Raw genomic sequence first — 230,686 nt, 5'->3', positions numbered from 1 at the left:
CCGATGTGCTTACAAGGGTAGGGAGCGATGCAAATGGTCAGGAAATTGTTTCATTTTGCCGTGAGCTTTCGATCCCTTTAACATTATTTCAGGAAGATCATATCTTACCTACATCTACAGTAGAAGTCCATATTGATGACAAAAAAGATGTTCGCTATGAAATCGTCTATCCCGTCGCTTGGGATCACATTACACTTGGCGAACAAGAATTACAAACAGTTCGTGAAGCAGATTTTTTTGTGTTCGGGAGTTTATCCACACGAAATGATGTCAGCTACCAGACATTAAAAGGCTTAGTTAAACAAGCAAAGTATAAGATCCTTGATGTCAATCTTCGCGCACCATTTTATACAAAAGAACGGATTTTTGAATTGATCGGCTATGCTGATTTAGTCAAAATGAATGAAGAAGAATTGGGCTTTGTTTCGGCGTGGTTAGGCTTACCTCCAGATATGAGCGATCAGTCGAAATCGGAGGCCGTGATGAATCATTTTGCAGTTCCGGAATTGATCGTGACCTATGGCGCCACCGGTGCAATCTATCATTCTACAGCAGGACATTTCAGTCATCATTATCCTGCTCTGAAAGTGGAAGTGAAGGACACAATTGGTAGTGGCGATTCATTTTTAGCCGCTTTTCTATCGTTACGTTGCCGCAATGACAAGAATATCCCTGCAGAAGAGATATTGGAGTTTGCAGCTACGCTAAGCGGTTATGTTACGCAGAGCAGCGGTGCATGCCCAAATTATGATGCTACGGCTATAAATCGATTTGTGTGGCTGAATGAGTTGCAATAATTAAATTTTACATAAGAAAATCAATCTAAATAATTATCCATTTATAAAATAACCAAATTATGTTTACGAGAGAGAAAATCATGCTGTTTCTGTCTTTGATTCTTTTTTCTGTAGCCAGTTATGCACAGCAGGCAACCATTAAAGGAAGAGTCACAGATAGTGGAACGGCAGCACCATTAGAAGGTGCATCTTTGATTGCCAGAGGTACGGGGCAGGCAACCAAGACAGATGAAAAAGGAGAATTTACGATCCAGGTATCCAGTAGCAATCCTACACTTGAAATATCGAATGTAGGCTATACAACACAAACTATCGCAATCGGGGAAAAGAAGTTTGTAGAGATCCGTCTAGTCAGCACAGAACAAGGGCTTGATGAAGTCGTGGTGACGGGGTACCAGACAGAGCGGAAACGAGATCTCACAGGTGCAGTCAGTGTGGTCAATGTTACAGAAATGATGAAAGCCCCTGAAAATAATCCCATCAAAGCACTTCAGGGCCGGGTGGCAGGAATGACCGTAACATCTGATGGTAATCCAAGCGGTGCTGCTACAGTGCGTATGCGAGGAATCAGCTCAATCAACAGTAGTCAGGACCCGTTATATATTATCGATGGGATGCCATCACAGGGTGGTATGCACGAACTGAATTCCAATGACATTCAAAGTATTCAGGTATTGAAAGATGCTTCATCGGCAAGTATCTATGGTTCTCGTGCTGCCAATGGTGTCATTGTAATTACGACAAAGAAAGGCAAAATTGGAGCCCCAAAGCTTACATTCGACGCATTTCTAACCAACACCTATTTTAATAACCGGATGAAGGTGCTCAATTCCCTGGAATATGGTCAAGCTTTATGGCAGGCAACCATGAACAGTGGCGGAAATCCTAATGGTAATAATATTGGATATCAATTTGATTGGAACAATAATGCCAATGGTGATCCACAGTTAAATCATGTGTACGTTTCTAAATATATTGACCGGGAGCATACCATGTATGCTGCTGATACAGATTGGTTCAATGAAGTTTCCAAACCAGGTTTGCTCCAATCTTATAATGCGACACTTAGTTCAGCGACAGAAAAATCGAGTTCGTTTTTTTCTTTAGGATATCTGCACAATAACGGTACAATTAAACATACAAGTTTCCAACGGATATCAGCACGTATGAATACAGACTACAAACTCTTCGACGGTAAGTTGGTTATCGGAGAAAATTTCACGGTCAACAATACGGGTGAAGTTCAAGTACCGGGGGATGTCCTCGATCTATCTTTAAAAGCCTTGCCGATTATACCGGTACATACCGTAGACGGAGCAGGATGGGGTGGTCCGTCATTAGGTATGAACGACCGTCATAATCCAATGCGTTTACTGTATGATAATCGAAATAATAAATATAATTTTTGGCGTCTATTTGGCAATGTCTATGCCGATCTACAGATCATAAAAGACTTACATGTCCGTACCAGTTATGGTATTGATTATAGTAATTTTTACAAACGGAATATGGAGTTTTCTTATCGTTCGGGCTTCATGAACAGCGATCGGAGCGGTGTGAATATGGAACAGAAGCACGGTATGAAATGGACCTTATCCAATACGGCAACCTATAGGAAAGTTATCGAGAAGCATGCAATTGATTTATTAGCTGGTATGGAAATGAATCGTCAAAATGATATCAGCTTCAATGCATATACTGCAGGTAATGGTGCTTTTGCCATTGAAACACCTGAATACATGTGGCCAGGTGTAAGTACTGGAACAGCAGCAGTAGGTGGCGGTTCAACCGGCTTTTCGCTTCTTTCTTACTTCGGAAAGGCGAATTATGCATACGATGACCGTTACCTTGCTTCTTTTACTGTGCGACATGACGGTTCATCACGATTCGGAAAAAATAACCGTTTTGCAACATTTCCAGCCGTGACCGCAGGATGGCGGATTTCAGGAGAGCGCTTTATGGAAGGAACAAAAGGTTACATATCAGATTTAAAACTTCGTGTAGGTTGGGGGCAGACCGGAAATCAAGGAATTGGAGATCTAGCTACTTATGCACTGTTTGTGCCAGAGTATGGTATTGGCGATCCAACCTGGAATATTATAGACGGGACCGCATACGATCTTTCGGGAACAGGATCGGGAATATTGCCATCAGGATACCGTAAAATTCAAACCGAAAATAATGATCTGAAGTGGGAAACAACCACACAGACCAACATTGGGTTAGATTTTTCATTCTTTAATCAGAGTCTATATGGATCGATCGACTGGTATGTCAAAGCAACAAAAGACATGTTGATCAATCCTGCCTATATCGGTGTAGTAGGAGAAGGTGGCTACCGTTGGGCGAATGGAGCTTCGATGGAAAATAAAGGTGTGGACATTTCTGCAGGATATCGTAATAAAACTGCTTTTGGTTTAGACTATGATATAACAGGAGTTTTTTCAGCATATAAAAATAAAATTACCCATTTACCAGAAGCAGTTGAAAATTCATATGGTGGCCGTCAGGGTGATAATATCATAGGTCGACCATTAGGCTCATTCTATGGTTATGTGACTGACGGAATCTTTCAGAATCAAGATCAGGTCGATGCGCATGTCAATCAGGCAGGTAAAGGTATTGGACGCCTAAGGTATGTAAATGTCTATGATGGCGATAGTCAGATTACAGATCTGGACCGTACCTGGATCGGTAGTCCGCACCCCGATTTTTCATACAGTCTAAATATTGCATTGAAATACAAAAGGTTTGATCTATCGGCTTACTTTCAGGGAGTACAAGGTATTGATGTTGAAAATTGGTTAAAGAAGCAGACCGATTTTTGGAGTGTTGATGATGTAAACTCCAATAAAGGTACCCGCTTACTCAATGCCTGGACGCCACAGAATGCTAATTCTACTATTCCAGCACTGCAGACAGTAAACAATAACGATGAGGGACGTCTATCCAATTATTTTATAGAAAATGGATCGTATATGAAACTTCGTAATTTATCTCTGGGCTATACATTACCAACAGATATCGCCTCGCGGTTACGCATGAGCCGTTTACGCATATATGTTACCGGTCAGAATCTATTTACTGTAAAATCAAAGAATTTTACGGGTGTTGATCCTGAAAACGTCGGATGGGGATATCCCATACCGACCACATGGACAGCAGGACTTAACATTGGTTTCTAATTAATGAGTGTGTGATTAAAAACAAATTATTCTCATGAAAACAACATTTAATAAAATAATAATAACGGTATTGGCCGCAGGACTTTTGTCCGGATGTAATAAGTTCTTGGACGAAACACCAAAAGGCGTATTGAGTTCCGATCAGGTGAAGGAGCCTGAAAGATTACTTACAGCCACTTATGCAGCTTTGGGAAACGATCACTATGATGTTCCATTTAGTTTATGGCCATATGGAACGGTACGATCTGACGATGCCTATAAAGGAGGTTCAGGGCCTCAAGATATACAGGTCTTTCATTTTCTGGAAACGGCAAACAATATTACACCCACTTTTGATGAAGTAAACCGGCTCTGGTTTCAACTATATGTATCGATTTCCCGTGCTAATACCACGATCCGGACGATTCAGGAAATGGGTGATTTTGCGAATAAAGACGAAAAAATGGCAGAAGCAAGATTTCTCCGTGGACACTTTTATTTTATGCTCAAGATCCTTTTCAAATATGTACCGTATATTGATGAGCAAGTGCCGATAGACAGCTATGAAACGGTTGATAACCGAGCGTTAACCAATGATGCATTATGGCAGAAGATCGCAGATGATTTTCAATATGCAGCAGATCATTTGCCAGTTGTTCAGACAGAGGTTGGTCGTGCCAGCCGTATTGCTGCTGCCGCGTACTTAGCAAAAACATATTTGTATAAAGCTTACCGTCAGGACAATCAAGAGCGACATGCAGTCACCAGTATAAATCAGACAGATCTTGAAAAAGTAGTACAGAGTACAGATATTGTCTTATCCTCAAATCGTACATTAGAAACAGATTTCGGATTTAATTTCCTGCCGGGTCAATATGAAAACGGTACCGAAGCACTTTTTTCGATTCAATTTTCCAAAGATGACGGAACAAAATTTGGTCGAGTGAACTTATCTGATGTCCTTTCTGTGCCGATGGGATTGGGGTGCTGTGATTTCAATAAACCTAGTCAAAGTTTGGTGAATGCCTTCCGTACTACGGGAAAAGGATTGCCTTTGGATAACTATAATACGCTTAATACATTTAATGTTGCGGAGAAATACGATCCTCGGCTTTTTCATACTGTTGCAATTCCAAATTTACCATATAAATACAGTGCGAAACATGTGTATGAAGAAAGCTGGACCCGTAATCCGTCGGAATACGCTATGTATGCCTCTTTGAAAGAAAATGTTGATCCAGACTGTGATTGTTTTGTTCCGATGGTACCCTTTTATGCGAATACAAAAAATCGTATCGTCATTCGTTTTGCAGATGTATTGTTAATGCGTGCCGAAGCACTTATTGAACTTCACCGTTCCCAAGAAGCACTACCATTGATCAACCAGGTACGCATACGTGCAAAAAACAGTGTGACACTGATGGGCTATGCAACAGATAAGATGCTCATTGAAACGTATAAAAATGGAGAAAATATCATTTGGAACGAAGAAAATGCACGGAAAGCCTTACGTTGGGAGCGCCGATTAGAATTGGCCATGGAGAACGGACGTTTTTTTGATCTCGTGCGCTGGGGGATCGCAGGTGAGTCTATGAACGCTTATTACGATGTCGAAAAATCACGTAGATCATATTATGCTTCTTCCCATTTTACTGCCGATAAGTATGAGTATCTGCCTATTCCGGAAGCACAGATCAGATTGAGTAAATACTTGTATAAGCAGAATGCAGGATATTAACACTTGTTCATTTTGTGATGGTGAAATGAAGTGGAAAAAAATTAGTTAATGAAAAGATCCTGAATGTATCCTTTGTAACTGTATAAAGAATATGTTCAGGATAGTTTTCTGCTAAATAAATAGAGACATGAATCAATCAATGCTCGAATGCATTGATATCACTTGTAAAACAATTATAAACGAATGAAAACATTAAAAAATATTATAGGCTTAGGAATTTTCCTGCTCTTTATCGGATTGTTTACATCTTGTAAGGAGGACTCAGCTACATCGCTCGATTTGAGTTCGGATGTCAATATCCTTTCTTTTAAAGTGGGAAATACAGCAGGCGTTGTCGATAACGAGAAAGGCACAATTAGTGTACTTGTACCAGCAGGGACGGATCTTTCTGCGGTAAAGCCGAGTATTGCAATACCTGAAAATGCAACTGTCGCCCCAGCTTCTGGAAGTGCTCAGAATTTCACCTTTTCTTCAACAACACCGTTAGTTTATCGTGTATATAATGGAAACTTTTTTAATACCTACCAGGTAACAGTTAAGGAGATTATAGCCGAAATAACAGCTTTCCGAATAGGTAACAAAGTGGGTATTATTAATCAAGAAAATAAAAGTATCACCATATATCTACCGGTTGGTACAGCTGTAAAAGAACTCAATCCCTCAGTAGAATTTACTAATGGAGCAAGTATAGCACCGGGGCAGGGCGGATATGTTGATTTCAGTTCAGCCGTAAAGTATACGCTTACTTATATGGGGCAAACATTTCCATACACGGTGACTGTAGTTTTGGGCGACGAACCAGGATAAAGAATACGTACACTGCCGCTTTTATAATGCACATATTATAAATCAAAGTTTGAAACTTTTTTAATGAATCGATTAAAGTTAGCGGAATTAAACGGAGAAATAATAATAAAACAATTAATTTGTATTTGATAAACCTTACAGAAAAATTTAAATCATGATGAAGAAATTAGCATTTATATTACTAGCACTTCCTTTATTTAGCTACGCACAGACTGGAAGTACGAAACAAGATAAGCAAATGGTACAAGTGGAAAATTATCGCCCATTATATCATTTTACACCAAAAGAAGGGTGGATGAACGATCCAAATGGAATGGTATATAACAATGGTACTTATCATCTATTCTATCAGCATAATCCAGATGAACCGAAATGGGGTCCCATGCATTGGGGACATGCTACCAGCACAGATCTTGTGCATTGGGAAGAACAGAAAATAGCACTGTATCCGGATAGCCTAGGAACCATATTTTCAGGTAGCGCTGTTATTGATAAAGATGATACAGCTGGTTTTGGCAAAGATGCTATGGTCGCGATCTTTACACATCACAACCACAAAGAAGAAGACAAGAGAACCGGTTTACATCAATACCAGAGCTTGGCATATAGTTTAGATCAAGGTAAAACTTGGGAAAAGTACAAGGGAAATCCTGTATTGCCCAATCCTGGAATCTGGGATTTCAGGGATCCAAAGGTGATGTGGCACGAAAAATCGCAGGCATGGATCATGACTTTAGCAACAAAGGACTGTATCACATTTTATTCCTCTAAAAATCTGAAAGAATGGAAGATGGAAAGTAGTTTCGGAAAAGAAATCGGAGCTCATGGTGGCGTATGGGAATGTCCAGATCTGTTCCCAATGACAGATAATGGGGTAACAAAATGGATATTATTGGTCAGTATAAATCCAGGAGGACCAAATGGTGGTTCTGCGACACAGTATTTTGTTGGAGATTTTGATGGAAAGCATTTCACAACAGATGATACCCAGATTAAGTGGTTGGATTGGGGAACAGATAATTATGCGGGTGTAACCTGGAATAATGTGAAGGATCGTCATTTATTTATCGGATGGATGAGCAATTGGCAGTATGCGAATGAGGTACCCACATTAAAATGGCGGTCGGCTTCTACGATCGCACGTGAATTATCATTGACAAGCATAAATAAACAGTATTATGTAGCAAGTAAACCCGCTAAAGAAATTGAAAATACTTTTAAAATATCGAAAACAATTGCTCCCAAAAAAGTAAACGAGATTCTGTTAAGTGATCATCTGCCTACAGGATTCCGATTGGACATCAGTAAACTGAAAGTGCAGGATTTTAAGATTATTTTATTCAATAAAGAAGGAAATGAGCTAACAGTTGGGTATAATAAGGCCAAAGATCAGTATTTTATCAATCGTAGTGAATCTGGAAATATATTGTTTAGTCACGATTTTCCTAAAAAGCATGTAGCTCCTCGTCTTTCAAAAGAGTCTCAAGTAGACATGAACGTATTTTTTGATGTGACTTCTGTCGAGTTTTTTGCAGATAACGGACTTTCGGTGATGACAGACATATTTTTCCCTGATAGTCCTATGACCCATTTAAAAATTACAAGCAATGCTCCTTTAGAATATCAAAATATTATTATTTCAGAATATAAAAAATAGTCAATTACAGCAATAGACGGCTATAGGAATTAATTTTAGCCAGCTCAGAAACGCTTTCTTCATTAGATTGGAGGAAGCGTTTTTTGGATTTGAGCTTATGGTCTCTCCAGATATTGCTGAAAAAGTTTCATCCACCACAAACGCAACCCTGTATAAAATAGAATTTCTTGTGACAAAGTTATCTTTAAACAAAGCAGCTCATCTTCATAAATTGATATAGGAATAGCATTTTGTGTTTTACGTGTTATACAATGATTAAAAATGTAACACGTAAATTAAATTAAATAGATCATAAAAATTACCAATAAAGCCATTCTGCCAAGAATGTCTTTATTGGTTTATCTACCATGCTTACGGCTTCCCGTATTTTTTAATCAAACTAATCACCACAAAAATCCCATTTCAGCAACAGCTGTTATTGGTGCCAATGCTCTGAGTGCAATCAGGAGCGAGCTTCGTAGCGTTTGCTTCGCAGATCCCTTTGGGATTCTTCGGTGGGCGCTCCCGCAATTATGAAAACAAACTTCAGGAGCTATATAAGAGCGTAGTAGAGTCTTTAAAGCAAAATGCTCGTAGCTATCGGGCAGATATGGGCTTCATCGTCAATATTGATGAGCTCTCGGGCAAGCGAACACCGGTCGTTTATGATCTCCGCTATCGGTACACCTGTATTGCTCAATCAAGTTAAACATATACAAGCAGAAGCGGTAGTTGGAGATATCGATGGAACTGTTATTAAGAACAATGTCAAAGCAAGCTTGATCATAGAACGCCATACCGGTATCTATACGATGGACAATGCTACAGCGGAGTTTATAGCCAAATCCCGATTGACAGAATTTGTAGTGCTGCTATTCAAAGCAATGAATGAAACAGGGGAGGATCAAGAATTCAAAGACCGTCAAGCTACGCTCTTCCGTTATTTTGATTTCCTGGACAAAGATTAAGCTATAGCCATACTATATGGACAGTTGCTGTCCGATGATTTAATTGTTGCGCAGTTTAAGATCATTTGCAAAGCTATCAGCAGTTCCAATCTTATCAATTACGATCAGGTGGAGAAACTGTTAGCAGGATCTTTATTAGCAAAAAAGGCAGCATCGAAGATCCTTACCTTAGACAAAGACTTGTATTCGACTCAAGATATTGCCTATCTACAGACATTGAAAGGAGAGGGCTTGGTGAAGCAATTTCAAGAAGTAGTTATTATGGTACTTAACGTAACAAATATCTTTCGGAAAAATTAGAGCCTGAATTTGGAACTGGTTTTTCAATAAGACAAATCAACTTGTATCGTCAGCTTTATCGGACATTTCCAATTGTGCACGCACTGCGTGCACAGTTACGCTGGACCTAGTACAAATTGCTTTTAGGTGTTGACAGTGAGGAGAAAAGAGAGTTTTATATCGCTGAACCATAAAAAATAATTGGACGTCAAGACAGTTGGAACGGCAAGTTTACAGCAATCTATACGAACGCCTTTTATTGAGTAATGATAAAAGATAGTGTATTAGCTGTTGCTAAAAATGAAAAACTCCCATCGGATGCCAAAGAAATTATTAAAGATCCAATGTTTTAGAATTTCTAGGTTTGAAACGTGAAACCTCTTACTATGAAAGAGATTTAGAAAATGACATCATTACCCATTTATAAGAGTTTTTGTTAGAATTAGGAAATGGATTTTCATTCGTTTCTAGGCAAAAACGAATTCATTTGGTTGGCGATGAGTTTTTTGTGGATTTGGATTTTTATAACGTTATTCTATTCTTCGCTTTTTATGAAAATTTCATCAATATCTTCCATGTAGATTTCAAAGGGCAATTCATTATAAGTGTCCTTAAGAACATTTCCAGATAAAAAAAAGTCCTTCGCTTTCTTTAAATATATCGACGCAGCGGAATACTTTTTCTGTTCGTATAATACTTTGCCTAAGTAATAGTTTGCATCGCTACTCTTTGGGTAATCTTCTAGCACCTGATTTATCAACTTTAAAGATTCATCTAAATCGCCAATTTCAAACAATGCAATTGCATAGTAAAGATTAATTTTATAATCTCTTGCATTTTCCGCGGTAGTTTTGACTGCACTATCAAATTCCTTAAGTGCTTCTGATCTTTTATTTAACTTAAAAAGACAGATAGCTTTGAGCATATATATGTTTTCACTCATTGGGTAATCTATGTGAAGAACAGTCAGAGAATCTAATTTTATAAAATCATTTAATGCTCCTTGGTAGTCTCTTATTTTGTAAAGCTTAATCCAGCCTCTGTAACCTAAATGTGAAACTGGTTTCAATTGAACAGCTTTATCCAAATAAGTAAAACCTTGATGATACAATCCTCTTTTATTGTACGCTACAGATCTTTCACGATAGTATTCGCTATTATCTGGAAACCGATATGTTAAGTAAGAAAATATCAGGTCAGATTTGAGGCTTCCTTGATTTAATTCAGCGTATTTAAATTGTTTTTCTTCGGGCAGTGAGATTAATTTTATGTAAGAAAAAAGTATAAAGAAAAGCATAGTAATCTTTACCGTTAATATTATTATGCTACTATTTCTTTTAATAAATTTCATTAATTTGTCCTTTAACTATCTTAAATTGAATTTTTTGGTGATATTTTCGAATTTTGCCATTAATAAAACCTTTTTGCCAATCACAGTTATTTATCAAAAAGGATTTAATATCTTCAATATGATCTAATTCGGCCGTAATTGGATTGAGTTTTTCATCTAATTGACTGAAACTTAATAGTTCGGCTTTACCATTTTTATTGATAAGTATCCTGAAAATCAAATATCCATCATTGTTAAAACTAAATTCATGTTTAGTAATAAATCTTTGGATTGATTTTTTTAAAGGATATTTGTTTATAGATTCATCTAACTCATAATATTGATAGTAATTATTTCCAAGACTATTAATATGTGTTTCAGTAGCAGAAGTTGCACTTACTAAATCACGATGCAAAAAGAGTACATCTAAAAAACAAATTGTTATTGCGAGTATAAGTAAAATGTTTAATAATTTATGTGCATTTTTCATACAAAACGATTTTTATATATGGTATTTTAAAAATTCAAGATGCTCAAAAATAATTATTGCGATCTTATTATCTTTCAATAAAACCTATCTCGTGGCTTTGGCAATCATGGCGGTAAATGGAAAGTATCACTATCGATCAACTCGTACAAGTAATTTACCGTGTAATCATTTGTTCAGTTACAGCCAGGTCGTGAGATGTGGCTTTTTAGAATCTCTGTATTTAATATAAAGAGTGATTTCAATAAGTTATTATTTAATTTTAAATATAGGAGTTTGTACTTTTTTTAGTGGCCAATCCTTTTTTCTTGTAACCAATTCCTCCTTAAGCCCGTCAGAGGAGTAAGATGGTCTTGACTGCCTAACATATATCGGGACATTATAATTTGGGATCACATCCAATTCAGCATAACATTTTTTTGCCATGTCAACTATTGCTGTCCTGTTTTCCTCTGTACCTGCGATCTGACTAGCAATGTAAGACTCAGGGCCATACAGTTGTTCATATATTTTTGAAGCTTCAAATGTCGTGAATTTTGTACGCATCATAATCTGAACTAATACTGAGTATAAGCTATTATCTTGAGGAAATAATTCTATTTGTTGCAATATATTGGGGATCTCCTCCCACATGATCAATTCTACCAATAGATCTTTTGTGTTATCACCAATAAATTTTAAATCGGACCACATTTGATCCACGTAACCAATGATTTCTTTTCTATTCTTATGTAAAAATTGTAATTGTCTATCGCTCCAATACTCTAAAGGTAAATCTGATCGATAAAAGGCACCGTATATTCCTGTTGATTTAAATCGACCAAGACTTCCACAATTTTGCATATAGTATTCTTGTGTCATCATACAGTAGTTAAATCTATCGCGATTGTTTAGCGAATTAAATGTTTTGGCTGAAAGATGGTGGCTCAATGCATAATAGCGATCCTTACTTAAGGTCTCCTTTCCTGAAACCAATTCATCAATGTAATATTCTCGCAACAGAGTACTTACAATTGATTTTCTATCAATAACCGGTATATTTTTATATTTATACTGGTCCAACCTGTATACATAAGCCGGCAAATTATTTGTTACAAATTTCGTGGTATCCATAAGTTTGTATTGAGAAAAACACAACATAGGACAACTAAAAAAAAGTAATATTGAAATGTATTTTAATAAGTTTTTAAGAAAAGGCGTATAATTGGTCAATATCATATGTATCAAAGCTATTATAAGTGAATAATATTATATTTCATTTATTAAGATAATGAAATTAACGTCCTCATCCTATTTTTTAATATAATTAATTAAGAACGCCATTGATCTTCGTTTATGATTTGTTAATTGATCTATGTTTTCAAGTCTCGCTTCGTCTTACCTAGTATATTCTTTTCTACCATTATTTTTTGATCGTTTCTATTTAAGGTGATTTGGTCATGATCATTTATTTCTATATAAGATCTAGATTTTCATAATTGATAATTAAAGATAACATTAAATTCTGCTTGTTTCGTCTTCAGTTTTTTTAAATAACTATTAAGCCAATAAAACTAATATTTATAGTGAATAAAAGCTAATATATTTAGCTTTTATTTGTATCTTTATTTCTGTTAACCAATTGATAGACTGTTATGAGTGTAGATTCAAGACGTTTAAAGCCAGCCAAGAAGAATGATGAGCTTTTGAAAGCCATTTTTGAGGATAATTTTCCTGATTTTTTGCGGTTTATGTATCCAGATGCCGATGCTACCTTTGATCTCGGGCGTGGATTGACTTTCATGGATAAAGAATTGTTGGAGATCATTCCCTATCGTGAGCGTAAAAAAGGGAAGCGTGTGGCAGACCTTCTGGTCAAGGTTTATTTAAAAGACGGAAGCGAGAAGTGGATTTTAGTGAATACCGAAATCGAAGGCGGACATGATTCCGATTTCTCACATCGTATCTTTCAGTATTTTTACAGGCTATTAGATCGTTACCGTGTTCCTGTGGAGACCATTGCTGTTTTTACTGGAGGACGTTCGCAGCCATGTACTGATGAATATCATTTTGCTGTTTTTCGCACGTCGTTACGCTTTCAGTACCTGAGCTATCAAATTTTTGATCATGACGAATCAGAGCTACTCGATATGGACAATATATTTGCTTATATTGTCTTGGCATGCCAGAAAGCTTTAGATGAAGATAAGGTTCCGGAGCAGGAGCTCGCAGAGCAGCGTAGTACAATCGCAAGAAGGCTTATCGAGACCAATAAGTATAGTAAAGATCGTATAATGAGCTTTTTAGTTTTTTTAAAGAGTTTTCTTTTTATACGAGATAAAGAAATAAATAGTAACTTTGATCAATACATTTATCAAGTGACAGGAGGCACAATCGAAATGGGTGTAATAGAAACAATCAAACGACAAGAAAGAGAAAAAGGAATCCAAGCTGGAATCGAAAAGGGAATTCAGTCTGGAATTGAAAAAGGCAAACGAGAAGAATCTATTGCCATTGCTTTAGAGTTCAAGAAAATGGGCTTACCTATTGCAGATATTGCAAAAGGTACAGGCCTTACCATCGAAGAGATTGAAAAACTGAAATAAATTAAATAGATCATAAAAATAACAAATAAAGCCATTCTGCCAAGAATGGCTTTATAGGTTTAATACCCTCCTTAACGTAGGTCTTATTACTTGTATTTCTCCAGGTATCATTATTTTCCAATATTAAAGTTAGTCGATTAAAGCATTGGGCGACTATAGTTATTAATTATAGATTTCTAAAAAAAGCTTTCTACAATAGATAGGATAAAGTGTTTTTTTGAGATTTATAAATTTGTGTGGCATCACTTTGGTTCATTTTATTTATCTTCACAGCCTCATCTAGCTGTACAATAAAATTTCAAAATGCAATCTTATTTTATATTATTTTCCTACTATTGTAGTAGATAAATAAATTTTGACATTTCCTATGATTATTGAGTTGTGTTTTTTAATGCAGCCGTACAAATAAAATGAACAAGTATAAAGTTTTGACGGATAGTAATCTTGTTTCTTTGCTTAAACAAAGAGATCGGAATGCTTTTGCCGAAATTTACGATAGATACAGCATGATGATCTATTACAAGGTCAACCAGATGCTCCGGGATGAGAATGCCGCCAAAGATCTTGTACAAGATCTCTTTACCTCAATTTGGGAAAAGTCGGATCTCATCAGAGATAACGTCGGGATCTCGTCATATCTTTACGTTGCATCGCGCAATCGTGTCCTTAACTACATCCAAAAAGGAAAAACTAAAAGTGACTATCTGGCTGAAATAGGGAAATATAGCCTACAGGTTAGTGATGAAACACTTGAAAAACTAGACGAAAAGGATCTTATGCTGTTGATAACAAGTGAAATATCCAAACTTCCGGCCAAGATGCGAGAAGTATTTGAATTGAGTAGATTGGAAGATTTGTCCCACCGTGAAATTGCGGAAAGGCTGAATTTAAGTGAATCCACAGTGAAAAAGCAAGTGCAAAATGCGCTAAAGATATTAAAGGTTAGACTTGCCCATTATAATTCTCTTGGCATCATGCTGTTGATTTTTCTCCGAAGCAACTAAACCAATATAGACCATCAAGTTATTCTTTTTTAAGAATTTTTATTTTTTTTCAATTCTTCTACTCCCAAAGCTTTTTCCAACTGTATTATACTAGTTAATGATTATAAACCTCGATTTCGACTTATGGACAAGGAACTTGGAGCACAGCTTGTAAATAAATATCTTTCTGGTCAGGCAACACGCAAAGAAACCCGTGTTGTTGAGGAATGGTATGCTTTCAACCGCGTCGAGGAACCGTCTATTGATTCCCCTGAGGATTTTATACGCATAAAGTCGGAAATGTGGAATGCAATAGATCATCAATCAAAGCATCATGTTAAAGTTCTGCCAATACGGAGGTGGCTTGCTTATGCCGCAGCGATCTTAATAATTGTGGGGAGTATCGGAATTTACAAACTGTATGAAAAACAACAAGTGTATACCATAGACACTTATGCAGGCCCGGCAATTAAAGCAGGTCATACCGGGGCAACTTTGACCTTGTCAGATGGTTCTACTATAGATCTTTCCAACGCTAAAGTTGGAGAACTCTTGACTAAACAAGGCATGACAATTTCTAAGAATGCGCAGGGAGTGGTTGTTTACAGTCAAAACAGTTTCATTGGAGATGCAAGGGAAGTTATCAAAAATACGATTACGACAAGAAATGGTGAAATGTACCAGGTCGTTCTACCGGACGGTTCTAAAGTTTGGCTTAATGCAGGATCTAGTTTGACGTTTGATTCCGATCTGGTAAATAGTGAAAAACGCATTGTTAGATTACTAGGAGAGGGGTACTTTGAAGTAAGTAAACGTGATAAACCATTTATTGTTACTACAACATCACAGCAGGTACGCGTTCTTGGTACCCATTTTAATATCAATGCATATTCAGAATCGAAGGGACTTGTCAGGACCACCCTTGTCGAGGGGAGGGTTAATGTGGTGACTACGAAGGGCGAGCAGTTGATCAAGCCGGGTGAGCAGGCTGTTAATCGGCGCGGTGATATAGACGTCCACGAGCAAGATACCGAAGATATACTTGCCTGGAAGAACGGATATTTTAAAATTGACGGGGAACTTTACGAGGTGATGTTATCCTTAGGCCGTTGGTATAATATGGAAGTTCAATTTACAGAAAATACACCAAGAGAGTTAAAACTATGGGGCTTTGTCTCCAGGTCGAATGACTTGATAACAACACTTCGACAAATTGAGCGAACCAATAAGGTAAAATTTAAAATAAAAGAAAGGACAATTATTGTAACAGAGTAGCTTGGTCCGTATGAGATCAGTAAGAACGCATTTGCTGCAGAAAATTCAGAAAAACCGCAAGGTGTCCTACCACCTCGCGGTAATACGGAAAAATGCTGCAGTAGCTGAAAATGCCAATTTAAAGACAAACCAAACAAATCAGTTTATGAACCATCTAACCAAAACAAAAGTATGAAAAAAAATGCGCTATTGGGTACTTTTCACCATGAGCGGTCACTACCTAAATTTTTATTAATTATGAAATTAGTTTTATTTATCATGACATGTCTACTCATGCATACCTATGGGGCTACGTATGCACAACGTGTCACGATAATGGGACGAAACGCTACTTTGGAACATCTCGTGAAGCAGATGCGACAGCAGACAGGCTATGATTTTTTGCTTGACAAGGATATTTTGCGACAACACCAATCTATTAGTGTAGATCTGAAAAATGTTGGCTTAGTACGGGCTTTGCAGTCCATTGTTAAAGGGCGAAATCTCAGTTTTTCTATTGAGGATAAATCGGTCGTGATTACAAGTACACAGGATTCTAATTCGAAAATCGTCTCTCCGGACGGTAACAAAACTGGTAAAACAGAAGCTTCAGGCCAAATCAATGATCTTGTTTTTGACGCAAATAATCCTATTGATGTTACTGGAAAAGTGGTGGATGAAAATGGTAAACCGCTACCTGATGCATCAATTTCTGTCTTGGGGAGCATCCAATCAACCAGAACAAATGGGGATGGTGAGTTTACGCTCAAAGACGTTGATGAAAAAGGGACTTTATTGATTTCCTATGTGGGTTTCGAACCAAAACAGATAAAGGTATCTTCTAATATCGGACAGATCAAGATGCAGAAAGCTATAGGTAAATTGCAGGAAGTTCAAGTGATCAATACCGGTTATCAAACGATTTCCAAAGAGCGCAGTGCCGGATCCTATGCCAAGCCCAATATGACCATCCTGGAAAATCGAACTGGCAGCATGAATATATTGCAGCGTCTTGATGGATTAATTGCGGGGCTTACAGTCAATAATGCACCTAATGCTTCACAAAATCCATTTCTTGTTCGTGGACTGTCAACGATTGGTGTGCGTAGTTCGGAAGGCAATGGATATGTCGGTACCAATAGAAATCCGCTGTTTGTGGTTGATGGAATCCCTATTGATGATGTATCCAGTATCAATCCACAAGATGTCGCTGATATTACGGTGCTCAAGGATGCGACAGCCGCCTCCATCTGGGGAGCAAGGGCTTCCAATGGTGTTATCGTCATCACGACAAAAAAAGGAACCAATGACGATAAACTAAGGATAAGCTATGATGCATTTGTCAATTTCCAAGGTAGACCAGATCTGAATTATTTTAAAACCCTCAATAGTAAAGAATTTATTCAGGCAGCAAATGAAACATTTGATGCGGAGATCTATCCTTGGGAAAGTGTATTTCCATATGTATCTGGTGGTAGCGGTGTTGCACCTCATCAGCAGATTCAATATGATCTAGCCCGGGGACTGATTAGTTCTGCTACGGCAAAAGAGCGCCTGGATAGCCTTGTCGCAATAGATAATAGAAAGCAGATCAGGGATCTGGCTTACAGAAATGCATCCTTAATGAATCATACACTGTCGTTTTCGAAAGGTGGAAAAGCTTATTCAGCGTATGGTTCTGGAGCCTACACAAATTTGGTCAGTAGCCAGCCCGGTGAGAAGAATAATACCTATAAACTCAATCTTCGTCAAGATCTACAGGTCGGTAAGTTTATCCAGCTGAATCTCATTAATGACCTTACCTATGGTGTTAACAGTGCAAAGAGGAATGTTCAGATTACACCGAATTTCTATCCTTACCAATTGCTCCGGGACGGGGTCGGGAGAAATCTGTCCATACCCTATATGGGTGAAGTCAGTGAAGAAGTACGGAAGGATTTTGAAGCACGCAGCAGAATTAGTTTGGATTACAATCCTTTGGATGAAGCCAATTATGGTCATACTGAAAGCAATAATTTCCTGAGCCGAAATGTCCTTGGCCTAAGTATAAAGCTCTGGGATGGATTAAAACTCGAAGGTACCTATGGCTATACAAAAGGAACAAAAAAAACCGAGTTCTACGATGATATCCGAAGTTACCTGGTACGGAACGAGCTTGTGCAATTTACAGTAGCGCCGACGGTAGAATCTACCCCCGTCTATTACCTACCCAACAATGGTGGAAAATATAGTATCAATAATCAAAATAGTCAGAGTTGGACGGTTAGGAATCAATTAAGCTATAACAAGGACTGGAATGAGGACATGCATCAACTAAGTGCATTAATAGGGCATGAAGCACAAGAACTATTGGTTAATTACAATGGCAGCACGGTCAGAGGATACAACGAGCTCTTACAAACTTATGGCGCTATTGACTATGCGACACTTGGTGTAAAAGGCCTCGCAAATCCTGTCATGCCAAATCGTGGGAACCAAAGTCTATTGAGCAACGATAACTTTATACGGACCGAGTTCCTGACCAGGTTTGTTTCCTATTATGCTAATGTTGCGTACAATTACATTCGTAAGTACGCATTAAACAGTAGTTTTCGTATAGATAGAAGTAATCTATTTGGGCTTGATAAATCCGCTCAGAACAGACCTGTCTGGAGTATAGGTGGGAAATGGATCATAAGTTCCGAAAACTTTATGGCTGGGACAAAATGGTTGGATAATTTAGCCCTTCGGGCTACCTATGGATTGACCGGTAACTCACCCGACCCCGGTATCGCGGCTTCTCAGGATATCTTAAATGCCGTTCAAAATGGTAATTTACCGGGTGGGACAGGCGTTGTTATCGGTACACCAGCCAATTCAAAACTTACTTGGGAAAGCACAAAGAATCTAAATCTGGGGATTGATTTTGGGCTATTTGACAACCGTGTCAGCGGTACAATTGACCTTTATCAGAAAAAGACAACGGATATGCTAGGTGTTTTTCCAACAAATGCTTTTAGCGGTTATTCGACCATCATCGGAAATCTTGGGGACATGCAAAATAGAGGAGTTGAGCTGAGTTTAAATACCCTAAATATCAAAAAAGGCGACTTTAAGTGGAGCACTGTGTTTAATGTTGCCTACAATAAAAATAAGATCACAAAACTAAACGTCGAGTCACCGGTCAACTCAGGTATGGACCGTATTTGGCAAAATTACCTGGAAGGATTTCCGGCTTTTGCTCTCTTTTCCTATAATTTTGTCGAATTGGATGAACTGGGAGATCCACAGATACGTCTTGCGGATGGTTCCGTGACCAAAACACCCAATGCGGCCAAGGCATCAGATGTGATTTTCAAGGGCACCTATCAACCCATCTGGAGCGGTGGAATGGCCAATGTTTTTAACTATAAAAGACTGACTTTAAGTGCCAATGCAATTTTTAACTTGGGGCATGTGATGCGCAGTGATGTAAACACCGTCTATACCGACCGGCTGTATCACGGTAATGTCCTTAGAGATGGGTTAACAACCGGAAACCTGCATAGTGACTTTGCCAAGCGATGGAAGCAGCCCGGAGACGAATTGAATACCGATATTCCATCCTATGTTTCCAATTCATCGCTGAGCTATAGCCGTCGCGATATTCAATATTACACCTACGCTGATGTCAATGCCGTCAGTGCGTCTTATATCAAATTGAGGGATATTACGCTGGGGTATAGCTTGCCGGCATCCTTGATGAATAAATTGCATACCGAGCAAATTACATTACGTATGCAGCTATCAAACCTGATGCTCTGGAAGGCCAATAAAGAGGATATTGATCCTGAATTTATTGACGCCACAACTGGTATACGCAGTATGTTATTTAATCAGGGTACTCTTTCATTTGGAGTAAATGTAAAATTTTAATGTAAAGCAGATGACAATGACAAATAGATTTAAAATAGGGGTAGTTCTAGCGGCTGTTATAAGTTTTGCTTGCTCCTGTAAAAAGGATTTTTTGGAAGTCACACCAAAAGGACGCCTGATAGCGCAGAAAGTTTCAGATTATAACCTACTGCTGAACAATCTTGATATGGTTAATATCAGTACCAATTCCCAGGTGGCCATGAGTGATGAAATAGCGGCTGTTCAGCCTTATTTCGATGGAGCTAGTCTAAAAACACAGCGCCTATTTCGTTGGGACGCCATTATTTATGAAGCTTCGGAGCATGCTACCGAGATGGACATGCCGATGAAAAATATCTACACCTTCAATAAGATCATACAAGAACTGCCGACAGCCACTGATGGCACTGCAGAGCAGAAGCGGTCCATTACTGCCGAAGCTATGGCCGGAAGGGCTTGGACTTATTTTCTGTTAGTGAATTATTTTGGTAAACCGTATGATGCAAATACGGCTGGTACAGATCTCGGGTTTCCAATTTTGACCAAAGCCGATGTCACAGAGAATAAATTTACACGGGCCAGTGTTAAAGAGGTCTACGAGTTTATAATTAATGATTTAAATAGGGCGATACCTGATTTGCCGGCAAAGACAATTCATTCCATGCGCATGTCGAAAGCGGCGGCCGAAGGCTTGCTTGGCAAGGTCTATCTTTTTATGGGTAAACCCGAATTAGCTTTGCCTCATTTTGATGCTTCACTATTGGCAGCAGCAAATTCGGCCATTCCTTTAGCATTATATGACTACAATAAAACCTTGGCTCCCGGAGGTGAATTTTTGCCGATTGGATCTTATGGACCATCTTATCCCAGCGCTGTAAACAATAGAGAGTGCGTTTATAATAAACAGTCCAGTAATTTTTGGACCTTCTTCTATAATGAGTTTGTGATTGACAAAAAGACTGTGAACCTTTTTGAAAGCACTGATTTACGACTTAAATTTTATTCAAGGAATGCCTACTATGGGCCGGAATATCCCGCTGGATTGCTTCGCAAAATGGGGCCGACATCCTTGCAGTATGGAATCTTGCTCTCTGACCTGTACTTGTTACGGGCCGAATGTAAAGCGAGATTAGGCGATTTGACGGGCGCAAAGGCTGATGTAGAACAGCTGCGAAAAAACAGAATGCCATCGGCCAATGCATTTGTTCCGGAAGCAATTGCAGGGCAACAGCTTGCACTGCTCAACTTTATATTGGAAGAACGTATACGGGAGTTTGCCCTGAGTGGATACCGATGGTTTGATATGAGGAGACTGTCAGTCGATCCCTTATTCAAGGCAACAACTTATACCCACACACTTTATGCAGCGACAGGGGCTGTCGCCGGTACATTTACACTTAAACCCGAACGTTTCGTATTGCGTTTCCCACAAAAGGTAATGGATCAAAACCCCGGGATGGAAAACAACCCTTAAAAAAAAGATATAAGTTTCATTTAAATAATTAAAAAATGATAAAAATTACAATCGCTACATTAGCTAGCCTGGCCGCGCTTTGCGCCAATGCGCAGCAATCTTTCTCCATACAAGGCCAACTTTCTGGCCATCATGACGGGAAAAAAGTGCTCTTACAGTATCCTAATCCAGAAGGGTTGAAAGACCCGATAAAAGACTCCACGTATGTCAAAAACGGCGCGTTCAAATTTGAAGGCAAGCTATTTAAAGATGTAGAACAGGCCATATTGATTCTGAGTGCGCCCAATGAAAATGTAGATCTTTCTGAATATTGGAAATATTATGAAAGAGACCTGCAATATATTATGCTCGAAAACGACAGCTTTCAATTATCAGGCCCAACGATCAAACAAGCCCATATAACAGGTGGTAAAGTACAAACGGATTTTAACTTGCTCAATGAACAATTAAAACCCTGGAAAGAAAGAATGCAGTTACTCTCTCAGCAGTCTTTAAAACTCAGTAGAAGCGGGCAGGAGAAGGCTGCGGAGGCACTTCGGCCACAAATGAAGCCAATTGCTGCCGAAATAGAACAGATAGAAAATAACTTTAGAATCAGCCACCCCGATTCCTTTGTGAGCCTCTATTTAATTGCAATGAAAGGTGGTATTGATCATCCGGATTTTGAATCTCAATTTAATGCACTAAGCCTAGGCGTTCAAAATTCAGACCTTGGAAAAAAAATGGTTTCCACACGGAAAGCAATCCAAATTGTTGCTGCTGGCAACAGGGCATTAGACTTTACTTTAAATAGTACACAGGGACAACCCGTCTCATTATCGTCTTTCAAAGGTAAGTATGTATTGCTTGATTTTTGGGCCAGCTGGTGCAGTCCCTGCCGGGATCTTCACCCCCATATGATCAAAGTATACGAAAAATATAAAAGTAAAAATTTTGAAATCGTTGCAGTCTCCATGGATAGTAAAAAAGAAGCGTGGCTTAAAGCGATCAAACAAGATGGAATCCCCTGGATACAGTTAAGTGATTTAAAAGGTCTTAAAAATCAGGCAGCGATTCTTTACGGTATTACGGGTATTCCACAAAACTTTTTGATCGATCCCGATGGGGTTATTATTGACAAAGAGCTAAAGGGAGAAGAACTGGATAAAAGACTTGCTGAGGTCCTGGATGTAAAATAATGTATTCAGCATTTAACACTACAAATAAAAAAACACATGATAAAGATTGTATTATTTACCATAATGAGCCTAATTGGGCTCTATGGTAGCGCTCAGGACGTTTACACTATTAAAGGAAAATTGTCGGGCAATCACGAAGGGCATAAAGTCTTTTTGCGCTATATGAATCCGAATGGCCTTAAAGAGTTTATCGTAGATTCGACCTATGTCAAAAATGGCAAATTTATATTGAAAGGTATACTTGCCAGCGATATGTTAAGTGCTAAATTGCATATGACCGCCGTCGGAAAGGAGCTGGATCCGCTAGACTGGAAAAATTATCATAAACTGGATCAACAGGAATTTATGCTTCAAAATGCTGAATTCCATGTTACCGGACCCAATATCAAGCAAGCCCGTATTACCGGTGGTCCTGTCCAGACCGATTATTTGGTTTTATCGGATATTGTAAAGCCGCTTCAGCAAAAAGCAGATTTGATTTCAAAACAGATGATGGAAAATGCTGCTGCTGGTCACTCGGAGGCCAACAAAGAACTCGGACCAAAATATAGCAGCATGGCTAAAGCGATAGAAGACGCTGAGCTCAACTTCCTTGATACGCACCCAAATTCTTTTGCCAGTCTCCTTATCGTCAGCAATCAAATGGGGGTTGAAAATCCAAAGTTTGAAGAACGTTTCAATAAATTGAGCACAGGTGTCCGTAGTTTGTCATTGGCGAAGGCTCTTCAAGAACAGTTAAATGCCCAAAAAACTGTTGACATCGGAAACCATGCTATTGATTTTGTTATGGACAATGACAAAGGGCAACCTGTTTCCTTTTCTTCATTCCAAGGCAAGTACGTATTGCTTGACTTTTGGGCCAGCTGGTGCGGACCTTGCCGCTCTGAAATGCCATTCATTAATGAAATTTATCAAAAGTATAAAGACAAAAATTTCGAAGTTGTTGCGGTTTCGATAGATAGTAAGAAAGAGCATTGGTTAAAAGCGATTAAAGAAGACAAAATGTCCTGGGTTCAGTTGAGCGATTTAAAAGGGTATAAAAATGATGCGGCCCTAAAATATGGGGTTATGGCCATACCACGTAATTTCCTGATCAATCCGGAAGGAGTTATTATCGCAAAAGATCTGCGTGGCGAGGACATTGAAAAGGAATTGAACAAAATTATTAAATAGCAACGTGATGAGAATTAAATTCAATATTTGCAAGAAAGTTTTACTCGCAAGTGCTTTCGTATTATTAGCTAATTGCCTACAGGCGCAATCCCGTTATCAATGGAAAACAGACTCATCCGATGGTTATAGTTACAGGTATGTAAGTAACGATCCTACCGGGGCGCGTTTTTATACATTAAAAAATGGATTAACGGTCATTCTCAGTAAAAATATCAAACAACCACGTATTCAGACCTATATCGCAACAAAAGCCGGAAGTAAAACCGATCCCAAAGAGCATACCGGTTTGGCACATTATCTGGAGCATATGCTTTTCAAAGGTACGGACAGGTTTGGCAGCCTGGATTGGAGTAAAGAAGAGCCCTTGCTGGCTCAGATCTATGCGCTTTATGAAAAGTATAATCATACAACGGATACAGCAGCTCGCAGAGCTATCTATAAGCAGATTGATCTGGTTTCAGGGGAAGCTTCGAAATTTGCCATACCCAATGAATACGATAAACTCATGAGTAATATGGGAGCAAAAGGAAGCAATGCTTTTACTTCTTTTGAGCAGACCGTGTATGTGGAAGATATTCCCAATAATGTTATTGACAAATACCTAAGCGTACAGGCGGAGCGTTTTCGGAATCCGGTCCTACGGTTATTCCATACTGAACTGGAATCGGTCTATGAAGAGAAGAATATCAACTTGGATAAAGACGATAGAAAAGTGACGGAGGCTATGTTTGAAGCAATTTTTCCTAATAATAATTATGGAAAACAAACCGTTTTGGGTTCGGTAGAACATCTTAAAAACCCATCATTAAAAGCAATACAGCAATATTATCAAACCTATTATGTGCCCAATAATATGGCGATTATTATGTCCGGTGATTTTGATCCTGAGGCAGTGATCAAACGTATTGATCAAGCTTTCGGTTATATGGTTTCCAAACCCGTTCCTGAATATATTTTCGAACAAGAAAAGCCTATTATTCATCCAGTTTCCAGAACAGTTATAGGTCCGTCAGCTGAATACCTGACGATGGGATTTCGTTTTCCGGGAGCAGCGAGCCCTGATGCACAAATGCTAAATCTTGTGGCTAATATGCTGTCAAATAATGCTGCTGGCCTGATGGATATCAATCTGGTGAAATCACAGAAACTATTAAGTGCTGAAGCATATCCCCAAATTCTAAAGGATTATTCGATCCTTACGCTACAAGGTAGTCCAGTAGAAGGACAGACTTTGGATGAAGTAAAAAAACTGTTATTAAGTGAAATCTATAAGTTACGGAATGGTGATTTTTCTGAAGATTTGCTTACTTCGATTGTCAACAATGAGAAAAAATCCGAGATCAGAAAATTAGGAAACAATCCTAGTGTAGCCTTTGATTTATTATCCAATTTTACTTCAGAACTCGATTGGGCAAAAGAACTGGATTACACACATCTATTGTCAACGATAACGAAAGAGGATATTGTCCATTTTGCAAATAAGTATCTTTCCGATAGAAATTATGTTGCTGTTTATAAAAGACAGGGTATTGATACAGGCGTGGTCAGGGTAGTCAAGCCTGCCATTACGCCAGTGACTGTTAACCGACTTGCTGAATCTGTCTTTTTTAAACAGATTAGCGCAATAGCTGAGCAGCCTATACAACCTCATTGGATTGATTTTAATCAAGACCTGTCAAAATTCAAGTTGCTGGATCTTGATGTTTTAGCCGTGCGTAATCAAGAGAACGAGCTTTTTAACTTGACCTACCAGTTTGATATTGGTCAATGGGACAACAAACTGTTGGATCTTGGCATCGGTTATCTTGAATTTTTAGGGACAAAAGATAAGAGCAGCGAAAAATTTAGTCAGGAATTTTATAAACTTGCGTCTGACTTTAATGCTTCTTCCGGCAATGAAGAAAGTATGATTAGTATTTCTGGGTTGAACAGCAATTTTGAGGCATCCGTTGATTTATTACATGACCTGCTTCACCAATGTGTTGCCGATGAAGTTGCCTTTAAGTCTTACATTGAACGGATCAAAAAAATGCGTGCTAATGAAAAGGAAGATAAGGGAGCTATTATGCAAGGATTGAAGGCTTACGCGCAATATGGCGCAAAAAACCCATTTAATTTCACGTTAACTGATCTGGAACTCGATGCGCTAAAAGCAGAAGACCTCGTTGCTGTATTGCACAATCTAGCTCATGTCAAACCTCGTATTTTATACTATGGCCCCCAATCTGTCAGCGAATTGATGAGAAATTTAAAACCATTAAAAAATGACAGTAATGCATACTATAAAATGGCTAAAGGGGTAAAATTCGAGGAAAAACCAACCATTGATAATAAGGTTCTGTTTGCGCATTACCCGATGAAGCAGACCGAGGTATTTTGGGTCCGAAACACTGGTATATTTAATCGCCAGCTAATGCCTACAGTAGCCTTCTTTAATGGATACTTTGGTGCAGGAATAGGTAGTATTGTTTTTCAAACACTTCGCGAATCCAAAGCTTTGGCCTATACAACCTATGCTTATTATAGGCAGCCTCAAAAGAAGGAAAATCATGAAATGGTGGGAGCATATATTGGAACGCAATCCGATAAGTTTAAAGATGCTGTCAACGGAATGAATGAACTCCTAACTGATTTGCCCGAATCAAAGGTAGGGGTAGAATCTGTTCGTGAAAATCTATTGAAATCATTAGCAAGTGAGCGCATCACAGGAACTAGCATTCTTTCAAGCTATTTAGAAGCACAGCATCGCGGTCTGTCAGAAGATCCCAGGAGAGCAATTTTTGAGGAAATTCCTAAGCTTACTTACAATGATCTTAAGGATTTCCATGAGAATAAAATTAGTCGTAAACCCTATATCTATTGTATTTTAGGTGATAAGAAAGATTTAAAAGATAGTAATTTATCAAACTTAGGCGATATTAAAGAGCTTAGCCTTAGCGAAATATTTGGATACTAACATTGTGTTTTTAAAAGTTAATTTCAGTTGCTAATTGTAGAGGAGTTTCACAAAGTATTTAAATAAAAAATAATGAGTTCAGTTATTTATTGGTAAACTGCTTTTAGCCGCATCTTTAAGATTTAGAAAAGCCAGCTTTTATTTAAAAAGCTGGCTTTTCTTATAAAAATGAAAATTGTAATTATTTTTAATATTAAACCCTGCATAACCGCACCATTTTGTGGTAAAGATTTTGCTTGCTATATCAATTTTAAGTCCAGTATTTTTTATCCCTTATAGGGCTTCTTTGCAGCTTCGATCAATTCTTTCATTTCTAATTTTATATAGTCTACGTTCGGCGTAGATCCAGTTAAGAAATATCGTATATTTCCTTCCTTATCGATAATAAATTTAGCAGGAATACCTTTCACACCGAATTTAGCAGCCATTACTTCACCAGTTTGAGGATCTTTTTGATCATCATAAAGAACTTCAAAAGGGTAATTGTTTTTTGTTATAAAAGACAACACATTTTCTTTATAATTTTTGTCGCGTTCCCAAGTATTCATAAACAAGAATTGAACATCTTTATCATTTGCATATGATTCCTGAGCCGCTTTCATACCCGGGAATGAACGTACACAAGGCTGACACCAAGTAGCCCAGAAATCAAGAACGACAACTTTTCCTTTTAAACTGGCCAACGATACCTGTTCACCTCTTAAATTGAGCAACTCAAAATTTGGAGCAGGTTTGAAGGTTTCCATTTCCTTAATATGGTCACGTATGTTCTGTGTTAAAGTTTCTTTTAATGATGCATTGAAATTTTCGTAACCCTGAGCCGATCCGTTCAATTCCAAATAAAGCTTTTTAAGATCATTCTCAACGGCAAATTGTCCTTTAGTATATAATTTCGTCAAGATATTGTATGCCTCAAGTTTTCGTCCGGTTCCCATCAACGATTTGTAGTAAACCGTTGCTAGTCCGTCAGCTTGCTCAGGAGCTGATTTTAATGCATTTTCTATGTAACCAAGTGCATCGTTATATTTTTTTTGAGCTACTAAGATATTGACATAAGCAGACATAGAGCTGGCATAACCCATAGAAGCGAATCTTGCTTTATTGTCTTTCTCTTCCTCAGGCAGGCTTAGGTAATAATAACTGTCATCCATCGCAGTTTTTAGGATCGGTGCTGCGGTGACTGTATCTCCTGCCGATAATAAAATCTGGCCTACGGGTAGATATCCATTGCCACGCCAAAATTTTTCTTTCATTTCGCCAAGGTAATGGATAGCTTTAGGGGCATTTCCATCATTTGCAAATCCCTGCGCTAAATTGGCTAAAACATAATCATAGGTCAAAAGCTCTTCGCTGAAGTTTTTGGACGGCCACTTTTTGTTCAGGTCATTATAAGCTTTTTCTTTCTCCTGGACAGTAGATGCGTTATAAAAAACATTGGTAATAAAAGCATCGCGGGTCAGTGATCCCTTAGGATATTTTTTTTTCGCAATAGCTTCTACCGAAACCTGTTGCTGTTCCTTTCCCAATGACCTTAGGATATTGATTGTTGTACGGAACTCTTGCTCTGTTTTATAGCTCTTAATTTCGGTCAAAAGTACATTTGTAAGCGAATCTTTTTGAGCTATGCTGCCTTTTTCTATTATAGGGAGATATTTTTGAAATTTGTCTCCTGATGCCTTTTGTGCCATTACATTAGCTAGGGCAAAAGTCAAGGCAATGGTTAAGATTGTTGTTTTCATTTTTTAATAATCAGTTTAGATAATAATTTAGTTTTCGTATCCAGGATTTTGTGTCAGCTTAGTATTGATCAGAATTTGAGCCTGAGGAATTGGAAAAAGCACATCTGTAGGTTGCCAATTTGATTTAACAGGCGAAAGAACCTCGTTAGCACGTTCAGTACGTTTAAGATCAAGCCAGCGATGACCATACTCTCCAAAAAATTCATGCAGACGCTCAGTTTCTATCGCGGTCAATAACTGTGTTTGGTTGCTGCCGTTATTGATACCTGTTAATCCGGCACGACTGCGTACAGCATCAATATCAGCGCGTGCACCGCGTAGGTTATTGAGTCTGCTTCTGGCTTCAGCACGTATAAGATATTGTTCAGCCAAACGTAGTATGATATGATATTCTGCACCTGTTCCAGAAGCTACTTTATACTTAGTGATGGCATAGTAGTTCTTACCTGAAATGGTTTTAAGACTTGTCCAGTTCATTTTTCTTAAATCCGTTGTGGACGATGACTCGAAACTGTTGTATACTGCATCGGGAAGCGTATAACCAGGGACAGCAGTCGCTGCGGTAATGTAGTTTGCTCCGAAAGTTGTGACACCAGTCAGATTTCCCAGTTGAAGGATAACTTCGCTACTGGTGTTTTGGAAGTTTTTGTCTGGAGCAGGCATACCATAATCAGAAGACTGCAATACTTTGGTCGCATACAATTCGGCATTTTGATAGTCTTTTTGATACAAATATACTCTGGCTAATAAGGCGCTGGCGGCAGCTTTATTTGCCCGTCCTCTTGGACTGGCAGTTGCATCATAGTTGGTCTGCATTTTACTCTCTGCATCTTTGAGGTCACTGACGATCTGATCATAGACCTGCTGTTTACCCACCCTTGGTAGAGAAGCATCTTCAAATGCATAGAGGTCATCCCGTAATTGTAAAGGCACATCACCATATAGATTCACAAGATAGAAATAAGCATAAGCTCGAAAAAATTTAGCCTCACCTATCAGCTGATCTTTTATCGTTGGCGTGAGGGAATTGGATGCATCCAAGCCTGAGATGGCATTATTGGTATTTTTGATTAATTGATAACCATTATACCACAGGTTAGCCACATTATTATTTGTATTTAAGATATTATTACTTGCAAACTCTGTTATACCGGCATCTGTCGCATTATATTGAAGATCGTCTGCCGCTATTCCAGTAAAAAATGTCGTCGTGCCAGACAAGTTAATATTTAATACTGTGCTATACAATCCACGGATCACACTGTTCGCCGATGCATCAGATGCAAATGCATCTCCAGTGATAACCTGAGTAGGTGGAGCACCAAGATCCACAAATTTTTCGCAAGAACTAAATAAAAGTGCCCCATTGGTTAGGATAAGCGATATGATGATTTTATTGTTAAATTTCATTGTTGTACGTTTTAAAATTGACAGTTAAATCCAAAGACAATTGTGCGCAGTGGAGGTAGCACTTGTGCGATAGTTCCTGTACCTAAACCAGATGGACCGCCCTGAACAGTAGTTTCCGTATCGAGTACATATTTATTTTTTGCCCAAGTAAATAGATTCTGACCCTGTATAAATACACTGCAATTGGACATTTTCAATCGTGAAGTCCAGTTTTTTGGTAGGTTATAGGAAAGATTTATAGATCTCAATTTAATATAAGATGCATCCCCGTAAACAGCATCAGAGCTACTGAATAGATTGTATGAATTGTTTAAAGCAGCCCCTGCAGGTGTGGAAGTCGGTGATGACGGTATGATCGCACCAGGAATATCTGTATTTGGGTTTGATGGAGACCATCTTCCAAGCCAGTATTCATTTTGGTTAACCATTGCTCCAGGTCTTGTATTTAAAATTTTGGTTACTCCAAATCGATGGTTAAACTGGAAAAATACACCCAGATCAAATCCCTTGTATGAAAAAGTATTGTTAAATCCACCATAAAATGGTATTCCCAAGTCAGCAACATAACGATCATCTGCATTGATAACCCCATCACCATTACGGTCTTCATAAGTCGCTCTGCCAGTTGTTTCATCAACACCCTGATAATGATAAAGACGGATTAGATTGAGTGGCTCTCCAACGAGAAAACTGCTGGCATAGAATGTATTTTCAATTCCCGGAAATTCCACTAATTTATTTTTATAGAATGTGAAGTTGGTCGATGTTTTCCATGTAAAATTTTCCGTAGCAATATTGGTGGTATTCAATTCAAGTTCCAGTCCTGTATTTTGAATAAGTGCGGGAAGATTAGCCTTATAACTGTTATACCCAACCTGAGTACTTAGGATAACGTCGGTTATCTGGTCGCCTGAACGATTTCTAAAATAGTTACCGGTGAATAAGATACGGTCTCTCAAGAAGCCAAGATCCAGTGCAAATTCCATCTTTTTGGTCGTTTCCCATTTGATATATTCATTAGGTAGCGTCCCAATGTTCATCGAAGGATTATTTAGATAGGCCGTAGCAGAGGAGTAGAGCGGCAGATACATATAGTTTGATATCTGATCGTTCCCGGTCGTACCATAACTAGCTCTCAGTTTACCAAAACTGAGAAAAGGCAGCTTGTCCTGCACAAAATCTTCTTTTCCGAATACCCAGCCTAGGCCGATTGCACCAAAATTTCCAAATCTGTTTTTTGGACCAAAACGTGAAGAACCATCTCTTCTGAATGTTCCGTTAAATAAATACTTCTCATTCCATTCGTAATTCACTTTTCCAAATACAGCATTATATTTATAATAAACAAGATTATTGTTCGCTGTGAAAGTTCCCGCTGCACTAAGCGATCCTAAAAGAGCATCATTGCTGTAGTTGGAGCCATTAGTTGTTTGCGAACGGGAGGAATTCTGCTGAAAACTCGTACCGATCAATGCTGTTAGTTTGCCCTGACCTATATTTTTGACGTAATCTAATGTTGGTTCGATAATCCAGTTTTCAGCTTTTGTATTGGAAAAAGCAGAAGATCCCAACGGATTCGTGAGGGTGTTATTTAGGGATGAAATCGGTGTCTGATTATTCTGGTTGAGCTGTGTTATGGTATATCCGAAATTTGTTTTAACAGTCAGTCCCGGGATAATCTTATAGCTCAAATTGGCATTTGAAATGAGGTTATTCGTAGTTCCTATGTATTTTCTGTTGAGCACAGCAATAGGATTATTGATACCTGCTGATGAGGGTAGCCAATAAAATCTTCCGTTGTCATCATAAATAGGATAGTTGGGAGGTAGGTTGTACATGGAAGTAATATCCGAAGATGGCATATCCGAATTGTCATTGGCATAACTTACAGATAATGCCGCATTAAACTTCTTGTCTGCAGATGTATGATCCAGATTTAGACGAGAGGTAAACCTGCTATTTTTACTGTCGCCATAGAATACCGTGCTTTCACGTCTGTATCCTGAGTTAAAGAAAAAGCGTGTAGACTCATTTCCACCGGACATATTCGCTTGCATATCGGTAATATGACCTTTATTACCGATCAGCATTTTTTGCCAGTCTGTAGATTTATTCTGGTCCCACAACAAAAGATCTGGAGCATTTGTTGCTGTTGGTACCGTACCATCATTGGCAAAAGCTTCCTTTCTCAGGGTCAGGTATTCATCCAGATCCATCATCGGGATAAATCGATTAACTTCCGTAAATCCGGTGTTAAAATTAACACCGATGCGGGTGCGGCCCGATGATCCTTTTTTTGTCGTAATCAATACCACACCATTGGCACCACGGCTACCATAAATTGCTGTTGCATCGGCATCCTTGAGTACATCTATACGTTCAATGTCAGAAGGATTAATCATACTAAACGGACTAAGACCACCAGAAGATCCAGAAATACCAAAAGAGTTTAGATTGTCGGTTGCAGGTTGGCCGCCGTTAAAATTAGTGAAAGGCACCCCGTCAATAACGTACAAAGGAATTGATCCTGAGGTCGTTCCGCTTAATGAAGCCTGGTTTCTGATCTGTATCTGTACCGCACTTCCTGGTACACCGTTATTTTGGGCAATCAGTACACCTGACATTCTACCGGCTAATGCAGCCAGAGGATTGCTTACAGGTTGAGATGCAATATCTTTAGCTGTTATCGAAGCTACGGATCCCGTATTTAATCGACGTGTTGTTGTTCCATATCCGATCACGACAACTTCTTCTAAACTGCCTTCTTCAGGCTTCAACCGGATAGGAGTAGTGTTTGCAAGAAGCTGTTTGGCTGAGACCTCCACCTTCTGGTAACCCATGAAAGAAAATATGATGGTGATATCTTCATTGGGTATCCTCAATCCCCACTGTCCATTCACATCAGTAGCTGTACTTGTCTGTATATTCCGGTATGCCTCTTTTTGCCAATCTTTTATTATCACGGACACACCTGCTAACGGAGAGCCATTTTCATTAAGTACTTGTCCGGCCAAATGTAGCTGACTTTGTTTCTTTTCTTTTATGGCTATTATATTATTATCCAGCAGTTCCCAGGTCAGATTACTTCCTGAAAGAGATTTTGAGAGCACGTCCTTGATACTGATTTTGTCAGCTATAATATTTACTGTTGAATTGGGAAGTATAGCCTTGCTGAAGAACATTTTGTATTTACTGTTTTCATTTATTGTCTGAAACACGTCTTCCAGTTTGCCAGACTTTATGGATACATCAATTTTTTCAGTTTGTGAATAGGCAAAACTCTGCACATGCACTGTGCTGAGACAAACCAGAAGCAGTGCCAATCTGGATTCTTTTTTAAATTTAGGTACTGTTTTGTTCATATGAGTTATGTAGGTTAGTTTGTTTTAAAATAGCTGTATTTGATTGTTACCTGTCTTTTTGATCTGGAAGTAATTGACCGTCTGCAGTGCTTTTAAGATATTGTCTAAATCTTCATTTTCAAATGTCGCAGAGAAGCGCTTAGTTGCGATTTTACTACTTAAGATCTGTATCTCCACACCATACATACGTTCTAATTTTATAACAATATCTGCCAATCTTTCATCACGGATGGTCATCCGTTTAAGCATCCATTCTGTTTCGAGTGCAGTACCGTCTTGATTTGAGACAACTAAAGGCTGGACTGCAACTGTGGCATTTTGCAGAGAAACAACTTTTGGATTGGTAGATTGTGCATTGTTATGGATAACCGCATTAGACAGCACAAACTTTTCATTCGGGTTCAAGATAAATTTTTTATCCGTATGGCCAGTTTTCCATATCGAAACTTTTCCCCGTATTAAAGCAGTTTCTGCATTTCTTTCATTTTCATAGTCACGAACATTAAAAGCAGTTCCCAGGACGCTGATTTCCATTCTAGGTGTATGGATGATAAAAGGTTTTTTTGGATTTTTAGCGACATCGAAAAATGCTTCACCGATTAAAATCACTTCACGTTTAGAAGAGTCTTTAAAAGAATTAGGATAAATAATTCTACTGGATGCATTTAGCGTAATTTTTGTTCCATCTTCTAAGGTAATATGGCGCTGTTGTCCACTTGCTAAGTTGATTTCTATATTTTTTAAGCTACTGTTTTTGTACAGATATTGATATGCAATAGAAATACAGAAAAGTGCTACAGTCGCGGCAATAGCAAGTTTAATCATACCGATTTTTCGGATGGGTGTTAGAGAAATTTTCTTTACGACATTTTCCTGGATTCTTCTTTTTATTTCATTCTGTTTTTCATGATCAAGTTGATCCAAGATATCTGGGCGTGACGAAAAACTTTCAAAAAAATTTTCGACAATTTCTGATTCCTCTTTATTGCATTTCCCTTTTAGGTATTTATCTATGAGACTTTGAAGCCTTGGGTTATGATGTTCCATTTTTGATTAGTACAGTATTTATATATACAGTGTACTTAAATAGGAAGATCGTACTAGTTTAAAAGAAATTTATTTATAACTAACTAAAAGTTAGTGTAATAAAGTTAGTATAAAAACTAAGAAATGTTGAATGATCAATTTTCTTAATTTAGCAATGGAGATACCTAAATGGTTTTGTATTGTATTTTGTGAACTTTCAGTCATTTCGCTTATTTCTTTGGTAGATAGTTCATCGAGATATCTCATTTTAAAGATTTCTTTTCTTTTCTGTGGCAGATGTGCAATCCATTGTTCTATTAGAGATTTTAGATCTTTTTCAGCATATTGATCATATTCAGAAATCTCATGTTCCTGAATTAACGATAGATTTTCTTCGAGCATTGATTTTGTTCTTCTGTTTTTCCTGTAAACTTCAAAAACTTTGAATTTCATACAGGTGCGCAGATAAGCTTCAAGATTCTGGATATCTCTCACCGCTCGCTGTTGCCAAAGCTCTATAAATACATCTTGCACCACTTCCTCACAAAGAGCCATATTATTAAGTCGTTTAAAGGACTCATTCACTAGAACGGACCAGTATCGCTCATAGATAACGTTGAAAGCATCCAGATCGCCCAATTTTAGACGCTCTAGTAAACTCTCGTTACTATGCCATACATGTTCGTTTTTCATTATGATATTAGTGTGAATCACTTGGTTTTGGTTTCCAAATGTTTAAGTAATATTGTATTTTTTTTCAATTATAATAATATTTATGGCTTATGACAACTTTTTTGTTAATTTTATTCATATATCCTTTATGAAAAAACGTATGCGGTCTGTATGGGTGATAATATTTGCATGAGTTGAGGAGTCCATAATTTCTTGAATAAGAATTTTATACATGATTTATGCTGTTAATAATCAATTGGTTTATAGTCGAAGTTAACATTTGTTTATGAAGAAAGCGTAACAGTGTTTTACTTTCGAATATATTATTGTACATAAATTTTTCACGACTGTTATGCTGAAATTTTTATTGCATAATACCAGTTTTTCAAAATTTATTATTGTTTTATATTAAATAATCGTTTTATGATTTAAGAAAGGAATTCTTATGTGAATAAAATGCTGAAATATTCATCATTAATCAACATATTTAATAAGGGATAATAAAGCGTCTATTTAAAATGGGTACATTTGATTTTTTGAAACGATGGAATAGCAAACCTTCAATAAAGAAGAGATTAAGAAAACTGCTTAATTCCTTTAATGAATCATTTGCTGATAAGCAATATTTTCAACAAAGTGTAGAATACAACCATCAGGAGGAGTGGGAGCTTACAATTGAAAGTCTGATAGAGTTAGGTATTAACGGAACCGTACAGTTCACTAAAGAAGTGTGGGTTGAACTATATCAGCTGGCTAACGAAATAGGGCTAGATGAAGATGCAAATTATTGCCGAAAACAAATTGACCTGATAACATCTAAAATTTATGAAATAGACGAGGTTGATAAATTAGGATTTACAAAATCTGAATTGGAAGAGTATGACAAGCACGTCAAGTTCTACTATACCAATATCGTCAATTCGCTTATTCTGTTCACTTATAACTCTAGAGAACTAGCGTTAATGGCATCTCCCTTTTTCAACCCAATGACAGAGCTTTATGAGGAATTGGAATATGCGTATACACCTGTGTGCTTCGAAACGGTATTTAGGAAAAAGCTAATACCAATCATATACAAACAAGAACTACTGACGTTCAAAACTAAGGTGGATCAAATGCCAAGTGAGATATGGGATTGGGAATATTTGGAAGAACATCCGAGCTGGATAAACATAAGAACTGATGCTGAAGAAATATTAAAGAAAATGGGAATACTGCACCGCGTATATGATTATTCATTCACCAATATAATATCATCAAGTGGAGAAGTGATCAAAAAGAAAGAATAGTAATAAGATTTTGAACAATAATCTTGAATCAAAAAATGTTAATTTTTAAATTAAACTGGCTCTTTCAGGACTTAGATAATTTAATTCTTTTTCTTCAAAAATTGTCTCTAGAGCATCATATCCAAATTCAATTTTAAAATCCCGTTCAGCTTTTGTTATAGGAATATACCAAAAGCATTTGATGGTTTTATGATCTATATCTATTTGCTCAAAGTCAGGTTTTTCCAGATAAGGAAAAGATATAAAGCCATGGTCGCATAACGATTCCCCCAACCAAGGTTGTCCTAAATTAACTGTGTGATGTAAGTTCAATGGCGCATCGTTTCGATGGTAGTTTGCACAGTAGCAGAGAAGGTCTACAAGTAATGAATTCTTTTCAGCGGCATAAATGAATAACTCAATCAAGTTTTCATCCCACCTGTTTAATGACATTCCTACTGTACAATAGGTGTACATATTATGAATCTGATTGGGAGGAAACTCTAATATGAAAAATTCAGGATCGAGTTTATTTATTGGTCCCTTATCAATTTTATGCACAATTCCTGAAATACCAAAGTATTGTTCATAATGCCTCTTCAACTTATCTATATAAACATTGATCATATTTTATACAACAATTTATGTACTGAATTTAGCATTTTGAATCGATCCATGCAACTTCACCTATCTATTTCCCTCATTCACCGAGTTTTTAATTGGTTTAATCTAATTGCCATAGGGTAGGGACGAATCACACCCTACTTTTGAATCAACAAATAAGATAAAACTAACAATATAACATAAAGACATTATGAACACTATAGCAAAAACATTCGCGGCAGCAGCCTTGATCGCAGTATCTACTTTCACTATGGCAGCAGGCAAACCAGAGGTAGCAAACCCTAAAAAAGCAGTGGTCAATTTATCTACAGCAGATCTAGCCATTGATCATTACGTTGCGGTTATGACAGAAGGACAATCGGCAGGAGTAGAGCAATTGTTTACGACAGACTTCAGCCAAAAAGTACAGGCAGTAGAAGATAAAACCAATAGCCGTTCTGAAGTTATTTCCTTCTTGAAAAAGCAAAAAGGAGAGCAGTTAAACTGTAAAACTAGCACCACCATCGTACAGGAATCTGCGGACTATATGATAGCAAAAGTAACGATGCAGTTTGAAGGATTTACTAAAACTGATCTATTGACACTGGTAAATGACGAAGGTAACTGGAAAGTATCCCAATCGATCAATTCTTATAAGTAATCAAGTTTAATCATAAAATAAGTAGAAGCCACGTCGTAAGATGTGGCTTTTTTTTGTGTCCGGAAAGCAAGACTAGATTAACAAGTTGATGGTTTTGTTGCCAGCTAGCCGACAACAAACGACTACTGTCGACTACAAACGTTTAATAACCGGCTAATAATTTTAGTTTTTCTGATGTTTGCTTAGCAACATTAATTATTTAAGCAAAGTATATTATTATGAAAAAGACAAAAAGTAACATGGGCAAGTATGTTGGTTTTAGTGGCGACTGGAGCTTTAAATTTTATTTTGGAAGAGAAGAAAATAAGCCGATTTTAATTGGATTTTTAAATGGACTCTTTAAGGGAGAGAAAGTTATTCAAGATCTTCATTATCGGCCAGTGGAGCAGGGTGGCGATGTTGAAAATGAGCGTAAGGTTATTTTCGATCTCTATTGTACCGGTATTGATGGTGAGCATTTTATTATAGAGATGCAACAGCTTTATCAAGATTTTTTTAAAGACCGAACGGTTTTTTATACATCCAGGCTTATCAATAAACTTATACCCAGGGGCTATAAGGGAAATACATACGAACTTCCCGAAGTATATTTTATTGGTATCTTAGAGTTTGAATTAGAAGAAACTGAATCCGGAAAGTATTTTTATGATTTTGCTCTTTGTGATAAGCAGAGTAATCGTGTTTTTTATGAAAAGCTTGGTTACAAGCTCTTAGTATTACCAAATTTTAATAAGAATGAGGCTGATATAAAGACAGATATGGATATGTGGCTATATCTATTGAAAAACATGAGTAAACTTGATAAAATACCGGATTTTTTGGATAAGCGGGTATTTGGTCTTATCTTTGACATAGGCGAAGTCGCAAAATTAACACCGGAGGATAAGATGGCATACGAAGCAAGTTTAAAACATAAGCGCGATGCAGAGAATACCTATTCTACTGCTCAGCGTCTTGGACATGATCGAGGTTTAAAAGAAGGCTTAAAAGAAGGTATTGCCCAAGGCCAATTCCAAAAAGCTATTGAGACAGCTTTGAAACTGAAAAAGATGGCGTTATCAGTAGAACAAATTGCTGAGGCTACAGGCCTTACCACCGATGAGATTGAAAAACTGAAATAAGTCAAATAAATAATATAGATAAACGAATAAAGCCATTCTGTCAAGAATGGCTTTATTCGTTTAATACCATCCTTACGGCTTCCCGTATTTTTTAATCAAAACGATCACCACAAAAATCCCATATCAGCAACAGCTGTTATTGGAGCTAATGCTCTGAGTGAAATAGGAGCCAGCTTCGTAGCGTTTGCTTCGCAGATCCCTGCGGGATTTTTCGGTGGACGCTCCCGCAATTATGAAAACAAATTACAGGAGCTATATAAGAGCGTAGTGGAATCTTTAAAGCAAAATGCGCGTAGCTATCGGGCAGATGCGGTTATAGGCTTCAGCGTCAATATTGATGAGCTCTCGGGCAAGGGGACACCGATCGTTTATGATCACTGCTATCGGTACACCCGTATTGCTCAATCAGATTAAACCTATACAAGCAGAAGCGGTAGGTGGAGATATCGATGGATCAGTTATTAAGAACAAAGTCAAAGCAAGCCTGATCATAGAGCGCTATACCGGTATCTATACGATGGACAATGCTACAGCCGAATTTGTACCCTTGCTATTCAAAGCGATGAATGAAATAGGAGAGGATCAGGAGTTCAAAGATCGTCAAGCCACGCTCTTTCGTTATTTTGATTTCCTGGACAAAGATCAAGCTGCATCCATACTCTATGGACAGTTGCTGTCCGATGACTTAACCGGTGCGCAGTTTAAGATCATTAGCAAAAAAGCTATCAGCAGTTCCAATCTGATCGATTACGATCAGGTAGAGAAACTGTTAGCAGGATCTTTATTAGCAAAAAAGGCAGCATTGAAGGTACTTAGCTTAGACAAAGACTGGTATGGGATTGTTAATGTAGCCATAGCAATAAGCTGGACTCTAGTTAGTTATTTTTAATGATCAGAGTTTGGTATGTATAGTAGCATTATCCTGTAAAAGGATCGATGTATGATTGGTAATAAAGAAATGGAATTAATGATCAAATTCTTTATATAGAAGAATTGAATATTTTAATCACAAAACGATAGCTTTATAAATGAAAACATCATCTTGGCGATGCTCCAATTTCTTTTTAGGGCGTAAAAAAAAGAATTAAAGTGAAATATTAATGCAGATTTCTATTTTGATCATACTACTAAAAAAGTATTTTTGGAAAGTATTAGATATGGGTTTTAAATAATTGTGGCTGGTAAATTTAATTATGATTTATAAATATTATATTTCAGTTTCAGGTGATAATTTAATTCCCGAAAAATTTATGGGTAAAATTACTGGCGATTTTATTATTGATTCACATTTCAAATCAACTGATAAACGGGATTGTGATTTAGATAGAACTTATGATTATGGTGGAATTTCATTTTGGCATCCTAATAAATTTTCAACAGGGGAAAATATTTTAGATTATGAAAATGATTTTGTAAAGTTTATCGAGGATAACTATAGATTGTTTATTGAGAACTCTGCTACTAATTTTGAAATTTATATGGAAATTTATTCAGATGGAGGTCAATGTAATTTTGAGATTTTTAGTAAAATACTGTTGAAAAAACTTGCTAAGTATTCAGTTTCTTTGCCAATTAGTTTTTATGTCCTTAAAATTAGGCAAATGAAAAAATGGGAAAAGGAAGTAGGTATGAGTTGGAGGAAATAATAAAAAAGTTTTGACAATCTGCTTAATAAATATGACCTATTTTAAAAAGTTTGTTTATGATTTAAAGCCAGAATATTCTCTCCTAATAGAAGATGATGGTAAGGTCTGTTATGCATACCTATACATTAACAATAAAATCGTTGGTGATATCTGGTTATATAATACAATGAAAAGCCCGGTTAAAGCAGAATGGCACAGTCCAGATAATTTACCATTTTTAAATCCTATTGAATTTATCAAAGAGAATATCGAAACATTTGATGATGAAACCAATATAAAAATCAAGTGGGGCTTGGATAATAAAGTTGTTGCACTGATTTATATTTCAAATAGATTGATCGCTAGGTTATCAGAGGGTGATTTCCCAGGTAGCTCAAGTTTAGTAATTAAAGATGGGCCTCTTGCAATCGTAATGTAGAATTTAATATTGGAGAGCAAGTTTATGAGAATATAAGTAATAATAAGATTTGGACTATGATTAATAAATTGATTTGATTACAAAATGGGTATCAATCAATTTTATAATTTCATTGGTAAAAATGACGGTCTCCTAATTTTATGATTCCTCCCCAGAAAAACAATAGCAGCATTATCTGGAGATCTAAACTTGATCGGACAACTATTATTCTTTGGATATTTTTTCTATTCGCCTTTGGCTTTATCAACGATCTTTAGCTCAGCAAAGAATTTCATTTTAGCTACAGTATGTAATAACGATTCTTCAGATATTTCTAGTTCGTTGATAAGGTTCTCCACAGTGTTTAATTTTTCAAAGAATGGTAAAATGAAATCTGAAATATTATATTTCATTTCAACAATGAGCTCATCGACATCTGTCAGACCATTTATATTATACCACACATCTGGCAAATCCTTAATCTCTCCAATTCTTTTTCTTATTAAACATTCGGGTTCGGTTGGAAATGTTGGAATTTCTTTATTTAGGAAATTAAAACAGGCTAGCCAATACTCAGGTGAAAAGATTCCAATGTTAATTGTGAAATTGATATCATCCTTGGTGCTGTAATAACTTTTTTGAATATTTATTATGTGACCTATTTTTTCAAGGGGTAGATAGAAATTATTAGCCTTCTTTTTAAAGCCCAGTCCTTTTAAAGTATCATGAAAACCTTCTTTTATGAGCTTTTCAAATTTTTCTTGAGTATTTGTTTTCATATCTTACTTTTAGCTGGCTTAAAACTAGTCGCGTTTTTTGACAGATTCATCTATAAGTTTCATCATCTGCTCAACAGTTTTTCCTACTTCTTCTTTCCCTACAACTAATGTTTTTTTTTCTAAACCTTTCGGAAGAGTAATTTTACCGTTAAATTCGGGAAGAAACAAATTAATTTTTTCCTGATCCATTTTATTGAAATTTAAGAAAGTCCATCTTTCTGGTTCACCTTCTTTTAACGCTAATAAGTTCGCTGAAGTGATAGCTATTTTGTCTTTTTCAGGCATAGACATTACCAATACTTGAGGAATAAAGCAATATGCTATCCCATCAATTTTTGAGATCTCCATATCAACGTAATTGATGACAGAATCAAATTTAATTCCATAATTTGTAAGCGAAGAATAGACTTCCTTAGTCAGTTTTGTTGCTTGTTCTATTCCGCCCATACTTTTAATTAAGCGGAAAGAAGTTTGGCTCAGAATACCTTCAACATCTCCGGAAATCGATGCTTTTGTGATGATTGACAATGCATCCCTAAGTTGCGGATCTTTTTGTGCAGAGCTTGTATTATAGAAAATAGTTAAAAGTATAAAAATTAAAAATGTTCTTTTTGGTTTGAGGTTTCTATATTGGTTAAACAAATCGATATTGTGCATAATTGAGCGAGGGTTAATTCCAATGAATTTACAGGTTTTTAGTGAAAAATCAAATTTAGATAGATATCCTGATTTTCCAATATAATAGCAATACCATTAATTCTTAAATACCACAACCGTTTATAGTTTTATCGTCAGTCACTAAATCCTCAAGAGATCTTATGAAGTATGTACTCCTGAGCAGAGTCATACTATTAGAATTAAAGCGTAACGGTTATAACATTTTAACATCTAAAAATACAGTTGACGACGAAAACCCACCATGGTATCCGTTAACTGTACCTGATGTTGACGATTATTTGTTACACCTATATTGTAGTGGAAGCATTGTTCCGATGGAAGAGCAAGCGCTATTGGTCATTGACCATGCACTAGACAATATAGATGAGAGGCAGCTTTTAGGAGAAGTATTTATTGAAATAGATCATTTAGGGGAATTGGAGGATAAGATCCAGTTTTACGGCAAGCAGTATAACTTTATCTCCAATCCAGAATATTATGTTTTTTCATTCGATCCGAAGCGGGTCTTAATACGTAATTATGCCTTGCGCACTGGCAATCATCTTCTGTATTTAACTTATATTGGCGTAAATTACCCCACTCATATGATCGATGAGATCCAAGATCTTGAAGATCTAACCCGTTCCCTGATCTGTCTGGATCAAGAGCAGGCAAGAGAATGGTTTAACAAACATGATGTTACTATGGTACAGTCAGATATCTCGATATATGACAAGGATGCTATTTTAACCATTTTTTTACTTGGAACGGATCAACAAATAACGATTCCTTTAGAAGAGAAAGATGAGCTGGTTTATAACTTGATGCACAGAGAAGAACTTCTGCAACTCCGTGATCTGTTCTGGATAGATCCGCGAATAAATTAAAGGTTCATTAGTTCAATATTTATTTGCTAAAGGTTGCGATAGAGCAATTGACAGACGATGAGGATTATGTTGATAACCAAAAGTTCAATAAAATATAATTTTGCTTACTGCAGAGTCATTTATTGTGGCAACGGAGAATCCATATTAAGAAAAGTGAAAGTCTAATAAAAAAGAAGTAATATTGTTAGATCACCAGCTTGAATTAGGATTTACTCTTTATAGGGGAAGAAAATTAGTATATCATCTTTAGCCGTCATAATATGGACAATTCAAAATATAGCAAAGTACTTTGTCAACAAGAAAACAAAGAAACTGACTTGACGAATGAATATTGCCAAAAATTAAAAAAATTATTTCCGGAATTTTTGTGTTCAGACGTTGAAAAAGTGTTAGCTATAATGCCATTGGCAGAACCAATTTATGGTGATCCATATGAACAACGATACAAAGTTAAAAATGGAATACATGGAAAATTGACAGACATTCAATTGACGACAGGTGAAGTCATTTGTTTAATTTCAAGAATTTATTTTGCGGAACCAAGTGTAGAACTTGAAAATGAATTGACCGAAACGCAGAAACAAATCCTGAATTGCATATACTCGAGACATCACAATGGATACATTAGAGAAAAGCGACTAAAATACTTATTTGGTTTTGACCACGAATGGGTTATATTTTTTAAATTGCAATTACTTGGAGAATATGTTATTGAAATACTTTTTGAACTTGATAAGCATATAACTGATAGCAGTATTAATCAATATAAGCAGTTGATATTTAACAATATAAAATATTGGGATCAAACAAAAAGTAGAGTTGCAAGTTATTGGAACGAGTATTACAGATATCCAAATTACAAAAAAATAGAGGATTATATCGGTTACAAAATAATGAAAAGGATAAACGAAGCGCATGATCAATAAAAGAGTGATTTTTTTCTTCCAGTGCGAAATCTTCAAGATCTCACCTACAGGAATAATGTTATGATGTATTTGCTAAGTTTAATATGAAGCCATATGCCATGAATTACTTTAATCAAGTTGCTGTAATGCACAGAACAGCAGGAGTGGCATGCGGTTGAGCAGTTAGGGTAGTTTACTGTGGAAATCAGAATAAGGGGGAATGAATTTAAGTATACAGTTTAATATACATACATTTAATAATTTGATTAAAAGATTTAAAATAATTAAGTAATGTTTGATTTTTGGAAATTTTATAAAGGACTATTTAATAGGGATGATTATTTCGATAATTATTGGGATAAGTTCCCTGAGGGGGAAAATTTACAGTTTAAAAAAGAAACACTTTCTTTACTGAAAAACAATGTTACAAATAAAGATGAAAAGGGATTAGCTAATACATTGGCCGTTCTTTCTACTGATGGAGCAGATAGTGATTATACAGATATTTTGCTACAACTTTTAGATGAGAAATGGCACATTTCTGAAGAGGACATTATAACCGTTCTTGAATTAATTAAAGACCCTAAAAGTGTGAACAAATTATATGAATTTGCTCTTGACGTTCCTGATTACGACGAAATGAGAGCTATAGCAAAAAAATGTATATGGGCATTAAGTGCAATTAATACACCTGAAGCAGTTCAAAAGTTAAATTTGTTAACAAAAGTTGATGACCCAATTATAAAGGAAAATGCAATATTTGAACTTGAAGTGGTTCTCAAAAAGAAATAACTAGTAAGGTAATTATGATTTGGAGGAAATAACAAAAGAGTTTTGACAATATGCTTGACTGCAGGTATTACACTACGAAAAACTGAATGACGACAAAAAAGGCATACGAAATATTGGCTTCTTTGCCAGTTTATGGACCAATGTATGTGTCTGTAACAGAAAGTGGAGAACCATTTTATTCCGAAGGTTTTCCTGTTCGTTTCTATAAAAATGACGGCACAGAATGGGTAGCGAACTTTCAACCAGGTTGGACAGACTTTGCAGAAATTATAGAAATTGAAAAAACTCAAAACTTGTTAGTAATTGCTCGTGGCACTTGTTACATAATGAATCCCAACGACACAAAACCTATCGACGTTTTCGGAGTTGGCTATTGCGATATTTTTAAAGCAAGTAAAAATAGATATGTATTTCAAGACCAGATCGATCTGACAATTTTTGAGCAAGATGGAACACATTGGAATACAGAACCAATTTCGTGGGATGGATTAAAAGAAATTAAAGTTGAAAATAATTTAGTATCGGGATTAGCGTTTTATCCAATTAATGATGCTGACGAATGGATTGAGTTTCAGTATGACCTTGACACAAAAACTTTGACGGGTGGAAGTTTTATTCATTTTGAGAACAAAAAACCTTGGTGGAAAATATGGTAACAGAAAAGTTTGCTTGCCCATGTTGTAGCTACAAGACATTTAAAGAAAGACCCAATGGTTCATATGATATCTGTGAAGTTTGCTTTTTTTGAAGACGATCCAATTCAACTTGAAGACCCAAATGGTTAAAATTATGAAGCATATATTTTATATTATTCTTGTTATTTTAATAATAAGTTGCAAGAACAAATCTGTCACCACAGAAAATAATAGAGATATATTAACATCAGTATTACATGGCGATACCCTTATTTATAATACTTTTTCAAAAAGTATTATAATTGAAGATTTGAGAACAAATAATGTAATAAAGAAGTTATCTGTTAATGATTTATTTTATTATTCACCTATTCTTAATAGTGGAAAATTATATTTTTCTGAATCAAATAAAAAATTTGTGTGCTATGATTTAACAGAGCAACGAAATATATGGGAACTAGAAACGATAAGCATTGTTAAATCTGTTTTAATTAGAGGAAATGAAGTTATACTAAATTTAAAGAATAACGGATTTATTATCTTAGATAAGGTGACGGGAAAGGAGAAACTCAAAATTCCTTATACTTATTCAGAAGTATGCGCACATCCAGATGTATCCCCTTATTCAATGGAGATTTTGAACGGAAATTTGTATGTAGCAAATTGGAATTGTAACTCCATAAGCATGATAAATCTTGATACTGGAAAACTTTTGAAAAAGGTTAATCTGGGCTCCGGATATACGTATTTAACTGTCATAGGTAATAAGTTATTTGTCGGCTTAAATGGTAATTATAATGGCGGAAAGATTTTTATATTGGAAGGAAACACCCTTAATATCGAGTTTTCCGAACGGGTGAATTTTGAAGACAGAATGAAACCCTTAATCTGGAAGGGGAAGTTGATTTATTATACTTTTGATAATCAAATTTACCTGTTTGATCCTGTAAGTCATTCGAATGAAGTCTTATTAAAGTTGTCAGAAAAAGACAATTTATCAGGATCTAAGATGATTCTATCACTAAATAATCTATATTTCCATACTGTCAATTTCGAACTTTTAGAATACAATCTAGAAGACAAAAAGTTGAAAAGATTAGGTATTTTTGGTACGAGAAAGATTGATAATATCTTTTTAAAGGATGGTAAAGTAATAAAAATATTTTAAAGATATAACTATTGAGCATCTGTGCCAAAGTAATGAGCACACAGGCTCTTAGTGATTCTCATGAATACGTGTTATAAAAAGATTATAAATGTAACACGTGTTAATTACGTGTTATATAAAGATTAAAAATGTAACACGTAAATTAAATCAAATAGATCATATAAGTAAAACATCTAAAGCCATTCTGTCAAGAATGGCTTTAGATGTTTTATTCCTTCCTTACGGCTTCCCGTATTTTTTAATCAAAGCGATCCTTTATTTTCGGGCTTTTAAAACAGTATTCATCATAGACCATGATCGTTACCAGTACCAATACCATCGAGGGGAGAGAAGTCCTGCGTTATTTTGATCCCATATCAGCAACAGCTGTTATTGGAGCCAATGCTCTGAGTGAAATAGGAGCGAGCTTCGTAGATTTCTTCGGTGGGCGGTCCCGTAATTATGAAAACAAATTACAGGAGCTATATAAGAGCGTAGTGGAGTCTTTAAAGCAAAATGCGCGTAGCTATCGGGCAGATGCTGTTATAGGCTTCAGCGTCAATATTGATGAACTCTCCGGCAAAGGAACCCCAATCGTTTATGATCACCGCTATCGGTACACCTGTATTGCTCAGTGAAATTCAACATATACAAGCAGAAGCGGTAGGTGGAGATATTGATGGATCTGTTATTAAGAACAAAGTCAAAGCAAGCTTGATCATAGAACGCTATACCGGTATCTATACGATGGACAATGCAACAGCAGAATTTATAGCTACATCCCGATTGACCGAATTTGTTCCCTTGCTCTTCAAGGCAATGAATGAAACAGGAGAGGATCAAGAATTCAAAGATCGTCGAGCCACGCTCTTCCGTTATTTTGATTTCCTGGACATAGATCAAGCGATAGCCATATAGCTAGTATTAAATTAATTATTAGTATTTGAAATTAATTTGAAAATATTTAAATTTGGTTAAGTAGTAGATTCCCGTTGTAAATACAATACCTATTTGCATAAAACCTATTTTGAGATATTTTATAGCCATTTATGATTAAACTTGGTGTTACAGATCATTATAAACTATTAGTACGAAAAGTGCATGAGATTTCATCTAATTTTGAAGATGAGGCCGTTTTGTTCACAATATCTTCTCCCGATAAATTGATGCAAGATTTGCTGGAACAACCTGTAGATGTGCTCTTCGCAAGTCAAGCATTGCTCCATTGTATAACCGTACCTTTTTATGGATTACTAAAAGAGAATTTTCCTGAAATTCGCATTGTTATTTTTAATTTATTCGACCAGCAAAGAGAGCTGTGTGGAACGCTTAATGCTCAGGAAATAAAGCATTTTGAGCGTGATAAAAAGATGTCTATCCGAACAGCTAAAGAAATTTATATTGGTCCGCACATTGTCTTTCATGAAGAGCATGATCCCGATGGATTTTTAGAAAAAGTCAAACTTTTTAGACAAGGTAAGTACACGTTCAATGATGTCGTTTATATTTCACTTAGGGAAAAAGATATTATCAAACTTGCGGCGCAGGAACTTTGTGGTAAAGAAATAGCTGAAAAACTAAACATCAGTTTACGCACTGTGGAGGTTCACAAAAAAAATCTGATGGCAAGAACAAATTCAAAAAATTTTGTAGGTGTCATTTTATACGCACTCATGAATCGGGTGATGACTTTAGAGGAAATTTACAACTAGCTAACTGTTTGTGTTGTTTATTTTGTTGCGTAATTTGTAATTTTTATACTAATACGTGAAAACACGTATTGATGTGTTTCGCTGTATGATTTATTTTTGATATAAACACAATTCCATGTGTTGTTATATTGACTTTGGCGAATTCTTAATTAGAAAATTATGAAAAAAACTACATCCTTTCTGTTGGTCCTTTTATTGTCAGGTTTTATGTCCCATGCTCAGAAAAAATCAAATGTTTTGTCTTCCAAGCAACAAGTTTTATTTACAGATTCTGAAATCGATCAGCTGTTGTTAAAGCTGACTGATGAAGAAAAAGTAGCTCTGGTTATCGGCCGGGGAATGGATAATGTCGGAAATCTCGGAGTCATCGATGGAAGAGTACCGGGAGCTGGTGGACAGACTCACGATGTTAAACGATTGGGTATCCCTGATATCATTGTTTGTGATGGACCTTCAGGGCTCCGTATCAATCCAATTCGTGAAGGCAGTACAAAAACTTTTTATGCGACTGCGTTTCCTTGTGAGACTGTTTTAGGGTCAACTTGGAGCAAGGATCTGGCACGCCAACTTGGAAATGCTTTAGGAACAGAAGCAAAAGAATATGGTATTGATGTTTTACTAGCACCTGGAGTCAATATACACCGCAATCCGTTAGGAGGTCGAAATTTTGAATATATCTCCGAAGATCCAATACTATCTGGGGTCATGGCATCAAATTTAATCAATGCAGTACAACAGCTAGGTGTCGGTACATCACTTAAACATTATGCGGCAAACAACGCCGAAAACAACCGACTTTTCAGTAATTCTTTAGTGAGCGAACGTGCTATGCGGGAGTTATACCTCAGACCTTTCGAACTGGCCGTTAAGGGATCTCAACCTTGGACGATCATGACTTCCTATAACAAAATTAATAGTCAGTACACCAGCGAGAGGAGAGATCTTAATTATCAAATTTTACGTGAAGAATGGGGCTTTAAAGGACTGGTTATGACCGATTGGTATTCCGGGTTTCCAAGTGTAGAAGTTATTCGGGCCGGTAATCAGTCTAATGATGTTTCAGCTCAGATCCGCTCGGGTAATGATTTGATTATGCCCGGATCAAAAATTCAGTTGGAAGCAGCCTTAAAAGATGTCAAGTCGGGTAAACTTTCGAAAAAGGATTTGGATTTTGCAGTACGCAATGTACTTCGTGTGGTTTCAAAATCGCCATCTCCGCTTAAATATAAGTATAGCGATGCACCAGATCTACAGTCACATGCTACTCTTTCCCGAATGATCGCCGCAGAGGGTACAGTTATGCTTAAGAATGCAGCTGCTCTTCCCTTAAAAACAAATACCCGTATTGCGACATTCGGTGTAGGATCCTATCACTTAGTTGTTGGCGGTACTGGTAGTAGTGAAGTAACAACGTCATATAATGTTCCTGTTTATAAAGGTTTACAAAATGCCAATTACACTCTTCATAAGCCTCTACTGGAAAAATATGTTCCCTATGTAGAGCTTGAAGAGAAAAAAGATAAAGAGCGAAGAGCCAAGCTCAATGCACTGGCGCCTTTGGGTGTAATTGCACAGTTGGATGTCACAGATCATGAATTAAATGATGCCGTTGCCAATACTGATGTGGCTATTTTGACATTTGGTCGCAATTCTGCAGAAGAGCAAGACTTAAATGTGGACACCGAATATAACTTAACCAAGGAAGAGGAAGCCCTTTTAAACCGTGTATCTGCAGCTTACAAAAGCGCTGGAAAAAAAGTCATCGTGGTGCTTAACATCGGTAGTGTTATGAATACCTCATGGGATGATAAGGCTGATGCACTTTTAGTAACCTGGTTCTCTGGTGCTGAGGGAGGAAACGCCTTAGCTGATATCGTTAGTGGAAAGGTCAATCCTTCAGCAAAGACAACTGCAACTTTTCCAAAATCTTATGCAGACGTGCCATCGGCAAAAAGTTTCTATGCAACTCCAGCCTCAGAACATAAAGACATTCACTATACGGAGGGGATTTATGTCGGTTACCGTTATTACGATACTTTCAATATTGCAACAGCCTATCCATTTGGATTCGGATTGTCGTACACGTCCTTTAATTATAGTGATCTTAAATTGGATGCAAAAGAATTTAAAAATCAAATTAAAGCAACAGTAAAGGTTACCAATAGTGGCCGCGTAGCGGGTAAGGAGGCAGTTCAGCTCTATGTTGCGACTCCAAAAGGAAGTATCGACAAGCCTGCTAAAGTTCTGGTCGATTTTGGTAAAACAAAGCTGTTGCAACCTGGCGAATCTCAAATTTTAGAATTCGTAATAGGAGCTAAAGAAATCGCTTCTTTTCATACAGAAAAAAGCCAATGGATAGCCGATGCCGGGGTTTATCAGGTACTAGTAGGGAAATCGAGTCAGGACATCGCTTTAGAATCGGAGTTTTCCATTACAAGTACTAAAATGATAGAAAAAGTAACACCAGCCTTTACGGAACAACTGGATTTTAGTGATTTAAAAAAATAATTATAAACTCAGATACGGTTCTTTAGACCCAAAGTGCCGTATCTGTAATTCGATCCAGGTTTTATGAAATCTATTCCATCTTTTATTATCATCATTTATTCTATTCTGTGCATTTCCTGTATAAAAGATGAGTTACCTAATGCCGAAGCAGATATTTTGACCTGTGAGGTAGACCATCAGATACTTAAAAAAGATCCCATTATTCAAAATGAGCGTATTCAGATACTCGTAAAGTCATATGTGGATCTCACAGAACAAGCACCATTTTTTACGTTATCAGCTGGAGCGACGATATCACCGGCAAGTGGAACAGCTCGTAATTTTATCCTACCACAATTGTATACCGTGACATCAGAAGATGGCCAGTCTAAAAAGATCTATGAGGTGTCCTATATCACATCGGCAGTTGGATCAAAGTATGAGTTTGAGCATGTAAAAATTGAAAATGGAAAGTATGATGTTTTCTATGAAGTAGATCAAAATAATCAGAGTATTATGGACTGGGGCAGTGGCAATGCAGGGTTTAGCCTTACAGGTGTCGGCAGCAGCCCTGAAGATTTTCCAACAGCCAGATTGTTAAATGGTAAGCAAGGGCAGGGGGTACAAATGGTAACCCGCTCGACAGGCAATTTAGGTTCGGCAATGGGAAAACCGCTTGCTGCGGGCAATATCTTTATCGGGGAGTTTGATTTGGGAAATTCCATTATCAACCCATTGAAAAGTTTACGTTTAGGAATGCCTGTGGATTTTGTTCCAATTGCAGTCACAGGATTTTTCAAATATCAAGCAGGAGCTGTTTTTAAAGAAGGCGGTATTGAAAAACCGGACAAGCGGGATTCCTGGGACTGTTACGCAGTTTTCTTTGAGACCGATGCCAATCTTAAGTATCTGGACGGTACCAATCGGTTTACCCATCCCAATATTTTAGGGATAGCCCGTATTGCACAAGAAGGAAGAGTTGAAGCACAAAAGTGGACTCCTTTCTATATTCCCCTAAATTTCTCGTCAGGAAAAGTAATTGATGAGCAAAAATTAAAAGATGGAAAGTATAGCTTGACCTTAGTATTTACCTCAAGTATTGACGGCGATACCTTTGCTGGAGCCGAAGGCAGTACACTTCTTATTGACCAGATTGAAATTGTACATGATGATGAAAAATAACCCCGCAAAATTCATATTACTTGTTGTCATCCTATTGTTTGGCGGAAATAGAGGTATAGCACAGTCGCAATTTGCAACAGAAAACGATCAGGTTATATCCAATAAAAATTTTAAGTACGAAATACGTACAGGAATCAATATTGGCGGATTTAGCCCGTTGCCGCTACCGGCCGAAATCAGGAAAATTAACAGCTTCAGCCCCAAACTAAATTTTAGTGTTGAAGGTAGTGCCACCTATATGTTTGGAGCTGGCAAATCATGGGGAATAAAAAGTGGAATAAAATTAGAAAATAAGGCTATGGAAACCGATGCCCGTGTTAAGAACTATAGCATGGAGATCCTTGGAGACAATGGTGAGCGTGTAGCGGGCAATTGGACAGGAGGAGTTTCAACACAAGTTGTTAATTCCTACTTGACCATTCCCATATTAGCTACCCACATACTCAATGATCGATGGGGATATTCTGTAGGTACATTCTGGTCTTTTCTATTGGAAAAAGAATTTTCTGGTTATGTGTACGATGGTTATTTGAGAGAAGGTGGGGCTACAGGTAATAAAGTTGTTTTTAGTGATGATAAAACTGCTGCGTATGATTTTTCTAATAATTTGAGAAGCTTTTCCTATGGGTTGCAAGCTGGCGGATACTGGCGTGCATCACCACATATCAATGTCTTTTCAGATCTATCGTTCGGATTGAACGATATATTTAAATCTGATTTTAAAACAATTTCATTCGCCATGAGACCCATTTATTTAAATATCGGCTTTGGTTATTGCTTCTAGATTTTCACTCACAATGGTTAAAAAGCTGAAATAAATCAAATAGATCATAAAAAAACCTATACAGCCATTCTTTTAAGAATGGCTGTATAGGTTTTATACCATCCCTACGGCTTCGCGTATTTTTTAATTAATCAGATCACCAAATCAATGCGATTTCAGCAGTAGACCACTCATACAAGAACTAAAATCTAATCAGCTTTTACAAATCAAAAGACCCTAATTCTCATTAGACCCTTTATCTTGGCGTTTAACTGCACAGTAATTTTTATGTTTCTTATCGTTTCCTCTTTTTTGTTTCATCATCCAAATTGTTTTCAAGCAATTGGATTTATTTACTGTACTACGTCATTTATCGTTTTACACTTTCCTGTTGAAAGTATGTTTGTTATCGCTTTGTATTATAAGAACACCTGTCGAATAAAATAGTTCAAAAAAGTTTAAAATAATTTCACCTATCCATTTCCATCATTTACCGAGTTTTTAGTTGGTTTAGTCTAATTGCCATAGGGTAAGGACGATTTACACCCTACTTTTGAATCAACAAATAAGAACTAACAAACTATAACATAAAGACATTATGAGAACTTTAGCAAAAACATTCGCAGCAGCAGCCTTGATCGCCGTATCAACATTCACTATGGCAGCAGGCAAACCAGAGGTATCAAACCCTAAAAAAGCAGTCGTTAATCTATATACAGCAGATCTAGCCATTGATCATTATGTTGCGGTTATGACAGAAGGACAATCTGCAGGAGTAGAGCAATTGTTTACAACAGACTTCAGTCAAAAAGTACAGGCATCCGAAGATAAAACCAATAGCCGTTCAGAAGTTATTTCCTTCTTGAAGAAACAAAAAGGAGAGCAGTTAAACTGTAAAACCAGCACCTCTATCGTACAGGAGTCTGGTGACTATATGATCGCCAAAGTAACGATGCAGTTTGAAGGATTTACTAAAACTGATCTTGTGACACTGGTAAATGACGGTGGTAATTGGAAAGTATCCCAATCGATCAATTCTTATAAGTAATCAAGTTTAATCCATATATTAACTAGAAGCCATGTCGTAAGATGTGGCTTTTTTTTGTGTCCGGAAAGCAAGACTAGGTTAACAAGTTGATGCTTTTGTTGCCAGCTAGCCGACAACAAACGACTACTATCGACAACAAACGTTTAATAACCGGCTAATAATTTTAGTTTTTCTGATGTTTGCTTTATCTAATTAATTATTTAATTAAACCATATTATTATGAAAAAAACAAAAAGTAACATGGGCAAGTATGTTGGTTTTAGTGGCGACTGGAGCTTTAAATTTTATTTTGGAAGAGAAGAAAATAAGCCGATTTTAATTGGATTTTTAAATGGGCTGTTTGAGGGAGAGAAAGTTATTCAAGATCTTCATTATCGGCCAGTGGAGCAGGGGGGCGATGTTGAAAATGAGCGTAAGGTTATTTTCGATCTGTATTGTACGGGTATTGATGGTGAGCATTTCATTATAGAGATGCAACAGCTTTATCAAGATTTTTTTAAAGATCGGACCGTTTTTTATACCTCCAGGCTTATCAATAAACTTATACCCAGGGGCTATAAGGGAAATACATACGAACTTCCCGAAGTATATTTTATTGGCATCTTAGAATTTGAGTTAGGAGAAACAGAACCGGGAAAGTATTTTTACGATGTTGCTCTTTGCGATAAGCAGAGTAATCGTGTTTTTTATGAAAAGCTTGGTTATAAGCTCTTAGTATTGCCAAGTTTTAATAAGAATGAGGCTGATATAAAGACAGATATGGATATGTGGTTATATCTATTGAAAAACATGAGTAAACTTGATAAAATACCGGATTTTTTGGATAAGCGGGTATTTGGTCTTATCTTTGACATAGGCGAAGTCGCAAAATTAACACCGGAGGATAAGATGGCATACGAAGCAAGTTTAAAACATAAGCGTGATGCAGAGAATACCTATTCTACTGCTCAGCGTCTTGGACATGATCGAGGTTTAAAAGAAGGCTTAAAAGAAGGTTTAAAAGAAGGTATTGCCCAAGGCGAACACAAAAAAGCCATTGAGACAGCTTTAAAATTTAAAAAGATGGGCTTACCTATTGCAGATATTGCAAAAGGTACCGGTCTTACCATCGACGAGATTGAAAAACTGAAATAAATCAAATAGATCATATAGATAAACAAATAAAGCCATTCTGTCAAGAATGGCTTTATTTGTTTTATACCATCCTTACGGCTTTCCGTATTTTTTAATAAAACCGATCCTTTATTTTCGGGCTTTTAAAACAGTATTCATCATACACCATGATCGTTACCAGTACCAATACCATTGAGGGGAGAGAAGTCCTGCGTTATTTTGATCCCATTTCAGCAACAGCTGTTATTGGAGCCAATGCTTTGAGTGCAATCCGGAGCGAGCTTAGTCTTGTTTGCTTCGCAGATCCCTTCGGGATTCTTCGGTGGGCGCTCCCGCAATTATGAAAACAAACTGTAAAAACTACATAAAAGCATCTTATTATTAATAAAGTAAAGGATTCAGTATCTATCTATTGGATATTATGGTGTCGTAAATATTTACTAAGTTTGTGTCAACTGATGGCTTTAAGGAGTATTCTATACGATTGTAATATAGCTAACTATGATGTTGTTGTACTCGTCGTGTATTAAATTTATTTTTTGATACAGAACTATATTTAAGACTTTTATTAATTAATACGTAATGAGTAATTATACTATCCCAAATTTACCGTTAAGTGTAGATCTCGAAACAAAAATAGTTTTAAAAAAATTAGTTTCTGCTCATAAAGCTTTAGCAGAACTGAATGGAGTCTCCGAGACCATTCCTAATCAACAAATTATTATTAATACACTCGCGTTACAAGAAGCAAAAGATAGTTCTGCCATTGAAAACATTATAACTACGCAAGATGAACTTTTTAGCAGTGACGCAATTACTGATAATTTTGCTAGTCATGCAGCTAAAGAAGTTTTTAATTATGCGACAGCTTTAAAAAGTGGTTACGAATTAGTTATTAATAAAGGGTTAATAACTTCTAATAATATTATTGCCATTCAAGCTATATTGGAGGAAACGAGATCTGGTTTTAGGAAACTACCGGGCACCTCTTTAAAAAACGATCAGACTGATGAAGTCATTTATACCCCACCTCAGACTTTTATTGAAATTGAAGATTTAATGTCCAACCTTGAGAAGTTTATCAATAATGATGAACAATCAGATTTAGATGCATTGGTGAAAATGGCTATTATTCATCATCAGTTCGAAAGCATTCATCCATTTTATGATGGTAATGGTCGGACAGGTCGTATAATAAATATTCTATATTTGGTTAAGGAAAACCTTTTAAGTCTACCTATTTTATATTTAAGTAGATATATAAATCAGAACAAGGCTCAATACTATGAGTTATTGCAATATACAAGAGACTCTGGTGAATGGGAAAAGTGGATTATGTTTATGTTAGATGCTGTTGAAAAGACCTCCGTGCAAACAATTGAAATTGTTAAAGGAATCAAAGAAATAATGCAGTTTTATAAAAATAAAATTCGAAGTGAACTCCCAAAAATTTATTCTCAAGATTTAATAAATAACTTATTTAAGCATCCTTATACTAAAATTGAGTTTTTTGTTGAGGATCTCGGTATTTCCCGTCAGACGGCTTCTCGTTATTTGGATCAATTGGTAGCGCTCAAATTGGTTTATTTACAGAAAATTGGAAAAGAAAATTTTTATATAAATATAGAGCTATATGATTTTTTAAACAAAGCAGCTCATCTTCATAAATTGATATAGGAATAGCATTTTGTGTTTTACGTGTTATAAAAAGATTAAAAATGTAACACGTGGTAATTACGTGTTATAAAAAGATTAAAAATGTAACACGTAAATTAAATTGTTCATAAAAATAAACGCATACAGCCATTCTGCCAAGAATGGCTGTATAGGTTTTATACCCTCCTTACGGCTTCCCGTATTTTTTAATCAAAGCGATCCTTTATTTTCGGGCTTTTAAAACAGTATTCATCATACACCATGATCGTTACCAGTACCAATACCATCGAGGGGAGAGAAGTCCTGCGTTATTTTGATCCCATATCAGCAACAGCTGTTATTGGAGCCAATGCTCTGAGTGCAATCCGGAGCAAGCTTCGTAGACCTTTTCGGTGGGCATTAACGGCAACAAAAATAAGTGAGATTCTGGTTATGAAGAATTAAAGCTTGAATCGGTGTAGAATCCGATTAATAGAAGGCAAGAGGTTATTGAAGGAATTTAATAATAATTTAATATATTTTTATGTTTACAGAAGAAGAGTGTAATTCTATAGCAAATTTAGTAAGTCAGAATGACTGGAAGAAAGTTAATAAATTTGAGAATGATAAGTATTGTATTACTCAATTTTCATCTTCACTTCATAACAGTGATTATCACTGTTACAAGGTAGAATCGGGAGATAAAGTAGTCGTTGTCAAAATTACAAGTGAATCAGAATTCCTAATTTTGGAATTGTTAAAGAAAGATGGATTACCAGTACCTACTCCATTTAAATTTTTAAATTTTAATGAAAATAACAAAGAAGGTTACTTATTTGAAGAGTACATTGATGGAAGTCAATTAGGTTTGAATAGCTCAAAAGAGGCTTGGTTAAACACTGCAGTTCAATTAGCAGAAATGCATTTAAAATACTGGGAATTTAATAGTGTTTCTTCTATGTTTGATAATGGCAATTCATTGTATATGAGTAAAATAGATATTATTTTGAGTAACTCTTATGTTGAGCAGAAATGGCCAAATTTAATTGAAAAAATTCTAGAAAAATTGCATCAAACACCACGAACGATTATTCATGGTGATGCGTTTCCTTCTAATTTCTTAGTTCAGAATGACAAAATTGTACTAATAGACTTTGGCAATTGCACAATTTTACCATATGTAGTTGATATAGCCAGATTAACATATTTACCATATGATGTAAATTCTTTTTTCTGTCCAAACAAAGAAGAGGTATTAGATGTATATTATGAGAAGGTTAAATCACAATTACAAATATCCAAAGATGAATTTATAATTCACGTTAAAATGGCGGCATTTATAGAAATTGCAAAAGAATATAGAAATCCTATTTGTAATTATACGGGACTTTCAATTTCTCAAAGCCCTTTTGATAAATTCATGAGTGAAATCCTTGAAGAATTAGCAAAAGACTTGATCTGATATAAAATGTTTTTAGGAATTAGCGGTTTGTAAATTAATGTTTTATGATTGTGTTTGAAACACTACATTATTACTTCAAAAAAACATTATTAATATCAAATTTTAATAAATAATCATAGATACTGTTCATATCTGTAATTATGTGTTTAATTAAACATAATATGAAAATGATTGTTTTGTTACTTATTTACAATCTAAATAATAGTAGAAGGTAAAAGCCATTCTGTCAAGAATGGCTTTATTTGTTTTATACCTTCCTTACGGCTTCCCGTATTTTTTAATCAAAGCGATGCTTTATTTTCGGGCTTTTAAAACAGTATTCATCATACCCCATGATCGTTACCAGTACCAATACCATCGAGGGGCGAGAAGTCCTGCGTTATTTTGATCCCATTTCAGCAACAGCTGTTATTGGAGCTAATGCTCTGAGTGAAATTGGAGCCAGCTTCGTGGTGTTTGCTTCGCAGATCCCTTCGGGATTTTTCGGTGGACGCTCCCGCAATTATGAAAACAAATTACAGGAGCTATATAAGAGCGTAGTAGAATCTTTAAAGCAAAATGCCCGTAGCTATAGGGCAGATGCGTAGGCTTCAGCGTCAATATTGATGAGCTCTCGGACAAAGGAACACCGATCGTTTATGATCACCGCTATCGGTACACCTGTATTGCTCAATGAAATTAAACATATACAAGCAGAAGCGGTAGGTGGAGATATCGATGGATCTGTTATTAAGAACAAAGTCAAAGCAAGCCTGATCATAGAACGCTATACCGGTATCTATACCATGGACAATGCTACAGCCGAGTTTATAGCCACATCCCGATTGACCGAATTTGTACCCCTGCTATTCAAAGCAATGAATGAAACAGGGGAGGATCAAGAATTCAAAGACCGTCAAGCCACGCTCTTCCGTTATTTTGATTTCCTGGACACAGATCAGGCTATAGCCATACTCTATGGACAGTTGCTGTCGGATGATTTAACCGGTGCGCAGTTTAAGCTCATTAGCAAAGCTATCAGCAGTTCCAATCTTATCGATTACGATCAGGTGGCGAAACTGTTAGCAGGAACTTTATTGGCAAAAAAGGAAGCATTGAAGGTACTTACCTTAGACAAAGACTGGTATTCCGCTCAAGATATTGCCTATCTACAGACATGGAAAGGAGAGGGCTTGTTACAGCTATTTCCAGAAGTAGTTACCGTTAAAGAATCAAAGGATTCTATTACTTTTTCAACATCAAAGAATGAGCTGGATATGGAATTACAATGAAGTGATCTGGTACTGATGGTGGCAGGTATTCCTTTAATTTGTATATTTGATCAGCGCTTCGAAGTTTCAATACTATGCTCATAAACCAAACGATTATAACCGACATCAAAACCATAATTGCACAATCAAAAGATAAAGCGATTCGTGCCGTAGATCATCAACGGACGTTGATGTATTGCCATATAAGTAAACGTATTTTCGAAGAAAAACAAGATGGGAAAGAACGTGCTGATTATGGTACTTACCTTATCAAATATATTTCGGAAAAATTACAGCCTGAATTTGGATCTGGTTTTTCAATAAGACAAATCAACTTGTATCGTCAGCTTTATCGGACATTTCCAATTGTGCACGCACTGCGTGCACAATTAAGCTGGACATAGTTCAAATTTCAACATCCATACGCTGTAATATGGTAAAAATTATGAAACATATATTTTATATTATTCTTGTTATTTTAATAATTAGTTGCAAAAATAAATCTGTCACCACAGAAAAGAATAGAGATATATTAACATCAGTATTACATGGTGATACCCTTATTTATAATACTTTTTCAAAAAGTATTATAATTGAAGATTTGAGAACAAATAATATAATAAAGAAATTATCTGTTAATGATTTATTTTATTATTCACCTATTCTTAATAGTGGTAAATTATTTTTTTCTGAATCAAATAAAAAATTTGTGTGCTATGATTTAACAGAACAGCGAAATATATGGGAAATAGAAACTATAAGCATTGTTAAATCTGTTTTAATTAGAGGAAATGGAGTAATACTAAATTTAAAGAATAACGGTTTTATTATCTTAGATAAAGTGACGGGAAAGGAGAAACTCAAAATTCCTTATATTTATTCAGAAGTATGTGCACATCCAGATGTATCCCCTTATTCAATGGATATTTTGAATGGAAATTTGTATGTAGCAAATTGGAATTGTAACTCCATAAGCATGATAAATCTTGATACTGGAAAACTTTTGAAAAAGGTTAATCTGGGCCCCGGATATACGTATTTAACTGTCATAGGTAATAAGCTATTTGTCGGTTTAAATGGTAATTATAATGGCGGAAAGATTTTTATATTGGATGGAAACACCCTTAATATCGAGTTTTCCGAACGGGTGAATTTTGAAGACAGAATGAAACCCTTAATCTGGAAGGAGAAGTTGATTTATTATACTTTTGATAATCAAATTTACCTGTTTGATCCTGTAAGTCATTCCAATAAAGTCTTATTAAAGTTGTCAGAAAAAGACAATTTATCAGGATCTAAGATGATTCTATCACTAAATAATCTATATTTCCATACTGTCAATTTCGAACTTTTAGAATACAACCTAGAAGACAAAAAGTTGAAAAGATTAGGTCTTTTTGGTATGAGAAAGATTGATAATATTTTTTTGAAGGATGGGGAATTAATAAAAATATTTTAAGGATATATAATAGTTGAGTAAGTACTGATGAAATTGATGTACATGACCATAAAAGATATCTCAAGAAATGGACATTGCCAATGCATAATTGGGGTTTGACCATATTACAACTATATATTAAATTTGGTGATAGGCTCAAGTTAGATAGAAACTCTTAAAGAGAAACCAATGACATAATTGGGGATCTCGTCCTAATTTGCTCATTGGCCTGAAATCATGGCACGAGAGCTAGAACTGCTTATAGGGAGAACGATTGATTAAACAAAAGTTCTTAGCTCGTTGTTCGGCAAATAGCTATAAATAAAATCAATAGTCCATCTTTATCATTGATACAGATGGACTATTGATTTTACTTGTTTTTCCTATTTTGCACTATATGCTCTAAAAGCTGGACCGTGATTTATATATCCAGATCCATGAGCTTGAGTTACATTTTCTCCATAAGCATAAATATATTTTTTTGTATGATACCACTGGTAAATAGGAACCAAACTAGGGTCATTGTTGTCATGATTATAACCATAAAATGCTCGTCCTTGATTGACAAATTTACCACCGTGCTGTTGGGTCGTATTCATTCCGTAAGCATAAATGTAATTACCTGTATTATACCATTGATAAACTGGTACAGTTTTATCATTAGCTTCTTTTGGTACCCAAAAAGCTATACCTTGATTGATATATGAGTTTCCGTGTACTTGGGTTTCATTGGTTCCATACGCATAATGAAAATTCCCTGGATTATACCATTGATAAACAGGAATAAGTTCTAATGGTTTTAATGTATTTGCTTCGATATATCTTTTTACAGCATCGATGATTTGTTGTTTTTTATAGCTATGAGAAGCTGGAATAAAGTCATAAATCGGAAATGTTTTTTTCCAATTAATATCCACTAGACCTGCATTATTTATATTTACACTATTTACCCAGCTTAATTTGTTGATCTGTGGGTATGGGTCGCGGTTGTTTTCATTGTATTTAACATCAACACCGTCACCGGCTTTAGATCGTATGAACATTTCTATATTAGTGTTTTTAGTTTCTAAACTTTCATTTTTAATGTAAGTTTTGTCAACCGATAAACCTAAACCAATTTTTGGCAATATCGCATTAATGCCAGCCTTTACAGTATTTGTTTTGGTAGCTGAATTTAATTGATCTGTGGATGTGCTTTTATAAAGTATGCGTAATGTACCCCCTAAAGTAATATTCGTTAAAACATGAGTTCCGTAAGCTGCTACAAATTCATTTGGACTAAGGTTTTCTAAGTCCGTGATAAATTTTGAAGTTACGTAATTAGATAAAAATGCAGGTGTTTCTTCAGTTCTTAAAGATTTTACATATCTTAAAACATCTACAGATGCAAATGTATATTTGGTTGAATAAGAATGCTTGGTTATAAGTTCTTTATTGTTAGATATATTGCCTGTAAAATTATTGCTTCCCTCTTTAGGTTTATTGCCAGGTAATATATTGAACGAAACCTCATTTTTTTCAGTAATATTATTTACATAATCACTTGAATTGTGTCCGTAGTAAAATGAATCGTAAGTGCCAGATTCATCAACAGATATAATTGAGTAGGGATTTTCGCTAGTAAGTCTTTTTAAATCAATGACTACTCTACTATAAGAATCCTTGTCTAAGTATTCTTTAGTAACATCATAACTGAAACCCAACATTTTGTGTTGGTTATCCATTACTTTTAACGTAGCCTTTTTTTTATCTAAACTTATATTATTTTCATTATTTGATTTGTTGTTAGTTTCAATTTCTGTTTTCTTACTGCATGATAATAAAGATGTTGAGACTAGTAATGGAATTACGAAGTATTTTCTTTTCATATAAAGTTATTATTTGTTTTCAAAGATATAAATAATAACATGTTTGGCAATATCCTTTTTAACTAAATTAGTTTTTAATAACTTAACTTAGTTTTCAGCAAACACCTTATTTTATATTAAAATTAACTTTTAGTGTTGAGTGTTAATTTTTTCGTGATTTAATAACATGTTTTTATATTTTAAACCCTATAGTCTAAAACGATTGGGAATAATGATAAAGTAGCTAACTTAAAATTCAATAAATCAAATAGATCATATAGATAAACGTATAAAGCCATTCTTTCAAGAATGGCTTTATACGTTTATACCTTCCTTACGGCTTCCCGTATTTTTTAATCAAACTGATGCTTTATTTTCGGGCTTTTAAAACAGTATTCATCGTACACCATGATCGTTACCAGTACCAATTCCATCGAGGGGAGAGAAGTCCTTCGTTATTTTGATCCCATTTCAGCAACAGCTGTTATTGGAGCCAATGCTTTGAGTGAAATAGGAGCGAGCTTGGTAGACCTTTTCGGTGGGCGCTCCCGCAATTATGAAAACAAATTACAGGAGCTATATAAGAGCGTAGTGGAGTCTTTAAAGCAAAATGCCCGTAGCTATAGGACAGATGCTGTTATAGGCTTCAGCGTCAATATTGATGAGCTCTCGGGCAAAGGAACCCCAATCGTTTATGATCACCGTTATCGGTACATATCTATTGCTTAAACACTGTTAATAGAATTCATACGTTAACTGAGTTGTACCTTTTGTCGTTTCCAGTAAAATTTCCCCGTCCAAAAAATCATTCCACGAGATCGAATAGTCTTTATTTTCAATTTCTTTAATCATTTTATAAAAAAGTTTACTACTGGGACGAGGGATATTCGGAGACTGAATATATTTGGTAGGTAGCCCATAATAGAAAATTAAAAACTGTTCGAGCGATTTGTAATAGCTATAATTATCATAAATACTTCGTACTTCTTTTAGGTTGTTATTCTTAATGACAATCTTTTTGATTTTTCCTTTATTGAAAAAATAATCTACGGTAGAAATATAAAATCTATCTAACCATCGTCCTCCAATATGTCTTATATGATCCTTATCATAAACGGCTACAGAGTCACTTTTATGAAAGAAATGACCAATATCTCCTATATGAGATAGCTTACCAAATTGAAATGAATAATTCTGCTTGATACTCATAGGTCTACTATCTTTAGTTGCAGGAATCCATTTTGAAATATTTTCAAATTTTTGTTTCAATGAGTCTATGTCATTAACATAACCTAAATATTTTATCTCTAAAACACTGCTGTCTTTCATTGCACTGAATTCGATGATAATTCTTCCATTAGCCTTTGGAAAAGCTTTCAAAAGTTCTTCATAAAACTTATATACACCAATTTTGGGCGTTGGTAAAAAGTTTTCATACGAGATAAATATAACCTCTTTATCTTCTTGGCTTTTGGCGATAAAACTTAAAGCTAATAATGAAGCAACTATAAAGCATCTAGCTAAACTATATTTAATACCGCTTGAATACATAGATTTAGTTATTGTAAGTATATAGGTTAATCGTATTAAGTTACGAATAAATACCATATATACATCATGGATAATAGTTGCGAATTCTTGAAAATCCATATACATCAAAAGGGCCTAATTCTCATTAGACCCTTTATCTTGGCGTTTAACTGCACAGTAATTTTTATGTTTCTTATCGTTTCCTCTTTTTTGTTTCGTCATCCAAATTGTTTTCAAGCAATTGGATTTATTTACTGTACTACGTCATTTATCGTTATCCACTTTCATGCTGAAAGTATGTTTGTTATCGCTTTGTATAATAAGAACACCTGTCGAATAGAATAGTTCAAAAAAGTTTAAAATAATTTCACCTATCCATTTCCTCTGTTCACCGAGTTTTTAGTTGGTTTAGTCTAATTGCCATAGGGTAGGGACGATTTACACCCTACTTTTGAATCAACAAACAAATAGAAACTAACAATATAACATAAAGACATTATGAAAACTTTAGTAAAAACATTCGCAGCAGCAACCTTGATCGCAGTGTCAACATTCACTATGGCAGCAGGCAAACCAGAGGTATCAAATCCTAAAAAAGCAGCAGTTAATCTATCTACAGCGGATCTGGCCATTGATCATTACGTTGCGGTTATGACAGAAGGACAATCGGCAGGAGTAGAGCAATTGTTTACAACAGACTTCAGTCAAAAAGTTCAGGCATCAGAAGATAAAACCAATAGCCGTTCAGAAGTTATTTCCTTCTTGAAAAAGCAAAAAGGCGAGCAGTTAAACTGTAAAACAAGTACCACCATCGTACAGGAGTCAGCAGACTACATGATAGCCAAAGTAACCATGAAATTTGAAGGTTTTACCAAAACCGATCTTGTGACTTTAGTCAATGACGGCGGTAACTGGAAAATATCCCAATCGATCAACTCGTACAAGTAATTTATTATTTAATCATATGTCTAGTTAAAGCCAGGTCGAGAGATGTATTTTTTGTTTTTTTATCGCCATAAATTCGTGTTGATAAAAGGCCCCGGTATAAAAAATTAAGCGTATTTTTACTGAAGAGTAAATTTATTCAGTATTACAATGTTCGGTTTAATCGCATCCATTCTTTCTATCGGCCTTGGATTAATGTTAAAATATACATCTCAAGATGGCTATAGTGAAATGAAAAGATATTGGTTATTTTTTGTGGCATCTGGCATTTTAACAATAATTTTTAAAACCTTTAAGCATTTTGGTTAATAGAATATTTTAGAAATTCTTTTGGCTTCAATGATTATGTAGATTTAATTATTGAAGATTTTTTTTCATAAACCAATAATATTTAGGGAAGGAACAATTTTCAAAAGCTCACCAAATGTGGTTGTACTGATGTGATATTGTGGATAGCCATAATAAATAAGTATTTAGAAATTGGCATATCTGGGGTGATAAATAAAAGAGCGCCATTTTTATGTGACGCTCTTTTATGAAATTACCTGATTTCTATGTAATCGTCGGATTGGATGACCCCTTCATTAATATTTATAGTTACACGACCTTTGGCTTGCATAAAGTTGGACGGTGCTAAAAACTGAAAACTTTCATCGGTGCGATTCACAATTTGGACGTAATGTCCTCCTAGAAATACCTGTTCAGCATGCTTGAGCCCTTTTCCTTTAACTGTGATAAGGTCTCCTGGATAAGCCTGTAGTGGACTTACACTACTAATCATACTTTTTTCGATAGTAAAAGATAAATTTCCTTCTCCATAGACCTGTTCATGCGTACCATAATAGTAAATCTTAATGTTTGCTTTTCCTTCTTTTTGGTCCGGTATCTTAAAGCTCATAGTACCATTATTTACCTTTTTATCATAAAGGTCAATATCATTTAGGCTTAAACCATATTCTATTCCGTCCAGGAAAGTACCATTTATTTTGATCTGGTCACCGACATAAGCTGTTTTTGTTTCGATTTGATTTAGAATAAGTTTACGAACTTCAATTTTATTTTTACTTATTATTTTATCATAGTAGGGACTATTGATGCTAACAGCGTAGGATCCATTATTTACATCAGGAACTTGTACAAGTATGGATTCATCATAATTGAGCTGGCCTTGACTTGCTGCTTGCTCGCCGAATTGCACTGTGAACGGGCTGTTATAGAATAATTGGTTGAATCTCATGCCACTAACTTGTAATGAAGTTTTAGGATGAACGACGGATTTGTTGAAAATCATATCAGCACCGTTGGGCAGAATTAATTGTACTGCATTTGGAAAAATCACCTCATTGATTCCATTATGGTAACCGATTTTAAATGTGTTACCCTTTAATCCTGCGATTTCATTTAAATTTAAAGGGTTTTGATATTTCACTTTTATCCCATTTACAATTAAGAAGAGATCTGTTGCCTCTTGGTAACGATCGGGTAGATTTTGTCCTGTTAATATAATAGGAGTAATAAAATAGATGTTATTTAGGATTATAGGATCGATCGTAGCCGCGATTTTTACGCGAGGAAGGGCATAGCTTTCATAATCTGGAAATCCATTGTTAGGTCCATTGCTTGAGATATTTTGTAAATAGAATTCTAATGTCGAACCATGTGGAAGATTGGTTTTGGGAACTTCATATGTTAGCTTTTTCTTATCAGAACTAATTTCGTATGGAATTATCGATTGATAATTTGAATTACGGATAAGATAAGATTCGTCTACTCCATCAAAGTTTCCATTGATCGTTATTTTATCACCCGTCCGGACAGCTTTCATATCAGCAGGTTCAACTGAAATATTGTTCCACCGGATCAGAACAGATGCGGATCTATAAAAACCTTTATCGGTCTGTATATAAAAACCTATGGTGTAGCGATCGGAGCTTTTCAGGCCACCTTTTGGAGCAAAAGAATAACTCAGAGGTCCTATTTTGATACCTTTGCCCAAGGTAATCTGCTCCTCCTTACCATATTTGCCACTTCCGAACCTAGAGATCAGCACACCATATTCTTGCACGTTTTCTTGGTTAAGCGATACTAAACGAGAAGAGATTGTGGCGCCAGATTGCGATATAGCATCTATTTTTGAATAATCAAACACAATGATTTTAGACTCCGTGATGGGCAATAACGTTTCTTCGGTCTTTGTACAGGCAGCGAAAGTGAACGCTGTAATAATTAATATATATAGGATTTTTTTCATGTAACTATGTGGTTGTAATAAGCGATTAATTGATTTCAAAATAATCGGAAGACGAGATGACTTTACCATTATTTACAATGGATAATCTAACTTTTCCTTTGGAAATGCCAAGAGGGATCTGAAACATGATCTCATCGTCACTATAACTAATCGGAATAATTGGAATGTCGCCAATAAAAACCTGATCGGCATATTTTATAGCTTTTCCTTTCATTGTAATGATTTCACCTGAAGTTCCTTTTGCTGGTGAAAAAGAATCAAATGTAGGAGCTAAGACAGTTATTTTTAATGGATCACTTGGGAAAAATTGTTGACCATTATATTGTTTATATCCAATTTTCCAGCTTGATTGACCCATTGCTATGCTGGGTACCTGAAAAGTCAATTTATCCTTTTCTGCGCGATACTCATTTTCATAATCAGAGTTTTCTAGTTTAACCGTATAAGCATAACCTGCTATAAAATTACCGCTGATAGAGATCATATCGCCAATATATAGTTCAGTATTGTTTAGCGCTGACCATTGGAACGGTTTTATCTTTATCGTTTGGCTGGAAGCTACATTCCCTATTGGATGGTTGAGTAGGAGGGAATAGTTCCCTTCTTGAACATCATCGAGGTAATACTCTGAGTAATCATGGGGACTACGTTTCAGCTGATAGTCATTGTTACTATTTGTAAGAGAAAGCGTTGGTACTTCTTGATTATAGTAGTATTTGTTATACTCATCAAACTGAAACCTGACCATTGTGTTTGGATGTGCTTCTTTAGCTGTTAATCGAAATAAATCTGGTGTCGCGCGAGCAATCGTGATGATCCCCGGAAATATGACTGAGTCTCGACCATTTAAATAGCCGATACGTAAATGGTTTCCCTTAATATTTTTTATAGTGCTTAAACTGATTTCCCGATGATATGGAATGATTTGGTCTCCAATAATAACACGTAAACTGTTGTTGTCATATGAGTTTACCCCCTCAAAATTAATGATCTCATCGAGGTAATATGTGCGCATAGTTGGGGCTTTAAGGCGACCAAGGGTGCGGATGTCGACAAGTGCACGACTGTAAAATGTTGTGGATTCATAGCGGTTTAAAACAGCACTAACAAATGCATTATGCGTGCCCAATGTGGCAGGCATAATAAAAGATAGTTCTGTCTTTTCTTTATTCAGTACGATTGGTATCAGGTGAGCTTTCAGCTCTTTGATATCAACACTGTATTTATTATCAACATTTGAAAAATCACCTTTAATACGCACAGTGTCACCCTCAGCTTTATATAGCGTGCCTGAAGCGTTAATGTTGATACCGTCAATCGTTTGCTGATATACATTGGATTTGGCGTAAGATTTATCTGTTTTAATATAGAAATAATAAGTAAATTGATTTCCCAGCTCAGGTTTGTTTTTCGGTTTGTAGCTAAATTGAAAAAAACCTAACTTCGGTACAATACCCATATCAACAATGATTTCATCATTTGTTCCATCCAATCCGCGAATGATAAGCCCAAATTCTTCAATGGTTTCGCTGTTCAAATTTTGGATCATGCCATTGAAAACTAATTTTTCAGGGCTAATTTCACCCATAGGAGCATTGGTGATTATATTCGGGCTGACATCTACGTACGTAGTTTTATATTCCTTTTTACAGCTGGATAGCATATAAAGTATTGCAGTAAGGAATATAAAAGTTCTCAATAGATTATATTTTTGTGTAGTATATTGCGTTTTCATATTCTTTTCTAAAGTGCTGTTACTTCAAATATTTCTGGAACCTGTAACCAACGGTCTGCAAGTCTAGCACTGATCTTATATTTACCAGGCGTAAGGAAGTTGGGGATGGTAACCACTACTTCATCAAAAGTGTTACTAATTTGTGAAGAATGGATCTGATTGCCTCCCAAGTAAATCGTGGCAAAGGCAATCGATTTACCTTTCAACCGAATTTCTGTACCACCACTGCCTTTCAGCGGAGCAAAACCTGTATAGGTAAAAGGATTCACCTGAATACTGAAATTTGTTTGGACAGGTATATTGCTACTTTGCAGTTCATTCCAGTAACCAACAGTGACTTGATGTTCACCACTTTTGAGCATAGGTATGGAAAATCGGATCTTGCCCTCTTCCGCTTCGATTCCATAAATTCCATTCCCTGTAAAATCGACATTATAATACTGGCCTTTTATAAAATTGCCCGATATTACAACCGGACTACCCATTTCATGACTGTTCTGGCTGAGCTGGGTAACCTTTAGCTTTTCTACCTTCAGTTTCTTTTCAGTGATCAATTCGTAATTCATATTCTTGATCGTTAATGGATATTCTCCTTCTGGGAGATTTCCAGCTGATAAGGTATAAGATCCATCTTGGTTATCGAAGCCCAATTGGACAGGATGGTTGCCAAGTGTAAAGGATGTTGGCCCGAAGAGTTTATAGGAATGTAGTCCTAATACTTTTGTACTTCCTAAGGGGTGAACACGGATTGTCTGAAAGTAGATTTCTTTGGCATCGGGTCGCGTTATTTGTAGCTTTTGCGGAAATATAACGGTATCTCGGCCATTATAGTAGCCTAAACGATAACTATCGCCATTTTCAGGTCTCAAATGATCACTTAATCTCAAATATACCTCATAAGGAATTAGTTTGTCACCGATTAGGATGGAGGAGTTATAGGCCGACCCTTCTTTTGCGCTTAAAGTAAGATGAGAATAAATATCTATATTATAACTATCTGGCGGATTGAGACGTGAAAGGAATTTGACTTCTGTGAGTACATATTGTCGTCCTGTATGATTGGAATCTGCCTTTGAAACTAGATATACATAGGCTGATTCTCCATTTTTATATGACGGGAGCTTGAAACTCAGATCGATATCACTGTTGCTAACCGAGAACGGTATTTTGTCTCTTGAATCACCAAAATAGAGATCGTAACGATTGGATACATCTTTAAAATTACCCTTTAATGTTACCAGATCTCCTACATAACCAACTACAGATTGGTTTGGGTGAACCGTAAAGTCTACTGGTTGGTTAACAAAATACAGTAAATATTGCCCAAAGTTATCTTTGTTGGAGGTTTTGATGTAATAACGAAATTTTTGGATGTTACCTAAGTCTTTCAACGTGCTTTCATCCAGCGTTAAAGTCACTCGGCCAATTTTAGCCTCGGTTTTGACCGGAAAAGTCTTTGTTTTTTCTTTATACTCCTCGTCAAAGATTAAAAACTCAAAACCATGTTCGATGATCTTATCTGAATTGAGATAAAGGATGTTCGATGTTAGGCTGATTTTTTTGTCTTGATTAACCTCAAATCCATGTGTTTCCAATTGGATGGGTCTAGTATCCTCAAAAGGTATCGTTTCAACCTTATTGCAGGAAATTTGCGTAATGAATAGTAAGACTAAACAACGCAGAAAATGCTGTCCCTTCATAAAAATAATAAAATGGCTACTTTGTGGCAAAGATATAAAAATTCTTCTTGAAGTGAATTTTTGTTTCCAAAGTGTAATGTTATATTTATTCCATTTTTATTATTAGTAATTTTTATGTTTATTATCGATTCTACATTTTACGACTTGATCCAAAATACTTTTGTGTTAGTTGTATTTACTTGGAATTTACCAATTCTTTCTCAAACAGATATATAGCGTTACGTTACTATAACTATTTAAAATTAGTTGATGTGATTAGAAAGTCATCATAATATTGGGAGTCGAGGTCAACCTGATCAACTTTTTAAACATCATCTTTCATGGTAGAAAGACCATCACAGACCTTACTTATTGTGATAACTAGTGGATCGGAGCGACCGAAGAGATTTGTAAAGTTATCTTCTATTTATTAATTTACATTTATTGTTTCTAATAGTTCGCTGTTAAAAACTGCCTTTGGTGAAATTACAATTTCGTTAAGTGGTATTTTGTCGCCATAACGCTCTTTCATTTTTTGTTTAACAACTTCGTTTGTTAAGTCAAAGTCGCTTAGTTGTTCAAGTTTGCCAATTTCAAGCCCTGTCGCACGTTTGTAGATTTTCCAGATCAGTTCAGAACAATAAATTTTGTCGTCACTCCATTCAAAAGTCATGTCATAATTTTTACCTTTAAACTTATTGCCTTCCTGTTTCATTTTCTGAATTGTTTCAGTTGTCAAAATTTGATCAGCGTTTTTTAATCGCTTAATTACATAATTTCCGTCTTTGCCTCGTGCTATCCATTTGTCAAGTGGTGTTACCTTAATAGGCTGAACTGCTTCAAAAACGTAATGTTGTCCATTGTCGATGTAAATGATGCCGCAATGCGAATATTTTGATTTTGTTGCAAGTTGGATTGCTTTGCTTTGTCCTGAAAGTGAAGTTTGAAATATTAAGTCCCCATTTTTAATTTCGCTTTTATTTGCAAAAATTTTGACCTCTGTTTTCACCTTGTCCAGTCGATGGTTTGAGCCGTGAAATTTTCTTTTGGCGTGGAGAGCACCGACGACAATCAGTCCACAAAGCCCTAGTAAAACAATCCCTTTTTTCATAGTTGTCTCTTGTTGTTTTTGTCTCTGAAAATTTCACAAATACTTCTAACATCGCATAGAGATAAAAATATTCTATCCTTTTTTCATTCTTTTTAATACACGTAATGACTAAAGGATAGATAATCTATTGATTACTCTTCTTCATCATTTTCAATTCTATTTCGTGTCCATTTTCCACCAATGATATCGCGTTCTGCTTCTTCGCCATATTCTAGGTCAAATATTTCGTTCAATGTACTGTCTTTCTTAGTTAATTCTTCGAGTGCAACGATTTTAATATCTTCTGGCATTTGATCTCCAGTGAGAAATTGCCAGTCACCATCATGATCATGAACGACATGCAATATAGGCTCTTTTTCTTCAAGCCATTGCCGTGTCGTAAAAGTTGTTAAATTCTTAGGCTCATAAAACTTAAATTCAGCATTCCTGTCAAGCAAAGGTTGTATGTAAACATATTTTTCTTCAAAATTTTCCTCCCATGGAAATCTGCCATTACTGTCCGTCCAGATTAATTGAAGCGCATCAAATTGTTTGTCTTGATAATAGTTTATGCCAGTACCAAAATAATCATCGATGTTTCTTTTATCTACCGCGATAAACATAGCCTTACTCTCGTTAAAGATATTTTTGTAAATCTCTCCACATTTAAATACCTCACCATCTTTGATTAGGTCCGCAACAATATTGGTAATTTCGTGTGCCAAATCGGTCGGTAGACCAAAGCAGATTATTTCAGGATGATGATATGTTTGCGTTAGACCAATGCTATAAGTAAAAGATGGTAGATAGTTTGTCGCGGCGACTGTAATAACCTGGAGACCAAATTTGTCTATGTTTATTTTAGTCCTTCCGAGTAAATCATCAGTATTAATACAGTTATGTTCGCTTTTTCCGGTCATAATTTGGAGTTACATTACCCCTTGTTAAATATATTGTATGGTGAATTTAGCAATTTGAATCGATCCACACAACTTCACCTATCCATTTCCTTCATTCACCGAGTTTTTAATTGGTTTAGTCTAATTACCATAGGGTAGGGACGATTTACACCCTACTTTTGAATCAACAATTAATAACAATTAGAAACAACTGCAAAGCAGGCATCAGGGTTTGAGTTGGTGGATGTGGGGCTGATGCAACTTAATAACAATATAACATAAAGACATTATGAAAACTCTAGCAAAAACATTCGCAGCAGCAGCATTGATCGCAGTATCTACATTCACTATGGCAGCAGGCAAACCAGAGGTAGCAAACCCTAAAAAAGCAGTGGTCAATTTATCAACAGCAGATCTAGCCATTGATCATTATGTTGCGGTTATGACAGAAGGACAATCGACAGGAGTAGAGCAGTTGTTTACAGCAGATTTTAGTCAAAAAGTTCAGGCATCAGAAGATAAAACTAACAGCCGTTCAGAAGTTATATCCTTCTTGAAAAAACAAAAAGGAGAGCAGTTAAACTGTAAAACTAATACCACTATCGTACAGGAGTCTGCTGATTATATGATCGCCAAAGTGACGATGCAGTTTGAAGGCTTTACCAAAAGCGATCTTGTGACTTTAGTGAATGACGGCGGTATTTGGAAAGTATCCCAATCGATCAACTCGTACAAGTAATTTATTATTTAATCATATGTTTAGTTAAGGCCACGTCGAGAGATGTGGCTTTTCTTTTTTTACCATAATTCCTCATGCTGAAATATTCAAGATGACCGACTTTTCGGTAGATCTCATTTACCGCCTAGATAACACCAATTCTTCTTAGATCCCCTTAGGGTTAGCTATACTTTTGTTCTACAAATTTAAAAAACATAAAATATGGCAAATCAATTTTTAATTAAGAACACAATGGCAGATATGAGAGATTTATCTGTATGTGAAATTGCATCATTGCAAGGTACAAACCCAACTTATACTGGAGTCGAATTATTGGGGTATTATGAAAAGGGTGATACACCAGCTCCAATTATTTATTACCTAGCCCAGACCGATCCCGGAGCAGATGATGGTGGTAGTGTGATAAACACGGGCAACATTAAATTAGTTCATGATTTTATGAATTTTATTCACGTATCTTATTTTGGAATTATCGGAAACAGAACCGAAGATTATACAGATAAAATTAAGATTCTTCTAAAATCACAGCTAGACAATACTACATTTAAATTCGATGGTAAATTTATTATTTCCTCTACAGTAATTGTATCAATATTAGGAGCTAAAATCATAGGTGACGATTTATTATTTGAATTTACAGGAGATTATAATTCTAAATTTATAAGTGTAGAAGCTGATGATTTTAGTATCAATGGAGCTACATTTGACGCATCGGGAAGACAATTAAAAGATTGTTTTATACATCTAACGGATAATATTAAAAATCCAAGTATATCAGGCTGTATTTTTAGAAATGCCTTGGGTACAAAACAAGGTACTAGTAATGATCAGCAATATGGTATAATGGTTAGTCCATATGGGGTAAGAAATTTCTCGATTGATCACTGTATATTTTCAAATATTAAAAATGATAACACTGGTACATATGCTCCAGTAGAGATTTTAAAAGGATTTTGCGGAGGTATTTATATCAGTGATGCAAAGGTTGATGTAACTAGTCCTACCATACAGACTGATTTTGTAACTGGAAATATTTCTAATTGTAAATTTTCTGAAATCATCACTAAGTTATCTGATGGATTATCGCAGAGAGAATATACTTCTTTTAACGATGCTGACGGTATCAGATTTTATGGAGGATCGGTAGCACAAAAGTGTGATGTAAATATTGATAACTGTTATTTTAATAATGTTGGGAAAAGAGCTATTAAAGTAAGTTATATGGGGAATGTAAAAGTTAACAATATATCAGTTGAAGTTAACAATTTACAGTATCAAATGATTACACTTGTTAAGATCAATAAAGGTACAAGTGTTAAAGGTGTGAGATATTATGGTAATGGTTCCAACGTACAAATTGCTTTTCAAAGTGACGACGGTGGTGATATATTATTAGAGGATGTCATAGTGGACGCGTGTGAAGTATTTTATGAGATGAATCCTTCTTTTGGAGCAGGTAATAATGAAATTCATAACGTATTATTTAAAGATATTATAATTAAAAACTTGTTTAGAAGAGGCATTTTGTCAAATAATGGTTATGCTAGAATAGCTAGAAATATAGTTATGGATAATATTTATATTGAAGCTGATCCAAGTAGGAATTCAGTACAAGCTCTTAACGCAGCTTTTGGATGGTACGAAAACGAAGTCATTATAAAGAATTTTAGAACTAAAAATTGCGATGTCAGAGTTGATGGCGGTATGTTCAATATCGATGGCTTACATATTACAATTGACAACCCTAATTTTCTTGGTTCCAGTAATCCACTGGGAAATTCAGCAAACATAGATTGGAGAAAATTTAATCATATATTAGATTTGGGTGATAATTCTTCTAATAGAACTAGCGCACCAATTTTTACTAGTAATGGTTCTTCAACTAGAACTCCGGTAGCAACGAATATTACTATTGATATCCAAGCTATTTCAGCAAACTATTTTAATCCAGATACTATCGGCTCAGATTTAAGCATCAATACCAGAAAAGAGCTTGTTAATTTTAATAGGGATAGACTGAAAGTTGGCAATGTAATCTATAAATACGGTACTGCTTTAACTACTCCAACAAGAGCGGCTATTATCTTTGAAGGTAGTTTCTTACATATAACTAATATAAAATTAGATTCGGAGTCTGGCATTTTTGTTAATACGCAAGAAGGAGGAGTTGCAAAGACTGGAATTTTTATATCAGATATCTTTAATTTAACGCAAACAGCTTTAGATAATCCTATAATCAAAACCAATAGAATTATTAATAGTAAAATAAGTAATATTTTTTCTAGAGGTATTGGTATGTTTCCGGTGGTCAGTTTGGGCTCAGGCAGTAGTGGAAATACAATTTCAGAAATTGTTGGGAATGGTACCCCTGCTGATGTAGAACTACTAGGTAACCAACCTAGTACAAGGGTTTATAATGTATTCAATCAGAGAGATTCTTATATTCCTAGAGGAACGACTGTTCAAAGACCAGTTACTACTCTTATAGGTCAAGAATATTTTGACTTAACCTTAAATAGACCAGTATGGTGGGATGGATCTGATTGGGTGGATGGGAAAAAATCCGCTGCTTCTGCGGATATAGCACCATCTCCTAATGCTACATATACACAGGCCGAAGTTCAAGCAATATTAACTGAATTAAGAGATTTAAAATCTAAGTTAAGGACAGCAGGAATGTTAGCAACATAGTTGATTAAAATAAATGTTTAGGATATTAACATGGGTGAATTAACCATTTTAAAAGAAAACCGCGAGATTGTATATTGCGATGCACAGTGTTTTCTTATCCGATACCAAGATATCTAAACGATTGTTGCTTTTAGATAAGTTTACATGTATGCATTGATCCATAATTAAAGGTAAATGAAACTCATAGTGAACAAATTGCTGAGGCGACAGGCCTTACCATCGACGAGATTGAAAAGCTGAAATAAATCCAATAGATCATATAAAATAAAACGCATAAAGCCATTCTGTCAAGAATGGCTTTAGATGTTTTATCCCTTCCTTACGGCTTCCCGTATTTTTTAATCAAACCGATCCTTTATTTTCGGGTTTTTAAAACAGTATTCATCATACACCATGATCGTTACCAGTACCAATACCATCGAGGGGAGAGAAGTCCTGCGTTATTTTGATCCTATATCAGCAACCGCTGTTATTGGAGCTAATGCTTTGAGTGAGATCGGAGCCAGCTTTGTCGATTTCTTCGGTGGGCGCTCCCGCAATTATGAAAACAAACTACAGGAGCTATATAAGAGCGTAGTCGAGTCTTTAAAGCAAAATGCACGTAGCTATAGGGCAGATGCCGTTATAGGCTTCAGCGTCAATATTGATGAGCTCTCGGACAAAGGAACACCGATCGTTTATGATTACCGCTATCGGTACTCCTGTATTGCTCAATGAAATTAAACATATACAAGCAGAAGCGGTAGGTGGAGATATCGATGGATCAGTTATTAAGAACAAAGTCAAAGCAAGCTTGATCATAGAACGCTATACCGGTATCTATACCATGGACAATACTACAGCCGAATTTATAGTCACATCCCGATTGACCGAATTTGTACCCATACTATTCAAAGCGATGAATGAAACAGGGGAGGATCAAGAATTCAAATACCGTCAATCCACGCTCTTCCGTTATTTTGATTTCCTGGACAAAGATCAAGCTATAGCCATACTCTATGGACAGTTGCTGTCCGATGATTTAACTCTTGCACAGTTTAAGATCATTAGCAAAGCTATCAGCAGTTCCAATCTTATCGATTACGATCAGGTGGAGAAACTGTTAGCAGGATCTTTATTGGCAAAAAAGGCAGCATTGAAGGTACTTTCCTTAGACAAAGACTGGTATTCGGCTCAAGATATTGCCTATCTACAGACATGGAAAGGAGAGGGCTTGGTACAGCTATTTCCAGAAGTAGTTACCGTTAAAGAATCAAAGGGCATGTTTTCTTCGGGCAAAGAAGTATGGGAATGTTTATGTGGCTATAGCAATAAGCTGGATGCTACAGTATGTAGCTCTTGTACCAAAGATAAACGAGGCTTCGGTTCTGAGGAATTAAAACCTGAAGCTGTGCAGAAACTGATTAATCGGAGATTAGATGTTATAGAAGGGATTTAATGTGGAAAAGAACTATTTTACTTTTTATTTATTCAAGCTGTCGGATTTCCTTGCCGACTGTTTTTAAACAGCAATAATAAAGAATTTGAAGTGAAAAAATCTAAAAAAGTTCAGATACTTCAGTCTGTAATTTATAAATACTCATCTATCTATTTGAAAATAGTGTTACATCTGAGATAAAGATATACTCTATAATAAGTGTAGAAAGGGAGTATGCGACTTGACTAACCTAAGCTCTCAATTTTATTTGCAAAACCAAGTTGATGAAAATAGAAAATTTTTTAAGCTAAATACATATTAGAAAAATAATGAATAAATTAAATATTCCTAATCGTTTCAAATTAATAGCAATTCGTCCACTAAAGGGAACTTCTTTAGAACTATTAAAAGGTCTTAAAGAAAATTGCATATATCAATTTTATAATGAATATACTTTTGAAGTAGGTGATGATATTGAAATAAAAAGTATTGGATATACCCCAACTGTACCATTAAATTTATATGGTGATAATATTAGTATCTCCGCTATTGTAGGCCAAAACGGAAGTGGAAAGAGTAGCTTATTGGAGTTGTTTTATTACGCTACTCTTTTTTGTAATAAAAAGCATTTGGATGCAAATAGTATTAAAGAATTAAATAGTGAAGTAAATATGGAAATTGTTCTTCTAAAGAATGATGAAACAATACAAATAATAAAGATTAGTAAAGAAGATATAAAGTCGAAATTTTATTTAAGTGAAGTTGATAATCAAGTAAAAGTTTATAAAAAAGCAGAAAAAAAAACTTTAAATAGTGAAGAATTTGATTTTTATACGAATGTTTTAAACTATTCTATTTATGGTCTTAATTCTAATTTAACTCCTTGGATCGATCTTATTTTCTACAAAAATGATGGTTATCAGTTACCAATTGTTATCAATCCATTTAAGGAATATGGAAATTATGATATCAATAAGGAACACATGTTAATGCAGTCGAGGGCTATATTTTATTCGTATGTTTTGGGTTTTAAACAAATTATTGAGCATATATACATTCATAATATATATTTTGAAATCGATATAATTAAAATTTTAAACATTAAAAATTCCAATGAATCGACGTATGGATCGTTGCAGGCTTTTTTGAATCTAAATGTTAGCGAACAAGTTTATAATGAGATTATATTTGATAAAAATACTATCAATCTGATTTCTTTAGATGTTATTAATAGTTTTATTGGTGATGTAGATACAGTGAAAATTAATAAAAACGATTATTGTAACGTTTTCTATAATTCAGATTTAAATAATTTAGATTTTTATAAGACATTAACATACTTATACATCTTTAAAAAAATATACAAAATATCAGAAACTTATAAGAAGTTTAAAAAGTATCATTTTTTATTTTCTAATAGGTTACCTTTTGGTTTTAATTTTAAAGATGCTGCTGCTAGAGAAGGTATTGAGCCAAATTTGGAAAGAGAAAAGGAAAATAATATTAATAGAGATACGATTTATGAACAAATAATGTTAGAATTATATTTAGATGTAGGCGAAAACGAAAAAAATCTAAGTGAGGAAGATTTATATTTTATTAAGTCTTCGTTTATGTCGTTTTATGCTGTTGCTCTTAATGATAATATTAGTAAACACCTATCTCATCTTACCTATGATAAATATAATGTTTTCAATAATATCGATCCTATAAAAAAGTTAGTTGAAGAGTTATTTAATGGTAAAGAATTTCGATGCTATTTGTTTTCTATTTTTATCCAGGAATTAAAAGAAGATAACAGTCATATTACTTTTAAATTAAAACAAGCTATTAATTATTTTAAACTTGACATTTTTAAAAGTATTAAAACTAAAGAAAGCAGGTTGATTCAAAATTCAAATGATTGTAAAGTCAATATCAGCATTGATAAAAAATATTTTAGAAACAGAAAAAATATTGAAGATATTCCATTAGCGGTTTTTACACATGTTTTAGAAGTCGTTAAAACAAAAGAAAAAAGGGAGAATAAAAGAAATGAATTAATAGAAAAGAACGAACTTTTTGCGTATCCGTATACATCTTTAAGTTCTGGTGAACAACATTTAATAAATTCTATTTTAACTATTGCTTACCATAATTATAACTTACTCTCTGTTAAAGATGGAAATGAATTGATAAAATACAGAAATATCAATTTAATTTTTGATGAATTAGAATTGTACTTACATCCAGAATATCAAAGGGTTTATATTAATAATCTGATAATTGTTTTAAGAAAAATTCAGCAGGTTACAAAGCAAAATGATATTTATTACAATATTTTAATGGTTACCCATTCACCTTTTATATTATCAGATATTCCTACTCAAAATATTTTAAAATTAAACGCCGGAAAACCTGCACCTGATAATGGTATCAATTCATTTGCTGCTAACATTTACGATTTACTAAAAGATGAATTCTTTTTGAAAAATGGGGCTATTGGAGAATATGTATCCGTTAAAATAAAAGAGGTGTTAGAAAAGGATGTAATTCATCAGGAAGATTTAGATTTTGTTAATCTTATTGGAGATCCTTTTCTTAAAGGAATTGTAAAAAAGCAAATTGAAGAAAAAACATCAATAGATGTTCTAGAAGATGAAATAAATAGATTACAAACAGTATTAAACCGAAAAAGATCTAGACATGCTAAAGATTAAAGAATATGATTTAGAAAGTCTAAATGCGAATTTAGATACTAAAATTAAAAAAATTGACGATTTAATAAAAACGGACTTGAAAAAGCTTTCAACCATTGATGTCGTTAAACCCTTTTTTACTGATTTACTTAAAATAGTTGATTTTGATAGTGATTTTTCTTTTATCAAAGCCCCTTTATCTATAATTGGAAAACTCAAAGAAATAAATACTAAAATAAAAATCTGCAATATAAAGCAATTTAATTCTAAATTATCTTTACCAAAATCTTCTTTCGCACAAAAAGAAATAACAGCTGATTTTACATTTAATAATATTATCGAACACATTTTTGGTTATTATTTAGAATCAAGAACACAAATATTAAAAAAAATTTTCCGTCAAATAAATTCTCAAAATTGTGTTTACTGTTTAGCCCAATACACCACATCGTATAGTGTTAATAATGGAAAAATTTATGTTAAGGGAAATTTAGACCATATTCATCCTAAAAGTATAAATGCATTAGTTAGTTTGAGTGTAAATAATTTAGTTCCAGTATGTGCTCATTGTAACCAAAGGAAATTGGATGCAGATTCATCAAAATTTAATTTTAATCCATTTGACTCTGAAGATACTCCTGTGTTTAAATTTAAAAATGTTATTACGATTAGTAATGGAGATGTTCAATTTAAAGATATTCAAGATTTAAAAATCGATAATATTAATCCTACTTTAGAAAAACGATTAGAATTGACATCTTTATATAAAGAATACAGATCACCAATTGAAAATTTATTAGAAAGATATAGAAAATTTAATTCTTCCTCCTATAAAGAACAAATTCAAAAATTAAGTAAGAATGGTATTTCAGATAATCTAGAATATTTTATCTCTGAAACACCCTATACAGACGGGAATATTCAAAATATTCCTTTGCACAAATTTAAAAGTGATTTCTATAGAGAGCTTGAAGAGTATAAAAAATCAGGAGAAATAAAATTAAGTTAATATATTATGAAATACGTCAAATTCAAAAATTAAATAAGAATGGCATTTGAACTATAAGATTTATTAACAGCATATAAAAAAGCGACGTCAATAAAATTTAAAATATGATAAACGAAATAAAAAATAAATACGAACACTTTTCGGACTCCTTAGTTTTAAAGCTCGTGTACAATATAGAAGATACATCAAAGAATATTGAGGTTATTATTAAATGTATGAATAAATTAAAAGATTGGGAATTTGAAACAATTAAGCTTTCTTTTGAAGACATAATTTTATTTCGCTTTATAGAAAAAGAAAATCAATCTAGTGTTTCTATAAATTCTGCACTTTTAACAAGTGAAAAAGGGGTTGTTACTTTTGATTTTTGTCCATTAGTATTTGGAAGGTCTGATTTAAAAGAAAATGAAAATTCTGATTTCAAAATTAAATGTAGAAAAGTTGGTTATGTACAAATAAAATAATGCCGCTAAGGGGGTAAGTTTCGGTGGGAATTTATTTTTAAACGAAAAATTTGGAATTACATCTACTAGGTTTGGAAGTTCAGCAGTAAATGCACAAGGAACATTAAATCAAGGATGAGGACTATTTAAAGCAGGGTGGTTTACTGGATAAAACTCTGCAGGAGAATGGGGATACAAGTTTAGAATTGGAATTGGTTCTAGTTCGGCAAATCCGAATATTGCGAGATTTCACATTTATGTTCCTAGAAGTTTTGTGCCAAATAGTTTTGCCAATCCGTCTATTCAAGTAAAGCGTTCACTTTTTAATCTCGGACTAAAACCTTAACCATGATCTATACTAAAGAAGTATCCGAAAAAGTAAATTTAGTAAATGGGGTACTGGATGAAATCAACGCCCTACATTTGTTTGAAAACCCTGATTTTTCAGTGGATGAAATGTCTATAGAATCTTGGCTTAAAATCAACTTAAATGACGGAGGAGGCCATAATAGGGTGCCACTAAGCTTAACGTTCACACAAACAGGCTTGGAAATTAGATTGGATAGAATAGCGGAAGCGATTGATTGGTCAGATAAAGATTTAAAGGAGTCCCGTTCCGCTATATCAACAATGCTTAAGAACCTATTCACAAGCCATGTACTTGTAGAGAACTACGGTTCATCTCGTACTTTAATCAGTTTGTTTGGTCAGGACGGGAAATGTACTAATAATTTCAAGTACATTGAAAGTTTTTCACTTAAAAGAAAGCGAGAAGACAGGCTTTATCATCCTATCTATTAACATAAATTGAATAAAAGTTTACGGAAGCCCTTGCAAAAAAAGCTTTGCTGATGGAAGAAATTAAAGAAGCAGTTGAATTCATCATGGTTCCCTAAAATATCAAACCTGAAGAACTCTCGAATTAGATGCAATAAAGTATCAACGATTGATGGGTACTTGGGAGAAAACTACTAACGATTTTAAAAATGGTGGTTCTATGCAAGTTTTCTGATTCAAAAGAAGTAAAGCCTGCTTTGAATGAGGCTTTACTTCTTTCTATATTTATTCTTCAACGATGGATGCATTTGGGGCATTATTCTTAACTGATGTAATGCCATTATCTCTGCTCGCTGTTGATTCGTACAATTCGCTATTTCCGATCACCTGCCCATTGCTGGATTTTAGGTTGAAATATGGTTTTCCGTTACTCGAAGTTTTCTTTTCATAACGACCATCAATTTGTGAATTTGTCTTTACAGAATCAATCCCATTTGTACAGCCAGCTTTAGTCGTGTACATTTCGCTGGACAGGATGGTCTGGCCATTGTCCGCTTTTAAATTAAAACTGACCGTTAGTAGCCGTTTTAATAATAAATTTTCCCATAATCTAATTTTTACATGAATATATCATAAATATATTTAAAAATCAACTGACTAGATAACTTTAGTCGGATTTTTATAAAAAATATTTACACGAACAAAGGGGGGCATCAAATATTTTTCACTTCAATCGTTATAAATTTCGTCATTCCCACCATTTGAGCGAATCGTACCAAAGAAATAATTAGAGGTCAATAAAAAAAAGATGAATTTAAAGAAAATACAGTAAGAGTATATTCTCAATCATCCTGAAGCTGTAAAAACTGCTAAGAGCAAAGCACAGCTCACTTTCAGACAGATTGCCGGTATACGAGAGTCAGCATTTAGTATTTCAAATTTATTTAGTATTAGCGAAGGGGAGCAAATCATTAGAGATGGTTTTGCTCGATGGCCAGATGTTATAGCAGGAGAGTTGGAGCTATTGAAGAGGAGATTGGTTGATTAATGAGTCGTTAGGTGATATTTTATCAGAAATAATAGGGTATCACAGTTTTTATTATAAAAGTCTCGTTTAATTTTATTCTTGAAACTGGATCAGAGTTCTTTTTACATTTTTATTGAATAATTTTGCCGCTCGTGGGAAATATTTATATTTATGTAATAATTGTTCTAAAGTATTATTTTTTTTTCTTAAATTGCTGTTTCAAAAAATAAATTTTATGAGCAGACAATTTGAAGATATGCAACAGGAAAAGCGAGATAGAAAAATCGCAGATCAGTTGGGCCTTACTTACGAGGAATTATGTAATACTACTTTTGATATTGAAGAGAATGTAGGGAATGATGATTATGTATATGGTTACTTTATTCGTTTTAATGAAAATTCCCCAAAAGAAATTCTTAATAAAATTGTTGAATTGAATAATTTCTGTGTAGATATTGATTTGAACGATGAACCAGAAGAAGATTATTTTGATTCACAAGATGATGGAAATGAATTGTTAACCGATGGAGAACAGAATATAGGTGAACAATTGTTATATGATCTTGCTGAAAAGGCAAAAATCAAAAGAAATCAAGAGAAGTAAGATTTGACTTATCCTTGTATCTATAAAAATGTGTATAATAATTATGTTTTAGATTTTATTATAATTCTAACCTTATACATGAGTCCACAATATAGTCTTTATGGAGGAATATTAAATGTTCCTCCATTCAAATGCCCATTAACACTACGGTTCGAATAGGAATGGACTGCAACAAAAAGTGAATATTAATTTTTCCAAATTCTTCTGGGAAACTACCTGCAGTATGTAATCTATGATTATAGCCAGTTTCTATATATAAAAAAATGATAATTGCTTTTTTGGGGGTATACCACGAACTGTGTCATAAAAGTTTCTATCTAGCTTGCGCCTACCAAATTTAATATATAGTTGTGATATAGTCAAGCCCAAATTGTGCATTGGCATCGTCCATTTCTTTGATATATCTTTTATAATCAGGTACAGTAATTTCATCAGTGCCTGTTCTGAATTGAATGCACCTTTGGTTTATTCATTCGTGCTAATTTTATAGGCATTCATGAGCTCGTTATGCTCGATTTGGTAACCTTTCGCACCTGATCCCTCGTATTCAAAATAAGTAGCAAGATTAGCCTAGTTATTTAATCATGATTTTGCAGCTAATGGATACTTTACTCCCCACTTTTCTTCAACCTGTAAGAGATTCTCATATCCGATTTCCTCATTTACGGCTTTATAGACTGTCTTTAGGTCTTCCATTAGTGTTTTTTTGTTTAAATACCATATACTGCTTCTGATCTGATGGGCGATATATAATTGTGCCTAGGGTTTTGTAAAAGATTGTCTCCATCGCTTTTGGAAATCCTTTCAGCGCATCAATACATGTTATAAAATATCCTCAACAACACTCTGTTTGAGATCGATTAGCAAATTTCACCAGAACTTTGCCCCTTAATTCTCGGAGCTGCAAGGGCTTGTCAAATCTTTTTCGCAGTCTATTGAGATATCATAGATAGCAAGGGATTCTATGGACAATTTTGAAGTACTTTATAATAAATGTAGTCTAAAAAATAAAATAATACATGTCTTTTGAATAACACAGTTTAAGTTATACTCTCACAATTTTTAAATGTCGAGCATTTTTGATTTTAATATAAAGTTACCATCTTGTTTTGAGAAACGTTCCTTAACAAAAGTTTGGAATGATTCTGGGAACTTGCCATATCCCGTAGTTAAAATCACCTGAAATTTTTCAATAGTCCCATCTTCTTGCTTACCAAGTTTAATTGCTTCAAGTAGTAGTTCTAGATTTTGATTAAGGTGGTCTGTATCAATTCCTGAATCTTCTGGTGTATCGATTAAAAGAAATCTTGGGTGCTTGACTGAAGGTAATTTAAGTGCTAGTGATAGCATCGTAAAGTAATACATCAATCTTTTTGGGACTTCACTGCTATGCGCTTTGTATTCTCGGTTATCAATAAATGGCATGTAATCCTCATCAATATGTGCTTCTGTACTTTCATATGAGGATTGAGATAGTAATGCGCTGTAGACTTTATTGAATAATTCGATTGTTTTTGCATTATTCAAATCATATTCAGTTTTTGCTTTATTATAATTAATCTGAGCGGTTTTAAGTTCTGCAATTTTAGTTTCAAGATCATCGAATAGTTTTTTCCATTGCGTACTTGTTCTAAGTGCATAGCCAATCTCCATCAGTTGCTCTTTTAGCTTTAGGATGCGGTCATTATAGTCATCAATTACTGTTGTATTTCCCGCAAATTCTGCTGTTTCGATCACTGTTTTTAGCTTTGAAGTATATTCTTCTATAAGTTTTGAACTTTTCTCTATATTTCTTGTTACTTCTCGAACATCCTCAGTATATTCTTCCTTGGCTTGGGTGATTGCTTTAATGCTATTTTGTCTGTGGGATAGGATGTCTTTGTATTCGCTTGAGTTGTAAACGAACTTTTCATAATCATCTTCCTTGAATTTGGAACCACATATACAGACTCCTTTGGCTATTTCCTTTTTGTTCATACAGAAAGGGCAGACTTCCATCGAAAACAGGTCAAGCCTGTCATGCGTGAAAATGATCTTTTGGATCTGCTGTATCTCTTCCAACAGTGTACGATGGACTTGATCGACCTTTATCTGTTCATTTTCCAATGATTTCAGAAGTATTCTTTCCCTTGAAGTCTTTAGTTCGAGATCTACAAGCATGGACTGTATACCTGCTAATTCTCCGATTTTATCATCTACAGTTGTTTCTCTCATCTGATAAGAGTCACGTTCCTCCTCAAGTTTTTTAAGAGAAGCATTAGTATCTACCTGACGTTGTTTTAGAGATTCAATGTTATGTACTGTTTCTTGAGTGGATTCATAATTTTGTAAGAGTGCTTTAGCAGCATCCCTTTTTTTTGTTGCGGCCTTTAATGCATCTAATTTTTTAAAGTATTCCACCGAAGAAATTCCTAAAAGAATTTCGAATATAGATTTTCTGATTATAATGGAGTCAGCGATAAAATTTTCTGCCACAGGCGATTTATAGATTTTTCTTGGCTCTGTATTCTGATCGTAGTTCAGTAGCCTAAAGAGGTCACTGAAATTAAAATACCAGTGGGATGCTCCAATATAAATTTCAAAGATTGGGATTCTAAATTTAGTCAATATCCAATCTGAAAAAATAGGTACGTCGCCTCTTCTATTGATGGGGTAAGTCTCGGTTATTATACCATTGTCCACAAAAACATCTTGCTTACCTATGAACCTTTTCAGTGAATAGGGAGCCTGATCGATCAGGATATCGATCTGCACATAGTTATTTGTATCATCTACTATTAGGGAGTATCGAGCATCTTCATGATCGTTCTCGAAGGGTTTTACTTTACCACCCAGTGCATACTCGATAAAATAGCTGAACGTACTTTTTCCAGAGCCATTGTCACCAAGAATAATATTGATTCCTGCGCCCAGTTCTGGTGATTCATAAGAATAATTTTCTCCTGAATACTTTACTTTTTTAACAATTAAACTCCCCACGTAAGTATATTATTATCATTAAATATTTTTTCAACTAAATTTTTTATTGTCATACTTCTGACTCTTGCAGTTAAAGTTTTTTTTAATTCTGCTACGTTAGAAATCTCATTTTCAAATATATTAGCATCAAAAAAATCCACAGGTATAAGTTCTTTATTTAACCAAAGGTCGATAGTTTGTGAAGATTTATTCATCGAGACATTGATGAGTTCTCTGTTTTTGAGTACAATAATCAAATGATGCAGCAATTTTTTCTTTATCTGAGCTTTATTATAGATATCAGCCAGGCGTTGTTTTTCAAATATGCTTGGTTTTCCACCCTCATTGACAAAATCGACCAAGTATGCAATTTTTCTAAAATCCCTGAATCTCCTTTCCTCGGTCGTACAGTCTAAAAATTTTAGTAAAACTATTGTGCTGTAAGCTAGGTAATTGTAGTCTTCCTTTTGGATAAACATCAATCTTTTTTTTGCTGAGCTTCTATTCTGTTGCATATAAACCTTCTTTATCGAATGAAAGATAACACTCATTGATTAGATCCAGAACAATCTTTCGCATAAGGTTATTATCAATTTTCGGGTATCTGTACATTTTGGATTTTATTTCAATTATTTCAATCGCGCTGTCCGTAAACTTTTGGATAAGACCTTCTATCTGTTCTTGAGTCAAAACTGTGCCAATATTGTCATCTACAAAATCTTCGAGTACCTCTTGACATTCCTCAAACAGACGGTACTTAATGGCACTCATGTCACGTTCCTGTATAAACTCGAGTTCAGCTTTTCCCAGTGCAAGCTGACGACATAATCTTTTCATCTTTGTTTCGGAAAAATCGGTATTTACGGCCAAGATCTTTTGCATAAGGTTTCTTTTGTCGGTAATGATAATTTCGTCAAACTTTTTACTTCCAAAAGGGTCTGCGAAAGAGTTTAATAGCTTTTGACAGATTTCAAGACCAATCAATGGGGCGATTTTTTCCATAGAACAGCATTTAATATCATCATTCAATGCTTCATCACCTTTTACATTTTTAAGTATACCTACCAAGAGGAGGCGTTTACCGTCGATCAAAAAAGCTCCGCTTCCGGACAGGCCTTTTGCATGATCACCGCCAGATTTGAAAGTGTCCTTATCAGCTAATGTTATACGAAATTCATTTCCGGATATGGCATTTTGAACCGTACTTTTAAAAGATCTGGATTCGTCTTTATTTATAAACTGAAATCCTGTAAAAATAACCTCATCATCGCGTTCGAAATTTATAGTGGTTGATATTTCAGGATGTAGGCCATCGTGATTTTCAAAGTTTACTTTGATGAGAGCCCAGTCATTTTTAAAATCCGAAGCAGTTATCGCGAGCACAGTGACCGGCGCAAAAGGCGCATTAAAAGAGGCCTGCTTTTCAATAATAATTTCATCAATCTGTATATTAGGATAAGCATTATTGTCACCGAAAACGCAATGATGGGCAGTAACTACATAGAAGCTATCACTTCCCTTGAGCAAAGTACCAGTTCCAAGGCTCACATAATTTCCATCGATCTTGAGAATAATACGAACACAGAGTCTATTTAATATATCTTCATTCATTTTCTAGAATGCATTTGTTTTCGATTAATTCCCAGTTTCCCACCTTAAAATCTTCCCCATGAACAAATTGTCCGGCTTTTGCAGCAATGCTTTCAAGCGGGTAATTCAGGTATACGGTGCGCTTATTAGCATAGTTGGATTTAACTCTCTCGGGGTGATGGATTATCCGTGCAATTGTTTCTCTATCGGGATGTGTATGGGATGAACTACCACCATTAGTGGAAATAATGAATTTATCACAGTCAATCATATCCAGAAGTTTATTTGTTGTATTATTTTTACTTCCATGGTGAGAAATTTTGACAAAATCCACTTTAAGTTTATTATCGGCTGAATATCCTTTGGCAGTCAGTGTTTCTTCCATAAAAATCGGATGAGCATCGCCAAGAAATAGGAAGGATGTGTCAAACGTCCTAAAAACAAAAGCTATAGAAGAGCTATTGAAAATATCTTTTAAAATTTGATTAGCGGGAGTATCATCTGCCAATGCTAAATCCTGGAGGGTGCCACGTTGAATCTGTGAAGGTTGTATTGCTGAAATATTCAGATCTTGCAATTTTTCAAGATACTCCTCACTGAGAGAGGGCCAATTCAAATAAAGCTGTTCTAGTATTTCCTGTGAGGGCGAAACAATCTCTACGGAAATACCTTCGGGCATTTTTGGCTCGACCCCTACTATAATATCCTCTTCCCATTTATCCTTAATATTGCCTTTGTCAATAAGTAGTTCTTCAAATGTTTTGGCATGTCCAGCGTGGATGTTATCACTGGTAGATGTAATCTGTATATTTTTTGAATTGAACCAGTATCTTTCTACCTGGCTAGGATTAAATAGTGCATTTTTAACAAATTTGATCAGACCGCCGATATGATCGTTATCTATATGGGTAAGGACTATGATGTTGATCATTAGAATTCCCCTTAATTCTCTGTGAAGAACTTCTTCAAAGGTTCCTGGAGGCCCACCATCAATAACAATATTAAATTCATTTGCCTGGCTGTCAAATGTTTTTACAATTATGGAGTCTCCGTGTTTAGCAGGTAGTATACGTACCTGCGTCCTGAGATTTTCGTTTAAAGGATGTTTCACTAAAAAACAGAGTTAATATGGTTATATTTTTATTCGTAATTTAACAATTAAAATCTATACCCGCAATATTGACATATAAATACTATAGATAATTACAAAATTTGGTATATCCTATACATATCCGTTGTGGAGTTACCTGCTTCATATTCTTGAAAAATATTAATAATTTAATATAATGAAAATTTGCTCTTTTCATTTTTTTAACAAACTAAATTTTCTGTTTTAAATTTATTTTAAAAATGGGAGATGTAAATCTAATTGGTTACGTCTTCCATTTAGACTCCATTGTAGCATTATCCAACTTGCACAGCCTTACCATACCTGATTTCAGCTATCTTTATCAACTTAAATCTGCATTTTCAGTCTCAATTTAATATTATTTTTAACATGTAGTTGTTGAAATACTCTTTATAAATCGCACAATTAATCTAAGAATTATATTGTGTGATACTCAGATTGCATCAAAAGTTAGTAAAATGTAAAGCTTTTCTTTTAGTGTAATGTTACAACAGGTCAAAGTCAAGTTACGTATGTTATCATATTTTTTTCAAAAGAAGTAAAGTCATAATGGTTAAATAACTTTGGACCAAATAGTTTTTTAAAATAATCCACCAAATATTGTTGGATTAGTAATAATATTTGCAAGTACATTACTCGCTACATCACTACCGAAGCTTTTTATTTTATCTATTAATTTTGGGACAGCTTTATCGATATCTTCATATTCTTGTACTATTTCTACCAGTTCTTTATATTGTTTACCTGTAAGTGAATCTTTAATAACATCTTTTAATAGATCTATATGTATAGTCTGCGATTGAGTATTATTATTAGTTGTAGTAATTCTGATGGATTTATCTACTTTTTTATTATTTTTTATTGGTACATCAAAATTCGCGACTTCAACCATCATATTTTCTAAAATCTCATTGCATATTATTTTGGCCTGCTTTGTACTTCGACCCATAAAATTTTCTTTATTGTAGTAAAGAACAGTTTCAACATGTTGATGAGCTTGTAATAATTTGTTCTTATAAGAACTGCCATCAAAAAATCTATCTATAATCCGATCAAGTAGACCCATTTGAAGTTTTACAGTTTCTGGATTTTCTGAATCTATTTTTTGTTTTAATACCTTTAACTCTTGTAAGATTTTTTCTTTCATAAAATATTATTATTGATATATATTAATGCTAACTCAAATAGTATCTTCCTTTAGCTAATTTAAAACTAAAAAGTACAAATAAATTCCTTAAATCATATTCTATAGTGACCTAGTGTTGATAAACCAAATGAATTCAATCTTTCATTAAACTTTATAACAATATGCTAAGCCATAGGTGAAGCCTTGAGAGTTCAAAAAAACATTTTGAATGCCAAAATTACTTTAATAAGTAGGAGTGCCCTGGACTTTGCTTCCGAGGTTAATATAAATACTTTTTTGTGTTAATTACATGATTATAATTTTTAAATTAAAGATTTCGCGAATATAAATGAAAGACTAACGAAATGTTTACGGTAAACCGTATTGTCTCATTAGGGAGAGTGTTTTTTTTGATTAAAACCTCTTAAACTGAAATTTACAGCTAATAATACTAATATGTTAGTTTTTTTATTGTATATTTTTGGATATTGAATCTGAGAGGTTACGCGACAAGATAACTGTTTGCTCAACATTCAGATGTACACGATCTGTTAAATATTGTTAAATCAAAGTAAGGGTTGGTTTAGGTAATATTTGTAGAAATGTAGCCTCATCTTGAATTGCCACCCTATTCAATATTAAATCAAAGCAGGGGGAAAATTCGTTTTACAGTAAAGGGGCTTAAGATAGAAATGCCAACCTGTTGGAATAAGGAAATAATGACGAATGATAAATGCGATGATTGTACCATTGACGATCGACATCTTGCCGGCCTTAAAGCGTACGGGGTACAATATCCGGAAGTCTGAAAGGGAAGTTTACCAAACAAGATACGGTAATAGTTACTTTATGCTGTTGGAGGTAGAATATGCAAATTCATCTCTATTTAGTAATGTAAGGCTACAGAGGATAGTCACGCCTTAATAATAACAGATTTTTACTATTATTGTAATTCACTAAATTATATAAATATGAGTTGGAAAGTATAAGAATTAGTTGATGAAACTGTAGTTGACTCTATTAGATAAGAATTACTAGATATTTTAAATAAATACAAAAAAACTGAAGTATTAAAAATGCCGTTGCTGAACTTTTAAGCACAGGTGATTTAGGGGTTTTACATTTAGGAGGAGTTGAATACAAATTCAATACAATAAAAAGAGGTGAGCGATTTTATATTATTGATATTTTTAAAGAAAAGAAAAACTAGCGTTCTAAGAAATACGTACTTATTTAAGACTCTAGAAATAGAGTCTTTTTTTATCCACCTTTGTGATAATTATCTTAAAAAAATAGATTTTAAAAATTCATATCTTCGTGAAATTTTAAAATTAACCGTTTAAAATATTTATGAAAGAAAGTAAGTTTGATGAAAAGACATTTAGAGTACATATCGGTATTGTAGTTTCTATCATTTTTTGTTTTTTTATTTTTGGTTTAGCAATCTATTGTTATTGGAAAGGCAAGGTTGATGATGTAAATGGATATAATAGTATTGATTCCTCCATTGCATTTATTGCCTTAGGAATTAACATTTTAACAGTGATTTTTGTTTATGCAACATACCAAACACAAAGGGATACAATAAAAATGCAGAGAAAACAAATTGAGGATGATAAAAAGGACGGTGATTTCAATAGGGTGATGGATATAATATATAGACAATTGGAACATACTTTAGTTAGATACAGTGCAATACCTGATGTGAAATTAACGTCCGAATATGGAGTTACTTCAATAAAGGTTATGTATGATAATTGTTTTAAAACAATAAACTTTAAAAATATCAATGAATTAGCCGAATTAAACAATTTTGGTCGATTTGTTAGTTATTTAGATGTATTGAGATTTCTTACAGAAGAATTTAAAGTTTATTATAATGTAATCAATTCTAATAATAATCTTTCTGATACTGATAAGCAGTTTTTCACAACATTATTCGCTAATAATATTGAACCTACGCTGATTAAAAAAATTGATATGTTTCAACAATTATATTTTGTTATAAAAAAGTCTGATTCGTATAAGGAGTTAATACTTGATTCGCAAAATAAAATGATGTTTCAGAATTTAGAATTTGACTTGACTGTTGTACTTTATTCTCTTAAAATAAATAAAATAGAAAATTTAGACCTTGGATAATAAAAATATGAATAAAGAGAAAAAAAGCGGATGGTATTATGATGATACAATTAAAGTAGCATTGGGATTTTTAGGATTGTTTATATGCTATTGTATTGGTGTAAGTGTATTTATTTCTAAAGGTGATGATAAGCTGGTTGGTGCATTTGAAGCAATAACAGGACTAAGCGGTTTAGTACTGTCATTTGGTACTGTATTTTTCGTAGTAAAGACATATTCAGCCCAAAAAGAACAAATACGAATGCAGAATATCCAAATTAATATTCAAAAGCAAGAAATTGAAGAGAATAAGAAAGATTTAGAATTTAATAGAGCTTTAGATATAGTATATAGACAATTAGAACATACTAATTCAAAGTTCACTTATATAAATGAACCAAGTCACAAAGTATTAAATTCATTATACAATAGAAAAGTGCTTTTTAAAAATATTTTTCCAGTAAAAACCTTTTTAAATGATTATAAAAGTGAAATTGCACTATATATAACAATAATAGGGTTAGAGAGATTAACATCATCACAGAAAAGACAGCTTGGGGCTATATTTAATTTAAATACTTCATTTCAGTTATCGACAATATACAATGACATATATAATATTATAAATGATGAAAAGGAAGATATACAAGGTTATTTTAATGGTTATATATTAGAAAAATATGTTTTAGATGAGTGTTTCAATTTTGATGGTTGGAGTGAGCAGAAAAAAAGAGAACATACAATAGAAAAATTCAAAAAAGAATTAAACGAAGAATTTGACACTTTTAAAAATCTATATGATATAACATATTTAATAAAACGATATTTGGATTTTTTAGCAGGTGAAAAATATGATAGTAAAATTTAAATATATGAGTATACTAGAAATAGAGTCGTTTTTTATGACCTTTAATTTAACCTCTTGTAAATATGTAAGTACCCCATTTTTCCGACAGCTGAGATTGGACTTTTCTAATTTACGTTACTAATTGATTTATTTGTTGTTGTTGCCTAATATTTTTTGATAATTCCGTTGGTGTAAGATTCCCAAGACCTTCATGGGGTCTGTTGTTATTATATTCATCCATCCAGGTCTGGGTATATTCTCTTACTTCTGACAAGTTGAAAAATAAATAAGCATCCAAAATTTCTTTGCGATAACTTCGGTTGAACCGTTCGATGTAACCGTTCTGCATAGGCTTACCGGGCTGGATAAATTGAATAGCGATACCTTGGTCTTTACACCAGAGCTCAAAATGATGACTGGTGAATTCGGACCCATTATCTACACGTATACAGAGCGGTTTGCCCCGCCAGTCTATAATTTGTTCAAGTGTCCGGGTTACTCGCAAAGAAGAAATTGAAGTAGCTATTTCGATACACAATATCTCACGGGAACAGTCATCCATCACATTAAAAGTTCTAAACCTGTTTCCGCTGGCCAAGCTGTCGCTCATAAAGTCCATGCTCCATTTTTGATTAATGCTGATATGTTGTTCCAAAGGCTGTTTCTCCCGAGCAGGTAGCCGACGTTTGCCACGCCGCTTCTTGTTCATATTAAGCAGCTTATATACTCTATATACTTTTTTATGGTTCCATGGCTTACCTTCCCTGCGCAGGTAGGCATATAGTTTTCGAAATCCATATACAGGATGTTTAGAAGACAGCTGATCTAATGCTGCTATAACGGCGCTATCATCTTTCTTACTAACATAGTAATATTGTGAACGGCACATACCTGTCAATTTACAGGCTCCGGTGACACTCAAACTGTGATCCAGAACAATCTCCTGGGTTAACTGTTTTTGTTTCCAGAGCCCCAACCTTTTTTTGTGATGACTTCTTTTAGGATATCATGGTTCATACTCAGCTCGGCAAACATCTTTTTCAGGCGTGCATTTTCTTCTTCAAGTTCCTTCAGGCGCTTGACATCAGATGCTTCCATGCCACCGTAACGACTTTTCCAGTTATAAAAGGTGGCTTTGCTAATCTCAAGCTCCCGGCAGATATCATCCGTCTTTCTACCTTCTTCTCCCTCTTTGAGAGCTCTTACAATCTGTGTTTCTGTAAAACGTGTCTTTTTCATCTTATTACTTAAATCTAAACATTTATGTCCAGTTTTAAGCTGTTTGATTTTTTGGGACACTTACACTACCATGGAGCTTATCGGTTTCTGTGTCAGCGGTACGCTGTTTGATCTTGCCCGGAGTGATTTTCGGGGCGATGTGCAGAGCCGTGAACTGCTGGATCATGTCGGTAGGACCGTTCGTATGGTAGGCGATTTTGTGGCCGAAAAGTTTGTCAAGACAAAGCGTGGTGAGCTGATGAAATTCGGAACCTTCTTTGATATCGAAGGCAAGTTCTTTGATACCGTCCATTTTCCGCCATCGTTGGCACAATATCCTTTAAGAGGAGCCGGCATCTACCTCATCGAAGAGAAGGTGGTGCAGGGGTTTGGCTGTCCGTCACTGGAAGTGATCCGCTGTGCCAAGATGCCCCTTAAGCCAGATCCAAGGAGTATATAGCAAGTTGGTAATATTATCCTTTTAGGAAAACTACTATTATTAAGTAAATCTATATTTCATTCAATTTGAGCTGTTCGAACATTCTGTCTTTTTGATGGTTTAAAAAGCTCAAGGGAAAGTTCTTAACAATATGTTCAGAGTTAAATAGCTTATTTAACCAATTTACAATCTCTTGCTTTGTTCCACAAGATACTTTATTTTGAAACAGTGAATAATGAATTAATAACTCCCTTTCATTATATGTGATTTCGTAATAATCTAAATGTCTTGAAATTAATTTTAAGACATTAATGGTTTGAGTTTTTAAGTAGTCTTTAGATTTATTAGGATTTGGATATATTCTATAAATATGATGAACTTTAGTCAAATTTTTTATTTTATACTTATCGAGTAATTTTATCCATAGTTCATAGTCCTCACAATTTTCATATTCCATATCGTAAACTATATCAGGGAGATAGCTTTTTCGTAAAGTCATGCTTCCGTGCACATACATATTACAAAAGAGCATCATAAATTTACAGGTTGTTTCACTTTCATTTAGTATTGAATTGGATAAATATTCATAATTTTCGTTAATTAATTGCATAGATGAACAGATACCTACATAGTCTAGATTATTTTTTAGAAATCTTATTTGCTGATCTAAACGATCGACAGACATAAGATCATCTGCGTCCATTCTTGCAATAAACGTACCATTACACATTGTGATTCCATAATTAAGAGCTGGTATTAACCCTTTTTCATTGAAATTTTTATAATAAAAAATTTTATTGGTCAATCCTTGGAGCTGTTCGATTACGATTTGGGTATTATCTGTACTGTAATCGTCAATGATTACAATTTCAAAATTTTGAAATTTTTGACGTAAAATACTTCCAATACATTCTAATAAAAAATGTGAAGAATTATAGGTTGGGATTAGAATAGAAACTTCTACATTCATACAGTTCGTTTATTTTTAGATTAATAACGATTTAAAAAAAGATATGATAAAATTTGATTTATTTTTTGCTAAAGCTTGATAACTTAGTTATCAAGCAGTTTTAAGACTTCCCTTTTATAAAACATATTATATCGAGCGTTAATAAGTCTGAATTCTGAAATATTATACTCAGTCAATACCCTATAGAGATCTATAGAGGAACTCTTACCAATATTATATCTCTCGTTAACTGCTCTGTAATTTATACCATTAGCATCATATGCTACCTGAATAGCATTTAGTTCTTCTTCCGATGCGATATAATCTAATAAACTCTCAGAAATCCGCTGTTTTCGTTCCTTTTGAAGTTTTTCTTTTTCAAATAGCAAATTACTTTGTTCTAATTTGTTTATTCTAATATTGTATTTAGTTTTAAAGCCGTCAAAGAGTGGCATTGATATGCTAATATTTCCATATAACATTCTATTTTCATTGAACTGCTTGAAAAAAGGAATTTTTTCTCCTGTTACTACATTTAATCTCTGATTGGAATAATTCGTGCCATAACTACCATTGAAGGAAATTATTGGGAAAAAACCAGTTTTTGCTAACTTCATTTTGATAGTACCTAATTCTAATTGCTTATTTAGTAATTTCAAATAAGGATCATTGAGTAAATCATAGCTTGGTATAATTCTTTCTGCAGCAATTATCTCTGGAGAGACTATAATCACGTTCTCTGAATCATCAATTTCTAATATTCTTTTAAGTTTCATCATTGAAAAATCATAAGAATTTTTAGTGGTAACTGTATTCAATTTATCATTAGCATACTTTGCTTTTGCTTGGGAAAAGTCAATCATTGTCCTTTTTCCTATTTCCAATAATACTTGTTCTTCTGCAAGCAGCTTTTCACTTAATAATAGTTGTGTTTTGCTAGCTTCCCAAAGATCATGGTTAATTAAGGTCTGTGTAAATAGAGATAGCAACTGCAAAACCAATTCTTTCTCTAGAGCTTTACTATTAAGTTTTGCTATATCAGAATTGATTTTTTCCATGTCAACAATTTTTTGCTTCTGCCCTCCATGATAAATAACGACATTCGAATTTAGACTACCTGTAGCGTAATTAGACCATTGACTTCCAGTAATTAATTTTCCAGATATTTGGTCAAATATCATTCCTACTGTATTCTGATTATTTGCATTGAATGATAATGAAGGGAGTAGGTTGCTCTTTGCGATTTCAATATTGGTTTTACTTATTTGTTCTTTTAATTCGCTTTGTTTTAAATTGATGTTATTTTCTTGAAATATAATAACAGCTTCTTCCCACTTTATTTTTCGCTGACCATACAATTTTATGAATGATATGGCTATTAATAAAGCGAAAGTTATTAACAGTTTTTTCATTATTTGGAATTTCCTATATATTTTAGATTATCAAAAAATCTTTCAATTAACCTTCTGTCTTTGGTAATAATTTCAGCAATACCTTTTGTTTCAAATCTAAAATCTAACTGTAAGCCATAATTTGTTTTTAAACCTTCAGGAAATACCAAAGAAACCAGATACGACTCCATTGTGGTCCCATTTCCGTAGTTAATCGGAGTCGACACCATTGAAATGTTTTCTACTTTGCCTTCTATATATCCATATTCCATATAAGGATAATCAGACATTTTTACAATCACTTTTTGACCAACTTCGACTTTTCCTGAACCCTGTACAGGTAGCATCACTTTACCTAATGCTTTATTTTCTTTAGGAACAATTGAAAATAAAGCTTCCCCCGATTGTACAAATTGATTATCCGTCCAAAATTTCAAAAATTGAGCATTTCCACTAACAGGAGAAGTAATTAAATATTGCTTCTCCCATAGAGTAATTTTATCGATAAGATTATTATATGAAGTTAAAAACTCTAAATTAAGTTGGAGCTCTTTCTCTGATTTAGTTATTTTATTTTGCTGAATAGAATTTTCTGTTGTGCTAATCTGTTCACGTATCGCGCCTGAATTTCTTAGGGCCCCTTTCCATTCATCCTCAACAGTGATTTGAGTAATAAGTGATTTTTCAAACTCAGATTCGCTGATTAATCTTTTTGCAAACAAAATTGAGTCTCTTTTAATATATTTATTAGCAATTTTCAAACTTTCTTTGTTTAGTCTTTCTCTTTCTTTTAGAGTTATCAATGCACTATTTTGTTCATTCAATATTTCTGTAAATGATGAAGCTTGTTTGTCGTATAGCTTATTTACTTGGTAATCTGCTAGCTGGCGGACACTTGTTAGAAAAGATGAATAGGGTATAGTCAAATCACCTAAATTAAGATTCTTTGGTAACTTCCTATATAAAGTTTGCGCGTTAGATGTAGAAATAGACGATGTAGCAAGAGTATTTTTGATTTGTCGAACAAAATTTGGTTTTGCAGGGTTGTCAATCCATGCCAATAACTGATCTGGTTCTATAAAATCTTGAGATTTTATTTTATTAAGTTTTAATCTTCCAGTCTGCACTGCCACAATTTGTAATGGCGATTGTTCTGCAGAAATTGTTGCTTCGCCACTCACAATATCCGGGTACCTAACGGTATATCCAAAAAATAATAGAAGTATAATGATAAGACATACAATCAATGTAATGTTACGAGCAAATGTTGTCGGCATTCGATCGATAATATCTTGTACTTCTTCAGTCCGCCCATCAGTTATCAAATTTCTTTTTTCTGTCATGATCAATTAGATATTATTTTCATTTCTGATTGGCTTTCCACTAATTGATAATACATTCCTCTTAATTCTAACAAATAGTTATGATTACCGATCTCAATTACTTTACCATCTTTCATAACTATTATTTGATCAGCTTTTCGGATTGTACTAAGCCTATGGGCAACAACTACAACAGTCTTACCTTTAAAAATATCATTAAGCGCAGAAGTAATCTTTTGTTCATTAATAGTATCAAGAGAATTTGTAGCTTCATCGAAGAAAAGTATATCAGGATCCTTATAGAGGGCCCTTGCTATGAGAACTCTTTGTTTTTGTCCTCCACTCAGTCCTCTTCCGTTTTCGCCCATTTTTGTCTGATAACCTAAGGGTAATTGTTCGATTTCGTAACTAATATTGGCTGCTTCTACAGCATTCTTTAAACGTTCATTATTTGGTTTTTCATCATTTAAGATAATATTGTTTAGAATAGTATCATTAAATATCTTTCCATCCTGCATTACAGCCCCACATCGATCTCTCCATTGTTTTAGTCCAATATTATTAATATTCATTCCGCCGATAAGAATTTCACCAAAACTTGGTTTATACAGTCTGAGCAAGAGTTTTAATAATGTAGATTTACCACTCCCGCTATCTCCTACAATTGCAGTTACTTTTCCTTGAGGGATTACAATATTTATATTTTGTAGAATTATGTGTGAAGTGGGGGTGTATTGAAATGATAAATTTTTCACAATTATATTTTTACTATTTGTAAGATCTATATCATTAGTACCTGTATCTTCGTCTTCATCCTGTAACATTTGAATTTCATTAAGACGCATAAAGCTGATTTGTGCAAACTGAAATGAAACCATGAACATGATGAACTGTTGAATAGGTCCACTTAAAAGACCTATAATAAACTGGGTTGAAATCATAACGCCGAACGTTATTTCTCCTGCAATCACCGCTTTAGCACAAAAAAAAGTTATCAATAAATTCTTAACACTATCGATAAAGTTGGCTCCTAAGTTTTGTACATTATTAATACCTAACATACGTAGATTGACTTTAAACAATCTGGCCTGAATTCCTTCCCATTTCCAGCGCTTTGCCTGTTCGTAATTATTAATTTTAATATCCTGAATTCCTTCAATCGTTTCCACCCAATAACTTTGATTCTTTGCTGTTAGTTCGAAATAATCCCAATCTAATTTTTTTCTTAATTTAAGAAATAACATAACCCATGTAATATAAATAATACTCCCAGCTGTAAAAATGTAAAAAATAGTAACATTGTAGATAAATAGGACAATACTAAAAACAAAAAATGTGAAAACTGAAAAAAGTAGATTCAGCGAATTATTCATAACGAAACTTCTGATACGTTCATGATCATTAGCACGTTGCAAGATATCTCCAAGCATTTTATTTTCAAAAAACGAAACAGGAAGTTTCATTAATTTGATTAAATAGTCTGATATTAAAGCGATATTGATTCTTGATGAAATATGTTGTAAAATCCAATCTCTTACAGCAGAACTTAAAGTGATACTTATTATTAATGCGAGATTGGCAAAAAGGACAATATTTATAAATGTTATATCCTTTGTTTGTATACCTACATCAATAATAGCTTTTGAAATAAAAGGTAGAGTTGCCTGCATGCAAGTAATCAATAGCATTATGATTCCAAGGTATATGAAGCTTTTTTTATAAGGACGAAAATATCCTAAAATATTTTCATAGTGTCTCCCTCTTTCTGCCCTTTCATCTTTTTGCCGTTGCTTAAAATCAGCTTGTGGTTCCAATATTAATACTACACCAGAACTTTTATTTTCATTTTTTTTAATCCATTTCTCCTCAAACTCTTTCTCATAATAGAGATTTTTTCCTTTCGAAGGATCAGCTATATAAAATTTAGATTTCCCTTCTTTCCGTTCTTTTATTTTATATAAAATAACAAAATGACTGTTATCCCAGTGAATGATAACCGGAAAAGGAACTTTTGTGAGGAGATCATCTATAGTGCAGTGGGCGGCCAATGATCTTAGGCCGATTTTCTCGGCTCCATGAGAAATTCCGTATATTGAGACACCTTCGCGAGTATTTCCACATAGGTCTCTTAAATGCTGTAAAGAATAGTATTTTCCGTAATATTTAGCAATCATCTTCAAGCAAGCTGGACCACAATCCATAGCATCAAGTTGCCTTTCAATCGGAAATGATCTAAGGTTCATAATTTCGTTTATAATATTGCACGAATATATTCTTTAAATTTATTTTAATGCAAATAAAAATCAAAACAATCGATTGCGTTAAATTTTTATTTGCATTTCATATAATAATTTAATAAATTAATCCTGTAATTATAAACACATGAAAATTATGAGCAATAAACTTAAAATTAGTTTCGCAGAACTTGAGCGAGAGCTGCAGGTATTATCTTTTATTGAAAAAACAAAACATGTTGGAGGTGGGGACGGAGTTTTGCCGGGTGATTGTTTTATTAGATCTTTTCAGGAAGTTTACAAAATTACTTTCGGAGTAGGTACCTATTATATGAATGAATCAAGAGTCAATGACAATTTATACAATACCGTTTCTGCTTTTGATACTCACAATAATTATGGAACTTATGATACTTCTAACCCTGTAGCTTCAATTAATCAGAATGGTGTAGCGCCAACTGTAGCCTATCAAACAATGAATTCAATGTTCGATAATGTTGACGTAAAAAGTAATCTTAGTGATTTAGATACTAATTCTGTAGGAGTTGTAAACGTAAAATATAATAGGGATGGTGTAGAAGGAGGGCATGCTGTTGCTGTCGATGGTTTTACTTATAATTCAAATAATCAGAAGATCTATAAAATTACCGATTCTCAAAACACTTCTGATTCAGGGTATTATACGGAATCTCAATTTAATGAGAAATTTGGAAATGTACAAGCAGTTTATACTGTTGGTGCTCAAGACTGGGATAATCAGGCAAATCATACTACATTTCAGCCAGATCTTTCTTCGAGTACAATTGCTCCACCAGATCCTAATGATCCAAACATAACAACACCATTTGATGATGGCGGTATAACAACACCATATAATGGTTAATCTAAATTCTATTTTCATTTAATAATGATGTCATTAAATATATTTAAGCCATTTTTTAATACCTCTTTGGTAAGTCTTCTAATCTTGTGGGGTTGTAATTCTGAGAATAAACAAAAACAATCAATTATTAAAAGTCAGCAAAACAGTGCCTTAAAGGGGATTTTTTTGAGAAGTTCTGATACATCCACGCTTGTTTCTGTCATTGATGGGGAAAAACGATTTCTGCTTTATAAGATGAATCTAAAGGATAGTATAGATATAAGTAAATTTTTTGGTGAAAGAGTTAATGACTCCCTTTATATAGATTGGAGAGACTATAAAAAATTCCCTTACAATCCTAAGTCAATAACTCTAGGTGGATCATTCTATCCGAGCTGGTCTATTGCTAGGAAGATCAAAGAAAATCCTAAAATTGATATAAAAAGATACATTTCAGTAGAAGACCTATTAAAGGATACTATCGTTGGACACGATCTTCAGCAAATTTCTGCTGAAGAGTTTTCTGCGTTATTGTCCAATAAATTAAGCAAAAAGACATTTGATTTTGAAAAAAATCAGATATTATTTGACACCAAAAATTTAAAAGGACATAAATATAATTGTAATATCGGGATCAACTATAAAGATTTAAAGTTCACGTTTGATAGTCCGTCTGGAACAATAAATTTATATTATGACCTTACAATTTCGACAAGTGGAGAAGTAATTAAATCCAATATTGCACATTTAAAAAATACAGATCAAAATCCTGACTTAATAAATGAAGTTGCAAACCATTTAATCGGTACAAAAACGCAGGTTTACACAATTTTAGATATCGCGGTTGCAACCTGTATACCTTGCTCTGTGAAAATAAAATTTAATTAATGCAGAACAGTAATAAATGTGTAAAACAGAGTTAGGATTGTGATGGTAGATGAATCAATTTTAATTTTAGCTTATGAATTCGACGAAAAACCTTCAGAAGAATTAAAAAATAACATTCAACAGAAATCTATTGAATTGTATAAATTATTTAGATCCCAAAAACATCTCAAGCTTTGCGATAGTTTTTGGGACTCTAATGCGTGTATCATATTAATTTTGGAATTATTGAATAAAAATAATATTCTTGAGTCTGATGTGTGCGACCTTTTTACTGAAATTGAAGAAAGATTAAGACATGAAATATTGTATTTTGAAACTAGCTCTTTACAAAACTATATATATTACTTTTATTTATATTTAATAAGATTCGAACAAAAAATCACGAAAGAAAATTTGGATTTTATACTTGTAATCCAAGCGATAGAAAGAATAGCTGAACATCTTGAAAATAATAATTTCTCTTTGTATAATAATGATGTCTCAGGGATGATTTATATTCTTCATTTAATAAACTGTTTAGATTATTTTTCTGATTATATAAAAAAAATACTAGATAGTGTATTGCAAAAAATTAGTAAACAAAGATCTTTGAGTACTAAATTAAATGAGATTTACTTAAGCAACTTATTTATCGCTTATAAAATAAATGAACTCTATAATTGGAATTATGAAATAAACTGGCTAGATGCGGTTTATGAATTTTTGCCAAATTTCAGAGTTGATATTGAATACAATTCAATATCTTTTCGTAAGTTATACTTTTTAAATACATTGTTACATAAGCCTAATGATAAAATCATAAAAAGTTTTTTTAGAAATCTGGAAAATGAAATTAAAAGTAAATCAATTGATGATCAATTATGTAATGCTATTTTTGGTTTAGGTGGCATAAGGTTGTCAATAAAAACACATAAAAAAATGGTCTCAAGTAGTTGGACCGAAATCCTTCTCTTGCCAGAAATTTTATGATCTATATATCCGTTCAACCAGCAGAAATATACTTTTTATGGCAACTTGAAGTTCAACTTCAGAACTTTAAAGACATAAAAATTGATTCAGATAACGTTCATGTTCTATTAGGATTCAAACGAAAATCAGATATTCCACAAGAAATTATTAAGTTTATCAAAAAACAAAAATATGGTAAGTTTTATTTATATAAAGATACAAGAAAAAATCCAAGATATGTATCATCCATACGTCCACATTTACTAAATAAGCATTTCCAGGCCAATGATTATCTACGAAATCAAATAATTTTTTATCACGATTCCGATATTATTTTTAGGGAGAGAATAGATGAAAAAAGATTGACAAAAACAAAAAATTGGTACGTATCTGATACTAACAATTATATATCCTCTGAATATCTTAAAAGATTCGGAATGGATTTTTTCTTAGCAATGTGTTCAGAGTTCGAAATAGATCCTGAGGTTGTCGAAGAAAATTCTATTGATTCGGGAGGGGCTCAATACGTAATAAAAAATGTTGATGCTAGTTTCTGGAAAAGTGTAGAAGTTAAATCAGAATTATTATATAATTTTATTAATACTTGGAACAGAGAAAATTCAGACAAATTGCAAAATGTACCTCAAGCTTGGTGCGCCGATATGTGGTCTATTCTATGGAATGCCTGGAGCAGGGATTTCAAAGTAAAAATAGATAAAGATTTAGATTTTTGTTGGCCTAAAAGTGAGATTTCTCAGTGGTATTCGAAAAAAATTCTTCACAATGCTGGTGTCTTTCAGCAAGAAAAGGATCAATTTTTTTCCAAACTAGTGTTTAAGCATTCTTCTCCATTTTTTGTCAATTTTTCACATCTTCCTACAGGATATTGTTCTAGTATCTATATTGATAAAATAAAGGAGACAGAAATTCACAAGAAGAAAACTGTCATATCCGATACTTCAATTGTTATTCAATATCAGAATAAAATAGTGGGATCACAAGATTATTTAAAATATTATGTTGATTACATTTTAAAATATCTGGATATATCAATTTTTATCTTTGAAAGCGGTGTTCATAAAATTCTAGACACTAGAGAGTTTTCTCCTAAACTTAACTATCGTTTTATTAAAGATGAAAATATAAGTGAAGAAGTATCAAACTCTATATTTACCAAAAACTTTATTTTTATTAATAGTGCCATATTGTTACCTGTACGAAATATTTTAAAAACGATTAAAGTTCTTAAAACACAAAAAAATATTCTTGTTTATCCTTTGACGAATACAAAACACTTGTCATTAGATGATTTGGATAATTTTAAATATACCTTATACTTAAATTGCAAATTGCTAGATGGGAAATTTCTTAATGCTCAAGTTAGTTTTATAGAATCTTTTGCAATGAATACTAGCGATTATGTGAAATTTGGTGGAGAGAATAATAATTGGTATTTCTTTCTTAAAACAGGTGTAAATTTAGAAAAACAAGCAAGAGCAAGACTTTTTGGATACAAAGTTGAATACATTGATAATGATGCATATATTCTAAATAATGTTAGAAATTTAGATATTTGTAATAAATTAAATAATGAATTAGAATATCTAAAGATTTATAATAATTATAAATCTTTATCAAAAGAAATGTTAATTTAAGTAACGCAATTAAGGCTCTATTGACTTCAAAAATTTGATTTTAATTCCATGTTACATTCTCCTTTATTACTTTAGCAGGTACCCCGGCAGCTAAACAGTTCGATGGAATACTTTTTGTAACAACAGCACCAGCAGCAATAACGGCACCATTTCCAATTGTTACTCCTTTTAAGATCGTAACATTCATCCCTATCCAAACATTATCCCCAATAGTAATTGGCATAGTTCTAGGTTTATTTTGTGATGAAATTGTGTGATTATCGGAATCTCTTATAGTTACATTTTCCGCTATAGCGACATTAGTTCCAATTAGTATACTTTCAAAACAACTTAGATTTAAGTTATTATTAATGTATCCACTTCCAAGTTCTAGCTTGGCATTTTCATTTATATACACTTTTGAGCCTGAATAAATATAAAAGGTATCATGCACTATTAATTTTGCATTTTTACTAACAGATAATAGAGACGGAAATGGGTCATTTATAATCCATGATGCATTAAAAACAAATTTTCCTTTAAGAATTTTAACTATAGAACTTGAAGAGATTTGCAGCGAATATTTACCTGTGATTTGTAGATTTCCGTCAACGAATTCTCTAAGTTGTTTCTCTGATAAAGTTTGAATATTATTACCATCGGTATAAATGATGCTTACTAAAGAATTCAAGTGGTTATTCATTAATAAAAATAGGTTTGTAATGATAAAATATTTTGTTTAGGATATGAAGCTAATTTAATTATTTAATTCTACTAAGACAATTTCTATTTAAAATATTTGAATCGGATTCCTTAAACGTAATTATTCTCAATAAACTCCATTTTTTAAATATCTTAAAAGTATTAATTTTTTTTGAGCTCATTTTCCATAAATTTTTCAGATGTAAGTCTTCTAGGTGGCTGTGGTTACCGAAGATACTGCTCTTTGATAATTTATACAGTTTTTGTTCGCATATATATTCACGAATTGCTATATTTTCAAAAAAATAAGAAATGGATATAACCCTGGTCAAATATATAGAAGATGACTTTGATTCTTTTAAAAGAATGGTAAGTGATGAGGAGACAATGAGATTCATAACCGGAATAGTTTGGACAGAAGACGATGCAAGAATACAGTTCGCTGCAATGCTGCAAATGAATACTCAATAGGAAAAATTAGGGTTTTATAAAGTAGTCAATCAGAAAAACGAATTTATAGGAAATTGTTCATTGGAATATTACAAATATGATGCTGCAATTCTTGAAATTGGCGTATCCGTCCTAGCAAGTACATATTTGAATGACAATTAGTGGTTCCTATTTTTGTTGTATGAATACAGCACAAGAAAAACGGAGTCAGATGCTTTCCTTAGTTGAGAAGTGGCGTGTCAGTGGCCAGACACAGCAGGAGTTTTGTTCTTTTCACGGTATCAAGATACACACGTTATCTTATTGGATCGGCATCAGTAAGGAAGTAAATGGTCCATCAGGATTTATTGAGGTTTTACCAACAAATAATACGATCCAAAAGATCGAAGTCATCTATCCTAATGGTGTTAAGGTAAATGCCGGGGTCGACCTGACTTTGTTATCCAAACTTATTCACCTTTATTAAGTATGTTTTCCTTAGGTTCATCGCACAGGTTCTACCTCCACCAAGGCCATTGCGATATGCGCAAGAGCTTTGACGGGCTATGTGGCCTGGTCAATTCGGGCATGCAGCGCAACCCCACATCCGGTGAGGTCTTTGTGTTCCTGAACCGTAGCCGCACCCATCTTAAACTGCTACACTGGGAAAGTGGAGGCTTTGTACTTTATTACAAAAGACTGGAGTCGGGTACTTTTTCAGCTCCGAATAATGAGCCTGGCACAGAATTACAATGGAGTGATCTGGTACTGATGGTAGAAGGTATCCATGTAATGAAAAGTGTTCAAAAAAAACGTTATTCTTTATGCTAAAAGTCAGCTTTTATTAGGATAAAAACAGGCGTTTTCGTACTTTTATGGTATGGAAACAGCACTGGAAAATCTATCAAAAGAAGACCTTATCAAGGTCATTTCCGGTCGTGATCAAGTTATTCGGTCACTTTCCCAAGACGCTGATCAAAAAGATGAAAAGATCAATTATCTCGAGTCACAGCTTGCCATGTACAAACGCATGCAGTTTGGACAGAAGCGTGAGCGCTTTGAAGGTGATCCCAATCAGATCATGCTTCCTTTCCAAGCAGAACCTGCTGAAGTGGCACAGCAACAGGAAGAAATCAAACAAAAGATCGATTATACCCGCAAACGTCCAAACCATCCCGGGCGAGCAAAACTTCCGGAACACCTTCCTGTAGAAGAGGTCAGGATCCATCCAGATGGCGATCTATCAGAGCTGGTATGCATCGGCAGGGAAATTACAGAAGAACTGGAATGTGAGCCTGCCAAGTTCTATATAAAACGCTACATCCGCTATAAATATGCACCTAAAAATGGTGAAGGTGTCAAGATCGCAGAACTTCCGGAACGAGTGATCGACAAAGGTATCCCGGGAGCAAGTCTACTGGCGATGATATTGACCGGGAAGTTTATGGATCATCTTCCGTTATACCGCCAAAAACAGATCTTCGCAAGAGAAAACATACAGATCCCATCATCAACGATCGAAGGCTGGGTAAAACAGGCACTGCAAAAGCTGGAACCACTGTATGAACAGCTCATCTTGGAGACCAGATCAAAAGGATACTTACAGGTAGACGAAACGCCAATAAAAGTACTGGACAGCGACAAAAAAGGTGCTGCCCATCAGGGCTACTATTGGGTATACCACTGTCCATTGGATAGAACCGTGCTGTTTGATTATAGTCCCACCCGTGGTGGTGTTGCTGCTGTACCTATGCTCGGAAACTTCAAAGGTTATCTTCAGACGGACGGATATGCAGTGTACGATAAATATGCTAAAAAGAAGGAAGTAACGCAGCTAGCATGCTGGGCACATGCGCGCCGTGAGTTTGAAAAAGCATTGGACAATGATAAGCCAAGAGCTGAAAAAGCCTTGGTGATGATCCAAAAACTGTATGCTGTAGAGCGCCAGGCAAAGCAGGATAATCTTACAGCAGAACAGATCAAGGAGCTACGGTTAAAGGAATCTTTACCTATCATAAACGAAATGGGGAAATGGATCTTTGAGGAGATAAAAGCTACACTTCCAAAAAGTCAGATCGGAAAAGCCATGGCTTATGCCTATGCAAGATGGGATGCTTTATCTGCTTATCTGTACGATGGAAATCTGCTTATCGAAAACAACCAGATTGAAAATGCAATCAGACCAATTGCAATCGGTCGCAAGAACTACCTCTTTGCTGGAAGTCATGAGGCAGCACAGCGTGCAGCAATGATCTATTCATTCTTCGCTATCTGTAAAAAACATGAGGTCAATTCCTTTAATTGGCTAAAGTATACCCTACAGAATATAGCGTCAATAAACCACAGAAACTTAAAAGGCCTATTCCCGCAGAACTATAAACAAAGAATCCAACAATCAAATATGTAGTTCGTAGGCCTGATACTGCTTAATCAAGTTGAGAATAAAATATCATCTGCATTTGACAAGTAGAAGTAAAGTCTCAGGAGTAGCTTTAAATATTGAAATTTTCAAAATGAAGTCAAATATGTTCTATTTCATGGATATTACGGTTAGATTTGTGCCACTTCAAAAAGATCAAGAAAGACTTGAATTATTATTAAAAACAATTTAATAATTACCACTCAATATGTTATTTTAGTGGTTGGAGATTTAATCATGAAATCATAACATAATGATGCTTTTTTAAATGCTTGGGAAGAAATCGAATATGATCTTTCATTTGTTATTGGTAAGCATGTTCAATTTGATGAAACTTTCAATTTAATGAAAGATCTAATTGAGAAGCAAGCGGAACAAAAACTCCAGATAGCAGGATTAGATGTAATAGAAATTCGTGATCGTGCTCTAGCTAATTTTAATTAAGAGAAATGGATATATCAGTTTTTACCGAAAAGAAGCAAAATTTGATAGATATTGTAATCTGCGCTTTAAATAAGAACGAGGTAAGCGAGCAGGAAAGGGAATCACTTAACACACTTCTGGATATAGTAAATCAATATACATATAAAAATAGATTGCAAAAAAAAGGGTTCTTGTCGCATCTTATCATAGATAGTTTAGATTTAGAATATTCGTACGGAGAGAATTTTATAAAATTCGACAATGAAATAAGTTAAATCATCCATATAAATAGATAGCATCTTATTGAACGATGCCATTTTGAATTACAGATAATGATACAAATTTTTTAAACTCAATTTAAACTGTTTTCCGAATGATAACGAAACAATATTCTATGAATTAGGAAAGAAAGACTGTTATGCTTACTTTTCTATGAAATATTATTCAATCGGTAAAAGTGGTTATATTGGAGTGGAAATAAATCTCGAGAGCAATGTGTCAACTGTATATCGACAAGAGGAAAAGAATAAAATTAAACTGGAAATTATTGTTGAGCCAAATGCAAATGACAATTTTCAAAAAGAACTATTTTATATTGCTTCTAGAGAAGAAGGAGTGGCCACACTGCTCGCCACCAATGATATACTTTACATTTAACAAGTTTATAACCAAGACAGGCGTACGAGTTTTCATATGAAATTAAACAGATTTATTAAAGTCAATATTAGTTATTTTGTAATTGTATTCATTTGTATCCAGCCTACGAACTACATATTTGATGGACCTGAGAAAATTCTTACTGGTGTTTTCTGATTGATCTTTTAAAGGCTTGGCACGAGGCCGAGACTAAGCTCATTTAAGAGCCATCAGGAGATGGCTCTTTTTTATTCTGATATTGTGAAGTCAAACTTTATTTCCAAAAATGTTCAAATAATTGTGGACATAGTTTTTTCATACTGTCAGTATTTTCTTCTTCCCAGTCGAATTCAAATTGAGGATAATTTCCTTCACTTGTTTTAAAATTATTATAGTCGATATAATCGTACAAATCTTTTCCTGTTTTTTTCTTGAAAGCTTCTAACGCAACATACCAGAAACTTTCAAATTCAAACATTTCAAATTCACCGTTTTCTTTTTGGCTAATTAAGGTGTCAGGATTTTCTTTTGCTTTTTCATAAACATCCTTTCCTCTTGAAATTACCCAATTTCTAAAGTATTCAAATCCATCATCAGAACAACCTCCATTCATAAGGTACCCCGCGCACCACATTTTTGAATTATATGTATCATATAAGAGTTTATCAGTTCGTAAACGAAAGCCTACAATTTCTTTAGGTGTTAGGTTTACAATTTCTTTTATCAAAAATACTTCTTGGTCTTGTTGATTATTTGTGTTTTTTAATGATTTATCAATTATATTCCAAAAAACAGTTTCGTTTAACATTTCAGTAGTTTTTTTCATCTCCTTATTGTCTATATTTTTTGAAGTTTCTTCAGTAGAATTTGATTTATTAAAATATCCCATAGAGTTATTGTTTGTATTTGAACAACTTAAATTTATTATCGAAATAGTTATTAAGAGTAGTGGTCTCATAAAAATTTAGTTAGTGACATATCGATCATTGCTTTGTTTATTGAAACTGTGTAAAGAGCTACTGTTTATAATTTTATCCTTAATCTCTCAATTGACTCTTTAATTTTAATTCGATTTTTCAGGATAAATCCAAAACATACTATGTGTAAATAAGGAGATTACAAAAGTTCCAATTCTATCTTTTCCTGCGTTAATAATTGCTTCAACTAAGATATGCAGACATTTTATGAAAAACAAGCTTTGTGGTTGATTTTAGCTTTTCATTTTTTAATTTTCTATTAATCTGCGAAAGTATTAGAAAATTCAATGAAAAACTTACGGGAAACCGTATTTCTATCATCTAAATCATTGAAATGTTAATGAAAAACAAAAAAACTAAAATTTGTAGCAAAAATAAACTAATATGTTTAGTTTTATTATTTATCTTTGGATATTGAATAAGGATGGACACGATATTAAGATAACCGGTTGCTCAACATTCTTGCGTGTTCATCCTGTTCAATATTGGATTAAAGCAGGGGGAGGGCTGTAAGTTCACTTTATAGTAAAGGAATCTAAGTTCGAAATGTCAACCCTGTTGGAAAAAGGAGATAATAATAAATACTAATTGCGATGAATGTACCATTGACAACGGAGATCTTGAAGGACTTAAAGCAAAAGGGATATAATATTCTGAAGTCTGACAATAGTGTGGATGATGTTATACAACATTTTGTCCCGACAAAAGTGAACGACCTATGGGCGTTTATGAGCGAGTTTAAGGAAGAGTCTGCGACAGTCGTGATCGAGCAGATCCTGGATGTACCAGAGGAAGTGTTAGAAGGAAAATTCTTAAGGGTTTTCTGATTGATATATTAATTTTTAAAAACTACACAGATGAATTTAAAGCAAATACACCAGGAATATGCAATCAATCATCCTACATCTGTCAAAACAGGTAAAAGTAGATCACAGTTAACTTTTAGACAGGTTGCCGGTATCAGAGAGTCTGCCTTTAGTATCTCTCAATTATTTACCATAGCAGATGGTGAAGAGATTATTAGAGCAGGTTTTGCGCGTTGGCCAGATATTATAGGAGGGGAGTTGGAGGTATTGAAGAAGAGATTGGTTGATTAGAGTTTAATTATGATATTAAATTCGTTCTTGGAACTGCGAAGCATCATGAATACCCAAAAAACAATTATTTATGAATAAAAGATGTTTATGGCCATTTTTGATGCGTCGCAATATGCCTTGCTAATCCTACATTTAGTTAATTTAATATTTCAAGTTCAAGCTCTGAATCTTTAAGCTTTTTCTCTAAGGCACTTATACGTTCCTGCTCTGGAGTCTGTTTGACATTTCCATTGCCAGGGAAACTGCCTGCTCCGAAATCTTCTGATTCTTTACGCCATTTCTACAACTGGGCTGCTGATATGCCTAATTTCTCGGGCTAGCTCAGAAATGTTTTTCCGGTCTTTACTAAACTCAACTGCACGTTCTTTAAAGGTGCGATCGTATTTTTAAGGATTTTAGTCATCGTTTCAAAATTAAGATATTTATTGTTCTTAACTTACACTGCCAACTAAGTTAGCAACTCCAATTTTTAATTATACACAGTTAGATGACTCTTTTGTAACAAAATGATCCTTATTCATTTTTAAGTTCATTTAAATACTTGTTGACTTTTTCATTAAACATTTGTTAATAGATTTTTTGCGAAAACGGCTTTAAAAAATATTGGATCTAGTGTATGAATCTTATTGGCAGTTTTTACTATGATATTTCATAGGTTATATTAAGAATAAATTAATAAAAAAAGCTTAAATTAGCAGTATTTAATTTAGGCCTAATCTATAGACATGCTAAAAGGGGATATCAGTAGTACAACATATAGTTATAATGACAATATAAAATTAGACGACAACAATTTTTTATTAGTCATAAAGGATGAGAATTTTCCAGATCGAAATGTTATTCCAATATTATTTAAAGCTTCTAATGGACAAATATTAGATGTTGATGAATATGAAGTAGGAGATAGAATTTTCGCTAGCAATAATAAATATTCGCAAGAACTTCCAATTAGTGAAAGATTTTCATTAAATGAACTTATCAAGATATCATATGGAACTATAATTCGAAATGAAAGACATGATACGGAAGATTCCAATTATCCAAAATCAAAAACTTTTCACAATTATCTTAATAAATTAAGAGAAAATGAAGTTTTAGAGTTTTTTCAGGGAAATATTGAAGAATCAAAATCGAGATTTAAGTTGTCTGAAGTGACTTTAACAGCTTTGATTACAGAGTATTATCTTGATTCTCAGAATGTTTTTTTTATAATTGAAGATGGTTTAACTATAGGACCATTTAAAGCGATTAAAAAAGATTCGGATGGATATTTTATAATTGAAAAAAGTAATATAATGACTTTTGGTACATATATCTTAGAAGAGTCATCTTTTATACAGTTTGAAGCTAATGATTTATTGAGAAGAATATATATACCTGGTTTTAATCAACTAAATATAATTGAACAAAGGGATTTTATTAGTGATTCACAACTTATTGACTCTTTGAATGCAGAATTAATTAAAAGACCTGAAGAATTTAACCCTAATCATTTAGCAAATTTACTAGAGATAATAAAAAAAATATCGGGTTCTGAATTAATAAATGAGCATGACCGTCGAAATAAACGTTTAGAAGAAATTTTAAGGAAAACCGAAAAATCAGTAATTTCAAATATCAGTTTAGGATCTTTATTTCCAGAATTGAATGAAACTAAAAAAGATATAGAAGCATTACAGGAAAAGAAATTATCAATTTTAAACGAGATAACATCGGTTACTGAAAAGGTTGAAGTAGTAAATAATGAACTAAAGATTGCACATGATAATAAATTGATATTAACTAAGGAATTAGAAAACCTAACAGTTATAAAGGAAGAGGAACTTTTAAAGAGAAAAAGTGATCTTGATAATGAAATTGATTTATTAATTAAGCGACATTCAGAATTAAATAACGAAATTCAAAAGGAAAAGGAAGAAAAATCTGCAGAATTAAGAGATTTAGATGAAAAAATAATCTATAAAAGACAGGTTAATAGGGAATTAGATGATGCTGAAAAGTTTTTAAAAGATAACTTTATTAGTGGTCAAGAAAATGCTCAGAAAACACTTTTTGAGCTAGTAAAACATAAAACACATTTTGATTTTATTAGCGGCAGAGATATTTCGTCACAGTATGGTATTGAAAAAAATACTTTTCCAAATTTTCAAGTTAATATTGATCAAGCTTATAATGATTATAAAAGCTTTAGAACAGCACTTATTGAAATTCTAAAATTAAACAATAGAAAACTTGAAAATCATTTTATAGACAATCTTTTAATATCAATTCATCAAAATACATTAACTCTTTTTGCTGGCTTACCTGGTACTGGAAAAACATCACTCGCCAGATTGTTAACAACTATTTTATCTCCAGCGGAACGGATCAGGGAGATATCAGTTGGTCGTGGTTGGACATCTCAAAAAGATCTAATTGGATTTTCTAATCCATTAACCAAAAAATTTCATGCTTCATCAACAGATTTATATAGTCTTCTTAGCCAATTAAATCATGAAAGAGAAGAAAGAAAATATTTAGACTCTCCTTTTGGATATGTCATACTTGATGAAGCTAATTTAAGTCCTTTAGAGCATTATTGGTCTACATTTTACAATTTGACAGATTCAAATGTAACTGAAGATTCATTTATTCAAATTGGCCTTGGTCAATCAGAAGTGATAGAATATGCTAATAACCTAAGATTTATTGGTACAATTAATTATGATCAAACAACTGAAGAATTATCACCGAGAATAATTGATAGAACAAATATTATTAGAATCAATCCTTATGCTGGTGAAATTAATCATGTTTCAAACATCAAAGTGGAAAGTTTAAAGCTATCTTATAGACAGTGTATTGAGTTTTTTGGATTACTCGATTTTGCAGTAAATAACAATCCAATTTCAATGGAATTAAAATTGGAAGAAACATATAAAGAAGTACGAAAGGCATTTGAAAGTATGAAAATATATATAAGTCCAAGAGTTGAAATTGCAATAAAAAGATACTGTTTAACGGCTACTAAAATTATGCACGAAGAGAATCGACCATTAGATTATTGTGTAGCACAAAGGTTACTTCCTTTAATTAATCTACAAGGTCCAAATGTCAAACAAAAATTAAATGAATTATTAGCACTATTGAAAGGTAAAAACTTAAGTATCTCTGCCGGAATTTTAGAAGAAATAATAGCAGCTGGTGAAGAAGGAGAAATTTATGAAGATAATTATAATTATTTTCTAACATTATCAAATGTTTAAAATTTTTGAATATATAGGTAACTCTAGAATAGAGATAATTCCTATTGACGGAATATATACTGTTCATGAATTGAAAGAATATATATTCTATTATACTGAATATTCAGATTCTAGTATTCAAGAGATAGTTTTTTTGGAGGATAGTCCTATTGACTTTAAGCATTACAAAATTGTAGAAAATCAACTATCTTCAAGTAAACAAGCCTTTTTTCAAGACTATTTTGGTTTTGCAGCTTTAAAAGTAAATAATCAGATTTTTAAATTCAATATTCAAATTGATAAGCTCAAACTTGCAGAGCTGGAAAATTTAATGTTATTTTTATGGGAGCATCAGAATGAAATATTCTTTAATTTTTTAGGAAAAAGTACAGTCAAGGCGAATAATGATAAATTTGGATCCGAATTTAGCTTAACGTCTAAATTTCTCAATACTGCATATAATTTTTATGAAACCTTGAAAAAACTCTTTATTCAATTTCAAAAATACCCACAATCCTCAATGGGAAACTATTTGTGTGAAGTTGAATATTCACCAGAGAAAGTTAGTTCACATACAATTAGTTGGTTGTTGAAAAATTTAGATCGGATTCAAATCGATTCAAATTCTTCAAATCATCCTAATGCTATACCACTTTTGTCCCAAACAGCTTTTCTTGATAAAATAGAAACAATAGATTATTACACATCATATAAAATATATGAAAATGAAATAATACTTGGTGCTTTTATTAATGTTTTGGAAAAATTATCATCTCTGAAGAGGGTGATTTTGTCAAATGTTAATATTTCAGTTTACGAAGAAACAAAATATGCGGATTTCAAAGACTTAAAAAAAATTCCATTTCTAAAATTATATGAGGAAGCAGAAATATTGCAAAAACGGATAAACAGATTATTTGAGAAATACAAAAATATTTTTCCTAACGTTAAGCCTAGAAATGAAAAACCTAAGCTAACCCCTGTTTTTGCTAAAAGAAGACATTATCTTGTCGTTTTCAAATTAATAAATACATTTAGGGTGATGAAGTTTAATTTGGATGCTGAGTTGCAACTGTTGAACATTCGTAAATTGAGCCAATTATATGAAGCTTATAATTTACATAGTTTAGTTCAACTTATTAATCACAATATTAATTTTGATTTGTTTCAAATATCAAAATTTTCTAATCGTTCTGATGGAATAATTGATAAGGTACTATATTTGAGTGAGTCTACTAAAATACAAATTTTATATGAACCGAAATACTATGGTCAAAACCGCAATGATATAGATTTAATCCGCATTGATAGTAGAAAAGGAACTCATTACAATCCCGATTATGTTATTGAAATTATTAATAATGATTGTAAATCATATTATATTTTAGATTCAAAATATACCAAATTCGAAACGATTAAAAGATATGTTAATGAAAGTACATTTAAATATATTTTAAATACCGGAGTGTATAATTATCCCAATAGAAAAATTGATGGGATGATTCTTTTGTATCCCGGAAATATTGATGAATTAATAATCGAAAGTAATAATTTTGGACCTCAAATTTCTATTATCGCATCTAAACCCAAACATCAGATAGGATTAAGTTCCTTTATAAAAAAGATGATCTCAATTAAAATTCCTCTTGATAAACAAAGCTTAAATTTATCAGAACAAGTTGAAATAGAAATTGTAGATACCCCCGAATACTCGGCTATAACAGGATAATAAATTTATTCTTTATCCTGTTTTTGTAATATCTTTGGGAGAGAACTATGATCGTATCATTATCTAATTCCTAAAACCTCGATCTAATATAATGTTCTGATATTGTTAAGCTCCAAATCCTAACAAAGACTGTATTATTAAATTTTGTATATGAATATTAAAACTGATTTTATAGTTGTAAAATGAATTTTAGATTGAGAAATATTCAAACATTAGAAATCTGATTGTTTATTTTATCTACAGCATCTTAATTAAGAAGCTGTAGATAAAATAATATTTAAATGAGTTAGACATAAAATAAACCAGTTGGTTCAAAACCAATTGCATCTACAAGAGGTGCATTTTCTAGTTCAGTTTTTTCACCTCTTCTCACGTACTTCTTTAAGATGCCTTCGTTACCTTTTCCCTGTAAAAATTTCCCTTCTCTTCTTTCTAGCCATCCAACAATAACAGCTCCTACAAATTTTTTGTAATATTTTCTATCTGCTAATGGCTCAGAAGTTCTAAAGTTTTCTTTGGAATTACCTGTGAGATTTGCTTGTGGGTGTAGCGAATGATTATATTTCCACCAAACAGAAATCTCTACTTCCTGAAAACCTATTTCTCGCCATAAAACCACGCTCGGGTAGCCTAGTATGTCAACGAATAAATGGCCATGTTCGTCTGTATCTTCATTTTTTTGAAGATCTAGCTTAAAAGATTCTTTTTTGATTAATTCGTTAAGTCCGGCCATCAACAGATTTCTTTGTGGAGATATCACACTTAATATCTCTTTGTTTAGTTGGACTTCTGCAATATCTCTGGACGATCTTTCAGTAGTTTTCTCCTTTGATACATTTTTACTCAAATTGAGAAAGTGATTCCAGTTTTGAAAACCGCAACTGATTGATGCTTTGTTAAGAGCTTCTGTGTGAGAAATGTTTTGTGATTTTTTAATTGATTTTGCCACGCGCTTAATATAGTCCACGCTATGACTAATTTTGTGTCGATTCATCTTTTACAAAGCCCTGCCCCAAAAAGTTACTCGCTTACCTTTTCCGATACAAGGAAATTGTTAAGATAATCGTTTGTTTATATACAGCGCTGATACAGCTTCGCAAAAGCGAGTAGCAAGCTCCTGTAATGAGCTCTAAACAAATATACGAAAAATATATCAATTTGTATTTCTCTTTATTTATTTATATATTTTTGTAATCTTACCCTAACTAGCTACACCCAAAACTAAAAAATTCCAATGAGATTTGCTATTGCTATCCTGTTGGAATGTGGGAAACTCGGAGAGTTTTCCATATTTCAATAGGAATTCTATCGGAGTCAATTGTCCCAATGACGAATGCGGTCTTATATTATTGTACATCCAAGCCCATGCATTTGCATATTTTCTAACCTCAGAAAGATTATCAAACATAAAATAATCTAGCACATCCTGTCTAAATGTTCGATTGAATCGCTCAATTAAACTATTCTGAGTTGGTTTTCCAGGCTGAATAAATTCCCATTGCACGTTATTTTTTTCACACCACTGCTGTATTACTATTGCAATAAATTCCGGCCCATTATCTGATCGGATCTTTTCAGGCTTTCCTCTCCATTCAACCAATTTATCCAATTCTCTAACCACTCGTTGTGCAGGAAGACTGGTATCAACAGTTATCGAAAGTGCCTCTCTACTAAAATCATCGATGACGTTCAATGTACGAATTGTTTTGCCACAGGCTAAAGTGTCCTGCATAAAGTCTAAGCTCCAAGTGATATTTGGCCCAATAGGACATAATAATGGTGCTTTTACACGTGTCGGCAAACGTTTCTTGCGTTTGTTCCTCATATTTAGTCGCATAGCAGTATATATCCTATAAACACGTTTATGATTCCACATGTATTGCAACTTGCGCAGTCGATGGTACATCATCCAAAAACCCCAAGTTCGATGCAGTTCTGCAAGGATAGAGAGTTGATCGATGACTTCAGTATCATCCTTTCGCTTAGCGACATAACGATAAACGGAAGTGCTAATATTAAACGATGAACAGGCCTGACGAAGGCTCATCCCGAAATATTCAAGGGCATAACCTACGATCTCTCGCTTCTCGACAGGCCCTAAAGCTTTTTTTCTATGACATCTTTTAAAACAGTATTTTGAAGTGTGAGTTCTGCAACTATTTTCTTGTACTGCGCCAACTCTCGCTCCATATCCTTCATTTGCTTAAGCTGAGAAACTTCCATTCCGGAATATTTACTCTTCCAAGAATAAAAGGTACCCTGACTAATACCGTACTCACGACAGATCTCAGTAACAGACTGACCTGACTCTTGATGCGAGAGAATCTTGATGATTTGTGACTCGCTAAATTTACTTTTTCTCATTACCCTAAATTATTAAATTTACTACAATTACTATCGTAGCTATTTTAAGGGTAGATTACATTTTGATCTACCGTTAATTACAGATTTTTCTGGCAGATCTTTTTTATTTTGAAAACCTTATGCTTTCTTTTATTGAGGAGATAGCTTCTCAATACACTCAATCATTCACGCAAATATTAAATTGACATTACATTCATTTATCCATATGTATAATGTTTGCAAAATGTTGAATTAAAATTTTTTGAAAACTGTGATCATTGGGAAAGCGTATTTTATAGATAAATGCCCTTAAAGCTGTTTAAACTTTAAACCTTTATAAGGTTTAAAATAATTGTAATCTTGATATGCTTCACAAGTGTATAAATCATTTAGTCAATATATAGTTATTATTACTCCACTATTCACGAATTATTTTTGCAATAAAATTTCCCCAACAAAAACATCATAATCATTTATCTTGTCTCTGTTTTTAACTAATCTAGGAGCTTTCTTCTTTTTTGTGTGATGCTGTATAGCACGAGCGATGAATAACGGTCTAACTTGGTCATTAAAATGTGCTTTACAATCCAAGAATATTTGCAGTGCAGTTTTAGGAGTATTGAAGTATCCATTATGGTATTTCTCGTCAATCCATTCTTGAACTTGGATATCAGTTATTGTACTGGACGACTCTAGAAGAATATCCTTGTCTTCATCACCAAATCTTAAAAATTCCTTCCACTTGCCGTTTCCAACTTTTTGCTCTGCTATATAATTTCTGTTGCCTTGCTCATCAATGTGGTAGTGGATTCGAATTGCTCGATTAATAGTACTATTATTTAATGGAACAAAATCAGCAAGTTCACATTTGAAAATTATCCTGATAGTATTATTCTCACTAAGACCTAAAATTAAAGTATGATCTGGTCTTTCAAAATCTCTAACATATAGGTCACGTTGACCCAACAAAAATGCTAGTTCAAATTGACTCAAACCACGCTTATCACGTAATTTAATTATATTGAGCATCTTAATGAGCTCGATATCCGACATACTGCTTATTTTTAAGATCTCAAAATCTAGATTTCGTTTCATTATATGGGCTATTACCGACTTACAACAAATATAATCAAACAAATCTTTAATACTATCTCCTTTAAAAATATATTGTAATGAGAAAAATTTGTAGATTCAATAAATTAACAATGAATAGATCTGATGAATCAAAATCAATTGCAAATATTAAAATTATTGGAAGAACTTCCTGACTCATCAGACTTTGAGTTGGCTCCAGCTACTTCATTACAAATCACTGTTTTTATAGAACGTGCTGCTGCGAAAAAAGTACCTGAAAATGTGATTGCGCAATTGGTTGAATTATATGAGGTTGCCGATGGATATGTAAATTATATGGTTATCGGCTTTTTTAATTGTGATGATGAAACTATATTTGAGTGGTGGGATGATTATCAAGAGCTTTGGATAGGGCAAAGGGATTTCAATACATTGCGTTGGGCAAATGGTAAGTTCTGTTTAGGTGATGCCTCCAGTATTAGTTATGACAAATTTTATGAATCACCAACATTAGTAGGACTTATAGAAATATGTAGAAATGAAATGTTGAGAGCGATCGATTAAGTCGTTGGACATGATAAACACTAGTCAACCTTTTTATCAATACTTTCTTTTTTAGGTTTGTATTTTATGTAGGTATTTCTGCCATCAACAATTACGACTTCCAATCTTTTGTTTTTTCCTTTAACAGCGCGACTCAATGCATCAGTGAAATCTGAACTCGTCCAATTCTGATTTTGTAATTTATTGCAATGATTCACTATTTCCTCTAAGGTTCTGGCTTTGTCGAAAAACTTTGTGTTTTCAATCACGGCATTCAATGTAGATGCAGAACCTGATCCCGGTGGGATAGGAGGTATCACTTTTAGTACCTTGTCCCTTCCTTGAATTTCAGAAGGTTGTAAATCTAAATTAGAATAACTTGTTTTAAAATTTTTGGTCTCGCTCTTTGGTAATTCACTTTTAAGTTTTTCCGCAACCAGTGTAAAATAATTAGCAATTTGATACAAGACTTCTTCTGTGTACTTTGAATCACTGTTACTACTTTCAATATGACCTATATATTTTGGATTCTTTTTTAAGTATTTAGATAGTTCTTCACCAGTGATATCCAATTCAAGCCTTATATTTCTAACAATAAGTATAATCAACAATTCGAAAGGGGTAATATAGTATTGACGTTTCTCCATATCTAAAGAAGTCGAAATACCTTATAGATATTTTGTGATGCGAATAATTTGCTTTTGTAAAATATCTTATGTACTTTAGTTTAAGATTTTAAATCTGGATATTGATTTGAAATAGTGGTATTTAAAATAAGAGTCTTGCGGTTGCAATTTCTGAAGCCGTAACGCAGGGCAGTAGTTTAAAATACCCATGTCTTTTCTTTGTAATGCAAATCGTATATTTGCGTATCAAGATGGATATGGGCCTACTGTTAGTCCGTGTTACGTTAGGCTTCAGAAACTTTAATGCAACCACGGCATGTAGTCCCATATTCATCAATATAACTTGCCTCGAGACTCGTTAATTATAAAACGAGTTATGAACAGAAAACAAACAAACAAAAACATTATCAAGCCAGCAGATTAAATCTGTTGTGCAAAGTCACTATGCTGACTATCCATTCAAAATGCAATCACGAAGCCCAGTTATAACCTTGATGATACAGTAAAATTGCATTTTTTCCAATTTATTTTTTAACTATTGAAAGTTGAACAGGGGACTTATTGCCTAATTTTTAGCTCCTGGTTCACTCTCAGTATAAACCTTTAAAAAATGCAAAAAACTTGCAATAGGGAGGGCTATGCGCTGTCCCCAGGGAAAAATACTGTCCTAAATCCAGCGTTATTTTTTGGCCTTCCATCAAAAACAAACCAAAAAATAAACACATTGAAAAGTTCTATACTAAAATTTGAAAAAGTGGGAAATGATTACGCTCTACAAGAGCATGATCAATCTACGGTTTCATATATAAAAACACATTGGAAGCTAGCGCTATTCATCTTGCCGTCTCCAATACTACAAGCCTTTAATCTGCTCTTGTGCTTATTAAAGGCCATTAAAGAAATTGCAATATCCTGTATCATGATCATTGCAGTATTTCATAGTTTATGTTTATCAGCTCAGACACCCCGCAAGGACAGCGGGGTGAATGGGCAGGTAAAATATGAACTTACTGGTGTAATTGTTTCTTCAACCGATGGTACACCATTACAAGGTGTATCAGTCCGCATCGAGGCCGAGAACTTACAGATTAAAACTTCCAAAGATGGAAAGTTTCAATTGACGCTTAAAAACCAAAAGGGCAATATTAGATTCTCCTCTATAGGTTTTAAAAGCCAAGAAGTTTATTATACCGCAGGAGTATCAATGACTGTGAAATTGATACCTGAAGATCATAAACTAGAAGAAGTGGAGGTGGTATCTACTGGATACCAGAAAATACCGAAAGAAAGAGCAACTGGTTCTTTTGAATTTGTCGACAATAAACTTTTTAATAGGAAGGTATCGACTGATTTCGTGAGTAGGCTCGAAGATATCGTACCTGGCATTACTGCCAACAAAACTGGTAGCGCAAGAGGGGATTACCTAAATATGAATATTCGTGGTGTAAGTACGCTACATTCTGAGAAATTTCCTTTACTGGTCATAGACGGAGTTCCTTACGATAGTAAAAGTGCTGCTGTCGGTAAAGGAGCCTTTAATAATATCAATCCAAATGATATTGAAAGTATAACTGTTTTGAAAGATGCAGCGGCAGCTTCGATATGGGGTGCGCAGTCTGGTAATGGTGTAATCGTCATCACTACAAAAAGGGGAAAGTTCAATGAGAAGACGCAAGTTGCTGTTAATTCAAACATCAGTATTAAAGCTAAGCCGGACCTGTATTACTTTCCCCACATGAAATCCTCAGATTATATCGATGCACAACAATATCTGTTTGATCAAGGTAAATATAATAGTTGGTTTAGAAATAAGTTCAGAAATCCACAACCCGCTCTCTGGTTGATGTATGACAGAAAGAACGGAACTATTTCAGAAAGTGATTTTAGAGAACAGATCGATAAAATGAAACATACAGATCTGCGCGATGATTTTTTGAAATACATTTACCGTAATGCTTTGAACCAACAATATAATGCGCAGCTAAAGAGCGGTGGTGAAAAAGTGAGTACCCTCTTTTCTGCTGGGTATGATAATAATTTAGGCGAAGTAGTTACATCTTCTTTTAATCGCTTGAATCTGAAATCTAACACGCAGTTCAAACCTATAAAGAACATTATATTGGATCTCGGTTTTTTATATACGGAAACTAGAAACAAGGAATCTGCACTGGGCGTTGAATATAATAGATTGGCTAAAGGTGTTCAAAACTATCCTTATATGCGTCTGGCTGATGACAGTGGCAATCCTGTAGAGGTAAACGCCGGTGGTTTTAATCCAGTTTTCAGGGATACAATAGCTGGGGGACGTTTGCTGGACTTGACTTACAACCCTTTGAAAGAATTATATGACACGAAAGCTACGCAGAGCGTCAATGAGTTCTTCACTACGATGAATGCAAGTTATCAATTTGATTTTGGATTGAAGTTAAATCTACTCTATGCTTATCAACGTTCTTCGACGTCTCTTGAAGAATGGCGGGGTATTGGAGCCATGGCTCAACGTGATTACATCAATAGTTTTGCGAGTTGGGATAAGGATGCGGTAACTTGGAATGTGCCTGTAGGTGATTATTTTAATATTGTGCATTGGGATAACCGCACCCATCATAGTAGAGGAACGGTCGACTATTATAAAAAATGGGATGATAAACATGAGTTATCTCTGTTTTCAGGGGTCGAGATTCGGGCAACTAAGAGAAATATGACTACTAGCCAATATCATGGCTTTAATCCCGAAACAGGATCGTTTAAATCTGTTCCTTATGGTGTATTGGTTCCCATGCTAAATGGAATAATGGGTGTATCCATGATTGATGATTTAAATCAGTACCAACTTTATCAAAATAATTTTCGATCCTATTTTGCAAATGTTGGCTATACCTATTTAGAGCGATATTTATTAAGTGGCTCGTATCGAAAAGATGCTTCCAATCTTTTTGGTGTAAAAAGTAATGACCGGGGGCAACCATTTTGGTCATTGGGTGCCTCATGGATATTGTCAAAAGAGTCTTTTATGGACCATATTCCTTTGGAGTTTTTAAAATTCCGAGGCACTTATGGTTATAATGGAAATGTAAACAATAGTGTTTCTGCTTATCCAATTATTAATATTTCGAGCAATCCTAATAGTACAACCGGCCAGAATTATGGTTCTATAACCATACCTCCCAATCCTAGTTTACGTTGGGAAAGGATAGCGATCACTAATTTAGGGCTTGACTTTGCTTTAAAGGGAAACAGGCTCTTCGGTAGCGTGGAGTATTATATTAAAAACGCCAAAGATCTGATTGCTCCAGATCGTGTCGATCCCAGTACAGGGTTTACTACTTTGATGATCAATAGTGGGAATATCCGAACCAAAGGTTGGGATATTAGTTTGAATGCTATTCCATTAAAGCTGCAGGATTGGTCATGGAACAGTAATTTCGTTTTCACCTATGGACGTACGAAAGTATTAAAATCCTATATCGAAAATGAAAATGGTAAAGATTTTATAAGTGCTGCCCAATCTATACTAAGTACACCAATTGTGGGAATGGACATGAACAGCCTATTGGGATATAAATGGGCTGGTTTGGATCCAGCAACCGGAGAAGCAAGAGCCTATCTGAATGGTGAAGTATCCAAAGACTACAATGCTATATTGGCTTTGAGCGTAAATGATCTTGAAAACTTTGGTTCGACCATGCCTTTGTATAACGGAAGTTGGCGCAACAGTATACGATTTAAAAACTTGGAGTTATCATGGAATATATCTTATCAATTAGGTCATAAATTTTTGCGCAACTCGTTCGATAACACCCTGTTTTTAAACAATGACATCGGTCATAAAGATTATGAACTACGTTGGCAAAAGCCAGGGGATGAGTTGACCACAGATGTGCCCGTCTTCACATACCCCGCAAATTTAGGAAGTCAGGTTTATATGCGCTCTTCTGCTTTGTTGGCAAATGGCGGTCAGATCAAATTGCGGGATATTCAACTGAGTTTAGATATGCCTTTTGTAAATAAATTTAAATTGAAGAATTGTCGGATATACGCCTATGTGCAAAATGTTGGTACCATCTGGCGCGCTAATAAATGGGGTATTGATACCGAATATGGCTTTAATATTCCTGACCCGATCATGTCTTCATTAGGTTTTAATTTTAATCTTTAATTCCCTCAAATCATGAAAATGTATATTTTTATTTGTAGCATCTATACGATACTGTTTTTTAGTGGCTGCACTGATTTTTTAGAAGTGAAGCCTGATGTTAAGATGGTTATCCCTAAGAGTTTGGAAGATGCCGAACTTTTGATCAATGATTATTCGACGATGAATACAGGCTATCCTATATATGGAGAATGGTCTGCCGATGAATATTATGTGAATGCAGAGACATTCGATGGGTCTATGAATTTTGATCAACGGAATACCTATATCTGGCAGGATATCATCTACGATGATGTTGTGCAATGGCAGAGACCCTCTAAGGTTATTTTTAATGCCAATCAGCTTCTTGATATCTTAGGTAAGGCCAATGGGAACGTCGATGTTGAAAGAGTCAACAAACTGAAAGGTATTGCACATTTCTTTCGTGCATTTGCCTTTCAGCAATTGGCTGAAGTATTTGCTCCGGCTTATCATGCAACTACCGCTCAAACTGAGATGGGAATTCCATTGCGACAGTCACCTGGGATTGATCAACCATCAACACGTGAGTCGGTGCAGGAAACTTTTGATCAGATTATAAAGGATTACAAAGATGCATCTAACAGATTACCAATTGAAGAGGGGATAAGGGGTAGACCTTCTAGAGCTAGCGCTTATGCTGGATTGGCAAGGACTTATTTATACATGGGTAGCTTTGAAGAGGCTTATCATTATGCAGATTCTTGTCTGCAATTGAAAAGTGAACTGATGAATTTTAACGATTTAGATGTGAATAAAGATTTACCGATTTCAAGATTCAATGTAGAAGTTCTTTTTGCCGCTACTTCTGCAACTGCAGGCCCTATGAGTCTCCTCAATGGGTTGGTTGATTCTACGCTTTATCGTAGCTATTCTTCCATGGATTTGCGCAAAGCAATTTTTTTTCAGACCAACACTTATCCAGTAAACTCTTATGGTTATAAAGGGAGCTATGATAATGCCATGGCCAACCTCTTTGTTGGCCTTACCACTAGTGAAGTCTATCTGATCAAGGCTGAAGCTGCTGCACGGATCGGAAAAATAGATGAGGCTTTAGTAGCATTGAATACTTTGGGCGAAAAAAGGTTTGTCAGAAATCAATATGTTCCTCTAACAGAGCAAAATCAAACACTGCTATTATCTATGATTTTGAATGAAAGACAAAAGGAGTTAGTCTTTCGTGGCCGCCGTTGGTCTGATCTCAAAAGATTGAATTTGGACCCTAGATTTCAGAAAACCCTGAAGAGAGAAATGCATGGTGCCGTCTACCAACTAGAGCCTAACAGCCGCAAATATGCCTATAGATTACCTGAAATAGTAGTCAATAATGGAAATTTACCTCAAAACATTCGCTAACTATTTAAAAAAATAACATGAAATATTTAAAACTAATTGCCACTACCTACCTGATCATGATCACGGTTATTTATGCAAATGGGCAAACAGATAGAAAAACAGATTTAAGTAAAGCTCTTAAAATAGGAGATACTTTTGTCCCGCCAAACGCTATTCAACAGATGCGGGGTGTAGGAACAGGTATTGATCTTAATAAATTAGCCGGCAAAGTCGTCATACTAGATTTTTTTGATACTTATTGCGGAACCTGTATTCAGTCGATGCCTAAGTTGCAAAAGCTACAAAATAAATTGAAAGATAAAGTACAGATCATTACGGTTGGATGGCAGGATCAGGCTACTTTGAACAAGTTTTATGCAAGCAATCAATTTTTAAAGGAAAATAAAGTTAATCTTCCCGTGATCTATGCGGATAGCTATTTAAAAGAACGGTTTCCACATCAAGGTGTACCTCATGTTGTATTCTTGTATAAAGGAAAAGTACAGGCAATAACAGGAAGCGACTTTATAACTGAAGAGAATATATTGACTTTATTCGAAAACGGCACGATTGATTTACCGCTAAAGGATGATTTTGGAAAAGGAGATCTGATGGGGGAAAGTAAAAATGGAAAACAGTTAACTGGGATGGTATCTCTTTCCGGTTATCAGAATGGGGTTCCTTTTGAATCCTTTAGAAGACAAAAGGATAGTTTGAGCGAATTGCAAAAAACGTCTTTTTACAACGTTTCTATTTATAGTGCTGTTTTATCTACTTGGGCTAAAATAGAAAAGGCTGACTATATCCCGAGACCAGAACGATTGCTGCTGAAGGTTAAAAATCCGAATCGTTATCTCGATACCTCCAGTATGGGTAATGTATGGTATACACAACATGCAATTTCATACGAGCGCCTGGACTCCATCACACGTACTGATTCCGCTCAGGCAAGAATTGTATTGCAAGATATACATAGCTTCTTAGGAATCCGAACGTATAAAAAGATGCATAAAATGAATTGTCTTATTCTGAAACCCTGTCCTATTGAGCCCTATAAAGGAGAAGCTCCTTTGAATGCAATGGCTTATGATGGAAGTTCCGTACTTGCAGTAATGACTGATTTGGGAAGGCAATTTCCCCCAGTACTGGACAAAGTCAACACAGATACTAAAATTACGTTAGGAGCTTATAACAATTTGCAGGAATTGAATGAACAATTAGCTCATTACGGTATCAAAGCAGAGATTGGGATAGGGGAGCAGGAAGTATTGGTAATTGAAGAGCTTGAGTAACATAAAACAGAATAGGGTATGAATCGTCATACCCTATTCTTATTTTAGCATACTATTAGTGCATTATAGCACTGATTTGCTATCTCGTTTTCAACCGCACATTTGCACCATTTACCTGATTTTGCAAAGAATTGATAATTTCATTTTTCAATGCACTCGTGATATTTGGTTGACCACCGTTATCATCTGCCTGTAGAGCACACATTTGTTCTGTTGGGCTTGTACATGATGGAGGTGTTGAAACTGGCGCAGCGTAGTGCGCTGGATTTGACGGGTCTGTGCCCGTGAATGGAAACCATTGTGTTGCCATGCTTTTAAAATTAAATTTTATCAATAATTGATATAAATATTTCGTATATTCATATCGGTTCAAATCGATCATCCTACGTGTTGAAGGATGGCCACGTAAAAGCTTCCGCGCATCGGAGGCTTTTATTATTAAAGTGGACTTTTATTTCCTGCCCCGGCCACCGGGGAATGTCGCAAATTTGCGACGGTAGTGTTTCATACCTGTTCTGTTAATCATGACATTATTATTCATATATAAACCTATATTCTTTTTACTCTTTTACTATCTATTCATAATATCGTTGCTTTAATAGCTTATTATGATTTGCAGCTTGTTTTTAATGTAGGCACTTTAAAGCGCTGCACTAATGCTTCTATAACCGGAGAATTTGCTATCTTTTTAATACTTCTGAATAACAACAACGTTCCAAGTGGACCTTGCTACCCAGCGCAAGTTGATCGCGAACCCTACAGCGGTATGCTGATGACGGGCAGCTTGTTTCTAAGCTCGCACGGCGCGGATGGTGTGGTAACCGATCTGGATATCCGACTTGGTCTGTCTGTTGTTGGATTTTCATGTTTGTAATTTTTGTTTTTCTTCGGTATTGGTATTTCTTATTGCTGTTCCTATTTTAGATTTTTAAAAATCTCCAGCTCCCTGGGAGCCGGAGATCGCAACCAATTATAAACCTAAATTATGATACCTCTTTTTATTTCCTGTTTGGTTATCTTACTCAAAGATAGGGGAGTATAGGGGCGGGGAAGTTAACCTAATCGGTCAAATGAGTTGCCCGGATCGGTTTTATTTGTTTTTTTGATAGGTCTGTGCTGTATAACCGGTCTCCCGTTTAAAAAAACGGCAAAATGAACCCTGATCTTTGAAACCGCATGTCAGTGCAACATAGAGGATTTTATTGTTCGGTAGAAGTGTTTTAGCTTTATTTAAACGGACTTCTTTCCTGAAAGTATTGAGATTGGTGCCGTAATGCACGATATGCAATTTGTTGAGATAGTTTGGTGCACATTTGAGCTTGCCGGAAATTTCGGTCAGCGTGATATCATCTTCTTTGGTTTGGAAATGATTGATTATCATATCCCGGGCACTATCGACCAGCATACGGTTGGGGTGGTGCTGCTCATAAACATGTCTCATCTTACGGATACTGAGATCAAAGAGTGCCTGCAATATATGTAAAATACACAGCGCTTTGCACACTTTGCCTTGAAGAAGCATATCGTACAGTTCAACGTGCTTCTCATGGGTCTGTAGACCGGCTTTGAAGTCTATACTCGCGACCAGATGGGGGAGCTGCCGATGAAAGGCATCGAGCAAAGGCCGGATAAATTCGGGTTCACCGCTGTCTGCAGCAAACAGAATATCGGGGTGGAAGCAGAAGCCGTAGATGAGGTAATGTCCTCTTTCGAGATGGAGCGTGAACCGGTCCGTAGGAGTGTACAGATACACTCCACGGCCATCCAGTAAAGGAAATGTCTGTGCATTGCTTCGCTGTGTGAGCGTACCTTTTCCTTTGATATTCATCATATGGTAGAGCTGGACAAATGGAGTTTTTATCTCAAAATGGATCTGCGTAGGCTGATCGATCTGAAAATCATAGCAATAGACAGTGCCCACCAGTGTATGGAGGATCTCTTCCTGGATTGCGGTATCGCCACCTTTCCAATGACGGGTCTTCGCGCTCGGAAGATGGATAGTCCCATCACTGACCGAACCTGGGTATTCGATCAGTTTTGGTTCTATCCCAACAAGTTCATAATAAGCGTTTTTCATAGTTTAGGTCTAATTTTGGGAATTAAAGAAAGGGATTGGGATCGGAACAATATTTCTTTTTTTTAAACTATTACTGGCGATATCTGATCGTGATGGAAATGGGTAATCGAGGAGCGAAGGACTGTTCAGCATCTGTTTCCGAAGCATCATTGTTAATCAGATTCGGATCAAGAACGATGAGATCTTTAATATCTTCATCTTTTGCAGGTGTATATTTTTGAAAGTGTACATGCAGTCCCGCTTCCCATGTTTCGGCAATTTTATTTCCTAGTTCTGTTTTGAATTGAAGGGTCATACTGGAAACGTAAAGCTGTTGGCTGATATCTAGATAAAAATTGTCCAATAACAGTGTAGCAAGGTCTGTCCGTGCAAGGTTAATGATGACTTGCCGGGCTATGGAACTTAAAGAAAATACTTCAATCTGAAACGCGTTTACTCCTTGATTATCAAAATTTTTTTTCATGACAATATTTATTTGTTATTAATGAATTACAAATAAAAACACATTTAATGATGTCGTCAAGAATGTTTTAGGTTGCTTTTTGCGAATGTTCCCGTTTGGGAACATTTATTTTTATCACCTATAGGTTTTTTAAATTAACTTTCATGCTTACAAGGATTTATTTTGATTTAAAAAGCAGTCAGTTTTATTTTTTATATTTAAAATAAGGTGCTATATTTATCTATTGTGTCGTTTTATTAAACTTATTTTCCTAAACCATTTATAATATTTTTGATGCGCATTTTAAAACCGAGTTCTAACACGATTTATTATGTGTTAGGTATAATTATTTTTGCTTTTCTGATTAATCTTGGTAGTGCTTTACCTGAACCGATGTACCGTCTGAAAAAGCCGGTTATGGTCTTGACAATCCTTTTTACAATCCCCTTGACATTTCTCTATCTGTATTATATCTCCTGGGTACAGTATCGACTGTTTACTTTTTCTAAAGGCACAAAGAAAAGACCGTTATGGTCGACACTTCCTCTCTTTTTATTTATGACTGCAGGATTGGTATGGGTCTTTCATATGCTGTTACTGTACACGGTGGTCGTAGGCAGATCGACAGCTTCTCTGTTCTCAAAAGCGTACTTCGCAGCTGATTTTTGGTTCTTCATTATACCCGTGCTATTGTATTGCCTGTATTTGTTCTTTAAGCCTGAGCGTACTCTTTTTTCTTTTGGAAAATTGGAGGAGCTGCAGAAAGAGAACCATTCGTTACAATCTGTCAATCATAATTTGATTGATTTAAAAGAGCAATTAATAACAGAGAATACGGATCTGTTGGTCCGTAAACAGGCCGTAAAGAGCCAATATTATAAATTAATTGCCAACATACATGAACATGATCAAGCAGCACAGCAGTTGCGGATTGAAAATAAGGAATTGAGCTTTGAAGTAGAACAGCTGCGGGAAAAGACCGAAAAACTGGAAGATCAGGTAACGGAAATGCCGTTACATAGCGAACGTGATGAACTGCCTCTCCTGTGGCTTGAAGAACGAAGCGTAGATGTGCTGCTTCAGTATATCTGCGAACAGAAGTTTTGGATGAATCCAGTACAGGATCATACTAGATTTGTGCTTGAGCTGGTTATCATTGAACGGGTTGAAATAGTCTATTTCGGTATTTATGCAAATGGTAAAAAGTGGCTGTTGCCCAATGATGCAGTTGAGGCATTGTTAAATAATCCGTGGATCGTCAAATTAAACAATAAAGCTTTTGTGAATATGCTTTACTGTAAAAAAAATATGCTTTCCGTTATAAAAGGAAGTAAGATAAAACGGGTTGAACTGATCAGTTTTTTTAGAACTCAGCTGGATGAAAATCTGGATACAAAACACATAGATGAGTTGCTCGAAACCGAACGGCTGCGATCTAATTTTGAAAAATTTTGGGAATATGATCGCTTGCTGAAAATGGATGCTTCAAGATTGTACGATACGTTTCGTTCAAATTGAGCAGCGATAAAACAAATTGTTCAATCGCTTTAGGTAATGGGTTTGTAAGTTTTACAATCTTGACTTTTGAATCCATGGATCCGGTACCGGGCATTTACACTTTTTTTTATGTTAAGTTTAATAAAACGAATCTGCCAGTATCTGGAAATCATCATCAATTTGCTGGAAGAATCTTCCAAGCGGGTAAATGGATCCTTACCTGTCCAAACACAGTATCAAGCGCAAGGTGAAAAGGGGGAATTTCAACATCCCGAACTATTGGATATCCAGCAGGTGATTGAAATTCTTAATATTTCAACTGCAACCTATTACCGTTGGGTGCGGCAGGGAGAACTGATACCGCGGAGAAAAGGAAAGCGCCATTATTTTTATAAAGAAGATTTGTCACAGCAACTGGAGGAGGGCAGAAGAAGAGGACGGATCTGATCTGGAATTACTTCTTTTTAAGTAAAAATAAAGCATTTCAACAAGAGTGTTGAAATGCTTTATTTTAAAGTTTCTCTATGCTGATTTGGTATTCAGTAATAGGGAATCTGCCTCAGTAAAAAGGTTATTATTTAAGTTGAATTTTCAACTTCAGGATCTTTATCAAAACTTAAAACTAATTATTTCCATAAAGCCACTCGTTGGTTGAATGTAAATTTTGTTTTCCCCATATAATGTTTTTTCCATGGCCTGTGTTGAATCAGATGTTATTATATTTCCTTTAAAAAATTGGATTAATCCAGTGATATCAAAGGTATGATAAACCATGATTGGCCAGCCTAAGCCTTTTTCCAGCGAACGAAGCATGAGTCGTGATTTCTCCCGATTGCTTTCATGAACAGCTTCAAATGGTATAACGTAATCCAGTATTACCGCTTTCTGTCCATCAGCGGCGGCTAATTTTTCAAGTAATGTACTGAACTTATCCCGGCTGATGTAATAAACAAAACCCTCCAGTAAGAATATTGTCGGAATTGATGAATGATAACCCATTTTTTTCAATTCAGCCAACAAAGGATCAATATCGGTAGCATCATGTGTTATCAGCTTTAATTTAGCAGTATCACCGATCAATTTGGTGTACATAGCACGTTTTTCGTCCATCGATTCCATGTCCACTTCAAAAATAGTCTCGATTTGGTCACTGTATTGCTCTAGCAGATAAAGTGAAAGTGGATCAAGACCAGCTCCTAAAATACAGACCTGGAATTTTGGGAATTGCTTAGCATAGTCTTCGAAAAGATGGCGGATGTACCGCTTTCTAAGTATTGCGATTGACTCGGAATGTTCGAATACTTGTTTAAAACTCTTTACCAGCGATTCTCCTTCTGAAGTATCGATATTTTCTACATATGCCTGGCATGTTTTTCCGTCTCGATAAAGTTCACTGGCTAAACAAAGCACTAAACTGGCTGTCGGTGAAATTTTAAATTTACTTTTCAAGGGTTCGCTTATCATGATTAAAAAAGGTTGTAGTTGAAGGTATAAGGGTTTTTCTATTGATCTTTACTATTACAATAATACCAAATAAAATGAAATTGTAAATAATTGTTTTGCAATATTTTTACAAATATTACCTTATAGTATTGATTACTGAGGAATAATCCTGATTCAATAATTTTAACTGGATCTGCAATTGAATAAAAGAGGATGAGTTTAGATGATCTGAAATGATCTGTTCTTAGATTCTGAACCTATCATGCTAGATCACTTTTTTATAACCTTTGTTCGGGAACGGTTCGACTGCTGTTCGAGAGCGATTCGACTGTTGTTCGAGACAGGTTCGAGACTTGCTCGGGTACGCTTCGACTGCGGTTCGACTGGGCTTCGACAAGTTGTCGAAGAACTGCCGAACACCTGCCGATAAATTGTCGAATCTATCCCGATTCAGTCTGGATTTAAGACCAAACCTGGTTCGAAGGACCACCATTCTTGATCTCTTTTCTTGTCCTAATACGGCCGATTTTGATCGGCAATGATAGGGTCTTCTCTCATCTGCTATCATACACGATCATTACTCTTTTTCCTTTGATTTTGCTTCTACTTTAGTTCTCGATATCAGCAACGACCGGCATGCAGGTCACAATGTAAACAGTTTAAAATTAATACAATGGCAAGATTTTTAAAAGGTATTGTAGGCGCGTATTCAGGTAAAGTGGGCAGCGTCGTAGGGAGTTCATGGCGAAGTGTCGATTATGTCAAATCGCTACCAAAAATGACAGGTAAAAAGGCTTCGGTTGGTCAGATGGAACAGCGTACAAAGTTCGCTTTGGCGGTTGCTTTTCTTTCGCCGATCAAAGATGTGCTCAACCTGGGTTATTCGGATAAACTGCAGGGCAAAGCTACAGGGTACAACAAAGCATTGCAGTTTTTGCTTAACAACGGCATAACAGGGACTTATCCGAGCCTGGAAATTGACTATTCGAAGGTGGTGATTTCCAAAGGTGCGCTTTCCAATTTAATGGGCGTAGAATGGGCCGAAGTTAATGCGGGTGAACTGGAGATTTCTTGGTCTCCGGAAATCAATAAGTTCAACGCTTTTGCAGATGATTCGGTGGTGTTGCTCATGTACAATAAAACGAAGAATTTCTTCAGTATCATGGAGTCGGCAACGCGTTTGGATGCATCTTTATCGCTGCCTTTACCGGTCAGCTATACGGGTGATACTTTGGAAGGGTGGATCTTCACGGGGCACCGTGATGGCATCAAAACTTCGTTGAGTTACTACCTAGGTGAACTGGTTTTAGCGTAACCTGTACATCTGTTTTTAGGGAGGTGAACTGCTGGTTCGCTTCCCTAATCTCTAAAATCCAAAAACGATGAACTTAAAATTAATCCGTACTCAACAAGGCAAGGAAAGTACCTTGTCTGAATTATACCTCGATGGCGAATTTGTCGGCTACGGTCTGGAAGATGCGGTTCGCGAAACGAAAATAAAAGGAAGCACCGCGATTCCGTCTGGCAAATACCGGCTTGGCTTCAATACTTATGGTGCTATGAATGCACGCTACCGCAAAAAATTCCCAGAGCTGCACCGTGGCATGATCGAGATCATGGATATCCCAAATTTTAGCTATGTCTATATCCATATCGGCAATAATATCGGAGATACCTCCGGATGTGTGCTGATCGGAAATAAAATGGCTTTAGTAGATGGTGATTATGAAATCTATCAGTCTAAAAAGGCGTACGTATCGCTCTATGAGAAACTGTTGGCAATGATGGTGAAAGGGGAGGTGGGGATTGAAATTACGCAGTCGGAATACTAGGCCTTTTGGATAAGCCTTCGGCTGTAATGTAGTGACGAAGTGAATGAGTAACGCAGTGACTAGTGACGATCTCACCTCATAACCTTCTCACCATTTTCTAACCTTCTAACTTTTAAACAAATGAAAAAGATAATTCAAAAAATAAGCCGGGCGCTACAGGTAGTGCTGATGGCGCCGATTAAACTGCCGGGAAAGGCACTGAATATTATTAAATACATCGCTCTGGGGCTTGGTGTGGTGGAGACTGTGCTGGATGATAAGGACGAAAAAGGAGAGGAGGAGTTACCGCCACCAGAGAAAATTCTGCCTAATCAAGAAAAGGAGGTGCGGGATGAAATGGAATGATATCCGTATCGGTACTCTTGGTGGTACGCTCTGTTCCATCTGGGCAAGTTTTTCGCTCGCTGATGTTACGCATACTGCCTTGATGGCTGTGGTCGGGACGGTCGTGAGTTATGTGACTAGTCGACTTCTAGGGAGAATAAGGAAAAAGTGATCATGATGCAGGAGCAGGCAACTAGGTACTTGCTCCTGTAAATATGTTAAGGAGAATTCAACTTTGCTAAACTATATTTAGGGTATAGTATCTTATCCTATAAAAAAAATCAAGGGTTTTTTACAAAATCCAGTAATATCTTCTTCTGTTTTTTTACAAAACCTTCTTTGTCTTTTTTTACAGCATTAATAATCTCTTTCCGTTCAACGGGTATCGTGTAATATTTATCTGCCCATAATTGCATTTCAATCAATAATGGGAGTAAATCTATTCCCTTTTTAGTAAGTGTGTATAATACTTTTGCTTTACTTTCCGGATGTTCTAATTTACTGATCAAACCATTTTCTTCGAGCATCAACAATCTTGAAGCCAAGATATTCGTTGCAATCTTTTCCTCAGATTTTAAGAAGTCGCCATATGTGCATTGCTTCGATAGCATCAAATCCCGGATGAGCAGTAATGACCACTTATCTCCTAAAATATCTAGTGAACAGCTGATAGGGCATTGCGATCTATTTTTCATAATAATGTACTTTTTTAAAAAAACACTTGCATTTTGCAAGTTGATATTTATATTTGCACTTGCAAAACGCAAGTAAATTTACGATTTTAAATTATTAATACCATGGAGAACAGTGCAATATTTGATTCTTACCATAAAAATGGATTACAATTACGGAACCGTATTGTGATGGCTCACATGACCAGAAGCCGTTCTGATAATCCCGAAAATAAAGCAACTGAGCTAACGACACTTTATACAAACAGCGTGCTTCTGCCGGATTAATCATTACAACTGGTGCATATTCGCAATCAGATCTGCACAATGGAGAAAAGCGTTTGGCACCTTCGGATGTAAATCCAGGGCAGCAGGTTTTTACTACGGGTTTTCATTTTGTTAACGAATGAAGAACCACTTTAAGCAATTTATATCAATTATGGAATTAAAAGGAAAAACAATACTAATAACAGGGGGAACATCTGGAATAGGACTGGAGGCCGCAAAACAATTTTTAGAAAAAGGTGTTCATGTCATTATTACAGGACGAAATCAAGCTAAATTGGATGCAGCAAAAGCAATGTACCCCGGCGTCATTCCGATTAAAAGTGATGTCGCTTCTGAGGAAGAAGCACAGTTACTCTTTAAGGAAATCGAAAAACTCGGTGGAATAGATATTTTATATAATAATGCCGGAGTTGGAGTCGAACCTTCTAATCTCGGGATTTCAAATGTAAAACATCTGCAAGGAGCCGCCTATGAGATGAATATCAATTATTTAGGAGTTATTCGTTTGAATAATCTTTTTCTTGATATGTTGAAGTCAAGACCTGAAACTGCGATTATCAATACCACATCGCTGTTGAGTTATGTACCTTCTTTGCTTGAGGCAACTTACTCATCATCGAAGACTGCGCTTGCATTTTATACAACAGCTCTACGTGCACATCTTGGAATTTTAAAAAGCCATGTGAAAGTATTCGAGCTTGTTCCACCACTTGTTGCTACAGCAATGACTGTAGATAGAAATGATCCTAAATTAAGTCCCGAAGAACTGGTAAAAGCTTTAGTTGCTGGATTAGAGAAAGACCGCTTTCACATTCGAGTGGGCTCTTCCAAATTGGTTTATATTTTAAACCGTATCTTCCCTAAACTAACTTTTAATCTTGTTAACCCGAAGAAAATAAATCCCTTATTAAAATCCTGATCAATGAAAGCATTTCGCATTAACCGCTATAGTAAAACGGATACCTTAGAATTTGTTGAAGTTCCGGCACCCAAGACTAAAGAGCATCAAGTATTGGTTGAAATCTATGCTGCCAGTATCAATCAATTGGATGCTAAGTTAAAGCATGGCGATTTCAAATTATTATTGCCCTATAAAATGCCTCTTATTCTAGGTCACGATGTGGCAGGTGTTATCGTGCAGGTTGGTTCAAAAGTGAATAACTTTCAGGTAGGCGATGAAATCTATGCTAGGCTTCCCGATTTTAGTATTGGTGGTTTTGCGGAATATGTTGCCATAGATGAAAATGATATTGCTTTAAAACCGACGAATATGACGATGGAAGAGGCCGCTTCCATACCACTCGTCGGATTGACCGGCTGGCAGGCTCTTGTTGAAATTGCTCAGATTAAAAAAGGTCAAAAAGTATTTATTCAGGCCGGATCGGGTGGAGTAGGAACGATTGCTATTCAATTGGCTAAATATTTGGGTGCGACGGTGGCGACCACTGCGAGTAAAAATAGTTTTGATTTATTACAGTCGCTCGGTGCAGATCTTTTGATTGATTATAAAACTGAAAAATTTGAAGATATAATCAGTGATTATGATGTTGTATTGCATAGTCAGGATACCAAAACATTGGAGAAATGCTTCGGTATTTTAAAACCAGGAGGGAAAGTTATATCAATCTCTGGTCCACCTACTGTAGATTTTGCTCAAGATCTGGGTTTAGCCTGGTATATGAAATTAATAATAAGTTTATTGAGTAGGGGCATAGAAAAAAAAGCAAACAAGCTGAAAATTGACTACACTTTTCTATTTATGCGCGCAAACGGCCAACAATTAACCGAAATAACCAAATTGATTGAAGCTAATCAGATAAAAGCAATTATAGATAAAATTTTCCCATTCGACAGCACCAATGATGCACTGACCTATGTGGAAAGTGGTCGCGCAAAAGGCAAGGTTGTCGTGACCAGATCTTTAAAAGATTAATCCGCTTGGATATAGTGACATGAATCAATGGAGAAAAATCTTTGATTTTATATTCAAGAAGATGGATGATCATGGATTATAGGTTGAGGTTCTTATTAATTTGTTTTGAAATGTAAATTTTCACAGTATTGTTTACTATAATTGTGAAGCAATGAAAGATCGAAAAAAGATAGCAATAAAAGATAAACTGGATGTTCAAAGGTTAATAAAAGTTGTTGATTTTGACCTGTCCAAAAATATAACTAGACCGCATAAGCATAATGGCTATTTAGAGCTTGTTTTTCTATCTTCTACGTCGGGGAAGCATATAATTGATGGTCAGGAATCAATTATAAAGACACCTTGTTTACTCATCATTCAGAAAGATAATGTACATCATTGGGAGCTGGTCAATCCGGTAAAGGGTTTTGTACTGTTGGTAAAAGATGCTTTTGTGAGCCAAAGTTTGGATCTGGAAATAAATCGGCTGGTCGGTACTATTTGTCACTTCAACACCATATACTTCGATAAAGGTGTTGTTTTTGAAAATCTATTGAAGCTTTTGGCTGTGGAAGATAATAAAATTTGCCAAGAAGGCTTGTTTAAAGCTTTCTTGGCAAAAGTATTAGAATATAAAGCCAGTTCAAAACAGGCTAAATCTACGCAGCAAAATCTTTATGACCGATTCTGTGAATTACTAGACAAAGAGATCAGAGTGGTAAACCATGTTGCCCACTACGCTTCTCAGCTGAATACGAGCCCGCAAAACCTCAGTGCTAACTGTAAAACGAATGCCGATCAAACGGCGTCGGAGGTATTAGCAGGGTATATTATTAAGGAAGCCAAAAGACTATTGTTCTACACTGCAAATTCGATATCAGAGGTGGCATTTGCCTTAGGTTTTTCTGATAAATCAAATTTTTCTAAATACTTTAAACGTTATACGGGTATGACTCCTTCTGAATTCAAAAAATTAGAAAACTAAAATTCTTTTTCTCCAAATTCGCTTTTCGGTAGTTTAAATAACTTATTCAGTTTATGCATATTGAAGCTTAGATTAAGCAAAACTATATTTTTTTCATAAATGTAATTTGTCGTAGTGTAGAAGTCACTGGAGTAGGTGGTAATCCGCTGTTCGTTTACACCCCAGTCACCAAGCTCAATGAATTGCCATTGCAATTGAGCCGTTAGTGCTCCCTTCCAAAAAGCTTTGCTTAAATTAAAGTTCGGTACGATAAATCGGGAGTCCATACCCTGTACGGTAGGTTTTTCTGATAAATAATTTATCTGTAGTCCTGTACTCCAGTTTTTTAAGAAATCAGCCTGAATACCAGCATTAATGGAGTAGACCCAGTCCTGATTTGTTCTGGTATTCTGATAATTTAAGACCTGTCCTGAAATTTTGTAATGGTATACATTTAGCCCACCATTAACCTTCAGCCAAGAAATCAATCGACCTTCGCCACCTAGCTCCGCACCATATCGAGAGGCATAATCGGCATTTGTAAAGACACGGCGAAGAATGGTATCTGCATAAACGGAATTTACTCTTTGGATCGGATTTTTAGTGTGTTGGTAATAGCCGTTGAAAAAAATGCTTCCTGTTTTTAGTTTTTTAATCAGTCCGGTTTCGGTATTTACAGTGAACTCGGGTAATAATTCCGGATCTCCCTGTTCTAAGGTTTCGGAGTGTTCCCGTTCTGGAATAGGATTCAGCTCAAAGTTATTGTTACGTTGCACCCGTCTGGATGCAGCTACTTTCCATGACCAACCGGATCCCATATCGTGCATTAAATTAAAGGTTGGATATAGCTGATGAATAGCATAGGGATATTTCTGATCCGTATGGAGTAAATGCAGATCACGCTGGTAATATTCGTAGCGGAGACCAAGGGACAGCTGGGTAGCTGAAAATTGCTGATTATACTGTGTGAAAATAGCATGTATACGATTGGTCGCAGTTAGTTTACCAGTAAATTCTGGAACTAATTGCTGGTTGCTGCTGCCATTTTGAGAAGCGTAATAGTCGAAACTTCCTTTTTGGTTATCGTTCCTTAACTGGTAACCGGTCGATAATTCCTGATGATCAGATTTCCAGGTGTGCTGTAGGGAAAGTCTTAATCCATGAAGTGGATTTTTATACTTATTGTGGGTCCACTGTACTGTATCGAGATCATGCTCGATATTTCCATTTTTGGTTGAGCCATAAATATGAGCATATTCATAGATAACACCCATTTGAAGGGAATTAGCGGTGTTGATTTGATATTGATAATTAAAATCGAACATGTAAAATTCTCCTTGTTTATTCTGGAGATTAGAATTGAAATAGTCTGTTCGGCCTATTTCCTCACCTGTAGATGGACGGATGGTCCTGTTGTTATAGTAAATATCGGCAAGTCGATCTTGAAATTTTCGGGAAGCTAGCATACCTAAGCTCACAGCATGTTTGTCAGATATTTCGTAGGAACTGTTTACTCTCATGCCGAAGTTATATTTATCAAAGCTTCTTTCACCTTTTGAAGGAAAAAAGGTCTGACGGTCCCCAATGACCGTATTGACATCACCTTCCCTAAATCCAGCATTGTCATTTCTGAGATAATTTACGGCACCATTTAATGCTAATTTTTTCTTTTTGTATTGGAAACCAATGTCGCCTCCAAAACGCTTTTGTGATTCACGATTATTATAGTCATCTATACTCGGTAAACCTGCTTGAAGATTGACTAACCAGGAAAGCCCATCGGCAGTAGATTTTTTTGTTTTCAGATTGATGATACCACCTTTGCCATCCGGATCAAACTGGGCGGTAGGACTGGTGATATATTCTATTTCGGTGACATCGTTGGCCGCTATCTGATTTAAGATAGTTGCAGGATCCAGGAAAGAGGGTTTCCCATTTATTAATACAATGACACCCGTGTTACCACGCATGCTGATATTGCCACTCGCATCAACCGATGCTGAGGGTAAATTTTTTACAATATCCAATGCAGTGCCACCTATGGCATTTTTGTATTGACTTGCCATATACGCCTGTCTGTCACTACTGTGTTTTTGTGTTGCTGTATGGGCAGTAATGCTTACCTCTTGAAGATTTTGTCCAGCTGCAGCCAGTAATAGGGTTCCAATATCAATTTTCTTTTGATCCTTGATTTCAATAGACCGGTGTATTTGTTTGTAACCAATGAATTTGACATTGATTTTGTATTTTCCCTTCTTGATATTGGAAAATCGAAAAGCTCCAAGTGAATCTGTCATCATTCCATCGATTACTTTGTTGTCGGCATCAAGTAGACCAATACTGGCATAAGGTATTGGACTGTTTGATAAGGAGTCTTTAACCTGACCGGAAAGCTTTATGCTCTGGGCAATTCCAAATTGAACTGTTAATAAGAAGTAAAGTGCAATTAAATATCTAATCATCGGGCTTAAGTTTGGGCAAAAGTAGAAAAGATAAAAAGCTTTATGCCCAAGATCGCATATTATACCCCAATTTTTTCAAATGCACTTTTTTATACAGTATGTTATCTTTTTTTTATCATAAGCTTACTTTTAGCAGTCTAAATATTTTGCATGTACGATTCTGTAATTCCAAATCCTTTTACACTTTTTCAACTTAACTTTCTGTTAAACCCGCCACGGCAAATTGAGATTTACAATAAAAATAGGTGATAGCATACTCGTTTTTCTATATAATTAGTGCTTTTATTAGCATTAAATACTCTCTTCAAATTTTCTCCAGGCACAAAAAGAGTGGGAAAGGAGATGGGAATCAAAAAGAAAGGAGCCTATATGACATAAGCTCCTTTCTTTTATTAGATGTGAAAGTCCAGTACGGTTTTTTATTGTACCGATATGTTTCCGATATCTTTAACACTTCCTTTTACAACTTGAACACCTTCAACACTTTTGTTGAAATAACCAGCTGCCGAAGGTTCGATATTTACCTTATAGGTTCCTTCTGGCATTCCTGGGAAATAAAATTTTCCTGCGGAATTGGCTAATGTTCCTACAGTATCTGTCCCGCTGATTGCAAATACATGTGCCAATGAAGCCGCTGGACTAATGGTACCTGCTATCGCTCCAGAAACAGCTACAGGAACTGCACGGATAACAGGTTTAAGCAGATATCCACCATTACCTGTTTTGACAATAGATTTTGAAGCATCAAAATCAAGTAACAACGTATAGGCTACATTAGGAACCAATTCGTCCTGAACTTTAATTTTAACACCAGAAGATTGTCCACTTGGTGTCTTTAGTGGATATGCAATACCATCAACCCAAATTTGATTTCCTTCGTCCTCAAGCTTGAGTCTGATTTCTTGGATCATGCCCGACGGTACATCATCGCCTGCGATTATGGTGTCTTTTCCCATCGTATAATCCAAGATATTAAACGGATCCCCGTCAACATCGATGCGCTCAGTTCCTGAACTCGTGCGAATTTCAATTTCATCAATATTCAAATGAATTGCATCATAATAACCGGGTGCGTCTGTTATTTTAACAGTCACGGGGGTTCTTTGTGTCGACGGATTATCGTCTGTGCCACAGCTGCCAAGCAACGAAACAGTTGCAAGGGCAACAATAATTGAATTGATTTTCATAGTTAGTAGTAACTTAATTCCAAACGGTTTTGCAAATGCTATGCCAAGTGCTGAATAGCTCTCTTCGTTGCATAAAAAAGTTATGGAAATAAGCCCAAAATTATTGTTCCAAGCTTTATTAATGGCTCCCCAATGTACTATATAAGAATAATACTGGTCTATTTGAAAAAACTGTGGTATAATTTAAATGTCGGTCAGTTTTAAATATGACTTTTCTATCTCACGGGAAATTTAAATCACTTGAATCTACTGGAATGGCAATTTCGAAGTTATCTCTGGCAGCAGTAAAAAAAATCATATCCGTATTGGAACTTTAGGAGGTGCGCTGTGCTCGATTTGGGCGTGCTTCTCTATTGGCGATGTCCTGTTTGCTTCACTGATTGCCGTAAGTGATACAGCCGTGAGTGATACTACAAGCGATGAATTGGAAAGAGTAAGAAAAAGGCTCTTAGCAATAAAAAAGCTTATCTATAATATATAGGCCTTTTTATCTTTGGATCCAACTTAGGTTTGATGTACCGGTGGAATATTTTATTTGCTGATTGTCACTTAAAACATTAGATTGTAAATGGATTCGCTTAAATGAAACCTGGCAATATTTTCTTTTTAAAACGAGAATTCGGCACTCAAGACGATGTGCAACATGGTCTTATTTCTACCGCTGTCGATAAGAAATGCGCCCGGGCAAATGATATTGGACTCCAGCTCTAAATTTAGATAATTATTGGGTTTGTATCCCGATAATGCCCCGATCTGATGGGCGATAAAACGCCTGTCATTAAGATCGTCATACTCTATCCTTATCGATGGATTGTACAGACCATCATGTACTGAATAGCGCCAGAATACGTCATAATCGACTTCAAAGAAAAATTTGTTAATTGTCATATTTGCGTAGGGGTGTAAGTCAAAAAAGTTGGAAGGAGTGAAGCTGGCGACACGACCAAAATAGGCTCCTCTTGGATAGAAGGGATCGAATGTGTTATTTATTTTATCATCTGGATCTATATCGCCACTGATGATGTTTGATTTTACACCAATTGCTACGGTATTCTGTGCAATCGGAAATTGTTTTTCGAGCTGAAATGCAACTGCCCAAGCGCTAATTTTTTGGTCGGATATGCTTCCGAACTGATAAAAATATTCATTGTTGAAATTAAATGAACCCAGTTTACCAAAATGTCTTAAGCCAAGGAGTGCTCTTCTTTCGTTACCCGCAACATTACTATACGCAACGTCATTATCTTTTTGATACGTAATGTAGGCATCAAGAGCGTGTTGCTCATTGATATGGGTTGTCGTGTAAATGGAACTTAGGGTCTCATTAAAATCTAGAAATTGATTATCAAAGATACCTGGTTTCACATTACCCGTTGCTCCAAAAAAGACCAGAGCTTTGAAACCTTTGTTTTGATATTGAACCTGGGCCACATCAAATGATCTTCTTACTCCTGGACCTTCCCGCGGATCAACTACCCGTCCGGTTCCTAATTTTAAATTTTCCCTTCCTATACCGACTTTAAATTTGGAGCTTAACTTGTATTTGATAAACAACTGATTGATATCCAGTTTTTCCCGATCTACCGGACTCAGGTTATCTTTTCCACTGGCATGACTGCTTAATATTTCCCCGAAAACCTCACCATTTTTGAATTTGAAGTGTGAATGTGCCAAAAATCTATTGAGCGTCCATATTCTTTTGCCATTATCGACATCAACAAACTGCTGGTTTTTAAAAGTTTCAAGCTGCAGTCGCCAGCTTCCACCGAAAGAGATCGTGCTATGTTCAGAAAGGCGGACCAATTTTGATCTTTGGTACAAATCTTTTTTTTCGTTGTCAATAGTCAGAAGAGTATCTATATGATCCTGCTGTCTGAGTAAACTAAAGTCATAGAGGCTCTTATTCTGCGCCTGTGTATTCTGTAGCGTTATAGAATATAAAAAAAGCGTTAGGAAGTAAAGTTTTGGATCCATTTCTGATTTTCTTAAAACGGTGTTTACCTGCTATTGTGCTTCTACTTGTTTTTGAATCTTTTCAGCCAGCTCCTGCGCCTGTTTAAGCAACTGGTCAGCATCCTGATTTGTCAGTTTACCGTGCTCTTTTAATATTTTTCCTCCTACCATGACGAGATCTACATTTGCCGGTGTTGCCGCCTCAATTAGCAATCTTTCGGTCTGGCTGTTTGATGAAAAGTTGAGATCGTCTTTCCTCATCATAATAAGATCTGCTTGCTTTCCTATGCTGAGGGAACCCGTGATATCATCGATCCCTAAAATCTTAGCGCCATTGATGGTCGCCATCTCTAAGAGTTCATAGGGATTCATATAGAACTCGTCGTTTGTTGTGGCATTACCTACATTTTTCAATAATTTTAATGTCGAGAACAGGTTTCCGTCTCCGCTCAGTGCGACAGTGTCGATGCCCACACCGGTTAAGATATGATGTTCTTTTAATGTTTTAATGGGTGGAAATCCATAGCCGACACGCATTTCTGAGTAAGGTGTCATGGTAATGGAGCTCCCTGCACGAGCAACATAAGCTGCTTCTTCTTTGCTAATGGCATTACCATGGATAATGTTTACATCATTGTCCAATAGGCCCAAAAGATGCAGTTTTTCTATTTCTCCTTCACTTTTATGGACTTGGGAAGAGGCATGGATGACAATGCGCATTCCTAATTTGCGTGCCGCAGCCCAGTCTTCTCTGAGTTTGGGGTATTTGACCGAACGGCTACCGAGGTCGACCTTTATTTTATTATATTTTTCTTCTTTTACAAGCGCTAATAATTTCTTGATGTCTTCAAAATTAGTGGGATCACTCTCGGTCATGTCCCGGTGGTCTCCATATAAAAATTGACCTCTTATGCCCATTTCTGCAAATGCATCGATACCCGCCTTTGCATGTTCGTAGCTTCTTGTATTGTGATTAAAATCACTTAAAGAAGTGATCCCCGAATTGATTGCTTCCGCAAGGGAGTATTTTGAAATGGTTTTCATGTCTGCTGTGGACATTAATCTTGAATATTTGACCGACATCGGAAAATAGCCTTGATCTTTGGTGTAACCGGGCATGCTCCGCATGATGGAAGTCCATAGGTGCCAATGGCTGTCAATAAGTCCTGGCATGACCACTGCATTTTTTGCGTCAATGACTTTTGCTCCGGAAGGTACAATCAGGTCTGGACCTATTTTCTTTATAATGCCATTCTCAATCAGGATACTTGCTTTAGGGAGGTGTCCTAAGCTCTTGTCCATAGTCAATATTTCTGCATCTTTGATCAGGTAAACCGTGCTGTTCTGAAGCGGTTGCGAATACTGTCCAAATACATCAGGATGACTACCGATGAGTATGGCGCTTAGCGATGCAAGGGAGGTGTTTTTTAAGAAAATTCTTCTATTCATGAGTGCAGTTTTTTAGGTTCATGCCTGTTAAAAAACGGAATAATTCTTATTCAGAATTATTCCGTTTTATTAGATTAGATGTTTTGGATAACTTATCCTTTCTCTTCTCTTGCTACTTCCTGAGCCTTGCTGTAGCTCTCGATGAGTGCCTGGTAGTTAGGCATTACTGCAGAAAGTGCCTGCGCATAAGTGTACGCATCTTTGTGTTTCCAGGTTTTCAGGATCTCGCTAATGACAGCTGTGGTAGTGATTGGGATCACGCCGGCCAACTGTAATCTAGCGATTGTTACCTGTGTAGATAACGGGCTCATATCTCCTGAGGCATCTATGATGGCAAATACTTCATATCCCTCGGCAATAGCCGAAATTGAAGGAAAGGCCACACACACACTTGTCAATACGCCTGCAATGAGTAATTTTTTCTTACCTGTAGCTTTTACTGCTTCTACAAACGCTGGTGTATCCCATGCATTTACTTCTCCATTTCTGCCGACGTAAACTGCATGTGGTGCGATCTCATGAATCTCGGGCATCAATGGACCATTAGGACCCTTCGGTTCTGAAGCTGTGGTAATGACCGGAATATTTTCAATGGCTGCTATGCGAGCAAGAGCAGAGACATTGGACCTTAAGGTAGGTACTTCGATATCTTTGACCGTTTGAAATAGACCACTTTGATGATCGATTAATAATAATGCGACATCGTCAGCATTGATTCTTGTGATAAGTGACATAATTTTAATTGTTATTTGTTAAACCATTATTTTGAACAGTATTGTCTTTAAACTCAAATTTCTAATCTTTGATGATACAAACTTAAAGTTCATTTTTTGTGTAAATATTAATCTATGACAAGAAAAGCTTCAAGTATTTGGGTTATTTTCTCAATTGATATCATGATTATTTTAGCGTTAATGATTCCTCATAAATGTTGAAAAACAGGGCTCTGGATTGGTGATACTGTAATAGATCTCATTGCTCTTTAAAATTAGGTGCTGAAGATCTGGTAAAAAAAACTAGTATACTCAATATTCGGAATTTAGATGATGAAGTGTTTTGCGGTATGCGCTATTTCGTTTTGAGTTTCTTTGTTGTTGTTTGAGGTTGTTAAGTATATTGTTTTTCAGTTGTTTATATTCATTTATTCGATTTATTAATTTCCGAAATTATAAAAACAATAGCGGTCTTTCGTGTGTTTCAAGCATATCCTTATTTAAGTTTATGTCCTAAGTTTGTTATGCAATTTATGGACTGGAACTGCTTTATTTTATAAGCTGTCTAGAGAAGAAAATCCCCGATTTTGAGTTTAATATTGAACGCTGTGTTTTACTTTTTATAAAAATGATGGGCTAATGCAATTCTTAATGTAGATCAATATTTTGACCACTTATATAGCCTAATTTTGTGTAGCAAACTAGGATATCAGATGCAGATAATATTCAAATTATAACGATAATATGGAAAAATTCAGAATTGATAAAGGCAAAGGAATAGAGATCGGCTTATACTCTTTGGGCGACCATTTTCCACATGCACAGCCTGAAAAGAATGTAAGCGAAGCACAACGGTTAAAAGAAATCGTTCGTACAGCTGTATTAGCTGAACAGGCTGGACTTGATGTTATTGGTGTAGGTGAAAGCCATCAGGAATATTTTATTACATCGGCTAATCAGGTTGTACTAGGTGCTATTGCACAGGCTACAGAAAAGATCAAGATTGCCAGTTCTGTGACGGTACTGAGTACTGCCGATCCGGTTCGGGTATATGAAGAATATGCGACACTCGATCTGTTATCAGAAGGACGTGCCGAGATTGTTGCAGGCCGAGCTTCACGTTTGGGAGCTTTTGAATTATTGGGCTACAATGTCAGGGATTATGAAGAGCTGTTTGAAGAGAAAATGGAACTTCTAATCAAGCTTAATTCGGAACGTGTGGTTACCTGGAAGGGTAAATATCGACCAGCTCTCGAAAATGCGGAAATATTCCCCAAACCTCTTCACGGATCAATTCCAATATGGAGAGGAGTAGGAGGACCTCCTGCAAGTGCGATTAAGGCAGCTTATCAAGGAGTGCCGATGATGCTGACTACTTTAGGTGGACATTCGGCTGTGTTTAAAGAGTCTGTTGATATCTATAGACGGGTGGCTAAGGAATCAGGATTCGACCCGGCGCAGCTGCCAGTGGGTACAACAACATTAGCGCACATCAATAAAGATTCGCAACAGGCTATGCGGGAGTATTATCCCTATCTGAACCATGCATGGCAAAATATTAGAGGAGGTGCGTATCCCAAAGCGGCTTTCGCGGAGACAGCGAGCACCCAGAATGCGATGATGGTCGGAAGCCCGCAGCAGATTATTGATAAGATGCTTTACCAATATGAACTCTACCAGCATGACCGCGTATTGTTGCAGATCGATTTTGGTGGAGTGCCCTATGAAATGGTGGCAAATACGATCGAGCTGCTGGCGACAGAAGTACTACCGGTTGTCAAAAAAGCAACGCAAAGGAATATAGTATCATAAAGGGAAAAGGAGAGGTAATTATGAAAGTAATTGGTATATCGGGATCAATAGTTGGATCCCGCACAAGAATAGCGGTGGAACATACCTTAAATAAAATGAAGGAAATGAGACCTGATCTCGAAGTGGAGCTGGTCGATTTGGCATCTTTTAAAACAGTTTTTAGCGACGGAAGAGATTTTAGGGATTATGAGGGAGATACCCGCACGCTTATTGAAAAAGTCATGACGGCAGATGCGTACATCATTGGGAGCCCTACCTACCAGTCTTCTATACCGGGTGTGCTCAAAAATGTATTTGACCTGCTTCCTATTGACAGCTTTAAAGATAAAGTGATCGGTATTATCTCTACAGCGGGTTCAGAAAAGCATTACTTAGTCGCGGAATATCAGCTCAAGCCGATTCTGCATTATATGAAGGCTGTGGTGGTGCAGAAATATGTGTTTCTGGAAGAAAAACACTTTCACAATGGTCAGATCGTCGCTGATGACATTGCATTCCGATTAGATCAGCTTGGTCAGGATACACTTGATGCTATCGATGCAACGGTTCTGCTTCTTAAAGCGAAAGACGATGCTTATGATTTTTAATTTTCAAAATAACAAAACATACAACACGAGTTTAATTCAATTATAATTTTCATTTAAATTTTAACAGCATGAGTTCATTACCAATCCGTAACCAAGTGGAAGACCACTTGCTTACTTCGCAAAATTCCGCTTTAATCGTTATTGATTATCAACCTGTTCAGGTTAATTCAATTGCTTCTATGGACAGGCAGTTGTTAATTAACAATATCGTCGGTGTAGCGAAAGCTGGCAAAGTATACCAATTGCCAACAGTGCTGTCAACAGTAAATGTACAGACAGGTTTTAATAAAGAGACTATCCCGCAGTTAAAATCTGTATTGAAGCATCTGCCATCGTATGACCGTACCACGATCAACTCGTGGGAAGACAAAGAATTTGTTGAAGCGGTAAAAGCTACGGGAAGAAAAAAATTGATTATGACGGCGCTATGGACAGAGGCATGTCTTACTTTTCCGGTATTGGATGCATTAAAAGAAGGTTATGAAGTGTACATCGTAGTCGATGCGGTTGGAGGTACGTCTTTAGCTGCTCATGATGCGGCTATCCGCCGTATGGAGCAAGCGGGTGCTGTATCAATCAGTGTTGCACAACTGTTCTGTGAATTGCAACGTGATTGGAACAGAGCTGAAACGGCACAGGATTTCATGAAATTATTTGTAGAGACTGGTGGTACTGCCGGTATTCAGTTTTCATATGATGCGACAGAATAAGGGCTATAAGTAGATAGCAGTTTTATTAAATTAATAATCAGAAATAGGTTGTAGCAAATATCTACAACCTATTTTTTTAATCAGTACAATGACTATAACTTTAATTATCATTTTTATCCTGTTTCTTGTACTGGTATTTGTGCTTGTTGACAGGATGCTAGAAGTGCTAAAGCAGCAGCAGTATCATGATGCGATTCAGGAAGATCGGTTTATGAAAATCGTAGATATTATTTTCAATGATTTTTTTGAATGGAAAAGATGGCGGAAATATTTATCTGTTGGAATTATTATTCTGATTACGGTTTTCGGTCTGGGATTTTTATTTGTTCAATACAGTTTACCGCGTGTGCCTGCTCTGCCCGAGCTAAGTATCGATCATGGGGATACTACGCTTTTAAAAAGAGGTAAATATCTGGTGGAACATGTGGCCATCTGCACGGATTGCCATAGCCCTCGAGATGTTTCCCGATATTCGTGGCCTGTGGTCCCTGGACAGGAGGGAGCTGGAGGCCCATTTTTATCCCAGAAGGCTGGTTTTGATTTTCCTGGAGAATCTTTCACGCCTAACGTTACTCCTGCGGGCGCTGTAGGAGGATGGTCCGATGAGGAACTTTATCGACTGTTAACTTCGGGTATCCGTAAAGATGGATCGACGGTCAATCATGCGATGCCATTTGAAGCTTTTGGTCAGGCTGATCCCGAAGATCTGAAAGCTATTATTGTTTACTTAAGAACACTGAAACCAATAGACAATCAACCTGCAGGTGAGACTTCAATAGATTTTTTCTACCAGTTGACGAATAAATTGATCCCGAGGAAACCTAATCCGATATACCTATCATCACTTAAGAATGCTGTTGATTCCGGAAGATATCTGGTTACCATTGCTGCTTGTAATGACTGTCATACGCCAAAAAAATGGGATGATTCCTTTGATATGGAGCGCGCATTTATGGGCGGTTTAGAATTCCCGATGCCTACTGGAGGCTTTACGCATTCTGCCAATCTTACTCCTGATGAAAGTGGACTAGGGGATTGGAATGAGGATACTTTTGTGAATAGGTTTCGAAGTTTCAGAGATAGTACCGCACTTTATACTGTTGCTCAAAATTCAGTTAATTCACTGATGCCCTGGTCTGCTTACCGCAATATGACCGATGTTGATTTAAAAAGTATTTATGCTTATTTAACTACGCTAAAACCGATTTATAATCCGGTCGTCAAGTTTACAAAGCAGTCCCTTAAAACAAAAAATAGAAGCAAAACGGATGGTTAAACGTTGGTTACGTACAGCTGAATTCATGAATTCAATATAGTTGAATTCCTCCGTAAAATGAGTAAGGTGTTTAATTGGTTGCTAGCCCGTTATTTTACTTAAAAATTCGGGCGTTACGCCAATGTACGATGCAATGTGTTTTTTTGGAAGTGATTGTATTAAAGTGGGGTACCTTCTACAGAAACTTTCATATCGCTCTTTAGCAGGTAAGCTCAAATTTTCAATCAGCCGGCACTGACAGGTTTTGAACGCACTTTCTGCTAATAATCGAAAAAAACGTTCCATTTTAGGAACAGCCTCGTATAGGTAATTTTGATCATTATTGGACAGTAGCAATATCTCACTGTCAGATACAGCATCTATATACATAACACTAGGTTTCTCGTCCTTGAGGCTACTCATATCACCGATCCACCAGCCTGAAGGAGCAAATTGTAAGATATGTTCAATGCCGTTTTTATCAATAGAATAACTTCTAAGACATCCGCTGATTACAAAGAAACCATATTTCTGTATTTCCTTTTCCTGTAACAGGTATTGTTTCTTTTTGATTTTTTTCTCTTTCAAAAGAGATACAACCAACTTCTCTTCGTCATTTGTAAGCTTGACATGCTTTGAAATAGCTTCTAAAAGAAGATCAGGCTTCATGCGTAATTATCGATTTGTATATAAAGGAATAAATATATTGATTTTAATGTTGACTGTATCTCATATTTGTTTTAAATAGAAAGATTTTGAAGAAGCATTGCTTCAGCCGATTTTTTCTCTTGGTCATGGTCTGCATATAGAGATGATGGAGGTAGTCGGGACGGTTGTGATTTACGTGACAAGCCGGTTGCTTGGAAGACTGAGGAAAGTACGGTGATCTTAAATAAAATGTTACTTGTAAATATGTTTAAGGAGAAAGCTGTTTTATGGATAAGTATAGCTGCTAAAACGGCTTTCTTTAATTTCCATTTTGATACTGTGCATATCTCTCTTCTTAATTTGGTTTTTCAATGATCAAAAGGGGGACGCTGTTTGAATTTAAAATTAGAAACTTAAAGGACTTTTAGTTTTTTATTTTAATAGATTTGAATGCTCTTAAAGTAGGAATCGGATCTACTCTATAGCCTCTTAGCTTAATATAACTTTTTGTGCATTTGCCGTTTTAATGAATTTAGAATATAACGCTGATCATACAAATTAAAGGGTTTTATTTTTTAGTTTTGTAACTATTGGACAACAACTTAGAAGCATTAAATTTGAAGTATCAGAAACATAATATTGAACAGTTTGAAATTTTCCCCCATGCCAAAGCGGGTATTTTCGTCCTAAATATGGATAACCGAGAAGTTGGGTCACACAACATTTCGAGACCTCATCGGGATGATCACTGTCAATTAATGATCGCTTTGAGCGGTAACTTTAGATTAAATATTGATTTTGAAAATGTTGAGTTTACTGGTCCAGCGTTACTTTTTGTGTCTTCCGAACAAGTCCATTATATTATGGAAGTAAAAAATCCTCATGGATGGATGTTCAACATTGATGCCTCTTTAATTAACGAAGAATTACTTCAGATCATAGAAAATAAAATCCGTAATCCCCTAATACTTCAAAATGGATCTGCTTTCCATGAGCAGCTTGCATCACTAACAGCGTTAATTGAAAATATACAATTAAACAATAGTAATCACTATACTGAAAAAATTATGCATTCCCTAGTGAACGGTCTTCTAGGTATTATTGCAGGAGAAATTGTAGCTATTTCGCCTATCGCTAAGGAGAAAGAAAATAGGGGTGTTTTGATAAAAGAAAAATTCATTAAATTGCTTAAAGAGCATTTTAAAAATTGGAAACAACCTGCAGAATACGCCTCTGCACTTTCTATTTCAACGTCCCATCTAAATGATACAGTAAAATCTTTAACAGGAGGATCGGTATCCACTCATATTCAAGCAGCATCGATTATGGAAGCCAAAAGATTGCTATATTTTACAGATGGTACTGTTAAGGAGATTGCTTATAAAGTTGGTTATGATGAACCTGCTTATTTTGGGAAACTTTTTAAGAAAATAACCAATCTTACACCTCTTGAGTTTCGGAATAAATTCCGTGATTAGAACTATCTTTCCCTGCTTTGAAACTATTATAAAGTATAATTCTGTAAGTAGTTTTGCATTAATAATTTAACACAGAAAATTGATATGCAAAATGAAATCAATATCCCAATCATCTTAGCTTCTGTAAGAAAGATAGGGGATGCATTTTTAAAACAGTATAAACAAAATACCATACCTCAAAGTATGGATGAACTTTTGAAACAATTAGAAGATATTGATGTATTGTGTCTTACATCTTTGAAAAAAGATCTCACTGCTACTTTTTTCCATATGCCTTGGCATATCGGTGATGAATTTGATACCGAATCGCAAAAGGAGTCAACCATAAAAGGGGATTACTGGCTGTGTGATGCAATGGATGGTGCCATCCAATATCTTCAGCATATTCCGGGATGGACAATCAATTTGGCATTTATTCGTGATGGAAAACCATTATTCTCCGTTATCTATGATCCCTTGGCCACTGAAATGTTTTGGGCAAAAGAAGGTGCGGGAGCTTATATGAATGGTAAACCTCTTATGGTTAGTAAGAAAACTGATTTGGGGGTGATGTTGTCAGTCTTTGAATACGGTCATCAAGATAAATCGACAAACCAACTTAATAAAGAAATTGGAATGACAGTTACAAGACTGCTTGATAATTTTGGAATTGTAAGAAATTATGGACCTCACGGATTGCAATTGGCCTATGTGGGCGCTGGAAGAATCGACCTGTTTATTCAGGAAGATATCGATACCTATAACTGGATAGCAGGTATGTTAATCGCTAAGGAATCAGGTGCCGAGATATTGAACGCAGACGGAATTCCCTGGCAATGGGGGAGCGAAAGCCTATTGGTAGCAAGGAAAAGTATCACCGAAAAATATCTTGAAATAAAATCATTAAAATAAAATGAATATAGCAATAATAGGGGCAGGGGCGGGAATTGGCTTACATGCGGTTAAACAGGCTGTTGAAAAAGGACATACGGTAACGGCATTATCGACAAATACGGATCAGCTCCCTACGCATCCCAATCTCATTAAGATAAAAGGAAGTGCAACAGTGTCTGATGATTTGAAAAATGCAATCAAAAATACTGATGCAGTCCTTATAACTGTTGGAACAAAGAATAAAAAGGCAACGACTCTTTTTTCTGATATTGCCAAAGCACTTATAAGCGTTACAGCTGATCTGAACTTTTCTTCGCCTGTTTTGGTCATCACGGGCTTCGGGGCCGGAGAGAGTAAAGGTTATTTAAGTTTCTTTATGCGCACAGTCATTTCATTGTTTCTTAAAGATCAGTATAACAATAAAACCATCATGGAAGATTTGATCACAGCGAGTGCTATAAAATGGGAAATCGTACGACCAGGAATGCTGACGGATGGAGAGTTGACTTCATCTTATCGTGTATTACCCAACCTTAAGAAAGGAATGAAAGTTCGGAAAATATCGCGAGCTGATGTCGCACAATTTTTAATTACCGAAGCCGAAAACCCTAAGATGCTTCACCATTATGTAGCATTAACGAATTAATGATGAAAAATAGAGACGGGAGTAATACTGTCTATTTTTATTAATGAAAGGAGTGTTTATTTGCTTTTTATAAGATATTTGCTTGCAGATATTTCTATCAGAATGAAACTGAAGGAATGAATAATAGATGGTTTAAGAATACACATGCCTGTCGCTTTTAAATAGTAAAACCTGATAAGATATGGGTACCTGGAGATTCCGAACTTTTACTTCAACATTCCCTAATTTTTTATTTCAAAATGATCTAGTCCGGTATGATAGGGGAGCTAACTTACATGTCAGACTCTCCTCCAGATTTCTGATCATCATTTTTAATATTCGAATCATGCTTCTCCTTTTGCGAATTGCTCTTGCCGAACTTCCACGAAAAGTTAATGCCAAAGGATCGAAATGGAATGGCAAAATTTCCATGCTGTTCATATTGATCGGTTTTTGCATATGAACCCAGATTCTTTACTTTTTGAAATGGATCGACCATAGTAAGCCCTAAAGTACCTTTCTTCTTCAGTATTTCTTTTTTTACACTTAAATTCCACATATTAAAGGAGGCATAATACCCTTGGAATGTTCGCTCTGGAGCATCAAAAAATAAAAAAGACTCGGCTATCCATCCTTTTTTCAGATCTACAGTACCGCTGATAAAGGTCTTGTAATTGATGAAAGTCTTATTTGCCTGATGTGTCAAATTACCGTACAGATCTTTGGGCTGTATATGGTAGGTATAGAGATCGATATTTCCTCTCAACGTCAATATTTTAAATAAATCGACAGATGCAAAGATATTAGTTCCAAATGATTGTGTTTCGCCGATATTGGCGAAAGTCTGCAATACGATTGGCTTTTCGTTATGGATTGTATTCCTGTAAACAGGTTCAATGACATTACTGTTTCTTCGGTGGTATAGGGAAAGATTAAGCATGCTTTTTTTCATAGTGAGATGTGTGCTCAATTCCATGTTATGCGACAGTTCAGGGGCTAATTGCGGATTGCCCTGTGATTGACTGACAGGGTCTGATTCATTTCGGAAGGGGTTTAGAAAATATAGACTTGGCCGTTGCATGCGCTGATTATAACTGATCTTCAAATTTAACTGTTCTGAGACTTTATAGGAGATCACTGCGCTAGGGAGAATATTGTGCTGCTGATCACGAAAACTAGCTTGCTGATTGATTGCTTTAATTTCTGCTCCTGTATACTCATATCGAACTCCGGCTTTAATATCGGTTCTTGTGTTTAAAGGGATCTGTAGCGTCGAATAGATGGCGCTTACATCTTGTTTGTAACTAAAATTGTAAGTTCTTTGACTGACATTTAAATAGACATCATCCTGTCCGATTGTATCGACTTGAATAGTAGATTGGATGTCCCTGAAGATGGCTTTTGCGCCCAATTCTAAAGTGGCCTTTTTGATGGGATGGGTATAATCCAGCTGTATCGTTACTTCTTTATTCGCGCCTGCGTTCAGTCCTTTTTCATCAGGACGAAAATTATTCTGCAGAAAGAAAGATTGATAATTTGTATTGGCGTTATTTTTAGATAATTGAACGGAAAAGTTTAATTCTTGATTTTTCTTCTGAAATTTTCGGATGTAATCGGTACTCCAGTCAAATCCTCCGAATCGAACTTGGTTGTTATTGATACTGCTGATAGGGGCACTTATTGCATAGCTTGTCTTGAGGAGATTGTCTGTTTGGATAGTGAGTTGATTGATATTGAAATTGGAAATGAGGAGATTATTGGAATCAAGTTCATAATCTAATGATAGGCTCCCTCTTAAACCATTCCTTTTGTTCCGGCTTTCGGTTTCTTGTTCGATATAGGGCTCCTTATTCAAACGTTCCTGATCAAATGTGATGCGTGTATCAACAGGCCAGCTCCAGGAATTCCCCAAATTTGCATTCATGCCTAATTTGCTCTTTCTGATGCTGATATTTCCATTGAAATTATTCTGTCGGGTCCCCAGACCACCAGAGTATGATCCATGTACTCCATCGGTACTATTTCGTTTGGTATTGATAATAATTATTCCGGAACCACCTTCTGCGTCATATTTTGATGATGGACTGGTGATCACTTCTATATTTTTTATCTGGTCTGCAGGAATCATTTTTAGGGCATCTGCCATATTATTATTATTATTATTCATAGCCCCTGAAGGCTTTCCGTCAAGTAATATGCGGACATTTCGATCTCCTTTTAGCGATACATTACCCATTGCATCCACAGATAATAGCGGTACTTTTCGCAATGCATCAGCCGCATTTCCTCCAGACAGGGTGGGGTCAAGTGCCGTATTATAAATAAGCCGGTCTGTTTTGATTTGTACAAGCGGTGTTTTATGGTATACATCCACCTGTTGCAACTGATGATTGGCGGCAGACATACCGATCATACCTAAATCAACATTACCGTTATTGATGTTAATGGAGTGTTCTGTACTGGTCGCGTAACCCAATGCGCTCACTTTTAGAAGATAGTTGCCGGGCTGAACCGCTGTGATTTTAAAATTTCCTGCTGCATCACCAATGACTGTTTTCATCGGTCTGCCATCAGCAGTATCTTTCCTATACAAATAGATACTTGATGCTGGAATCATTCTTTTTGTTAAAGAATCAACTATTTTTCCTGCAATGGTGTGCGCTTTAAACTGTCGTTTTATTTGGCCAAATGAGCAATGTGGCAGGTTTAAAAGTAGGAGCAGTACTACTGGTTGCATTATATAAAGTACCTTATTTTGTTTCATAATCAATGTTTCCCCAAATGTTCAAACTTTGTTGGACACCGTAAATTTTATTACGCCAACGGGGCGGGAAATGATGTTAAACTAAGATTTATAGATTCACGTAATATTAGGTGCCATTGGTGTAAAAAATTATAAAATGGTTATTAAATTTTTAAATTTGGGTATGACGAATAGAAGGCTTTTGAGCATCGTTTTATTTTTTTGGCTGATTTCATTTTTATACCTTATAATCGGAGCAATTTTATTTTCAAGATCATCCTTTGAAGGGGTGATCTTGATTGTGTTTTCGCAATTACTTTTATTGGGAGAGATCATTGTCTGTCTGTTCTATATCTTCCCAAAATTTTGGCGTGCGAATAAAGCGATTTCTTTAACGGTTAGCGTTATATCATTGCTTTTAACCATTGTATTTTTGAGGTATTCTTTTGAAGAAGTGCTCTTTGTGAAGTATCTTGGATTCAAGCCGAACCCTCATCTTGATCCTTATTATTTCATCTACGATAACTTTTATTTTTCATTACCGGGAGTCTTTATCGCCCTGATTGTGTATCTGGTCGCGAAATCTTTTGAGGTTGAAAAAAAGAACAAAGTGCTTCAGGCGGGGATGGAACAGGCGGAATTGAATTTCTTAAAATCGCAGCTCAATCCTCATTTTCTATATAATACCTTAAATTATATGTATTCCATAGCGTTGCCTTTGTCCGAAAATTTATCAACTGCGATCCTAAAGCTGTCGGATACCATGCGGTACACGCTGGCGCAGAATAAGCGGGATATGCTGACGCTTGGTGAAGAAGTCGTGTTTATTGAAGATTATATTGCCCTCCATAGCATGCAGTTTCATCCTAATTTTTACCATACATTTTTAATAACGGGAGCAATAGACAGGCTCTTATTCCCACCTTTATTGCTTGCTCCATTTGTGGAGAATGCCATTAAACATGGCATAACACATGTTGAAAAGCAACCGGTCAATATCCGTTTAAATGTCACGCCAGCAATATTGGAATTTGAAGTGTCTAATTATATCAATACACAATTTCAGGAAAAGGGCAGTGGTATTGGAATCGCTAATGTTAAACGTCGGCTCGAAATTTTATATCCAGGGAAACATACTTTACATATGGAAAAGAATGATCTGGTTTATCGTATATCTTTAATTGTAAAATTGTGGTAAAGGGTGAGATAGATCGTAAAAGATATCGGTGCATAGCACTGGATGATCAATTGTACGCGACAGGAATTATTGCTGCATATGTTGACAAGACCCCAGATCTGACTTTTATCAAAGCGACCGATGATGCATTTGATGCTTTAAATATGATTATGAGCGGACATGTTGATCTGGTATTTTTAGATATTCAGATGCCGACGATAAACGGTATTCAATTTCTCAAACGTTGCGGAAATAAATGCCGGGTTATTTTAACTACAGCCTATCCAGACTATGCACTGCAAGGTTTTGATCTGGATGTGGTGGACTACCTGCTGAAGCCATTTTCCTATGAGCGTTTTCAAAAGGCTGTAGATAAGTTTCGGTTATTACAATTGGCGTCCATGACGCCGCAGGTTGAAAATGACTATCTGTTATTAAAAGGTGATGCTAAAAATAAATATTATCAGGTTAAATTTTCAGATATCATGTTTATTAAGGGTTTGAATAACTATATATCCGTCTACACGAAGGATCAACATATCATTACTTATATGAATCTGAAAGAAATAATTAATCTGATTCCTACCCGACTTTTCTGTAGGGTGCATCGTTCCTATATTGTATCTTTTAACTATATCAAATTTATAGACGGAAATTCTCTGCTAATTGATGAAGAGAAAATTCCCATCAGTGAAAGCTATAAGGCTACATTTTATTCGAGATTGAAGGAATTTTGATAAGGGGTATGATGTATTTTATAAGGTAAATTTCAAAATGTTATCTTTTTTAATTTCTTAGTAGGGTATAACAAGGTCATCTAAAACATCTTTGTATCTGTTTCGTTCGTGCTATTTTAATTGGTAGTATGATCACACTAAAAATCATAGCACTAATTTAAAAAAATCTCATTAACTCAAGTATTGTCGTAAGTGTAGTTCTCGCGAAAATGGAATTGTTTTTAATTACTGTTTGCTAAAATAAATAGATTTATTACTACTTATTTTAGTTATTTATGTTTATATTAGTGTTTGATAATCAATTAACCATGAATTATGATGAGGCAAAAATTAAGACGTGTTGATGATCCCTTGTGGAAATCGATACTGGAGCAGACTTTTGCAGATTTCCTCCGATTTATGTTTCCCGAAGCTGAATTGTTATTTGACTTGAATAAACCTTTTGAATATCTCGACAAAGAGTTTGAGACCTTATTTCCGCCAGAAAAGAGTAATAAAGGTAAAAGATTTGTCGATAAGTTAGTAAAAGTCTATATGAAAGGTGGAGGTGAGCAATTTATCTTTTGTCATATTGAAGTGCAGTCCAACAAGGGTAATAATGATTTGGAAAAACGGATGTTTGAATATTATTATAAAATCACTGATCGATATCAGGTGCCAGTTTGTGCCATAGCGATATTGACTGATGAGAATAAACATTATAAGCCAAAGTTGTATGAACAAAGTTTTTTAGGAACGACTTTACGGTATGAATTCAATTACTATAAGATTCTAAGTCAAAATGAGGAAGATTTACGGTCTAATCCGAATCCATTTGCTGTTGTGGTATTAACGGCATTTTTGGCTATAATTAATAATAATGTGACCGACGAAGAACTTAAAGATATTAAACATGATCTTTACGATCAAATGATGAAAAGGGATATGGAAAAGACTACACGTCAGGGTATTTATGATTTCCTGGCTTATTATGTTAGTTTTGAAGATAAAGAAATTTTTATTAAATTTGAACAAGAAATCGATACAAAATTAGGAAGGAGCACAACAATGGGTACACGTGAATATTTATTGGAAAAGGCTAAGCGAGAAGGACAGGAGCAAGAACGTGGATTAGCGGCGGTACGCATCAAGAAATTGGAAGCTCTTGCTGAGGCTGAAAGGGAGAAAGCTGAAGTAGAAAAAGAAAAAGCTGAAGTAGAAAAGTTCGAATCAGCTACTAAAATGTTGAATAGTGGTTTTGATATAGCGATGATTTGTGATATTTTATCTCTGACTCCGGAGCAAGTCGAAAAATTGAAATAAAGTTTTACTGAGCTAATATTAAAAAAGGTGCCTTTGGACACCTTTTTTTGTTGATATCAATTCTCTTTTAGAATAAGTATTTGCGCAGGGGTAGCAGTGTACCATAGTAATATGTTTTCGGCTGTAATGTAGTGACATATTGAAAAAGTGACATAGTTAAGACGTAACATATTGACGGAGTAACGGGACAAGGGAGTGACCAGCCGGCTGTTGGGGAGATGGAGGAAAAAGTGATTAAAAAGGAGATTCTTTATAGAGTCTCCTTTTTTGTTTATGGCTTTTGACATCTACTTCTTCTATTCAACTGTTTTCTGCAAGGAAGGTGATTAAACAGCCTATAGCTGTGTTTCAGGACTGTATTTTGAACATTTTTACCCTTATTTTTAAGATCTGTTTCATTTTTTTAGACCCTATTAGTATAGTTTTGTTTTGCAATTAGAGATTCTGAAAGGCTCTTTTGTAGACCAAACCATAAACTACTAAACTTAAATTTAATAAATGAAATTTTTTATTGACACAGCCAATTTGAACGATATTCAGGAAGCCCAAGACTTCGGGGTTCTCGACGGTGTAACGACCAATCCTACCTTAATGGCTAAAGAAGGAATCAGTGGAGATGATCTTGTTAAGAAACATTACCTAGCCATATGTGCTATTGTCGATGGCGATGTTAGTGCTGAGGTGATTGCTACCGATTATGAAAATATGATAGCGGAAGGACAGGAGCTGGCAAATTTAGATAGCAAAATAGTGGTCAAAGTACCCATGACTAAGGCGGGAATTAGAGCCATCAAATATTTTAGTAACAAAGGCATTAAAACCAACTGTACATTAGTTTTTTCTGCAGGACAGGCATTATTGGCTGCAAAGGCAGGTGCTACTTATGTTTCGCCATTTATAGGCCGTCTGGATGATATTTCTGTTGATGGGCTTGGTCTTATTAAAGAAATCCGAACAATATATGATCATTATCTCTTTCCTACACAGATACTAGCGGCATCTGTACGTAATAGTACGCATATATTGGGTTGTGCCAAAATTGGAGCAGATGTTATTACATCGCCCTTGTCGGCCATTCTTTCTCTTTTAAAACATCCCTTAACAGATAGTGGCCTAGCGCAATTTTTAGCGGATCATAAACGGGTAGCTGCTCAAAACAATTAATCGCGATGGAAATTAATAAAAAGAGTATTTCTGAGCTACAGGCTATTGTTTCGCAAGTGCGAAGAGATATCGTTCGCATGGTGCATGCTTGCCAATCGGGTCATCCCGGAGGCTCTTTAGGATGTACAGAGTTGTTGGTTGTGCTCTATTTTGAAGTCATGAACCGGAAAGAGGGATTTGATATGGATGGAAGTGGTGAAGATCTGTTTTTTCTTTCGAATGGCCATATTTCCCCTGTCTTCTACAGTGTACTGGCGAGAGCAGGTTATTTTGATGTGGCCGAATTGGCAACGTTCCGCAAGCTGGGAACCCGGTTGCAGGGGCATCCTACCACGCATGAAGGTTTACCAGGAATCCGTATTGCATCAGGTTCATTAGGGCAAGGATTATCCGTGGCAATCGGTGCGGCACAGGCGAAAAAACTAAATCGTGATGCAGGCCTGGTTTATGTCCTGATGGGCGATGGTGAACTGCAGGAAGGTCAGGTATGGGAGGCTGCGATGTATGCGCCACATAATAAAGTGGATAACCTGATTGCCATAATTGATTATAATGGTGCACAGATCGATGGGGCGACGAAAGATGTACTGTCTCTAGGTGATTTACATGCCAAGTGGTTAGCTTTTGGCTGGCAGGTATTGGAAATACATCAGGGAAATGATATCGCTGCTATATTGGATGGACTTACTCAAGCGCAACAGCAGGCTCGTCAAGGTCTTCCTACCGTTATTTTACTGCATTCTGAAATGGGAAATGGTGTCAGTTTTATGATGGGATCACATAAATGGCATGGAGTTGCTCCAAATAACGATCAATTGGCTGATGCTTTAGCACAGAATTCACAAACATTAGGAGATTATTAAGCAAAAAAATGAAAAAATATACATATAGCGAATCTCGGGATACCCGCTCAGGCTTTGGAGCGGGACTGTTGGAAGCTGGCCGTCAAGATGAACATGTCGTGGCACTTTGTGCTGATTTGATCGGGTCACTAAAGATGAACGATTTCATAAAAGAATTTCCGGAAAGATTCTTCCAGATCGGTATTGCGGAAGCCAATATGATGGGAATAGCGGCAGGTCTGACCATCGGGAATAGGATTCCGTTTACAGGTACTTTTGCCAACTTCGCAACCGGAAGGGTTTATGATCAAATACGCCAATCGATCGCTTATTCTAATAAGAATGTGAAGATCGCGGCCTCGCATGCAGGATTGACACTTGGTGAGGATGGTGCGACGCATCAGATTTTGGAGGATATAGGGTTGATGAAGATGCTACCAGGGATGACAGTGATCAATCCTTGCGATTATAACCAGACCAAAGCTGCGACGATTGCTGCCGCAAAGTATTTCGGTCCTGTGTATCTCCGTTTTGGAAGACCTGTAGTACCTGTCTTTACACCAGAAGATCAAGAATTTGAGATCGGAAAAGCGGTTATGCTGAACGAAGGGAATGATGTGACTATTATTGCCACAGGACACTTGGTCTGGGAAGCCATTCAAGCAGGTGAGCTTTTAGAGCAATTGGGTATAGATGCAGAGATTATTAATATACACACCATTAAGCCGTTGGATGACAGTGCAATATTGAAGTCGGTTCGGAAAACAGGTTGTGTGGTGACTGCTGAAGAGCACAATCGCTTAGGTGGTTTAGGAGACAGTGTTGCACAGCTGCTTGTCAAGAATATGCCGATCCCACAAGAATATATTGCTGTTGATGATTGTTTCGGTCAATCGGGGACTCCTGCGCAGTTAATGGAAAAATATGGTTTAAATGCGGCGAACATCGTATCTGCAGTAGAGAAAGTGATTTCCAGAAAAATAGATCAATCTGCACAAGTGATATAAACCCTTTAATCTTCTGAATTCCATGGATTCAAAAAAATAGGTAAGGAAAAGGTCGGCTGATTCATGCTTATTGAAACCTAAATTGATAAATGATCAATTTATATAAGTGTTAATATTCAATTATAAACCAAATGATTATGAAAAATATTTGGACGGTGTTATGTATAGTCCTATCCATTACGGTATTAAAAGCTCAAACCGTTACAGCTCCTGAGGGGTTTGCTGTATATCAACCGGATATTGTACATGGTAAAATAGATACGATTACTTATCCTTCATCAACTGTTGGTATAGAACGGACGGCTTTAGTGTATTTACCTCCTGGGTTCTCGGCAAAGGAATTGTACCCCGTACTTTATCTTTTACATGGGATCGGTGGCGATCAGTTTGAGTGGTTAAACAATGGTACTCCTCATGTTATTCTAGATAATCTGTATGCACAAGGTAAGCTGGAACCGATGATCGTGGTATTGCCCAATGGCCGTGCCATGAAAGATGATCGTGCTATAGGTAATATCATGGATGCGGCTAAAGTTGAGGCTTTTGCGACGTTTCAAAGAGATCTTATTGATGATCTTATTCCATATGTCGAAAAAACTTATCCTGTGAATGCGAACCCTTTGAATCGTGCCTTATTTGGATTATCCATGGGGGGAGGTCAAGCTCTAAATTTTGGTCTTGGCAACTTGGATACATTTGCCTGGGTCGGTGGATTTTCTTCCGCACCCAATACCCTAATGCCTGAGCAACTGATCCCACATCCGCAAGAAGTAAAAGACAAACTCAAGTTACTTTGGCTTTCTTGTGGCGATCAAGATGGTTTAATCACTATTACGAACAGAACACATGATTATTTGAAAAAGCATGAGGTACCGCATGTCTTCTATATCGAGCCGGGAGGACATGATTTTAAGGTTTGGAAGAATGATCTGTATCAGATTTCGCAATTGTTGTTTAAGGAGCGTAGTCAGGGTAAATGATCACATTTTGAATATGTATGTAGGCTATTTGGTTCCTGAAACAGGGTTATAAGTTGACCAATACAGGCTAATCAATGTATAAAATAATAAGTTGAGGAAACAAAATAGCATGATGAGATTGATGGTTGCTAAATTATTTACGATCATAGGGATAGTAATGCTGTCCATATTCGGCTGTGTTGCATATGCGCAGCATAAAAGCTCACTAAAATTGTGGTATGATCAACCTGTCGTTGATCAGATCTGGGAACAGGCATTACCGATCGGGAATGGGCGTTTGGGAGCGATGGTGTATGGTATACCGGAGCGTGAAGAATTACAGCTTAACGAAGAAACGATTTATGCAGGGGGACCATACCGCAATGATAATCCGAATGCGTTAAACGCACTTCCTCAAATTCAGCAATTGATCTTCGCTGGTAAAACAGAGGCGGCCGATCGCTTAACAAATCAATCATTTTTTACCAAAACCCATGGCATGCCCTATCAGACGGCGGGCAGTGTTATATTAAATTTTCCTGATCATAAACATTATCAGCATTATTACCGCGAACTGGATCTCGAAAAAGCTGTCGTGCGGTCGCGCTATACGGTAGAAGGTGTCACCTATACGCGTCAAGTGTTTTCTTCTTTTGCTGATGATGTGATTGTAATGGAAATAACCGCTAGTAAAAAGGGTGCTTTAAATTTTGATCTCGAATATGCAAATCCCTCCGAGTGCAAGGTTTATAAATCTGGTCAAAGCCTAATTTTAGAAGGCAGCGGGACATCGCATGAGGGTATTGAGGGAAAAATCAGGTATCAAAAGCATACTGCTGTTAAAAATAAGGACGGCCGTGTCACGCTCACGGATAACAAACTGACCGTATCGGGTGCGACATCGGTCGTGATCTATATGGCTGTTGCCACAAATTTTGTGAATTACAAAACCCTTGATGATCAGGAAGCAGTCCGGGCGGCCAGTACATTGGCAAAAGCAAAAGAGAAAGCTTTTAAAACGGCATTGAAGCAGCATATCGCAATGTACAGCAAGCAATTCGCACGATTCAAATTAGATCTGGGCCAAACAGCAGGACAAGAAAATCTGACGACGACTAAACGGATTGAAAGTTTCAAAACGACGCAAGATCCAGCTTTGGTGGCGTTATTGGTGCAGTTTGGACGGTATTTATTGATCTGCTCTTCTCAGCCTGGTGGGCAGCCTGCCAATTTGCAGGGAATCTGGAATAGATCGATGAACCCGCCATGGGATAGCAAATATACGGTCAATATTAATACCGAAATGAACTACTGGCCAGCGGAGGTTACTAATCTTTCAGAAACGCATGAGCCCCTTTTTCAGCTGATTAAAGACTTGAGCGAGAGTGGTCGAGAAACTGCACGGGTACTCTATGGTGCTGATGGATGGGTTACGCACCATAACACAGATCTCTGGCGGGTGACCAGTCCAATTGATTTTGCGGCAGCAGGTATGTGGCCGACAGGCGGGACATGGCTAACGCAGCATTTATGGGAGCACTATTTATACACCGGTGATCAGAAGTTTCTTACTGAAGTGTATCCTGTCATGAAAGGAGCGGCCGATTTTATTCTTTCTATATTGATTGCACATCCTAAGCATAAAGACTGGCTGGTCATTGCACCCTCCATATCTCCCGAGCACGGGCCGATCTCTGCGGGGGTTACCATGGACAATCAACTGGCTTTCGATATCCTTACACGTACGGCATTAGCGAGCGAGATTGTCGATCAAGATGCCGCTTATCAAGCGAAATTAATAAAAGCCGCTCGAAAGCTTCCGCCTATGCAAGTAGGCCGATATGCGCAATTGCAAGAGTGGCTGGAAGATCTTGATGATCCTAAAAGTGACCATCGGCATGTATCGCACTTGTATGGCCTGTATCCGGGAAACCAAATATCGGCGTATCGGACGCCCCAATTATTTGAGGCTGCTGCTAATTCATTGCAGTATCGAGGTGATTTTGCGACAGGTTGGTCCATCGGCTGGAAGATCAATCTATGGGCACGTTTGCTCGATGGGAATAAAGCGTATCAGATCATTGACAATATGTTGACTTTAGCGAATCATAAAAATCCGGATGGACGGACTTATCCCAATATGTTTACAGCCCATCCACCTTTTCAGATTGATGGAAATTTTGGTCTGAGTGCAGGAGTTGCTGAAATGCTGCTACAGAGCCATGACGGAGCGGTGCATGTGCTACCCGCGTTGTCCGAGTTATGGAGCGATGGCGCTGTCTCGGGTATTGTAGCTAGAGGTGGATTTACTGTTGATATGAACTGGAAAGATGGTCAGATTCGGAACATTGCTGTTACCTCAAAAATTGGCGGAAACCTACGTTTACGATCCTACTGGCCACTTAAAGGTAAGGGGTTGAAGAGAGCAGCTGGTGAAAACTCAAATAACCTGTTAAACCCTATAGCTGGAAAAGAAGCCCTTGTGTCATCACAAGCGACTTTGAAAGGGCCGCATTTGAAACCAATCTTTGAGTACGATATGGCTACTCAAAGAGGAGAAAAGTATGTTTTTAACGCACAGTAATTGCTTTAAAAGCATGTGAGAAGATAATGTTGACGAACAATAGGGAATAAAGAGACCAAAAAAAATATTAGAAAAATAGGATATGTTATTATTAGGAATAGATTTAGGGACTTCCTCTATTAAAGTTTCGGTTATTGATGCACAGACCAATAGGAGAATTGTGTCTACACAGTACCCCGATAGCGAAGCTGCAATTATTTCGGAACAGCAGGGCTGGGCGGAGCAAGATCCCAATCTGTGGTGGGAGCATACAAAATTGGCGATAAAAAAGCTTAACAGTACAGGACTTTATAATCCGAAGTATATCGGTGCCATTGGAATTGCTTATCAAATGCATGGCCTCGTGATCGTAGACAAGGATCAACGACCACTTCGTAATGCCATTATCTGGTGCGATAGTCGAGCCGTTGCAATAGGCGATCAGGCAATCTCAGATCTGTCTTCGACTGGTTTTTTGGCCTCACATCTCAATTCTCCAGGAAATTTCACCGCTTCAAAGTTAGCCTGGGTGAAACACAATGAACCCGAACTGTATGCGAGGATACATAAATTCATGCTACCGGGTGATTATTTGAGCATGTGTTTAACAGGTGAAATTAATTCCAATATCAGTTCTATATCGGAAGGAATCTTATGGGATTTTAAGAACAATAGGATCTCGGAGACCTTACTTGATTATTACGGTATTGATCAGGATTTAGTTCCAGAAATTTTAAATGTTTTCTCAAATTATGGACTGATCAAACCCGAAGTAGCGGATGAACTGAACCTTTCCAGAGATGCTTTCGTGAGTTATAAAGCCGGTGATCAGCCTAATAATGCACTTTCTTTGAATGTATTTGAACCCGGAGAAGTGGCTGCGACTGCTGGTACATCGGGTGTTATATATGCGGTTACGGATCAACTGGTGTATGATCAGCAGTCTCGTGTCAATACATTTGCGCATGTCAACCATAATTCTTCGCAGACAAGCTTAGGAGTGCTGCTCTGTATAAATGGTACCGGTATCCAAAATAGCTGGATGAAAAAAATAACGGCACTGGGAAATGACTATGTACAGATCAATCAATTGGCGTCTAATATCGCCATAGGTTCTGATGGTATCACGGTTTTGCCTTTTGGCAATGGTGCCGAAAGAATGTTAAAAAATAGAATGGTGCATGCCCATATCGAAAATATTGATTTTGTACGTCACGACGAAGCGCACCTGTGGCGTGCCGCTCAAGAAGGAATAGCTTTCTCTTTTCGCTACGGTCTGGATATTTTGAGGCAGAATGGAATAGAACCAAAAGTAATCCGTGCCGGACATGCCAATTTATTTTTAAGCCCCGTATTTCAGCAGTCTTTTGCTGGGGTGACACAGGTAGAAGTCGAGCTTTATGATAATGATGGAAGTGTGGGGGCAGCGCTGGGAGCTGGAATCGGAGCAGAGATATTTGCTTCTCGGAAAGAAGCATTTGCCGGATTGGAGAAACATGCGATCATTGAACCTTCACATATCACTTTATATGATGAGCTGTATGAGAAATGGAAAGATAGTTTAAATAGGAAATTGTTAAATTAATAAAAAATGGAAGTATTATTAGGAAATCAGGAGTATTTCAAAAACATTGGACAGATAAAATATGAAGGGGTAGATTCGGATAATCCACTCGCATTTAGATGGTATGATGCAAATCGTGTGGTAGCAGGAAAAACGATGGCCGAGCATCTAAGATTTGCATGTGCTTACTGGCATTCGTTTAATGGGAATGGATCGGATCCGTTTGGAGGACCGACACAGTTTTTTCCATGGGATGCCAAACCTACGATCATAGACCGGGCAAAAGATAAAATGGATGCCGCATTTGAATTTATGACGAAAATGCAATTGCCTTATTATTGTTTTCATGATGTCGATCTGGTTGATTACACCGATAATGTGGTTGAAAATGAACAAAATTTGGAGCATATCGTCCACTATGCCAAGGAAAAACAAACACAGAGCGGTATCAAATTGCTCTGGGGAACTGCTAACCTGTTTAGCCATCACCGTTATATGAACGGTGCTTCAACCAATCCTGATTTTCATGTACTGGCGCATGGTGGTGCACAGGTAAAAGCCGCTATTGATGCCACGATTGCCCTTGGCGGTGAAAATTATGTGTTCTGGGGAGGACGTGAAGGATATATGTCGCTCTTAAATACAGATATGAAAAGAGAGCAGGACCATCTGGCCCGTTTTTTACATCTGGCTAAAGACTATGCCCGTAAAAATGGTTTCAAAGGTTCGTTCTTTATTGAACCTAAACCTTGCGAGCCTTCTAAGCATCAGTATGATTTTGATGCGGCAACGGTGATCGGATTTTTGAGAAAGTACGATCTACTGGATGATTTTCAGTTAAACCTGGAAGTAAATCATGCGACGCTGGCAGGGCATACTTTTCAGCATGAATTGCAAGTTGCTGCAGATGCGGGGCTTTTAGGGTCTATCGATGCTAACCGTGGTGATTATCAAAATGGCTGGGATACGGACCAATTTCCAAACGATCTGAATGAACTGACCGAGTCTTTGTTAATTATTTTAGAGGCTGGTGGTTTAAAAGGTGGCGGTGTTAATTTTGATGCTAAGATCCGCAGAAATTCAACCGATCCTGCCGATCTGTTTTATGCGCATGTCGGTGGAATGGACAATTTTGCTCGTGCTTTGGTCATTGCTGACAATATTCTTCAGAAATCTGATTATAAAAAAATACGTTCAGAGCGCTATGCGAGCTTTGATACTGGTGCCGGTGCTGATTTTGAGCAAGGAAAATTGACCTTAGAAGATCTCCGGAACTTTGCTGCTGAAAATGGTGAACCTAAACTTATTAGCGGTAAGCAGGAATATTTAGAGAATTTAATTAACCGTTTTATTTAACCCGTTTTAGTAATTGTTTTTTTTTCGTTTTAGTTATGGGAAGGGCTTCTGCTCTTTTCATAACTTATTTTAATTTTATCAAGTCCATAACCAATTGACCTGTTATTCCTGTCATAAGATGCAGAGCGATGCGCAATCATCGCAATCTTAACACATCCGATGAGATAATAAGCATATGGAGGGGAAGAAACTTAAAACCGCGATTTTTTTATACAAGGAAAATATATAATTGTTCTATGAGAATTATTGCCATTCTGTTCAGCTTTTTTATTTACCAGCATGTCGTTGCCAAGATCAGGCTTCCGGCTTTAATCAGCGACCGTATGGTACTGCAGCGCGAAGTGGATCTGAAATTGTGGGGCTGGGCAGACAGTGGCGAGAAAGTAACCATCCGTTTTCAGGGAAAAATTTACCATACACAACCTGATGCTGCTGGCAAATGGTCTGTGAGCCTGCCTCCGCAGCAAGCTGGTGGACCGTTTCTCATGGAAATTAATGAATTTGTGATTCGGGATATTCTTATTGGCGATGTCTGGCTGGCCTCAGGACAGTCTAATATGGAAACCCCTATAATGCGTTTAATGGATCGGTATCCCGAGATCAATGTGTCCAATAATCACATGATACGCTATTATAAAGTACCGACACAGGAAGTGATACAGGAAAAAGAGGAGATTGCTTCGGGCGCAAAATGGTACTCAGCGACAGCTACTGATGTGATCAATTGGACCGCTTTAGCCTATTTTTATGCGCAGGAAGCATACCACCACACGGGGGTTCCTGTAGGTATGTTGGTGGTCAGTAAAGGTGGCAGTACCATTCAAAGTTGGATTAATCAAGCGCATTTAAAAGAATTTCCACCTTTGACCGTCAATAAAGATGCATTAGCTGTTCTAGAAAATGCGGCGGTAGATCAGGGGGCCAATAAATGGTACCATGCAGATTGGGACGATCGTGACTGGAAGAAAGTAACGGTGCCAAGCCGCTGGAATGAAACAGGTCTGGATGTTAAAGGTACGGTCTGGTACCGTAAAGATTTTAATTTACCTCCTGATATGGGGGGCAAGCATACTAAACTTTACTTAGGAACAATGGTCGATCGTGATTCTGTCTTTGTGAACGGCATATTTGTGGGCACTACTTCTTATTTCTATCCTCCCCGCAAATATGATATTCCTGCAGGAATTTTGAAATCGGGAAAAAATAATATCACCATCCGTTTAACAGCTCATGCCATTGATGGTGGCTTTATCCCAGATAAACCATACCGAATGAGCAGTGATGAAATAGAAGTAGACCTTACGGGAGAATGGAAATATAAAGTTGGCCAAGATTTAAATGTATTGGAGCAGGCAAAAAAACAGCTTCCAAATCTGCAAACCATGGGGTCGATGCTTTACAATGGTATGCTCTATCCATTGCGAGACTATCAAGTGAAGGGGGTGATCTGGTATCAAGGGGAAAGTAATGCAGGAGATCCTAATTATGGGAAGTATTTAAAAGCACTGATCGCAAATTGGCGGACAACATTTCAAAAAGTTGAACTTCCTTTTTTACTTGTGCAGCTCCCTAATTATGCTCCGAAATCTGTCAAGCCACCAGTTGAAAGTGGTTGGGCCCGCGTTCGGGAAGCACAATTGCAAACCGCATTGGAAGTATCTAAAACGGCCTTGACAGTAACTTATGATCTGGGCGAATGGAATGATATTCACCCATTAAATAAAAAAGATCTTGCCTACCGTTTGTTTTTGCAAGCACGTCGATTGGTCTATGGAGAACAGGTGGTTAGTGAAGGTCCGCTTTATAAAAATATGAAGATCGATGGAAACAAGATTGTTTTGTTTTTCCATCAAAGTGCAGGCGGTTTAAAGAGTCGTGAACATCGTTTAAAACATTTCGCCATAGCTGGCGAAGATAAGGCCTACGTGTGGGCAGATGCAGTTATTCAAGGTAATACGGTCATTGTGAGCAGTAATGAAGTTCCGAACCCTGTAGCCGTTCGTTATGCCTGGAGTGATAATCCGGAAGAAGCAAATCTTCAAAACAAGGAAGGATTACTTGCCTCGCCATTTCGTACTGACAATTGGTAGTGAGCTGTGGGGTAGCGGGGCGATGCATGCGGGGGTAATCAATAATATAGCAGAGAAAAATTATGAATAAAACTAAATTTATGTTTAAGAAAAAGTCAGTCTTACTGTTCTGTGCAGGTCTGTTTGCCCTATCGGCAACCGATGTGATGGCACAGCCTAATGCGATAAAAAGTAATCAGACACAAAAGTTTGTTCACAAAGGTGCGGGTAATCCCTATTTGCCACTTTGGGAGCATTTACCGGATGGTGAACCTCGCGTCTTTGAGGATCCTGATCATCCAGGAAAATACCGTGCTTATATCATCGGGTCGCATGATCTGAGATTCGACAGTTATTGTGGACCTGATATCCGGATGTGGTCTGCACCTGTAGATGATCTGTCCAGCTGGAGAGATGATGGACCTATTTTCACTTACGAAACTGGTGGGCAATGGGATGTCATGTATGCACCGGACTTAGTTGAAGTAAAAAGAAAGGATGGCCGCAAAGAATATTATCTATATCCGCACAGTCGGGGAGAACACCGTGAAGCTATGGTGGTGAAAGGAGATCGTCCTGATGGACCTTTTAAACCGATCAATTTAACGGAAGATGGTACACGTACGTTGCCTGGAAGCGTGATTGGATTTGATCCGGCTATATTTGTCGAGCAAATAACAGATCGGAATGATCCTGATTTTGAAATCGGTTTTAGAGCTTATGCCTACTGGGGTTTTCAACGCTCTTTGGCGGCTCAATTAGATCAAAATACCATGTACACGGTGAGACCCGGAACAAAAATAATCGACCGTTTTATTCCCGCAAGCGCAAGTTATGGTGTGTTAAGGGATCCAAAGGGTACGGAATATGCGCATGTTGTAACGGGAGAGGATTTGGGATCTTTTAACTTCTTTGAAGCTTCTTCCATCCGGAAAGTGGGCAATAAGTATGTGTCGGTATATAGTGGATATTCGGGGCCTGAATACGGTGTCGGAAGTTCGAACTCTACCTTGCGTTATCTGATTGGTGATTCACCATTGGGGCCATGGAAGAGTGGGGGTGTACTGGTCGATTCTCGCGGGCCGGTCCTAAATCAGGATGGTACAGCAATAGAAACGAGTAATGCGGGGCATAATACGCATGGCAGTATCGAGGAAATTAATGGGCAATGGTATGTTTTTTACCATAGACCTCCAAGAGGATTCGGATTTGCGCGTCAGGCAGTAGTCGCTCCGGTTATCATCGATTGGGATGAAAAACCAGTCGCACAAGGTGGGTCGGTACGAATCAGGGCTTATGATCCGTATGCCGAAAATAAAATGGTGACGGTTAAGGATAGTCAGGGTAAAGAATATAAGGGTGCAGAAGTGACTTCTGAGGGCTTCCACATTTTTGGACTCGATCCTTATCAATACTATTCAGCGGGATATACGGCCCACCTTTCTGATATCAGTACCATGCAAGATTCTTGGGATATATGGGATAATCATATGCCGGTTACAAATCTCAGAAATGGGAGTGTTGTCGGTTTTAAATATTTTGGTTTTGGGGGTCTGAAGCAGGATCAATTTGGACTGAAAGCTTTTGAAGGAACAAAAGAAGGAAACAATACCATGTTTAACCTGTTTATAACTCCAAAATCTAAAAAGTCCTTTAAAGTTAATGTTTGGATGGATGGTCCTTATGATAATGCCACTTGGAAGGGTCAGAAAATAGGGGAAATTGTCGTTCCGGAGAATGCTGCGGGTGAAACGGCAGCATTTAAAATTGATGTTTCCAAATATGTTGATCATCTGGATAAAAAGCATGCGATATACCTGGTTGCGGAAGGGGAAGATCATGAAATCCTGTTTGACTTTATTGGTCTGGGATTTAGTTCAAAGAAACATAAAATTGATCGTCCAATCGTGCCTCAAGTGCGTATCGCTGTCAACGGCAAAGCGCTGGAAATACCGGCTGTACCTGTCCGCTCTACCAATGCAAATGGCATTGTTGACTATGGTCAGTATGAGATTAAAAGTAAAATTTCATCGCAACAAGCAGCTGCTCCGGTTGTGACGGCATCTTCGGATAATCCGGCTGTTAAAATCACCATTAATCAAGCAACATCATCTTCGGGAGCTTGTCGGGTAACATTTAACTACAACGGTGTGTCCAAGATTTATAATGTTATATTTACTGCTGATTAAGTCTCTAGATAAACCTAAAAAATAGATAAGTATTATGAAAATTCATGTAACAGGTATATACAGATCATCGTATTGGGTTTTACTTTTGTTTTTATTTATAAATCCAATTTATGGACAGCAAAAGGATCAGAAAGCAAAAAATCCGATCATCTTTGCCGATGTTCCGGATCTGTCGATGATCCGTGTAGGTGATACTTATTATATGAGCAGTACGACCATGCATATGAACCCGGGCTTGCCGCTCATGAAATCCAAAGACTTAGTTAACTGGGAAATGATCGATTATGGACATCATACTCTTGCTGCTATTGATGAGCTGAATCTGGATCATAACCAAAGTACGTATGGTCGGGGATCATGGGCAAGTAGTTTACGCTTTCATCAAGGAACCTATTATGTCAGCACATTTGCACAGACTACGGGCAAGACTTATATCTATTCGACTCAGGATATCGAAAAAGGACCTTGGGAGCGAAAGGAGTTTAAGCCTGCTTTGCATGACCATAGCCTATTTTTTGAAGGGGATAAAATCTATATGATATGGGGTGGCGGTAAGATCAATATGGTTGAACTGCTGCCCGATTTATCTGGAATAAAACCCGAGACGCAACGGGTATTAATTGAAAACGCAACGTTACCGACTACACCTGTGGGTGCGCAAGGTGGCCTTCCGGCCGAAGGCTCTCAATTTTTTAAAGTAAATGGCAAATACTATCTGTTTAACATTTCCTGGCCTCCAGGTGGGATGCGGTCTGTGATTGTGCACCGAGCCGATAAAATAGATGGACCATATGAGGGGCGGGTGGTTTTGCAGGATCAAGGTGTAGCGCAGGGGGGATTGATTGATATGCCAAATGGTGCCTGGTATGCTTATCTTTTTCAGGATTATGGTGCTGTTGGAAGGATCCCATATCTTGTTCCTGTTACGTGGAAAGCGGGCTGGCCGGTACTGGGTGTGGATGGTAAAGTACCCGAAGTACTGGATCTTCCAGCCAGCAGGGGATTGATCCCGCATCTCGTTAATTCGGATGATTTTGACCGTAAAGCGGGAGAACCGGATTTACCGCTGGTATGGCAATGGAACCACAATCCTGTTGCGCAGTTATGGTCTGTAAGTGAAAATAAAGGAAACCTGAGGTTAAAGACTGGACGTGTAGATCCGCATTTTTTGCAGGCAAGAAACACCTTGACACAGCGCACCTTTGGTCCCACTTGTGAGGGTGAGACTGCAATCGATGTTTCTGCTATGAAAGATGGCGATTTTGCAGGTTTATCTTTACTGCAGCAAAACTTTGGCTTGCTAGGCATACGCATGGAAGGCGGTCAACATTTTTTAGTGAACAGCAATGCTAAGAAAGGAATCGAAGAAGAGCTGGTACGTATCCCGTTGGATCAGCAGAAAGTTTACCTAAAGGTGAAATGTGATTTTACCAATAAAAGAGATGTTGCTACTTTTTTCTATAGCCTGAATGGTGAAAAATGGGAACCCATAGGAACGGAATTTAAAATGACCTATACCATACCACATTTTATGGGCTATCGATTCGGATTATTTAATTATGCGACTAAAAATGTGGGTGGATTTGTGGATTTTGACTATTTCCACATCCGGCCCTAATTTTTTAACGGTCTTAGGACTTTACGGATTTTATAGCTGTATGTCCTTGCTTTATAAAATAAGCGATTCATCAATCCCCTACGTTATAAGACGTAGGGGATTGATTTTTTAGTGGACATCTGTTCAAAATGTAGGGATGAAACCTACACCATCTAAATTTTTAGTAAAGGGGGTTGTTTTTCCAAAAAACTTTCTTTTTAGCCATTTTCGGCCACCATTTAAACATTTTTATCTATTAATAACACATATGTATCATGTGCTAAATCGTCGTACTTGTAATTTTACAATTGTCATCATGAACTTGTGATACTGAACACATCGATAATCTTAAACATTATTGGTGGACCTAAAAAATATCAGGTATGCTTCAGCAGCTGCATGATGCATAAAAACCAATTATTTACAAGACAAAAATGAAAACTGAAACGCAAACTACAGGCGAGCAGAAAGGTTTCTATAAACTTTCGTCGTTGCAACGAATAGGATTTGGATCAGGTGATCTGGCGCAAAACCTGATTTACCAAACGGTATCCATGTATCTGCTTATTTTTTACACGAATGTATTTGGGATATCTGCAACAGCGGCGGGAATTATGTTTCTCGTGGTTCGTGTTATTGACGTGATATGGGATCCAATTGTGGGTGCATTTGTTGATAAAAAGAATCCTAAAATGGGAAAATACCGGTCTTATTTAATTCTAGGCGGTATCCCATTAACTGGATTTGCCATACTCTGTTTTTGGAATGGATTTTCTGGATCATTACTCTATGCCTATATAACCTATGTTGGATTATCTATGATTTATACCTTGATCAATGTACCGTATGGCGCACTAAATGCATCGCTGACGCGCGATACGGATGAAGTAACAAAACTGACGTCGACCCGTATGTTTATGGCGAATATGGGTGGCCTGGCAGTAGGATATGGGGTACCTATACTGGTTCAATATCTTTCGCCAAATGGAAAGATCAATTCTCCCGAATCTGCGCAAGCTTGGTTTATTACAATGACGCTCTATGCTATCGCGGGCTTATTGTTATTGGTTTTCTGTTATACGCAAACTAAGGAACGTGTTGTCATGGATGTGAAAGAAACCGAAAATGTAAAAGTTTCGGACCTGTGGACTGCATTTAAACATAATGGACCTTTGCGCATATTGGCATTCTTCTTTATCACTGCATTTGCCATGATGGCGATCGGAAATGCTGCGGGCTCATATTATATGATCTATAATGTCCAAGCACCAGAAATGCTTCCTTATTTTATGGCATTAGGATCTATTCCAGCCTTTATTTTTATGCCACTGGTGCCTGCGATAAAGCGTGCGATAGGTAAAAAGCAACTGTTTTATGTGTTCTTAACAATCGCCATATTAGGAATGATCATGCTTTATATTATTTCTGTCATACCCGCTTTAAGGAGTCAGGTTTGGTTGGTGTTAGTGGCACAATTTATTAAATCCACAGGCATCATAGTAGCTACAGGATATATGTGGGCATTGGTACCCGAAGTGATTTCCTATGGCGAGCATGCGACAGGAAAACGGATTTCAGGTATCGTGAATGCTTTGACCGGTATTTTTTATAAAGCAGGTATGGCCCTGGGGGGCGTCGTACCAGGTCTCGTGCTTGCATATGTCGGTTTTGATAAAGACAATACCGTTACGCAATCGTCTTTTGCCGAGCAGGGTATCCTTTGGTTGGTGGTTGTTATACCTGCTATTTTATTACTGGTAGCCATGTTCATTATTTCAAAATATGAATTGGACGATGCGGTGATCGATAAAATAAATCATGAAATAGAATCAAGACACAAGAATTAAATCGTTAAAAATGAATAAAGTAAAGATCGTTTTTTTTGCAGGCATCGCTACATTGGGTTTGGCATGCACCTCGACTAAATCACAACAGGTAACGGGTGATCGAACCATTGAAGACCAAGTTATATTGAAGCATGCTTTCAAGGATAAATTTTATATCGGTACAGCTTTGAATCTGGAACAAATATGGGAACGCAATGCCGCCGCTATTTCGGTGGTAAAAGCTCAATTTAATTCCATCGTGGCCGAAAACTGTATGAAAAGTATGTACCTGCAACCCCGGGAAGGGGAGTTTAATTTTAAAGATGCAGATCGTTTTGTCGCATTGGGAGAGCAGCATGGCATGCATATCATCGGGCATACCTTAATGTGGCATTCGCAGACGCCAACCTGGTTCTTTATCGATGATAAAGGGAAGGATGTCTCGCGTGAAGTGTTGATTGAAAGGATGCGCAAGCATATCCATACCGTGGTTGGACGCTATAAAGGACGTGTTCATGGCTGGGATGTGGTCAATGAGGCTGTGCTGGATAATGGTGAACTGCGGAAAAGTAAGTTTTACAATATCATCGGTAAAGATTTTATTAAGCTTGCTTTTCAATTTGCGCAAGAGGCAGATCCTAATGCCGAATTCTACTACAATGATTACTCAACAGCTATTCCTGCTAAACGAAATGGAATTATGAAGCTGGTAAAAGAGGTGCTAGATTCGGGCATCCGTGTTGATGCTATTGGCATGCAAGAACATAATGGATTAGATAATCCTGCCCTAAGTGAAGTGGAAAAGTCAATTGTCGATTTTGCTAGTTTAGGGACAAAAGTGATGGTGACGGAAATGGATATTTCTGTATTGCCTCATGTAAATCCCAATATGGGAGCAGAAATCAGTGAAACGTATCAGTATAAAAATGAATTAAATCCATATAAAGAAGGTTTGCCGGATGCTATAGCGAAAGCTTTAGCTAGCCGTTACAAGGATTTTTTTAAATTATATCTAAAACATGACGATAAAATAACGCGTGTAACGGTGTGGGGGGTAGGTGATGGTGATTCGTGGAAAAATGGATGGCCAGTTCCCGGACGGACGGACTATCCTTTGTTATTTGACCGGGAGTATAAACCTAAACCTTTTGTCAAGGATTTAATTGAATTAGCAAAACAAAAATAACCCTATAATTTTATGAATAAAGGACGATATTTAGTACCCAATGATTTTATGGCTGATCCGTCGGCACATGTTTTTGAGAATAAAATTTACATATATCCTTCGCATGATTGGGAAAGTGGTATTTTGGAAAATGATCATGGTGATCATTTTGATATGAAAGATTACCATGTTTTTTCTATGGATGATATAGATGCCGAGGCGGTCGATCATGGCAAAGTACTGGACGTAGCAGACATTCCGTGGGGTGGAAGACAGCTCTGGGATTCGGATGTGGCGACAAAAAATGGTAAATATTATCTTTATTTTTCATTAAAAGACCAGACCGATGTCTTTAGGCTTGGAGTAGCGGTAAGTGATACGCCATATGGTCCTTTTATTCCGGAGGAGAATCCGATCAAAGGAAGTTATAGTATAGATCCCTGTGCTTTTCAAGATGATGATGGTAGCCATTATCTGTATTTCGGGGGAATATGGGGCGGGCAGCTTCAATATTACAGAAATAACAAAATGACTTATCCCATGGATTTGCCGCACTGGCATGATCTGGCGCTATGTCCAAAAGTTGTAAAACTAACGGAGGATATGTTGCAATTTGATGAAGAACCAAAAGATCTTGTTATTTTGGATCAAGAAGGTAACCCTCTTAAACAGGGAGATCTAGACCGCCGTTTTTTTGAGGCTTCCTGGATGCATAAATTTGGCGACAAGTATTATTTCTCTTATTCTACCGGTGATACGCATTTATTGTGTTATGCAATCGGGGCTAATCCTTATGGTCCATTTACCTATCAAGGTGTGATTCTGACTCCGGTGGTTGGTTGGACCACTCACCATAGTATACTGCAATTTAAAGAGAAATGGTATTTGTTTTATCATGACTGTGTGCCCTCTGGCGGTAAAACATGGCTGCGGAGTATGAAAGTAGTCGAGCTGGAATATGATGAAAAGGGATTAATCAAGACGATGGATGGGCAAGAATGCTGAACTTGAGGAACTTTTGTAGCCTAACCAATTATAAACCTGATTTTTAATCTTATGATGAAAATAAGTTGTTTTCTTTTGCTTTTTATTTTCCCTTTTTCTCGTATTCAGGCGGAGGACGGAAGTAAGCTATGGCTCAGGTATGTTCCTGTCTCTAAAGAAATAGCTCAAAGTAGATCCATCACGGTTGCTGCTGAAAACCCAATTGCGGTACGTGCACAACAAGAATTAATTACTTTTTGGAGGGGACAGTCCATTGGATTAGAACTAGATAAAAAATTGCCGTATTTAAAAGATGGTTTTAAAATAACAGGTCATCGAGATCGGATCAAGGTGACCGCACATGAGCCCGCCGGTTTATTATATGCAGCTTACCATCTGTTGCAATTACAGGAAACGGATCAACAGGTTTTAAATTTGAATGTGGAAGAAATACCATCATTTGATATCCGTATGCTCAATCATTGGGACAATCTTGATCGCACGATTGAACGTGGTTATGCCGGATATTCGTTGTGGAAATGGGATGAATTGCCAGGTGTCATATCTCCTCGATATGAAGAGTATGCACGAGCTAATGCTTCTATTGGTATCAATGCTGTTGTTATTAACAATGTAAATGCCTCTCCTCAAATTTTGAGTTCGGAATATGTGATTAAATTAAAAAGTCTGGCTGATATCTTTAGAAGATATGGAATCAAAGTTTATTTATCTGTGAATTTTTCTTCACCGAAGGTGTTAGGAGGAACTTCTGATTCAGACCCTCTAAATCCGGAGGTCATTTTATGGTGGAAGAATAAAGTCAAAGAGATTTACAGTGTTATTCCTGATTTCGGCGGTTTTTTGGTGAAAGCGAATTCGGAGGGCCAACCTGGTCCTCAGGATTATGGCAGAACGCACGCTGAGGGGGCAAATATGCTTGCCGCTATTTTAAAACCGTATCAGGGTTTTGTGATGTGGCGGGCATTTGTTTACAATCCTACGACCGAAGATCGTGCCAAGCAGGCCTATCAGGAATTTGTGCCACTCGACGGTTCCTTTAGCGATAATGTGATTATTCAAATCAAGAATGGACCGATCGATTTTCAGCCTCGTGAACCTTTTAATCCGCTCTTTGGTGCACTTAAAAAAAGTCATGAAATGGTTGAATTTCAGATCACGCAAGAGTATCTGGGATTTTCGAATCATTTGGTTTATTTAGCGCCTTTATTTAAAGAAACATTAGCTAGTGAAACCTATGCGTATGGAGCGGGAAGTACAGTCGCCAGATTAACGGATGGTACCTTACGGCCTGCGCGAAAGACAGCAATTGCAGCGGTGGCGAATATTGGCGATGATACCAATTGGACAGGTCACCACTTTGCACAGGCGAATTGGTATGCCTATGGAAGACTTGCGTGGAATCATCATCTCGCGTCTGAACAAATTGCGGAAGAATGGATCGCAATGACATTTTCGAAAGATAAGCAGTTTATAGCTGCTGTGAAAGAAATTATGATGACTTCACGGGAAGCTGCTGTAAATTATATGATGCCACTCGGGCTGCATCATATCTTTGCTTTCGACCATCATTATGGACCGGAACCGTGGGGCGATCAAAAAGGTGGACGTCCCGATTGGATGCCTTGGTATTATCATCAAGCAGATACAATAGGTGTAGGGTTTGATCGGACAGCAAGAGGGAGCAACGCAATCTCACAATACAGTCCTCATGTCGCGAACATATATGGTGATATCCTGCTATGTCCAGATCATTATTTACTTTGGTTTCATCATGTGCCGTGGAATTATACGATGAAAAGCGGCTTATCCTTGTGGGATGAATTATGCTATCAATATGATCTCGGGGTAAAGCAGGTACGCGACATGCAAAAAGTATGGGATAGATTGGAAAATCAGGTCGATCAGCAACGTTTTGCTGAAGTGCAATCGAAACTGAAGATTCAAGCTAAAGATGCGGTATGGTGGAAAGATGCCTGTCTCCTTTATTTTCAAACATATTCCAAAAGACCTATACCTTATGATATCGAAAGACCTGTATATGAATTGGAGGATTTGAAGAAAATCAAGCTGAATATGAAACATCATAATTAACGTCTTATTGCGCATAGCGGTAAGTGTTAGTAAGGGAAATGATCGGTTTTCTATGTTGAATGGACGATAACCTGTTTTACTTATGATGAATTAAAAAATTATTGAAAACATAAATAACAAAGATAAGATGCAAATCATGCAACAGAAAAAACATATAAAATTAGGATTATTGTCCTGCCTATTTGCCTTTACTGGACTCTCATTCTGTCAGACAATGCGCGCAGATGAGAGAAAAGAGCCGGTCGGAAAAGTGGTAGGGCAGCCCTTGTACAGTAATTTTAAATACACCGGCAACGATGCTTTCTATAGTGAAAATCCAATTGTGCCAGGTCAATTTTACAGCACCATTTTACAGGGATGCTATCCTGATCCCAGTATCACCAGAAAGGGAGATGATTATTATTTAGTCGCTTCTTCATTTGTGATGTTTCCTGGCGTTCCTATTTTTCATTCCAAAGATATGGTCAACTGGAAGCAGATCGGCCATGTGCTAAACCGCGAGTCGCAGCTACAAGTTGGTACTGCAGGTATCAGTGAGGGGGTATATGCGCCGGATATTATGTATAATCCAAATAATGACACCTTTTATATGATCACAACGCAATTTGCTTCGGGGATCGGTAATATGGTTGTTAAAACTAAAGACCCGAAAGCAAACAATTGGTCTGATCCGATTAAATTACAGTTTGATGGAATTGATCCGGCTTTATTTTTTGATGATAATGGCAAAGCATATGTGGTGCATAATGATGCTCCGGATAAGGGGAAAGAATTATACACAGGCCATCGGGTGATCAAGATCTGGGAATACGATGTCGCGACTGATCAGGTGATCCCGGGCACGAGTAAGATCATCGTTGATGGAGGAGTAGATCTAGCCAAGCAACCTATTTGGATTGAAGCACCGCATATTTACAAGAAAAATGGACAATATTATTTGATGTGCGCTGAAGGGGGAACGGGAGGGAATCACAGTGAGGTTATTTTTTCGAGCAGTCATCCAATGGGGCCTTATACTCCTGCGAAAAATAATCCGATTCTTTCACAGCGTCATCTCCCTGCAGATAGACCCAATAAAGTGGATTGGGCAGGTCATGCAGATCTAGTTCAAACTGCTGATGGGGAATGGTACGGTGTATTCTTAGCGGTTAGACCAAATGAAAAGAATCGGGTCAACACCGGTCGGGAAACATTTGTGCTGCCCGTTGACTGGTCTGGTGAATGGCCGATTTTTAAAGGTGGAATGGAGCCCCTTAAAGCATTGGTGCATACACCAAAAGGGATTGAAAGCAGTAAAGATAAATCCGGATTTTTCCCCAATGGAAATTTCACCTTTAACGACAAATTAAATGAAAAAACGTTGGATGAGCGGTGGATAGCTTTGCGGGGACCTCGTGAAAAGTTCTTAGTGGGTGAAAAGAAGGGATTGGCAATCAAACCTTTTGCTGTTACTGTTCAGGAAAAAAAACCAATTTCGGCACTGTTTTACAGACAGCAGCACATCGCATTTGCAGCGGAGGTAGAAATGGATTATACTCCAGGTTCTGAAAAGGACTTTGCCGGTATTACCTGTTTACAAAGTGAAAAATTCAACTATGTATTGGGTGTTACAAAATCCAATAATGAATATTACATCCAACTCGAACGGACTGAAAATGGCATAACAAAAGTAATTGCGCAACAGAAGCTCATTAGATCGGGTAAAATGAAATTGCGTGTTAGCGCCACAGGCGATGATTATACATTTTCGTATGCGTTAGATGGAAGTTCTTTTCAGCATCTGGGCGGAACGGTATCTGGCGATATTCTGTCAACGGATGTTGCAGGCGGATTTACAGGAGCGATGATTGGACTTTATGCAACATCTGCATATGCAACACCGGTAGAAAAATAGCGTGACGGTCTTTATTGCTATGCTTATCAAGGAAATTCGAATATGTATTTTCCCTGATAAGCATATTTTTTAGCTTAATTTAAAGCTTTTGTATTCCTATTGATTAAGGTTTTAAACCCAGCATGACCTGCACATAATTAATCCCCAGCTTTCTATAGCCTGCAACGCTAAAATGCAGGCCATCTGCCACACCTTCACAATCTTTTGAAGAGACAATATGCGCATTTTTGAGGGTTTGGGGTAACGTGTGAATGATGGTATTCATGCTTGCACATCTGCCGCCTTGATCTGCCGCTAATAATTCACCAGCTAGGAGTGGAGTTTTTTCTTCCTGCAATGCTAGATCTTTCAATAGGTTGTGATATACTTGACTGACCTTGTTAGGCCAATCTTGGTCTCCCGTATTTGATTCGCCCTGATGCAGTAAGATGCCTTTGATGACTCCACTTTGCTGCGCGATCTTTCCCATTTCAACTAATCTATCGTAGGGATTATTGTCGTACGCAGCTAACATACCCTTCATCCAGTTAGGGGCTTTTTCTACATAATTTGTTACGCTATCCCTATCAAATAATTGGATATGGCAACCACCAATGGAGACATTTATGATTCCAATACGGATGCTATCGGGTAGATTTTCAGCTAAGGTTTTACCAAAATAATCTGCTGGTGTAAGACCTGTATTGCATCGGGTGATAGGAGGTTTGGCGAGATACCATTCTCCTTTTTTACGATTGAGATCCGGGCAGTCAACCGCTTGAAGTGAATAGAAACGGTGATTGACTAAGGTATCTTGATCTTCAAATTTGCTATGTCCTTCCATGTTAGATTGACCAAAACATAAATAGATATGAAAGTTTTTGTCTTGTGCATAACCAAGCGTGCAAAAAAACAAAAACAGTAAAAGAAATTTAAATTTTAAGGTGCGTTTTTTCATAGTTTTAATTTATCCTATTTTTTTTTAGAGAGGGAAATCTTCCCTCTCTTTTATTCTATACTTGCTTATTATTTTTGCTTTTGAAGTGCTTCTGCTACCGCTTGATATGCGGGTTTCCGAACAAAGGATTCTGTCCATATTCCAATCGGTTCTCCTCTTCTCCAATAAGAATTTTCGCGATCAGGACTGTCCAAAGGACTCCAAATGGTGATTCCATATTGCTGCGCTTTTGGGATAATTTCAAAGAATTTTTCAATGACAAATTTGTACATATCTGCTTGTTGCTGATACATTGCCGCTGTTGCATTGGCTGTTTTAATGTTGTCGCCAAGACCGATATCAAGCTCAGATACTTTGATCATTTTACCTGTTGCGGCGAGTAATTTGTACATATTGACGATCTGATCTTTATTGGCAGTGCTATTGATGTGCATCTGCGTACCGATGCCATCTACCTTGGCGCCTTTACTTTCAATATAATTGACGTAGGCAATTAAACCTTTACATTTATTACCACCACCTTCCAGACCATAATCGTTTATAAAAAGGATATCATTGGGATTTCCATATTTACGAGCAAATTGAATGGCTTTTACCGCATAGTCTTTACCCAGATAGTCTTGCCAATAAAATTCGTCCTCCGCCAAGTCGGTTTTGCCAATTCCAGTTTTCAGGGCGTACTGATCCGGCCAATCGGACATGGGCTCATTGACCACATCCCAAGCTTTGACATCATCTTTGGTTACAGACATCATCCCTGAAATAAAAGTTTCCAAGGCATCAGTAAGTATGGCTTTTTTCTCCTCAGGTGTTTTTTCAATAACAGTTCCGCCAGTTCCGCCATATCCTTCACCTTCGACGGACTGCGAACGGGTTGAATTATTGCCCCATCCAAACCAACCACTTATACCACTTTCAAAATTTCCACCGGCGATGATATCTGCATTAGTGCCCACCTTTTTTAAGGAGACATCGTCTATAAAAATTGTTCCGGCATATTGTCCAAAATTGATGATAAATCGATTACGAACGGCAGTGGTCGTTAATTTAAGTTCGTATTCTTTATATTCAGTGGTGAGTGCAATAGATCCAAAGCTATCACCTGTATAATTGGATGTAGCTTGGAGATCAATGCCAATACTACCTGCCTTACTACCTTTTGCTGCAATTTTTAAAATGTATTCGGTATTTGTTTCAATACCGGCAATATCATATGCTGTCTGTGCTTCCCAGGCGTTTACAACTGATGGATTTGTCATCTTTAGTGCATAGCCCGAAAGTGATGGGACATTGATGCCTCCTGGTACTGGTACTGAGCCAGGGGGCAGTAGTACTGGTGCAATCAGACTATTTAAGTAAACGGCATTCTGCCCTGAATGCCAAGTAAGTGTATGCCCAAAAAGCGCCATGTTATTTTCTTGTGCAGCTTTGATCACACGTTCCAGTTTACTTAAGTTCAGTGTTCCATCGGCTTGTACAATAGAAGCATGTTTCATTTCGTATCCCATGACCATTTCTTCAAAGTTGCGATTTGCTAAACGGTACATCACACCTTTATTGAGGTAATCGTCCATATTGAGTGCTACCCCCCATTTGAAATTTGGATGCGCATTTTTATCGATGTAGGAGATCAATGGGCTATAGGTATCAATATTTTCTTGTGCAATAATACTTTCAGGCTTTTCTGTCCCATATTGGAGTATTTCATGTTTTGCGCAGGAACAGAATAGGAGACCAGCTATGAGGCCAACACCTATCTTTGTATGTAATCTTTTCATATTTTTATGGTTTTATTGCGACCGTAAAAGTTTCCATTTTAACACCTCGGTCACGCATGACTAAGGTATCTTTTGTACTCACATTCATCTTTTGCATATCGATTTGATAATCGAGATACAAGACATCACGATCGGTATTTCCCCAACTATTTTTATCACCCTTTTTTACAAAGTTGCCTTTTCCTGATGCTGTGACCCCAGTAGTAGCAGAGCTGATGAGACAATTGTTATTATTGTCAAAAGATAGCATCAGATTACAGTTGATATTTGTGCCGTCAACATCCTTAAATGTTAATGGAAGTATTGTGTTTTTCAAAGACGCTGTCGTCAGGCTTTTTACCTCATCTTTTTCGACGTATGCATTTCTTCTATTTTGAGTTTGGCTGAGGGCATTATTTCCATTTTTACCAACGATGACATCGCGGCCGCGACGGAGGTAATTGCCTTGCCAGGTATTGATATATTTGATAGCGTAGAAGATGTAATCTTTAGGAGCAGTGTCCCAATCATCAGCTACTGCTTTTCGGCGTAAGCTTCCTGCTTTTGGAATTCCGGATAGGATAGAGTCTGCATTCATGACATGGTCTAAACGGATCGGAAGTACATAATGGGTGGTGATAGCTTTAGGGTCAGCAAAGAAATCATCGGTCAGCTGTATTTCCACGCCACCTGTCAAGCTGCCTTTTGGTATCATTATTTTATTGGATGCTAGTGTATAATAATTACTCGGCAAAGGAGTGACAGCTGCACCTGTTGAATTGAATATGATGTTGCTTGTCATCGCGTTGTCTACTGTGAAATCAATGGTGATGTCTTTTTTATTATCGTAAACACCACCTGTTGTAGCCATTACTTTGACTTTACCTTCATTATCTAATGCTGTATCAAATAGGTCTTCACCCATAGTAATAGTCCTTACAGGATATTGATAGGCGAAGTATACGGTCTGATATTTAAAGTCTGGAAATTCCCAGTCCTGATTTTTACAGGAGGTAAATAGGAATACAAGTACAATGGAAAATATATGTAATTTTTTCATCTGATTATTTTTAAAAATGTTTTACCACCCCATGTTTTGTTCAAGGTTACTGTATTTTAGGATTTCACTGTAGGGAATAGGACCGTATTGCATATAAGGTTCGTACACCCGGTTTTCAACATTGAAAATCGTATAGCTATTATTTTGAATACTGACACCGCGGGCCGCTTCAGTGAGATTTTTATTCCATCTTCTGATATCCCAAAAACGAAAACCTTCAAAACATAATTCTAACCTTCTTTCATTTCTGATGAGCTCGCGCATCAGCTCTTTATTGTTTTTGACCTGATTGAGGTAAGGATCTCCATTGGTTGTCCCCACACCGGCACGTGTCCGGATTGCTTTAATGATATCGTAAGCCGAAAATGATTGTGTCCCCGTACCCGTAGGTCCCCAAGCTTCATTGGCCGCTTCGGCATACGCAAGATATATCTCCGTCATACGCAATCGCGGTGTGATGTGATATTGCCCTGATGTAGAGGAAGGGTTGAGATTGACGTCCTGACGTAAAAGTTTGCGTAAATAATATCCTGTTCGGGTGGAAGTTTCTACTTTATTTAACCCATCATTGGTTGGACTGTTGACAGTTGTATTGATTGCCGTATTATTAACTCCGGCAGTACCGCCATTGACTAAAATATACTGTTTAAGCCTAGGGTCACGATTTTCGTAAGGGGCTTGAGCATTGAATCCACTATTTGCAATATCGGACACTGGATAACCGTTGGCCATTGGAAACGCGTCGACCAGATTTTGGGAGGGATTAATCCGCCCACGTCCAAACAATGTAGGAGGGAATTGTTCCGCTTCCAAATTTGATGAAGGATCACCACGGTCTACACGCCATAATACTTCCGAGGTATTGCGTCCTTCGTTCATGGCATTCACGCTATTTTGCTGATAAAATAATGCGCCTTGAGGGTCTATACCAGATACACCTCCTTTTTGCTGGATGACTAGACCTGCATAGTTTGCGGCATCAGCCCATGTCGTGCTGTTGCCATTTGAAAATGCAGGACTAGCGGCCATAAGTGCAGCTTTGGCTTTGATGGCTTGTGCTATCCTTTTTGTCATTCGTAACCGGAAATGTGTACCGAACACACGATTATAATCATCCATTTTGATGGCTAATGCTTGATATTTTGCAGGAACCTGACTATCTGATGAAATATCTTCATAGTCTAAGGGTAATAAGTCCTCGGCCTTTTGAATATCAGCATAAATTTGTTGCATACAGGCTTCAAAAGTGGCCCTTTTATGATTGAAATCAGATGTTAATACCTCATGCTCAAGTATGATGGGGACGCCCATAAGTTCGCCACTGCTCGTTTTCCCGGCATGGGATTGAAGCAGATGAAACATAAATAAGGCGCGGAGACCGTATGCTTCACCTTTCATCCGATCATTGAACATAGCCGTGACCTGCTCTGTAGAGGCCCAACTGACTTTATCCGTTAGTGCTAAGAAGTTGTTGATATACTGTATTGCTGATTTGCTATTCCGCCATTGATCAAACGGATTGTTGATGGCAGTCCATTGCCCGGTAGCTATTTTTTGATAATCGTTAATTCTTTCATTAGTAACGGCATCGTCTGTGGCCACATCGTTAAATGACCAACTGTTTGTAGGTACTCTTGTATAACCATTTAATAATAATCCCTGTGCGTACAAAGGCCTATCGTATGCGGTCTCAATATCTAATATATTTTCGATAGCAGGCTCAAACATATCTTCACAGGACGTGAGTGAGAGGGCAGAGGCAATGCTGAATATGAATATTATTTTTTTCATGTCAATTATTTTTCATTGATAATTTAGAATAGGGCCTTTACACCAAAATTGAAAAATCTTGTTCTTGGTGTACCACCTACGTTGAGTTGCATCGTTTCTTTTTCTTTAGAAAGGGTCATCAAGTTGAAGCCATTTGTATAGATACCAAGTTCTTTAACAATACCTTTTCCTAGAATACTTGTTGGAAAATCATAGGAGATCTGAACCTTGGAGAGGTCAAATCGATTGGTTTTATACATCCAGAAATCTGAACTTCGGAAATTGTTGTCGCTGTTGCCAGTTGTTAAACGTGGATATGTGGCAGTTTCTTTATTTTCTTCCGTCCAACGACCACGTGCTATAATGGAGTATTTATCTTCGCCCTTCATCCAGAAATAAGAGCTGTTTTTCATTTCATATGCACCGTATCTTGCAGTTGCAACAGCAAATAATGTTACATTTTTCCATTTAGCAGTGATATTAAAACCCAGTGAAAATGGAGCTCCTGCCCAACCGGCTTTACCTAAATAAACTTCGTCGCGTGTATCAATAATACCGTCGCCATTTTGATCCTTATACTTAATATCTCCAGGTTTAACTTCTCCAAAAGCGGTTAAAGGTGCTTGGTCTATTTCTGTTTGGTCTCGGTAAAATCCGTCATTTTGAAGTCCCCAGATCGCATCTAAAGGTTTATTAGCACGGTTTTGATATGCACTTTCAAACAATTCATCGCGTTTTACTGCTTTCGTGTCATAATAAAGACCCGTTACTCCTAATGAAAGAAAACTATTGTTAAATGTTTTATTGATATTTAATCCAAAATCTATCCCCTGACGCTCATCTACATTATAATTTATAAATGGTAATTCTGAGTAGGTCGGCCAATAGGACATAAAGTACATCGGATACAGTGTATTTGGCTGTACCAGCATCCCATGCATCTGGTTGTAAAAATAAGAAGCATTAAATGTCACCAAGTTATTGTATAGGCCGGCTTCTATGCCAAAGGTGATCTCCCTACGTTGTGGATAGCGCATATCCATATTTTCACCTCTGAAACGATCAAAAGTGTGTACCAGTTGGCCATCACTCCAACTGTACCATGCCGCATTATTATAGGTGTAATATCCTTTATATAAATAATAATCCTCTATATCGAGGTCGGTATTGATAATACCAGCAGATGCCTTTAATTTTAAGTTGTTAAAAACAGTGTTGTCCTTCATGAATTCTTCTTCACTTATGCGCCATGCCATCGATAAAGTTGGTGAAATGGCTTTACGTTTGGCTTCTGGTAATTTAGCAGAATGTGGCAAAGCAGCACTGAAATCGACATAGTATTTATTTTCAAAATGGTATCCGAGCTGCAAACCTAGGTTAGCATTGCTTTGCTTGTGATAAGCCTCAGACTGTCCAATCTGAAATGCATTGGCCAATACGATTGCAGACACATGATGTTGCTCGTTAAATGTACGTGCATAGTTTAATTGCGCTGTAAAACCTAAAGTTTGTCTGTATGCACTTCCGCCTATATTCTGTACTCCCGAAATACGGTCGTCACCATATTTGGTAAGACTACTGATGAGATCGGTACCATTATAGTTGTTCCAGTTGGCTTGGTATACGGCATAATTATTATTATACGATTGATTATACTGATTTTGATAATCAATAGCCATTGCCGTATTAAATGTTAAACCTTCCAGTACATCATTTAGATTAAAATTCAACCCCGTATTAAACTGAAATTGTCGGTTTAAGTGTCTATTACTTCCGCCTGCATAGATATTGGCAAATGCGTTTGTCTGATCCAATTGACTACCGCCTAATAAGTATTTGTCATCTACAAGAAAGTTACTGTTGTTGACAAAAATTAAGGAGTTTTCGTCGTTTTCTTCAATCATGCTGATCGGTACGAGTGGAGAAAAGCGGTGTGGTCTCCCTGTTGCGGCAGCAGCCCAATAATCTGCATTGACACCCTTGGAAGTATAGAAGCTCGCTGCTGCGTCTACATTTAATGAGATGACTTTGTTTAACTTTACATCAATATTGCCGCGCATATTAAAGCGATTGGAGCTGTTGTTGTCTACTGCCTCACCAAAGTTTAATAATGATCCCGCAGACCAAAATCCAAAATTGGTATAATATTGTGTCCGTTCGTTACCTCCGGAGACTTCTGCTGTGGCATCGTATCTATTGTAACTCTTTTTAATGTAGTCTGAAGAATAATAATCTACATTCGGGTAGCGATAAGGATTCTCTCCCGTGCTATGCTTATAAATATTCTCCTGTGTGTATAGATTAGGAAGTCCGTCGTTGCGTCTAGCTTCATTATAGAGGGTCATATATTCAGCAGAACCGAGATATTTAGGATAACTGATGGGGGTATTGATCCCTGCATTGGTACGAATGTTTATTTTTTGAGTACCTGCTTTTCCACGTTTGGTGGTCATATAGATAACACCCTTTGCTGCACGGCTACCATAAAGTGCAATCGCATTTGCATCTTTCAGTACGGAGATCTGATCAATTTCTGTAGGCATAACATTTTCGGCATCTCGAGGAAATCCATCCACTAACAGCAGATAACCTGAAGATCCCCATATGTTTCCATTATAGCCAGAAACAAGTGCATCGAGATTTTCGAGACTATAGGTTGTATAATTTTTTTCCATTAATTGAGCAAGATTAACCGCTTGGACTTCGCCCATGAGATTTTGCTTTTTGACTTTGCGAAAGGCCACTTGTATGAGCGCTGTAGTATCCGTTTGCAGGGTATCTTGTAATCCGAATCTTGCTGGTGATATTGGGGCATTGTTTTTATATGGAAATAAGCGAGATGCCGATGCGTCAAGCGTACCCAAACCGACCATACTCAGGCACAATGCTATTTTTAATTTTTTATATTTCATTGTCTCATAATTTTATGAATTGATCGCTCATTTGAGTTACCATCCAGGATTTTGTGAAAATTCAGGATACATACTGACATCAGATACTTTTAAGGGAAGCCAGTAATGCTTGCTTGTAAATTTTCGTTCTATTAATACTTTTTCTTTCATATTTACCACACGGTTTTGAGTAGGGTCAGCTGTATTAAAAGTCCCCGTTCTATCAAATTCAAGTGCAGTTTTTAGGGTGTATGGGCTTTCCGTAAGTAATAACCATCTTCTCAAATCATTGAAACGATGTCCTTCATAGGCAAGTTCAACTGCTCTTTCGCGGCGTAATTCACTCATAAAGGCATCGGAAGAAGCTAAGAATTTTGTGTTCACAGCATCGACTCCAGCACGTTTACGAATGATATTGACTGCTTCTACCGCAGTTTTATTATAATTTGTCGCTTTTCCATTAGCGGCATTATTTGCCATGGCTGCAGCTTCGGCATACATGAGGTAGACATCTGCTAGACGCATGTAGGGAACATAGATGTGCATATTCGATCCGTAGTCAAAAGCTCTGTCATAATCGTTTGTTGTTAAAGGAATAAATTTGCGCAGTGTATAACCCGTACGGCTACCATTCTGAATATTACGATAAGATCCATTGGTATAGAGTTGGGCGTATCGGTATTCATTTTCCGGTCTATCCTTGGGAGGTATGGTTCCTTTTATGACCTTAACGCCATCAAAGACGATATCATTGTAAAATCTTGGGTCACGTCCTTTCCAAGGGTATGCTGGATCATAACCGGACTCTGCGTCTGCTTGTGTGAAATCTTTAATCGGTAATCCGTTAGCCATTCCATAGTAATTGACATAATTGGCTGTCGGTACAAATTTCAGTGCATCGCCTTCGGTGATTAAGCTTGGCATGTACTGCTTACTGGTTCCATAATGGGTGTTGTTGCCCGCATTGTAAGGACCTCTAAAGATAGCTTCAGTACTTCCTGGGAGTGCCCAATTTTCACTTATTGTATAGAAATTAAGGTGATAATTTTCAAAGTCCACCAATTTATATGGAGCCTGTCCACTTTCGGTCAGTGATAACAATTCTCCAAAAGCTTCCGCTGCTTTTTTGCAGTAATCGGTTTGATAGGTGCGGCTACCGGTCACCGTAAAATTCATCAATGGACTACCCGCCCACAGGTAATTTTTACCTAGATAACCCAAAGCCATTATTTTATTGATGCGCAGCGCGTTTTTCCCCAGTGTCCGCTTTCCGGGATTGGTATCATCCCAATTGATGGGTAAAAGATTGGCAGCTTCACGAAAATCTGCAGCGGCCAAATCTGCACATTCATGGTAATTGAGACGTGGAAGTGTTAGTTTTTCATCACTTGGCAATACTTTATTAATATAGGGCATACCGCCGAAATATTCCATCAACCGATGGTGAAACCAACCTCTAAAGAAAAGCAATTGTCCTTTGATAAGATCCCGTTCTTCCTGAGTGGCTTCGGTCATTTTATCCATATTTTCAAGACCAATGCTAATTTTTCGAAGGCCGAACCAAGCAGCATTCCAAAGGTCTTTATTGATATTGCGATCGTTTCCTCCTATAAATTCCGTTGTAAAATCATTTTGTTCCATCCATCCTGCACCCCAGCCATCGTGCTGTGCCTGCCAGGCCCAAAAATTGCCATTATCGATTTTATGGATAAAGTGGTAATCGCCAGCGGTAGAGGTAATCTCGTCTTCGCCCCAGTTCCAGGAATTGGTCCAGTAGAGATTGCTGAAATTAACAATACAATGGTATAGCTCTTCAGTATAGCCTTGGAAATTATTGAAGTTTTTAAACGCTTCTTTTTCTGAAATAATAGATTGTTCTTCTTTGTCGAGGTACTTTTTACAAGAACTCATGTATGAAGAGGAAACTATAACACCAAAAGAAACAATAATTTTTAAATATTTTTTCATCATCATATCGATTAAAAAGTAATGTTCGCGCCTAGGTTAAAACGTTTGACGGTAGGGTAGGCGCCTTGTGAAGCCCATCCTGTACCTGCATAATTGGATTCTCGATCATCGGGCATTTTGGACCAGAATAAAAGGTTATGACCGTTGAGAAAGATGCGAATATGTTGAAATCCCATACGACGTATAAAATTGTTTTCAGCATTCAAGTTGTACGCAATCTCGGCAGTCTTTAATCGGATATAAGATCCATCGTACATAAAACGGCTCCCGGGCGTATAGTTACTCGGAGTAGCAAGCCAACGGGGTAAAGGTACATCTGCGTCTGTTTGCTCCTTGGACCAATAGGATCCTTCGTGATAAGCTAAATTGCGCTGTCTTTCAAAACTATTCAATACGACCTGACGGGTGACATTGTTGACACCATACCATTGTGTCATGATGCTGAAGTTTTTCCAGTCAAATCCGACCGTTAGGTTGTATGTGTTCTGAGGAGTAGAGGGGTAGGCATAGGGTATATTATCTTTGGAATCGATCAATCCATCGCCATTGTAATCCAGTATGTGATAGTTACCAGGTAGTTTATTCCCATCGTTATTATCATGTATGGTACTGGCATATAATTCATCCCAGGTATTGTAATATCCGCCACCGACATGTGTATAGGTTTGACTGATCTGCTTGTCATTGAGCTTTTGATAATCAGGAAGTAATTCGGGACTGTCTCCTTCTATCACTTTATCTTTGGCATGTGTAAAGTTCATATCAGCCCATAATCGCCAGTTTTGATTAATCGCTTTATTGACTTTTAACTCTACTTCATATCCCTTATTGGTCACGATGCCCAAGTTGGCTGCTGGTGCTGCGACACCGAAGTAGTCGGGTATTGCACGGTTATTTCCAGTGATCAACACATCGGTGCGCTTGTCGCTGAATACATTCACCTGACCAGAAATAATTCCTTTAAAAAATGAGAAATCGGTACCAAAGTTGAATTTTCTTACTTTTTCCCAACGTACATTCGGATTACCCAGTTCATTTTCTCTGTACCAAGTATAAGTACTGCGCTCTGGAGCCTCTCCAACAGTCCCCATATGAGACTGACCGCCATATGACCATTGTGTCAAGTACAGATAGCGCCCATTAACATTGTCATCTCCGATATCACCATAGGAAGCACGAAGTTTCAGCATGTCTATAAAGGAAATATTTTTCATGAAATTTTCTTCAGACAATAACCAGCCTATACCTCCAGAATTAAAAAATCCAAATCGGTAACCGCGGGCAAATTTTTCAGATCCGGTATAGGCTCCACTGTAATCAAGCATATACTTTCCTTTGTAATTGTAGGTGGTGCGAAATACCCAGTCTTCACGATAAAACGGCTGCATACTTCCTGTAGCATATTGATTTCGGTTGAATAGACCCATCGCTGTAATGTTATGATCGTTTGCTATTCGGGTTGCATAATCCAATTGCAACTGGTAGAACAGGCGTCTATAGGTCATTCCGTTATTTACTGCTCCCGATTGTTGAGCCCAGTTGATCCCTTCTACAAAGTCAAAACGGCTGCCATCTATATTTTGTCCGTAAACGGCTAGTCCTGTTTCTGGATCAATCCATTTACTTTGTACATTATTATACAGATCGTTAACTCCTCTTCCTGCCTCGACAAATGTATTATCGAGCGATATGCTTCCTCTCACTTTCAACCCATCGACAAACATTTTGAGATCTTGCTCTAATATAAAATCTGACGTTATTTTACTCGTAGTTGTCAGTTCTACTCCGGATGTTGCGAGTGCTTGTGCTGAGTTTATACCGACTTGTGAATCAGGTTTGTAAAATCCCCATGTGCCGTCGGAGTATCTTGGGTAAATGACGTCAGGAGGTACGGTATAGGCGGCGATCCAGTAACTGTAATCATTTCCGCCACCCCAAGGACTTTTTCTTCTTCCATGCGACCCTGCTAGATTTGCTGAAAATTTTGTGGTTGGCGTGAGCTGAAAATCTAAGTTAGACCGCATGTTTAACCGGTTAAAACCATAACCGGGTTTGTAACCGCGATTGTTATCATTTTCGCGAAACATATCGCCTTCGTATAAATAATCGGCACTGGCAAAGTATTTTACAAAATTTGTACCTCCTGCAATATTGAGGTTGCTATTTTGTGAGAAAGCATGTTTCTTGAATAGTTCCTCTGCCCAATTGGTGTTAACATACCGCTCTCTTTCTTCCAGATTCGCCGGGAAGCGGTATTTATTGATCAGATCTTGAGGTTGGTATGAAACCCAACTATTGGGAGAAAGTGCCAATTCGTTTTCGATGACACGATTGCGGAGTATCATGGCATCATATGAATCCATTTTCCCGGGCAATTGGGACACTGTTTTTATGATATTATTCACCGTACCTCTTACGGAAGCTTTTCCTTCTTTACCTCTTTTAGTGGTAATGAGAATGACTCCGTTGGCTCCACGTACACCGTATACGGCAGTAGCGGTTGCATCTTTTAATACGGATACGGTTTCAATCGAACTGATATCGACACTGCTCAAAGGACGTTCGACTCCATCTACCATGGTTAATGGATCGGTATTGTTCCAAGTGCTGCGTCCGCGAATCACAATCCGTGGATCTTCTTCTCCCGGCATCCCGGTACTTGCTGTCGTGACTACCCCAGGGACATTACCGGTCAAGGCCGCACCAACACTGGCTACACCGCCAGCTCTTTCTAAGACTTTCCCAGAGGTTTGTGTAACTGCTCCCACGACAGTTTCTTTTTTCTGGGTGCCGTAACCCACCACAACAATTTCGTCAATATCGATATTGGCACTGTTGAGTACGATCTGTAATTCATTTTTATTATTAATTTGGACTTCTGTTTTTAGGTATCCAACTTTGGTAATAACCAGGGTATTCCTGTTTTTGGGTACCTGAATAGTGAAAGAGCCATTTATATCTGTTGAAATTCCTGTTGTTCCTTCTTTGACTTTAACGGAAGCATTTTCTACTGCTTGTTGCTTTTGGTCAACGACTGTACCCCGGATTTGTCTTAGGTCTTGTGCATATAGCGGCGATGTTGTTGCAAGCAATAAGAGCAGAAGTGCTGAGGTATAGAGCAGGAAAATACCCCATAGTTTTTTCTCATACCAAATGAGTGTGATGGTATATTTAATCATCATAATAATTTTTACTGTTTAGTTATTGGTTTGAAATCATAAATCGGTTTGCTCCATTGTAGCGCATTGATTAAAGGTGATAGTGATCTATCATAGTAGGTTTTAGGGACTGTTCTGTGTGCTCATAATTTTATTTTAATCTAAGTGGTTTGTGTAAATGCCATGCATAAAATTTCCAGTTGCTATTAGGTAGGTTAGGTCTAATAACAAGTAGTGAAATTTATTTTTGACGGTTGGTTTATAATTACTAATTCAAAACTAGCTGATGTAACATTCTCGTTGAGGTAAGAATGTTCAAATGATGAGTAAGTATGTTAAAATTGGATTTAAATCATCAAATAATCTATTTTTTTTGATAGTTTAGGATAACGGTGACCGCTATTCAAAAGTATTGTTGTACACCTTTAACCATTATCTTATTAAACCTAAATATGTTGAATATATTGAAGTGTAAAATTAATATTGTTATTACCCTAATTTTCTGCTCTATTGCTAACGCGCAGGAACTGCCGTATTCGTTTGAGCATTATACGATAAAAAATGGTTTATCGTCCAATACTGTTTTTAGTACTTATCGAGATAGTTATGGTTTTTTATGGATTGGAACTGAAGATGGGTTAAATCGATTTGATGGATACACGTTTAAAGTTTATCGTTATAATGCCGATGTAGAAGCGGGTTTGAAATCTAATCATATCACAGCTTTATGTGAGGATAACCTAGGACGTGTTTGGATAGGTACCAATGGCGGAAGCTTAAGTTATTATGACCGTAAATTGGATAAAATTGTCAGTTATGATAAACATGTGGATGGTAAATGGTTGAGTACCGCAATAACAACCATTAATACGGATATTGCAGGGAATATCTGGGTAGGTTCATATGGTGGACTCTTTATTATCAATGTCAAAGATATTGGCAAACCACTTGACGTACGCTATACCGATATCGAAAAGAAGTTTTTCAAAATGACCTCCAGATATATTTTTAGAGACAGTCAAGGACGCATGTGGATTGCCGCTGAAAATAGAATATATCAGTTTGCATCGAATTTGAAAGAAAGTAAAGTTTATCCTGCTCAGGATCCTTTGACATCTGATAAACAACTCATGGAACTGACCTGCATTGAAGAAGATGAACAGAAACGTATTTGGGTTTCCTCACTACAAGGACTTGTTTATAAGGGTGATCATGAAGATCAGTTTTCTTTGTTTCAAGAATCGGGGGGAGCTAAATTAGGGAGTAAACGAATTTACAGTATTGCTAACGATACAAAAGGAGGGCTTTGGATTGGTACGGATAATGGATTAGGGGTATTGAATACAGAGAATTTTGAGCTTAAAATTTTTAATAAGGATCCTCGAAATATTAGAAGTATAAGCCATAAATCGGTCCGTTCTATTTACCTGGATAAATTCGGAATTTATTGGGTGGGCACCGTACAGGGAGGGTTAAATAAATTTGATGTGAACCTGAATCAGTTTAACCTTAAAACGATCGACAGTTATGGAAAGAATGAAGTCAGTATGATTACTTCATTTTTACCTTTTAAGAGTCAGGTTGTGGTGGGTACTGATGGAGGTGGTCTTTATCGGTATGACCGTAGCTTGGATAAACTGACAGCTATTCCGATTGGAGATCAAAATCTAACGGTTTTAGCATTAAAAAATGGAGATCATCCTGGCGATATATGGCTGGGAACTTTTGGTAAGGGAGTGATCAAGTTCAATTTAGAAACACAATCACGTGCGCAATATCTGACAGGACCTGGTGAAAACCAACTTAATAATAACGAAGTCTTTAGTTTAGAGAAAGATATCTATGGTGATATCTGGGTCGGAACAAACGGCGGTGGAATCAATGTGATTCGACTTAAAGATGGTGCGGTTAAAAAATTTCGTCGTTCTGACAACCCCAAAGCGGATGAGATTGCACCTTCTGCAGATTTTATCCGTGCTTTAAGAAAGGATCATGATGGTAATATGTGGGTAGGGACCTACGGTGCAGGTATTTTTGTCTACAATCCATACACCCGTAAAACCGTGTATTATAACAAAAATGCAAATGCTCTGCCGAACAACTATGTGCTATCAATCTATACCGACCGGGCTGGAAATGTGTATGCAGGTACAAATGGCAATGGAGTCGGGTTGCTGCAAAAAGGTGATAAGCAGTTTAAAACATTATCCGAACGGGAAGGTTTGATCAATGATGTCGTACAGAGTATCGTTGAAGATAATACGGGAAAAATGTGGTTCAGTACGAATAAAGGCTTGAGCTGTTATGATCCCTTGCAAAAAACGTTTAAAAATTATGCCTATTCTGTTGGCTTACAGGAGGGGGCATTTGCGATAGGGGCAGGTCTTATGCTGCCTGATGGAGAAGTATATTTTGGTGGTCAAGAAGGATTTAATCATTTTTATCCTAAAAATTTAAAAATTAATACGAATCCTTCCAAACCTGTATTAACGGAATTAAAGATTGATAATAAGGTGATCAAACCTTCTAAAGAAGGCATACTATCTGAATCACTGTTAACGGCAGAAAGGATCAATTTGAAGTATAAACAAAACTTTTCAATTTCATTTGCTGCATTGAATTTGACGGTATCAGAAGATAATCAATATCAATATCGCTTGAAAGGGTTTGATAAGGATTGGATTAAAGCTCATGGAGATCACGCTGCTTACTACACCAATTTGGATCCAGGAGAATATACATTTGAAGTAAAAGCGAGTAATAACGATGGGATATGGGATGATGAAATCAAATCTATAGTTGTTTATGTTGAACCTCCTATATGGTTAAAAGGTTACGCATTTGTGTTTTATGGCATTTTGTTTTTATCGGGGTTATATTGGTTAAAGAGTCGCGGTGTGCGGAAACTAAAACAAAAGTTTGTTTTGGAACAGGAGCGTCGAGATGCGGATAATCTCCATCAGTTGGATCAGATGAAAATAAAATTTTTGACGAATTTAAGTCATGAATTTCGAACGCCTATTTCTTTAATTACAGGTCCAATTGATATTCTACTACTTAAGGAAAAGGATAAGGAAACTTCGCAACAGATCGCGCTTATCAAGCGTAATGCCCACCGGTTGCTTAATCTTGTTAATCAATTGCTCGACTTTAGAAAAATGGAAGAAAATGAGATTAGATTGCATAATACGAAAGGGGATTTAGTATCCTTTGTAAAAGATATGTATGACTCTTTTAGTGATATGGCCATTCAAAAGGAGATCAACTATCGTTTTATTTCTTGTGAAGATCATGTACTAACCGCTTTTGACCATAATAAAATTGAGCGAATTATCTTTAATTTATTATCCAATGCGTTTAAATTTACTGCAAAGGGAGGTCATATTTCTGTGTATATAAAATCGGTGGAAGTACAGGAGGAGGGTGATAAAATAAAAGTTAAAATGGTAATCAAGGATGATGGTATCGGTATACCAAAAGAATCGCATGAAGCGATTTTCGAGAGTTTCTACCAGCATGATACACAGGGTAATATTTTGAATCAAGGATCTGGAATCGGTTTGTCAATCGCAGATTCATTTGTTAAAATGTATGGTGGTAAACTTTACGTGGAGAGTGAACCAGGCTTTGGAAGTGCTTTTTCTTTTGATCTGTTTTTAGAAAAAATGGAGGTCGTTAATGATGAAGTTGTACAGACTGTTATAAGTGTCGAACAGGATAATGTTGATCCGCATATTCGTCTGAGACCCGTTGTATTGATTATTGAGGATGACGATGACTTTCGGGGTTTTCTAAAAAGTAGGCTCGATCCTTTATATCAAACTTGCGAAGCGTCAAACGGCCAAGAAGGATGGCAAAAAGCACTATTTCATCACCCCGACATGATTATTTCTGATGTGCAGATGCCAATCATGAACGGTATGGAATTGACTCAAAAGCTGGTGCGGGATAAACGGACAAAACATATTCCTATTATCTTATTGACAGCTTCAAGAGTAGAAAATGGTTTAGTCTGCGGTTTAGAGTCGGGAGCAGTAGATTATATTTCTAAACCATTTGATATGGCTGCATTATTAGCAAAAGTGAATAGTTTATTGCTCCTTAATCAAGCTTTTAAAGATACTTATAGTAAGCAGCTCTCTTTTGTGTCACCAGAAGTTGAGGTGATGTCAGAAAAGGAGAAGTTTTTACAGAGCGTATTTGAATATGTTTATGAAAATTTAGATAATCCACAACTTTCCGTTGAGTTGTTGAGTAGTCACTTGTCCATTAGTAGAACATCGTTGTATAATAGATTGCTTGAATTTTCGGGTATGAGTCCTGTAGATTTTATACGTTCGGTAAGGTTGGAACGTGCAGCAAATTTATTGGAAAAAAATAGTAATTCGATATCGGAAATTGCGTATGAGACCGGATTTTCAAATCCTAATTATTTTACCAAAGTATTTAAGGCAAAATATAAAATGACACCGTCGGAGTATATACAGGCACAAAAGAATCTGGTTAAATAATGTTATTGGCGCGAATTATATAGGAGAGAAAGGTCAGAAATAGTATTAAATAAGGGGTTGCAGATAAAAGGAAACGATTGCTAAAAAGGTTTATCTGTGATGGGATAAGCCTTTTTAGCATTAAGAGAATTAACGGGTTGCTAAGCTTTATTTACGCTTTCTTTTTTTTCTTTTTACGTCGATTGTACCAGATGTAGAAACCGGTGACAGGTAGGCTGGCAGCAATCAACGATGCCAAAAATACCAGCATCTTTCCCGGGATTCCCAGAATACTTCCTAAGTGGATGTCGTAATTTAAGGCCCGCATTTTCTCACCGTAATTTTTACTTGAAAAATCGATTGTTTTTTGCAGATAACCTTTCTTTACATCGTATTGTCGTATGATAGAGGCATAACTTTTTTGATAGCGGATATACACGTTTAACGGTGCTTCTTCCTTCTGTGGGAAATAAAAGTAATAGGCATGTGCATCGGGATAAGTTACCTCTACTTCGTTCAGAATGTTATCGTAGACCGAATGATTTGTATTCAAATGAGCCTTTGACTGAATAGGTTTCACCAGAACTGTTTCCGGAGCCTTATTTTCGATTTTATTGAGTACTTGCTGTACCGACTCATCAAACCAGGGGAAGGCCCAGATCATACCGGTCAATCCCAGAATTAAAGCGATCGTGAAGGAATAGAATCCTAGAATATTATGCAAATCGTAATTTTTCCGTTTTATGCCGGTTTTATTTTTCCAGCGAAACCAAAACCGAACACGTCTTGCTTTTTTGTTCTTTGGCCACCACAGATATAGACCTGTTAAAAGTAAGAGCACAAAAAATAGCGTTGCAGTGCCTACAATGGGTTGGCCAATGTCATTTTTAAACAGCAATGACCAGTGGAGGTAGAGTATCACCCTGAAAAATTCAAATTCAGCGTTTTCACTGTATACGTTTGCTGCGGTATAGGGGTTGATGAATAGAGACTCATAGTATTTTTTCTCGTTCCAGTACCAGATTCCATCGTTATCATCTTCTTTATATGCCCTAAAATGCCAGGTCCGTTGTGGATTGTTTTCAATTTCTACGGCCGAGACCTGTTTTTCAGCACCCCAATGCTGTTCTGCGTGGTCCAATAAGGTTGAAAACGACTGACGCTCATGATCTGGACTCGTGGACTCCACGTAAAAATGACTTTTATAAACTACTGGTTTGATTTCATCAACAAATGCCAATATACAACCGGTTATGCCCAGTATAAAGACAATAAGTGATGAGAGTAAACCCATCCAAAGGTGTGTTTGATGTAATATTTTCTTTAGCACAATTTACAATCTAATCAAGCAGACCGCTCGCTAAAAGCGGTCTGCTCGTTACTATACAATTTTTAGAAACGATAGGAAAGGTTTGCCGCCACACTGGATGGTGCCTGCAAATTGCCCCAGCTGTCCCAATATTTTTTATTAAAGATATTGTTCGCTTTCAATTGAATTCCCCAAGCTTGTTTGTTATAAAACACAGTTGCATTGGCCAGCGTATAGCTGGGAATAAAAAAGGTATTTGTCGAAGCGCGGTACATTTTATCAACATAGTTGACTCCGGCACCGATACCGAGACCTTTTACTTTTTCTTGGAAAGTGTAAGAAGCCCAAAAACTGGCGACATTTTCAGGCGCAAATTCTGCCTTGTTTCCTTCAACAGCAGTATCAGAAGCTTTGATGATGCGATTATCATTATAGGCATAACTTCCGATGATGTTCAGTCCTGCGATGGGGTTGGCAATGACCTCCAGCTCTGCACCTTTGCTCACCTGCTTTCCATCCTGTTCGGTAAACATGTCCGCATTGACACGGGTGGCATTATCAATCTTGATATAATAATAGCTGGCCGTCAGACTTAATTTTTTATGAAAAAGCTCCGATTTTATTCCACCCTCTGCTTGATTGGCAAATATTGGATCTATGACAAATCGATTTCCATCTGGCTGGATGACAGGAGCAACATTTTGGAAACCACTCATATAATTGGCAAATGCAGAAATACGCTCGGGAAGAATCTGGTACACCAATCCTAATTTAGGCGCTAATGATGTTTGTTTGAATCCTTCTTCATCTTCCACTTTGTTCCGATTGAAATGATCAACACGGAGTGAAAGCATGGTCGAAAGACGTGGCACGATGGTGATCATATCGGATACATATGCACTGAGCGTTTGTTGCGAAGGAGTGGGGTACGGTGCAAATTCGGCATTTTTATCGATTTCCTGTCTCAACAGGGGCGTGAATTTTTGGGTCACATCTACTTTGTCGAATAGCTGTATATCCCCGAAAAGGAAACTGCTGCTGAGGGTTCTATAATTGGCTCCGACCAGCAATTTATGTTTGATACTTCCTGTGTTAAATTCGCCATTGATATTTTGCTGAATATTTGCGTATCCATTATAGACATCCTTATATATGGATGCGGCTCTGGTAACCTCTGTAGGAGAACTGACGAGCACGACACGCTGATAGCTGTGGTCCACATTTTCCGAAACGTACGAGAACACGGTGGTGGACTGGAACTTATCCGATATTTTATATTTTGCCTCAGCAAAGATTCGGGAAGCGCTATTTTGTACATCGGCATCGCTATAATACAAGCTTTTGCGGTAATCCAACTTCAGATCTTTAGGTTGAAGTACATCTTTGGCCCGGATAACAAAATTATTGGGCTGTGTATTGTGAACCTTTAGGTATTCGGCATCTAAGTTTAGGGTCAGCTTCTCATTGACCTGATAGCTTAAACTAGGTGCGATTAAAAAGGTATTGTTAAAAGCATCCGAGAGGTAACTTCTTTCTTTATGGATAGCGGTATTCAAACGAAATAGAACACTTTTGTCGGCCTTTAATGGCGTATTGAGATCTACGGATAAACGGTTTAAGTCATAGCTCCCCATAGTGTAGTTTACTTCCGTACGTTTTGCTTCAATTGGTTTTTTCGTAACGAGATTGACTACGCCACCAAATGAAGATACGGATGCTCCAAATAGTGTTCCCGATGGACCTTTAAGTACTTCTATGCGTTCTACATTGGCAAGATCCATCGCAGATCGGTCCGAAGTGGACTCCATACCGTTGCGGGCATTAATTCCTGTACTAAATCCTCTTAAATGGGCACTCAGTCCGCCAGAAGGATTGATCACGGGCACAGTACCACCTGCATTCCGCATGGCTTCGGCGATGGTATAAGAAACTTGTTCTTTCATCAACTGCTGTGTTACCACCTGATAGACCTGCGGATTCTCCAAATTGCGCAGGGGCATACGGGCTACAAAAGGGGTCTCTTTATTTGCAAAGCGGTTTTTACGTTCGCCGTTGACCACTACTTCCTGTAGTGCTGTAGCATCTTCATAGAGCACAAGGTTGACTGTAGATGTTTTATTTGCTTCAATATGTACCTGTTGCTTTTGGGTCAGCAAGCCGACATATTTTGCTTCTACGGTATAGTTGCCGGCTTCCATATTACTGAACGAAAATTTACCATTTTCATCGGCCTGGACTTGTCTGCCCGCAAGGGAGATGCTCACATATCCAGCAGGGTGACCATCGCTGCTGTGTACCTGTCCGTTCAGATTGCCTTTTCCAGAAGAGGGCTGTAAATTAATGCGATTTCCATTGGTCTCTACGCGTTTTACAGCATCGCCCAGGATCTCCTGCAAAATTGTTTCTAAGCGTGCGTTTTGCAGGTTTACCGATACTTTTTTTTGTGCATCGATCAGGTTCGGACTGTAGATAAATGAACAGCCTGTTTTTTCTTCAATTTTTTCTAGCGCCTGCGCTATCGTTTGGTTTTTGATTTGGATGCTGACCTTGGTCTGGAGGATACCCTGTTGCGCCTGTGTCAATAGACAGGAGAAAGAAAGTGCTAATAAAAGGCTATTTTTTTTCCATGTTCTGGGAAATAGCGGTGTGCTAAGTAGCAAAAAGTTCATATTTTTACAAATGTGATTAAGTTAATGTATTTAATTTCATCCCCCGGTGGACAATTTTGGCGATGCGTACACCGGGTTATTTTTTGCGGATCGATTATCTATATAAGCTGACCTCCTTATCTTTGATGGTATATTTGATGGAGGTTGCAAAACTGATGTCATGTAAAACTGATGCTAAAGAAGCCTGCTTAAACTTCCCTCTCACCTGATCATTCAGTATTGCTGTGTTGTGACAGGTGATCTTTACATTATACCAGCGTTCAAGTTCCGGAATCACCTGTTTGATGGTTTTGTTGTCGAATATAAGTTGTCCTTCCATCCAGGCAGTCGACAGTTCACTGTTTACGGTACTTGATTTCATCTTTCCTGCAGCATAACTACTTTGCATATTGGCTTTTAAAATAAGGGTGTCCGGACAATTTGCTGCGGTAAATTGTACTCGTCCTTCTTCTACAGTAAGCATATCGGACTGTCCGGGACGGCTTAGCAAATTGAATCGGGTACCCAGTACGCGGGTACTGGTATTTTTAGTCTGGACAATAAAAGGTCGTTTTGGATCTTTGCTCACTTCAAAAAAAGCTTCACCATCTAAGGTCACTTCTCTTTTCGCTGCATCAAATTTTTCGGGATAGCGTAATTTTGTTCCCGAATTGAGACTTATGGTCGTTCCATCGCTGAGGATGAGTTTTTGTTTTTTTCCAAAAGGTACTTCGATCTGTACAAAGCGGGTGGTTACGATCGGTTCTGCTGTTATTTTATCCGATCGAAGATAGAGCCAAGCTGCGGATAGGATACTCACGATACTGGCTGCTGCGACGAGTTTAGGCCAGCGTCTACGGGTTGATTTTTCTGCAGAAAACGTATCGGGGATATCAGCTTGATGGCGAATATTTTGCCATAAGATCGCTTTTTTCTCTTCAGGTGTATAGTTACTTTTCTTGCGTGGAAATTCTTCCTCAGGAATACCATCAGCCATCCAAGCTTCCACAGCTTGTTTCTCAACAGGTGTGCACTGGCCTGACCAGTATTTTTCTAAGAGCTGATGATCGATTTTCATATATTTTTATATACCAGTCGTCGTTTAGCTGTTTTACCCTTAGTCTACAAAAAAATTATTTTTGTTCTGATGTAGCGATCTTATTTCTCAGGAATTTTAGGGCTTTCGTGAGATGTGCTTCGACAGTCTTTTCGGACAAAGACAATGCTTCGGCAATTTCGGGTATGCTTAGACCGCTATTGCGGCTCAGGGTATAGACCTGACGGCAACGGCAGGGTAGTCGGTTGACCAGGCCATCTACAAAATGATCAAGATCTCTGAAATAGATGGTCTCCTCTGTGTTGTTGATGCTGTGGCAGAAGGTCTCTGTCAATTCATGTGTCTGATCGATGCGCTTATACTTTTCACGGTAATAATCATTGATCCGTATTCGCGCAGCGCGAAAGAGATAGTGTTCTATCTGAATAATTTCTTCCATCACTTCTTTACGTTTCCAAAGCGAGCAGAAAATATCCTGTACCATATCCATAGCGATTTGCTCATCATTACAATGGTGTTCACAAAAATCAACAAGTCGATTCCAATAGGCATCGAACCACTCCTGAAATATTTGTTCAGGTGGTTTTTTCTGCTTGTTTTTTTTTGTAAAAAATAGTTTAAGGCTCACTAAGCAAGTCGTTTTAGATAGATAGGTTCAAATATAGGTTTTAATCTGGAATTGTTCTAAATAAAATTAAATTTCACTGATTTTAATATTTAGATGGCGATTATCTCCTAACATGAATTTGTGCTGTACAACATATTCCTCCCGATGAGGAATTTTTCACCGAGATTATAGCTTCTGACGCAGGTTTTATTGGGAAATTTTGATATCTCTGCACGAAAATTTGTGCGTATAATGAATTATAATGTGTGTGTTTGGAAAATTTATCTATTTTTAAGGGAATTTAGTCAATACCTTTTTATGAGTTGGAAGTCAATTATCGTTAGTATTTTAACCTTTTTGTATTCGATCGCCTTATTTGGGCAGTCTGCACTGTTCAATAGTCAACGTCAATCTTCGGATTATTATATCTATAAATTAAACCCCGAGATTTTAAAAAAGATCCATATCGGAGAAGTGAAATTTAACGAAGATATGCTGACCGATTTTGTTCAAAAAGGAAAGTATCGTAATCAAAAACTGAATTTGCCACGTGGCAATTATGTGGAAGTCCGTGCTGATGAAAATAACCTGGTATATGATGAATTTATCATTGATGATCTGTATGCTAAGGTCATTCCGACCGAAGCATTTGCGGTTTGCTTGTACGATTCATTGGGTAATATGATAACCGATGCACACCTTTCTTTGGGCAAGAATAGGGTCTCTTATGATCGGAAATTGGGCTATTATCATACTGCAAATTCGAAAACAGGTGATGTCGTCAGCATCTTGCATAAAGGGGTGTATCATTATCTACGTGTAGAAAAGAACTGGCCTTATGAAGAAAAAGTATCCTTTTGGCAGGGTGTGAAAAAAAACTGGAAACGGACAAAATATAAATTTAAAAGGATTTTTCGTAAGAAAAAAAGTTTTGATAACCAAAGCTTTATGGTATTCAATAAGCCGATGTATAAGCCCAATGATCAGGTGAAATTCAAGGCTTATCTCGAAGAGGGTAAATGGAAACCAAATTTAGATTCGGTGGATGTTCATGTGGTGGGCAATGCGAAAGATACGGTCATAACAAAACTTGCTCCCTATCGCCCTGGCATGTATGCTTTTTCTTTTGACTTAAATGCAGGACTGGGACTTACCCTTGATAAATATTACCGTGTTTTATTGAAGTCTAGCAAATCTAAGCAAGTGCTGCTTGAAGAGTCGTTTCGATATGAAGAATATGAATTGAAAAGTCTCACGTTTAGCATGAAATCCGATCGCACGGATTTTGCAAAAGGGGATAGTATCCGCCTGAAGTTAAAGGTTGTCAATGAGAATGATATGCCTGTTTATGATGGTCGAGTAGAATTGAAAGTTGTACCAAACTCCTACCGTACAGGAAAGATGAAGGCGAATCAGGTGAATTTTGTTCCAGATACGTTGTGGCAGACAACGGTGTCTCTTACTGAAGTCGCGGAAAAGGAAATCGTTTTGCCAGATTCGATTTTCCCGTCAGACATGGGTCTTCCTTTTCAAGTTATAGGTACCTACCTCAGTTCGGACAATGAGCGTCATGAAAAAATACTGCAGCTGAATTTGCTTGATACGGAAAAAGAAATTCGTATCGCCGTTAAAGACGGGCAGGCGGAGATTAAGTATTTTGAGAAAGGTATTGAAAAATCAAGCGATGCTAAGATCGAATTATTAGGTGAAAACAATGAAATGTTGCGCGTAGAGCAGGTTCGTTTACCGCATATCATACCGGTTGCATGGCAGGCAACGGAAATAGAAGTTGAGACGAATGGAATTTCTGAAATCTTGGATTTGGAACAGGAACAAAAGGAGCAACTGCGTTATCGTTTTTACCGCACGACCGATTCGGTTTTATTGACGGTGAGTAATCCGGCCGCTATTCCTTTTTGGTATCAGGTTAGGAAAGGTAAGAAAATGGTTTCGTCGGGTTATGCGACTCAATTAAACGAAGCATTTTCAGAACGGGAAAAAGACGGGTATAGCCTGCAGATTACTTATCTTTTTGCAGGCCGTGCCAAAGTGATAAAGGAAGATCTTCCTTTTATGCAGAAAAATCTGAATTTAGAGGTCAATACAGCGACAACGGTGTATCCTGGTCAAAAGGCTGAGGTGCAATTGTCCGTGACCGATAAAGTGGGCAAACCTGTGCCGGATGTGGATATTACGGCTTATGGATTTACATCAAAATTTAAAAATACAAGTGCTCCAAATGTCAAGATTGGCGGACTCATGCGGTATGCTCAACCTTTCCAGAATTTTAATTTTGATCTGGATGAAGCTCAGGTAAGACACCAGGAGGCATTAAAGGACTGGGCGAGATGGTCTAAAGAAATGCAGCTTGATACGATTGCTTTTTACCAATTTTTATTTCCTAAAGTTTATTATCAGGCGTCGAAGCCGGTCGCGGAAATTAAAAGCCAAATTTCTCCATATCTGGTGGTAAATGGTTTGGTACAAGGGGTTCATATGATGTGGATAGATGGTGTTTTGACTTATGCGAAACAGAGTCAACACCATGATGATTATATTTTTGAGATCTATCCGGGACAGCATGAATTTAGATTCAGAACACATGACAGGGAGGTATTGGTGAAAGGGTTCCGCGTTGAAAAAGGTCGGAGAATGATCGTATCCTTTAATATAGGGCAGGATACACTTGGATTCAACTACCCTGATGAAACGCTTGGTAAAGGACAGATCTTGGTCAAAATGCTGCCCAAGGACGATGTTGGAAAGCTCAAAGATACCGAAGTCACGGAACTCAAAAAACAGTTGATTTCCGTAACCAATAATTTCGGAGCTTGGCAATTGCCAAATCTAAATGTGTCTATCGAAATGCCGGCTTATATCCAGACTTCAGGCGATCTTTTTTATCTGAATCCATTTCCGAACAGGACCTATAACAGTAGGCTTAGGACTCAAGTGTCAGCACCTGTTTTGGTAGGTCCGTTTCCGCGTACCGAAATGTATAATGGCGTGCCCAAAATAGCAACATTAATCGTGGATACGACATCAATTGGACGTTTTGAAATAGAAGGCGGATATCAATATACACTTTATCAGCAGTACCAAAAGTTGAAAAGTTTTGATGCGGACTATATACGAAAAGATGCACCTTACTTTAAACCGCAATTGGATTTCACGAAGAAATTATGGATACGTAGTGATATTCAGAAAAATGTGGCGAGTAAATTTAGGGAGGCCATGCAAAATAATAGTGGAGTTGCGCAATTTGTTTTGGCGAAAAAAGATTCCAAAGAACCAACCTTTAACCTCAATTTAAGTTATGGTCTGGATGCTGAACAAAAGCTTGTCAAGCCTGCTCTTATTTTCGTAGAACCTGCAAAAGCGGAAGACCGTAGGTATTATAGACTGTATTATGGAGCTGAAAATAGCTTGCGTAATTTACCTCTCGGGGATATTATTTTGCATGTGGTGAAAGACGATTCGACGGCCTATAGTTTGGCTGTAACGTTAAAATCGAATGGACTAAACTACCTGAAACTAGATGGTATTCAATGGAACCAGCGATCACCTCATGCTGCAGTGGCTTATAAGATGGTCCGTGATGAAACCGTTGCAAACAGGGTGTTGAATCCGCTTCGTGATTCTATTCTTTATGAACAGCAGGGGCATGGTCAAGTTCTAAAAATAAACAAGGCTGAATTTATTGCAAAGCGTAATAGCAGCTCCTCTGTCAGAATTTTGGTTTATGATGGTGATGCACCGGTGATCGGGGCTGCTGTCAAAAATATGGGTTCGAAACAGCAGTATTTTTCCAATTTTGATGGTAGTATCGAATTGGATCTTTCGGATGAAAAAGCAGTACAGTTGCAGATCATTGCAATAGGCTATAATCCTTCGGATATCAAGGTATCTATGGGGCAGGATTATTTTGTTGAGTTGAAGGCGCAGGACAATCAATTGGATGAGGTCGTTGTGATGGGTGTGGCTACCCAAAAGAGGGTAAGTATGACCGGGTCAGTTACAAGTGTCACGGTCAATAATATGCCAAATTTGTTGCAAGGAAAGGTGAATGGTGTCCTGATTCGAGGTAATGGAAGTACGGATGCCGGTGCAAAACCGCTGATATTGGTGAATGGTGTGGTGTTCGAAGGTGATCTTGCTTCTTTCGATCCGGCTATAATTGCTTCCGTAAATACGGTAAAGGATCAATCCATGATTGCCTTGTATGGCGTAAGGGCTGCCAATGGCGTCATTATGGTGCAGACAAAAACTGGAACTGAGGTTCCAACACAGGCGAATGTTTCAATGCCTTATCTCGAATCGGGTAATACGATGCGGGTCAACTTTCATGATGATGCTTTCTGGAAACCGAAGCTCAAAACAGACGCTGCAGGGAAAGCGAGTTTTGAGACCACTTATCCAGATGATATTACCAATTGGAGAACAATCTTTATTGCCAAAGGGGTAAAAGATTTTGCAGATACCAAAGAGCTGAATATTAAAGCCTTTAAAGCTGTTTCCGCACATTTGGCAACTCCACGCTTTGCTATTCGTGGCGATCGGTTTACCACAATAGGTCGAGTGGTTAACTATCTTGGCGATAGTCTGGAGGTGTTACGGACGATCTATAATGGGGTTGATTCTGTAAAAACGAATTTGAAAATAGCGAAGTCATACCGCGATCCAATTGCTGTTCGGGCGGAGAAAGGCGATAGCTTGCTGCTTTCGTATGCGATCGGTCTTTCTAATGGCTATTTTGATGGGGAGAAACGAAGTATTCCGATTTTTGAAAAAGGACTGGAGCAGCATCAGGGTGATTTTAAGGTGTTGAATGGAACGGAAGAATATCAGTTAAAAACATCACCTGAGCTGGGAGAAATCACCGTTCATGCTGAAGCCAATTCATGGGAATTCATCCAGCGCGAAATAGCACATATTGATGCTTATAAGTTTTTGTGCAACGAACAGCTGGCATCAAAATTAAGTGCGCTACTTTCTAAGAAAGCGTTAACAAAACTTTTGGGAAAGCCGTTTGAAGAAGAGAAAAAAATCCTTGACCTTTTGAAAGAATTGCAGAAAAACAAGAATACAGTTGGAGGTTGGGGCTGGTGGAATAAAAGTGAAACGGTATCATGGATCAGTAATTATGTCGTTTCTGTGCTATTGGATGCCGAAGATGCGGGGTATCGTACGGGGTTGACGAGAAGGTTGTATATCGAACGGGAGGAGGAAAGCTTGAAAAGAAGTCTGGCTTCTTTGGACGTTCTTTGGAATAAAGATAAACTTAATATGGCCAAAGAAGGGCTGTTTAATTCATTGATGTTCCTAAACCGACTGGATCCTAAATCGGATTATAAACACTATTTCCTTGCTATTGATGGAAAGTTGAAGAGTAAATCAACCAAAGATATGTTGCTTAAATATCTGTTGATGGCTAAATTGGGGATTCCGGATGCTCATGCCGCAGATACTGTACTGAAATATGCTTCAAAAACAATTTTGGGTGGTATGTATTGGACTTCGGGAGGTGTTTCTGATAAGAACGAAAGGATATTTTTGAATCCAACCGAAACGCATACGGAAAATACGCTATTGGCGTATACAATATTGAAAACAATCGGGGGTCATGAATCGGATCTCGAGCTTATTCGAAATTATTTCTTTGCACAGAAGCAACGGGGTAACTGGAGCAATATCTATGAGTCTTCACGGATTATTCGAAGTATTCTTCCAGACTTATTGAAAGAAGGCGAAACTTTTCGGGCACCTATAGCAATTGTGAACGATAAGCGTATTACTGCATTTCCTTATACGCAGAAATTTGCGGCGACTGAACAGATTCGTGTGCGGAAAGAAGGGACAGGACCGCTGTTTCTGACGGCATATCAGAACTTTTGGAATGCCAATCCTGCTCTTGAAAAAAATAAGGGCTTGACTGTTTCTACTCGATTTAAAGATGCAAATGGTACTGTCACCACCTTAAAAGAAGGTAAACCGATCAAAATTGAAGTTACTGTATTATTGTCAGGAGAGGCCGAATACATCCAGCTTGAAGTTCCGATTCCTGCGGGTTGTACTTATGAAAGTAAATCGCCTGGATATTACCGAAATGAAGCCCATCGGGAACATTTCAAGGATCGGGTAGTTATCTTTTGTCCGAAATTGAATAAAGGGGCGCATACTTTTGAAATTGAGTTATTACCACGATACACGGGGGTGTATACGGTAAATCCGGCAAAGGCGGAGTTGATGTATTTCCCTGTTTTTTATGGTAATGAAAAGATGAATGAGATCGTGGTGGAGTAGTTAAATAAAGGTTTTTTAAAATTTTATAATATAAAAGGGAGATATCGTAGGTATCTCCCTTTTATAATATAAAAGGGAGATATCGTAGGTATCTCCCTTTTTGTTTGATCTTTTTAAGATAAATATGGGCTACTGATTAATTTAAAATTAGAAGTCTGGTGTTCGATATTTATTTACTGTTTCTTTTTGAGCTCTCTTAAAACAGGAGTATGGTATGCTAGACTTTTAGCTTAGTATAACTTTTTGCGCATTTTGCTGGTTTTTTCTAATGACCAGCGCAATGATCCAGATGGACAATAATGAAATGAGTAGGATGATTTTTATGGTATTCATCTCCGGGAAAAAATTATTGAGCGAGTGAAATGCAGCTACTGCTAATAAGGAATGGGTGTTATTGGCAACTTTTCCGATTCCCCAGCTGCCAAGGATTAAAATTCCCAAAAACAAGAGGTTTGAACTGCTAAGGTCAAAGTTCAGGTGCCAGATAAACCAGAGTACAGCCACGATGAATACATTTAAAAATTCCGGTAATGGCTTCAGTTGCTGCTGTAAAAATCCGCGCCAGCCGATCTCTTCTAAAAGGCCGTAAATTAAGATTGCGGTAATCGCTTCAAAAGATAGGGTTCCTTTGATAGCATACTCCGTACTTAAAATTAGGATAATGGGTAATGCCCAGTATAAGAGAAAGGGTGTGATGATATTGCTGTAGTTCCCTTTTAATGTTAGAACGGGTTTTATTTTAAAGAGAGCGAAGACGGCTAATGCCGCGATAGTGGGAGAAATACCCTGTAGGATTATTTTAATAAATCCGCTTGATATACCATTCAATAAATCGGTTTTATTGGTCAGATAGCGAAGAAGAACGGCAATGATAAAAAACGTCAGTACAGCAATATAATTAACTTTATTTTTCATGTACAATGGCTTATTTGATGCTCAAAAATAGCAAGATGATTTCGTTAAAAAATTGACGAAAGTTAAGAAATGCACATTACACGTTTTTTTTTCTAATCCTGCTCAGACTTTCAGCTGCTATACCGAGATAAGAGCAGATGATTTTTAATGATGTTCTCTGGAAAATCTCGGGACGCTCTTTGATTAATTTTAAATATCTCTCGGTAGGGCTGAGCGTCAGTAAATTAATCTGTTCGGATTGTTTTCTGATAAACATGGCATCTGAAGTAGCCTTGCCAATGATTAGCCCTGTAGTGGATCTGGAATATAAGGCATGCAGATCGCTATGGCTGATAGACCATACGAGCGATTCTTCTAAAGCCTGCGTCTTGATAACCGTTGATGATTGGGTAAGAAAGGATAGGTAATCACTGAATAATTGTTCCTCGTAATACAGGTTAATGCAGATATCTTTTTCTTCTGCCAAAACAAAGTGTGCAACGGAACCGCTAATTAATATGTTGATGTATTTTTCTTTACTATGATAATCTTTTATTAACTCATTTTTTTTAAAGGTGCGCACCTGTACATATTTTGCAAATTCAGTCCATAGTTTCAGGTCCGCTTTGTAAAATGGGTCAAATATTTCTTTTACTCGTTGCGGTGTAGGTTGCTCCATACGTAGTCTTAATTCTTGATCTTTTTTTAGCAGTTTATCATCAGTTGGACGGTTGATGAAATATCGGTCAACTTACGAAATATTTTCTTTATATAAACTCGTTTGTTTAGGAAAGTGAGCGGAAACGTTAGTTAAATAATAAGGAGGTTCAATATTGAACCTCCTTATTATTTAAAATGCGAGTTCATAAGGTTTCGGGGTAGGTGGTTGTGAGCGAAGTTCTCCTGCAGCTGCTAAGGCAAAATAGGGATTTCTTAAAAACTCTCTTCCTATGAAGATCAAATCGGCATCTCCGTTTGTCAAGATGGTTTCTGCCTGATGTGCATTCGTGATTAAACCTACTGTACCAACTATTAAATTGTCTTTTATTTCTCTTTTGATGGCACTGGCGAAAGGTAATTGATATCCTGAACCGACTGTAATTTTAGCTTTAGGTACTGTCCCACCCGTCGAAACATCAACAATATCGATTCCAAATTGTGATAACTTTTTACTTAACCATTTTGAATCTTCAATTGTCCAACCCTCATCCATCCAATCTGTTGCTGAGATGCGTACCGCAATTGGAAGATTTGCAGGCCATACTTCTTTAATTTTATCAATGATTTCAAATAGAAAACGCGAACGGTTTTCTCGGTTTCCACCATATTGATCGGTTCTTTTGTTCGAAATAGGGGATAAGAATTCATTGATTAGATAACCGTGTGCACTGTGTATTTCTATCAATTTAAAACCAGCTGTTAATGCTCTCTTAGTGGCATCTGCGAAAGCTTGTTGCACTGATGTGATATCTTCTGAACTCATTTCGCGTGGCGTTTGCATGTCTGGAGAGAATGCTATTGCAGACGGAGCAATAACTTCCCATCCATTTTCATCATGAGGCATCAACGGATGACTGTCACGTCCAGATGCCCATGTGCTTCCTTTTCTACCAGCATGTGCTAATTGGATTGCTGGGACACTGCCAGACTTCTCTATAAATGATGCAATTTTAGTAAGCATTTCAATATGATCATCTTTCCAGATTCCCAAGTCTCCAACTCCAATGCGTCCATCGGAATGGACTGCTGTCGCTTCGAGCATGACAGAACCTGCACCACCCATCGCTCTAGAGCCATAATGTACTAAATGCCAATCATTGGCAAAACCATCATTAGCCATATACATACACATGGGCGACGTTACGATCCTGTTTCTAAAAGTTACTGATTTTACAGTTAAAGGACTGAATAATTTTGACATATCTAAATTTTTATAACGAATTTTCACCGGAAAGGAAGGTCTTATGTCCAATGAAAAGTTGAAGTAATAGTTTTTGATTATTTCGTGTATAGATGGAATAGTTTTGAAACAATTTTCCATTCTCCATTTATTTTTATCAGGGAGTGATAATCTGTGAAATCTTCATCTGCGGCGTCGTGTTCCATTTCAACACGAACTACCGCTGTGGTGGACGTTTTGTGTAACACCGTAAGATTGGTTTGAATATTTGGTGCCGCACCAAATTCTTGAACGTAAGCATAAAGGTTCTCTATACTACCTTGTGAAAGGTCGTGCTCTAAATGACCATACATAACAGCATCTTGATGAAATGCTTTTTTTAACTGTTCGATATTGCCCGTTTTTAGCCCATCCACGTATCCTGCTACAATGGCTAACACATCTTCGTAATCTTGTACAGTATTACTGTTTTTATTTGTCGACATAATTTTATATTTTTTAATTTATGTTACAAATTTACAGACGATAAAAGGTTTTCATTTTTTTATAACGTCCAACTATTTATTCTATTAAGTCCAAATGAGCAGGAGAAATCGGGTTTGATGGCCATCTCTATTTTAATGACGAAATACGGTCGGTGCTTGTCCGTGGTATTCTTTAAAGATTCTCGAAAAATGTGAAATGTTTTCGAAGCCCAGAGAATAACAAATTTCTGAAACAGGCAATTGTGTTGCCTCTAACATTTCCTTCGCTTTTTCAAGACGTTTTTCCCGAATCCATGATGCAGGAGTCATATTGTAAATGGCTTTAAAATCTCGTTTAAAACTGGATAGGCTTCTGCCGGATAGATACGCTAATTCTGGTAAAGAAACTGGTGAGGCATAATGCATGTCCACAACATGACGGATATCTGCCCTCACGGGCTCATGCAACTGTAAAATTTGGAGAAACATATTCCGATTCCCCTCAGCGATGTCATAGAGTAATTCCATGATCTTAAGGCGTAATTGTCCGGGCTGCACAACAGAATGATCTAAAAAATAAGGTTTCATAGAATTTGCAAAAGCAACAAGGCACTCATTCATCGGGTAAACTCCCGTCTTTATTTCTCCTTCAATTTTCGGAACCTTTATTTCAGACATAGCTAAAAATGATTTTAATAAATCATCTTTGATGCTGAACATCAGGCTGTCATAGATATTGTCATTATCGGGGTTACCAATTTTATCGTATTTGACCGCCGTTGCCTTTTTTAGCAGAATCATTTCATTTTTACCGACAACATACTGCTGCTTGCCATAAGTTAGCGTTGCAGATCCTTCGAGCACTATCATGAGGAGATGCTCTTCCAAATACATCGTTCCCTTAGCTTCCATACTATGGATGCATTGCTCGATAATAGAGCATCCGTCGAGCATTAGCGCATTTTGAGGAGTAGGACCACTTATTAATGATGTTGGCACTTTGATCATTTTTTTCATAAACGATATTTATAGCTCAAATAATGAAGGAAAAAAATAAAATGGACAACTTATTGATGACCAGTGAAGTAAAAAATATAATACAAATATATTGAAATAAATAGCACTTAACTTTTCTAATTAGTCCTTATATTTTGACTATTTAGTTCAAATAATTGACCAGTTTATGAAGGTATAAGTTTTCCAACATCTAAATCATGGGGCAGGAGATCTGCTTTTTTGCTTAAAAGTTTTAACAGAATTGCTATTTCTTATTTTAAAAATAACTGAACTTTGCGTAATTGTACGAAAGATCTCATAGGTGAATTGATCTCCTGCTTGTCATCTTAACTTTTATAATATCAGTGCTCTACCTTAATTCCATCCGATAATACTTTCTTTTGCGCTTTTATAAAACCCTCTTTATCCTGTTTAACCGCTTTAATGATCTCTTTCTGTTCTTTGGGTACCGTGTAATATTTGTCTACCCATAATTGCATCTCAATCAATATCGGGAGTAAATCGATACCCTTCTTAGTAAGGGTGTATAAAACTTTTGCTTTGCTTTCCGGATGATCCAGTTTACTGATCAGTCCATTTTCTTCCAGCATTAATAATCTTGAAGCTAAGATATTGGTCGCTATCTTCTCGCCAGATTTTAAAAAGTCGCTGTAGGTGCATTGTTTCAAGCGCATTAAATCCCGGATGAGCAATAAGGACCATTTATCTCCTAGAATATCCAGTGAACAACTGATAGGGCATTGTGATCTATTTTTCATAATAATGTATTTTTTTTAAAAAACACTTGCGTTTTGCAAGTTGAATTTTATATTTGTACTTGCAAAATGCAAGCAAATTTACTATTTTAAATTATTAATACCATGGAAAACAGTGTAATATTTAATTCTTACCATAAAAATGGATTACAATTGCGGAACCGGATAGTGATGGCTCCCATGACCAGAAGCCGTTCTGATAATCCCGAAAATAAAGCAACAGCGTTGACTGCGCTGTATTACAAGCAACGTGCTTCTGCTGGACTGATCATTACCGAAGGTACATTTATCAGTCCTGAGGCAGTAGGTGTTATACATGTTCCTGGAATTTATACGCAAGAGCAGATCGCAGGCTGGAAATTGACCACGGAAGCAGTACATGCTGAAAACGGAGTCATCTTTGCCCAGCTTTGGCACACTGGAGCATACTCGCATCCTGATCTTCATCAGGGTAAAAAACCGTTGGCCCCTTCGGATGTAAATCCAGAGCAGCAGGTTTTTACAGCAACGGGATTTAAACCTACTGTCGCTCCTCAGCCCATGACGGTTGCTGATATTAAAAGAACGGTTAATGATTTCAAACAAGGGGCGCTTCATGCTTTTGAAGCTGGATTTGACGGTGTTGAACTTCATGCTGCCAACGGCTATTTACTGCAGCAGTTTTTTAGTAAAAATTCTAATCTGCGCAACGATGAATATGGGGGTTCGATCGAAAATAGAGCGCGCATTCTTTTCGAGATTTTGGATGCCATAAAAGAGGTTGCCGATATCCGTAAAGTTGCGGTTCGTCTCAACCCTTCTTTAAACGGTATTATGGGTATTTTGGTCGACGATGAGACCATTGCATTTTACAACTATCTAGTCAATAGGCTGAATGATTACGATCTGGCTTATCTGCACTTGATAGAACCTTTTACTGATGTTTCCGGAAACGCCAATGCTATCCAGGAAGTTGCCAAGCATTTCCGTCAGCTGTATACAGGAACGATCATCATTAACCGCGGCTTTAATAAAGATACGGCCAATCAGGTTATAGGTGATGGTGATGCCGATCTGGTATCATTTGGTGTACCCTTTATTGCAAATCCTGATTTAGTGGAGCGTTACAGAACCGGAGCTGCACTAAATGTTCCGGATCAGAATACCTTTTATACCCCAGGTGAAAAAGGTTATACAGATTATAAGACTATAGATCAACAATAATAATATGAAAACAACAGGAAATACCATATTCATCAGTGGCGGAAGTGCCGGAATAGGGTTAGCGATCGCTAAGAAATTAAATGCAGCAGGAAATAAGGTTATTATCAACGGCAGAAATGAAGAACGGCTTCAAAAGGCGTTAAAAGAACTGGATCAGGCAGTGGTTATTCAGGGAGATCTGTCGGTTGAATCTGATAGAATCCGTATTGCCAATGATTTGAAAACAAATTATCCGGATGTTAATATTATCATCAATAATGCTGGTGCTGCATTTGCTTATCTTTTGAGTGAAACTATCGGAGCACATGAAAAAGCAACTATTGAGATGAATACCAATTATTTCAGCGTCATCCATTTTACAGAATTGCTCATTCCACATCTTCTTCAGAAAGCTGAAGCGGCTGTCATTAATATTTCATCAATAGCAGTGTTTGGAAGCCATGTGATGCTGCCCACTTATGGTGCTACGAAAGCAGCGCTCCATAGCTATACTGGCGCATTAAGACAGACCTATCAAGATCAGAAAAAGCTGCAGGTCTATGAAGTTTATCCGCCTTTGGTCGATACCGAATTCTCCGCAGAAATAGGAGGGGCAAACGGTATTCCTGCTTCTGAGGTTGCTGATGAATTGTTTTTAGCTTTGGAAAAAAATCAATTTGATGTTCCTGTAGGAGATACCAAACAGTTTTTCAAGGAAACTCACTAGTCACCAGAAACGGTTCTTCATTTTAGCAAAAAATGAGGAGCCGTTTTAAGTAAATGCTCCTAATTTCAAAGTAAAAGGAAAATGATCATCATTACAGTTTGAATATAGGGAATAGGACTTACTATTGGGCGCGTCCTCGCCATTCATTTACGCTGTTATGCATCTATGAACGTTGTTAAATTTCAAAAACCTGAGCTAGATGTGCCGGATAGTCTTTAAGGCTTGTTGCGATATCACCCTCTTTAAAAATATCAAAACAGTTATAGTCCGAGACAACTTCTACGCCGCAGAATCTGTAATTACTTGTTATATGCATTAAATAATCAGCAGTGCTTATGCCTCTAAATAACTGTTGGTTTTCATCATTAAAACTTGCTTCAGGTGCATTCCAGGTACTACAGACCATAAATTTTTTACCTTGCATTTTACCTCCTGTTCCATATTGTCGGGAGAGATCATCTCTGGTTCTGCCATCACCTGAAAGAAATTTTTCACTGAATAAGCCGCTATTGAATACTTCATCTACATATTTTTTATAGATCCATGGAGCGCCAAACCAATTAATCGGTGTTTGTAAAATGATGATCGCGGCTTCCAAATGTTTTTCTACTTCCTCGTCTGCGTTGTATCCTTTCTCGATATTCGTCTCGATGACCTCGTAGCCCTTTGATAAGAAAAATTCGTGCGCCACCTGTATAAAAGCGCTATTGAGTGCTCCCTCTGACCAATTGGGATAGGGCAGATGTGCATTGATTAAAAGTACTTTTTTTATAGTTTCCATTTTATATTTAAGCATTGATAATAAAGACTGTTTTCTGTTTTGGCATATCCCCTGTAAAAGGTGTGCTATTTTATCTTGCTGACAAAAAATAGTATAACTGTACAGGGGTTAAATAAATCTGTTCGCGTTGTTTTTTTTATGAAACAAAATTATTAGATGGCAGGTAATGGCAAGGAAACAGACTACTACAAAAAAGGAAACAAATTACAGGACGTAAATTTTTTAGAAATTTGGGGTCAGAATTAACGGATTATTTATTGATCAGGGACTGACGGTATTGCCGAGGGGTAAGATTCACCTGTTTTTTAAAGAACTTGGCAAAATAGTTTGGGTACTCAAATCCAAGTTCATACGCAACTTCGGTACTATTCAATTCTTTTTTGATCTCAAGCAATTCTTTAGCTTTTATTACTACAAAATCATGAATATTTTCAAGGGCAGATTTATTTGTTAAATGTTTGATGATATCGCCCAGATAGTTGGCCGACAAACCTAATTTATCTGCGAAATACTGTACTGTTGGAAGCTGCTTGACGGGTTGTCTATAGTACTCGTGAAGGTGCTGCTGAAAATCTGTCAGGATTCGGTTGTACTGCTTTGGATCTGTTGAAAACTGTCTTTTATAAAATGCTTCTACTAAAGAGACCAGTACGTTGACGTAGGATAATAAAACAGTATTATTTTTCTTTTTATTGTTGTAATAAGGCGTCATCAATTCAAATACCGTACGGATTTCTTCCGCTTCCGTTTCGGTCAGGTACAATGCTTCATGCTGTCCATAATCCAGGTAATTTTTGAATAAAAATCGGTTCTCCGCAATGATCTTCTTTGAGAGCTGTAGATACATTCCTGTATAGGTGGGGAGCGGTGCTATATCCCAACCATTTGCGAGGTTAGGACTATTGAAAAAAACGGCTGTAATGGGCGTTGCATCTGGCGTATTACTATAAACCAGATTTATCTTTATGGAAATCCGATAAAAATCTATTAAAACAGGATCTGATGTAGCCCTCATGCGAAGTGGCTGATAATACCCGATATCTATATCGTCATCTAACGGTTCTTTTAAACCTACATACTGATTATAAGACGCAAAGTTTTCGAATCGTATCATACTACAAATATATATAATTCAAGTGCTGCACGCGTAAATTATTTATTGCAGAGGACAAGAACGTTCTCATATTCTTGATTTCTTAAATGTATACGGTATTTCATGCCAGATCAGTAATATTGGTAGTTTAAAGAGTAATATGTGTAATTTATTCTTCTAAATCATGCTGAATTTTGTTATTAGGATTGGCTTTGTTTATTAACTATTCTATAGCATGCTACATTGTTGTCATTTTAAATTTGAGCTTTTGGTATTGAATTTAAAACAAGGTGAAATAGTCTCTCATTGGCATGGGCAAGTGAAGATAGCGTTTTTGATGAAATAGCGTGTTTCAGACATGGGGTAGGTTAAGTAAAGTACGAAAATTATTGTCTCAATAATCGGGTTTTCCGCAAATTTTTTGGAAGGTATTTTGTAACTTTAGGAACCAGTTTGCAATTCCTTTTAAACTATTATAGCGGTTCTATAATGATTCGGTAGGAAGTCAAATTGCGGTTCCAATTAGATGATGATGAAGAACCGGATATATTTTTGAATGTGATGATTCTAAATAATTTTTAACAATCACTTGATCGTATTCCTATTTTTCACTGAAAGAATTTTATGCCAGTTCCAACAAATAAATCTGAGCTACAATTAGCAATAAAAACAAATTACGATAAACTGAAAAAGGACTTAACTACTGTTCCCTATGAGCGGACAGCAGTGAAGGATATGGAAGGTCATGGTAAAGGTACATTAATGAGTATCAACGATCTGCTGGCTTATTTGGTAGGGTGGGGAGAGCTGGTGCTCAAATGGAACAGGCTAAAGGATCATAAGGAGGAGGTGTCTTTTCCTGAGTCTGGATTTAAATGGAATGAACTTGGTCGACTGGCACAAAAGTTTTACGACGACTATAAGGATGACGATTTTCATGTATTAATGGATAAGTTAAGTCATACAGTAGAGGCGATATTAGCATTAATAACTAATAAGTCAAATCATGAATTATATGAAACAGCCTGGTATGAAAAATGGACCTGCGGAAGAATGATCCAGTTCAATACTTCTTCTCCTTATGCCAATGCGAGAAATCGAATTCGCAAGTGGAAAAAAGAAAATGGTCTAAAATAAACAAAGCACCTTAATTTGATAAGGTGCTTTGTTTATTGCAGGCGTGATCATATCTGAGGAGGCATATTCCATTTTTTGTTTAAATACACAACGATCAAAAATAGGAGGAAATGCGAATGCCACCATGCTAAACCTAACTATCATATTTCTTTTTGAGCCAAAGACTGGCACGTACTAAGAGGATGAGGACCGGTACTTCAATCAATGGCCCAATAACGCCCACAAATGCCTGTGGGGAATGTATGCCGAAGACGGCTATAGCTACTGCAATGGCTAATTCGAAATTATTTCCGGTAGCCGTAAATGATATGGCCGCATTCTTATCATAGGCGACTTTCATCGATTTATTGATAAAAAAACTTATAAAAAACATCAGTACAAAATAAATCACCATTGGTATTGCCACTTTAACAACCTGTATGGGCAATTGAATGATCTGTTCGCCTTTTAAACTAAACATCAGCACAATGGTAAATAATAGCGCGTATAATGTGAATGGCGATATTAGCGGTATGAATTTTCGATGATACCAGTTTTCACCTTTTATTTTGGGGAGAAATCTGTGACTTAAAAAACCCGCTAAAAAGGGTATTCCTAAATAGATTGATACACTTTTTACAACTTCGCCCATCTCTATCGATATCGCATACTTTGCAAATCCAAAATAGGAGGGCAAAACATTGATAAACAACCATACGAATAAGCTATAGAACAAGACTTGAAATACGCTGTTTAAAGCAATTAGAAGTGCTGCATATTCGCGGTTTCCTTTTGCTAAATCATTCCATACGATCACCATCGCAATGCATCGCGCGAGTCCGATCAGAATTAACCCGACCATATAATCGGGTTCATTTCTTAAAAATAGCACTGCCAGTATAAACATCAAGATGGGTCCCACAATCCAATTTAGTAAGAGGGATAAACGCAGCACTTTTTTATCTTTGAATGCCAAGGGCATTAAATCGTAATTTACTTTAGCGAGTGGAGGGTACATCATAACGATTAATCCAATTGCCAATGGTATATTGGTGGCACCAATGGACAGCTGATCCATTACATCTGAAATACCGGGAAATAGATTGCCTATTAGTACACCTAATCCCATCGCCAGGAAGATCCAAAGCGTGAGATACCGGTCTAGAAATTTCATTTTTACCTGCATCCTATATTTTATTTAATTTGTGAAAAGACGTAAAACATTTCAGAAGCAATTTCTACGCTTCTATTCTGATAGATCTCATCCTCTTGCGCGGTATGGTCTGCTATTTTAGGATCTTCAAACGTAATCGGTATCCGTTTTTCTGCTCCTGGAATAAAAGGGCATCCGCCATCTGCCTGTGAACAGGTCATGACTGCTGCAAAGTTGGATTCAGGATTGAAAGGGGAGTCGTATTTCTTAGAGAAACCAATCATAGGCAAAGCATTTTTATCATACTTGAAGGCATAAACCGGATTTAAGGTCTTGGAAATGATCGTGACCTCAAGGCCAGCATTTTCGAGTGTTGCGGCAATTTTAGGAAACAGTGCCGTCTCTTCAGTACCTCCTGAATAACAGGTTAAGTTTGGTATTTGGTAATGCGCAGCAGCAATTTGTGCCCAGACCTGAGAGAGGTGACTTCGACGGGAGTTATGCGTACAGATGAAATTGATGTTGATAGCTGAGCCAGCTGTAACTTTATCCTGGATATAATCAATCAGGGGCTGCAACGTAGATTTGCGCCCTTGATTGATCGTTAATTTCAGTATTTCCGAAATGGTATTTACTAGTTTCGCGTTCATGTCGTTCTTTTGATTAACAACAACCAGATCCTGGTGTACAGCTGTTTGAATTTGAACCGACTACTTGCAATGGATTGGGGATATCACAGGCATCTTGTGCCAGACAGGCTGTGGTTTTGTTCGTTAAGACGAAATTCTTACCATTGAATTTTAAACCGTATTTTCCAATTGTACCACGCTGATATTCTACTTCTATCTCATGATCTCCAATATTCAGTTTTGTTTCTGAGAGTTCGATGATGTGGATCAATTTTCCTGGTTTCAAACGATGTTCATAATCATCGGCATTCCATAACTGGAAATTTACGGTGTTTTCAGTACGCGTAACACCACCGCAGTCAATAAAAGTTTTACTAATCTGACCGACTTCGGTTACGTGGAAATGCTCTGGTACAAATGTTCCATCTTCTAATTGGAATTCAACATTTTCTAATGTTGGAAGAATCTGTTTGATTTCTGATAATTTCATAGTATTTCTATTTTATTATATCGTTATATTACGATGGTTGTGGGTGAAAAAAGATTATATTATTCTGTTTTTTTGTTAAAAAGTTACGTGCCGTAAGGACTTTCTAGCAACATTTTTGATTGTTTACAGATAGAATAATGTTACCAAAATAGGCTTTTAGGATCCCGAAAGTTTTTTCATCAATGCAGTAACAGATGGATGTTCCTTCGATATTCCCTTTTATTAATCCCGCATTTTTTAGTTCTTTTAGATGCTGTGAAATTGTGGATTGTGCCAGTGGTAATTCATCAACAATATCACTACAGATACAGGCATTTACTTTCAATAGGTATTCGATAATGGCAATACGAGCAGGGTGACCAAGTGCTTTCGCAATGTTGGCAATGTTATTTTGCTGGTCGGTAAAGTGAATCGTTTTTGTAGCGCCCATGGTATGATGATTTGTACATCGCAATATTACGATTAATGAATTGAATTCTAAAAATTTTTTCTGAAAAAGATTTATAAATGACAAAAAAATACTCTTAGGTGATAAGAAGGGTATCTTGATGAAGCCTAAATACAGCGACGATTAGCATTTCGCTGTTCTTTATTCCAGACTTAACAACTGGTATGACTTTTTTAAAGCCTATGGTCAAGTAATGTCAATGAGGAAGCTGCACACATTGTAGTTTGCGTAATCAATCTGGTTTTTACTTGTTAAAAAAAATGGGAAATTTGAATAAATATGACCGGATTGAAGGCTCATATTAGTAGATAAAACCTTACCTTTGTTTAGAATCAATCTACACAAATATTAAAACAAAAATGAAGAAAATTATCGTCCTATTGTTGTTAGCACTTGGCAGCGGAAGCCATGGTATTGCACAACAAAAAGCAAAAAGAGAAGTTTTACCTGCAGCGGTCCAAATTAAAATAGCAGTACAAGCAGCACCGACAGAGTTCAGAGAAGGAGCACAGGTATATGGTTATGATAGTGAAGGTAAGTTTGTTGTTTTAAGAGCGGGTACTAACGATTATATCTGCCTGGCACCAGATTATAAACTTCCCATGTTGTACGCTTATGCTTATCCGAAGAGTTTAGAACCATTTATGGCTAGAGGTAGAGAATTGATCGCGCAAGGAAAGCGTAGAGAACGTGATGATATTCGCGAGCAGGAATTTAAAGCTGGTAAATTGATCATACCACAACAGCCGACGATGCTATACGGTTATTGGGGTTCTTTGGAACAGCTTAATAAAGAAACCGGAGAGATGGCTGATGCCAAACGCCGTTATGTACTGTATGTTCCTTTTGCTAAAGCAGCCGATTTAGGTATGGCAAATAAACCTACTGTTCCGGGTATTCCATGGTTGATGGATGAGGGTAGTTACAAAGCACATATCATGATTAATCCTGCAGATATGGGCCATTCGCACGGACCTGCAAAATAAATTTTTGAGTATAAAAAAAGTGCAGCCTTTTTCAAGGCTGCACTTTTTTTATATCCTATTTCTTTTCTTTTTTCATGACATGTTTAGTCTTGAGTGCTTGATCTTTTACTGCTTGGGGAACTTTATCGTCCTTTAGGAGCTGATCACAGGTATTGAAAATGGCGTCTCTTTGATAAGAAAGGGGAAACCAGCTCATTGCTTCTAATGCAGCAATGCGGATCGTTTCTGATTCAGATGGGTCTGCAATAAGCGTGAGCACCGTTGGTACTAAGCGATGGAAACGGTAAAGGCGCAATGTTGTGATTTCGCCAAGGCGTTCTTTCTCGGTCTGTTTTTTGTCGCGTATGTTGGCTTCCATTTTCTCCAACTTGGTGCTGTTATAGTCAATATCTTTCAAAAGTTGGTCACTTAAGTTTGCAGCATTATAGATGCTCTTATTTTGACGCACTTGATTTTCAATTTCTTTTTTTAGCAATTCAGGATTGAAAAATGTCATATTTGTTCTCAATCGATAATTTATACGTTCGGAATGCGGGTCACTGACATAGAATGCAATAAGGTCTTTTGCAAAATCATCGCCTCCAAATTCTCCTAAATCATACACTGCTCTACGTCTGATAAATTCGTAAGAATCATTTTTTGCAGCATGTAATACTTCAAAATATTGCTCGTTTTCATAGTTTCTAAGAAGTGCAAATGCTTGCATTCTTGTCGTTTCGAAAGGTGAGTTAAAGTAGGTATTCTTTAAGATCTGCGCCATCTCGGCTTCAGGTAACTGTTTCTGTAAATACACGAGAGCTAATGACTGCAGGTCGGCATCATTTTCTTGCAGTAATTTTTTCCAGTAAGAAATTTTTGCTCCACTAACAATCGCATTATTGATTTCCTGGCTTCGTTTACTTGTAAAATGAAAAGTAGGATCGCCGAGGATATGGGTCTCGAGATAAGCAATGTGTTTGAACCAATTGCCTACACGGACACCATGTTGCAAGGTACCCATCAGCTCTGCCGGCCACAAATCTTGCAATACGCCAATACTATTGGCAATGGCAGCAACATTTTTATTTTCCGAGAAGGGGTAATAGCCTGCTAAATAATTGTCCAGGTGGAATGAACCGGTTAAACAAGAATTGAGGTATACCAATCTTGCCTCTATAGCTGCATCTTTGACATCCCATATTTGAACGTCAAGGTTGTCATTGAAAACCGAGTCTGAATCCATAACCGCTTTTTCAAACGCGTTGGTCATCCATTTATCCGAAACTCCTAATGAAGTCTTGAAACTTTCTTTTACTTTTTCGACATCTCTTCCATCTTCTTTTGCAGCTCTGATTTTGGAACGTAAATAGCGTCCTACATTTTCCATAGAAGGCTGCGGATTGGATGCGAGTGGATAACCATTGATCAATTGTAGTGTTGCGGTTCCATGTCCGGTCATAAATGCGAAATCAAGTCCTTCTCGTTTTAATTCGCGAAGCAGGTTGTATTTCATGAAATCCGCGTTTCTGAAATTCAAAAACTTGATGGAATTTCCGGGTTTGTACAGATCTGGAAATTGTGATTTCAACGCCAGTACATCGCCAGCAAACGAGTTCATTGAATTGGAGTTATAACCATGACCGGTAGAAGCTACCATATCAGTAAGCGGATTATTCTCTTCACGCAAGGTTACTAATTTAGTGAGATAAGACTTGATTTTTTGCGTGGCATCTTCACCTTTTTCTACAGGTGGTTTGATACGGGCAGAGTAGATGTCCATCTCAATGTATTGTGGCGAAGTGCCATTGAGACTATAGTAATAATAGTGGGTACGTCCTTTTGCTGTGTCTTGTTTTATGAAATCCAGCTGTAGATCGAAATCATCGTAATAACGGTCGGACGGTACGGAGGATTTATCCCATCTTATTTTTTGATTCATCTTAAAAGCAGATGTCAGGTACTGCGCATCGCGGATCATAACGATAGGAATATCGCCAATTAGGACTGTTCCTTCAAGAGCTTGTTTACCTTTATATAATTGCTGCAGCTGTTCGCGGATCTGCTCGGGTTTCTGCCAATTATGTGCTATGATGTAGGTGCCTAATCCATCTTTCTCGATGGATTGGCGATAGGCCATAACTTCAGC

Annotated in this window: 186 protein-coding genes (2 of these 186 running past the window's edge); 115 read left to right on the top strand and 71 right to left on the bottom strand. The window is 36.6% G+C overall.

Annotation, left to right across the window (positions count from 1 at the left end; translation table 11 throughout):
• The 8 genes from FHR29_RS09570 to FHR29_RS26860 all read left to right on the top strand — a co-directional run.
• Window positions 1-797 carry the 3' portion of a carbohydrate kinase gene (locus tag FHR29_RS09570; protein WP_183914164.1) on the top strand. 133 nt of this gene lie to the left of the window's left edge, so 797 of the gene's 930 nt are visible here — the last part of the coding sequence; its start codon lies off the left edge, out of view; its stop codon occupies window positions 795-797.
• A gap of 59 nt (window positions 798-856) precedes the next feature.
• Entirely contained in the window at window positions 857-3,982 is a 3,126-nt protein-coding gene (locus FHR29_RS09565) for a TonB-dependent receptor (protein ID WP_183914162.1), read from the top strand.
• 34 nt (window positions 3,983-4,016) lie between these two features.
• Entirely contained in the window at window positions 4,017-5,699 is a 1,683-nt protein-coding gene (locus FHR29_RS09560) for a RagB/SusD family nutrient uptake outer membrane protein (RefSeq protein WP_183914160.1), read from the top strand.
• 183 nt (window positions 5,700-5,882) lie between these two features.
• Window positions 5,883-6,506: a hypothetical protein gene (locus FHR29_RS09555; protein ID WP_183914158.1), complete on the top strand. Its 624-nt coding sequence runs from the start codon at window positions 5,883-5,885 to the stop codon at window positions 6,504-6,506.
• A gap of 154 nt (window positions 6,507-6,660) precedes the next feature.
• On the top strand, window positions 6,661-8,163 hold the full coding sequence (locus FHR29_RS09550) for a glycoside hydrolase family 32 protein (RefSeq protein ID WP_206368192.1): 1,503 nt from the start codon (window positions 6,661-6,663) through the stop codon (window positions 8,161-8,163).
• A gap of 566 nt (window positions 8,164-8,729) precedes the next feature.
• Window positions 8,730-9,110, top strand: coding sequence for a hypothetical protein (locus FHR29_RS09545; protein ID WP_183914156.1), 381 nt, complete (start codon window positions 8,730-8,732; stop codon window positions 9,108-9,110).
• Between the two features lie 24 nt (window positions 9,111-9,134).
• Window positions 9,135-9,410, top strand: a complete 276-nt coding sequence (locus tag FHR29_RS09540; RefSeq protein ID WP_183914154.1) for a hypothetical protein — start codon at window positions 9,135-9,137, stop codon at window positions 9,408-9,410.
• Window positions 9,411-9,822: 412 nt separating this feature from the next.
• Window positions 9,823-10,020: a DUF1016 domain-containing protein gene (locus tag FHR29_RS26860; protein WP_260292005.1), complete on the top strand. Its 198-nt coding sequence runs from the start codon at window positions 9,823-9,825 to the stop codon at window positions 10,018-10,020.
• On the opposite strand, the gene FHR29_RS09530 is transcribed toward FHR29_RS26860, so the two are convergent.
• From FHR29_RS09530 to FHR29_RS09520, 3 genes are all read right to left on the bottom strand, one after another.
• Window positions 9,925-10,740 (bottom strand): tetratricopeptide repeat protein, encoded by an 816-nt coding sequence (locus FHR29_RS09530; RefSeq protein ID WP_183914151.1) that lies wholly within the window; start codon window positions 10,738-10,740, stop codon window positions 9,925-9,927. The two genes, FHR29_RS26860 and FHR29_RS09530, sit on opposite strands and share 96 nt — an antisense overlap.
• Window positions 10,727-11,209: a hypothetical protein gene (locus FHR29_RS09525; protein ID WP_183914149.1), complete on the bottom strand. Its 483-nt coding sequence runs from the start codon at window positions 11,207-11,209 to the stop codon at window positions 10,727-10,729. The genes FHR29_RS09530 and FHR29_RS09525 overlap by 14 nt, the downstream gene beginning before the upstream one ends.
• 249 nt (window positions 11,210-11,458) lie before the next feature.
• Window positions 11,459-12,319: a hypothetical protein gene (locus FHR29_RS09520; protein WP_183914147.1), complete on the bottom strand. Its 861-nt coding sequence runs from the start codon at window positions 12,317-12,319 to the stop codon at window positions 11,459-11,461.
• Window positions 12,320-12,840: 521 nt separating this feature from the next.
• Between FHR29_RS09520 and FHR29_RS09515 the strand changes: the two genes are divergently transcribed.
• The 8 genes from FHR29_RS09515 (at window position 12,841) to FHR29_RS09480 (ending at window position 26,682) form a co-directional block, all read left to right on the top strand.
• Complete coding sequence (locus FHR29_RS09515) at window positions 12,841-13,791, top strand: hypothetical protein (protein WP_183914145.1); 951 nt, start codon at window positions 12,841-12,843, stop codon at window positions 13,789-13,791.
• Window positions 13,792-14,201: 410 nt separating this feature from the next.
• Window positions 14,202-14,795: an RNA polymerase sigma factor gene (locus FHR29_RS09510; protein ID WP_183914144.1), complete on the top strand. Its 594-nt coding sequence runs from the start codon at window positions 14,202-14,204 to the stop codon at window positions 14,793-14,795.
• A 123-nt stretch (window positions 14,796-14,918) separates the two neighbouring features.
• Window positions 14,919-16,049 (top strand): FecR family protein, encoded by a 1,131-nt coding sequence (locus FHR29_RS09505; protein ID WP_183914142.1) that lies wholly within the window; start codon window positions 14,919-14,921, stop codon window positions 16,047-16,049.
• 237 nt (window positions 16,050-16,286) lie between these two features.
• Window positions 16,287-19,922 (top strand): SusC/RagA family TonB-linked outer membrane protein, encoded by a 3,636-nt coding sequence (locus FHR29_RS09500; protein WP_183914140.1) that lies wholly within the window; start codon window positions 16,287-16,289, stop codon window positions 19,920-19,922.
• 16 nt (window positions 19,923-19,938) lie between these two features.
• Entirely contained in the window at window positions 19,939-21,375 is a 1,437-nt protein-coding gene (locus FHR29_RS09495) for a RagB/SusD family nutrient uptake outer membrane protein (RefSeq protein ID WP_183914131.1), read from the top strand.
• Window positions 21,376-21,410: 35 nt separating this feature from the next.
• A complete protein-coding gene (locus tag FHR29_RS09490) occupies window positions 21,411-22,553 on the top strand; it encodes a TlpA disulfide reductase family protein (protein WP_183914128.1) in 1,143 nt (380 codons plus the stop codon).
• A gap of 36 nt (window positions 22,554-22,589) precedes the next feature.
• The gene (locus FHR29_RS09485) at window positions 22,590-23,726 is read left to right on the top strand and encodes an AhpC/TSA family protein (protein ID WP_183914126.1); all 1,137 of its coding nucleotides are present in this window, start codon (window positions 22,590-22,592) and stop codon (window positions 23,724-23,726) included.
• A gap of 7 nt (window positions 23,727-23,733) precedes the next feature.
• Window positions 23,734-26,682, top strand: a complete 2,949-nt coding sequence (locus FHR29_RS09480) for a pitrilysin family protein (RefSeq protein ID WP_183914124.1) — start codon at window positions 23,734-23,736, stop codon at window positions 26,680-26,682.
• 266 nt (window positions 26,683-26,948) lie between these two features.
• On the opposite strand, the gene FHR29_RS09475 is transcribed toward FHR29_RS09480, so the two are convergent.
• The 5 genes from FHR29_RS09475 to FHR29_RS09455 form a co-directional block, all read right to left on the bottom strand.
• Complete coding sequence (locus FHR29_RS09475; protein ID WP_183914122.1) at window positions 26,949-28,421, bottom strand: TlpA disulfide reductase family protein; 1,473 nt, start codon at window positions 28,419-28,421, stop codon at window positions 26,949-26,951.
• Between the two features lie 27 nt (window positions 28,422-28,448).
• Window positions 28,449-29,831, bottom strand: a complete 1,383-nt coding sequence (locus tag FHR29_RS09470) for a RagB/SusD family nutrient uptake outer membrane protein (RefSeq protein ID WP_183914120.1) — start codon at window positions 29,829-29,831, stop codon at window positions 28,449-28,451.
• Window positions 29,832-29,842: 11 nt separating this feature from the next.
• Window positions 29,843-33,193 (bottom strand): TonB-dependent receptor, encoded by a 3,351-nt coding sequence (locus FHR29_RS09465; protein ID WP_183914118.1) that lies wholly within the window; start codon window positions 33,191-33,193, stop codon window positions 29,843-29,845.
• Between the two features lie 24 nt (window positions 33,194-33,217).
• Window positions 33,218-34,240 carry a FecR family protein gene (locus FHR29_RS09460; protein ID WP_183914115.1) on the bottom strand — a complete coding sequence of 341 codons (1,023 nt, stop codon included), beginning with the start codon at window positions 34,238-34,240 and terminating at the stop codon, window positions 33,218-33,220.
• Window positions 34,241-34,330: 90 nt separating this feature from the next.
• Entirely contained in the window at window positions 34,331-34,912 is a 582-nt protein-coding gene (locus FHR29_RS09455; RefSeq protein WP_183914113.1) for an RNA polymerase sigma factor, read from the bottom strand.
• Window positions 34,913-35,409: 497 nt separating this feature from the next.
• Between FHR29_RS09455 and FHR29_RS09450 the strand changes: the two genes are divergently transcribed.
• Window positions 35,410-36,180, top strand: a complete 771-nt coding sequence (locus FHR29_RS09450; protein WP_183914111.1) for a hypothetical protein — start codon at window positions 35,410-35,412, stop codon at window positions 36,178-36,180.
• Window positions 36,181-36,225: 45 nt separating this feature from the next.
• On the opposite strand, the gene FHR29_RS09445 is transcribed toward FHR29_RS09450, so the two are convergent.
• Window positions 36,226-36,786, bottom strand: coding sequence for a suppressor of fused domain protein (locus tag FHR29_RS09445; RefSeq protein ID WP_183914109.1), 561 nt, complete (start codon window positions 36,784-36,786; stop codon window positions 36,226-36,228).
• A gap of 187 nt (window positions 36,787-36,973) precedes the next feature.
• On the opposite strand from FHR29_RS09445, the gene FHR29_RS09440 reads away from it, so the two are divergent.
• The 6 genes from FHR29_RS09440 (at window position 36,974) to FHR29_RS09415 (ending at window position 40,608) form a co-directional block, all read left to right on the top strand.
• The gene (locus tag FHR29_RS09440) at window positions 36,974-37,423 is read left to right on the top strand and encodes a nuclear transport factor 2 family protein (RefSeq protein WP_183914107.1); all 450 of its coding nucleotides are present in this window, start codon (window positions 36,974-36,976) and stop codon (window positions 37,421-37,423) included.
• 218 nt (window positions 37,424-37,641) lie between these two features.
• Window positions 37,642-38,544: an Rpn family recombination-promoting nuclease/putative transposase gene (locus FHR29_RS09435; RefSeq protein WP_260292002.1), complete on the top strand. Its 903-nt coding sequence runs from the start codon at window positions 37,642-37,644 to the stop codon at window positions 38,542-38,544.
• A gap of 54 nt (window positions 38,545-38,598) precedes the next feature.
• Window positions 38,599-38,958, top strand: coding sequence for a heavy metal-binding domain-containing protein (locus FHR29_RS26855; protein ID WP_183916619.1), 360 nt, complete (start codon window positions 38,599-38,601; stop codon window positions 38,956-38,958).
• Window positions 38,915-39,433, top strand: a complete 519-nt coding sequence (locus tag FHR29_RS09425; RefSeq protein WP_183914104.1) for a hypothetical protein — start codon at window positions 38,915-38,917, stop codon at window positions 39,431-39,433. The genes FHR29_RS26855 and FHR29_RS09425 overlap by 44 nt, the downstream gene beginning before the upstream one ends.
• 304 nt (window positions 39,434-39,737) lie before the next feature.
• Complete coding sequence (locus FHR29_RS26450; protein WP_221197836.1) at window positions 39,738-40,190, top strand: hypothetical protein; 453 nt, start codon at window positions 39,738-39,740, stop codon at window positions 40,188-40,190.
• Between the two features lie 31 nt (window positions 40,191-40,221).
• Window positions 40,222-40,608 (top strand): hypothetical protein, encoded by a 387-nt coding sequence (locus FHR29_RS09415; protein WP_021187887.1) that lies wholly within the window; start codon window positions 40,222-40,224, stop codon window positions 40,606-40,608.
• Window positions 40,609-40,832: 224 nt separating this feature from the next.
• On the opposite strand, the gene FHR29_RS09410 is transcribed toward FHR29_RS09415, so the two are convergent.
• Together FHR29_RS09410 and FHR29_RS09405 are read right to left on the bottom strand one after the other, a co-directional pair.
• Window positions 40,833-41,366, bottom strand: a complete 534-nt coding sequence (locus FHR29_RS09410) for a DUF4304 domain-containing protein (protein WP_183914102.1) — start codon at window positions 41,364-41,366, stop codon at window positions 40,833-40,835.
• A 24-nt stretch (window positions 41,367-41,390) separates the two neighbouring features.
• Complete coding sequence (locus tag FHR29_RS09405; RefSeq protein WP_183914100.1) at window positions 41,391-42,023, bottom strand: hypothetical protein; 633 nt, start codon at window positions 42,021-42,023, stop codon at window positions 41,391-41,393.
• 161 nt (window positions 42,024-42,184) lie between these two features.
• Between FHR29_RS09405 and FHR29_RS09400 the strand changes: the two genes are divergently transcribed.
• The 22 genes from FHR29_RS09400 (at window position 42,185) to FHR29_RS09295 (ending at window position 60,500) form a co-directional block, all read left to right on the top strand.
• Entirely contained in the window at window positions 42,185-42,910 is a 726-nt protein-coding gene (locus FHR29_RS09400; protein ID WP_183914098.1) for a hypothetical protein, read from the top strand.
• A 260-nt stretch (window positions 42,911-43,170) separates the two neighbouring features.
• Entirely contained in the window at window positions 43,171-43,836 is a 666-nt protein-coding gene (locus FHR29_RS09395) for a hypothetical protein (RefSeq protein ID WP_183914096.1), read from the top strand.
• Window positions 43,837-44,106: 270 nt separating this feature from the next.
• On the top strand, window positions 44,107-44,607 hold the full coding sequence (locus tag FHR29_RS09390; protein WP_183914094.1) for a HEAT repeat domain-containing protein: 501 nt from the start codon (window positions 44,107-44,109) through the stop codon (window positions 44,605-44,607).
• 86 nt (window positions 44,608-44,693) lie between these two features.
• A complete protein-coding gene (locus FHR29_RS09385; RefSeq protein WP_183914092.1) occupies window positions 44,694-45,263 on the top strand; it encodes a hypothetical protein in 570 nt (189 codons plus the stop codon).
• Window positions 45,257-45,355, top strand: a complete 99-nt coding sequence (locus FHR29_RS26850) for a CPCC family cysteine-rich protein (protein ID WP_221197835.1) — start codon at window positions 45,257-45,259, stop codon at window positions 45,353-45,355. Before FHR29_RS09385 ends, FHR29_RS26850 begins: the two co-directional genes overlap by 7 nt.
• 41 nt (window positions 45,356-45,396) lie before the next feature.
• Window positions 45,397-46,410, top strand: a complete 1,014-nt coding sequence (locus tag FHR29_RS09375) for a PQQ-binding-like beta-propeller repeat protein (RefSeq protein ID WP_183914090.1) — start codon at window positions 45,397-45,399, stop codon at window positions 46,408-46,410.
• 293 nt (window positions 46,411-46,703) lie between these two features.
• Window positions 46,704-47,027 carry a heavy metal-binding domain-containing protein gene (locus FHR29_RS09370; protein ID WP_183914088.1) on the top strand — a complete coding sequence of 108 codons (324 nt, stop codon included), beginning with the start codon at window positions 46,704-46,706 and terminating at the stop codon, window positions 47,025-47,027.
• Complete coding sequence (locus FHR29_RS09365) at window positions 46,990-47,307, top strand: hypothetical protein (protein WP_183914085.1); 318 nt, start codon at window positions 46,990-46,992, stop codon at window positions 47,305-47,307. The genes FHR29_RS09370 and FHR29_RS09365 overlap by 38 nt, the downstream gene beginning before the upstream one ends.
• A gap of 131 nt (window positions 47,308-47,438) precedes the next feature.
• The gene (locus tag FHR29_RS09360) at window positions 47,439-48,101 is read left to right on the top strand and encodes a response regulator transcription factor (protein WP_183914083.1); all 663 of its coding nucleotides are present in this window, start codon (window positions 47,439-47,441) and stop codon (window positions 48,099-48,101) included.
• A 159-nt stretch (window positions 48,102-48,260) separates the two neighbouring features.
• Window positions 48,261-50,609: a glycoside hydrolase family 3 C-terminal domain-containing protein gene (locus tag FHR29_RS09355; protein ID WP_183914081.1), complete on the top strand. Its 2,349-nt coding sequence runs from the start codon at window positions 48,261-48,263 to the stop codon at window positions 50,607-50,609.
• A 63-nt stretch (window positions 50,610-50,672) separates the two neighbouring features.
• A complete protein-coding gene (locus FHR29_RS09350; protein WP_183914079.1) occupies window positions 50,673-51,770 on the top strand; it encodes a PCMD domain-containing protein in 1,098 nt (365 codons plus the stop codon).
• Complete coding sequence (locus FHR29_RS09345; RefSeq protein WP_221197834.1) at window positions 51,754-52,554, top strand: porin family protein; 801 nt, start codon at window positions 51,754-51,756, stop codon at window positions 52,552-52,554. Before FHR29_RS09350 ends, FHR29_RS09345 begins: the two co-directional genes overlap by 17 nt.
• Before the next feature lie 577 nt (window positions 52,555-53,131).
• Window positions 53,132-53,581: a nuclear transport factor 2 family protein gene (locus FHR29_RS09340; protein WP_183914071.1), complete on the top strand. Its 450-nt coding sequence runs from the start codon at window positions 53,132-53,134 to the stop codon at window positions 53,579-53,581.
• A 219-nt stretch (window positions 53,582-53,800) separates the two neighbouring features.
• Entirely contained in the window at window positions 53,801-54,715 is a 915-nt protein-coding gene (locus FHR29_RS09335) for an Rpn family recombination-promoting nuclease/putative transposase (protein ID WP_260292000.1), read from the top strand.
• Window positions 54,716-54,861: 146 nt separating this feature from the next.
• Window positions 54,862-55,038, top strand: coding sequence for a heavy metal-binding domain-containing protein (locus FHR29_RS09330; RefSeq protein ID WP_183914069.1), 177 nt, complete (start codon window positions 54,862-54,864; stop codon window positions 55,036-55,038).
• Between the two features lie 238 nt (window positions 55,039-55,276).
• Window positions 55,277-56,371, top strand: a complete 1,095-nt coding sequence (locus FHR29_RS09325; protein WP_021187895.1) for a Fic family protein — start codon at window positions 55,277-55,279, stop codon at window positions 56,369-56,371.
• 240 nt (window positions 56,372-56,611) lie between these two features.
• Window positions 56,612-56,794: a heavy metal-binding domain-containing protein gene (locus tag FHR29_RS09320; RefSeq protein WP_183914067.1), complete on the top strand. Its 183-nt coding sequence runs from the start codon at window positions 56,612-56,614 to the stop codon at window positions 56,792-56,794.
• A gap of 79 nt (window positions 56,795-56,873) precedes the next feature.
• Window positions 56,874-57,791 (top strand): phosphotransferase, encoded by a 918-nt coding sequence (locus tag FHR29_RS09315; RefSeq protein ID WP_183914065.1) that lies wholly within the window; start codon window positions 56,874-56,876, stop codon window positions 57,789-57,791.
• A gap of 332 nt (window positions 57,792-58,123) precedes the next feature.
• Window positions 58,124-58,378, top strand: a complete 255-nt coding sequence (locus FHR29_RS09310; RefSeq protein WP_183914063.1) for a heavy metal-binding domain-containing protein — start codon at window positions 58,124-58,126, stop codon at window positions 58,376-58,378.
• A 51-nt stretch (window positions 58,379-58,429) separates the two neighbouring features.
• Window positions 58,430-59,062, top strand: coding sequence for a hypothetical protein (locus FHR29_RS09305; RefSeq protein WP_183914061.1), 633 nt, complete (start codon window positions 58,430-58,432; stop codon window positions 59,060-59,062).
• 74 nt (window positions 59,063-59,136) lie between these two features.
• Entirely contained in the window at window positions 59,137-59,445 is a 309-nt protein-coding gene (locus tag FHR29_RS09300) for a DUF1016 N-terminal domain-containing protein (RefSeq protein ID WP_221197833.1), read from the top strand.
• A 41-nt stretch (window positions 59,446-59,486) separates the two neighbouring features.
• Window positions 59,487-60,500, top strand: coding sequence for a PQQ-binding-like beta-propeller repeat protein (locus FHR29_RS09295; RefSeq protein WP_183914058.1), 1,014 nt, complete (start codon window positions 59,487-59,489; stop codon window positions 60,498-60,500).
• 362 nt (window positions 60,501-60,862) lie between these two features.
• Here the strand turns inward: FHR29_RS09295 and FHR29_RS09290 are convergent, their stop codons facing one another.
• Window positions 60,863-62,347 (bottom strand): MAC/perforin domain-containing protein, encoded by a 1,485-nt coding sequence (locus FHR29_RS09290; protein ID WP_183914056.1) that lies wholly within the window; start codon window positions 62,345-62,347, stop codon window positions 60,863-60,865.
• Between the two features lie 387 nt (window positions 62,348-62,734).
• On the opposite strand from FHR29_RS09290, the gene FHR29_RS09285 reads away from it, so the two are divergent.
• Window positions 62,735-63,055 (top strand): heavy metal-binding domain-containing protein, encoded by a 321-nt coding sequence (locus tag FHR29_RS09285; protein ID WP_183914054.1) that lies wholly within the window; start codon window positions 62,735-62,737, stop codon window positions 63,053-63,055.
• A gap of 6 nt (window positions 63,056-63,061) precedes the next feature.
• Here FHR29_RS09285 and FHR29_RS09280 read toward each other — a convergent pair whose 3' ends face one another.
• On the bottom strand, window positions 63,062-63,976 hold the full coding sequence (locus FHR29_RS09280) for a hypothetical protein (RefSeq protein ID WP_183914052.1): 915 nt from the start codon (window positions 63,974-63,976) through the stop codon (window positions 63,062-63,064).
• Between the two features lie 378 nt (window positions 63,977-64,354).
• Here FHR29_RS09280 and FHR29_RS09275 point away from each other — a divergent pair, with 378 nt between their 5' ends.
• Window positions 64,355-64,804: a nuclear transport factor 2 family protein gene (locus tag FHR29_RS09275; protein WP_183914049.1), complete on the top strand. Its 450-nt coding sequence runs from the start codon at window positions 64,355-64,357 to the stop codon at window positions 64,802-64,804.
• Between the two features lie 538 nt (window positions 64,805-65,342).
• On the opposite strand, the gene FHR29_RS09270 is transcribed toward FHR29_RS09275, so the two are convergent.
• The 5 genes from FHR29_RS09270 to FHR29_RS09250 all read right to left on the bottom strand — a co-directional run bounded on the left by FHR29_RS09270 (window position 65,343) and on the right by FHR29_RS09250 (window position 72,476).
• Window positions 65,343-67,052 (bottom strand): IPT/TIG domain-containing protein, encoded by a 1,710-nt coding sequence (locus FHR29_RS09270; RefSeq protein ID WP_183914047.1) that lies wholly within the window; start codon window positions 67,050-67,052, stop codon window positions 65,343-65,345.
• A 25-nt stretch (window positions 67,053-67,077) separates the two neighbouring features.
• On the bottom strand, window positions 67,078-68,787 hold the full coding sequence (locus tag FHR29_RS09265) for an IPT/TIG domain-containing protein (RefSeq protein WP_183914045.1): 1,710 nt from the start codon (window positions 68,785-68,787) through the stop codon (window positions 67,078-67,080).
• A gap of 8 nt (window positions 68,788-68,795) precedes the next feature.
• The gene (locus FHR29_RS09260; protein ID WP_183914043.1) at window positions 68,796-70,487 is read right to left on the bottom strand and encodes a hypothetical protein; all 1,692 of its coding nucleotides are present in this window, start codon (window positions 70,485-70,487) and stop codon (window positions 68,796-68,798) included.
• Window positions 70,488-70,896: 409 nt separating this feature from the next.
• The gene (locus FHR29_RS09255; protein WP_183914041.1) at window positions 70,897-71,577 is read right to left on the bottom strand and encodes a YiiX family permuted papain-like enzyme; all 681 of its coding nucleotides are present in this window, start codon (window positions 71,575-71,577) and stop codon (window positions 70,897-70,899) included.
• A gap of 131 nt (window positions 71,578-71,708) precedes the next feature.
• The gene (locus FHR29_RS09250) at window positions 71,709-72,476 is read right to left on the bottom strand and encodes a DUF4262 domain-containing protein (RefSeq protein WP_183914039.1); all 768 of its coding nucleotides are present in this window, start codon (window positions 72,474-72,476) and stop codon (window positions 71,709-71,711) included.
• 268 nt (window positions 72,477-72,744) lie between these two features.
• On the opposite strand from FHR29_RS09250, the gene FHR29_RS09245 reads away from it, so the two are divergent.
• The 8 genes from FHR29_RS09245 to FHR29_RS09210 all read left to right on the top strand — a co-directional run bounded on the left by FHR29_RS09245 (window position 72,745) and on the right by FHR29_RS09210 (window position 82,233).
• A complete protein-coding gene (locus FHR29_RS09245) occupies window positions 72,745-73,194 on the top strand; it encodes a nuclear transport factor 2 family protein (protein ID WP_183914037.1) in 450 nt (149 codons plus the stop codon).
• A 201-nt stretch (window positions 73,195-73,395) separates the two neighbouring features.
• Window positions 73,396-75,885 (top strand): hypothetical protein, encoded by a 2,490-nt coding sequence (locus tag FHR29_RS09240; RefSeq protein WP_183914035.1) that lies wholly within the window; start codon window positions 73,396-73,398, stop codon window positions 75,883-75,885.
• A gap of 393 nt (window positions 75,886-76,278) precedes the next feature.
• The gene (locus FHR29_RS09235; protein WP_183914033.1) at window positions 76,279-76,602 is read left to right on the top strand and encodes a heavy metal-binding domain-containing protein; all 324 of its coding nucleotides are present in this window, start codon (window positions 76,279-76,281) and stop codon (window positions 76,600-76,602) included.
• Window positions 76,565-77,323, top strand: coding sequence for a hypothetical protein (locus tag FHR29_RS09230; protein ID WP_183914031.1), 759 nt, complete (start codon window positions 76,565-76,567; stop codon window positions 77,321-77,323). The genes FHR29_RS09235 and FHR29_RS09230 overlap by 38 nt, the downstream gene beginning before the upstream one ends.
• A gap of 308 nt (window positions 77,324-77,631) precedes the next feature.
• Window positions 77,632-80,001, top strand: a complete 2,370-nt coding sequence (locus FHR29_RS09225) for an AAA family ATPase (protein WP_183914028.1) — start codon at window positions 77,632-77,634, stop codon at window positions 79,999-80,001.
• Window positions 79,988-80,989 (top strand): HNH endonuclease, encoded by a 1,002-nt coding sequence (locus FHR29_RS09220; protein ID WP_183914026.1) that lies wholly within the window; start codon window positions 79,988-79,990, stop codon window positions 80,987-80,989. Before FHR29_RS09225 ends, FHR29_RS09220 begins: the two co-directional genes overlap by 14 nt.
• A gap of 215 nt (window positions 80,990-81,204) precedes the next feature.
• Window positions 81,205-81,453: a hypothetical protein gene (locus FHR29_RS09215; protein ID WP_183914024.1), complete on the top strand. Its 249-nt coding sequence runs from the start codon at window positions 81,205-81,207 to the stop codon at window positions 81,451-81,453.
• 327 nt (window positions 81,454-81,780) lie between these two features.
• Window positions 81,781-82,233, top strand: coding sequence for a hypothetical protein (locus FHR29_RS09210; RefSeq protein WP_183914022.1), 453 nt, complete (start codon window positions 81,781-81,783; stop codon window positions 82,231-82,233).
• A 261-nt stretch (window positions 82,234-82,494) separates the two neighbouring features.
• On the opposite strand, the gene FHR29_RS09205 is transcribed toward FHR29_RS09210, so the two are convergent.
• Window positions 82,495-82,824, bottom strand: coding sequence for a YegP family protein (locus FHR29_RS09205; protein WP_409322011.1), 330 nt, complete (start codon window positions 82,822-82,824; stop codon window positions 82,495-82,497).
• Between the two features lie 647 nt (window positions 82,825-83,471).
• Between FHR29_RS09205 and FHR29_RS09200 the strand changes: the two genes are divergently transcribed.
• A complete protein-coding gene (locus FHR29_RS09200) occupies window positions 83,472-83,840 on the top strand; it encodes a hypothetical protein (RefSeq protein ID WP_183914020.1) in 369 nt (122 codons plus the stop codon).
• A 1,062-nt stretch (window positions 83,841-84,902) separates the two neighbouring features.
• Here FHR29_RS09200 and FHR29_RS09195 read toward each other — a convergent pair.
• The 5 genes from FHR29_RS09195 to FHR29_RS09175 all read right to left on the bottom strand — a co-directional run bounded on the left by FHR29_RS09195 (window position 84,903) and on the right by FHR29_RS09175 (window position 90,664).
• Window positions 84,903-86,819, bottom strand: coding sequence for an ATP-binding protein (locus FHR29_RS09195; protein WP_183914018.1), 1,917 nt, complete (start codon window positions 86,817-86,819; stop codon window positions 84,903-84,905).
• Window positions 86,807-87,277, bottom strand: coding sequence for a hypothetical protein (locus FHR29_RS09190; RefSeq protein ID WP_183914016.1), 471 nt, complete (start codon window positions 87,275-87,277; stop codon window positions 86,807-86,809). Before FHR29_RS09190 ends, FHR29_RS09195 begins: the two co-directional genes overlap by 13 nt.
• A 22-nt stretch (window positions 87,278-87,299) precedes the next feature.
• A complete protein-coding gene (locus FHR29_RS09185; RefSeq protein ID WP_183914014.1) occupies window positions 87,300-88,409 on the bottom strand; it encodes a serine protease in 1,110 nt (369 codons plus the stop codon).
• A complete protein-coding gene (locus FHR29_RS09180; RefSeq protein ID WP_183914012.1) occupies window positions 88,402-89,499 on the bottom strand; it encodes an MBL fold metallo-hydrolase in 1,098 nt (365 codons plus the stop codon). Before FHR29_RS09180 ends, FHR29_RS09185 begins: the two co-directional genes overlap by 8 nt.
• Before the next feature lie 598 nt (window positions 89,500-90,097).
• The gene (locus FHR29_RS09175; RefSeq protein ID WP_183914010.1) at window positions 90,098-90,664 is read right to left on the bottom strand and encodes a hypothetical protein; all 567 of its coding nucleotides are present in this window, start codon (window positions 90,662-90,664) and stop codon (window positions 90,098-90,100) included.
• Between the two features lie 1,329 nt (window positions 90,665-91,993).
• On the opposite strand from FHR29_RS09175, the gene FHR29_RS09170 reads away from it, so the two are divergent.
• On the top strand, window positions 91,994-92,785 hold the full coding sequence (locus tag FHR29_RS09170; RefSeq protein WP_183914008.1) for a hypothetical protein: 792 nt from the start codon (window positions 91,994-91,996) through the stop codon (window positions 92,783-92,785).
• 7 nt (window positions 92,786-92,792) lie between these two features.
• A complete protein-coding gene (locus tag FHR29_RS09165) occupies window positions 92,793-93,632 on the top strand; it encodes a hypothetical protein (protein WP_183914006.1) in 840 nt (279 codons plus the stop codon).
• Between the two features lie 109 nt (window positions 93,633-93,741).
• On the opposite strand, the gene FHR29_RS09160 is transcribed toward FHR29_RS09165, so the two are convergent.
• Window positions 93,742-94,850, bottom strand: a protein-coding gene (locus FHR29_RS09160) for an IS3 family transposase (protein WP_221197879.1) whose coding sequence is annotated in 2 segments (ribosomal slippage) — window positions 93,742-94,589 and window positions 94,589-94,850 — 1,110 coding nt in all. Because the reading frame shifts where the segments join, the coding sequence is not laid out codon by codon here.
• Window positions 94,851-94,920: 70 nt separating this feature from the next.
• Here FHR29_RS09160 and FHR29_RS09155 point away from each other — a divergent pair.
• Window positions 94,921-95,289: a hypothetical protein gene (locus FHR29_RS09155; protein ID WP_183914004.1), complete on the top strand. Its 369-nt coding sequence runs from the start codon at window positions 94,921-94,923 to the stop codon at window positions 95,287-95,289.
• Between the two features lie 49 nt (window positions 95,290-95,338).
• Here the strand turns inward: FHR29_RS09155 and FHR29_RS09150 are convergent, their stop codons facing one another.
• The 4 genes from FHR29_RS09150 to FHR29_RS09135 all read right to left on the bottom strand — a co-directional run bounded on the left by FHR29_RS09150 (window position 95,339) and on the right by FHR29_RS09135 (window position 101,173).
• Window positions 95,339-96,238, bottom strand: a complete 900-nt coding sequence (locus tag FHR29_RS09150; RefSeq protein ID WP_183914002.1) for a glycosyltransferase family 2 protein — start codon at window positions 96,236-96,238, stop codon at window positions 95,339-95,341.
• An 83-nt stretch (window positions 96,239-96,321) separates the two neighbouring features.
• Complete coding sequence (locus FHR29_RS09145; RefSeq protein WP_183914000.1) at window positions 96,322-97,629, bottom strand: TolC family protein; 1,308 nt, start codon at window positions 97,627-97,629, stop codon at window positions 96,322-96,324.
• On the bottom strand, window positions 97,629-98,951 hold the full coding sequence (locus tag FHR29_RS09140; RefSeq protein WP_183913998.1) for an HlyD family efflux transporter periplasmic adaptor subunit: 1,323 nt from the start codon (window positions 98,949-98,951) through the stop codon (window positions 97,629-97,631). Before FHR29_RS09140 ends, FHR29_RS09145 begins: the two co-directional genes overlap by 1 nt.
• Window positions 98,952-98,953: 2 nt before the next feature.
• Window positions 98,954-101,173 (bottom strand): peptidase domain-containing ABC transporter, encoded by a 2,220-nt coding sequence (locus tag FHR29_RS09135; protein WP_183913996.1) that lies wholly within the window; start codon window positions 101,171-101,173, stop codon window positions 98,954-98,956.
• 148 nt (window positions 101,174-101,321) lie between these two features.
• Here FHR29_RS09135 and FHR29_RS09130 point away from each other — a divergent pair, with 148 nt between their 5' ends.
• The 4 genes from FHR29_RS09130 to FHR29_RS09115 are packed head-to-tail and all read left to right on the top strand — an operon-like array spanning window position 101,322 to window position 105,517.
• On the top strand, window positions 101,322-102,047 hold the full coding sequence (locus FHR29_RS09130) for a hypothetical protein (RefSeq protein ID WP_183913994.1): 726 nt from the start codon (window positions 101,322-101,324) through the stop codon (window positions 102,045-102,047).
• Between the two features lie 24 nt (window positions 102,048-102,071).
• On the top strand, window positions 102,072-102,914 hold the full coding sequence (locus FHR29_RS09125) for a hypothetical protein (RefSeq protein ID WP_183913992.1): 843 nt from the start codon (window positions 102,072-102,074) through the stop codon (window positions 102,912-102,914).
• 39 nt (window positions 102,915-102,953) lie between these two features.
• Window positions 102,954-103,883: a hypothetical protein gene (locus tag FHR29_RS09120; RefSeq protein ID WP_183913990.1), complete on the top strand. Its 930-nt coding sequence runs from the start codon at window positions 102,954-102,956 to the stop codon at window positions 103,881-103,883.
• Window positions 103,880-105,517 carry a hypothetical protein gene (locus FHR29_RS09115; protein WP_183913988.1) on the top strand — a complete coding sequence of 546 codons (1,638 nt, stop codon included), beginning with the start codon at window positions 103,880-103,882 and terminating at the stop codon, window positions 105,515-105,517. The genes FHR29_RS09120 and FHR29_RS09115 overlap by 4 nt, the downstream gene beginning before the upstream one ends.
• A gap of 40 nt (window positions 105,518-105,557) precedes the next feature.
• Here the strand turns inward: FHR29_RS09115 and FHR29_RS26615 are convergent, their stop codons facing one another.
• Window positions 105,558-106,199 (bottom strand): DapH/DapD/GlmU-related protein, encoded by a 642-nt coding sequence (locus tag FHR29_RS26615; protein WP_183913986.1) that lies wholly within the window; start codon window positions 106,197-106,199, stop codon window positions 105,558-105,560.
• 630 nt (window positions 106,200-106,829) lie between these two features.
• Here FHR29_RS26615 and tnpA point away from each other — a divergent pair.
• The 4 genes from tnpA (at window position 106,830) to FHR29_RS09090 (ending at window position 110,126) form a co-directional block, all read left to right on the top strand.
• Window positions 106,830-107,114, top strand: coding sequence for an IS66 family insertion sequence element accessory protein TnpA (gene tnpA / locus FHR29_RS09105; RefSeq protein WP_183913984.1), 285 nt, complete (start codon window positions 106,830-106,832; stop codon window positions 107,112-107,114).
• A 2-nt stretch (window positions 107,115-107,116) separates the two neighbouring features.
• Entirely contained in the window at window positions 107,117-107,458 is a 342-nt protein-coding gene (gene tnpB / locus FHR29_RS09100) for an IS66 family insertion sequence element accessory protein TnpB (protein WP_260291991.1), read from the top strand.
• Window positions 107,459-107,507: 49 nt separating this feature from the next.
• Entirely contained in the window at window positions 107,508-109,034 is a 1,527-nt protein-coding gene (gene tnpC / locus FHR29_RS09095; protein ID WP_183913979.1) for an IS66 family transposase, read from the top strand.
• 867 nt (window positions 109,035-109,901) lie between these two features.
• Window positions 109,902-110,126 (top strand): hypothetical protein, encoded by a 225-nt coding sequence (locus FHR29_RS09090; protein WP_183913976.1) that lies wholly within the window; start codon window positions 109,902-109,904, stop codon window positions 110,124-110,126.
• Between the two features lie 253 nt (window positions 110,127-110,379).
• Here FHR29_RS09090 and FHR29_RS09085 read toward each other — a convergent pair whose 3' ends face one another.
• Window positions 110,380-111,063: a DUF4240 domain-containing protein gene (locus FHR29_RS09085; RefSeq protein WP_221197832.1), complete on the bottom strand. Its 684-nt coding sequence runs from the start codon at window positions 111,061-111,063 to the stop codon at window positions 110,380-110,382.
• 612 nt (window positions 111,064-111,675) lie between these two features.
• Here FHR29_RS09085 and FHR29_RS09080 point away from each other — a divergent pair.
• The 4 genes from FHR29_RS09080 to FHR29_RS09065 all read left to right on the top strand — a co-directional run bounded on the left by FHR29_RS09080 (window position 111,676) and on the right by FHR29_RS09065 (window position 117,132).
• The gene (locus FHR29_RS09080) at window positions 111,676-111,909 is read left to right on the top strand and encodes a hypothetical protein (protein ID WP_183913974.1); all 234 of its coding nucleotides are present in this window, start codon (window positions 111,676-111,678) and stop codon (window positions 111,907-111,909) included.
• 30 nt (window positions 111,910-111,939) lie between these two features.
• Window positions 111,940-112,179, top strand: a complete 240-nt coding sequence (locus FHR29_RS09075; protein WP_183913972.1) for a hypothetical protein — start codon at window positions 111,940-111,942, stop codon at window positions 112,177-112,179.
• A gap of 725 nt (window positions 112,180-112,904) precedes the next feature.
• Window positions 112,905-115,424, top strand: coding sequence for a hypothetical protein (locus FHR29_RS09070; protein ID WP_183913970.1), 2,520 nt, complete (start codon window positions 112,905-112,907; stop codon window positions 115,422-115,424).
• A complete protein-coding gene (locus FHR29_RS09065) occupies window positions 115,417-117,132 on the top strand; it encodes a nuclease domain-containing protein (RefSeq protein WP_183913968.1) in 1,716 nt (571 codons plus the stop codon). Before FHR29_RS09070 ends, FHR29_RS09065 begins: the two co-directional genes overlap by 8 nt.
• A 286-nt stretch (window positions 117,133-117,418) precedes the next feature.
• On the opposite strand, the gene FHR29_RS09060 is transcribed toward FHR29_RS09065, so the two are convergent.
• The 3 genes from FHR29_RS09060 to FHR29_RS09050 form a co-directional block, all read right to left on the bottom strand.
• A complete protein-coding gene (locus FHR29_RS09060; RefSeq protein WP_311732293.1) occupies window positions 117,419-118,099 on the bottom strand; it encodes a hypothetical protein in 681 nt (226 codons plus the stop codon).
• A 234-nt stretch (window positions 118,100-118,333) separates the two neighbouring features.
• Window positions 118,334-119,496, bottom strand: a protein-coding gene (locus FHR29_RS09055) for an IS3 family transposase (RefSeq protein WP_260291990.1) whose coding sequence is annotated in 2 segments (ribosomal slippage) — window positions 118,334-119,244 and window positions 119,244-119,496 — 1,164 coding nt in all. Because the reading frame shifts where the segments join, the coding sequence is not laid out codon by codon here.
• A gap of 408 nt (window positions 119,497-119,904) precedes the next feature.
• Entirely contained in the window at window positions 119,905-120,570 is a 666-nt protein-coding gene (locus FHR29_RS09050; protein WP_183913965.1) for a hypothetical protein, read from the bottom strand.
• 123 nt (window positions 120,571-120,693) lie between these two features.
• On the opposite strand from FHR29_RS09050, the gene FHR29_RS09045 reads away from it, so the two are divergent.
• The gene (locus FHR29_RS09045; protein WP_183913963.1) at window positions 120,694-121,113 is read left to right on the top strand and encodes a hypothetical protein; all 420 of its coding nucleotides are present in this window, start codon (window positions 120,694-120,696) and stop codon (window positions 121,111-121,113) included.
• 20 nt (window positions 121,114-121,133) lie between these two features.
• On the opposite strand, the gene FHR29_RS09040 is transcribed toward FHR29_RS09045, so the two are convergent.
• Window positions 121,134-121,739 carry a helix-turn-helix transcriptional regulator gene (locus FHR29_RS09040; RefSeq protein ID WP_183913961.1) on the bottom strand — a complete coding sequence of 202 codons (606 nt, stop codon included), beginning with the start codon at window positions 121,737-121,739 and terminating at the stop codon, window positions 121,134-121,136.
• 589 nt (window positions 121,740-122,328) lie between these two features.
• Here FHR29_RS09040 and FHR29_RS09035 point away from each other — a divergent pair.
• The 3 genes from FHR29_RS09035 to FHR29_RS09025 are packed head-to-tail and all read left to right on the top strand — an operon-like array spanning window position 122,329 to window position 128,519.
• Window positions 122,329-125,877 (top strand): SusC/RagA family TonB-linked outer membrane protein, encoded by a 3,549-nt coding sequence (locus FHR29_RS09035; protein WP_183913959.1) that lies wholly within the window; start codon window positions 122,329-122,331, stop codon window positions 125,875-125,877.
• A gap of 12 nt (window positions 125,878-125,889) precedes the next feature.
• Window positions 125,890-127,248: a RagB/SusD family nutrient uptake outer membrane protein gene (locus tag FHR29_RS09030; protein ID WP_183913957.1), complete on the top strand. Its 1,359-nt coding sequence runs from the start codon at window positions 125,890-125,892 to the stop codon at window positions 127,246-127,248.
• Window positions 127,249-127,265: 17 nt separating this feature from the next.
• The gene (locus FHR29_RS09025) at window positions 127,266-128,519 is read left to right on the top strand and encodes a TlpA disulfide reductase family protein (protein WP_183913955.1); all 1,254 of its coding nucleotides are present in this window, start codon (window positions 127,266-127,268) and stop codon (window positions 128,517-128,519) included.
• A 79-nt stretch (window positions 128,520-128,598) separates the two neighbouring features.
• On the opposite strand, the gene FHR29_RS09020 is transcribed toward FHR29_RS09025, so the two are convergent.
• The 3 genes from FHR29_RS09020 to FHR29_RS09010 all read right to left on the bottom strand — a co-directional run bounded on the left by FHR29_RS09020 (window position 128,599) and on the right by FHR29_RS09010 (window position 131,059).
• A complete protein-coding gene (locus FHR29_RS09020) occupies window positions 128,599-128,829 on the bottom strand; it encodes a hypothetical protein (RefSeq protein WP_183913953.1) in 231 nt (76 codons plus the stop codon).
• Between the two features lie 780 nt (window positions 128,830-129,609).
• Window positions 129,610-130,596: an AraC family transcriptional regulator gene (locus tag FHR29_RS09015; RefSeq protein ID WP_183913951.1), complete on the bottom strand. Its 987-nt coding sequence runs from the start codon at window positions 130,594-130,596 to the stop codon at window positions 129,610-129,612.
• 70 nt (window positions 130,597-130,666) lie between these two features.
• Window positions 130,667-131,059, bottom strand: a complete 393-nt coding sequence (locus FHR29_RS09010; RefSeq protein ID WP_183913949.1) for a hypothetical protein — start codon at window positions 131,057-131,059, stop codon at window positions 130,667-130,669.
• 273 nt (window positions 131,060-131,332) lie between these two features.
• Between FHR29_RS09010 and FHR29_RS09005 the strand changes: the two genes are divergently transcribed.
• Entirely contained in the window at window positions 131,333-132,556 is a 1,224-nt protein-coding gene (locus tag FHR29_RS09005; protein WP_183913947.1) for a hypothetical protein, read from the top strand.
• 108 nt (window positions 132,557-132,664) lie between these two features.
• Window positions 132,665-132,982: a helix-turn-helix domain-containing protein gene (locus tag FHR29_RS09000; protein ID WP_183913945.1), complete on the top strand. Its 318-nt coding sequence runs from the start codon at window positions 132,665-132,667 to the stop codon at window positions 132,980-132,982.
• Window positions 132,983-133,144: 162 nt separating this feature from the next.
• On the opposite strand, the gene FHR29_RS08995 is transcribed toward FHR29_RS09000, so the two are convergent.
• Complete coding sequence (locus tag FHR29_RS08995) at window positions 133,145-133,999, bottom strand: class I SAM-dependent methyltransferase (protein ID WP_183913943.1); 855 nt, start codon at window positions 133,997-133,999, stop codon at window positions 133,145-133,147.
• A 652-nt stretch (window positions 134,000-134,651) separates the two neighbouring features.
• Between FHR29_RS08995 and FHR29_RS08990 the strand changes: the two genes are divergently transcribed.
• The 3 genes from FHR29_RS08990 (at window position 134,652) to FHR29_RS08980 (ending at window position 136,155) form a co-directional block, all read left to right on the top strand.
• Window positions 134,652-135,293, top strand: a complete 642-nt coding sequence (locus FHR29_RS08990; RefSeq protein ID WP_183913941.1) for a DUF6266 family protein — start codon at window positions 134,652-134,654, stop codon at window positions 135,291-135,293.
• 67 nt (window positions 135,294-135,360) lie between these two features.
• On the top strand, window positions 135,361-135,810 hold the full coding sequence (locus tag FHR29_RS08985; protein WP_183913939.1) for a DUF5675 family protein: 450 nt from the start codon (window positions 135,361-135,363) through the stop codon (window positions 135,808-135,810).
• Window positions 135,811-135,930: 120 nt separating this feature from the next.
• Window positions 135,931-136,155: a hypothetical protein gene (locus FHR29_RS08980; protein WP_183913937.1), complete on the top strand. Its 225-nt coding sequence runs from the start codon at window positions 135,931-135,933 to the stop codon at window positions 136,153-136,155.
• A 260-nt stretch (window positions 136,156-136,415) separates the two neighbouring features.
• Here the strand turns inward: FHR29_RS08980 and FHR29_RS08975 are convergent, their stop codons facing one another.
• Complete coding sequence (locus FHR29_RS08975) at window positions 136,416-136,829, bottom strand: helix-turn-helix domain-containing protein (protein ID WP_183913935.1); 414 nt, start codon at window positions 136,827-136,829, stop codon at window positions 136,416-136,418.
• Window positions 136,830-136,931: 102 nt separating this feature from the next.
• Between FHR29_RS08975 and FHR29_RS08970 the strand changes: the two genes are divergently transcribed.
• The 4 genes from FHR29_RS08970 to FHR29_RS08955 all read left to right on the top strand — a co-directional run bounded on the left by FHR29_RS08970 (window position 136,932) and on the right by FHR29_RS08955 (window position 139,990).
• Window positions 136,932-137,093, top strand: a complete 162-nt coding sequence (locus FHR29_RS08970) for a hypothetical protein (RefSeq protein WP_183913933.1) — start codon at window positions 136,932-136,934, stop codon at window positions 137,091-137,093.
• A 118-nt stretch (window positions 137,094-137,211) separates the two neighbouring features.
• The gene (locus FHR29_RS08965) at window positions 137,212-138,012 is read left to right on the top strand and encodes an SDR family oxidoreductase (RefSeq protein WP_260291988.1); all 801 of its coding nucleotides are present in this window, start codon (window positions 137,212-137,214) and stop codon (window positions 138,010-138,012) included.
• Between the two features lie 3 nt (window positions 138,013-138,015).
• Window positions 138,016-139,026 carry an NADP-dependent oxidoreductase gene (locus FHR29_RS08960; protein ID WP_183913932.1) on the top strand — a complete coding sequence of 337 codons (1,011 nt, stop codon included), beginning with the start codon at window positions 138,016-138,018 and terminating at the stop codon, window positions 139,024-139,026.
• Window positions 139,027-139,177: 151 nt separating this feature from the next.
• Complete coding sequence (locus tag FHR29_RS08955) at window positions 139,178-139,990, top strand: helix-turn-helix domain-containing protein (protein ID WP_183913931.1); 813 nt, start codon at window positions 139,178-139,180, stop codon at window positions 139,988-139,990.
• Here FHR29_RS08955 and FHR29_RS08950 read toward each other — a convergent pair.
• The 5 genes from FHR29_RS08950 to FHR29_RS08930 all read right to left on the bottom strand — a co-directional run bounded on the left by FHR29_RS08950 (window position 139,987) and on the right by FHR29_RS08930 (window position 147,754).
• Complete coding sequence (locus FHR29_RS08950) at window positions 139,987-142,431, bottom strand: TonB-dependent receptor (protein WP_183913930.1); 2,445 nt, start codon at window positions 142,429-142,431, stop codon at window positions 139,987-139,989. The two genes, FHR29_RS08955 and FHR29_RS08950, sit on opposite strands and share 4 nt — an antisense overlap.
• A 419-nt stretch (window positions 142,432-142,850) precedes the next feature.
• Window positions 142,851-143,618 carry a DUF4382 domain-containing protein gene (locus FHR29_RS08945; protein WP_183913928.1) on the bottom strand — a complete coding sequence of 256 codons (768 nt, stop codon included), beginning with the start codon at window positions 143,616-143,618 and terminating at the stop codon, window positions 142,851-142,853.
• Window positions 143,619-144,224: 606 nt separating this feature from the next.
• The gene (locus tag FHR29_RS08940) at window positions 144,225-145,592 is read right to left on the bottom strand and encodes an alginate export family protein (protein WP_183913925.1); all 1,368 of its coding nucleotides are present in this window, start codon (window positions 145,590-145,592) and stop codon (window positions 144,225-144,227) included.
• A 30-nt stretch (window positions 145,593-145,622) separates the two neighbouring features.
• Entirely contained in the window at window positions 145,623-147,020 is a 1,398-nt protein-coding gene (locus FHR29_RS08935; RefSeq protein WP_183913923.1) for an amidohydrolase family protein, read from the bottom strand.
• Between the two features lie 92 nt (window positions 147,021-147,112).
• Entirely contained in the window at window positions 147,113-147,754 is a 642-nt protein-coding gene (locus tag FHR29_RS08930; protein WP_183913921.1) for an isochorismatase family protein, read from the bottom strand.
• Window positions 147,755-148,477: 723 nt separating this feature from the next.
• On the opposite strand from FHR29_RS08930, the gene FHR29_RS08925 reads away from it, so the two are divergent.
• From FHR29_RS08925 to FHR29_RS08910, 4 genes are all read left to right on the top strand, one after another.
• Window positions 148,478-149,545, top strand: coding sequence for an LLM class flavin-dependent oxidoreductase (locus FHR29_RS08925; RefSeq protein WP_183913919.1), 1,068 nt, complete (start codon window positions 148,478-148,480; stop codon window positions 149,543-149,545).
• Between the two features lie 20 nt (window positions 149,546-149,565).
• Window positions 149,566-150,132 (top strand): NADPH-dependent FMN reductase, encoded by a 567-nt coding sequence (locus FHR29_RS08920; RefSeq protein WP_183913917.1) that lies wholly within the window; start codon window positions 149,566-149,568, stop codon window positions 150,130-150,132.
• A gap of 68 nt (window positions 150,133-150,200) precedes the next feature.
• Entirely contained in the window at window positions 150,201-150,842 is a 642-nt protein-coding gene (locus FHR29_RS08915) for a hydrolase (protein ID WP_183913915.1), read from the top strand.
• 88 nt (window positions 150,843-150,930) lie between these two features.
• Window positions 150,931-152,118, top strand: a complete 1,188-nt coding sequence (locus FHR29_RS08910; RefSeq protein ID WP_183913913.1) for a cytochrome c — start codon at window positions 150,931-150,933, stop codon at window positions 152,116-152,118.
• 81 nt (window positions 152,119-152,199) lie between these two features.
• Here FHR29_RS08910 and FHR29_RS08905 read toward each other — a convergent pair whose 3' ends face one another.
• Window positions 152,200-152,766 carry a Crp/Fnr family transcriptional regulator gene (locus tag FHR29_RS08905; protein ID WP_183913911.1) on the bottom strand — a complete coding sequence of 189 codons (567 nt, stop codon included), beginning with the start codon at window positions 152,764-152,766 and terminating at the stop codon, window positions 152,200-152,202.
• Between the two features lie 596 nt (window positions 152,767-153,362).
• On the opposite strand from FHR29_RS08905, the gene FHR29_RS08900 reads away from it, so the two are divergent.
• The 3 genes from FHR29_RS08900 (at window position 153,363) to FHR29_RS08890 (ending at window position 155,742) form a co-directional block, all read left to right on the top strand.
• Window positions 153,363-154,223: a helix-turn-helix domain-containing protein gene (locus FHR29_RS08900; RefSeq protein WP_183913909.1), complete on the top strand. Its 861-nt coding sequence runs from the start codon at window positions 153,363-153,365 to the stop codon at window positions 154,221-154,223.
• A gap of 84 nt (window positions 154,224-154,307) precedes the next feature.
• Window positions 154,308-155,114, top strand: a complete 807-nt coding sequence (locus FHR29_RS08895; protein ID WP_183913906.1) for an inositol monophosphatase family protein — start codon at window positions 154,308-154,310, stop codon at window positions 155,112-155,114.
• Between the two features lies 1 nt (window position 155,115).
• On the top strand, window positions 155,116-155,742 hold the full coding sequence (locus FHR29_RS08890) for an NAD(P)-dependent oxidoreductase (protein ID WP_183913904.1): 627 nt from the start codon (window positions 155,116-155,118) through the stop codon (window positions 155,740-155,742).
• A gap of 271 nt (window positions 155,743-156,013) precedes the next feature.
• On the opposite strand, the gene FHR29_RS08885 is transcribed toward FHR29_RS08890, so the two are convergent.
• On the bottom strand, window positions 156,014-158,485 hold the full coding sequence (locus FHR29_RS08885) for a TonB-dependent receptor (RefSeq protein WP_183913902.1): 2,472 nt from the start codon (window positions 158,483-158,485) through the stop codon (window positions 156,014-156,016).
• Window positions 158,486-158,621: 136 nt separating this feature from the next.
• Here FHR29_RS08885 and FHR29_RS08880 point away from each other — a divergent pair, with 136 nt between their 5' ends.
• From FHR29_RS08880 to FHR29_RS08795, 18 genes are all read left to right on the top strand, one after another.
• A complete protein-coding gene (locus FHR29_RS08880; protein WP_168126230.1) occupies window positions 158,622-159,662 on the top strand; it encodes a sensor histidine kinase in 1,041 nt (346 codons plus the stop codon).
• Window positions 159,656-160,378 carry a LytTR family DNA-binding domain-containing protein gene (locus tag FHR29_RS08875; protein WP_311732292.1) on the top strand — a complete coding sequence of 241 codons (723 nt, stop codon included), beginning with the start codon at window positions 159,656-159,658 and terminating at the stop codon, window positions 160,376-160,378. The genes FHR29_RS08880 and FHR29_RS08875 overlap by 7 nt, the downstream gene beginning before the upstream one ends.
• A gap of 315 nt (window positions 160,379-160,693) precedes the next feature.
• Complete coding sequence (locus FHR29_RS08870) at window positions 160,694-161,680, top strand: hypothetical protein (protein ID WP_183913900.1); 987 nt, start codon at window positions 160,694-160,696, stop codon at window positions 161,678-161,680.
• Between the two features lie 498 nt (window positions 161,681-162,178).
• Window positions 162,179-162,844 carry a fructose-6-phosphate aldolase gene (fsa, locus tag FHR29_RS08865; protein WP_168126232.1) on the top strand — a complete coding sequence of 222 codons (666 nt, stop codon included), beginning with the start codon at window positions 162,179-162,181 and terminating at the stop codon, window positions 162,842-162,844.
• Between the two features lie 5 nt (window positions 162,845-162,849).
• Complete coding sequence (locus tag FHR29_RS08860; protein ID WP_168126233.1) at window positions 162,850-163,707, top strand: transketolase; 858 nt, start codon at window positions 162,850-162,852, stop codon at window positions 163,705-163,707.
• An 8-nt stretch (window positions 163,708-163,715) separates the two neighbouring features.
• Entirely contained in the window at window positions 163,716-164,693 is a 978-nt protein-coding gene (locus FHR29_RS08855) for a transketolase family protein (protein ID WP_168126234.1), read from the top strand.
• A gap of 137 nt (window positions 164,694-164,830) precedes the next feature.
• Complete coding sequence (locus FHR29_RS08850) at window positions 164,831-165,673, top strand: esterase family protein (RefSeq protein WP_183913898.1); 843 nt, start codon at window positions 164,831-164,833, stop codon at window positions 165,671-165,673.
• Between the two features lie 109 nt (window positions 165,674-165,782).
• Window positions 165,783-168,236, top strand: coding sequence for a glycosyl hydrolase family 95 catalytic domain-containing protein (locus FHR29_RS08845; protein WP_221197831.1), 2,454 nt, complete (start codon window positions 165,783-165,785; stop codon window positions 168,234-168,236).
• An 82-nt stretch (window positions 168,237-168,318) separates the two neighbouring features.
• The gene (locus FHR29_RS08840; RefSeq protein ID WP_183913896.1) at window positions 168,319-169,800 is read left to right on the top strand and encodes a xylulokinase; all 1,482 of its coding nucleotides are present in this window, start codon (window positions 168,319-168,321) and stop codon (window positions 169,798-169,800) included.
• A gap of 6 nt (window positions 169,801-169,806) precedes the next feature.
• Window positions 169,807-171,135 carry a xylose isomerase gene (gene xylA, locus FHR29_RS08835; protein WP_021190371.1) on the top strand — a complete coding sequence of 443 codons (1,329 nt, stop codon included), beginning with the start codon at window positions 169,807-169,809 and terminating at the stop codon, window positions 171,133-171,135.
• A gap of 236 nt (window positions 171,136-171,371) precedes the next feature.
• Window positions 171,372-173,225, top strand: a complete 1,854-nt coding sequence (locus FHR29_RS08830; RefSeq protein ID WP_221197830.1) for a sialate O-acetylesterase — start codon at window positions 171,372-171,374, stop codon at window positions 173,223-173,225.
• Window positions 173,226-173,305: 80 nt separating this feature from the next.
• The gene (locus FHR29_RS08825) at window positions 173,306-175,393 is read left to right on the top strand and encodes a hypothetical protein (protein WP_221197829.1); all 2,088 of its coding nucleotides are present in this window, start codon (window positions 173,306-173,308) and stop codon (window positions 175,391-175,393) included.
• Between the two features lie 34 nt (window positions 175,394-175,427).
• Window positions 175,428-177,011 (top strand): glycoside hydrolase 43 family protein, encoded by a 1,584-nt coding sequence (locus FHR29_RS08820; protein ID WP_183913894.1) that lies wholly within the window; start codon window positions 175,428-175,430, stop codon window positions 177,009-177,011.
• Between the two features lie 413 nt (window positions 177,012-177,424).
• Complete coding sequence (locus FHR29_RS08815; RefSeq protein WP_183913892.1) at window positions 177,425-178,837, top strand: MFS transporter; 1,413 nt, start codon at window positions 177,425-177,427, stop codon at window positions 178,835-178,837.
• A gap of 10 nt (window positions 178,838-178,847) precedes the next feature.
• Window positions 178,848-180,002, top strand: coding sequence for an endo-1,4-beta-xylanase (locus FHR29_RS08810; RefSeq protein WP_183913890.1), 1,155 nt, complete (start codon window positions 178,848-178,850; stop codon window positions 180,000-180,002).
• 12 nt (window positions 180,003-180,014) lie between these two features.
• Window positions 180,015-180,986 carry a glycoside hydrolase family 43 protein gene (locus FHR29_RS08805; RefSeq protein ID WP_183913888.1) on the top strand — a complete coding sequence of 324 codons (972 nt, stop codon included), beginning with the start codon at window positions 180,015-180,017 and terminating at the stop codon, window positions 180,984-180,986.
• A 51-nt stretch (window positions 180,987-181,037) separates the two neighbouring features.
• Window positions 181,038-183,077, top strand: coding sequence for an alpha-glucuronidase (locus FHR29_RS08800; RefSeq protein ID WP_183913886.1), 2,040 nt, complete (start codon window positions 181,038-181,040; stop codon window positions 183,075-183,077).
• A gap of 136 nt (window positions 183,078-183,213) precedes the next feature.
• Window positions 183,214-184,971: a glycoside hydrolase family 43 protein gene (locus FHR29_RS08795; protein ID WP_183913884.1), complete on the top strand. Its 1,758-nt coding sequence runs from the start codon at window positions 183,214-183,216 to the stop codon at window positions 184,969-184,971.
• A gap of 103 nt (window positions 184,972-185,074) precedes the next feature.
• Here FHR29_RS08795 and FHR29_RS08790 read toward each other — a convergent pair whose 3' ends face one another.
• The 7 genes from FHR29_RS08790 to FHR29_RS08760 form a co-directional block, all read right to left on the bottom strand.
• Window positions 185,075-185,908, bottom strand: coding sequence for a sialate O-acetylesterase (locus FHR29_RS08790; RefSeq protein ID WP_183913882.1), 834 nt, complete (start codon window positions 185,906-185,908; stop codon window positions 185,075-185,077).
• A gap of 68 nt (window positions 185,909-185,976) precedes the next feature.
• Complete coding sequence (locus tag FHR29_RS08785) at window positions 185,977-187,686, bottom strand: endo-1,4-beta-xylanase (protein ID WP_183913880.1); 1,710 nt, start codon at window positions 187,684-187,686, stop codon at window positions 185,977-185,979.
• 4 nt (window positions 187,687-187,690) lie between these two features.
• Entirely contained in the window at window positions 187,691-188,725 is a 1,035-nt protein-coding gene (locus FHR29_RS08780) for a DUF5627 domain-containing protein (RefSeq protein ID WP_183913878.1), read from the bottom strand.
• A gap of 21 nt (window positions 188,726-188,746) precedes the next feature.
• Window positions 188,747-190,516, bottom strand: coding sequence for a RagB/SusD family nutrient uptake outer membrane protein (locus FHR29_RS08775; protein WP_183913876.1), 1,770 nt, complete (start codon window positions 190,514-190,516; stop codon window positions 188,747-188,749).
• Between the two features lie 23 nt (window positions 190,517-190,539).
• The gene (locus tag FHR29_RS08770) at window positions 190,540-193,407 is read right to left on the bottom strand and encodes a SusC/RagA family TonB-linked outer membrane protein (RefSeq protein ID WP_183913874.1); all 2,868 of its coding nucleotides are present in this window, start codon (window positions 193,405-193,407) and stop codon (window positions 190,540-190,542) included.
• A 36-nt stretch (window positions 193,408-193,443) separates the two neighbouring features.
• Window positions 193,444-195,360, bottom strand: a complete 1,917-nt coding sequence (locus FHR29_RS08765; RefSeq protein WP_260291986.1) for a RagB/SusD family nutrient uptake outer membrane protein — start codon at window positions 195,358-195,360, stop codon at window positions 193,444-193,446.
• A 5-nt stretch (window positions 195,361-195,365) separates the two neighbouring features.
• Window positions 195,366-198,536 carry a SusC/RagA family TonB-linked outer membrane protein gene (locus FHR29_RS08760; protein ID WP_221197827.1) on the bottom strand — a complete coding sequence of 1,057 codons (3,171 nt, stop codon included), beginning with the start codon at window positions 198,534-198,536 and terminating at the stop codon, window positions 195,366-195,368.
• Window positions 198,537-198,964: 428 nt separating this feature from the next.
• Here FHR29_RS08760 and FHR29_RS08755 point away from each other — a divergent pair, with 428 nt between their 5' ends.
• The gene (locus tag FHR29_RS08755) at window positions 198,965-203,023 is read left to right on the top strand and encodes a two-component regulator propeller domain-containing protein (RefSeq protein WP_183913872.1); all 4,059 of its coding nucleotides are present in this window, start codon (window positions 198,965-198,967) and stop codon (window positions 203,021-203,023) included.
• 151 nt (window positions 203,024-203,174) lie between these two features.
• Here FHR29_RS08755 and FHR29_RS08750 read toward each other — a convergent pair whose 3' ends face one another.
• From FHR29_RS08750 to FHR29_RS08735, 4 genes are all read right to left on the bottom strand, one after another.
• Entirely contained in the window at window positions 203,175-204,332 is a 1,158-nt protein-coding gene (locus FHR29_RS08750) for a PepSY domain-containing protein (protein WP_183913870.1), read from the bottom strand.
• 62 nt (window positions 204,333-204,394) lie between these two features.
• Complete coding sequence (locus FHR29_RS08745; protein WP_183913868.1) at window positions 204,395-206,980, bottom strand: TonB-dependent receptor; 2,586 nt, start codon at window positions 206,978-206,980, stop codon at window positions 204,395-204,397.
• A gap of 94 nt (window positions 206,981-207,074) precedes the next feature.
• Entirely contained in the window at window positions 207,075-208,037 is a 963-nt protein-coding gene (locus tag FHR29_RS08740) for a FecR family protein (protein ID WP_183913866.1), read from the bottom strand.
• Between the two features lie 55 nt (window positions 208,038-208,092).
• Window positions 208,093-208,644 carry an RNA polymerase sigma-70 factor gene (locus tag FHR29_RS08735; RefSeq protein WP_183913864.1) on the bottom strand — a complete coding sequence of 184 codons (552 nt, stop codon included), beginning with the start codon at window positions 208,642-208,644 and terminating at the stop codon, window positions 208,093-208,095.
• Window positions 208,645-208,941: 297 nt separating this feature from the next.
• On the opposite strand from FHR29_RS08735, the gene FHR29_RS08730 reads away from it, so the two are divergent.
• Window positions 208,942-214,926, top strand: a complete 5,985-nt coding sequence (locus FHR29_RS08730; RefSeq protein WP_183913862.1) for an alpha-2-macroglobulin family protein — start codon at window positions 208,942-208,944, stop codon at window positions 214,924-214,926.
• 225 nt (window positions 214,927-215,151) lie between these two features.
• Here the strand turns inward: FHR29_RS08730 and FHR29_RS08725 are convergent, their stop codons facing one another.
• The 6 genes from FHR29_RS08725 to FHR29_RS08700 all read right to left on the bottom strand — a co-directional run bounded on the left by FHR29_RS08725 (window position 215,152) and on the right by FHR29_RS08700 (window position 219,959).
• Window positions 215,152-215,841: a CPBP family intramembrane glutamic endopeptidase gene (locus FHR29_RS08725; RefSeq protein WP_183913860.1), complete on the bottom strand. Its 690-nt coding sequence runs from the start codon at window positions 215,839-215,841 to the stop codon at window positions 215,152-215,154.
• Between the two features lie 76 nt (window positions 215,842-215,917).
• A complete protein-coding gene (locus tag FHR29_RS08720) occupies window positions 215,918-216,499 on the bottom strand; it encodes a Crp/Fnr family transcriptional regulator (RefSeq protein WP_183913857.1) in 582 nt (193 codons plus the stop codon).
• Between the two features lie 171 nt (window positions 216,500-216,670).
• Window positions 216,671-217,741, bottom strand: coding sequence for an NADH:flavin oxidoreductase/NADH oxidase (locus tag FHR29_RS08715; protein WP_031288878.1), 1,071 nt, complete (start codon window positions 217,739-217,741; stop codon window positions 216,671-216,673).
• A gap of 77 nt (window positions 217,742-217,818) precedes the next feature.
• Window positions 217,819-218,205 carry a nuclear transport factor 2 family protein gene (locus tag FHR29_RS08710; RefSeq protein WP_021190986.1) on the bottom strand — a complete coding sequence of 129 codons (387 nt, stop codon included), beginning with the start codon at window positions 218,203-218,205 and terminating at the stop codon, window positions 217,819-217,821.
• A 132-nt stretch (window positions 218,206-218,337) separates the two neighbouring features.
• Entirely contained in the window at window positions 218,338-219,201 is an 864-nt protein-coding gene (locus FHR29_RS08705) for an AraC family transcriptional regulator (RefSeq protein ID WP_183913855.1), read from the bottom strand.
• A 341-nt stretch (window positions 219,202-219,542) separates the two neighbouring features.
• The gene (locus tag FHR29_RS08700) at window positions 219,543-219,959 is read right to left on the bottom strand and encodes a helix-turn-helix domain-containing protein (RefSeq protein WP_183913853.1); all 417 of its coding nucleotides are present in this window, start codon (window positions 219,957-219,959) and stop codon (window positions 219,543-219,545) included.
• Between the two features lie 102 nt (window positions 219,960-220,061).
• On the opposite strand from FHR29_RS08700, the gene FHR29_RS08695 reads away from it, so the two are divergent.
• Together FHR29_RS08695 and FHR29_RS08690 are read left to right on the top strand one after the other, a co-directional pair.
• A complete protein-coding gene (locus FHR29_RS08695) occupies window positions 220,062-221,159 on the top strand; it encodes an alkene reductase (protein WP_183913851.1) in 1,098 nt (365 codons plus the stop codon).
• A gap of 4 nt (window positions 221,160-221,163) precedes the next feature.
• Window positions 221,164-221,865: an SDR family oxidoreductase gene (locus FHR29_RS08690; RefSeq protein WP_183913849.1), complete on the top strand. Its 702-nt coding sequence runs from the start codon at window positions 221,164-221,166 to the stop codon at window positions 221,863-221,865.
• A 175-nt stretch (window positions 221,866-222,040) separates the two neighbouring features.
• Here the strand turns inward: FHR29_RS08690 and FHR29_RS08685 are convergent, their stop codons facing one another.
• Window positions 222,041-222,646, bottom strand: a complete 606-nt coding sequence (locus FHR29_RS08685) for an NAD(P)H-dependent oxidoreductase (protein ID WP_183913847.1) — start codon at window positions 222,644-222,646, stop codon at window positions 222,041-222,043.
• Window positions 222,647-222,896: 250 nt separating this feature from the next.
• Entirely contained in the window at window positions 222,897-223,760 is an 864-nt protein-coding gene (locus FHR29_RS08680; RefSeq protein WP_183913845.1) for an AraC family transcriptional regulator, read from the bottom strand.
• 603 nt (window positions 223,761-224,363) lie between these two features.
• Here FHR29_RS08680 and FHR29_RS08675 point away from each other — a divergent pair.
• Entirely contained in the window at window positions 224,364-224,876 is a 513-nt protein-coding gene (locus tag FHR29_RS08675; RefSeq protein WP_183913843.1) for a ClbS/DfsB family four-helix bundle protein, read from the top strand.
• A gap of 133 nt (window positions 224,877-225,009) precedes the next feature.
• On the opposite strand, the gene arsB is transcribed toward FHR29_RS08675, so the two are convergent.
• The 4 genes from arsB to FHR29_RS08655 form a co-directional block, all read right to left on the bottom strand.
• Window positions 225,010-226,041, bottom strand: coding sequence for an ACR3 family arsenite efflux transporter (gene arsB / locus FHR29_RS08670; RefSeq protein WP_183913841.1), 1,032 nt, complete (start codon window positions 226,039-226,041; stop codon window positions 225,010-225,012).
• An 8-nt stretch (window positions 226,042-226,049) separates the two neighbouring features.
• Window positions 226,050-226,658 carry a low molecular weight phosphatase family protein gene (locus FHR29_RS08665; protein ID WP_183913838.1) on the bottom strand — a complete coding sequence of 203 codons (609 nt, stop codon included), beginning with the start codon at window positions 226,656-226,658 and terminating at the stop codon, window positions 226,050-226,052.
• Window positions 226,659-226,671: 13 nt separating this feature from the next.
• The gene (locus FHR29_RS08660; RefSeq protein WP_183913836.1) at window positions 226,672-227,127 is read right to left on the bottom strand and encodes a DUF6428 family protein; all 456 of its coding nucleotides are present in this window, start codon (window positions 227,125-227,127) and stop codon (window positions 226,672-226,674) included.
• 103 nt (window positions 227,128-227,230) lie between these two features.
• Entirely contained in the window at window positions 227,231-227,557 is a 327-nt protein-coding gene (locus FHR29_RS08655; protein ID WP_021192054.1) for a helix-turn-helix transcriptional regulator, read from the bottom strand.
• A gap of 377 nt (window positions 227,558-227,934) precedes the next feature.
• On the opposite strand from FHR29_RS08655, the gene FHR29_RS08650 reads away from it, so the two are divergent.
• Window positions 227,935-228,561: a hypothetical protein gene (locus tag FHR29_RS08650; protein WP_183913834.1), complete on the top strand. Its 627-nt coding sequence runs from the start codon at window positions 227,935-227,937 to the stop codon at window positions 228,559-228,561.
• 55 nt (window positions 228,562-228,616) lie between these two features.
• Here FHR29_RS08650 and FHR29_RS08645 read toward each other — a convergent pair whose 3' ends face one another.
• Window positions 228,617-230,686, bottom strand: the 3' portion of a protein-coding gene (locus FHR29_RS08645; protein ID WP_260291985.1) for a HEAT repeat domain-containing protein. Its footprint extends 156 nt past the window's final position; the window shows 2,070 of its 2,226 coding nt (coding positions 157-2,226); its start codon lies beyond the right edge, outside the window; its stop codon occupies window positions 228,617-228,619.

The sequence above is a fragment of the Sphingobacterium sp. JUb56 genome (assembly GCF_014191365.1).
Classification (GTDB): domain Bacteria; phylum Bacteroidota; class Bacteroidia; order Sphingobacteriales; family Sphingobacteriaceae; genus Sphingobacterium; species Sphingobacterium anhuiense.
The sequence above is the reverse complement of the archived record's forward strand: the minus strand, read 5'-3'. Positions and strand labels throughout refer to the sequence as shown.

Coding starts and splice junctions, on each gene's coding strand:
- FHR29_RS09565 (WP_183914162.1), top strand. CDS start 857: ATGTTTACGAGAGAGAAAATCATGCTGTTTCTGTCTTTGATTCTTTTT.
- FHR29_RS09560 (WP_183914160.1), top strand. CDS start 4,017: ATGAAAACAACATTTAATAAAATAATAATAACGGTATTGGCCGCAGGA.
- FHR29_RS09555 (WP_183914158.1), top strand. CDS start 5,883: ATGAAAACATTAAAAAATATTATAGGCTTAGGAATTTTCCTGCTCTTT.
- FHR29_RS09550 (WP_206368192.1), top strand. CDS start 6,661: ATGATGAAGAAATTAGCATTTATATTACTAGCACTTCCTTTATTTAGC.
- FHR29_RS09545 (WP_183914156.1), top strand. CDS start 8,730: ATGCTCGTAGCTATCGGGCAGATATGGGCTTCATCGTCAATATTGATG.
- FHR29_RS09530 (WP_183914151.1), bottom strand. CDS start 10,740: ATGAAATTTATTAAAAGAAATAGTAGCATAATAATATTAACGGTAAAG.
- FHR29_RS09525 (WP_183914149.1), bottom strand. CDS start 11,209: ATGAAAAATGCACATAAATTATTAAACATTTTACTTATACTCGCAATA.
- FHR29_RS09520 (WP_183914147.1), bottom strand. CDS start 12,319: ATGGATACCACGAAATTTGTAACAAATAATTTGCCGGCTTATGTATAC.
- FHR29_RS09515 (WP_183914145.1), top strand. CDS start 12,841: ATGAGTGTAGATTCAAGACGTTTAAAGCCAGCCAAGAAGAATGATGAG.
- FHR29_RS09510 (WP_183914144.1), top strand. CDS start 14,202: ATGAACAAGTATAAAGTTTTGACGGATAGTAATCTTGTTTCTTTGCTT.
- FHR29_RS09505 (WP_183914142.1), top strand. CDS start 14,919: ATGGACAAGGAACTTGGAGCACAGCTTGTAAATAAATATCTTTCTGGT.
- FHR29_RS09500 (WP_183914140.1), top strand. CDS start 16,287: ATGAAATTAGTTTTATTTATCATGACATGTCTACTCATGCATACCTAT.
- FHR29_RS09495 (WP_183914131.1), top strand. CDS start 19,939: ATGACAAATAGATTTAAAATAGGGGTAGTTCTAGCGGCTGTTATAAGT.
- FHR29_RS09490 (WP_183914128.1), top strand. CDS start 21,411: ATGATAAAAATTACAATCGCTACATTAGCTAGCCTGGCCGCGCTTTGC.
- FHR29_RS09485 (WP_183914126.1), top strand. CDS start 22,590: ATGATAAAGATTGTATTATTTACCATAATGAGCCTAATTGGGCTCTAT.
- FHR29_RS09480 (WP_183914124.1), top strand. CDS start 23,734: ATGAGAATTAAATTCAATATTTGCAAGAAAGTTTTACTCGCAAGTGCT.
- FHR29_RS09475 (WP_183914122.1), bottom strand. CDS start 28,421: ATGAAAACAACAATCTTAACCATTGCCTTGACTTTTGCCCTAGCTAAT.
- FHR29_RS09470 (WP_183914120.1), bottom strand. CDS start 29,831: ATGAAATTTAACAATAAAATCATCATATCGCTTATCCTAACCAATGGG.
- FHR29_RS09465 (WP_183914118.1), bottom strand. CDS start 33,193: ATGAACAAAACAGTACCTAAATTTAAAAAAGAATCCAGATTGGCACTG.
- FHR29_RS09460 (WP_183914115.1), bottom strand. CDS start 34,240: ATGGAACATCATAACCCAAGGCTTCAAAGTCTCATAGATAAATACCTA.
- FHR29_RS09455 (WP_183914113.1), bottom strand. CDS start 34,912: ATGAAAAACGAACATGTATGGCATAGTAACGAGAGTTTACTAGAGCGT.
- FHR29_RS09450 (WP_183914111.1), top strand. CDS start 35,410: ATGGGTACATTTGATTTTTTGAAACGATGGAATAGCAAACCTTCAATA.
- FHR29_RS09445 (WP_183914109.1), bottom strand. CDS start 36,786: ATGATCAATGTTTATATAGATAAGTTGAAGAGGCATTATGAACAATAC.
- FHR29_RS09440 (WP_183914107.1), top strand. CDS start 36,974: ATGAACACTATAGCAAAAACATTCGCGGCAGCAGCCTTGATCGCAGTA.
- FHR29_RS09435 (WP_260292002.1), top strand. CDS start 37,642: ATGAAAAAGACAAAAAGTAACATGGGCAAGTATGTTGGTTTTAGTGGC.
- FHR29_RS09425 (WP_183914104.1), top strand. CDS start 38,915: ATGATCACTGCTATCGGTACACCCGTATTGCTCAATCAGATTAAACCT.
- FHR29_RS26450 (WP_221197836.1), top strand. CDS start 39,738: ATGATTTATAAATATTATATTTCAGTTTCAGGTGATAATTTAATTCCC.
- FHR29_RS09415 (WP_021187887.1), top strand. CDS start 40,222: ATGACCTATTTTAAAAAGTTTGTTTATGATTTAAAGCCAGAATATTCT.
- FHR29_RS09410 (WP_183914102.1), bottom strand. CDS start 41,366: ATGAAAACAAATACTCAAGAAAAATTTGAAAAGCTCATAAAAGAAGGT.
- FHR29_RS09405 (WP_183914100.1), bottom strand. CDS start 42,023: ATGCACAATATCGATTTGTTTAACCAATATAGAAACCTCAAACCAAAA.
- FHR29_RS09400 (WP_183914098.1), top strand. CDS start 42,185: ATGAAGTATGTACTCCTGAGCAGAGTCATACTATTAGAATTAAAGCGT.
- FHR29_RS09395 (WP_183914096.1), top strand. CDS start 43,171: ATGGACAATTCAAAATATAGCAAAGTACTTTGTCAACAAGAAAACAAA.
- FHR29_RS09390 (WP_183914094.1), top strand. CDS start 44,107: ATGTTTGATTTTTGGAAATTTTATAAAGGACTATTTAATAGGGATGAT.
- FHR29_RS09385 (WP_183914092.1), top strand. CDS start 44,694: ATGACGACAAAAAAGGCATACGAAATATTGGCTTCTTTGCCAGTTTAT.
- FHR29_RS26850 (WP_221197835.1), top strand. CDS start 45,257: ATGGTAACAGAAAAGTTTGCTTGCCCATGTTGTAGCTACAAGACATTT.
- FHR29_RS09375 (WP_183914090.1), top strand. CDS start 45,397: ATGAAGCATATATTTTATATTATTCTTGTTATTTTAATAATAAGTTGC.
- FHR29_RS09370 (WP_183914088.1), top strand. CDS start 46,704: ATGATCGTTACCAGTACCAATACCATCGAGGGGAGAGAAGTCCTGCGT.
- FHR29_RS09365 (WP_183914085.1), top strand. CDS start 46,990: ATGATCACCGCTATCGGTACACCTGTATTGCTCAGTGAAATTCAACAT.
- FHR29_RS09360 (WP_183914083.1), top strand. CDS start 47,439: ATGATTAAACTTGGTGTTACAGATCATTATAAACTATTAGTACGAAAA.
- FHR29_RS09355 (WP_183914081.1), top strand. CDS start 48,261: ATGAAAAAAACTACATCCTTTCTGTTGGTCCTTTTATTGTCAGGTTTT.
- FHR29_RS09350 (WP_183914079.1), top strand. CDS start 50,673: ATGAAATCTATTCCATCTTTTATTATCATCATTTATTCTATTCTGTGC.
- FHR29_RS09345 (WP_221197834.1), top strand. CDS start 51,754: ATGATGATGAAAAATAACCCCGCAAAATTCATATTACTTGTTGTCATC.
- FHR29_RS09340 (WP_183914071.1), top strand. CDS start 53,132: ATGAGAACTTTAGCAAAAACATTCGCAGCAGCAGCCTTGATCGCCGTA.
- FHR29_RS09335 (WP_260292000.1), top strand. CDS start 53,801: ATGAAAAAAACAAAAAGTAACATGGGCAAGTATGTTGGTTTTAGTGGC.
- FHR29_RS09330 (WP_183914069.1), top strand. CDS start 54,862: ATGATCGTTACCAGTACCAATACCATTGAGGGGAGAGAAGTCCTGCGT.
- FHR29_RS09325 (WP_021187895.1), top strand. CDS start 55,277: ATGAGTAATTATACTATCCCAAATTTACCGTTAAGTGTAGATCTCGAA.
- FHR29_RS09320 (WP_183914067.1), top strand. CDS start 56,612: ATGATCGTTACCAGTACCAATACCATCGAGGGGAGAGAAGTCCTGCGT.
- FHR29_RS09315 (WP_183914065.1), top strand. CDS start 56,874: ATGTTTACAGAAGAAGAGTGTAATTCTATAGCAAATTTAGTAAGTCAG.
- FHR29_RS09310 (WP_183914063.1), top strand. CDS start 58,124: ATGATCGTTACCAGTACCAATACCATCGAGGGGCGAGAAGTCCTGCGT.
- FHR29_RS09305 (WP_183914061.1), top strand. CDS start 58,430: ATGATCACCGCTATCGGTACACCTGTATTGCTCAATGAAATTAAACAT.
- FHR29_RS09300 (WP_221197833.1), top strand. CDS start 59,137: ATGCTCATAAACCAAACGATTATAACCGACATCAAAACCATAATTGCA.
- FHR29_RS09295 (WP_183914058.1), top strand. CDS start 59,487: ATGAAACATATATTTTATATTATTCTTGTTATTTTAATAATTAGTTGC.
- FHR29_RS09290 (WP_183914056.1), bottom strand. CDS start 62,347: ATGAAAAGAAAATACTTCGTAATTCCATTACTAGTCTCAACATCTTTA.
- FHR29_RS09285 (WP_183914054.1), top strand. CDS start 62,735: ATGATCGTTACCAGTACCAATTCCATCGAGGGGAGAGAAGTCCTTCGT.
- FHR29_RS09280 (WP_183914052.1), bottom strand. CDS start 63,976: ATGGATTTTCAAGAATTCGCAACTATTATCCATGATGTATATATGGTA.
- FHR29_RS09275 (WP_183914049.1), top strand. CDS start 64,355: ATGAAAACTTTAGTAAAAACATTCGCAGCAGCAACCTTGATCGCAGTG.
- FHR29_RS09270 (WP_183914047.1), bottom strand. CDS start 67,052: ATGAAAAAAATCCTATATATATTAATTATTACAGCGTTCACTTTCGCT.
- FHR29_RS09265 (WP_183914045.1), bottom strand. CDS start 68,787: ATGAAAACGCAATATACTACACAAAAATATAATCTATTGAGAACTTTT.
- FHR29_RS09260 (WP_183914043.1), bottom strand. CDS start 70,487: ATGAAGGGACAGCATTTTCTGCGTTGTTTAGTCTTACTATTCATTACG.
- FHR29_RS09255 (WP_183914041.1), bottom strand. CDS start 71,577: ATGAAAAAAGGGATTGTTTTACTAGGGCTTTGTGGACTGATTGTCGTC.
- FHR29_RS09250 (WP_183914039.1), bottom strand. CDS start 72,476: ATGACCGGAAAAAGCGAACATAACTGTATTAATACTGATGATTTACTC.
- FHR29_RS09245 (WP_183914037.1), top strand. CDS start 72,745: ATGAAAACTCTAGCAAAAACATTCGCAGCAGCAGCATTGATCGCAGTA.
- FHR29_RS09240 (WP_183914035.1), top strand. CDS start 73,396: ATGGCAAATCAATTTTTAATTAAGAACACAATGGCAGATATGAGAGAT.
- FHR29_RS09235 (WP_183914033.1), top strand. CDS start 76,279: ATGATCGTTACCAGTACCAATACCATCGAGGGGAGAGAAGTCCTGCGT.
- FHR29_RS09230 (WP_183914031.1), top strand. CDS start 76,565: ATGATTACCGCTATCGGTACTCCTGTATTGCTCAATGAAATTAAACAT.
- FHR29_RS09225 (WP_183914028.1), top strand. CDS start 77,632: ATGAATAAATTAAATATTCCTAATCGTTTCAAATTAATAGCAATTCGT.
- FHR29_RS09220 (WP_183914026.1), top strand. CDS start 79,988: ATGCTAAAGATTAAAGAATATGATTTAGAAAGTCTAAATGCGAATTTA.
- FHR29_RS09215 (WP_183914024.1), top strand. CDS start 81,205: ATGAATAAATTAAAAGATTGGGAATTTGAAACAATTAAGCTTTCTTTT.
- FHR29_RS09210 (WP_183914022.1), top strand. CDS start 81,781: ATGATCTATACTAAAGAAGTATCCGAAAAAGTAAATTTAGTAAATGGG.
- FHR29_RS09200 (WP_183914020.1), top strand. CDS start 83,472: ATGAGCAGACAATTTGAAGATATGCAACAGGAAAAGCGAGATAGAAAA.
- FHR29_RS09190 (WP_183914016.1), bottom strand. CDS start 87,277: ATGTTTATCCAAAAGGAAGACTACAATTACCTAGCTTACAGCACAATA.
- FHR29_RS09185 (WP_183914014.1), bottom strand. CDS start 88,409: ATGAATGAAGATATATTAAATAGACTCTGTGTTCGTATTATTCTCAAG.
- FHR29_RS09175 (WP_183914010.1), bottom strand. CDS start 90,664: ATGAAAGAAAAAATCTTACAAGAGTTAAAGGTATTAAAACAAAAAATA.
- FHR29_RS09170 (WP_183914008.1), top strand. CDS start 91,994: ATGAAAGAAAGTAAGTTTGATGAAAAGACATTTAGAGTACATATCGGT.
- FHR29_RS09165 (WP_183914006.1), top strand. CDS start 92,793: ATGAATAAAGAGAAAAAAAGCGGATGGTATTATGATGATACAATTAAA.
- FHR29_RS09155 (WP_183914004.1), top strand. CDS start 94,921: ATGGAGCTTATCGGTTTCTGTGTCAGCGGTACGCTGTTTGATCTTGCC.
- FHR29_RS09150 (WP_183914002.1), bottom strand. CDS start 96,238: ATGAATGTAGAAGTTTCTATTCTAATCCCAACCTATAATTCTTCACAT.
- FHR29_RS09145 (WP_183914000.1), bottom strand. CDS start 97,629: ATGAAAAAACTGTTAATAACTTTCGCTTTATTAATAGCCATATCATTC.
- FHR29_RS09140 (WP_183913998.1), bottom strand. CDS start 98,951: ATGACAGAAAAAAGAAATTTGATAACTGATGGGCGGACTGAAGAAGTA.
- FHR29_RS09135 (WP_183913996.1), bottom strand. CDS start 101,173: ATGAACCTTAGATCATTTCCGATTGAAAGGCAACTTGATGCTATGGAT.
- FHR29_RS09130 (WP_183913994.1), top strand. CDS start 101,322: ATGAGCAATAAACTTAAAATTAGTTTCGCAGAACTTGAGCGAGAGCTG.
- FHR29_RS09125 (WP_183913992.1), top strand. CDS start 102,072: ATGATGTCATTAAATATATTTAAGCCATTTTTTAATACCTCTTTGGTA.
- FHR29_RS09115 (WP_183913988.1), top strand. CDS start 103,880: ATGATCTATATATCCGTTCAACCAGCAGAAATATACTTTTTATGGCAA.
- FHR29_RS26615 (WP_183913986.1), bottom strand. CDS start 106,199: ATGAATAACCACTTGAATTCTTTAGTAAGCATCATTTATACCGATGGT.
- tnpA (WP_183913984.1), top strand. CDS start 106,830: ATGAATACAGCACAAGAAAAACGGAGTCAGATGCTTTCCTTAGTTGAG.
- tnpB (WP_260291991.1), top strand. CDS start 107,117: ATGTTTTCCTTAGGTTCATCGCACAGGTTCTACCTCCACCAAGGCCAT.
- tnpC (WP_183913979.1), top strand. CDS start 107,508: ATGGAAACAGCACTGGAAAATCTATCAAAAGAAGACCTTATCAAGGTC.
- FHR29_RS09090 (WP_183913976.1), top strand. CDS start 109,902: ATGAAATATTATTCAATCGGTAAAAGTGGTTATATTGGAGTGGAAATA.
- FHR29_RS09085 (WP_221197832.1), bottom strand. CDS start 111,063: ATGAGACCACTACTCTTAATAACTATTTCGATAATAAATTTAAGTTGT.
- FHR29_RS09080 (WP_183913974.1), top strand. CDS start 111,676: ATGAATGTACCATTGACAACGGAGATCTTGAAGGACTTAAAGCAAAAG.
- FHR29_RS09075 (WP_183913972.1), top strand. CDS start 111,940: ATGAATTTAAAGCAAATACACCAGGAATATGCAATCAATCATCCTACA.
- FHR29_RS09070 (WP_183913970.1), top strand. CDS start 112,905: ATGCTAAAAGGGGATATCAGTAGTACAACATATAGTTATAATGACAAT.
- FHR29_RS09065 (WP_183913968.1), top strand. CDS start 115,417: ATGTTTAAAATTTTTGAATATATAGGTAACTCTAGAATAGAGATAATT.
- FHR29_RS09050 (WP_183913965.1), bottom strand. CDS start 120,570: ATGAAACGAAATCTAGATTTTGAGATCTTAAAAATAAGCAGTATGTCG.
- FHR29_RS09045 (WP_183913963.1), top strand. CDS start 120,694: ATGAATCAAAATCAATTGCAAATATTAAAATTATTGGAAGAACTTCCT.
- FHR29_RS09040 (WP_183913961.1), bottom strand. CDS start 121,739: ATGGAGAAACGTCAATACTATATTACCCCTTTCGAATTGTTGATTATA.
- FHR29_RS09035 (WP_183913959.1), top strand. CDS start 122,329: ATGCAAAAAACTTGCAATAGGGAGGGCTATGCGCTGTCCCCAGGGAAA.
- FHR29_RS09030 (WP_183913957.1), top strand. CDS start 125,890: ATGAAAATGTATATTTTTATTTGTAGCATCTATACGATACTGTTTTTT.
- FHR29_RS09025 (WP_183913955.1), top strand. CDS start 127,266: ATGAAATATTTAAAACTAATTGCCACTACCTACCTGATCATGATCACG.
- FHR29_RS09020 (WP_183913953.1), bottom strand. CDS start 128,829: ATGGCAACACAATGGTTTCCATTCACGGGCACAGACCCGTCAAATCCA.
- FHR29_RS09015 (WP_183913951.1), bottom strand. CDS start 130,596: ATGAAAAACGCTTATTATGAACTTGTTGGGATAGAACCAAAACTGATC.
- FHR29_RS09010 (WP_183913949.1), bottom strand. CDS start 131,059: ATGAAAAAAAATTTTGATAATCAAGGAGTAAACGCGTTTCAGATTGAA.
- FHR29_RS09005 (WP_183913947.1), top strand. CDS start 131,333: ATGCGCATTTTAAAACCGAGTTCTAACACGATTTATTATGTGTTAGGT.
- FHR29_RS09000 (WP_183913945.1), top strand. CDS start 132,665: ATGTTAAGTTTAATAAAACGAATCTGCCAGTATCTGGAAATCATCATC.
- FHR29_RS08995 (WP_183913943.1), bottom strand. CDS start 133,999: ATGATAAGCGAACCCTTGAAAAGTAAATTTAAAATTTCACCGACAGCC.
- FHR29_RS08990 (WP_183913941.1), top strand. CDS start 134,652: ATGGCAAGATTTTTAAAAGGTATTGTAGGCGCGTATTCAGGTAAAGTG.
- FHR29_RS08985 (WP_183913939.1), top strand. CDS start 135,361: ATGAACTTAAAATTAATCCGTACTCAACAAGGCAAGGAAAGTACCTTG.
- FHR29_RS08980 (WP_183913937.1), top strand. CDS start 135,931: ATGAAAAAGATAATTCAAAAAATAAGCCGGGCGCTACAGGTAGTGCTG.
- FHR29_RS08975 (WP_183913935.1), bottom strand. CDS start 136,829: ATGAAAAATAGATCGCAATGCCCTATCAGCTGTTCACTAGATATTTTA.
- FHR29_RS08970 (WP_183913933.1), top strand. CDS start 136,932: ATGGAGAACAGTGCAATATTTGATTCTTACCATAAAAATGGATTACAA.
- FHR29_RS08965 (WP_260291988.1), top strand. CDS start 137,212: ATGAAGAACCACTTTAAGCAATTTATATCAATTATGGAATTAAAAGGA.
- FHR29_RS08960 (WP_183913932.1), top strand. CDS start 138,016: ATGAAAGCATTTCGCATTAACCGCTATAGTAAAACGGATACCTTAGAA.
- FHR29_RS08955 (WP_183913931.1), top strand. CDS start 139,178: ATGAAAGATCGAAAAAAGATAGCAATAAAAGATAAACTGGATGTTCAA.
- FHR29_RS08950 (WP_183913930.1), bottom strand. CDS start 142,431: ATGATTAGATATTTAATTGCACTTTACTTCTTATTAACAGTTCAATTT.
- FHR29_RS08945 (WP_183913928.1), bottom strand. CDS start 143,618: ATGAAAATCAATTCAATTATTGTTGCCCTTGCAACTGTTTCGTTGCTT.
- FHR29_RS08940 (WP_183913925.1), bottom strand. CDS start 145,592: ATGGATCCAAAACTTTACTTCCTAACGCTTTTTTTATATTCTATAACG.
- FHR29_RS08935 (WP_183913923.1), bottom strand. CDS start 147,020: ATGAATAGAAGAATTTTCTTAAAAAACACCTCCCTTGCATCGCTAAGC.
- FHR29_RS08930 (WP_183913921.1), bottom strand. CDS start 147,754: ATGTCACTTATCACAAGAATCAATGCTGACGATGTCGCATTATTATTA.
- FHR29_RS08925 (WP_183913919.1), top strand. CDS start 148,478: ATGGAAAAATTCAGAATTGATAAAGGCAAAGGAATAGAGATCGGCTTA.
- FHR29_RS08920 (WP_183913917.1), top strand. CDS start 149,566: ATGAAAGTAATTGGTATATCGGGATCAATAGTTGGATCCCGCACAAGA.
- FHR29_RS08915 (WP_183913915.1), top strand. CDS start 150,201: ATGAGTTCATTACCAATCCGTAACCAAGTGGAAGACCACTTGCTTACT.
- FHR29_RS08910 (WP_183913913.1), top strand. CDS start 150,931: ATGACTATAACTTTAATTATCATTTTTATCCTGTTTCTTGTACTGGTA.
- FHR29_RS08905 (WP_183913911.1), bottom strand. CDS start 152,766: ATGAAGCCTGATCTTCTTTTAGAAGCTATTTCAAAGCATGTCAAGCTT.
- FHR29_RS08895 (WP_183913906.1), top strand. CDS start 154,308: ATGCAAAATGAAATCAATATCCCAATCATCTTAGCTTCTGTAAGAAAG.
- FHR29_RS08890 (WP_183913904.1), top strand. CDS start 155,116: ATGAATATAGCAATAATAGGGGCAGGGGCGGGAATTGGCTTACATGCG.
- FHR29_RS08885 (WP_183913902.1), bottom strand. CDS start 158,485: ATGAAACAAAATAAGGTACTTTATATAATGCAACCAGTAGTACTGCTC.
- FHR29_RS08880 (WP_168126230.1), top strand. CDS start 158,622: ATGGTTATTAAATTTTTAAATTTGGGTATGACGAATAGAAGGCTTTTG.
- FHR29_RS08870 (WP_183913900.1), top strand. CDS start 160,694: ATGATGAGGCAAAAATTAAGACGTGTTGATGATCCCTTGTGGAAATCG.
- fsa (WP_168126232.1), top strand. CDS start 162,179: ATGAAATTTTTTATTGACACAGCCAATTTGAACGATATTCAGGAAGCC.
- FHR29_RS08860 (WP_168126233.1), top strand. CDS start 162,850: ATGGAAATTAATAAAAAGAGTATTTCTGAGCTACAGGCTATTGTTTCG.
- FHR29_RS08855 (WP_168126234.1), top strand. CDS start 163,716: ATGAAAAAATATACATATAGCGAATCTCGGGATACCCGCTCAGGCTTT.
- FHR29_RS08850 (WP_183913898.1), top strand. CDS start 164,831: ATGAAAAATATTTGGACGGTGTTATGTATAGTCCTATCCATTACGGTA.
- FHR29_RS08845 (WP_221197831.1), top strand. CDS start 165,783: ATGATGAGATTGATGGTTGCTAAATTATTTACGATCATAGGGATAGTA.
- FHR29_RS08840 (WP_183913896.1), top strand. CDS start 168,319: ATGTTATTATTAGGAATAGATTTAGGGACTTCCTCTATTAAAGTTTCG.
- xylA (WP_021190371.1), top strand. CDS start 169,807: ATGGAAGTATTATTAGGAAATCAGGAGTATTTCAAAAACATTGGACAG.
- FHR29_RS08830 (WP_221197830.1), top strand. CDS start 171,372: ATGAGAATTATTGCCATTCTGTTCAGCTTTTTTATTTACCAGCATGTC.
- FHR29_RS08825 (WP_221197829.1), top strand. CDS start 173,306: ATGTTTAAGAAAAAGTCAGTCTTACTGTTCTGTGCAGGTCTGTTTGCC.
- FHR29_RS08820 (WP_183913894.1), top strand. CDS start 175,428: ATGAAAATTCATGTAACAGGTATATACAGATCATCGTATTGGGTTTTA.
- FHR29_RS08815 (WP_183913892.1), top strand. CDS start 177,425: ATGAAAACTGAAACGCAAACTACAGGCGAGCAGAAAGGTTTCTATAAA.
- FHR29_RS08810 (WP_183913890.1), top strand. CDS start 178,848: ATGAATAAAGTAAAGATCGTTTTTTTTGCAGGCATCGCTACATTGGGT.
- FHR29_RS08805 (WP_183913888.1), top strand. CDS start 180,015: ATGAATAAAGGACGATATTTAGTACCCAATGATTTTATGGCTGATCCG.
- FHR29_RS08800 (WP_183913886.1), top strand. CDS start 181,038: ATGATGAAAATAAGTTGTTTTCTTTTGCTTTTTATTTTCCCTTTTTCT.
- FHR29_RS08795 (WP_183913884.1), top strand. CDS start 183,214: ATGCAACAGAAAAAACATATAAAATTAGGATTATTGTCCTGCCTATTT.
- FHR29_RS08790 (WP_183913882.1), bottom strand. CDS start 185,908: ATGAAAAAACGCACCTTAAAATTTAAATTTCTTTTACTGTTTTTGTTT.
- FHR29_RS08785 (WP_183913880.1), bottom strand. CDS start 187,686: ATGAAAAGATTACATACAAAGATAGGTGTTGGCCTCATAGCTGGTCTC.
- FHR29_RS08780 (WP_183913878.1), bottom strand. CDS start 188,725: ATGAAAAAATTACATATATTTTCCATTGTACTTGTATTCCTATTTACC.
- FHR29_RS08775 (WP_183913876.1), bottom strand. CDS start 190,516: ATGAAAAAAATAATATTCATATTCAGCATTGCCTCTGCCCTCTCACTC.
- FHR29_RS08770 (WP_183913874.1), bottom strand. CDS start 193,407: ATGAAATATAAAAAATTAAAAATAGCATTGTGCCTGAGTATGGTCGGT.
- FHR29_RS08765 (WP_260291986.1), bottom strand. CDS start 195,360: ATGATGATGAAAAAATATTTAAAAATTATTGTTTCTTTTGGTGTTATA.
- FHR29_RS08760 (WP_221197827.1), bottom strand. CDS start 198,536: ATGATGATTAAATATACCATCACACTCATTTGGTATGAGAAAAAACTA.
- FHR29_RS08755 (WP_183913872.1), top strand. CDS start 198,965: ATGTTGAATATATTGAAGTGTAAAATTAATATTGTTATTACCCTAATT.
- FHR29_RS08745 (WP_183913868.1), bottom strand. CDS start 206,980: ATGAACTTTTTGCTACTTAGCACACCGCTATTTCCCAGAACATGGAAA.
- FHR29_RS08740 (WP_183913866.1), bottom strand. CDS start 208,037: ATGAAAATCGATCATCAGCTCTTAGAAAAATACTGGTCAGGCCAGTGC.
- FHR29_RS08730 (WP_183913862.1), top strand. CDS start 208,942: ATGAGTTGGAAGTCAATTATCGTTAGTATTTTAACCTTTTTGTATTCG.
- FHR29_RS08725 (WP_183913860.1), bottom strand. CDS start 215,841: ATGAAAAATAAAGTTAATTATATTGCTGTACTGACGTTTTTTATCATT.
- FHR29_RS08720 (WP_183913857.1), bottom strand. CDS start 216,499: ATGGAGCAACCTACACCGCAACGAGTAAAAGAAATATTTGACCCATTT.
- FHR29_RS08715 (WP_031288878.1), bottom strand. CDS start 217,741: ATGTCAAAATTATTCAGTCCTTTAACTGTAAAATCAGTAACTTTTAGA.
- FHR29_RS08710 (WP_021190986.1), bottom strand. CDS start 218,205: ATGTCGACAAATAAAAACAGTAATACTGTACAAGATTACGAAGATGTG.
- FHR29_RS08705 (WP_183913855.1), bottom strand. CDS start 219,201: ATGAAAAAAATGATCAAAGTGCCAACATCATTAATAAGTGGTCCTACT.
- FHR29_RS08700 (WP_183913853.1), bottom strand. CDS start 219,959: ATGAAAAATAGATCACAATGCCCTATCAGTTGTTCACTGGATATTCTA.
- FHR29_RS08695 (WP_183913851.1), top strand. CDS start 220,062: ATGGAAAACAGTGTAATATTTAATTCTTACCATAAAAATGGATTACAA.
- FHR29_RS08690 (WP_183913849.1), top strand. CDS start 221,164: ATGAAAACAACAGGAAATACCATATTCATCAGTGGCGGAAGTGCCGGA.
- FHR29_RS08685 (WP_183913847.1), bottom strand. CDS start 222,646: ATGGAAACTATAAAAAAAGTACTTTTAATCAATGCACATCTGCCCTAT.
- FHR29_RS08680 (WP_183913845.1), bottom strand. CDS start 223,760: ATGATACGATTCGAAAACTTTGCGTCTTATAATCAGTATGTAGGTTTA.
- FHR29_RS08675 (WP_183913843.1), top strand. CDS start 224,364: ATGCCAGTTCCAACAAATAAATCTGAGCTACAATTAGCAATAAAAACA.
- arsB (WP_183913841.1), bottom strand. CDS start 226,041: ATGCAGGTAAAAATGAAATTTCTAGACCGGTATCTCACGCTTTGGATC.
- FHR29_RS08665 (WP_183913838.1), bottom strand. CDS start 226,658: ATGAACGCGAAACTAGTAAATACCATTTCGGAAATACTGAAATTAACG.
- FHR29_RS08660 (WP_183913836.1), bottom strand. CDS start 227,127: ATGAAATTATCAGAAATCAAACAGATTCTTCCAACATTAGAAAATGTT.
- FHR29_RS08655 (WP_021192054.1), bottom strand. CDS start 227,557: ATGGGCGCTACAAAAACGATTCACTTTACCGACCAGCAAAATAACATT.
- FHR29_RS08650 (WP_183913834.1), top strand. CDS start 227,935: ATGAAGAAAATTATCGTCCTATTGTTGTTAGCACTTGGCAGCGGAAGC.